The 227177-nt window shown below is 61.2% G+C and carries 211 protein-coding genes, 6 tRNA genes, 1 pseudogene, 1 riboswitch and 1 other annotated feature (2 of these 220 only partly in view); of the genes and pseudogenes, 84 read left to right on the top strand and 134 right to left on the bottom strand.

The window, feature by feature from the left end:
- Positions 1-460, top strand: the 3' portion of a protein-coding gene (locus IM739_RS05970) for a nucleotidyltransferase and HEPN domain-containing protein (RefSeq protein WP_336886406.1). 467 nt of this gene lie to the left of the window's left edge; the window shows 460 of its 927 coding nt (coding positions 468-927); its start codon lies beyond the left edge, outside the window; it ends in the stop codon at positions 458-460.
- 930 nt (positions 461-1390) lie between these two features.
- On the opposite strand, the gene IM739_RS05965 is transcribed toward IM739_RS05970, so the two are convergent.
- From IM739_RS05965 to IM739_RS05940, 6 genes are all read right to left on the bottom strand, one after another.
- The gene (locus tag IM739_RS05965) at positions 1391-1801 is read right to left on the bottom strand and encodes a type II toxin-antitoxin system death-on-curing family toxin (protein ID WP_237370280.1); all 411 of its coding nucleotides are present in this window, start codon (positions 1799-1801) and stop codon (positions 1391-1393) included.
- 401 nt (positions 1802-2202) lie between these two features.
- Positions 2203-4827: an AAA family ATPase gene (locus IM739_RS05960; RefSeq protein ID WP_237370279.1), complete on the bottom strand. Its 2625-nt coding sequence runs from the start codon at positions 4825-4827 to the stop codon at positions 2203-2205.
- Complete coding sequence (locus IM739_RS05955; RefSeq protein WP_237370278.1) at positions 4824-5948, bottom strand: metallophosphoesterase family protein; 1125 nt, start codon at positions 5946-5948, stop codon at positions 4824-4826. The genes IM739_RS05960 and IM739_RS05955 overlap by 4 nt, the downstream gene beginning before the upstream one ends.
- A gap of 14 nt (positions 5949-5962) precedes the next feature.
- Complete coding sequence (locus IM739_RS05950) at positions 5963-11935, bottom strand: DUF3320 domain-containing protein (RefSeq protein WP_237370987.1); 5973 nt, start codon at positions 11933-11935, stop codon at positions 5963-5965.
- A gap of 472 nt (positions 11936-12407) precedes the next feature.
- Complete coding sequence (locus tag IM739_RS05945; protein WP_237370277.1) at positions 12408-14096, bottom strand: hypothetical protein; 1689 nt, start codon at positions 14094-14096, stop codon at positions 12408-12410.
- A 51-nt stretch (positions 14097-14147) separates the two neighbouring features.
- Positions 14148-15209 carry a dsDNA nuclease domain-containing protein gene (locus IM739_RS05940; RefSeq protein ID WP_237370276.1) on the bottom strand — a complete coding sequence of 354 codons (1062 nt, stop codon included), beginning with the start codon at positions 15207-15209 and terminating at the stop codon, positions 14148-14150.
- Positions 15210-15347: 138 nt separating this feature from the next.
- Between IM739_RS05940 and IM739_RS05935 the strand changes: the two genes are divergently transcribed.
- Positions 15348-16298, top strand: coding sequence for a PIN domain-containing protein (locus IM739_RS05935; RefSeq protein ID WP_237370275.1), 951 nt, complete (start codon positions 15348-15350; stop codon positions 16296-16298).
- A 146-nt stretch (positions 16299-16444) separates the two neighbouring features.
- On the opposite strand, the gene IM739_RS05930 is transcribed toward IM739_RS05935, so the two are convergent.
- Positions 16445-17578: an RHE_PE00001 family protein gene (locus IM739_RS05930; RefSeq protein ID WP_237370274.1), complete on the bottom strand. Its 1134-nt coding sequence runs from the start codon at positions 17576-17578 to the stop codon at positions 16445-16447.
- A 514-nt stretch (positions 17579-18092) separates the two neighbouring features.
- Between IM739_RS05930 and IM739_RS05925 the strand changes: the two genes are divergently transcribed.
- A complete protein-coding gene (locus tag IM739_RS05925; RefSeq protein ID WP_237370273.1) occupies positions 18093-18329 on the top strand; it encodes a hypothetical protein in 237 nt (78 codons plus the stop codon).
- On the top strand, positions 18326-19417 hold the full coding sequence (locus IM739_RS05920) for a tyrosine-type recombinase/integrase (RefSeq protein WP_237370272.1): 1092 nt from the start codon (positions 18326-18328) through the stop codon (positions 19415-19417). The genes IM739_RS05925 and IM739_RS05920 overlap by 4 nt, the downstream gene beginning before the upstream one ends.
- A gap of 70 nt (positions 19418-19487) precedes the next feature.
- On the opposite strand, the gene IM739_RS05915 is transcribed toward IM739_RS05920, so the two are convergent.
- From IM739_RS05915 to IM739_RS05870, 10 genes are all read right to left on the bottom strand, one after another.
- Positions 19488-19563, bottom strand: a tRNA-Phe gene (locus IM739_RS05915).
- A 198-nt stretch (positions 19564-19761) separates the two neighbouring features.
- Positions 19762-19974 carry a DNA gyrase inhibitor YacG gene (yacG, locus tag IM739_RS05910; RefSeq protein WP_237370271.1) on the bottom strand — a complete coding sequence of 71 codons (213 nt, stop codon included), beginning with the start codon at positions 19972-19974 and terminating at the stop codon, positions 19762-19764.
- A 3-nt stretch (positions 19975-19977) separates the two neighbouring features.
- Positions 19978-20598: a Maf-like protein gene (locus tag IM739_RS05905; protein ID WP_237370270.1), complete on the bottom strand. Its 621-nt coding sequence runs from the start codon at positions 20596-20598 to the stop codon at positions 19978-19980.
- A 26-nt stretch (positions 20599-20624) separates the two neighbouring features.
- Positions 20625-20843, bottom strand: coding sequence for a translation initiation factor IF-1 (gene infA / locus IM739_RS05900; RefSeq protein WP_004435948.1), 219 nt, complete (start codon positions 20841-20843; stop codon positions 20625-20627).
- A gap of 246 nt (positions 20844-21089) precedes the next feature.
- A complete protein-coding gene (locus IM739_RS05895) occupies positions 21090-21590 on the bottom strand; it encodes an arsenate-mycothiol transferase ArsC (RefSeq protein WP_237370269.1) in 501 nt (166 codons plus the stop codon).
- A 4-nt stretch (positions 21591-21594) separates the two neighbouring features.
- A complete protein-coding gene (locus tag IM739_RS05890; protein ID WP_237370268.1) occupies positions 21595-22068 on the bottom strand; it encodes a UPF0262 family protein in 474 nt (157 codons plus the stop codon).
- A 3-nt stretch (positions 22069-22071) separates the two neighbouring features.
- Positions 22072-23370, bottom strand: a complete 1299-nt coding sequence (gene hisD, locus IM739_RS05885; protein WP_237370267.1) for a histidinol dehydrogenase — start codon at positions 23368-23370, stop codon at positions 22072-22074.
- A 136-nt stretch (positions 23371-23506) separates the two neighbouring features.
- Entirely contained in the window at positions 23507-23944 is a 438-nt protein-coding gene (locus IM739_RS05880) for a DUF2948 family protein (RefSeq protein WP_237370266.1), read from the bottom strand.
- Between the two features lie 135 nt (positions 23945-24079).
- Positions 24080-25372 (bottom strand): UDP-N-acetylglucosamine 1-carboxyvinyltransferase, encoded by a 1293-nt coding sequence (murA, locus tag IM739_RS05875; protein ID WP_237370265.1) that lies wholly within the window; start codon positions 25370-25372, stop codon positions 24080-24082.
- A 121-nt stretch (positions 25373-25493) separates the two neighbouring features.
- Positions 25494-25745, bottom strand: a complete 252-nt coding sequence (locus tag IM739_RS05870) for a hypothetical protein (RefSeq protein WP_237370264.1) — start codon at positions 25743-25745, stop codon at positions 25494-25496.
- Positions 25746-25910: 165 nt separating this feature from the next.
- On the opposite strand from IM739_RS05870, the gene IM739_RS05865 reads away from it, so the two are divergent.
- Positions 25911-25985, top strand: a tRNA-Thr gene (locus IM739_RS05865).
- Positions 25986-26074: 89 nt separating this feature from the next.
- On the opposite strand, the gene IM739_RS05860 is transcribed toward IM739_RS05865, so the two are convergent.
- From IM739_RS05860 to IM739_RS05850, 3 genes are read right to left on the bottom strand one after another with little or no spacing between them, the layout of a single operon-like run.
- Positions 26075-27187: an ABC transporter permease gene (locus IM739_RS05860; RefSeq protein ID WP_237370263.1), complete on the bottom strand. Its 1113-nt coding sequence runs from the start codon at positions 27185-27187 to the stop codon at positions 26075-26077.
- Positions 27188-27190: 3 nt separating this feature from the next.
- Entirely contained in the window at positions 27191-30058 is a 2868-nt protein-coding gene (gene rbbA / locus IM739_RS05855) for a ribosome-associated ATPase/putative transporter RbbA (protein ID WP_237370986.1), read from the bottom strand.
- 14 nt (positions 30059-30072) lie between these two features.
- Complete coding sequence (locus IM739_RS05850; protein ID WP_237370262.1) at positions 30073-31143, bottom strand: HlyD family secretion protein; 1071 nt, start codon at positions 31141-31143, stop codon at positions 30073-30075.
- Between the two features lie 346 nt (positions 31144-31489).
- On the opposite strand from IM739_RS05850, the gene IM739_RS05845 reads away from it, so the two are divergent.
- Positions 31490-32245, top strand: a complete 756-nt coding sequence (locus IM739_RS05845; RefSeq protein ID WP_237370261.1) for a fumarylacetoacetate hydrolase family protein — start codon at positions 31490-31492, stop codon at positions 32243-32245.
- Between the two features lie 67 nt (positions 32246-32312).
- Here IM739_RS05845 and galE read toward each other — a convergent pair whose 3' ends face one another.
- From galE to mscL, 3 genes are all read right to left on the bottom strand, one after another.
- Positions 32313-33347: a UDP-glucose 4-epimerase GalE gene (gene galE / locus IM739_RS05840; RefSeq protein WP_237370260.1), complete on the bottom strand. Its 1035-nt coding sequence runs from the start codon at positions 33345-33347 to the stop codon at positions 32313-32315.
- A 155-nt stretch (positions 33348-33502) separates the two neighbouring features.
- Positions 33503-34672, bottom strand: a complete 1170-nt coding sequence (locus IM739_RS05835) for a pyridoxal phosphate-dependent aminotransferase (protein WP_237370259.1) — start codon at positions 34670-34672, stop codon at positions 33503-33505.
- Between the two features lie 140 nt (positions 34673-34812).
- A complete protein-coding gene (mscL, locus tag IM739_RS05830; protein WP_237370258.1) occupies positions 34813-35238 on the bottom strand; it encodes a large conductance mechanosensitive channel protein MscL in 426 nt (141 codons plus the stop codon).
- 200 nt (positions 35239-35438) lie between these two features.
- Between mscL and IM739_RS05825 the strand changes: the two genes are divergently transcribed.
- The gene (locus tag IM739_RS05825; protein ID WP_237370257.1) at positions 35439-38951 is read left to right on the top strand and encodes a hybrid sensor histidine kinase/response regulator; all 3513 of its coding nucleotides are present in this window, start codon (positions 35439-35441) and stop codon (positions 38949-38951) included.
- 51 nt (positions 38952-39002) lie between these two features.
- Here IM739_RS05825 and IM739_RS05820 read toward each other — a convergent pair whose 3' ends face one another.
- Entirely contained in the window at positions 39003-40493 is a 1491-nt protein-coding gene (locus IM739_RS05820; RefSeq protein ID WP_237370256.1) for a pyruvate kinase, read from the bottom strand.
- 206 nt (positions 40494-40699) lie between these two features.
- Here IM739_RS05820 and IM739_RS05815 point away from each other — a divergent pair, with 206 nt between their 5' ends.
- Positions 40700-41440, top strand: a complete 741-nt coding sequence (locus tag IM739_RS05815; RefSeq protein ID WP_237370255.1) for a metallophosphoesterase family protein — start codon at positions 40700-40702, stop codon at positions 41438-41440.
- A 15-nt stretch (positions 41441-41455) separates the two neighbouring features.
- Entirely contained in the window at positions 41456-42910 is a 1455-nt protein-coding gene (locus IM739_RS05810; RefSeq protein ID WP_237370254.1) for a bifunctional serine/threonine-protein kinase/universal stress protein, read from the top strand.
- A 45-nt stretch (positions 42911-42955) separates the two neighbouring features.
- On the opposite strand, the gene IM739_RS05805 is transcribed toward IM739_RS05810, so the two are convergent.
- On the bottom strand, positions 42956-44683 hold the full coding sequence (locus tag IM739_RS05805) for a glycoside hydrolase family 32 protein (RefSeq protein ID WP_237370253.1): 1728 nt from the start codon (positions 44681-44683) through the stop codon (positions 42956-42958).
- 206 nt (positions 44684-44889) lie between these two features.
- Here IM739_RS05805 and IM739_RS05800 point away from each other — a divergent pair, with 206 nt between their 5' ends.
- A complete protein-coding gene (locus IM739_RS05800) occupies positions 44890-45945 on the top strand; it encodes a glycerophosphodiester phosphodiesterase family protein (RefSeq protein WP_237370252.1) in 1056 nt (351 codons plus the stop codon).
- Positions 45946-46024: 79 nt separating this feature from the next.
- Here the strand turns inward: IM739_RS05800 and IM739_RS05795 are convergent, their stop codons facing one another.
- From IM739_RS05795 to IM739_RS05780, 4 genes are all read right to left on the bottom strand, one after another.
- Positions 46025-46990, bottom strand: a complete 966-nt coding sequence (locus tag IM739_RS05795; RefSeq protein ID WP_237370251.1) for a bile acid:sodium symporter family protein — start codon at positions 46988-46990, stop codon at positions 46025-46027.
- Positions 46991-48482: 1492 nt separating this feature from the next.
- Positions 48483-50699 carry an FAD-dependent oxidoreductase gene (locus tag IM739_RS05790; RefSeq protein WP_237370250.1) on the bottom strand — a complete coding sequence of 739 codons (2217 nt, stop codon included), beginning with the start codon at positions 50697-50699 and terminating at the stop codon, positions 48483-48485.
- Positions 50700-50717: 18 nt separating this feature from the next.
- Positions 50718-51926 (bottom strand): acetyl-CoA C-acetyltransferase, encoded by a 1209-nt coding sequence (locus IM739_RS05785; RefSeq protein WP_237370249.1) that lies wholly within the window; start codon positions 51924-51926, stop codon positions 50718-50720.
- Between the two features lie 256 nt (positions 51927-52182).
- Entirely contained in the window at positions 52183-53976 is a 1794-nt protein-coding gene (locus IM739_RS05780; RefSeq protein WP_237370248.1) for an acyl-CoA dehydrogenase C-terminal domain-containing protein, read from the bottom strand.
- Positions 53977-54521: 545 nt separating this feature from the next.
- Between IM739_RS05780 and IM739_RS05775 the strand changes: the two genes are divergently transcribed.
- The 3 genes from IM739_RS05775 to IM739_RS05765 all read left to right on the top strand — a co-directional run bounded on the left by IM739_RS05775 (position 54522) and on the right by IM739_RS05765 (position 60377).
- Complete coding sequence (locus tag IM739_RS05775) at positions 54522-58445, top strand: peptidoglycan-binding protein (RefSeq protein WP_237370247.1); 3924 nt, start codon at positions 54522-54524, stop codon at positions 58443-58445.
- A gap of 206 nt (positions 58446-58651) precedes the next feature.
- Positions 58652-59569: a sulfite exporter TauE/SafE family protein gene (locus IM739_RS05770; protein WP_237370246.1), complete on the top strand. Its 918-nt coding sequence runs from the start codon at positions 58652-58654 to the stop codon at positions 59567-59569.
- 1 nt (position 59570) lies between these two features.
- Positions 59571-60377, top strand: a complete 807-nt coding sequence (locus IM739_RS05765) for a TIGR02186 family protein (protein ID WP_237370245.1) — start codon at positions 59571-59573, stop codon at positions 60375-60377.
- 6 nt (positions 60378-60383) lie between these two features.
- Here IM739_RS05765 and pdeM read toward each other — a convergent pair whose 3' ends face one another.
- Positions 60384-61106, bottom strand: coding sequence for a ligase-associated DNA damage response endonuclease PdeM (gene pdeM, locus IM739_RS05760; RefSeq protein WP_237370244.1), 723 nt, complete (start codon positions 61104-61106; stop codon positions 60384-60386).
- A gap of 55 nt (positions 61107-61161) precedes the next feature.
- A complete protein-coding gene (locus tag IM739_RS05755; RefSeq protein WP_237370985.1) occupies positions 61162-63663 on the bottom strand; it encodes a ligase-associated DNA damage response DEXH box helicase in 2502 nt (833 codons plus the stop codon).
- 96 nt (positions 63664-63759) lie between these two features.
- On the opposite strand from IM739_RS05755, the gene IM739_RS05750 reads away from it, so the two are divergent.
- On the top strand, positions 63760-64260 hold the full coding sequence (locus tag IM739_RS05750; protein ID WP_237370243.1) for an Rrf2 family transcriptional regulator: 501 nt from the start codon (positions 63760-63762) through the stop codon (positions 64258-64260).
- 27 nt (positions 64261-64287) lie between these two features.
- Complete coding sequence (locus IM739_RS05745; RefSeq protein ID WP_237370242.1) at positions 64288-64749, top strand: carboxymuconolactone decarboxylase family protein; 462 nt, start codon at positions 64288-64290, stop codon at positions 64747-64749.
- A 93-nt stretch (positions 64750-64842) separates the two neighbouring features.
- On the opposite strand, the gene adhP is transcribed toward IM739_RS05745, so the two are convergent.
- The 4 genes from adhP to guaB all read right to left on the bottom strand — a co-directional run bounded on the left by adhP (position 64843) and on the right by guaB (position 69020).
- Positions 64843-65871, bottom strand: a complete 1029-nt coding sequence (gene adhP / locus IM739_RS05740; RefSeq protein ID WP_237370241.1) for an alcohol dehydrogenase AdhP — start codon at positions 65869-65871, stop codon at positions 64843-64845.
- A gap of 194 nt (positions 65872-66065) precedes the next feature.
- On the bottom strand, positions 66066-66941 hold the full coding sequence (locus IM739_RS05735; RefSeq protein WP_237370240.1) for a dienelactone hydrolase family protein: 876 nt from the start codon (positions 66939-66941) through the stop codon (positions 66066-66068).
- Positions 66942-67024: 83 nt separating this feature from the next.
- Positions 67025-67441, bottom strand: coding sequence for an MAPEG family protein (locus tag IM739_RS05730; protein ID WP_237370239.1), 417 nt, complete (start codon positions 67439-67441; stop codon positions 67025-67027).
- An 88-nt stretch (positions 67442-67529) separates the two neighbouring features.
- Positions 67530-69020, bottom strand: a complete 1491-nt coding sequence (gene guaB / locus IM739_RS05725) for an IMP dehydrogenase (RefSeq protein ID WP_237370238.1) — start codon at positions 69018-69020, stop codon at positions 67530-67532.
- A gap of 320 nt (positions 69021-69340) precedes the next feature.
- Here guaB and IM739_RS05720 point away from each other — a divergent pair, with 320 nt between their 5' ends.
- Positions 69341-69652, top strand: coding sequence for an ATPase inhibitor subunit zeta (locus IM739_RS05720; RefSeq protein ID WP_237370237.1), 312 nt, complete (start codon positions 69341-69343; stop codon positions 69650-69652).
- A gap of 81 nt (positions 69653-69733) precedes the next feature.
- Here the strand turns inward: IM739_RS05720 and IM739_RS05715 are convergent, their stop codons facing one another.
- On the bottom strand, positions 69734-70717 hold the full coding sequence (locus tag IM739_RS05715) for an MBL fold metallo-hydrolase (protein ID WP_237370236.1): 984 nt from the start codon (positions 70715-70717) through the stop codon (positions 69734-69736).
- Here IM739_RS05715 and IM739_RS05710 point away from each other — a divergent pair.
- A complete protein-coding gene (locus IM739_RS05710) occupies positions 70611-70859 on the top strand; it encodes a hypothetical protein (RefSeq protein WP_237371125.1) in 249 nt (82 codons plus the stop codon). The two genes, IM739_RS05715 and IM739_RS05710, sit on opposite strands and share 107 nt — an antisense overlap.
- Before the next feature lie 138 nt (positions 70860-70997).
- Positions 70998-72404 carry a DHA2 family efflux MFS transporter permease subunit gene (locus IM739_RS05705; RefSeq protein ID WP_237370235.1) on the top strand — a complete coding sequence of 469 codons (1407 nt, stop codon included), beginning with the start codon at positions 70998-71000 and terminating at the stop codon, positions 72402-72404.
- Between the two features lie 15 nt (positions 72405-72419).
- On the opposite strand, the gene IM739_RS05700 is transcribed toward IM739_RS05705, so the two are convergent.
- The 3 genes from IM739_RS05700 to IM739_RS05690 form a co-directional block, all read right to left on the bottom strand.
- Positions 72420-72800 (bottom strand): VOC family protein, encoded by a 381-nt coding sequence (locus IM739_RS05700; RefSeq protein ID WP_237370234.1) that lies wholly within the window; start codon positions 72798-72800, stop codon positions 72420-72422.
- Positions 72801-72862: 62 nt separating this feature from the next.
- Complete coding sequence (locus IM739_RS05695) at positions 72863-73654, bottom strand: RlmE family RNA methyltransferase (RefSeq protein ID WP_237370233.1); 792 nt, start codon at positions 73652-73654, stop codon at positions 72863-72865.
- A 3-nt stretch (positions 73655-73657) separates the two neighbouring features.
- The gene (locus IM739_RS05690) at positions 73658-75403 is read right to left on the bottom strand and encodes a Ppx/GppA phosphatase family protein (protein WP_237370232.1); all 1746 of its coding nucleotides are present in this window, start codon (positions 75401-75403) and stop codon (positions 73658-73660) included.
- Between the two features lie 295 nt (positions 75404-75698).
- Between IM739_RS05690 and IM739_RS05685 the strand changes: the two genes are divergently transcribed.
- Positions 75699-75772, top strand: a tRNA-Gln gene (locus tag IM739_RS05685).
- Positions 75773-75896: 124 nt separating this feature from the next.
- Here IM739_RS05685 and IM739_RS05680 read toward each other — a convergent pair.
- The 8 genes from IM739_RS05680 to IM739_RS05645 all read right to left on the bottom strand — a co-directional run bounded on the left by IM739_RS05680 (position 75897) and on the right by IM739_RS05645 (position 82528).
- Positions 75897-77060, bottom strand: coding sequence for an AGE family epimerase/isomerase (locus IM739_RS05680; protein ID WP_237370231.1), 1164 nt, complete (start codon positions 77058-77060; stop codon positions 75897-75899).
- A 40-nt stretch (positions 77061-77100) separates the two neighbouring features.
- Positions 77101-78414 carry a glycoside hydrolase family 130 protein gene (locus IM739_RS05675; protein ID WP_237370230.1) on the bottom strand — a complete coding sequence of 438 codons (1314 nt, stop codon included), beginning with the start codon at positions 78412-78414 and terminating at the stop codon, positions 77101-77103.
- A gap of 38 nt (positions 78415-78452) precedes the next feature.
- Entirely contained in the window at positions 78453-80732 is a 2280-nt protein-coding gene (locus IM739_RS05670) for a glycosyltransferase family 4 protein (RefSeq protein WP_237370229.1), read from the bottom strand.
- A gap of 97 nt (positions 80733-80829) precedes the next feature.
- The gene (locus IM739_RS05665) at positions 80830-81033 is read right to left on the bottom strand and encodes a hypothetical protein (protein WP_237370228.1); all 204 of its coding nucleotides are present in this window, start codon (positions 81031-81033) and stop codon (positions 80830-80832) included.
- 15 nt (positions 81034-81048) lie between these two features.
- Positions 81049-81327, bottom strand: a complete 279-nt coding sequence (locus tag IM739_RS05660) for a hypothetical protein (RefSeq protein WP_237370227.1) — start codon at positions 81325-81327, stop codon at positions 81049-81051.
- A gap of 261 nt (positions 81328-81588) precedes the next feature.
- The gene (locus IM739_RS05655; RefSeq protein WP_237370226.1) at positions 81589-81876 is read right to left on the bottom strand and encodes a hypothetical protein; all 288 of its coding nucleotides are present in this window, start codon (positions 81874-81876) and stop codon (positions 81589-81591) included.
- A gap of 119 nt (positions 81877-81995) precedes the next feature.
- Entirely contained in the window at positions 81996-82283 is a 288-nt protein-coding gene (locus tag IM739_RS05650) for a DUF1488 family protein (RefSeq protein ID WP_237370225.1), read from the bottom strand.
- A complete protein-coding gene (locus IM739_RS05645; protein ID WP_237370224.1) occupies positions 82280-82528 on the bottom strand; it encodes a hypothetical protein in 249 nt (82 codons plus the stop codon). Before IM739_RS05645 ends, IM739_RS05650 begins: the two co-directional genes overlap by 4 nt.
- Before the next feature lie 465 nt (positions 82529-82993).
- Here IM739_RS05645 and IM739_RS05640 point away from each other — a divergent pair, with 465 nt between their 5' ends.
- Together IM739_RS05640 and IM739_RS05635 are read left to right on the top strand one after the other, a co-directional pair.
- A complete protein-coding gene (locus IM739_RS05640) occupies positions 82994-83227 on the top strand; it encodes a helix-turn-helix domain-containing protein (RefSeq protein ID WP_442981096.1) in 234 nt (77 codons plus the stop codon).
- Positions 83224-84486: a type II toxin-antitoxin system HipA family toxin gene (locus IM739_RS05635; protein ID WP_237370222.1), complete on the top strand. Its 1263-nt coding sequence runs from the start codon at positions 83224-83226 to the stop codon at positions 84484-84486. Before IM739_RS05640 ends, IM739_RS05635 begins: the two co-directional genes overlap by 4 nt.
- 30 nt (positions 84487-84516) lie before the next feature.
- On the opposite strand, the gene IM739_RS05630 is transcribed toward IM739_RS05635, so the two are convergent.
- Positions 84517-84699: a hypothetical protein gene (locus IM739_RS05630; protein ID WP_237370221.1), complete on the bottom strand. Its 183-nt coding sequence runs from the start codon at positions 84697-84699 to the stop codon at positions 84517-84519.
- Positions 84700-84966: 267 nt separating this feature from the next.
- On the opposite strand from IM739_RS05630, the gene IM739_RS05625 reads away from it, so the two are divergent.
- Positions 84967-85467, top strand: a complete 501-nt coding sequence (locus tag IM739_RS05625) for a hypothetical protein (RefSeq protein ID WP_237370220.1) — start codon at positions 84967-84969, stop codon at positions 85465-85467.
- Positions 85468-85551: 84 nt separating this feature from the next.
- On the top strand, positions 85552-86205 hold the full coding sequence (locus IM739_RS05620; protein WP_237370219.1) for a DUF3102 domain-containing protein: 654 nt from the start codon (positions 85552-85554) through the stop codon (positions 86203-86205).
- On the opposite strand, the gene istB is transcribed toward IM739_RS05620, so the two are convergent.
- The 3 genes and pseudogenes from istB to IM739_RS05605 form a co-directional block, all read right to left on the bottom strand.
- Positions 86206-87000 carry an IS21-like element helper ATPase IstB gene (gene istB / locus IM739_RS05615; protein WP_237368523.1) on the bottom strand — a complete coding sequence of 265 codons (795 nt, stop codon included), beginning with the start codon at positions 86998-87000 and terminating at the stop codon, positions 86206-86208.
- A pseudogene (gene istA / locus IM739_RS05610) lies at positions 86990-88509 on the bottom strand (IS21 family transposase). Before istA ends, istB begins: the two are co-directional and overlap by 11 nt.
- Before the next feature lie 234 nt (positions 88510-88743).
- On the bottom strand, positions 88744-89136 hold the full coding sequence (locus tag IM739_RS05605) for a GFA family protein (RefSeq protein WP_237370218.1): 393 nt from the start codon (positions 89134-89136) through the stop codon (positions 88744-88746).
- Here IM739_RS05605 and IM739_RS05600 point away from each other — a divergent pair.
- Together IM739_RS05600 and IM739_RS05595 are read left to right on the top strand one after the other, a co-directional pair.
- On the top strand, positions 89135-89650 hold the full coding sequence (locus IM739_RS05600) for a hypothetical protein (protein WP_237370217.1): 516 nt from the start codon (positions 89135-89137) through the stop codon (positions 89648-89650). The genes IM739_RS05605 and IM739_RS05600 overlap by 2 nt on opposite strands.
- Positions 89538-90500 carry a dihydrodipicolinate synthase family protein gene (locus IM739_RS05595; protein WP_237370216.1) on the top strand — a complete coding sequence of 321 codons (963 nt, stop codon included), beginning with the start codon at positions 89538-89540 and terminating at the stop codon, positions 90498-90500. Before IM739_RS05600 ends, IM739_RS05595 begins: the two co-directional genes overlap by 113 nt.
- Before the next feature lie 136 nt (positions 90501-90636).
- Here IM739_RS05595 and IM739_RS05590 read toward each other — a convergent pair whose 3' ends face one another.
- Both IM739_RS05590 and IM739_RS05585 read right to left on the bottom strand, forming a co-directional pair.
- Positions 90637-90999 (bottom strand): YbaN family protein, encoded by a 363-nt coding sequence (locus IM739_RS05590; protein WP_237370215.1) that lies wholly within the window; start codon positions 90997-90999, stop codon positions 90637-90639.
- Between the two features lie 28 nt (positions 91000-91027).
- Entirely contained in the window at positions 91028-91189 is a 162-nt protein-coding gene (locus IM739_RS05585; protein WP_237370214.1) for a hypothetical protein, read from the bottom strand.
- Between IM739_RS05585 and IM739_RS05580 the strand changes: the two genes are divergently transcribed.
- The 4 genes from IM739_RS05580 (at position 91188) to aguB (ending at position 96286) form a co-directional block, all read left to right on the top strand.
- Positions 91188-92441, top strand: a complete 1254-nt coding sequence (locus IM739_RS05580; protein WP_237370213.1) for an NAD(P)/FAD-dependent oxidoreductase — start codon at positions 91188-91190, stop codon at positions 92439-92441. The genes IM739_RS05585 and IM739_RS05580 overlap by 2 nt on opposite strands.
- A gap of 290 nt (positions 92442-92731) precedes the next feature.
- Positions 92732-94090: a glutamine synthetase family protein gene (locus IM739_RS05575; protein WP_237370212.1), complete on the top strand. Its 1359-nt coding sequence runs from the start codon at positions 92732-92734 to the stop codon at positions 94088-94090.
- A gap of 10 nt (positions 94091-94100) precedes the next feature.
- Positions 94101-95399 carry an NAD(P)/FAD-dependent oxidoreductase gene (locus IM739_RS05570; protein ID WP_237370211.1) on the top strand — a complete coding sequence of 433 codons (1299 nt, stop codon included), beginning with the start codon at positions 94101-94103 and terminating at the stop codon, positions 95397-95399.
- Between the two features lie 11 nt (positions 95400-95410).
- Positions 95411-96286 (top strand): N-carbamoylputrescine amidase, encoded by an 876-nt coding sequence (gene aguB / locus IM739_RS05565; protein ID WP_237370210.1) that lies wholly within the window; start codon positions 95411-95413, stop codon positions 96284-96286.
- Positions 96287-96310: 24 nt separating this feature from the next.
- Here the strand turns inward: aguB and IM739_RS05560 are convergent, their stop codons facing one another.
- A complete protein-coding gene (locus IM739_RS05560; protein ID WP_237370209.1) occupies positions 96311-96676 on the bottom strand; it encodes a winged helix-turn-helix transcriptional regulator in 366 nt (121 codons plus the stop codon).
- Positions 96677-96824: 148 nt separating this feature from the next.
- Between IM739_RS05560 and IM739_RS05555 the strand changes: the two genes are divergently transcribed.
- Positions 96825-97664 (top strand): SDR family oxidoreductase, encoded by an 840-nt coding sequence (locus tag IM739_RS05555; RefSeq protein ID WP_237370208.1) that lies wholly within the window; start codon positions 96825-96827, stop codon positions 97662-97664.
- A 43-nt stretch (positions 97665-97707) separates the two neighbouring features.
- Here IM739_RS05555 and IM739_RS05550 read toward each other — a convergent pair whose 3' ends face one another.
- The 4 genes from IM739_RS05550 to IM739_RS05535 all read right to left on the bottom strand — a co-directional run bounded on the left by IM739_RS05550 (position 97708) and on the right by IM739_RS05535 (position 101885).
- Positions 97708-98238 (bottom strand): gluconokinase, encoded by a 531-nt coding sequence (locus IM739_RS05550; RefSeq protein WP_237370207.1) that lies wholly within the window; start codon positions 98236-98238, stop codon positions 97708-97710.
- 50 nt (positions 98239-98288) lie between these two features.
- Positions 98289-99929, bottom strand: a complete 1641-nt coding sequence (locus tag IM739_RS05545) for a GMC family oxidoreductase (protein ID WP_237370206.1) — start codon at positions 99927-99929, stop codon at positions 98289-98291.
- A 256-nt stretch (positions 99930-100185) separates the two neighbouring features.
- Positions 100186-100824: a YitT family protein gene (locus IM739_RS05540; protein ID WP_237370205.1), complete on the bottom strand. Its 639-nt coding sequence runs from the start codon at positions 100822-100824 to the stop codon at positions 100186-100188.
- A 119-nt stretch (positions 100825-100943) separates the two neighbouring features.
- Positions 100944-101885 (bottom strand): methyltransferase domain-containing protein, encoded by a 942-nt coding sequence (locus IM739_RS05535; RefSeq protein ID WP_237370204.1) that lies wholly within the window; start codon positions 101883-101885, stop codon positions 100944-100946.
- A gap of 162 nt (positions 101886-102047) precedes the next feature.
- Between IM739_RS05535 and IM739_RS05530 the strand changes: the two genes are divergently transcribed.
- Genes IM739_RS05530 through IM739_RS05520 form a run of 3 tightly spaced genes read left to right on the top strand, consistent with a single transcriptional unit; the run spans position 102048 to position 104216 of the window.
- A complete protein-coding gene (locus IM739_RS05530) occupies positions 102048-102314 on the top strand; it encodes a DUF6460 domain-containing protein (RefSeq protein WP_007607845.1) in 267 nt (88 codons plus the stop codon).
- 1 nt (position 102315) lies between these two features.
- Entirely contained in the window at positions 102316-102819 is a 504-nt protein-coding gene (locus tag IM739_RS05525; protein ID WP_237370203.1) for a CAP domain-containing protein, read from the top strand.
- Between the two features lie 47 nt (positions 102820-102866).
- Positions 102867-104216: an MATE family efflux transporter gene (locus IM739_RS05520; protein WP_237370202.1), complete on the top strand. Its 1350-nt coding sequence runs from the start codon at positions 102867-102869 to the stop codon at positions 104214-104216.
- Here the strand turns inward: IM739_RS05520 and IM739_RS05515 are convergent.
- Both IM739_RS05515 and IM739_RS05510 read right to left on the bottom strand, forming a co-directional pair.
- The gene (locus IM739_RS05515) at positions 104192-105280 is read right to left on the bottom strand and encodes a quinone-dependent dihydroorotate dehydrogenase (protein ID WP_237370201.1); all 1089 of its coding nucleotides are present in this window, start codon (positions 105278-105280) and stop codon (positions 104192-104194) included. The genes IM739_RS05520 and IM739_RS05515 overlap by 25 nt on opposite strands.
- Positions 105280-105651 (bottom strand): DUF952 domain-containing protein, encoded by a 372-nt coding sequence (locus IM739_RS05510; protein WP_237370200.1) that lies wholly within the window; start codon positions 105649-105651, stop codon positions 105280-105282. The genes IM739_RS05515 and IM739_RS05510 overlap by 1 nt, the downstream gene beginning before the upstream one ends.
- Before the next feature lie 125 nt (positions 105652-105776).
- On the opposite strand from IM739_RS05510, the gene IM739_RS05505 reads away from it, so the two are divergent.
- From IM739_RS05505 to IM739_RS05485, 5 genes are all read left to right on the top strand, one after another.
- Positions 105777-106202, top strand: a complete 426-nt coding sequence (locus IM739_RS05505; protein ID WP_237370199.1) for a hypothetical protein — start codon at positions 105777-105779, stop codon at positions 106200-106202.
- A 165-nt stretch (positions 106203-106367) separates the two neighbouring features.
- Positions 106368-107015: a response regulator gene (locus tag IM739_RS05500; RefSeq protein WP_159946235.1), complete on the top strand. Its 648-nt coding sequence runs from the start codon at positions 106368-106370 to the stop codon at positions 107013-107015.
- A 129-nt stretch (positions 107016-107144) separates the two neighbouring features.
- Positions 107145-107810: a S24 family peptidase gene (locus tag IM739_RS05495; RefSeq protein WP_237370198.1), complete on the top strand. Its 666-nt coding sequence runs from the start codon at positions 107145-107147 to the stop codon at positions 107808-107810.
- Between the two features lie 12 nt (positions 107811-107822).
- Positions 107823-108518, top strand: coding sequence for a thermonuclease family protein (locus IM739_RS05490; protein ID WP_237370197.1), 696 nt, complete (start codon positions 107823-107825; stop codon positions 108516-108518).
- A 123-nt stretch (positions 108519-108641) separates the two neighbouring features.
- Entirely contained in the window at positions 108642-109055 is a 414-nt protein-coding gene (locus IM739_RS05485; RefSeq protein ID WP_237370196.1) for a tellurite resistance TerB family protein, read from the top strand.
- Between the two features lie 46 nt (positions 109056-109101).
- Here IM739_RS05485 and IM739_RS05480 read toward each other — a convergent pair whose 3' ends face one another.
- Positions 109102-110016 carry a transporter substrate-binding domain-containing protein gene (locus tag IM739_RS05480; RefSeq protein ID WP_442981095.1) on the bottom strand — a complete coding sequence of 305 codons (915 nt, stop codon included), beginning with the start codon at positions 110014-110016 and terminating at the stop codon, positions 109102-109104.
- Positions 110017-110148: 132 nt separating this feature from the next.
- Here IM739_RS05480 and IM739_RS05475 point away from each other — a divergent pair, with 132 nt between their 5' ends.
- Entirely contained in the window at positions 110149-112044 is a 1896-nt protein-coding gene (locus IM739_RS05475; protein WP_237370194.1) for a glycosyltransferase, read from the top strand.
- 51 nt (positions 112045-112095) lie between these two features.
- Here IM739_RS05475 and IM739_RS05470 read toward each other — a convergent pair whose 3' ends face one another.
- The gene (locus IM739_RS05470) at positions 112096-113655 is read right to left on the bottom strand and encodes a VOC family protein (RefSeq protein WP_237370193.1); all 1560 of its coding nucleotides are present in this window, start codon (positions 113653-113655) and stop codon (positions 112096-112098) included.
- Between the two features lie 307 nt (positions 113656-113962).
- Here IM739_RS05470 and IM739_RS05465 point away from each other — a divergent pair, with 307 nt between their 5' ends.
- The 13 genes from IM739_RS05465 to IM739_RS05405 all read left to right on the top strand — a co-directional run bounded on the left by IM739_RS05465 (position 113963) and on the right by IM739_RS05405 (position 122538).
- A complete protein-coding gene (locus IM739_RS05465; protein WP_237370192.1) occupies positions 113963-115180 on the top strand; it encodes a tyrosine-type recombinase/integrase in 1218 nt (405 codons plus the stop codon).
- Entirely contained in the window at positions 115180-115722 is a 543-nt protein-coding gene (locus IM739_RS05460) for a hypothetical protein (RefSeq protein WP_237370191.1), read from the top strand. The genes IM739_RS05465 and IM739_RS05460 overlap by 1 nt, the downstream gene beginning before the upstream one ends.
- Positions 115723-115789: 67 nt before the next feature.
- On the top strand, positions 115790-115996 hold the full coding sequence (locus IM739_RS05455) for a helix-turn-helix transcriptional regulator (RefSeq protein ID WP_237370190.1): 207 nt from the start codon (positions 115790-115792) through the stop codon (positions 115994-115996).
- A gap of 128 nt (positions 115997-116124) precedes the next feature.
- A complete protein-coding gene (locus IM739_RS05450; RefSeq protein ID WP_237370189.1) occupies positions 116125-116718 on the top strand; it encodes a GNAT family N-acetyltransferase in 594 nt (197 codons plus the stop codon).
- Positions 116711-117226 carry a hypothetical protein gene (locus IM739_RS05445; protein ID WP_237370188.1) on the top strand — a complete coding sequence of 172 codons (516 nt, stop codon included), beginning with the start codon at positions 116711-116713 and terminating at the stop codon, positions 117224-117226. The genes IM739_RS05450 and IM739_RS05445 overlap by 8 nt, the downstream gene beginning before the upstream one ends.
- A complete protein-coding gene (locus IM739_RS05440; RefSeq protein ID WP_237370187.1) occupies positions 117223-118833 on the top strand; it encodes a DNA primase family protein in 1611 nt (536 codons plus the stop codon). The genes IM739_RS05445 and IM739_RS05440 overlap by 4 nt, the downstream gene beginning before the upstream one ends.
- 192 nt (positions 118834-119025) lie before the next feature.
- Positions 119026-119370: a hypothetical protein gene (locus IM739_RS05435; RefSeq protein WP_237370186.1), complete on the top strand. Its 345-nt coding sequence runs from the start codon at positions 119026-119028 to the stop codon at positions 119368-119370.
- Between the two features lie 298 nt (positions 119371-119668).
- A complete protein-coding gene (locus tag IM739_RS05430; RefSeq protein WP_237370185.1) occupies positions 119669-120460 on the top strand; it encodes a terminase small subunit in 792 nt (263 codons plus the stop codon).
- A gap of 17 nt (positions 120461-120477) precedes the next feature.
- The gene (locus tag IM739_RS05425) at positions 120478-120756 is read left to right on the top strand and encodes a hypothetical protein (protein ID WP_237370184.1); all 279 of its coding nucleotides are present in this window, start codon (positions 120478-120480) and stop codon (positions 120754-120756) included.
- Positions 120753-121316 carry a hypothetical protein gene (locus IM739_RS05420; RefSeq protein ID WP_237370183.1) on the top strand — a complete coding sequence of 188 codons (564 nt, stop codon included), beginning with the start codon at positions 120753-120755 and terminating at the stop codon, positions 121314-121316. The genes IM739_RS05425 and IM739_RS05420 overlap by 4 nt, the downstream gene beginning before the upstream one ends.
- Positions 121317-121319: 3 nt before the next feature.
- Entirely contained in the window at positions 121320-121952 is a 633-nt protein-coding gene (locus IM739_RS05415; RefSeq protein ID WP_237370182.1) for a hypothetical protein, read from the top strand.
- Positions 121953-122020: 68 nt separating this feature from the next.
- Complete coding sequence (locus IM739_RS05410; protein ID WP_237370181.1) at positions 122021-122296, top strand: hypothetical protein; 276 nt, start codon at positions 122021-122023, stop codon at positions 122294-122296.
- Positions 122297-122361: 65 nt separating this feature from the next.
- On the top strand, positions 122362-122538 hold the full coding sequence (locus IM739_RS05405) for a hypothetical protein (RefSeq protein ID WP_237370180.1): 177 nt from the start codon (positions 122362-122364) through the stop codon (positions 122536-122538).
- Positions 122539-122639: 101 nt separating this feature from the next.
- Here the strand turns inward: IM739_RS05405 and IM739_RS05400 are convergent.
- Positions 122640-122713 (bottom strand) — tRNA-Gly (locus IM739_RS05400).
- A 67-nt stretch (positions 122714-122780) separates the two neighbouring features.
- The gene (locus IM739_RS05395) at positions 122781-123878 is read right to left on the bottom strand and encodes a 2'-deoxycytidine 5'-triphosphate deaminase (protein WP_237370179.1); all 1098 of its coding nucleotides are present in this window, start codon (positions 123876-123878) and stop codon (positions 122781-122783) included.
- A 73-nt stretch (positions 123879-123951) separates the two neighbouring features.
- Positions 123952-124030, top strand: a riboswitch (SAM riboswitch).
- Between the two features lie 48 nt (positions 124031-124078).
- Here IM739_RS05395 and IM739_RS05390 point away from each other — a divergent pair.
- Both IM739_RS05390 and apaG read left to right on the top strand, forming a co-directional pair.
- Positions 124079-125257, top strand: coding sequence for an O-succinylhomoserine sulfhydrylase (locus tag IM739_RS05390; protein ID WP_237370178.1), 1179 nt, complete (start codon positions 124079-124081; stop codon positions 125255-125257).
- A gap of 193 nt (positions 125258-125450) precedes the next feature.
- On the top strand, positions 125451-125843 hold the full coding sequence (gene apaG, locus IM739_RS05385) for a Co2+/Mg2+ efflux protein ApaG (RefSeq protein WP_237370177.1): 393 nt from the start codon (positions 125451-125453) through the stop codon (positions 125841-125843).
- A gap of 46 nt (positions 125844-125889) precedes the next feature.
- Here apaG and IM739_RS05380 read toward each other — a convergent pair whose 3' ends face one another.
- Both IM739_RS05380 and IM739_RS05375 read right to left on the bottom strand, forming a co-directional pair.
- A complete protein-coding gene (locus tag IM739_RS05380; RefSeq protein ID WP_237370176.1) occupies positions 125890-127359 on the bottom strand; it encodes a SulP family inorganic anion transporter in 1470 nt (489 codons plus the stop codon).
- Positions 127360-127423: 64 nt separating this feature from the next.
- Positions 127424-127479 (bottom strand) — a sequence feature (sul1 is cis-regulatory element that is thought to sense ions involved in sulfur or methionine metabolism; They are found in Alphaproteobacteria).
- Between the two features lie 136 nt (positions 127480-127615).
- Positions 127616-128518 (bottom strand): LysR family transcriptional regulator, encoded by a 903-nt coding sequence (locus IM739_RS05375; RefSeq protein ID WP_237370175.1) that lies wholly within the window; start codon positions 128516-128518, stop codon positions 127616-127618.
- Between the two features lie 122 nt (positions 128519-128640).
- On the opposite strand from IM739_RS05375, the gene IM739_RS05370 reads away from it, so the two are divergent.
- Both IM739_RS05370 and IM739_RS05365 read left to right on the top strand, forming a co-directional pair.
- On the top strand, positions 128641-129405 hold the full coding sequence (locus tag IM739_RS05370) for an SDR family oxidoreductase (protein WP_237370174.1): 765 nt from the start codon (positions 128641-128643) through the stop codon (positions 129403-129405).
- Positions 129406-129644: 239 nt separating this feature from the next.
- Entirely contained in the window at positions 129645-130562 is a 918-nt protein-coding gene (locus tag IM739_RS05365) for an alpha/beta fold hydrolase (protein ID WP_237370173.1), read from the top strand.
- A 117-nt stretch (positions 130563-130679) separates the two neighbouring features.
- Here the strand turns inward: IM739_RS05365 and IM739_RS05360 are convergent, their stop codons facing one another.
- The 3 genes from IM739_RS05360 to IM739_RS05350 all read right to left on the bottom strand — a co-directional run bounded on the left by IM739_RS05360 (position 130680) and on the right by IM739_RS05350 (position 133933).
- Complete coding sequence (locus tag IM739_RS05360) at positions 130680-131669, bottom strand: Hsp33 family molecular chaperone (protein ID WP_237370172.1); 990 nt, start codon at positions 131667-131669, stop codon at positions 130680-130682.
- Positions 131670-131794: 125 nt separating this feature from the next.
- A complete protein-coding gene (gene argF / locus IM739_RS05355) occupies positions 131795-132712 on the bottom strand; it encodes an ornithine carbamoyltransferase (protein WP_237370171.1) in 918 nt (305 codons plus the stop codon).
- A 24-nt stretch (positions 132713-132736) separates the two neighbouring features.
- Complete coding sequence (locus IM739_RS05350; protein WP_237370170.1) at positions 132737-133933, bottom strand: aspartate aminotransferase family protein; 1197 nt, start codon at positions 133931-133933, stop codon at positions 132737-132739.
- 437 nt (positions 133934-134370) lie between these two features.
- Between IM739_RS05350 and IM739_RS05345 the strand changes: the two genes are divergently transcribed.
- Positions 134371-134904: a GcrA family cell cycle regulator gene (locus IM739_RS05345; protein ID WP_237370169.1), complete on the top strand. Its 534-nt coding sequence runs from the start codon at positions 134371-134373 to the stop codon at positions 134902-134904.
- A gap of 93 nt (positions 134905-134997) precedes the next feature.
- On the opposite strand, the gene phoB is transcribed toward IM739_RS05345, so the two are convergent.
- The 7 genes from phoB to phoR all read right to left on the bottom strand — a co-directional run bounded on the left by phoB (position 134998) and on the right by phoR (position 142862).
- Positions 134998-135681: a phosphate regulon transcriptional regulator PhoB gene (gene phoB / locus IM739_RS05340; protein WP_007607803.1), complete on the bottom strand. Its 684-nt coding sequence runs from the start codon at positions 135679-135681 to the stop codon at positions 134998-135000.
- Between the two features lie 27 nt (positions 135682-135708).
- Positions 135709-136422, bottom strand: a complete 714-nt coding sequence (gene phoU / locus IM739_RS05335) for a phosphate signaling complex protein PhoU (protein WP_007607801.1) — start codon at positions 136420-136422, stop codon at positions 135709-135711.
- A 47-nt stretch (positions 136423-136469) separates the two neighbouring features.
- On the bottom strand, positions 136470-137285 hold the full coding sequence (pstB, locus tag IM739_RS05330; RefSeq protein ID WP_237370168.1) for a phosphate ABC transporter ATP-binding protein PstB: 816 nt from the start codon (positions 137283-137285) through the stop codon (positions 136470-136472).
- A 13-nt stretch (positions 137286-137298) separates the two neighbouring features.
- Positions 137299-138618: a phosphate ABC transporter permease PstA gene (gene pstA / locus IM739_RS05325; protein WP_237370167.1), complete on the bottom strand. Its 1320-nt coding sequence runs from the start codon at positions 138616-138618 to the stop codon at positions 137299-137301.
- Positions 138615-140102, bottom strand: a complete 1488-nt coding sequence (pstC, locus tag IM739_RS05320; RefSeq protein WP_237370166.1) for a phosphate ABC transporter permease subunit PstC — start codon at positions 140100-140102, stop codon at positions 138615-138617. Before pstC ends, pstA begins: the two co-directional genes overlap by 4 nt.
- Before the next feature lie 181 nt (positions 140103-140283).
- Positions 140284-141309, bottom strand: a complete 1026-nt coding sequence (locus tag IM739_RS05315) for a PstS family phosphate ABC transporter substrate-binding protein (protein ID WP_237370165.1) — start codon at positions 141307-141309, stop codon at positions 140284-140286.
- A gap of 188 nt (positions 141310-141497) precedes the next feature.
- Positions 141498-142862: a phosphate regulon sensor histidine kinase PhoR gene (phoR, locus tag IM739_RS05310; RefSeq protein ID WP_442981094.1), complete on the bottom strand. Its 1365-nt coding sequence runs from the start codon at positions 142860-142862 to the stop codon at positions 141498-141500.
- A gap of 162 nt (positions 142863-143024) precedes the next feature.
- Between phoR and ppk2 the strand changes: the two genes are divergently transcribed.
- On the top strand, positions 143025-143906 hold the full coding sequence (gene ppk2 / locus IM739_RS05305; RefSeq protein ID WP_237370163.1) for a polyphosphate kinase 2: 882 nt from the start codon (positions 143025-143027) through the stop codon (positions 143904-143906).
- A gap of 63 nt (positions 143907-143969) precedes the next feature.
- Here ppk2 and IM739_RS05300 read toward each other — a convergent pair whose 3' ends face one another.
- Positions 143970-145199 (bottom strand): hypothetical protein, encoded by a 1230-nt coding sequence (locus IM739_RS05300; RefSeq protein ID WP_237370162.1) that lies wholly within the window; start codon positions 145197-145199, stop codon positions 143970-143972.
- A 332-nt stretch (positions 145200-145531) separates the two neighbouring features.
- Between IM739_RS05300 and IM739_RS05295 the strand changes: the two genes are divergently transcribed.
- The 3 genes from IM739_RS05295 (at position 145532) to IM739_RS05285 (ending at position 147790) form a co-directional block, all read left to right on the top strand.
- The gene (locus tag IM739_RS05295) at positions 145532-146491 is read left to right on the top strand and encodes an NAD(P)H-dependent flavin oxidoreductase (RefSeq protein WP_237370161.1); all 960 of its coding nucleotides are present in this window, start codon (positions 145532-145534) and stop codon (positions 146489-146491) included.
- Positions 146492-146538: 47 nt separating this feature from the next.
- Positions 146539-147588 carry a DUF1176 domain-containing protein gene (locus IM739_RS05290; RefSeq protein ID WP_237370160.1) on the top strand — a complete coding sequence of 350 codons (1050 nt, stop codon included), beginning with the start codon at positions 146539-146541 and terminating at the stop codon, positions 147586-147588.
- Positions 147589-147714: 126 nt separating this feature from the next.
- Positions 147715-147790 (top strand) — tRNA-Thr (locus tag IM739_RS05285).
- Between the two features lie 276 nt (positions 147791-148066).
- On the opposite strand, the gene IM739_RS05280 is transcribed toward IM739_RS05285, so the two are convergent.
- Positions 148067-148459 (bottom strand): PRC-barrel domain-containing protein, encoded by a 393-nt coding sequence (locus IM739_RS05280; RefSeq protein WP_237370159.1) that lies wholly within the window; start codon positions 148457-148459, stop codon positions 148067-148069.
- Positions 148460-148690: 231 nt separating this feature from the next.
- Between IM739_RS05280 and IM739_RS05275 the strand changes: the two genes are divergently transcribed.
- Positions 148691-150397 (top strand): long-chain fatty acid--CoA ligase, encoded by a 1707-nt coding sequence (locus IM739_RS05275; protein ID WP_237370158.1) that lies wholly within the window; start codon positions 148691-148693, stop codon positions 150395-150397.
- Positions 150398-150496: 99 nt separating this feature from the next.
- Positions 150497-152125 carry a glucose-6-phosphate isomerase gene (gene pgi / locus IM739_RS05270; RefSeq protein WP_237370157.1) on the top strand — a complete coding sequence of 543 codons (1629 nt, stop codon included), beginning with the start codon at positions 150497-150499 and terminating at the stop codon, positions 152123-152125.
- 56 nt (positions 152126-152181) lie between these two features.
- Here the strand turns inward: pgi and IM739_RS05265 are convergent, their stop codons facing one another.
- The 3 genes from IM739_RS05265 to IM739_RS05255 form a co-directional block, all read right to left on the bottom strand.
- Positions 152182-152397: a tautomerase family protein gene (locus IM739_RS05265; RefSeq protein WP_237370156.1), complete on the bottom strand. Its 216-nt coding sequence runs from the start codon at positions 152395-152397 to the stop codon at positions 152182-152184.
- Positions 152398-152665: 268 nt separating this feature from the next.
- Positions 152666-153592: a carbohydrate kinase family protein gene (locus tag IM739_RS05260; RefSeq protein WP_237370155.1), complete on the bottom strand. Its 927-nt coding sequence runs from the start codon at positions 153590-153592 to the stop codon at positions 152666-152668.
- A 77-nt stretch (positions 153593-153669) separates the two neighbouring features.
- Positions 153670-154362 carry an orotate phosphoribosyltransferase gene (locus tag IM739_RS05255; protein ID WP_237370984.1) on the bottom strand — a complete coding sequence of 231 codons (693 nt, stop codon included), beginning with the start codon at positions 154360-154362 and terminating at the stop codon, positions 153670-153672.
- Between the two features lie 298 nt (positions 154363-154660).
- Between IM739_RS05255 and IM739_RS05250 the strand changes: the two genes are divergently transcribed.
- On the top strand, positions 154661-154810 hold the full coding sequence (locus IM739_RS05250) for a DUF3096 domain-containing protein (protein WP_237370154.1): 150 nt from the start codon (positions 154661-154663) through the stop codon (positions 154808-154810).
- Between the two features lie 58 nt (positions 154811-154868).
- On the opposite strand, the gene IM739_RS05245 is transcribed toward IM739_RS05250, so the two are convergent.
- The 10 genes from IM739_RS05245 to IM739_RS05200 form a co-directional block, all read right to left on the bottom strand.
- On the bottom strand, positions 154869-155444 hold the full coding sequence (locus IM739_RS05245) for a glyoxalase superfamily protein (protein WP_237370153.1): 576 nt from the start codon (positions 155442-155444) through the stop codon (positions 154869-154871).
- A 207-nt stretch (positions 155445-155651) separates the two neighbouring features.
- Positions 155652-156689, bottom strand: a complete 1038-nt coding sequence (gene pyrC, locus IM739_RS05240; protein ID WP_237370152.1) for a dihydroorotase — start codon at positions 156687-156689, stop codon at positions 155652-155654.
- Between the two features lie 64 nt (positions 156690-156753).
- Positions 156754-157842 (bottom strand): response regulator, encoded by a 1089-nt coding sequence (locus IM739_RS05235; RefSeq protein ID WP_237370151.1) that lies wholly within the window; start codon positions 157840-157842, stop codon positions 156754-156756.
- A gap of 17 nt (positions 157843-157859) precedes the next feature.
- Positions 157860-160133: an ATP-binding protein gene (locus IM739_RS05230; RefSeq protein WP_237370150.1), complete on the bottom strand. Its 2274-nt coding sequence runs from the start codon at positions 160131-160133 to the stop codon at positions 157860-157862.
- Entirely contained in the window at positions 160130-160624 is a 495-nt protein-coding gene (locus IM739_RS05225; RefSeq protein WP_237370149.1) for a molybdopterin-dependent oxidoreductase, read from the bottom strand. Before IM739_RS05225 ends, IM739_RS05230 begins: the two co-directional genes overlap by 4 nt.
- 27 nt (positions 160625-160651) lie before the next feature.
- On the bottom strand, positions 160652-161041 hold the full coding sequence (locus tag IM739_RS05220; protein ID WP_159946199.1) for a response regulator: 390 nt from the start codon (positions 161039-161041) through the stop codon (positions 160652-160654).
- Positions 161042-161254: 213 nt separating this feature from the next.
- Positions 161255-161878 carry a nucleoside triphosphate hydrolase gene (locus IM739_RS05215; RefSeq protein WP_237370148.1) on the bottom strand — a complete coding sequence of 208 codons (624 nt, stop codon included), beginning with the start codon at positions 161876-161878 and terminating at the stop codon, positions 161255-161257.
- Positions 161875-162657, bottom strand: a complete 783-nt coding sequence (locus IM739_RS05210) for an ATP-binding cassette domain-containing protein (RefSeq protein WP_237370147.1) — start codon at positions 162655-162657, stop codon at positions 161875-161877. The genes IM739_RS05215 and IM739_RS05210 overlap by 4 nt, the downstream gene beginning before the upstream one ends.
- Entirely contained in the window at positions 162657-163739 is a 1083-nt protein-coding gene (locus IM739_RS05205) for an ABC transporter permease (RefSeq protein WP_237370146.1), read from the bottom strand. The genes IM739_RS05210 and IM739_RS05205 overlap by 1 nt, the downstream gene beginning before the upstream one ends.
- 172 nt (positions 163740-163911) lie before the next feature.
- Complete coding sequence (locus IM739_RS05200) at positions 163912-164937, bottom strand: sugar ABC transporter substrate-binding protein (protein WP_237370145.1); 1026 nt, start codon at positions 164935-164937, stop codon at positions 163912-163914.
- Between the two features lie 226 nt (positions 164938-165163).
- Between IM739_RS05200 and IM739_RS05195 the strand changes: the two genes are divergently transcribed.
- Entirely contained in the window at positions 165164-166408 is a 1245-nt protein-coding gene (locus IM739_RS05195) for an ROK family transcriptional regulator (protein ID WP_237370144.1), read from the top strand.
- Entirely contained in the window at positions 166392-166820 is a 429-nt protein-coding gene (locus IM739_RS05190) for an RbsD/FucU family protein (protein ID WP_237370143.1), read from the top strand. The genes IM739_RS05195 and IM739_RS05190 overlap by 17 nt, the downstream gene beginning before the upstream one ends.
- Before the next feature lie 15 nt (positions 166821-166835).
- Here IM739_RS05190 and IM739_RS05185 read toward each other — a convergent pair whose 3' ends face one another.
- The 4 genes from IM739_RS05185 to IM739_RS05170 all read right to left on the bottom strand — a co-directional run bounded on the left by IM739_RS05185 (position 166836) and on the right by IM739_RS05170 (position 170854).
- A complete protein-coding gene (locus tag IM739_RS05185; RefSeq protein WP_237370142.1) occupies positions 166836-167570 on the bottom strand; it encodes a Crp/Fnr family transcriptional regulator in 735 nt (244 codons plus the stop codon).
- Between the two features lie 177 nt (positions 167571-167747).
- A complete protein-coding gene (locus IM739_RS05180) occupies positions 167748-168788 on the bottom strand; it encodes a proline racemase family protein (protein ID WP_237370141.1) in 1041 nt (346 codons plus the stop codon).
- 413 nt (positions 168789-169201) lie between these two features.
- Positions 169202-169278: transfer RNA gene (locus tag IM739_RS05175), tRNA-Arg, on the bottom strand.
- Between the two features lie 115 nt (positions 169279-169393).
- The gene (locus IM739_RS05170; RefSeq protein WP_237370983.1) at positions 169394-170854 is read right to left on the bottom strand and encodes a sensor histidine kinase; all 1461 of its coding nucleotides are present in this window, start codon (positions 170852-170854) and stop codon (positions 169394-169396) included.
- 324 nt (positions 170855-171178) lie between these two features.
- On the opposite strand from IM739_RS05170, the gene rpmH reads away from it, so the two are divergent.
- The 5 genes from rpmH (at position 171179) to yihA (ending at position 175220) form a co-directional block, all read left to right on the top strand.
- Positions 171179-171313, top strand: coding sequence for a 50S ribosomal protein L34 (rpmH, locus tag IM739_RS05165; protein WP_237370140.1), 135 nt, complete (start codon positions 171179-171181; stop codon positions 171311-171313).
- 30 nt (positions 171314-171343) lie between these two features.
- On the top strand, positions 171344-171733 hold the full coding sequence (gene rnpA / locus IM739_RS05160; protein WP_237370139.1) for a ribonuclease P protein component: 390 nt from the start codon (positions 171344-171346) through the stop codon (positions 171731-171733).
- A complete protein-coding gene (gene yidC / locus IM739_RS05155) occupies positions 171733-173535 on the top strand; it encodes a membrane protein insertase YidC (protein ID WP_237370982.1) in 1803 nt (600 codons plus the stop codon). Before rnpA ends, yidC begins: the two co-directional genes overlap by 1 nt.
- Positions 173536-173596: 61 nt before the next feature.
- Complete coding sequence (locus tag IM739_RS05150) at positions 173597-174511, top strand: DMT family transporter (protein ID WP_237370138.1); 915 nt, start codon at positions 173597-173599, stop codon at positions 174509-174511.
- A 49-nt stretch (positions 174512-174560) separates the two neighbouring features.
- On the top strand, positions 174561-175220 hold the full coding sequence (yihA, locus tag IM739_RS05145; protein ID WP_237370137.1) for a ribosome biogenesis GTP-binding protein YihA/YsxC: 660 nt from the start codon (positions 174561-174563) through the stop codon (positions 175218-175220).
- 60 nt (positions 175221-175280) lie between these two features.
- On the opposite strand, the gene IM739_RS05140 is transcribed toward yihA, so the two are convergent.
- From IM739_RS05140 to IM739_RS05130, 3 genes are all read right to left on the bottom strand, one after another.
- On the bottom strand, positions 175281-175838 hold the full coding sequence (locus IM739_RS05140) for a fasciclin domain-containing protein (protein ID WP_237370136.1): 558 nt from the start codon (positions 175836-175838) through the stop codon (positions 175281-175283).
- Positions 175839-176013: 175 nt separating this feature from the next.
- Positions 176014-176736 (bottom strand): anti-sigma factor, encoded by a 723-nt coding sequence (locus tag IM739_RS05135; RefSeq protein WP_237370135.1) that lies wholly within the window; start codon positions 176734-176736, stop codon positions 176014-176016.
- Positions 176708-177268, bottom strand: coding sequence for a sigma-70 family RNA polymerase sigma factor (locus IM739_RS05130; protein ID WP_237370134.1), 561 nt, complete (start codon positions 177266-177268; stop codon positions 176708-176710). Before IM739_RS05130 ends, IM739_RS05135 begins: the two co-directional genes overlap by 29 nt.
- A 161-nt stretch (positions 177269-177429) precedes the next feature.
- Here IM739_RS05130 and argB point away from each other — a divergent pair, with 161 nt between their 5' ends.
- Positions 177430-178317 (top strand): acetylglutamate kinase, encoded by an 888-nt coding sequence (argB, locus tag IM739_RS05125; protein ID WP_237370133.1) that lies wholly within the window; start codon positions 177430-177432, stop codon positions 178315-178317.
- A 3-nt stretch (positions 178318-178320) separates the two neighbouring features.
- Here argB and IM739_RS05120 read toward each other — a convergent pair whose 3' ends face one another.
- Positions 178321-179235, bottom strand: a complete 915-nt coding sequence (locus tag IM739_RS05120; RefSeq protein WP_237370132.1) for a DMT family transporter — start codon at positions 179233-179235, stop codon at positions 178321-178323.
- 101 nt (positions 179236-179336) lie between these two features.
- Here IM739_RS05120 and IM739_RS05115 point away from each other — a divergent pair, with 101 nt between their 5' ends.
- Positions 179337-180056, top strand: coding sequence for a pyrimidine 5'-nucleotidase (locus IM739_RS05115; RefSeq protein ID WP_237370131.1), 720 nt, complete (start codon positions 179337-179339; stop codon positions 180054-180056).
- 113 nt (positions 180057-180169) lie between these two features.
- Positions 180170-180841 carry a calcium-binding protein gene (locus tag IM739_RS05110; RefSeq protein WP_237370130.1) on the top strand — a complete coding sequence of 224 codons (672 nt, stop codon included), beginning with the start codon at positions 180170-180172 and terminating at the stop codon, positions 180839-180841.
- A 30-nt stretch (positions 180842-180871) separates the two neighbouring features.
- On the opposite strand, the gene IM739_RS05105 is transcribed toward IM739_RS05110, so the two are convergent.
- The gene (locus tag IM739_RS05105) at positions 180872-181750 is read right to left on the bottom strand and encodes an LOG family protein (protein WP_237370129.1); all 879 of its coding nucleotides are present in this window, start codon (positions 181748-181750) and stop codon (positions 180872-180874) included.
- Between the two features lie 142 nt (positions 181751-181892).
- Between IM739_RS05105 and dapD the strand changes: the two genes are divergently transcribed.
- The 3 genes from dapD (at position 181893) to IM739_RS05090 (ending at position 184684) form a co-directional block, all read left to right on the top strand.
- Complete coding sequence (gene dapD, locus IM739_RS05100; protein WP_237370128.1) at positions 181893-182750, top strand: 2,3,4,5-tetrahydropyridine-2,6-dicarboxylate N-succinyltransferase; 858 nt, start codon at positions 181893-181895, stop codon at positions 182748-182750.
- Between the two features lie 157 nt (positions 182751-182907).
- Entirely contained in the window at positions 182908-184101 is a 1194-nt protein-coding gene (dapE, locus tag IM739_RS05095; protein WP_237370127.1) for a succinyl-diaminopimelate desuccinylase, read from the top strand.
- Entirely contained in the window at positions 184088-184684 is a 597-nt protein-coding gene (locus IM739_RS05090; RefSeq protein ID WP_237370126.1) for a hypothetical protein, read from the top strand. Before dapE ends, IM739_RS05090 begins: the two co-directional genes overlap by 14 nt.
- A gap of 59 nt (positions 184685-184743) precedes the next feature.
- On the opposite strand, the gene truA is transcribed toward IM739_RS05090, so the two are convergent.
- From truA to IM739_RS05060, 6 genes are all read right to left on the bottom strand, one after another.
- Complete coding sequence (truA, locus tag IM739_RS05085; RefSeq protein WP_237370125.1) at positions 184744-185499, bottom strand: tRNA pseudouridine(38-40) synthase TruA; 756 nt, start codon at positions 185497-185499, stop codon at positions 184744-184746.
- Positions 185499-186443, bottom strand: a complete 945-nt coding sequence (gene fmt, locus IM739_RS05080) for a methionyl-tRNA formyltransferase (RefSeq protein ID WP_237370124.1) — start codon at positions 186441-186443, stop codon at positions 185499-185501. The genes truA and fmt overlap by 1 nt, the downstream gene beginning before the upstream one ends.
- 54 nt (positions 186444-186497) lie before the next feature.
- Positions 186498-187010, bottom strand: a complete 513-nt coding sequence (gene def / locus IM739_RS05075; RefSeq protein ID WP_237370123.1) for a peptide deformylase — start codon at positions 187008-187010, stop codon at positions 186498-186500.
- Between the two features lie 71 nt (positions 187011-187081).
- Positions 187082-188599, bottom strand: coding sequence for a globin-coupled sensor protein (locus IM739_RS05070; RefSeq protein ID WP_237370122.1), 1518 nt, complete (start codon positions 188597-188599; stop codon positions 187082-187084).
- A gap of 102 nt (positions 188600-188701) precedes the next feature.
- Positions 188702-190219, bottom strand: coding sequence for a globin-coupled sensor protein (locus IM739_RS05065; RefSeq protein WP_237370121.1), 1518 nt, complete (start codon positions 190217-190219; stop codon positions 188702-188704).
- 93 nt (positions 190220-190312) lie between these two features.
- Positions 190313-190462 carry a hypothetical protein gene (locus IM739_RS05060; protein WP_237370120.1) on the bottom strand — a complete coding sequence of 50 codons (150 nt, stop codon included), beginning with the start codon at positions 190460-190462 and terminating at the stop codon, positions 190313-190315.
- A 98-nt stretch (positions 190463-190560) separates the two neighbouring features.
- Here IM739_RS05060 and IM739_RS05055 point away from each other — a divergent pair, with 98 nt between their 5' ends.
- From IM739_RS05055 to IM739_RS05045, 3 genes are all read left to right on the top strand, one after another.
- Positions 190561-191730, top strand: a complete 1170-nt coding sequence (locus IM739_RS05055) for a DNA recombination protein RmuC (RefSeq protein ID WP_442981122.1) — start codon at positions 190561-190563, stop codon at positions 191728-191730.
- Between the two features lie 42 nt (positions 191731-191772).
- Positions 191773-192672 (top strand): ribokinase, encoded by a 900-nt coding sequence (locus tag IM739_RS05050; protein WP_237370118.1) that lies wholly within the window; start codon positions 191773-191775, stop codon positions 192670-192672.
- Positions 192673-192912: 240 nt separating this feature from the next.
- Positions 192913-195258 carry a methyl-accepting chemotaxis protein gene (locus tag IM739_RS05045; RefSeq protein ID WP_237370117.1) on the top strand — a complete coding sequence of 782 codons (2346 nt, stop codon included), beginning with the start codon at positions 192913-192915 and terminating at the stop codon, positions 195256-195258.
- 83 nt (positions 195259-195341) lie between these two features.
- On the opposite strand, the gene IM739_RS05040 is transcribed toward IM739_RS05045, so the two are convergent.
- Positions 195342-196286: a nucleoside hydrolase gene (locus IM739_RS05040; RefSeq protein ID WP_237370116.1), complete on the bottom strand. Its 945-nt coding sequence runs from the start codon at positions 196284-196286 to the stop codon at positions 195342-195344.
- Positions 196287-196436: 150 nt separating this feature from the next.
- Between IM739_RS05040 and IM739_RS05035 the strand changes: the two genes are divergently transcribed.
- Together IM739_RS05035 and IM739_RS05030 are read left to right on the top strand one after the other, a co-directional pair.
- Positions 196437-196859, top strand: coding sequence for an Hsp20 family protein (locus IM739_RS05035; protein WP_237370115.1), 423 nt, complete (start codon positions 196437-196439; stop codon positions 196857-196859).
- 48 nt (positions 196860-196907) lie between these two features.
- Positions 196908-197165, top strand: a complete 258-nt coding sequence (locus IM739_RS05030; protein ID WP_007602520.1) for a DUF1150 family protein — start codon at positions 196908-196910, stop codon at positions 197163-197165.
- A gap of 119 nt (positions 197166-197284) precedes the next feature.
- On the opposite strand, the gene trmB is transcribed toward IM739_RS05030, so the two are convergent.
- From trmB to IM739_RS04950, 16 genes are all read right to left on the bottom strand, one after another.
- A complete protein-coding gene (gene trmB / locus IM739_RS05025; RefSeq protein ID WP_237370114.1) occupies positions 197285-197986 on the bottom strand; it encodes a tRNA (guanosine(46)-N7)-methyltransferase TrmB in 702 nt (233 codons plus the stop codon).
- A gap of 4 nt (positions 197987-197990) precedes the next feature.
- Positions 197991-199256, bottom strand: a complete 1266-nt coding sequence (gene metK, locus IM739_RS05020) for a methionine adenosyltransferase (protein WP_237370113.1) — start codon at positions 199254-199256, stop codon at positions 197991-197993.
- Between the two features lie 166 nt (positions 199257-199422).
- Positions 199423-199842 (bottom strand): helix-turn-helix domain-containing protein, encoded by a 420-nt coding sequence (locus IM739_RS05015; RefSeq protein WP_237370112.1) that lies wholly within the window; start codon positions 199840-199842, stop codon positions 199423-199425.
- Between the two features lie 147 nt (positions 199843-199989).
- Positions 199990-201585 (bottom strand): apolipoprotein N-acyltransferase, encoded by a 1596-nt coding sequence (gene lnt, locus IM739_RS05010; RefSeq protein ID WP_237370111.1) that lies wholly within the window; start codon positions 201583-201585, stop codon positions 199990-199992.
- Positions 201586-201690: 105 nt separating this feature from the next.
- A complete protein-coding gene (locus IM739_RS05005; RefSeq protein ID WP_237370110.1) occupies positions 201691-202878 on the bottom strand; it encodes a transporter associated domain-containing protein in 1188 nt (395 codons plus the stop codon).
- Between the two features lie 12 nt (positions 202879-202890).
- Positions 202891-203397, bottom strand: a complete 507-nt coding sequence (gene ybeY, locus IM739_RS05000) for an rRNA maturation RNase YbeY (protein WP_237370981.1) — start codon at positions 203395-203397, stop codon at positions 202891-202893.
- Between the two features lie 29 nt (positions 203398-203426).
- Positions 203427-204470: a PhoH family protein gene (locus IM739_RS04995; protein ID WP_237370109.1), complete on the bottom strand. Its 1044-nt coding sequence runs from the start codon at positions 204468-204470 to the stop codon at positions 203427-203429.
- A gap of 40 nt (positions 204471-204510) precedes the next feature.
- On the bottom strand, positions 204511-205905 hold the full coding sequence (gene miaB / locus IM739_RS04990) for a tRNA (N6-isopentenyl adenosine(37)-C2)-methylthiotransferase MiaB (RefSeq protein ID WP_237370108.1): 1395 nt from the start codon (positions 205903-205905) through the stop codon (positions 204511-204513).
- Between the two features lie 57 nt (positions 205906-205962).
- A complete protein-coding gene (locus tag IM739_RS04985; RefSeq protein WP_237370107.1) occupies positions 205963-206760 on the bottom strand; it encodes a lysophospholipid acyltransferase family protein in 798 nt (265 codons plus the stop codon).
- 30 nt (positions 206761-206790) lie between these two features.
- Complete coding sequence (locus IM739_RS04980) at positions 206791-207219, bottom strand: Fur family transcriptional regulator (RefSeq protein ID WP_007602505.1); 429 nt, start codon at positions 207217-207219, stop codon at positions 206791-206793.
- A gap of 42 nt (positions 207220-207261) precedes the next feature.
- Positions 207262-207759, bottom strand: a complete 498-nt coding sequence (locus IM739_RS04975) for a GNAT family N-acetyltransferase (protein ID WP_237370106.1) — start codon at positions 207757-207759, stop codon at positions 207262-207264.
- Positions 207760-207877: 118 nt separating this feature from the next.
- Positions 207878-208528 (bottom strand): tRNA (adenosine(37)-N6)-threonylcarbamoyltransferase complex dimerization subunit type 1 TsaB, encoded by a 651-nt coding sequence (gene tsaB, locus IM739_RS04970; protein ID WP_237370105.1) that lies wholly within the window; start codon positions 208526-208528, stop codon positions 207878-207880.
- Between the two features lie 20 nt (positions 208529-208548).
- Positions 208549-209112, bottom strand: a complete 564-nt coding sequence (locus tag IM739_RS04965) for a NifU family protein (RefSeq protein WP_237370104.1) — start codon at positions 209110-209112, stop codon at positions 208549-208551.
- A 100-nt stretch (positions 209113-209212) separates the two neighbouring features.
- Positions 209213-209704: a universal stress protein gene (locus IM739_RS04960; RefSeq protein WP_237370980.1), complete on the bottom strand. Its 492-nt coding sequence runs from the start codon at positions 209702-209704 to the stop codon at positions 209213-209215.
- A gap of 81 nt (positions 209705-209785) precedes the next feature.
- A complete protein-coding gene (trpS, locus tag IM739_RS04955) occupies positions 209786-210850 on the bottom strand; it encodes a tryptophan--tRNA ligase (RefSeq protein WP_237370103.1) in 1065 nt (354 codons plus the stop codon).
- An 89-nt stretch (positions 210851-210939) separates the two neighbouring features.
- Positions 210940-211341 carry a VOC family protein gene (locus IM739_RS04950; RefSeq protein WP_237370102.1) on the bottom strand — a complete coding sequence of 134 codons (402 nt, stop codon included), beginning with the start codon at positions 211339-211341 and terminating at the stop codon, positions 210940-210942.
- Between the two features lie 201 nt (positions 211342-211542).
- Here IM739_RS04950 and IM739_RS04945 point away from each other — a divergent pair, with 201 nt between their 5' ends.
- Positions 211543-211965: a YcbK family protein gene (locus IM739_RS04945; protein ID WP_237370101.1), complete on the top strand. Its 423-nt coding sequence runs from the start codon at positions 211543-211545 to the stop codon at positions 211963-211965.
- 75 nt (positions 211966-212040) lie between these two features.
- Here the strand turns inward: IM739_RS04945 and murJ are convergent, their stop codons facing one another.
- The 3 genes from murJ to mutS form a co-directional block, all read right to left on the bottom strand.
- The gene (gene murJ / locus IM739_RS04940; RefSeq protein ID WP_237370100.1) at positions 212041-213609 is read right to left on the bottom strand and encodes a murein biosynthesis integral membrane protein MurJ; all 1569 of its coding nucleotides are present in this window, start codon (positions 213607-213609) and stop codon (positions 212041-212043) included.
- A complete protein-coding gene (locus IM739_RS04935; protein ID WP_237370099.1) occupies positions 213610-216444 on the bottom strand; it encodes a [protein-PII] uridylyltransferase in 2835 nt (944 codons plus the stop codon).
- A gap of 94 nt (positions 216445-216538) precedes the next feature.
- A complete protein-coding gene (gene mutS / locus IM739_RS04930; protein WP_237370979.1) occupies positions 216539-219190 on the bottom strand; it encodes a DNA mismatch repair protein MutS in 2652 nt (883 codons plus the stop codon).
- A 197-nt stretch (positions 219191-219387) separates the two neighbouring features.
- On the opposite strand from mutS, the gene IM739_RS04925 reads away from it, so the two are divergent.
- On the top strand, positions 219388-221673 hold the full coding sequence (locus IM739_RS04925; RefSeq protein WP_237370098.1) for an NADP-dependent malic enzyme: 2286 nt from the start codon (positions 219388-219390) through the stop codon (positions 221671-221673).
- Here IM739_RS04925 and IM739_RS04920 read toward each other — a convergent pair.
- The 8 genes from IM739_RS04920 to IM739_RS04885 form a co-directional block, all read right to left on the bottom strand.
- Positions 221655-222587, bottom strand: coding sequence for a LysR substrate-binding domain-containing protein (locus IM739_RS04920; RefSeq protein WP_237370097.1), 933 nt, complete (start codon positions 222585-222587; stop codon positions 221655-221657). The genes IM739_RS04925 and IM739_RS04920 overlap by 19 nt on opposite strands.
- Positions 222588-222618: 31 nt before the next feature.
- The gene (locus IM739_RS04915; protein ID WP_237370096.1) at positions 222619-222783 is read right to left on the bottom strand and encodes a hypothetical protein; all 165 of its coding nucleotides are present in this window, start codon (positions 222781-222783) and stop codon (positions 222619-222621) included.
- A gap of 134 nt (positions 222784-222917) precedes the next feature.
- Positions 222918-223796, bottom strand: coding sequence for a GNAT family N-acetyltransferase (locus tag IM739_RS04910; RefSeq protein ID WP_237370095.1), 879 nt, complete (start codon positions 223794-223796; stop codon positions 222918-222920).
- Between the two features lie 86 nt (positions 223797-223882).
- Entirely contained in the window at positions 223883-224374 is a 492-nt protein-coding gene (gene lspA, locus IM739_RS04905) for a signal peptidase II (RefSeq protein WP_237370094.1), read from the bottom strand.
- A 3-nt stretch (positions 224375-224377) separates the two neighbouring features.
- A complete protein-coding gene (locus IM739_RS04900) occupies positions 224378-225238 on the bottom strand; it encodes a TrmH family RNA methyltransferase (protein WP_237370093.1) in 861 nt (286 codons plus the stop codon).
- Complete coding sequence (locus tag IM739_RS04895; RefSeq protein WP_237370092.1) at positions 225235-226407, bottom strand: class I SAM-dependent methyltransferase; 1173 nt, start codon at positions 226405-226407, stop codon at positions 225235-225237. The genes IM739_RS04900 and IM739_RS04895 overlap by 4 nt, the downstream gene beginning before the upstream one ends.
- A gap of 106 nt (positions 226408-226513) precedes the next feature.
- Positions 226514-226858 (bottom strand): LapA family protein, encoded by a 345-nt coding sequence (locus IM739_RS04890; protein WP_237370091.1) that lies wholly within the window; start codon positions 226856-226858, stop codon positions 226514-226516.
- Positions 226859-226954: 96 nt separating this feature from the next.
- A protein-coding gene (locus IM739_RS04885) for an integration host factor subunit beta (RefSeq protein WP_113143069.1) crosses the window boundary here: on the bottom strand, positions 226955-227177 show its 3' portion. Its footprint extends 80 nt past the window's final position; 223 of the gene's 303 nt are visible here — the last part of the coding sequence; its start codon lies beyond the right edge, outside the window; the stop codon is at positions 226955-226957.

Genomic DNA, 227177 nt, shown 5'->3' with positions numbered 1-227177 from the left:
CGATCGGTTGAAAGTGGCGAACGAGCATTTTGAGCAGCGGTACTTCAACGCGACGCGCGCGCTTGAAACGTCGCAGCTGCAGTTGCAGAAGTCCGAAATGGACGAAAGATGGCGGAAAGACGCCGCCTTCAGCCTCCATCAGTCCCTAGAGCAGGCATACGCCTGCGTTCTGCTGGCCCTGACCAACTACGGCCCGCCCTCTCACAACATCAAATTCCTCCGCTCGCTCGCTGAGAGCCAGGATCGGCGTTTGACGGAGGCTTTTCCACGCGACCAGCACCGCGAACGCGCATGGTTCAACACGCTGAACGAGGCCTATGTGAAGGCACGCTATTCCAAGCATTTCGAGATCAGCGAGGAGGCATTGGTCTGGCTGCACGAGCGTACGGCCGTATTGCTCGATCTCGTCAGAGAAGTATGCGCCGAAAGGCTTCAGATGCTGGCTCGCAGTGCTGAATGAACGATGCCGGTGTGTGGCAAGTGCTCGGGCCTCTAACAGTCTAGATAATGGGCCCGATCTCTGCGTCCTTCGGTGTTCGATAGTCCACCGTTCTTCACCCCCCGGATCAAAGCCGCGCTTGCGCGAGATCCGGGGCAGACAATGAAGAATATCGGAGCTTTCAGCATCGCGGCGACCGCAGGGCGCGAAAGCGGGAATTCTCGTCACGCCAGGGCCGGAACAAGGGAAGCCGCAGGAGCCTGAGCGGAGCGACCCGAAAGGGTCAGGCGGGACCGACTTCACCCGGGCTTGGCGTTCCGCATGGAACGCGCCAGGTAGACGTGCGAGCTTTGTCTTGATGCATGTGCGTTCGCTTGGATCAGCATCAGCAATAGACGTAAAGCTACGAAGCCTCCGCCTTGAACGGATTCGAACCGCCGACCCGCCACTACGTCGGATGCATGTCGGAGGATAACCTAGGAAGATCAAGAATTTAATTTAGCTAGAACGTCCAGCAAGGGGCCGTGTGCAGACTGACCGGTATCGGCGGGGAATTCGAGAAAGATCACATCCGACAGGGACTCATTCCGCGCGGCATTTCGCGCAGGTTCAATCGATACCGGGCTAGAAGTGCAAATCAGCGAGAGCCCTCTTTTATGTGCCTTATTTGTTGGGCTTGCTGGATTTGCTAGGTTTGAGGGACGGTGTATTCCCTGGTGTGGTTTTGTTATCACGGCGGCGCTGATCCGGTTTCCCTGTGGATTTCGCTATCGGCTTTGGTCCTGGTTTAAGTGCCATGAATGCTCTTCCTTTTTGGTTTGAGAAAATAAGCCTGCGCGTACCTTCAGGGTGCACTCAACGGGGGCTTATGCCACAGCAATACTATTTGGCAGTCCACACTACTTCTGGCTGAAGTCAAGGCCCAATGGATACTCAGTGATGCGATCTGGACTATATGTCTACAGGGACGATATATTCAGAGAGGTGGGCCTCGAAATCGGCGGTCGTTATGGTTCGCTCGATCAATTCGATGAAGGAGACCGCCATCAGTTCGGTGTCTGCCTCCGGGTGGATCGTGAGTCCGTTCGCGCCGAGGAATGCAAAGCCGGCGTCAAAGCCAGTCCGCTTGTTTCCTTGCTCGAATGCGTGGGCTGAGGCTATGCCATGCATGTAGGATACCGCCAAGCTGACGGCGTCTGGCTCTTCATAGTCCCAGAGGTTGCGAGGGCGCATCATGGCGCCCTCCAACTTCTCAGGAAAAAGCAGCGCGTGATTTTCACCAAGCGCTGCTGTATGGATGAGGTTGATCTTTACGACGACTTCAGTCGGTAGCCACAGCGGTTCACTTGGCAAGGATTGCATGCACCGTGGGGAAACGTTCAATAGCCTGAGAAATCAGGGCGTCATAGTTCACAGGAACCTGCGACGGGCGCACGTCGAAGGTTTTCCGCGGGGTAGTCGTAGCGGTTGCTTTCAATGCACTCACAGCTTACCTCCTTCCGGTCTAGCCTACGATCGAATTTAATAACACCAAATCCATAGCGCGAATTGACGGGCTCGTCAAATAAACGTCGCCACTGGTGACATGTTCCAGCATAGCGGTAAACGGAACGTGTCTCCTGGTATCTATGTCAGCTCCCAGGAATTCACATTCATGACATCGACGACTGGGGTAACGGTGCAATGCGGTCGCAGAGTGGGTACCCAAAAGTGCTTGGGCTGGGAGGAATAGGCCGCGTCGGTTGCTTAATCATTTTTTGGAATCACGGCTGCCAATCCTTCATCTGCAGTACATTTCCTCCGAGCCTCTGAAACGCCCGCTGGCGACAGGAGAACACGATAATCTGCTGGTCTCGAGACTGCCTGTGGAGTGCGTCGAACATCTTCTCGATGCGGTCGTCGTCCGAATAGACCAGCGCATCATCGAGAATGACAGGTGCAGGCCGGCCATCACGTGCGAGAAGCCGTGCAAAAGCCAGCCGCGTCAGGACGGACAACTGCTCCCGCATTCCACCGCTAAGGCGATCGACATCCTCTTCCTGCCCATTCCGCAGGATGGTGTGGGGTAGAAGCGTCTTGTCGTCGAAGGTGATCGCAACATCGTCGAAGAGCAGTCGAAGCAGCGGTCCGAGCTCAGCCATGACAGGTTTGAGGTAGAGTTCACGAGCCTCGGACCTGGCATTTTCCAACGCGGTTGTCACACGCTGGAGGACAGCGACCTCCTTGTCATATGCAGCCACCCGCGCGTTCGCAGCAGTGAGTGCCTCCGAAGTCTCCCGCCATTTCTCTTCCACGGCCTCTTCGGATTGTGCCCGGATCTCTGCGTTCAGTCCGGCCATGGTCTCCCGCAGCGCATTAATCTCCTTGTCGACCGCAGCTTCGATCGAACGAGCACGCGTCAGTGCCGCCTCGATTGACGCGAGATCGCCGGCATCTTTGCCCAGTTGCAGGGCATGGGCCTCAGCCTCCGAAACCGATTGATCCAGATCGGTGAGCGTGGTCAACAACGAGCGCTCACGCTGAGCACGCGCTTCTTCCGGCCCGAGGATCGCTGCCAATTGCGCCTGCTCGGAAATCAGAGACGCAAGCGTTGTTTCAGCGACGACGAAAGCGTCATCGGCACGAGACTGGTCTGGCTCGACTTCACGCAGGGCGAGGCGTGCCAGCTTGCGGCGTTCTTCGGCTTGTGCCAGTGCCGCCCGAAGCAACGCCGGATCCTCATCCAAGTCGAGCCCCTCAAGGCTGATGGTGTTACCTGCTTCGACTTCCTCTCTCAGTTTCGCCAGGCCCTCTGGAGCAATGAAGGAGAGCCGGTCTTTCAACCGCCGTAAGTCACCATCGGCCTGCTGTGCCCTGGCTTGCCTCTCTCGCGCTGCAGAGAGGCTATCAACGCCCATTGAGGCAAGAAGAGCGGTTCGTACCGCTTCTGCCTGCGCTAGTTGATTATCGTTCCGGCCGGGACGGTTCGAACGCAGGGTGATTGTCCCAATTCCTGCGACGTCAAGACGAGCTTGTCCGTCGTAGGTTCGGTCTTCCCCATCTGCCAAAATCTTGCCGTCGAGCGTCACCGTTCCCGCCGCATCGACCTCGTAATGGATTGAGACTGATGGGCGAGCTGCCTCATCGATAGCACGCAACTTGGCGATTTCGACTTCGCATGCCTGCAGCTCTTCGATGGACTTTGTCGGGATTTGAAGGAGTGCGTATTGAGCCTCACCCTCTTCAATGTTCTGACGGACCTTCTCCGCCTCGGTCAATCGCTGCTTCATGTCAGCCAGGCGCTCGAACGCCTCACGTGCCTTTGTTGCCGCCTCGAAGTGGGTTAGCCGCTCGCGGACCTCCTGCTCCTCAGCCTCCGCGAGATCCACGTTCTCACGTGCCTTTTCGATCGCATCAGTCGCTTCTCGACGCCGCTTGATCGCTTCGGCTCTCTTGCTCTCTGCAGAAGATAGACTGCCCTGGAGAAGGGCTGCCTTTTCCCGAGCTTCATTGAACGCCTTGAATTCCCGCTCTGCTGCGTTTCGCCTTTCGCGGACAAGCTTCAGTTCCGCTTCTGCCGTTTTCAGCTTTTCGTTCTGCGCCTTGGCGGCATCAAACCTGCTCTGGGCTGCCTGAATGGCCGTCCTTCGCTGTTCTCTTTCCGCAGGACTGTCGAGTTCTGTAAGTCGCGCTGCTGCGTTCGCGCGTTGATCCAGCGCTTGGCGCAATCGGGTCACCTCTGCTGCCAGCCGCGCCTCATCGGCGGCAAGCCGATCCCGTTCCTCGATTGCAGCTGCATAGCGACCACCAGCCTTCGGTCTGCCGGTCGCCGTGACCATGTCTGACAGGGCTTCTTTCACGGCCGCAATGATCTCGGCCATCCGACGCCCGCCAGTTACGGCTTCCACCTCGCCCTGGACGGATTCGAGCAGGCTTTGACGAACCTGTTTTTCCCCCTCCTCCTCGGTCCGGCTTCGTTTCTCGATGCCCGTGATGCCTTGGCGGACCCACAGGAGACCCGCAGGCCCGGACGTCCCTCCGCTGATCAGGGTATTGATGAAGTTTTCTGCCTCATCCGCCTGAGCGACTAGACGGCCGGTTCCGAGGTCGACCACTCGGGCCGACCGCCCACCGTAATACTGCTTGGTAATTCGGAAGCTGCCCTCGCCGGTCGTGATATCAGCTTCGACCAACGGGTTCCCACCACTATATGGGCGCAGTCTCTGAACATCGCCCGGGGTGCCGGAATGGGGTTGGAAGAAGAGTGCATGCAGGGCTTCAAAACTCGTCGATTTGCCGAACTCATTGGCGGCGCAAAGCACGTTCACGCCATCTCCAATGCCTTCGATGGCAACGCCGCGACCGGCAAACCGTTTGACGTTGAAAAGGCGAAGGGCGGAGATCTTCATGGCGAAATCGCCTGTGTATAGGAATAGAGGCGCATCAAGGCCGCCCGCGCGATCTCGCGCTCAGATATTGGTCGACGTTCCTCTACAGACTCGGCAAGCAGCGCATTGGCAGCTTCACGCAGAGCGCCGCCGCGATCGATCTGGTCAAGGTCTTCCAGCTCGCATTCTGTGATCAACCCATCCTGATCCAGCTCCAGAAAAGCGAAATCCGGAGCTGCCTTTTCAACGGCGGCGACGAGCTCAGCACGCGCCGCAAGACGAGTGTGCCCTGATGCCACCACCCGGAGCAGCGAGTTCCTCCGTTCTCTTAGAGCCGGGAGCAGGGTATCGAGAGCAGCCTCTGGGGCGTCGCCGTCAAGTAAATGAAGATCGAGGTTACGCCAGGCGAACGTGGCGGTAGGCAACGCCTGAACATTTGGGATGCTCGACCAGCCGGCAATCGTGACCAGAAGAGCCGTACCCGGTGCGCCATGCTTGAAACGGTCAGGCTCAGGGGTCCCGCAATAATGGGTTCGCTGGTCCACACTGACCATGCCATGCCAATCGCCGAGCGCGAGATAGTCAAGCCCTGCGCGTCTTGCTCTGTCTGGTGCAATGACCTCGGACGCGCCCCCCTCTTCTGAAAAGCTGCGAATGGCTCCATGAGCCAGTCCAATCCGTAGCGTTCCATCGGGTGTGGCATGACCATCCATCCATTCCGTCAGGTCTCGGCCGGGGCGACGGGTGGTGCATGGTGCGGGCAACAGGACAACACCGCCTTCCAATTCGATCGGCTGGGGCTCGACCGCGAGTACGACGTTTTCAGGTGCTTCTGCCTTTAGCGTCGTCCAGAGTTGCGAAGCCTGCAGGGAATCATGATTGCCCGGCAAGATTACCCACTTGATCGCGGGATCATGCGCCATCTCAGCGAAAGCCTGCCGTCGCACCTGCGCTGCAGGCGTCTCGGTATCGAAGGTGTCTCCTGCGAGCAGCACCGTTGTCGCGTTTTGCTCGCGGGCGTGTGCAGCCAGCCAGGTGATCGCGTGGTGTCTTGCTTCGCGCAAGCGGCTGGGCAAGTCACCCTCGAAGTTGCCGAAACGCTTTCCAAGATGAAGATCGCTAGAATGGATGAATCGAAACATGACTACTCAGGTGTTTAGATGATTGACGCATGCGACCGCGCCACTGCAATTGCTTCGTCCAGCCTTGCGCGGGAAACGGCGGCGAGGCGCTCGACACCAAGCAACCGAGCCAGATCACGCGCCGGATCTGGCTGATCCAGCAGATCTGGATTGTCGGAGACGACGGAGGCGAGTTCCGCAATCGGTATATCTGCGATCGACCTGCGCGCTTCCTCGCTGGTCGGCTGCCGATAGGGCATGATTTTTGAAACTGTGCCCGCCTTCCATATGAATTCGCCGCTCGACTCCTTGGTCGTGTCATAACCGCGGAGGTGGAGATCTATCCGCTCCCGGATCCGCCCGCCCGTGCGCAACCAGCCATGCGCACGAGATATACGCTGGGCAAGAATGTCTGCGCGCAACGGGCTTTCGGTTTCGATGACTGCCTCGATCATTCGGCGCAGGGTATCGCGATAGCCAAATTCAAAAAACTGATCTGGCTCGGCTCGGAAACTGGAAAGATCGGTGACCGTGTATCCCCGCTCGTTCGAAGTTTTGTCGCCGACCAAGGTGGGAGTGGGTGGCATTTCCGGAGTTTGAGGCTTACTGGACAGTGGCCGCGCCTCCGCAGAAACGCGTTCGGTCTCGAAGGCGCCCGGCGGCAACTCAATGGGCTCAACGGACGTTCTAGCGTCGTCGATACGATCTTCTTCCGTCCCTTCAACATCGTGTCCCATATCCCAGCGGATCACAACGCTTTCCGTTTCTGCGGTACGACGGGCCCGGCTCTCCTCCAACAGGGCCTCCAGGCTGCCATGAAGCCGCTCGGCACAGCCTGTGGCATCGAACCACCAATCGGTCGACCAGACGCGGAGGATGTTCCAGCCGAGACCTCTCAACACCTGTTCACGGACCTTGTCGCGGTCTCTGGCGGTGGCGGATCGGTGATAGGTCGCCCCGTCGCATTCGATGCCAGCGAGGAAGGTGCCAGCTAGGTCTGGGTGGCGGATGCCGAAATCAATCCGGAATCCGGAGACGCCGACCTGCGGCACAATACGCCAGCCGCGCCGTTCCAGTTGCGCTGCCACGGCCTCTTCAAAAGGAGACTCGAGACCGCCGATGGAGCCGATATCGGCAGCCGGCAGGGCGATCGGACCGCGCTCGGCATAGTCGAGGAAAGTCTTGAGGTGATGCACGGCCAGTGCCTTGGTGCGTGTCGGGTCGATCTGGTCGGCCGTGAATCCCGAGAACACGACAAGTTCCTGCCGGGCACGTGTGACTGCGACGTTCAGGCGACGTTCGCCTCCATCGCGGTTCAGCGCACCGAAGTCCATCGTCAGCTTGCCTGCGGTATCCTTCCAGAAGGTGATCGAGAAAAGAATGACGTCACGCTCATCGCCCTGAACGTTCTCCAGGTTCTTGACGATGGTGGGCTCGACCCGCTCTTCGGCAAAAAACCACTCGAGTTCCGGCTCATCGCGGCGCGCGGCATCCAGAAGATCGAGAATCAGAGATTGCTGCTGCGCATTGAAGGTAATCACTCCCAACGTCGGGCGATCGGTTTCGGGCAGCTTCAGCCATGCCTTCATTCGGGAAACTGCTTCTCTTGCGACAGCATCCGCTTCTGGTCGATTGGTGCGGCTCTTGCCCCGGTCATAGACACCAGTTGGGACCTTCCGCAGGTGCACGGCACGGTCTTCGACGACCGGCGACGGAAAAGTCACCAGCCGGTTCTGATAGTAATGATGATTGGAGAAGGCGATCAGGGACTCGCTTCGGCTGCGGTAGTGCCATCGCAGATCGCGCGTTGGGATGCCGGCAGCCTTCGCCTCGTCGAGAATGCTCTCAAGGTCTTTCTCGTGATCAGCGACGTCTTCCTCTTCCTCGTTGCGTCCGAAGAAGTTCGTCGGCGGCAGCTGCTTTGGATCGCCGACGATGATCGTCTGGCGGGCCCGCGCGATGGCCCCCACAGCGTCCCAAGTCGTAATCTGCGACGCCTCATCGAAGATCACAACATCGAACAGCGCTTGGTTCGGTGGCAGATACTGAGCAATCGATAAGGGTGACATCAGCATGCAGGGGGCGAGCTTGGAAAAGCTCTGCGGCATCTTGCTGATCATATCCCGTATGGACTGGCTCGGTCGCTGCAACTCCATCTGATAGCGCAGCAGCCCAAGCTCCGAATTACGTGGAACGCTCTGCACGGGCGGCAATCCGTGGGCGATCGCACTGATGACGCGCGATGTCGCGTGTGAGCGCACGAGATCGTCGATGTCGCGAAATTCACTGATCGCGTTCTCGTGCTGGAAACGCCTAAAGTTTCGCAAAACCGGGTCGGCGTCGAGGACCTTTGCAAGCCACCACCTGGCATAGCCCAGGCGAAACGCAGCCCGTGTTTCATCAGGTCGGATTGCGCCTGTTTCGAGCTGTTCGACCAGCGATGACAGATTCGCCTGCACGGCCTGATTTCTGATCCGGCACCAGGCTGACCAATCACGAAGCAGATGCCTTGCGCCGATAAGGGCATCGAGTTTGTCCCTCAACGTCGCGAGGTCGGCACCATCCTTCCCAAAAAGACTGTCGCGCCCGGCGATCGTGCTGAAGCGCCTTTGCGCCTCCTTCATACCGTCGACCGCCGCCAGCAACCTGTCGCCTGCATGCCGGACCACATCGTCTTGAACCACCGCACGAAGACACGGCGCAAGAGCGCGGAGCGTCGTCCGGGTCTCGTCCTGATCGCGGCCCGGTAACGGGATTATCGCACGAAGCTCCCGCGCAATGTCCAGCACTGCCGCAACGGCTCCAACATCTGTCGCCAGACCATCGACCGGTAGAGGCTTGCCGTTCAAGAGATTCTGATCGATCGCCGAAAGGCAATCCTTCATGCGCCGCAAAAGGGGAAGATCCCGTTCCGGATCCACGGAGCCCTGCTCAGCATAGCTCTGTAGGAGCTTCTGAACCTTGCGCTTGCCCAGCATCGCATTCGGCCAGAATGAAGCACTGGCCTCACGCCACTGGCGATCCAGGACGTCAACCTCGAGGTCGCGGACTGCGGAGGAACTGTAAGAAGCAGCAGCCTCGCGCTCTGCTTCGCGATAGGCACTGATGGAGCTGGCGAGACTTTCTAGCGCTTCCGCGCATCGGGGAAAATCCCGATCAAAAACGATAGATACGTCATGGCCGCGCGATTTCTGCAGCACCCCTGCCAAGCTTAACAGTGCCTGCAGCTCAATTCGTGACAGCCGCTCCTGAGGTTTGAGGCCGAGGCGGGCGACAAATCCATTCGCCGACTCAACCAACAGTTCAATCGCATTCAGCAGCGACTGTGCTGCCGCCATCACGCCATCCTGCCAGCCGGAACTCCATTCGTTGACATTGATGAGGTCGAGTGCCGGCTGACGTTCGACCGAACCGAAGACGAGACCGAGTTCGTTGGCGAGATCTTCGAGCTCGCGTAACGTCTGTGAGTCATGTGCGTCACGTTCCAACCATGACAAGCCTGGTGCCGGTGCCTCCGCGGCCTTGAGGGCGATCCCTAACGCCAGATAGGGCGTCCATCCGTTTGAGTAGCGTTTGTGTAGTGCGCCGACATAGGCATTCAGCTCGTCGCGACGCAACCGAAGGCGCTCGTTGATCGCGATCCATTCAGACGCATCATTCCGTCCACCATGTTCCCAGGCCGCTTTCAGCTGACCAAGGAAATGGCGGCGATCTGCCTTGTTCGAGTGCAGTTCGACGCAATGATCTCCAAGACCATGTGTTCGCAAGCGGCGATAAACTACATCGAGCGCGGCCGTCTTTTCAGCGACGAACAGCACCGTCTTTCCAACGGCAAGACAGTTGGCGATCATGTTGGCGATCGTCTGGCTCTTGCCCGTGCCGGGCGGGCCAACGATGACAAAATCCCGCCCTTCGGCTGCGGCCAAGCTCGCCGCCGTTTGCGACGAGTCTGATGGAAGAAGACAGATGATGTCCGCTGGCGCATAAGCCTGATCGAGCTCGCGCTCGTCGCGGAACGTCGTTTCTCCGCTTCCTTCATGAAAGGCCTGCTCAGGCGTATCGATCAAGTGCCGAACGACCCTGTTCTCGCGCAAGGCGTCGGTGCGTTCGACGAGATCCTTCCACATCAGGAATTTTGCGAAGGAGAAGGTCGACAGGGCCGTTTCGTCCACAACCTCCATCCCCGGAACATCGCGGATTGCCTGGCGCATCAATGCGAGGACGCGCGGCACGTCTATCCCATTGTCGTCGAGCGGCAGGTCGCCGTTGAATTGCGGGAGGGACAGGTCAAAATCCCGTTCCAGAAACTGAAGAAGAGTCGCATTGAAACGCGGCTCATCTTCATGGAAGCGGATGGTGAAGCGTGAACTGGCGCTGCGGCGCTCAAGTTTGACGGGGACAAGTAGAAGCGGCGCACGATAGCTGCGCTCGTCTTCCGGCTTCTTCTTCCACCTGAGGAATCCGACCGCCAGAAAAAGAGTGTTGGCGCCACCCTCAGCATAATCGTTGCGAACCTGCCGGTAGAGATCGATCAACCGAGCTTCGAGCTGGCGCGCGTCGAGTGTTGAGGGCAACTCGTCCCGAAGCAATGCTTCCGCCGCGAAGCCACGTTGGAGATCCCGGCCATGGACATCCCGATAAAGTGCTGCATCCCGTTCACCGAGCGGGTTCTGCTCAGGCAAGGATATGATGCGTATTGCTGCGCCGTTCGCCAGCCGATCTTCGAGATAGGCCACGTCCGTGCAGAGAAATGGGATCGTTTTCTTCGAATCCGGGAAATTGAGAAGTCGATTGCGAAGCGTCAGATCGAGCAGTTTTTTCTGCCATCTATCGATGCGACCGGCAGCGTTGGTTGGTTTTACCTCAACGGTTTCAGCAGGCATCTCAGCAAAACTGGGGGCGGAGGGAAGCGGCAAGTCGGCCACAAGGGCCGAGTCATCCTCCTGAACATTGCGGCGGATAGGCTCATGTGAGGCAAGCGGCATGATACCGCCGCTACGCGATCGCCTGACATCAATAGCGGCCACAAAAGCATGGGCCTCGTCCACTCCAAGCCGGCCGTCCAGTGCTCGAAGCGCGCTTTCGAAGGTCATGGCAGGCCGATGTGTCACGCCGGTCGTTTCAAAGACGATCAACTCGCGCGATGACAATGCCTTGCGAACCTCCATCTGGTCCGGTTCTACGGCATGAGCGAAGGTTCTCTTCGCAAGCCACACACCAACGGCAGCATGCTCCTCAAACATCAAGATCACGGGATTCAACCCAGCGGCTTCCAAGCCGGCGGCGAAAAGAAGCGTGGTATCGAGGCAGGTGGCGAGCCGCTCCTCAGCGACCGTGCTCGGACGCCGGATCTTTTGGCCGCGATTCTCGAAGCTTGCAGGCGGCTCTGCATAGTGCAACCCGATCCCTGCAATCGCTGAGTAGACTGCCGCAGCCAGCATATAGGCGCGCTGGGGATTGTTTGACTGGTACCCATCCAGTCCACCTGAATGGCCATGAGCATTGAGCCTTTCCGCAGCCATTCGCAGAACGGCGGCCACACCGGGATCGTTGGGCATGACAAAGGCCGGGAGCAACTGCACCATGTCAGCAACGCCTCCCCATTCGTCACGCGCTAGGAGTCTGACGGGAAGGCGCCGCTCGTCCAGAGCTTGTCCGCCAGACGACATGCGGAGAGTGATCTCACCGCGCTCTGCTTCATTTAGTCCTGAAAGATATCCTGGATCGAACTCCACTTTTCGATCTGCGAGCACAAGCCGATCCCCCGGCACCAGGCGATCAACGATCCATGACTTCGGCCGCAGGAAAGCTGGCGCCGCCGTCAGCTCGATACGGCAGTTCTCGAAGTGTCTGTCCGTATTGTTCTCGACCGAGATCGATCGGATGACCGGGATTGCGTTCTGGTAGGACGCATAGGTGAAGCATGCGGCAATATCGGCAACAATGGCAGGATTGTCGGGCTTACTGACCTGTTGGTTCTCCGTGCCACTCATTTCTGAAAACTGCATCGTCATGTCCCCCTAGCGGGAGATTAGCGACGTTTCTCAACTTTAAGAAGACTAATATCAGGACCAGAATAACTTTTTAAATAGTTTTGCCCGCCACTGCGGCACTTGGGTTCTGTGCACTAACGCTTTCAGTCCGCGCTCGTGGAGCAAACGAATAAAGAAGCGGCAAACAGTATCCCCGTGAAAGAAGACGAACCGGTTGCCCGGCTATTTCACAATCATTTGCAGTTGATGGGAATGGAACCGGCGATCCGCTGCTTGGATCCACTAAGAGTTTGAAAATTCGTTTGACTTCGTCCGCGAGGACGACTGCGGCGCACCCCCTATTTATGTGCGTGACTTCGCTGCGGTCGATCGAGCACGTGATCTGCCGCAAACTCTTTAGATCACTTCAGGCATATTGCGCATGCTCGGTCTAACCCACGCGGTTCAAACAAAAACGGAGCCGAAAGACTGAAGCCACAGCAATGAGCTACATCTGCACCATTAGTGGAGCGAATTTCCTGTAGACCGCATCGTAATCCGAGGCGCGTAGGACTGAGCGGTTGTCGCTGAAAGTGATGATGTCGGCGTTTTGGGGCTTGTTTTCATGCAACGATATGGTGCCGATGATTGTCTGCCCGCCGTTCGGCCGCTCGGCAATTACCTGTTTGATGATTGCCGGAGCGTTGCTCATGTCCTGTTCCTGCTGCACGGGACTGTCGATCACAAGCGGCGCAGTGAATGAGGATGTGAACTTCTCGATGGTGTCGGCCAGCGCTAGGACGTAGGACAGCAATAGCCGGGGCTGCTCGCTGCCGGTCTCGACCATGTTGCCGGCTATTTTGGTGACTGCGTCGTTGTCGGCGTCCTGCACGTTGAGGTTCCTCATATAAGTTCCCATCAGCCCGGCATAATAGTTGTCGATCCGCTCGCGCCGCGCAGGGTCGTTGAGTTTTTTGATCTCATCCTCGGCGTCCGAGATTGCCGCGACCTTCTCCCCAATCTGTGCTTCGAGTTCCGCGACTTGATCCTCGAAGACGGCGAAGGCAGCAGCGCGACCACGCGCCTCGATAACGTCTTCGAGCGTCAGCTCTCCGCGCTTTTCCTCAAGTGCCATCTGCATTTCGGAAATTGTGCTATCGGCATCACGGATCAGCTTCTGGACCTCGGTTACCTTGCGGGCAAGATCCCGTCGTTTCTGCTGAGCGCCATCGAGGAACTGGAAGCACTCCTCGCGGTCGGCGAGGATGGCAAAGCGGTTCCGGAAGTCGTTGGCGTGCACTACTCCACAGGTAGGGCACATTATTTCATCGACCTGCTGCTCGGCAGCCCAGGCGGCGTCGAGCGCTAGCTCATCTGCCGACGCCTGCACCATCGCGATCTGCTGGTCGAGATTGGACCGCTGGTCCAGAACGTCTGCCAACTCAACCGCACGCGCCTGACGGATTGCCAACAGCGACCGCATGCTGACGAGGAGGTCGTTCACTGCTTTCTCGTGCTCGACGGCTGTGAGTTCCAGTCCTGAGAACCCCGGCTGCAATTTGAGCTTGTCGCGTGCCTTGCAAACGACCGCTCGATCCTGCTCGATAACAGCCTTTTCGATTTCGAGCTTCTTCTTCCTGGCGACCAGCTCATAGTGCTCATTCGGCCGGATGCCCGAGTGGAACTCGATGACGGACTGTCGAAAGCGAGAATACTGGGTGAGCCGATCGAACGATGCCAGAGGCTTCTGCCATCCAGCATCTTGATCCACGTAGAACGGTAGGAAGGCATAGGCTGGAGGAGGCGTCTCGGGCTCGCCATGACGATTGGAAAGAACGAGTTTAAAGTCGAGGAGCTTGGCGATGAATGGTCCAAGCTCGCTTGTGAAGGAAGTCGTCGAGAGGAGCAGTTTGTCGCTGGAATCGAATATCGCAACGTTGTTGCCCGTCCGCAGCGCTTGGTATCTCGTGCCATCGACCGTGAAAGTGAGTAACCCCTTGACGTTCACACCCTTCCATTTGGGATGGACAACCGCCGGGGTGGCTCCGAGCGTCCAGTAGATACACTTTATGAGCGACGACTTACCGACGCGGTTTTTTCCCGTTATCACCGTTAGCCGTGGATGAAACTTTACCTTCCTCGCCCTCTTTTCGGTGAGCGATAGCAACTCCAGACTTTCGAATATCAAGTTTTTCATCGTTCTTTTTTCTGAGGTTTCTAACCAGGAGAAGGAAATTGTCGCTCGGCTTCATCGCAGGTACTCGTAAAGTGCAGCGACCCTGACAAAGTCTTCGCTCGCCGCGGGTTTCCACTTCCGGACAATGTGGGAGACGGCAGGCGCTGCCTCTTCCATTCCTGCTTCGAGGGTAGTAGCGTTGCTGATGATCGGAGTAACGATTACCTTCACCGCACTGCCCATCTCAAGGGTGGCAGCGCTCCATCGTCGCTTCTTCTCCGCCATGTATGAATGCCACTCCCGTCCGAGCTCCGCGTCACGCTTGTGATGCAGATTGAGCTGCTGCGACACGCGTTCCCAACTGGGCCGATAGGTGTTTTCGGTTTCCAGATCCGCGAGCCAACCTTCAACCTGTTCGCGCGTTATGAACTTCGACTGTTTCAGCTCTTCAAAAGTTTTGACCTTCGCGATGTTCTTGGACCGCCTGCGGCCCTCGTTCACGAGATGGAGGGCGAAGGGAATCGGGTTGACCGGTATCGAGCGATCATGGAGAAAAATCCCCACCTGTCCGAAGACAGCCGCCTCGTAGCTACCAAGGTTCAGCCGGCACTGCTCGTAGTGAAAGAAGCCGAGATGGTCGTCCTGCTTGAAACCGCGACATTCAAGCTTAAGAGCTGTTACAAACTTCGAGACTTGGGCTGCTTCCATCGACGAAAGGGGAACTTCTTCGTACCTGGATCCTATTTCCATCAGGGGCTGGTTACTAACCATCACCAGCTTTGCAACTACGGTTCCAAAGCGCTTGATGTTCTCAAACATCTTTCCCGCAATCGACGACTTTAGGGTCTGCTTCGTCTTACCAGCGGTTGGCCTGTCAAGGATCCGCGATAAAGTCCAATGACCCGAATCCAGCGACTTCATCTGATAGAAAACCGCGGACGTAGGAACGTCGGCATCATTCAGCTCGACGATATCGTCATGGAATTCAAATCCCACGGCATAATTCGCTCCAGCCAGGTGGCGATCGAGGACCTTCGACACACCCCAGGCGGTTTGAAAATCAAACCTGTCATACGCCGTGCGTCCACCGTTCTCACGCTCCGGTACGTTCAACAGATCGTCGATGACTGTCAAAGCTCCTCCCAGCCCGAAAGGTATCGAGCATAAGTTTCTAGAGTGTACTCTATTGCCGGCTTTTCACATTGAAAAGGTTTAGTATGATGTGATTCACAATACTTAAGGTCGCATCCTTCGTCGCAGAAGGACGAAAAAATGCAACGAGGTTGGATGCCGTCAATTTTTATCGATGCAAACATTCTGCTGGGCTTCTGGTGTTTGCGGGAGGGACGACTGCCATCGGAACTGCTGCTCCCTCTTGTAGAGATGGCGGACCACATACTTATCACGCGTCAGGTCGCAGACGAGGTCGCGAGAAACAAACTCACCGTGTTCTTGAAGAATGTCGGGGAGATTTCGTGGAAGCTGCCCCCATTGATTCCCGATCACCTAGCTAAACGTCGTCAGTATCACGAGCTTAACAGCGAGCTTAAGCGGCTTGAGGAGACTTCGGCGTCCGCGAGGAAACAATGGAACACGGTGACGTCCGAACTTGCGACCGCGATTAGTGAAAGCTCGGACCTTGTTTCTGAGATGCTGACACCCCTATTCAGTAAAGCCGAAGCCCCGACCGAGAAGCAGCTGGCGGCAGCGCGATTGAGAAGAGAGATCGGCAATCCGCCGGGCAAGAAGGGCGACCCGCTCGGCGACCAGGTGTCCTGGGAGCAGTTTCTGGACAGGGCCGCTAGCCAGAAAGAGGTGTGGATCCTGACCAGGGACAGTGATCTCGCGCACGTTGTCGACGGTGTTCGCAACCTCAATCCCTTCTTGCGACAGGAGCTTGTCGCAAGGGGAGTCGAAAAGATCCATGTGTTCGATAATTTATCCGCAGCCATGAGGTCGTTGAAGAACGCGGGTATCGGGGCAAACAAACTAGCCGATGAGAAATTAATCGACCTCCAGAAAATGGAGACGCGCGACGCGTATGTTGCCGTCCACCAGGCATTCTTTCCTGCGGAGGGTGATTGGACTTGCTTGATGTGCTCCCAGCGGAATAGCGATCGGGGGCTCACTGCGCATCCGTCGAAATTCGGCGGATGGAGCTATTGGATAACCTGCAGCCACTGCGGCACTAGGTACGACACGGGCGAGCCGTACGATGACTAACGCCGGATCTCGACGATCAGTCCATCACGCAGATATGTTGGCGCGAGGGCACCTATCTATCGCCCACTTCGCTCATACAAGCCTGGCCATACGATAGCGTCGAGGAAGCGAGGAGCCGGACTTGCTCACGCATCTCATGATTGCGCTTACAACACCCCCCATGCCCGAAACCTTCCCCTGCCCGTCATCTCCCTCAACCCCAGCTCCTGAACAATGCGCCGCGCGCCTTGCGGCGTCACCTCAAGCGTCTTCGCCACCATACCGGCGGAGATCAGCGGCCTCGCCATAACGAGGTCGACGAGCTCAGGCAGCCTGGACGACGTCCGCCGTCCCTCCAGTTTGCGCATCATCATCTGCCGCGCCAGCACCAACCGGTCATGCTCCTCCAGCCCCGTCTCGGCGGCAATAACCAGCGCCCTTGATATCGCCAGCAACCGCGTTTCGCGATCACGATGCCGGCGCCGATCGACGGGGATGGCTTTGAGACCGAGATTGATCGCCGCAAGATGGGAGCCGGTGGTGACGCCACCCTCGCGCAGAAGGGAGGCGGCCAGTAGCCGGCCGAGCCAGGGCGCATGCTGGAGGACCGCTATCTCATTCCAGGCATCGAGGGCGACGATTGCCTGCAGGACTGGCGGCAAATCATGGGCACGTCCCATCACGGCCTGCCACTCCTCCAGTCGCTCGTCCTCATCCCAGTCGAGATCGTAGACGAAGGGATCCTTTTCCGGAGCGTTTTTGGCGCGACCTGGCGTCTTCGCCACTTCGATGGCCGCCGCGGATCGGGCGAGAACAGCATCGATTGCTGCAAAGGCATCCTCCAATCCATCCGCAGCCTGGTCCCTCACCTCCCCCTCCCCGTGGGGATAGTCGCTCACCTCAACACTCTCTTCCAGCACCCACTCCCCGTCTCCACCCAATGATGCTGCAGGCCACGCCCGCCCGCGCAGAGAGGCGAGGCCGGGACTTGAGAGCGCCCAGGCGGGCGCATGGGCGGCGATGCGACGTCGGGTTCTCAGGATGTCGCGGGCGATGGTGAGTTCATGGGTGGGTGCCCTGATATCTCGAAGCGCGTCGTGCAGGACGAGGTCTTCGAGATGGACGAGTTCCCCATCAACCCAGAGCGAGGCATGTGCCTCAAGGAAGTGGGAGCGCTCAAGAAAGCCGCCACCGACCGGGGAACGGGCGATGCGCTCGTCGAGAGGGGCAAGCGCGACCGCGGCCTCGGAAATCGGCCGCAACAGGCTCTGAATGGGCAATCTGGCGAGATCATAAGGCATTGAAATTATGGTAAATGCTTCGTTAAGCGAAAGCTACATGCGCATTACGGCTCTGTACATTGCATAAATTAGCCTGAATCAAATGACCTCCGATAATTATCACTTATCACAACTCATGTATTATGTTATTTATATTTAGATATGAAATCTATCTATAGTTCATTTCAAAATTTTTAAATTACACACATCGATTCGCTTCCCTATTGTGGCCGCTTTCCATTTGGAACGTCATTCCGAAGATGTTCACCCAAGCCGGAAAACACCTCTCGAGGCTTAGCTGCGACGCTCACCACCAAGGTGATACACCATCATCCTAAACACTTGCCCTTATCCGACGAAAACCGAAGCAAAACAGGGCGACACCGCATCGTCGGCAATCAAACCCTACTGACAAATTTGCTAGTTCACAGCGCGTCAAATCAATGATCCTTCTACGCTGAGTACGAATGCCAGCCGGCGGTCTATCCCCCAGTCCGCCACCCGGACAACAAAACGTAGAATCGGAGACTGCCAGATGACGAACGCCATGTTGAACATAAAAGTCGTCCAGCCCCGCATGATGTCGATACGGCAGGCCGCCGATTACATCGGCATCCCGCTCAAGCGCTTCAACCGGATCTGCTCTGTAAGGCCCGTTGCGTTAGCCGAGGGCGACGAGCGCTATGACATCCGGGACCTCGACCAGTGGCTTGATCACCTGAAGCAGGGTCATCCCGATCCCGACAGTGAAATCGTGGGGCGACTCGGATGACGACGGGGAGAGAAAGACGCACCAACAAATACAAGGGCTGGCAGATCTTCCGCGACAAGGACGGCAACTGGCGATGCTACCACCGCAAATCTCGCCACAAGGTGGACTGCCGAAAGTTCGAACCCTACACTTTGTCCTTCGACATGGAGCTCCACAGGATCAACGAGCTTCTGGCAGAGAAGCAGGCAAAGCCTGGCACGCTCGGCATGCTGATCACGCGCTACCGGGATAGCGTCCGTTTCAGATCCGAACTGGCGCCCCGAACACGTGCCGACTACCAGAACTGCTTCGATTACCTCCAGGCAATCGAGGACACGCCACTTGATCGGTTCAATCCACCGCTGATCGCCAAGATCCGCGACAGGGCACTTGAGCAGCGCAAGTTCCGTTTCGCGAACTATGTCCGCTCAGTATTATCGGTGATCTTCGACTGGGGTATCGAGTATGGCTATACCAAAGACAACCCGGCATCCCGGGTAAAGCCGTCCCGACGTCCAAAGTCTCTGCCCGACGCCAACAGGCCCTGGACGGACGCTGAGCGCGAAACGGTGCTCGCGGCACTTCCATCCCACATGAAGCTACCGATCGCGCTGATGATGTTCTACGCGCTCGATCCGCAGGATGCGCTTGGCCTACCGCGGTCGGCGATCTCGGATGCGGGGCTGGACACCCGTCGCAACAAGACCGGACGGCCAATCTACCTGCCACTGTTCGAACCGGTCGCCGAGGCAATGGCAGCGGCCCCTCAACACGACGCCGTAACGCTCTGCGCCAATAGCCGTGGCCTACCCTGGACCTATCACGGCTTCAGTACGAACTGGATCAAGCTGAAGGGCAAGCTCGAAGCGGATGGCGCCGTCCAACCGGGTCTGACGTTGAAGGGGCTAAGGCACACGGTTGCGACCATTCTGGCCGAGATGGGGAGAGACCACGGTACAATCGCGCTGGTGCTCGGCCACGCCACGGAGGCGATGGCGAAGCACTATTCAAGACGCGCCGACATGACCCGGCAAGCGACCTCGGTCGTTGCCGATTTCGGGGAAGAACTGAACAAACGGAAAACGAGAGTTGTCAAACCGGGCGGCTGAAAGTGTCAAACCCGATAATTCAAGGAGTTGAGAAATGTCCGAAAAACATAGACACATCAAGGACTTAGAATGGTGCCCGGAGGCGGATTTGAACCACCGACACGCGGATTTTCAATCCGCTGCTCTACCAACTGAGCTATCCGGGCATCTCGGCTTTTTGACAAAGCCTGCCGGTTTCTGATCGAAACCGCCGGGGTATTTCCCCGGGAGCGAGCGGGGTTATAACATCTTGTTCGGCCATGTCCAGCGCCTTGCGGCACTTTTTTGAAGAAGATGTGAAAAAGGCAGAAAATTCAATTCAAACAAGGGGATCGCAACAAAGGCGCGGGCGGTGGAGATCGCGATCAGCGGTAGTCGTCCTCGTCCGCCTTGGATTCGTCCTCGACCACCGGAATGGCATAGGAGCCTTTCAGCCAGCGCGACAGGTCGAGATTGCGGCAGCGGTCCGAGCAGAACGGATAGTGCTCCCGGACCGACGGGCGCTTGCATTCCGGGCATGGCAACGCCTTGCGCAGCGGCTCGACCTTGGCCACGCGCGGGGTCTGGTCATCGCCCATGGATCAGCCCTCCGTCCAGCCGGCATGCACGTCATAGCCCTCGCCGGCCAGCATCTGCATGGTCTCGAACAGCGGCAGGCCGACGACATTGGTATAGGAGCCGACGAGTTTCTGCACGAAGGTGCCGGCAATGCCCTGGATCGCATAAGCACCCGCCTTGCCGCGCCATTGGCCGGAGGCGAGATAACATTCGATGTCATAGCCGGAAAGCCGCTTGAAGCGGACCTTGGTCTCGACGATCTTCTGGCGCAGCTTGCCGTCGGGTGCGATCAGGCAGACGCCGGTGAACACCCAGTGACTGCGGCCGGACAGGAGATGCAGCGCGGAGGACGCCTCTTCCATGTATTCCGCCTTGGGCAGAATGCGCCGTCCGACGGCCACGACCGTATCGGCCGCGAGAACATAGCCGTCCTTCCAGGCGAGATCCTGCCTTGTCACCTCATGGGCGGCTTTCGCCTTGTCGGCGGCAAGCCTGCGGGCGAGCGAGCGCGGATGCTCGGATTTCTGCGGGGTCTCGTCGAGATCCATCGGCATCAGCCGCGCGGGCTCGATGCCGGCCTGCTTCAGCAGGTCCAGGCGGCGCGGCGACCCGGAGGCCAATATCAGCTTCTGTCTCAGTTCCATGGCCCCTCGCGACCGACCGTCACGCCTTACTTGAAGCGGTAGGTGATACGGCCCTTGGTCAGGTCGTAGGGAGTCATTTCCACCAGCACCTTGTCGCCGGCGAGAACGCGGATACGGTTCTTGCGCATGCGGCCGGCGGTGTGGGCGATGATCTCGTGCTCGTTTTCGAGCTTCACCCGGAACGTTGCGTTCGGCAGGAGTTCCGTGACGACGCCTGGAAATTCGAGGACTTCTTCTTTAGCCATTGAGCGGTTGTCTTCCTTGAGTTTAGACTAGGGGCACAAGCCCCCTTAAAAATGTGCGCGGAAACTACACAATCGCCGGGGCTTTGTGAACCTAGTCGATCAGGCTTTCGGAATTTGTTTCGCGCGCAGCCGTTGAGGGGCTTTTAGTGCGATCGGCCTGCAAAGGGAAGCCATGCTTTGCGTTTGCGTGACGGCGTGGCCGGATCCGGACCTGCCCAGCTTTCGATACTTGGCTCGCCACGGTCGCTAGGGGCTGACAAAGCCGTCCGTGATATGGCGTTTCAGCCGGTCGCGCACATCGCGGTAGGCGTCGAGGATCTGCGCGCGCGTGCCCGTCGTTCCGGTCGGGTCCGGCGTCGGCCAGTAGACCACCTCGACGGCGCTGGCGCGGGTCAGCTCAAGGGCTGCGTGATGAGCTTCCGGCGACAGGGTCACGACAAGATCGAAATAGTCATCCTCGAGATCCTCCAGCGTCTGCGGCTGGCGGCGACCGAGGCTCAGCCCCTCTTCGTCAAGCACCGCATCGACAAAGGCATCCCGCTCGCCGCGCTTGACGCCGGCGGACGCGATATAGATGCCGGACGGCAGAAGCGCCCGCGCCAGCGCCTCGGCGATCGGCGAGCGAATGACATTCATGCCGCAGACAAAGAGGATGGAACCCGGCAGGCCCGACGCTTTTTGGGCGTCCGGACTGTGGTGATCGTCATCACCCGGCAGATCCGTCTTGTCCGGCTGGTGTGACACCATGACGTCAGCCGCGCCAGTAGAGCACGCAGACCAGCGTGAACAGCCGCCGCGCAGTGTCGAAATCGATCCTGATCTTGCCGGACAGCCGATCCATCAGCGTCTGCGAGCCGTCATTATGGATGCCGCGGCGGCCCATGTCGATCGCCTCGATCTGCGACGGCGTCGAGGAACGGATCGCCTCGTAATAGCTTTCGCAGATCATGAAATAGTCCTTGATGATCCGGCGGAAGGGCGTGAGCGACAGGATATGGGTGGCAACATCGGCGCCGGCCTCAGTCTTGATCGAGAAGACCAGCTTGCTGTCGACCAGCGACAGCAACAGCTTGTAGGGTCCGCCCGGATGGCCGGCGGGCTCGAACGAATTCTCCTCGATCAGGTCGAAGATCGCCACCGCGCGCTCATGCTCGACGTCAGGGGTCGACCGGCCGATGGTCTCGTCCAGCACGACATCGCAGAGCCGGAAGACGCCGTCGGCCATGGCTCACCCTTCGAGATTGAGGCGGATCGCCACCGACCGCGCATGCGCGTCGAGGCCTTCCGATTTCGCCAGCGCGATCGCCGCCGGCGCCAGTTGCCGGAGCTGTTCGGCACCGAGCCTCAGGATCGACGTGCGCTTGACATAGTCGAGCACCGAAAGACCCGAGGAGAAGCGGGCGGACCGCGCCGTCGGCAGGACATGGTTTGATCCGCCGACATAGTCGCCGATCACTTCCGGCGTATGGCGTCCGACAAAGATCGCACCGGCATTGCGGATCGCCTTGATCAGCGGCTCGGCATCGGCCACGGCCAGTTCCAGATGTTCCGCGGCGATGCGATTGGCGAGCGGAACCGAGGCCGCGATGCTCTCGACCTTGATGATCGCGCCGAAGTCGCGCCAGCTCGCCGCTGCCGTTTCGGCGCGGCTCAGCGATTTCAGCTGGCGCTCGACGGCCGCCTCCACCGCCCTGCCGAAATCCGCATCGTCGGTCATCAGGATCGACTGGGCGCCGGGATCGTGTTCGGCCTGGGCGAGAAGATCGGCGGCCAGCCAGTCGGGATTGTTGTCGCTGTCGGCGATCACCAGCACTTCGGAGGGTCCGGCGATCATGTCGATGCCGACCGTGCCGAAGACCTGGCGCTTGGCGGCGGCTACATAGGCATTGCCCGGGCCGACGATCTTGGCGACCGGCGCGATCGTCTCGGTGCCGTAAGCGAGAGCGGCCACCGCCTGGGCGCCGCCGATCCTGTATATCTCCGTGACGCCGGCGATCTGGGCTGCCGCCAGCACGGTCGGGTTGATGATTCCGCCGGAGGCCGGCACGACCATGACGACACGCGGCACGCCGGCAACCTTGGCCGGCAGCGCGTTCATCAGTACCGAACTCGGATAGCTTGCGGTACCGCCCGGCACATAAAGGCCGACGGCGTCGATCGCGGTCCAGCGCGAGCCGAGACCGACGCCGATCGCATCCTCGTAGATATCGTCCTTCGGCATCTGGCGGGCGTGATGGCGCTCGATGCGCTCGGCGGCGAGCTTCAGGGCATCGAGCAGTTCCGGTGCTACGCCGGCTGTTGCCTCAGCGATCTCGGCTTCGGTCACGCGCATCGCCACGTCGGCGAAATCGATGCCGTCGAAGCGGCGCGAATATTCGGCAAGCGCTGCATCCCCGCGGGCGCGCACATCGTCGATGATCGTGCGCACCACGTCATTGACGTCGTCGGAGACTTCCCGCTTGGTCGTCAGAAATGCGGCAAAGCGCGTCTCGAAATCGCCCGAAGCCTGATCCAGCCAGATTGCCACGTCCCCACTCTTCCTTCTCACATCACAACCGGTTTCCCGGCACGCACCGTCGATGCCTCGTTCGGTCAGCCTTGTTCTGGCAACCTTGTTCGGGCAGTCTTTTTCAGTCGGCCCTTTTTCAGTCCACCTTGCCTTTTCAGTCGGCCTTGTGGTCCGGTCTTGACCCCGTGCCCCAGGCGCCGCCGGTATCGGTCAGCTGTGCCTCGATACACTCGACCTCGAGCGCGATCATGCCGGAACCCGACAGAACCAGTTCGATGACGCCATCGGGCCCCTCGCCCCTGGCGACAAAGCGGATGGCCAGCAGCGACAGGACCTCGTCGGCGCCGCTGCGGTCAAAGCCGATCGAACGCACGGCCGAGACCCGCTTGAAACCGAGCACCGCGCGGTGGCGCTCATAGCTCTTGGCAGAGCGGTCGGCCTTTTCCCAGACGAAACGATTGACCGTCAGGGAAAACAGGCCCGGACGCGGGGCAAAGGCCAGGTCTCCCGCCTTGAACACCGCATCCTGCATATGGGCGGAAATGATCGAGAGATCATCCGTATCAAGCGCCAGAAGCTTCAAATCCGTCATGTACCCTGCCCGTATCAACCGGCAGTCCCAGGCGGCGGGCCATTGCGGCCGGTTCCATCCTGCGACTGCCTCACATCCTTTTGACATAGGTTGCCGCTTGTCCAGTGGCAACCGGGCAAAAAGACTAGGGCCCGATCAATCGCTGATCCGTTCGACCACCGCGCCGCAACGGGTGAGCTTTTCTTCCAGGCGCTCGAAGCCGCGATCGAGGTGGTACACACGGCTGACCATGGTCTCGCCTTCGGCGGCAAGGCCGGCAATGACCAGCGACACCGAAGCGCGCAGGTCGGTTGCCATGACCGGCGCGCCACGCAGGCGGGCGACGCCCTCGATGCGGGCGGTCTGGCCCGAAAGCGTGATCTTTGCGCCGAGGCGGGCCAGTTCCTGGACATGCATGAAACGGTTCTCGAAGATCGTCTCGGTGACATGCGACACGCCCTGGGCGCGGGTCATCAGGCCCATGAACTGCGCCTGCAGGTCGGTCGGGAAGCCGGGGAAAGGCTCGGTGACGATATCGACCGGACGGATGGCATTGCCATGGCCGATGACGCGGATGCCGTTGTCGACGGCGACAAGCTCGGCGCCAGCGCGGCGGATCGCCTCGACTGCCGTATCGAGCAGGGTGATGTCGGTGCCGGCCAGCGTCACGTCACCGCCGGTCATGGCGACCGCCATGGCATAGGTGCCGGTCTCGATGCGGTCCGGCAGTACCCGGTGGCGGGCGCCCGACAGGCTGGTCACGCCTTCGATGGTGATGGTCGAGGTGCCGGCGCCGGTGATCTTGGCACCCATAGCGATCAGGCAGTTGGCGAGATCGACGACTTCCGGCTCGCGGGCGGCATTGCCGATCACGGTCGTGCCGCGGGCAAGCGATGCCGCCATCAGCATCACATGGGTAGCGCCGACGGAAACCTTCGGGAAGGTGTAGTGGGCCCCGATCAGGCCGCCCTTCGGCGCGGTTGCATTGATATAGCCGCTGTCGATCTCAAGCTCGGCGCCGAGGGCTGCAAGGCCTTCGAGGAAAAGATCGACCGGACGCGTGCCGATGGCGCAGCCGCCGGGCAGCGAGACGCGGGCCTTGCCTTCACGCGCAAGCAGCGGACCGATGACCCAGAAGCTGGCGCGCATCTTGGAGACCAGTTCGTAAGGCGCGGTGGTCTCGGCGATCGTGCGGCAGGTGAAATGCACCGTGCGCGAATAGGAACCGTCCTGGTGCTCGCGGCGGCCGTTGACCGAGACGTCGACACCGTGGTTGCCGAGGATGCGCAGGAGCAGCTCAACATCGGCCAGATGCGGCACGTTTTCGAGCGTCAGCGTGTCACTGGTCAACAGCGAGGCGATCATCAGCGGCAGGGCCGCATTCTTGGCGCCGGAGATCGGGATGATCCCGTTGAGCTCATTGCCGCCGACAATCCTGATGCGATCCATATAAGCCTACGATACGGGCAGAGCCCGCCTTTCCTGAACAATAAGGGATGACGCCTGAGTGGCGAGGATGGCTGTGTAGACGAAAAGCGGCAGCGGTTCAATTCGCCGCGCCCAATCGCCTTTAATCAGCAGGTTTGGACGAATTTGCGGCAGGCAGGCCATCCGTGTCATCGGCCTCGCCGGCACGGCGCGCGCGCTGCTGCTGCTTGCGGCGCTGGAGATTTTCCTTGAGCTTCTTGGCCGCCCGCAGACGGCGATGATCGGCCTCGGTTAGCTGTTGCGGCTTTTCGCCGTTTTCCACCGCCGCCTGCCGACTTTTCGCGCCCGTGGCGGAAAAGCCCTTGTTTTCCGGTATTTTCTGATCATCGCTCATGCCGCCCTGATAGCCAAAATCCAGCCTCCTGACCAGAGACTTCGCACGGTGGGCGGTGCAAAACACAAATCTTGCAAGCCTATTTCGATTTGCGGCTTGCACTCGCCATCAAGCTATGGCAATAGGCCCCTCGTTCCGAAGCGGATCCTTTCCGCTTCGCCAGATGCTGCTATAGCTCAGGGGTAGAGCACTCCCTTGGTAAGGGAGAGGCCGAGAGTTCAAATCTCTCTAGCAGCACCATTTTCCCGCAATAAATAGAGAATCGGGCGCCCTGAAGATGGCGCTTCAGCATTTTTCGCGCGCGCCGGCAATGGCCAGCCGCGCCGCGGCTAGCGCAGAAACCGGCGAAACCGGCGCAGCGACAGGACGAAGAGCACCGTCGCGATGGCGACCAGCGACAGGAGCTGGGGCCAGACGACATCTAGGCCAGCGCCGCGGAACAGGACGGCCTGGGCCATGATGACAAAATGGGTATTGGGCGCGGCCAGCATGATCTCCTGAATGATCGGCGGCATGCTTTCGCGCGGCGTCATGCCGCCGGACAGGACCTGCAGCGGCAGCAGCACCAGCATCAGCAGGAGGCCGAACTGCGGCATCGAGCCGGCGACTGTTGCTAGGAATATGCCCATGCAGGTCGTCGCGACGAGCTGCAGCGCCGCGCCGACGACGAACAGCAGCATCGAGCCGTGGATCGGCACCTGCAGCACCCCCTCCACGATGACCAGCAGCGAAAAGACCGAGGCCGCCAGCACCACCAGGCCCATGGACCAGATCTTGCTCAGCATGATCTCGGCGGGGCTGACCGGCATGACGAGCAAATGTTCGATCGTGCCATGTTCGCGCTCGCGGATCAGGGCGGCGCCTGTCAGGACAATCGACAGCATGGTGATCGCCGAAATCACCTCGTTGATGGCGCCGAACCAGCCCTTGTCGAGCTGCTGGTTGAAGCGGGCGCGCAAGGTCAGCGCAACCGGAACGATGGTGGCTGAACGGTGGCGATCAAGAAAGGTGGTGACCTCGTCCGAGACGATCTGCTGGACATAGCGGCCGCCGGAAAAGGCCTGGGTCATACGGGTCGCGTCGATGTTCAGCTGGATGGTCGGCGTCCGGCCGGCGAGCAGGTCACGCTGGAAATTGGGCGGGATGTCGAGCACGAACGTGTCGAGGCCGGCATTCATGCGCCGGTCGATCTCGCTTTGCGCGATCAGCTTCGGCTGGCTGAAATTCGGCGGATAGAAGCCCGCCAGGATGCGGGCGGAGACCGGTGAGCGATCCTCGTCGACCACCGCGATTGCGGCATTGTTAAGCGTCTCGGGCATGGCCGTGGAGGCCGTATAGATCGACACGGTGAAGGCATAGACGATCAGCACGAGCAGCGCTGGATCGCGCGCCAGGCCGCGCAACTCCTTGATGCCGAGGTGGATGATATTGGCCAGTCGCATCGGCTAGACCGCCTGTTTCTTGAGGAGAACGGTTCCCAGCGAAAGAAGCAGCGGGCCGACCATCCCCAGCGCCAGCAGTTCGCGGCCGAGATCGTCGAAACCCAGCGCCTTGGAAAACACGCCGCGAGAAATCGTGACGAAATGGCTGGTCGGATAGAGCTGCCCGATCAGCGCGCCCGCGCCCTGCAGCGACGAGACCGGATCAATCATGCCGGAAAACTGTACGGCGGGGATGATGGTGATCAGCGCCGTTGCGAAGATCGCCGCGATCTGGCTCTTCAGAAAACTCGACAACAACAGGCCGAGCGCCGTCGAGGCGAAGACATAGAGGAAGGCTGCGAGTGAAAGCGTGGCGAAGCTGCCGGTGAGCGGGACGCGGAAGGCAAAGACCGCAAACGCGGTCAGCATGAGAAAATTCATCATGGCCAGCACCAGATAGGGGATCTGCTTGCCGAGCAGGAATTCCAGCCGCGTCACCGGGGTGACGTAGAAATTGGTGATCGAGCCGAGTTCCTTTTCGCGCACGACGCTGAGAACCGAAAGCATGGCGGGTATCAGCATCAAAAGCAGCGGAATGACCGCCGGCACCATGGCGACGAGGCTGTCGATGCCGGGATTGTAGCGGTAGCGCACCTGCAGGTCGAAAACACCGATGGTCGCCGCATCGCCGTGGAACTCGCGCGTCTTCTGGCTGAGCCAGGTGGCATGCATGCCCTGAACGTAACCCTCGACGGTCTCGGCCCGGCTCGGCATGGCACCGTCGATCCAGGCACCGATCTCGACCGTCTTCCTGCCGCGCGCCAGATCCCGGCCGAAACCGGGCGGGATCTCGATCGCCAGGCTCAGCTCGCCGTCGCGCATGCGCCTGTCGAGATCGGCATAACCGGTGATCGGCGGCCGTTCGGTAAAATAGCGCGAGCCGGCGATCTGCTGGACGTAGTCGCGACTGATCGTCGTGTCGTCGCGGTCAAGCACCGCAAATGTCAGGTTCGCGACATCGAGATTGATGCCATAGCCGATGACGAACATCAGGATGACGCTGCCGAGCAGGGCCAGCGAGGCACGGATCGGATCGCGGCGCAGCTCCAATGTCTCGCGGCGGCTGAAGGCTAGAACGCGGCGCAGGCTGAGCGCACCGCCCCCGCCTGACGACGGGGCCGGGCGGACGGGATCGGATGATCCGGGCGCAGTCTCGGGCCCAATCCCGATTTCGGCTGCGGCGCCGGTGTCGGGCGCGATGTCGGACGAGGTGTCGGACGAGGTGTCTGGCGCTGGATCGGATGCGCCATCCGACCTGCGGCCGTCGGATGTGATGGCGATTGCCTCCTCGATATAGCCGATGAACGCCTCTTCCAGAGTGGCGGCGCCCCTGCCTGCGGTAATCGCGCGCGGCTGATCGGTGACCAGTACCTTCCCGGCATGCATCAGGGAGATGCGATCGCAGAGTTCGGCCTCGTTCATGAAATGGGTCGAGATGAAGATCGTCACATTGTCCTTGCGCGACAGGTCCGCCAGGATGCGCCAGAAGCCATCGCGGGCGATCGGGTCGACACCAGACGTCGGCTCGTCGAGGATCAGGATCTCGGGCGAATGGATCATGGCGACGGCAAGCGACAGGCGCTGGCGCAGGCCGAGCGGCAGATTGTCCGGCAGGCTGTCGAGCACCGTTTTGAGATCGAAGCGACCGGCCATCTCGGCGATCCTAGCCTCAATCGCCTCACGCTCCATGCCGAAAAGGCGGGCATGCAGGTCAAGGTTCTGGCGCACGGTGAGCTCGGTATAGAGCGAGAAGGCCTGGCTCATGTAGCCGACCCGGCGACGGATCGCGAGATCCCTGGCATCGACCGCTTGGCCGAAGACCTTGGCCGTGCCTTCGCTCGCCGCCAGAAGGCCGGTGAGCATTTTCATCGTCGTTGTCTTTCCGCAGCCGTTCGAACCGAGAAAGCCGAAGATCTCGCCACGCGGAATGCGGAAACTGACCCTATCGACGGCGGTGAAATCGCCGAAGCGCATGGTCAGGTGATCCGCCTCGATGGCAATTTCCGCATCGGCACCATTGTTTCTGGCAGGGATCGAAACGGCTGTGAACCGGCCGCGCCTTTCCTCCGGCAACAGCGCAACGAAGGCGGCATCGAGCGTGGCGGCACCGGTCCTGGCCAGGATTTCCTGCGGCGTGCCGGTTGCCAGCACCCGGCCTGCGTCCATGGTGACGAGCCAGTCGAAACGACCGGCCTCCACCATATAGGCCGTGGCGACAACAACGCTCATGCCCGGCCGAGCATTGCGTATGCCGTCGATCAGCTGCCAGAACTGCCGGCGCGACAGGGGGTCGACGCCGGTGGTTGGCTCGTCGAGAATCAACAGGTCCGGATCATGGATCAAGGCGCAACACAGGCCGAGCTTCTGCTTCATGCCTCCCGAAAGCTTGCCGGCCGGGCGATCGGCGAAATCTTGCAACCCGGTGCTTTTCAGGAGTGTCGCGATCCTGGCTTCCCGCTCGCGCCTGTCCTGGCCGAACAGCCTGCCGAAGAACTCGACATTCTCAAAGACCGACAAGGTCGGATAGAGGTTCTTGCCCAGACCCTGCGGCATATAGGCAATGCGCGGGCAGATGCGGCGGCGATGCCGGGCGCTCGCCATGTCGCCGCCGAGTACCGTGATGCGGCCGGCCTGGATCGCATGGGCACCCGCGACAAGCGACAGCAGGCTCGACTTGCCGACGCCGTCGGGACCGATCAGCCCGACCATGCAGCCGGCCGGAATATCGAGGCTGATAGCCGCCAGCGCCGGCGCCCTGCCATAGGACAGGCTGACGCCCTCGAGGCGGGCCACCAGACCGGCTGGCGGATCATCGCGCCCGTGTTTCTCCATCGGCCGCGCCATGGTCATTGCACCAGTGTACCGGTCAGGTGTTGCGGCCATTCCACTGCCGGATCGACCCGAACATAGGCCATGCCCGGCAGACCGGTCTTGATCTGATCCATGTGCTTGCGCAAGAGTTCCGAAGCCACCTTTGCCTTGATGCGGAACATCAGCTTCTGCCGTTCTTCCTCGGTCTCCACCGTCTTCGGCGTGAATTGCGCGACGTCGGCGACGAAACTTACCTTGGCGGGGATGACATATCCGGGCGCGGCATCCAGCACGAGGCGAACCTCGCTGCCGAGCGCCACACGTCCCGCAACGGATGTCGGCAGGAAGAAGGACATGAACACATCGCCGAGATCGACGATATTGAGCACCCGGCCGCCGGCGGCCAGCACCTCGCCCGGCTGCGCGACCCGGTACTGGACCCGGCCGTCGCGTGGCGCGCGCAGCATTCCCTCGCGCAGTTGCGCCGCGATGCTTTCGATCGCCGCCTTTGCCGCTTCGACGGCCGCTCCGGCATCGACCACCTGAGCCCTCGCCGAGCTGATCGCCGCATCCGACGCAGCGACCTGGGCCCTGGCAGCGGCAACAGCCGCCTTTGCGCTCTCGACGCTGGCGCGGTCGTCATCGACCGCTTGCTGGGTCGTGGTCTTGTTTTCCAGCAAGCGTTCGGCACGGGCAAGCTTGATCGAGGCGGCGTCGAGCTGGGCCTGCCTCTGGGCTACCGTGGCATCGGCGGCCTCGCGCTCGGCCTGCCGCTGGGCCACCACGCTTTGTGCCGCATCGACGCCAATCTCGGCGCGACGCAATTGTGCCTGCAACTGGCGCTGCTCTGCCTCAAGCTGCGTCGTGTCCATCACGGCAACAACCTGCCCGGCCGCGATGAAATCGCCCTCGTCGGCAAGGATTTCCTTGATCCGGCCCGCCGTCTTGGTGGAAATGTCGATCTCGACCGCTTCGATCCGGCCATTGCCGCTGGCGATGCCGGCAGGCAGGCCATCCCCTTCATAGGTCTTCCAGCCGTAATAGGCGGTTCCCCCGATTACCACCGCCAGAACAGCGGCCAGCCAGCCAGCCTGTCGATTTGCCATGATCAAAATCCCCGCATATGTCGCGCCTGAAATGTGTCCGAACAGCAATCACTATGCGGGCAAGTCTAGGGCCGGTGCTCCGGCCCCATCTTGATCCATGTCAAGATGTACGGCGGGCGGCATGGCCGCTGCCACGGGCATGCGGCAACGGTGCACCGTCCGCGCGCAATCTCCAGTGTTACCTGTCGAGCCCACCTTCTCTAGCTCACCTTCTCAAGCTTGACGTCTCGGGCGTGACTTCTCGGGCGCGCAGGGCTAGAACGTTGCGCCTGCAAGCCGACCGGCTCATCGATCCGACCTTCGACCGGCAGAGCACCCCCTCGATCCCTCCTGTTCCGGATGAACCATGTCCACAGCCTCTTTCGACCCGCATTCCCTCGCGGCCCAGTTCTCCGCTCCACGCGCGCGTATCCCGGCCGCGGAACTCGGCGTGCCGTCCGGCGTGAGCGACGCCATGGCGGTGCAGGAGATCTTTTCGGCGACACTGCCGGCCGCGCCGGTCGGCTACAAGGTGGCCCGCTCGCCGGACGGCCTTGCCGTGGTCGGCCGCCTCTGGCCGCTTGCGCTTGCAGACGATGCCGTCGTTGCCGAATTTCCCTGGCGCGACGGCTTGAAGATCGAGGTGGAAATCGCGGTGACGCTGGCGTCCGCCCTGCCGCCGCGTGCGGACGGCTATAGCCAGGAGGAGATCCTGGCGGCAATCGGCAGCGTGCATCTGGGTATCGAGGTGCTCGACAGCCGCATCGAAGAAGGCGGCAAGGCTCCTTACCTGCTTTTCCTCGCCGACAGGCTGGGCAATGCCGGTTATGCGCTCGGGCCGACGGTGCCGAAAGACATGCTTGCCTTGAACGGGGAAAAGCAGCTTGTCGTCAGGCTCGGCGACCAGACCATCTACGCAGCAGACGCCCGCCACCCGGCCGGCGATGTGATGGCATGGCTTGCCGGCTGGGCGTCGAAGAGCGACCGGCCGGCCGCATCCCTGGCGGCGGGCGAGATCATTACCACCGGCAGCCTGTGCGGCGCGCCTGTTGCGCAACAGCCCGGCCTGCTGACGGTCGAACTCGAAGGTGGACACACGATGTCCATTCGCCTGACGGCCTGAGGCAATCATGGCCCCGGAGCAGCCGGGGCCATGTATGTTCTGCCGCTTCACGGGGCTTGCGGCCGGTTCAGAAACCGCCGGCAACCAGGCGACGACGCAGGCCGTCGATGTCCGCCGTGACCAGGTCATCGAGGCGGCGTTCCCAACCGAGCGCCGTTTCAACGATGACCCGCAGGCTGTCATATTGCGGCACCCAGCCGAGTGTTTCCCTGGCAAGGGTCGCGTCTGCCACGACCAGCGGCGCATCGCCCGGCCGGCGCGGGCCGTATTCGACGGCAAACGGCTGGCCGCTGACCTGGCGCACCGCCCGCAGGATATCGAGCACGGAATAGCCCTTGCCATAGCCGCAATTGGCGATCAGCGGCTGACCGCCCTTGCGCAGATAGGCCAGCGCGCTCAGATGCGCATCGACGAGGTCGTTGATATGGATGAAGTCGCGCACGCCCGTGCCGTCGGGTGTCTGGTAGTCGGCCCCGAACACCGAGACCGACTTGCGCTTGCCGAGCGCTGCCTCGCAGGCGACCTTCAACAGGTGGGTGGCGCCGGCCGCGGAATTACCCGCCCGGCCCTTCACATCGGCGCCGGCGACATTGAAGTAACGCAGCGCGACGTAACGCAGATCATGGGCGCGGGCGGTATCGCGCAGCATCATCTCGCTCATCAGCTTCGACTGGCCATAGGGCGATTCCGGCCGCAAGGCGGCGTCTTCCCGGATCGGCAGCGGCTGGTCCGGCTGGCCGTAAACGGCAGCCGTTGACGAGAAGATGACCTTGTCGATACCGGCCTTGACGGCCGCGGTCAGCAGCTTGTGGGTATTGCCGGTGTTGTTTTCATAGTAGCTGAGCGGATCGGACACGGATTCCGGCACGATGATCGAGCCGGCAAAATGGATGATCGTCTCGATCCGGTTTTCGGCAAAGACCTGCTTGAGAACGGACGCATCGCCGATATCGCCAAGATAGAAACGCGCCTGCGGCGCCACGGCCCAGCGAAAACCCGTCGACAGCCGGTCAACGACGACGACGTCCTCGCCCGCATCGAGCAATGCCCAGACCATGTGACTGCCGATATAGCCGGCTCCACCCGTTACCAAGATCGCCATGATTTTCTTCCCAACGTTTTCTTGTTGGGAAGAGCTAACCACGGCGATCTTTTCGAATGCTTATTTTCGCGGGCTAAGCCTCTGATTAAGCCAGACTATTCGTCGGCTTGATTAAGCTTTTCCTAGCCGAAACATTCAAATTTTAGCGACGTTCGTCACAGCGCAAGGATGTAGCGGCCGAGGCGGTCGGCTGCCTCCTCGATCTGTTTGGGATTGCGCAGGAAACAGGCGCGCAGGAAGGCCTCGCCGCCGGCGCCGAAGGCGGTTCCGGGCGCCAGGCCCACGCCCGTCTTGTCGACGATGTCGAAGGCCGCCTTGCGACTGTCGGTGATGCCATCGATCTTCAGGAAAGCGTAAAGCGCACCTTCCGGCTTCAGGGTCTCGACCCGGTTGGTGGCGATCAGCCGATCACAGAGGATATCGCGCGACTGGGTGGCACGGGCGACGTTTTCCGCAACAAAGCCATCGCCGTGGTCAAGTGCTGCCACCGCCCCCCGCTGCATGAACGGAGCAACGCCCGAGGTCGAATACTGGATCAGGTTTTCCAGCACAGGGCCGATTTCAGGCGGTGCGACGATCCAGCCGACGCGCCAGCCGGTCATCGACCAGTTCTTCGAAAAGGAATTGGCAAACAGGATCCGGTCGCCGTCTTCCATCACGTCGAGGAAGGACGGCGCCCGCTCGGCTTCGCCGTAATAATAGAGCGCATAGATCTCGTCGGCGAGAATCCAGATGCCGTGGCGGCGGGCAATCTCCAGAACCTTTCTCAGATCGTCCTTCGTTGCCGTCCAGCCGGTCGGGTTCGACGGCGTGTTGATGAACAGCGCCTTGGTCTTCGGGGTGATCGCCGCTTCAAGCCTGTCGAAGTCGAGAGACCAGCGACCATCGGCAAAGGTCAGCGGCAGGCCGACGGCCTTGGCCCCGGCGATCTGGATCGCCGAGACAATGTTCGGCCAGGTTGGCGACAGATAGACGATCTCGTCGCCCGGCGAGGTCAGCGCCTGGACGCAGAGTACGATGGCTTGCATGCCCGAACCCGTCGCATAGAAATGATCGGCCGGCAGGTCGACGCCGAAATGGCGGCTGTAATAGTTGGCCAGCGCCTGGCGCAGTTCCGGCACGCCGCGCTGCCAGGTGTAGAACGTCTCGCCGCCGAGCAGCGCCTCGCTGGCCGCCCTGCTGATGAAATCGGGGGTCGGCAGATCCCCTTCGCCAACCCAGAGCGGCAAGAGGTTGTCGCGGGTGCGGGCATGGTTGACCAGTTCGACGATGCCGCTCTTCGGGGCGGCAAGCGCGCGGGCGCTAAGGTCATTCAAAAACGGCATGAATCGGCGTCTCCAAGGATCACTTGCGCTGATCTAGCCGATCGGCGGGCAAAAATCCCATGATAATCCTTGAGGAAGAGATCGATTCAGGTGATGGATCGCCGTGGCTCGCGTATCGGCGAGCCACCGCGCAAAATAGATCAGGCCTTCTTCAGAAGGTCGCGGATTTCGGTGAGCAGCTGGATGTCGGCTGGCGGAGGCGCATCCTCGGCGGCCTGCTTTTCCTGCTTCTCCAGCGACTTGCGCAGCGTGTTCACACCCTTGACCATGAGGAAGATGATCCAGGCAAGAATGACGAAATTGATCACCACCGTGATGAAATTGCCGTAGGCGAACACGGCGCCCTGTTCGCGCGCAGCCGCCAGCGATGTCGCCGTCACCTTGTCGCTCAGCGGCAGGAAATAGTTGGAGAAGTCGAAGCCGCCGAAAATCACGCCGACGATCGGCATGACTATGTCCTGGACCAGCGAATTGACGATGAGGCCGAAGGCGCCCCCGATGATGACACCCACGGCAAGGTCCATGACATTGCCGCGTGCAATGAATGTCTTGAATTCGTTCAGCATACCGCTCTCCTTTGTTTCCCTGACCAGGCCACCTTCGCGTTCGGCAGTCCCACCGTCATGGTTAAAGAAAGTTTGTCCATTCGGAAATGGTCAATTTCGAATTTGCCTGTTTCATCTTCGACTTAAGGTCAATCCGAAGACGATTTCAAAAGCCGTCGACTTCCCCTAAGGTTCGACCGGGTGCCACTCAGGAGGTCAAAGTGCTCCCCGGCTGGATTATCGTCGCGTCGTCTCTCGGCTATCTGCTGTTTCTGTTCGCCGTGGCCAGCTACGGCGACCGCAGATCGCGTGTCAGCGGCGTTCCCGCCGGCGGCAGGCCCGCCGTCTATGCACTCAGCCTTGCGGTCTATTGCACATCCTGGACCTATTTCGGCGGCGTCGGGCTCGCGGCCGAGCGCGGGCTGGAATTCATGGGCATCTATATCGGTCCGATCCTGATGTACACGCTCGGCATGCCGATCCTCCGGCGCATCGTCGAGCTGGCCAAGACCGAGAAGATCACCTCCGGCGCCGACTTCGTCGCGGCCCGCTACGGCAAGAATCCGATCGTCGGCATGCTGGTAACGATCATCTATCTGGTCGGCATCATTCCATATATCGCCCTGCAGCTGAAAGCGGTCTCCAGCTCGGTCGCCACCGTCATGGACCCCAGCGCCTACGGCATCGGCACCGGCAATCTCTACTTCATCGACCTGCCGCTGATCGTCGCCTTCATGCTGGCCTGTTTCGCGGTGATCTTCGGCACCCGTCACACCGATGCAACCGAGCATCAGGACGGCCTGATCCTGGCGATCGCGATGGAATCGGTGGTCAAGCTGGTGGCTTTCTGGACACTCGGCTTCTTCGTGCTGTTCTTCATTTTCGACGGGCCGGCCGATCTCTGGCACAAGGCACAGGACAGCGAAGCGGTGATGGCAGCGCTCTCCTACCAGACGCCGCCTGCCCGCTGGCTGCTGCTGATCGCGCTTTCGGCCTTTGCCATCATCATGCTGCCGCGCCAGTTCCACGTGACGGTAGTGGAAAACCGCACGCCGCGCGAACTGCGGCTCGCCGGCATCCTGATGCCGATCTACCTGATCGCCATCAACATTTTCGTGCTGCCGGCGGCCATCGGCGGGATCATGACCTTCGGCGGGACCGGCGACGCCGATCTCTATGTCTTGTCCCTGCCATTGCATGCCGGCGCAAGCCTGGTCTCGCTGCTGACCTTCATCGGCGGATTTTCCGCAGCAACCGCCATGGTGATCGTCGCATCTGTGGCGCTTGCCATCATGATATCGAACGACATGGTGCTGCCGATCTTCCTCAGGCAGAAGCTGCTGGAGCGCCCCAGCCAGCGGGCAAATTTCGCCAAGACCCTGCTGCATATCCGCCGTACCGCAATCTTCGGCGTCATGCTGCTCGGCTATGTCTATTATCGCTCGGCCGACAATTCGACCGGCCTTGCCTCGATCGGTCTCCTGTCGTTCACCGCGATTGCCCAGATCGCGCCGGCTATGTTCGGCGGGCTGATCTGGCGCCGGGCCAATGCGCGCGGCGCGATCGCCGGCCTGACATCCGGCTTCTTCGTCTGGGCCTATCTCCTGTTCCTGCCCAGCCTCGGTGCCATCGACCACTCGTGGATCGCGTCCGCCGTGCTCGGCTTCCTGCTGCCCGGCCTGCAGATGTTCGAACCCGCCTTTGCGGATTCGCTCGTCAACGCCACGCTGTTCAGCCTCGCGGTCAACACCGCCGCCTTCATCATCGGCTCGCTCAGCCGCAATCCGAGGCCTGTCGAGCGCATCCAGTCCGATATCTTCGTCAAGCGTCATGCCCACTCGCATTTCGCCACCCGAGGCTGGAAAACCAGCGTTGCCGTCGGCGATCTGAAGGCGGCCATTGCCCGTTATCTCGGCGACGAACGCATGGAGCGCTCGTTCCGCACCTACGAGCAGAAGGTCGGCCGCAAGCTGGCGGACGACAGTCCGGCCGACATGGCCTTCATTCATTTCTCCGAACAGTTGCTGGGCAGCGCCATCGGCTCTTCGTCTGCCCGGCTTGTCCTGTCGCTGATCCTGCAGAAAGCGGAGGACACGTCTGCCGATACCGTCTGGCTGCTCGACCAGGCGTCCGAAGCGCTGCAGTACAATCAGGACATGCTGCAGACCGCGCTGTCACAGATGGAGCAGGGCATTGCCGTTTTCGATGCATCCGACCGCCTGACGATCTGGAACCGGCGCTTCCGCAGCCTGCTCGACCTGCCCGAGCATGTCGGCCAGGTCGGCTTTCCGCTCACCGACATCATCGCCATCCTGATGCAGCGTGGTGACGTGACCAAGGCAGGCCAGTCGGCGGTGGTGCGCAGCTTCCATCAGTTCGACAACCCGTTCCGTATTGTGCTTTCCGGCGGCGATCGCATTCTCGAAGTGCGCTGCAACCTGATGCCCGACAAGGGCATTGTTGCGACCTTCACCGATATCACCGCGCAGGTGGAAGCCGACCGGGCGCTGAAGCAGGCGAACGAAACGCTGGAACAGCGCGTCAGCGAGCGCACAGCCGAATTGACGCGGGTCAACCACGCGCTGGCCGAGGCAAGGGCGGCGGCGGACGATGCCAATATCGGCAAGACGCGCTTCTTTGCAGCTGCCGGCCATGACATTCTCCAGCCGCTCAATGCGGCGCGGCTCTATTCCTCGTCGCTGGTCGAACGGCTGGGTGCGTCCGACAACAGCGCGCTGGTGCGCAATATCGATTCAGCCCTTGAATCGGTCGAGAGCATTCTCGGCGCGGTGCTCGACATATCGCGCCTCGACACCGGTGCGATGAAACCACGCTTCTCCACCGTCGCGCTGAACGGATTGCTGGAACGCATCGAGACGGACTTTGCGCCGCTGGCGCGGGAGAAGAACGTCAAACTGGTGGTCATGCCGACCAGGCTTGCGGTCCGATCCGACCCCAATCTGCTGCGGCGGCTGGTGCAGAACCTCGTTTCCAACGCGATCAAATATACCCCCGCCGGTCGCGTCGTGGTCGGTGCCCGGCGCCAGGGCGACAAGGTCATCATCCAGGTCACCGACAGCGGCATCGGCATCCCGGCGTCCAAATTCCGCACGGTGTTCAAGGAATTCGCCCGGCTGGAGGAAGGCATGCGCACGGCCTCGGGTCTGGGCCTCGGCCTGTCGATCGTCGATCGCATCGCCCGCGTGCTGCATCATCCGGTGGAACTTGCCTCAAAGCCCGGCAAAGGCACGACCTTCCGCGTGGTCATGCCGCTCGAAATCGCCAAGCCGCTGAGCCCCGGCGTCGTGCCGCTTGCTGCATCCGATCACGCCAGCCTGCCGCTCCAGGGCTTGCGGTTGCTGTGCATCGACAACGAGCCGAAGATCCTCGAAGGCATGGCGCTGCTGGTTTCCGGCTGGGGCTGCAGCGTGCAATGCGCCGGCTCGATCGAGGAGATGGACGCGCTGATCTCGACGGAAACCCAGCCGCCGGATCTGGTCATTGCCGATTACCATCTGGGCGACGGCAGCGGTATCGGAGCCGTCCTCAGGCTCCGGGCACTTTATCAGGCCGACGTTGCGGCCCTGTTGATCACCGCCGACCGCACGGCCGAGGTCCGGGCCGAGGCCGAAAGGCATTCGATCACGCTGCAGCACAAGCCGGTCAGGCCCGCAGCACTGCGCGCCTTCATCACCCAGGTGTATTCTCAGAAACGGGCGGCGGCGGCGGAATAGGCCGCAGCCTCATGCAACGATCGGGCAACATGGCTTCCCATCAGCGCCCCGTCACTGCCACGACGACAGCGCCCGCAGCGTCGGCGTCTTCTTGAAGACATGGCCATCCATCCGCGCCAAGAGCCGGTCGAGCATGCTGACGGCCTCGACGACCGCCGGCCCCTTGTTCAGCATCACGCATTCGGCACGCGCGGCCATGGCCGCGTCGGTCATTTCACCGCGGGTCGGGATTCCCTGCTTGACCATGTCTTCGAGCACCTGCGTCGCCCAGATGCACGGCACCGAGGCGGCCTCGCAGATCCACAGGATCTCCTCCTGCATTTCGGCCAGTCGCTCGAAGCCGATCTCGGCGGCCAGGTCGCCGCGCGCGATCATCACGCCGAAGGGGCCGCGCTCACGGGCGCGGACAATCAGTGCCGGCAAGTTGCTGACCGCTTGCGGCTGTTCGATCTTGGCGATCAGCCCGAGCTTGCGGCCGGCCTGGCCAAGGCGTTCCAGCACCGCATCGAGAAGATCGATGTCCTCCGGCTGGCTGACGAAGGAATATCCGATGATGTCCGCGAGCACGATGACCGAGGCCAGGTCCGCCTCGTCCTTTGTCGTCAGGGGTGAAAGGCCGAGAGACGTATCGGGGAGGTTGATGCCCTTTTCCTCTTTCAGCTTCGTGCCGCCCGCCTTGGTCTTGCGGACCAGAACCACCGCCTCGCCTTCAGACAGGCTTTCGACCACCGCTTCCAGCTTTCCGTCATCGTAGCGAAGCCTGTCGCCGATGCGCAGTCGCGTGACGATCTGCGGCAGCGAGACACAGGCGGAAAACCGGGCTGCCTCGCAGACACGCGGCTTGCCCTGCGTCACCAGTCGCACACGGTCGCCAACCTGCAGCCGCGCCTTCTTTTCCGGCAGAACGACCTCTGCTGTGCGGATCTTCGGCCCGGCGATGTCCATCAGAACGGCGATGTCGCGGCCGACGACTTTCGCCGCCGCCCTGACGAAGCCGGCCATGCGCGTCCAGGCCTTGACGTCATCATGGGCGCAGTTGATCCGCGCGACATCCATGCCGGCACGGGCGAGATCGAGAACCAGATCCGGCCCGTCGGCCGCCTCGCTCGGCAGCGTGACCATGATGCGGGTGCGACGGCCGTCCGGTTCCGGCCCCATCAAGGTTTCAGCCGCTGCCGCAAGGCGTGCCTCGCCGGCGAAATAGTCCGTTTCCATCGGCGGATCGCCGGATACGTCGCGGCCGGCAAGCGCGGCAAGCGCTGCGATCACTGCGTCGAGAGTGACAAGCACACGGCCCTCCAGACGGCCGAGCGAGGACAGGCCAAGCGCCATCAGGCGTCGCTGCAGCGGCCGGATATCGTTGCGGCGCAGCAGCAGATAGTGGATCAGATTGACGACTGCCGGGTCCGCGGTCTGTTGGCCTGCGGTCAGCATGGCCAAGCGTTCCGGCACGTCATCGAGGATCTGCGCGCGCAAGGCGGTCAGTTCGTCCAGCAGGGCGCTGGCGCGCATGGCGGAAGACGGGATGTCCTGGCTGTTCATGATCGTGCCTCGCAGGGGGATTGTCCACGCTCACGCTACATCGGCAATCCTGACAACCGGATGACGTGGGTCAATCTCCTCCTCTTCTTCCTCTTTCTGCTCTTCGTCTTCCGGCCAATAGCGCCGGCCCCGGAAGCTATCTATGCTTGCCACTCCGCCGCTGCGGCGCAGGGAGCGAGATCACGGCCGGGAGGGCCATAATCTGCATGAAGATCGCATTGCTGTCCGACATCCACGGCAACCGCCAGGCCTATGAGGCGGTGATGGCCGATGCGCTTGCCCGCGGTGCCGAGCGCTTCGTCATTCTCGGCGACATCGTCGGTTATGGCGGCGATCCGCGGTGGTGCGTCGACAGGACGATCGCGCTTGCCGCAGAAGGCGCCGTGGTCATTCGCGGCAATCACGACCAGGCGATCATCGACCCGGGCTATTCGATGACATCGGCGGCCGGCATCGCCATCGACTGGACGCGCATGACGCTGGAACCGCGCCAGCGGGCCTACCTTGCCGGCCTGCCGATGACCATCGAGGAAGACGACCGGCTCTATGTGCATGCCGACGGATCGGCGCCCGGCCGCTTCCGCTATGTCACCGATGCCACGACGGCGCTTGCGCATTTCGACGGCTGCACGCCGCGCCTGAGCTTTTGCGGCCATGTGCACCGGCCCTGCCTCTATGGCTGCAGCCAGGGCGGCAAGGTGACGGCCTTCACCCCGACATCGGAGATCGGCATTCCGCTCGCTGCGCCACGCCGATGGCTCGCGGTCATCGGCTCGGTCGGCCAACCGCGCGACGGCAATCCGGCGGCGGCCTACGCGCTCTATGACACGGCTCTCGGCGAGCTTTCGTTTCGTCGCACAGCCTATGACATCGGCACCGCCGCCAGCGCGATCCGCGCCGCCTCGCTGCCGGAGAGCCTGGCGACCCGGCTGTTCCAGGGACGCTAGGGAGAGGCCGCGATCATGCCCAAGGGACGTCTGAAGGAAGGCGATATCATCGACGGATTTGCCATCGGCACGCTTGCCCATACCGGCGGCATGGCGAAGCTCTATCACGTCACCCATGCCGATCATCCCGGCCCCTTGCTGATGAAGGTGCCGGAAATGGGCAGCGGCACCGATCCCGCAATGATCGTCGGTTTCGAGATGGAGCAGATGATCCTGCCGCGCATCGGCGGTCCGCATGTGCCGCGCTTTGTCGCCAATGGCGATTTTGCCCGCGTGCCCTACATCGTCTTCGAGCAGTTGCCGGGCAAGTCCCTCTATCCCGAACTCGACCGCCTGCCCCGGCCTCAGCCTGAGGTGATCGACGTGGCAACAAAGGTGGCCATAGCGCTGATCGACCTGCACCGGCAAAAGGTGGTGCATCTCGACATCAAGCCGTCCAACATCCTGTTTCGCGTGACCGGCGAAGCGGTGCTCGTCGACTATGGTCTTGCCCGCCACCTCGAGCTTCCAGACCTGATGGACGAGGAATTCCGCCTGCCCTATGGCACGGCACCCTATATGGCGCCGGAACAGATTCTCGGCGTGCGCAGCGATTTTCGCTCCGACCTGTTTGCACTCGGGGTAATGATGTATTTCTTCTCCACCGGGCGGCGGCCGTTTGGCGATCCGCAGCGAATGAAGGGCCTGAAGAAGCGCCTGTGGTGGGACCCGCCGCCGCCGCGCGAACTCAACCCGATGGTATCCAAGGCGTTCCAGGAAGTGATCCTGCGCTGCCTGGAAATCGACCCGGCCCGGCGCTACCAGACCGCGGCACAGCTGGCGCTGGACCTGGGTGACCTGTTCCATGTGCGGCTGACGGCGCGGGCGGAAAAGACCGGCCGCGATCCATGGAGCGCCCGCCTGAAACGGCGCCTTCATCCCGACCCGATCGAGCTTGTGCGGCCACAGGGGGCGGCCGCGATCCTCGCCAATGCGCCGATCGTGCTGGTGGCGATCGACCTCGGCGAAGCTTCGCAGGATCTGGCCGAGGCCTTACGGCACACCGTCAGCCAGATCACCCGCAACCGGCCGCATGCCCGCATTGCCTGCCTGAACGTCCTGAAGATCGCCCGGATCGCGCTCGACAACGATCTCGACGCCGAGGGCAACAACAAACATGTCATGCGGCTGGTTGAGCTGAAACACTGGGCCGCGCCGCTTGGCCAGAAAGACGGCGATGTCACCTTTCACGTCATCGAGGCAGTCTCGACCGCCAGTGCCATCCTCACCTTTGCCCGCGACAACAATGTCGACCACATCGTCATGGGCGCCAGGCCCAACTCGACGATGCGCTCGCTGATGGGTAGCGTGTCGGCCGAGGTCGCCGGAACGGCGCCCTGTTCGGTCACGGTCGTCAGGGTGCGCCAAACAGTGGACGGCTCGCCGCAGACACAGGAGACGGCAGAGCATGACGATGTGGTGCAGGCCTGATCGAGACAGCCGTTCGCTTCACCAACGGGGACCGAGCAAACGTCCCTACAATCTGAGGGCCCAGACGGTGGCATGGACGATGACACCCGGCTCGGCCGCCAGCCGCAGCGCCCGCACCGGTGCAAAACCGGTGATGCGTTTGCTGCCCGCATGGCGCCCGCCATCGGCGAAAATCTCCAGCGAGCCATAGTCGATGAAGACGCGAAACCGTTTTGCCTTGACCGCCTTGGCGAGATAGCGGGGAGCAGGCGTGCCGGCGTTCAGCAGGCCCTCGACATGCGTGTGTTCCTGGACGATTTCCAGGCCCTCGTCGTGCTGGGTCACGGCGAGCCGCATCTCGGGATGGTCGAGTTCGAGATGGAAGGCCGCCCCCGGCTCGCTGAGGTCGAAGACGATTTCGGCCGCACCATGCGGCAGCGCCACCGTCTGGCCGGCGGCCAGCCTTGTGCGGTCGAGCATGCGCGAGCGCAGGCTTTCGGCAGCCCCGATCGGCGGCGTCAGCAATTCGCCATCCTCCAGCAACAGCGTGCGCGGCAGGCTCATGGCCGTGGGGAAATCGATCGTCGGACCGGTATCGGCCCAGTTGCCGAGCCAGCCGATGCCTACCGGACTGCCGGCATCGACAAAGGCCTGGAAGGCATAGTTGTCGGTGCCGAAATCCAGCTCGCGGCCGAATTCCTTGGTAAAGCTCCGGCCATCGAACCAGCCGACATCGACCATGGACAGGTTGCGGCGACCGGTTTCCTTGTCCTCCCCGTTCATCAGGCCGTAGATCAGCGCCCAGCGGGTGGCGGGATCGCGCGGATCGCCGTCGATCGGCAGCAGGCAAGGGCATTCCAGGGCCGAGGTCTCATAGCGGGTCTCGGTATAAAGCTTGCCGAGATAGGTCCAGCCGCCGGCCGCCGCGTTGTCCTCCGTCTCGTAGAGCAAGATGACGCCGCCAGCATCGCTCTGGCTGCCGAGCAGCATCTTCCAGCGCCCGTCCGGGCCGCGAAAGACATACGGGTCGCGGAAATCGAAGGTCAGTCCCTCGCCGTCCGGCCGGCGCGGAAGAAGCACTTCGGCGGCGCCTGCGCTGAACAGGTCGGCCGAGGTTGCCGACATCTGGATTTCCTGCTCGGGCACCCGGTCGGCGATCTTCTCGGTGAAGAAGACGCGGATGCCAGGGCCATTCGTCAAAGCGATCGCCGAGCCGGAAAAGGCGCCGCCGCGCTTGTCGGGTCGGACCGAAAGATCTTCCGACGGAAACAGGAACACCGGCAGGTGGCGCCAGCGCAGGTAGTCGGAAGACACCGCGTGGCCCCAGTGCATGTTGTTCCAGATACGGCCATGCGAATAATGCTGGTAGAACAGATGGGGCCTGCCGCCGAAGCGGCCGAAGCCGTTCGGATCGTTCATCCAGCCGAACGGCGGGCGAAAATGATAGCCTTCCGGAAGATCCGGCGGCGCGTTGGCCGGATTGGTGTGCAATACCGTAATGCCGGTCTCCAGCACGTCGCTCGCGGTGAACCAGTAGACGACCGATACGGAGGTCACCGCCGGATCGTAGATCAGTTCGATCGAGCCGCCGCCGAAGACATGGTAGATGCGGAAAGAATGCTCCTCGGCATTGACCGCCTGGACCTCGCCGAACTTGCCGTTGGCGCTGTGGAAGGAGACCGAGCCGGGCTCGTCCGGCGAGACCGCCTTCAACCAGAGATGCAATGTCGCGTTGACCGGAAGCTCCACCTCGATAGTGCGATGGTCCATCGCCGTCTCCATTGAACCTGCCATGTCATTTTCTCCACATTCCCAATCAAGCCAAGCGGCACTCCGCCGGCCGGGCGATGCCCCGGCCGCGCGCGAGATGGAACAACGACAATGCCCGCCAGCCTGTTCCCTTTCCCGCCTGTCATCAAGCCTTCATCGCAGCGTCATCGCGCTTTAATTCGCAGCCTCTATCGCGGTCCTCAGAGATTCCGGACCTGGAGCGACTGCCGATGCGTCTTGCCGTTTCCATTCTTGCCGCCCTTGTCGGCCTTCTGCCGCAATCGGCGCTGAATGCCCCCTTCCAGGCGGCCGAACCACCTGCCGACCACTTTTCCGGCCGCAGCGCCCTGATCCACCAGCGCCTGACCGATGCCAATCAGTGGCGCGACCATGTCATGGTCGTCGCCCACCGGGCCGGGTGGAAGGAAAACGGCGTGCCGGTCAGGGCAGAAAACTCGTTCGCGGCGATCGATCATGCCGTCGCGCTCGGCGTCGAGATGGTCGAGATGGATGTGCGGCGCAGCCGGGACGGCGTGCTGGTCGTCATGCATGACGCGACGCTGGAGCGCACCACGACCTGTCACGGCGCGGTCGAAGACCTGCCGCTTGCGGCGCTGCGCACCTGTCGGCTGGTCGTCGAAGGTCAGCGAAAGCTGACGGATGAGACGGTGTTCACTCTCGAAGAGGCGATGCGCCATGCAAAGGGTCGCATCCTGATCAATATCGATAACAAGCTGGAACCGGAGGCGCTGGTCGAGGTCGCCGATCTGGCGCAGCGGTTGGAGATGACCGACGGAGTGCTGCTGAAAATGGCGGTGTGGAATGCCGAACGGCTGCAGCTTGCCCGCGACATTCGCCGCGCGATCGGCCCGGAGATCGCCTTCATGCCGATCCTCGCCGATGACGCCGTCAAGGAGGCCGATTTCATCGATCGCACCGAGGCATCGCTTTCGGCGCCGGCGGCCGAGCTGATCCACTGGTACCGCGATGCCGCCCAGCCGCTGACGACCGATGGCGGACCGCTTCTGTCGGCGCGGGCGAGGGCAGCGGCAATCCGCAACGACACGCATCTTTGGGTCAACACCTATCCGATCACCGACAGGCCGGAAGGCATGGTGGCCGGCGGACGCGGCGACTACCTGGCCATGGCCGGCGACCGGCCGGAGGATGTCTATGGCTTCTTCATCGACCGCGGCGTGACGATCATCCAGACCGACGAACCGGCTGCCCTGATCGGCTGGCTCGACACGCAGGGAATGCGACGCGGCTACGACCTGACCAATTGAGTTCTGATTTACGATCTGATGCCGGACGGTTTGACCGCCCGGCATGCCTTGTTTGAGCGCAGCTGTCAGGGCCGATCTGTCAGGGCCGTGTGGACACCACCACCGCGGGCGCGTCTTCGGCTTCGACCTGGCGGGCGAAATAATTGGCCAGCAGTGCGCCGGAAATATTGTGCCAGACGCTGAAGATGGCGCTGGGCACGGCTGCCAGCGGCGAGAAGTAAGCGTTGGCAAGGGCGGCACCGAGACCGCTGTTCTGCATGCCGACCTCGATGGCGATCGCCTTGCGCCGCGCCAGCGACAGGCCGCTGGCCTTGGCGGCAAAGAAGCCGAGCAAATAACCCAGGCCGTTGTGCAGCACAACGACGGCGAAGATCATCAAGCCGGACTGGACGATGGCGCCCTTGCTGGCGCCGACGACGGCTGCGACGATCAGCACGATACCGAGCACGCTGACCAGTGGCAGTGTCGGAACGGCAGCGCGCACCACGGTCGGTGCCAGTTTCTGCAGCGCAAAGCCTAGCGCCAGCGGCAACAGCACCACCTTGACGATGCTGATGAACATCGCCATGGCGTCGACGGGCAGGAACTGGCTGGCAAACAGCCAGACGAGGAAGGGCGTGACGAGCGGCGCTGCCAGCGTGGTGACGCTGGTGCAGGCAACAGACAGCGCCACGTCGCCCTTGCTCAGATAGGTCATGACATTCGATGATGTGCCACCCGGGCAGCAGCCGACCAGGATGACACCGGCGGCGACTTCCGGCGGCATGGGAATGAGCATGGTCAGCAGCACAGCCAGAAGCGGCATGATGACGAATTGCGAGCCAACCCCGATCGCCACGTCGAATGGCCGCTTCACCACTTCGCGGAAATCATCGAGCGAAATGGTCAGGCCCATGCCGAACATGATGACCGCCAGAAGCGTGACGATCCAGGGAACGATCTGCTTGAACAATTCGGGAAAGAAGAAGCCTAGCACGGCGAAAAGGATGACCCAGACGGCAAAGGTCTTGCCGACAAAACTGGAAAAAGACGCGAGCGATTTCATGATTGCCTCCCGATAAATGTAGATCGCGGTTTAGGTACGGCTTGCGTTCTGTCAAGCCGCCTGGCGCTCTGATCGGTACACTTTTGCATAACGACGCTGGAAGAGATGCGTTATTCGCATGGATTTGCGGCGAACCGTGCGGCAAGTGTCTTTTGGCACACTCGTCCGCCCTGCCCCGGCCTTGCGATCCTGCCGCCTCACCCTGGCGGACAAGGCAACGGTTATGTTCACGACATGTATGTCATCTTGATCCTCGGATCGAGACGCAAAGGCTGCAGCGAAACGTCCGCATTCCCATGAATGCACACAAACCGACCTAAACGGGGATGACTTTTGCAAATCCCCCAACCTTTTCAATAAAACGCATCCCATTTCATCCCCCTCGTTTCCGCCCGTGCCATACTCTCCCCGTTCCGCTTTCGGATACACCGGGTGTTGCGAGCCCGGCGAAGCGGAACCGGCGCCGGGGGGCGCGGCTGTCGCTGGCCAGATCCTCCGGGCCGGATGCAACGGTCTCCCTCTGGTGGAGGGGATGGAAGATGGCGACGGCCCCGGATCGGTTGCCGCCGTGTCGAGATCCCCACAGCCATCGGACGTGCCTCAGCGGCACACAAACAAGGCGCCGGATCTGGCTGATTGATCGAGTGATTGATTGATCGGGTCCGGTGACAAAGACGGCGGGAGCTGGGATCGTAAATGACCCGCTCCCCGGGCGAGGGTCCGGTCGGGATGTGCGCACATCCGACGGGGAACCTCCCGGGCACCCGGCCAGGACGTTTTTACGAGACGTCTTGGACCCAAGCCCGGTTGACGACGAGACTTCGGTCTCAAAGCCAGAGCCGCCTTGCCAGAGAGACGCATGCAACCGGCAAAAATCGTCGAACGGGGCGCCGGAAGGAGCCACATACTAAACTTACAGAGGTTGCTTCTGGCGCCCTGTCCGAGACTGCCATCACCCCCGGAGGAGGACAATCCGACCGGTCAATTGGCGTGGGATTTTTGAAGGTTTTGATTGATGAGGGTGAAGAGGATCGAACCATGCGCGCCGCCACAGCCGTGCCGGCACACTTCAGCCATCAGCGCCAGTTCGCCCCCTCTGTCGGCTCCGTCGACATCTCCCCCTCGCGGGGGGAGATCAGCGAGACCGCAGCGCGAGGGAAAGGATGGTGACTTCGGTGCAAAGGCTAAGACAACGGGCGACAAGATCTCTCCTCGTTGCACAGGCCTCAATTGCCCAAGGCATCCGTTTGGGTCAGCGGCCAGCCCCAAGTCGATCCCCCCCCTTGTGGGGGGTGAGGAACGGTCTGCGAAGCAGAGCAAACGATCCAGTGAATCGTTTGCAGTGACGAACGGCCGGCAGGCCAGAGGGGGGTAATCGCCGAGGCAGAGGCGATTGTCGGGACAAAGGAGGCGGCAATGCGCACCCTACCTCCCCTCTCGCGGCCACAAAAAAGGCGGCCGAAGCCGCCTTTCGTTTGCCATAAGGATGACCTCAGGCGGCCTTGGCGGCCTCACCGTAGGGGTCGAACCGGCCGTAGAAGGTTTCGCCCTTGGCGGCCATCTCGACGAGCAGCGGCGTTGGGGTGAAATGCGGACCGTAGTCCTTCGCAAGCCGTTCGCAGAGACTTACAAAGTTCTTCACGCCCATGCCGTCGATATAGGACAGCGCACCACCGGTATAGGGCGCAAAGCCGAAGCCGAGGATGGAGCCGACATCGGCCTCGCGCGGATCGGTGACGATGCCCTCCTCGACCGTGCGGGCCGCTTCCAGCGCGATGGTAGCGAGGAAACGCTGCTGCAGCGTCTTGACGTCGACGGTCTCGGGCTTCTGCTGCGGATGGAGATCCTTCAGGCCGGGCCAGATGTGCTTCTTCGCCGGCTTGGCCGGATAGTCGTAAAAACCCTTGCCGTTCTTGCGGCCAAAGCGCTCTTCCTTCTCCACCATGCGCGAGACAAGTTCCATGTGGCGCGGATCGACGGCCTTTTCGCCAAGATCGGCGACGGTCGCCTTGAGGATCTTGTAGGACAGATCGATCGCCACTTCGTCGTTCAGCGCCAGCGGCCCGACCGGCATGCCGGCGAATTTCGCGGCATTCTCGATCATCACCGGCGGCACGCCTTCGATCAGCATGTTGTAGCTTTCGGCCATGTAGCGAAGAACGCAGCGGTTGACGAAGAAGCCGCGGGTGTCGTTGACGACGATCGGGGTCTTCTTGATCGCCGCGACATAGTCGAGCGCGACAGCCAGCGCCTTGTCACCGGTCTCCTTGCCGAGGATGACTTCGGTCAGCATCATTTTCTCGACCGGCGAGAAGAAGTGGATGCCGATGAAATCGACGGGGCGCTTGGAGTTTCCGGCCAGGCCGGTGATCGGCAGCGTCGAGGTGTTGGAGGCGAAGATCGCGCCTTCGGGCAGCACCGCCTCAACCTTCTCGATGACGGCCTTCTTGACGTCGCGGTCCTCGAAGACGGCCTCGATGACCAGATCGGCATCCGCGAGCGTGCCGTAGTCATCCGACGGCGTAATCAGCGACAAGAGCTTCTCGCCCTCGTCCTTGGTAAGCCTGCCCTTGCCGACGGCACCGGCGACAAGGCCCTCGGAATGGGTCTTGCCCTTGCCGGCGGCCTCCATGTCGCGGTCGATCAGCACGACACTGATGCCAGCGGCGGCGGTGACATAGGCAATCGAGGCGCCCATGAAACCGGCGCCGACGACGCCGACCTTGGCGATCTTCGACTTCGGCTGACCGGCCGGGCGACGGGCGCCCTTGTTCAGCTCCTGCATCGAGACGAACAGCGAGCGGATCATCGAGAAGGCTTCCGTCGTCTGAACGATCTCGGTGAAATAACGCTGCTCGATGCGCAGACCGGTGTCGAACGGCACTTGCAGGCCTTCGTAGACACTCTTCAGGATGGCGAGCGCGGCGGGGTAGTTGCCGGCGGTCTCGCGGCGCAGGATGGCCGATGCCGCCGGCCAGAGCTGGGCAGCCGCCGGAGTCCAGATGCCACCGCCGGGAACCTTGAAGCCCTTTTCGTCCCAGGGAGCGACCGGCTTGAGGCCGTCCTTGATCATCTGCCGGGCAGCCGGGATCAGCTGATCCGGCTCGACGACCTGATGAACCAGGCCCATGGCCTTGGCGCGGGCAGCCGTCAGGCTCGACCCGGTCGTCATCATCTGCAGGGCATCCTGGGTATTGGCAAGGCGTGCCACGCGCTGGGTGCCGCCGGCGCCCGGGAAGATGCCGACCTTGACCTCGGGCAGGGCCAGCTTGACGGACTTTGCATTGGAGGCGACGCGGCCATGGCAGGCGAGCGACAACTCAAACGCGCCGCCCATGCAGGTGCCGTTGATCGCCGAAACCCACGGCTTGCCGCAGGTCTCGATCTTGCGCCACAGCCAGGTCATGCGTCCGGCAGCGTCGAACAGCTTCTTCACCGCACCGGCCGGGTCCTTGGCCTTTTCCTCCTCGAGCATGGAGAACATGCCCTTGATCATGGTGAGGTCGGCGCCGCCGGAAAACGTGGATTTGCCCGAGGTGAAAACGACGCCGGTGACGTCTGCATCGGCCACGGTGGCATCGACGATCTTCTCGATCTCGTCCATCACCTCGACGGTGAAGACATTCATCGACTTGTCCGGCATGTCCCAGGTGACAAGGGCAATGCCGTCGGCGTCGGTCTCGATGGTGAAATTCTTGTAGGTGCTCATGACTAACCCTCCCAAAGATCAGACGCGTTCGATGATGGTTGCGGTGCCCATGCCGGCGCCGATGCAGAGCGTGACGAGGGCGGTGTTGAGATCGCGGCGTTCCAGCTCGTCGAGAACGGTGCCGAGGATCATCGCGCCGGTGGCCCCGAGCGGATGGCCCATGGCAATCGCGCCGCCGTTGACGTTCATCACGTCGTGGCTGACGTTGAAGGCCTGCATGAAGCGCAGGACGACAGCGGCAAACGCCTCGTTCAGCTCGAACAGGTCGATGTCGGCGATCGTCATACCGGAACGCTTCAAGAGCTTTTCGGTGACATCGACCGGCCCCGTCAGCATGAGGGCCGGATCGGAGCCGATATTGGTGAAGGCGCGGATGCGGGCGCGGGGCTTCAAGCCCATGCTTACCCCGCCGGCCTTGGAGCCGACCAGAACGGCGGCTGCGCCATCGACGATGCCGGAGGAATTGCCGGCATGGTGGACATAGTTGATCTTCTCGATTTCCGGATGGGCCTGGATGGCGACGGCATCGAAGCCGCCCATTTCGCCCGGCATCTGGAAGGACGGGTTGAGGCCGGCCAGCGACTGCATGTCGGTGGTCGGGCGCATGTGCTCGTCACGATCGAGGATCAGGAGACCGCTGCCATCCTTCACCGGGATGACGGATTTGGCGAAATAACCCTTTTCCCAGGAATTGGCCGAGCGCTTCTGGCTTTCGACGGCATAGGCGTCGACGTCGTCGCGGGAAAAGCCATACTTCGTGGCGATCAGGTCGGCGGACACGCCCTGGGGCATGAAATAGCCGGGGAAGTTGACCGACGGATCCATGTACCAGGCACCGCCCGACATGCCCATGCCGACACGCGACATGCTCTCGACGCCGCCGGCGATGACGATGTCGTCGGAGCCGGCCATGACCTTGCCGGCGGCAAGGTTGACCGCGTCGAGACCGGAGGCACAGAAGCGCGAGATCTGGATGCCGGGGGCGGAGAAGGCGTAGCCGGCCTCGAAGGCGGCGGCCTTGGGGATGACGGCGCCGGCTTCCATGACCGGATCGACGCAGCCGAAGATGATGTCATCGACCGTGGACGTGTCGAGACCGTTGCGGTCGCGCAGGGCTTCAAGCGTCTTTGCGGCAAGCCTGGGCGTCGGCACTTCGTGCAGCGAACCGTCCTTCTTGCCACGGCCGCGCGGGGTGCGCACGTGATCGTAGATATAGGCTTCGGTCATTGTTTCTCATCTCCCTTGCGGCGCGCGAAGCGCCTTGAAAACTGTTGTGGCCATCTCACAACGGCCGCTCGTCCGCCTGCTCAGCCCTTCTGCGCGTCCAAGGGGCGAAGGGCATGTGTGTCGTCGGCGCCGGCAATCCCCTCTCCCCGCGAACGGGGAGAGGGGCTGGGTGAGGGACAGCCACAACGCTGGCGGGCGCTGAAGCCCCCTCAACCGGCCTTCGTCCGTCTTCTCCTATCGAGGGGGGAGAAGACGGTCAGAACGCGTCGGCGGCCATTTCCATCAGGCTGTCGGCGCCGGCTTCGATGCGGGTCTTGCGCAATGCGGTCTCCGGCATGACCTTTTCCATGTAGAAACGGCCGGTCAGCAGCTTGTTGCGGTAGAAATCGGCATCGCCGGTGCCCGCAGCAAGGGCCTCGTTGGCGGCCTTCGCCATCTTGGCCCACATGTAGCCGAGAACCACGACACCGAAGAGATGCATGTAGTCGGTCGAACCGGCGCCGGCATTGTCGGGCTTGGCCATGGCGTTCTGCATGAACCACATGGTTGCCGCCTGCAGATCGTTCAAGCCCTTCTTCAGGCTCTTGGTGTAGAAAGACAGGCTTTCGTCGGCACGGTTTTCCTCGCAGAAATCACCGATTTCCTTGAACAGCGCCATGACGGCGCGACCGCCATTGGCGCCAAGCTTGCGGCCGACGAGGTCGAGCGCCTGGATGCCGTTGGCGCCTTCGTAGATCATCGCGATACGGGCATCGCGGACATACTGGCTCATGCCGTGTTCTTCGATATAGCCATGGCCACCAAAGACCTGCTGGGCCATGACCGCATGGTCGAAGCCCTTGTCGGTCAAGACACCCTTCAGGATCGGCGTCATCAGGCCGAGGATATCGTCGGCGGTCTGCTTCTCGGCGGCATCGCCCGAGCGATGGGCGACATCGGATTTGAGCGCGGTCCACAGCGTAAAGGCGCGGCCGGCTTCGTTGAACGACTTGATGGTCAACAGCGTGCGGCGGATGTCGGGATGCACGATCAGCGGATCAGCCTTCTTTTCCGGTGCCTTGACGCCGGACAGCGATCGGCCCTGGATGCGTTCGCGGGCATAATTTGCTGCATTCTGGTAGGCGATTTCGGCGATCGACAGGCCCTGCAGACCGACGCCGAGGCGGGCCTCGTTCATCATGACGAACATGGCCGAGAGGCCCTTGTTCTCGGCGCCGATCAGGTAGCCGGTCGCCTCGTCATAATTCATCACGCAGGTGGAATTGCCGTGGATGCCCATCTTGTGTTCGATGGCGCCGCAGGTGGCGGCATTGTGGGCACCGACCGAGCCATCGTCACCGACCATGAACTTCGGCACGATGAACAGCGAAATGCCCTTGGTGCCTTCCGGCGCGCCCTCAATGCGGGCCAGCACAAGATGGATGATGTTGTCGGTCATGCCGTGTTCGCCGGCCGAAATGAAAATCTTCTGGCCGGAAATCTTGTAGGAGCCGTCCGCTTGCGGCACGGCCTTGGTGCGCAGCAGGCCAAGATCGGTGCCGCAATGGGGTTCGGTCAGGTTCATGGTCCCGGACCAGGTGCCCTCGACCATCTTCGGCAGATAGGTCTGCTTCTGGGCATCGGAGCCATGCACGAGAATGGCGGCAATCGCGCCCTGGGTGAGGCCCGGATACATCATCAACGCCATATTGGCGGACGACATATATTCGCCGACGGCGACATGCAGCGTGTAGGGCAGGCCCTGGCCGCCGAATTCCGGCGGGACGGCAAGGCCGAGCCAACCGCTCTGACAATAGGCGTCATAGGCTTCCTTGAAGCCCTTGGGCACGGAGACCGTGGCGTCGTCGTGGCGGGTGCAGCCTTCCTGGTCGCCGGAGAGATTGAGCGGGAAGAGCTGTTCCTCGGCCAGCTTGGCGGCTTCGCCGACGATCGCCTCGACCATATCCGGGGTCGCGTCCTCGAAGCCCGGCAGATTGTTGTACCGGTCGAAGCCGAGCACGTCGTTCAGGATGAAAAGCGTATCGTTTACGGGGGCCTTGTAGACAGGCATCGGGTATCTTCCTCCAAAGACATGGTTCCGAGATATCGGACTGGTTCCAGCTTATACAAATAATTGACGTGCGCGTAAACGTCAAAGTTTATGGTCGCCCGTATTTTACCGGTGGCGACCGGCACCCTCCCCTGCACCTTCCTCCCGCGGCACTTGCGCCGGCTGCTATTGCGCCCTTCAACCAGCTGCAACTTTGACTCAAACTCCGGCTGCAACTCCACGTTAGCAGCATGGCGCAAAAGTCTGAGCAAATCCTCTTCGAGGCGATCGAACGGAGTGCAGGCTGGCAGGTGCTGCTTGCGCGGGGCATTTCAGAGAAAGTTAAAGTTTTTTAGGGCCGGGTTAACGGCTTCTTTACCATGTTTCATGAAAGGTTGCTTTTGAAAGCTGGCGATCCGCGTGCCTTGCACCCGTCGCTGCCACGTCCTTCGGAAGCAACCGAAAAGACAGGCGGGACAAGAACAAGACGCTCGGAACAAAGGCTCGACAGCGGCAGACGCAGCCGAGCGGAGTAACCGTCGGCCATCATCGAAGCGAGCAGAACCATGAACGGATCTCGATCACCCTCTCAACGTCCCGGCGGCACATCCTCGCTGGACGCGTTGAGTCGTACCATCGAGGGTCTCGAAGCACGGATCGACGGACTGATCGGTCAAAGCGGACGCAACCGTCCGGTGGAAGAGCCGAAGTCGCGTGCGCCGGAGCCGTCCTCCAGGCCGCAGCGCGAGTTTCGCGATCCGCTGGCGGAAATCCGCGAACGCCAGCGCCTGCTGGAAGAAAGCCGCAATCGGGCGCCCGAGCGCACCCCCTATCGCAGCGAGACGGCCGTGCCTGCTGCACCTGCGCAACCCGCGCTGCGGGAACCAGCACCATCCTACCGCGAGCCGCTTCCGCCGCTGCGCGAACCACTTCCGGCTCTGCGCGAGACACCTCAGTCGCTGCGCGAGATGGGGGGCGACCGCTTTGCCACGCGCTCCGATCGCCGGGCCGAAATCGGCAGCCGTGACATTACCGAGGCGCTGCTTGGCCTGCGCCAGGAACTGAAGCAGGACATTGCCGAGAGCATGGCGCGCGAGATTGCCGGCCTGCGCCACGAGATGCGCAGTATCCGGGCACTGGCCGAGGAAAGCCGGCCGAACGAGGACATGCGCGCCGACTTCGCCAAGCTTGCCGACAGCATTCACCAGCTCGATGCCGCCAAGGCGCCGGGTGCCGACGGATTGCAGGCGGAATTCAACGAGTTGCGCTCGCTGATGGATGGCCTGGCCCGCGAGGATTCCGTTGCGCGCATGGAGCGTCGCTGGAGCGATGTCGAGGTGCGCCTCGGCGAACTCGACACATCGGCCATGCGCGAGGAGATCATCCGGCTCGCAGACCGGCTGGACGACATCAAGGCGCATCTCGGCACGATGGGCGACACACGCGCCATCAGGGCACTTGAAGAAAAGCTGATCACAGTCGCGGCCGCTCTCGAGCATATCGGCGCGCATATCGACCCGAACGAACGCATGGTGATGGAGCAGTTTGCCGGCATCGACATGCGGCTCGACGAAATCACCAGGGCGATTGCCGCCGGCAGCCGCACTGCGGCCGCCAGCACCGACACGGCCACCCTGCACCGCCTGGAAGACCGGCTGGCCGGCCTTGCCCGGCAGATCGAAGCGCTGAACGAACACCGCGACCCGCAGACGGATGCATCGGATGAACTGGCTCAGCGGCTTGAACTGCTGACGCTGCGCATAGAGCAGCTGTCGACCAGCCAGAGCACGGCCCCGCTCGAAGACCGCCTCGACCAGCTCTCCTACATGCTGGAGAGAACCCAGAAGCCGGTGCCGGCGCTTGAGTTGACTGGCTATCTCGCCGATATCTCACGCAAGATCGACGCACTCGACAGCGGATCGGTCAATGACAGGCTGGCCGACAGGCTCGAAGTGCTGGCACGCCGGATCGAGGAACTGGATCAGCCGGTTGCCGCCACAGCACAGATCGACGACAGCGCATTCCGCGACCTGGAAGACCGGCTGAACGCCGTTGTCTACCGGCTCGAAGAAACAAGCGCATCCGCGCCTGCGAGCGACAGCGCGAGCCTGCGCGGCCTGGAAGAGCAGATCGCGCATCTGTCAATGCTGATCAGCCAACCATCGAGCGACCCGGAAGTCGCGGGCCGGATTTCGGCTCTGGAAGACTATGTCGCCACCAGCGACGAATACATCATCGAAGCCGCCCGCCAGGCCGCCGAGACGGTGATGGCCAATTTCGCCCATCGCGGACCGTCTTCCGCTACAAGCACGGCCGACCTCAGCGCACTTACGGAACTTTCTGAACACCTGCGCCAGCTCGAAGACTTCTCGCGCAATTCGGAAGAGCGGACCCACCGCACGTTCGAAGCCCTGCATGGCACGCTGGTGCAGATTGCCGGCCGTCTCGACGAATTGCAGGACGGCGCCCAGAGGCATGAACCCGCTCTGTTTGCACAGGCCCCGATTGCCCAGCATCAGGACCGACGCCCGGAACCGGCGCACGCGGAGCCGGTACGCTCCGAGACTGTACGCCACCCGGTCATGGCCGAGATGGCGACGGCAACCGAAGCGGCCGTCACCGAAGCCCACCCGATCGATGCCGAATTGCAGGCAGCCGCCGATGCCTTTGCCGAAACGATGACGGCTCTGCCGGTCATCCAGGCTGCCAGAAACGAAAAGAAGCCGGCCAAGCCTAGCCTGCTTGCCGGACTGGGCAAGAAGCTCCTGCCCTCGAAGAAGGAGCCGAAGCCCGCCGAGGCCCGGCAGTTGATCGACCCGGTCCCCTCGATAGATCCGGTCGACATGGTTTCGGCCGATGAAGACAACGAGTTGCTGGAGCCAGGTTCTGGCGCACCCGACGTGCGCAAGATCCTGGAACGGGTTCGCGCCAGCCAGCAGGCACCGCGCAACGACGCCAGCGGCAAGGATGCCACGGATCGGACCGATTATATCGCTGCCGCCCGACGCGCCGCCCAGGCCGCCGCGATGGAAATGGACCGCGCGCAGAAGGCGCCGCCGGCGGCACGCGCCGTTGCCGGTACCAAGGCGAAAGCAACGGCTACGGGCGGGGAAAAGGCATCCCTCTTCGGTCGCTACCGCCGGCCGATCCTGATGGCCGTTGGTGCAATCCTGCTCGCGGCTATGGCAATGCCGCTGATCAATACGTTGACGCGCGACGACAGCGACAGCCAGCAGCCGGCGCCAATCGAGGCGCCTGCGGCAGACGAAAACAGCCAGATCGAGCCGGCGCCCGCCGCAACCGACACTGCGACCCTCGACACCACGGCTGGCGATGCGTCCACGACCATCGACACCAGTGCTGCCCCGACCGAGGCCGCAATGGCCGCTCCGGACCTTGAAACGACCGCTGCGCCGGAGGTGCCGGCAGCGACGACGCCTGCAGCAGACGCGATCGAACCGGAGATGCCGACGGCAAGCCCGGCAGTCGGCGAGACGCGGGCCGCGGCCGAACCGGCTGCAGCGCTGATGGCGCCGACGGAGACGGCACCGCCGCAGACGCTGGACAGCAATCCCGCACAGGCTGTCGAGACCTCGACGCTTACGCCGCCGCCGGCTGACGCCAAGGCTGCGCCGATCGTGGTTCCGGCGACGATCACCCCGCCATCGCTGTCGATTGCCGCCAAGGACGGCGACCCGGTCGCGCTGTTCGAAATCGGTGCGCGCTATACCGACGGTCGCGGCGTTGGCAGCGATTTTGCCGAAGCGGCCAAGTGGTACCAGCTTTCGGCCGATCGCGGCTTCGTGCCGGCGCAGTACCGGCTGGCCAATCTCTATGAAAAGGGCACCGGCGTGCCGCGCGACATCGCGACCGCCAAGCGCTACTACGAGATGGCGGCCAATGCCGGCAATGCCAGCGCGATGCACAATCTTGCCGTGCTCTTTGCGTCCGGCGCCGACGGCGCACAGGACTATGCCAAGGCGGTAGAGTGGTTCGAGAAGGCTGCCGAATTCGGCATTTCCGACAGCCAGTTCAACCTCGCCATCCTCTATGCGCGCGGCAATGGCGTGACGCAGGACCTGGTCGCTTCCTACAAGTGGTTCGCCGTGGCGGCCAAGGAAGGCGACAAGGATGCGGCGCAGAAGCGCGACGAGGTCGCCAATGCGATGAAGCCGGACCAGCTGGAGCGCGCCCGCGCCGAGGTGGACCTGTGGAAGGCAAAGCCGGTCGATGCCGACGCCAATACCGTCAACACACCGGACGAATGGGCCGGCAAGGGCCTGAAAACGGCCAGCGTCGACATGAAGAAGGCGATCTTCAACATCCAGGCGATCCTGAACAAGAACGGCTTCGACGCCGGCAAGCCGGACGGTGTCATGGGTGCCAAGACCGTGACGGCGATCAAGGCGTTCCAGACGTCGATCGGAGAACAGCCGACGGGTCATGTCTCGGATAAACTGGTCAATGCGCTGCTCGCACGCAACAAATGATGACACCGTCATAAAAGGCGGAAAATCAGGGCTTATGGGTGGCTGCAGAATTGACTTGCAGCCCTTGCGGGCGCAAGAAAAGACCAGCCTGGGATCAAATCCAATCAAGGACTTGCGCCCGTTTTAGACAAGTTGTGAAACGGGCCGCGATCCGGCCTCCAGAGATCCGCGCCAAGAGCGCGGATAATCGCATTTGAGGTCAGCGCGTGACGATCTATCTGCCGATCGCCGAATTGTCGGTGAATATCTTCATCATCCTCGGCATGGGCGCGGCTGTCGGCTTTCTCTCGGGCATGTTCGGCGTCGGCGGCGGCTTCCTGATCACGCCGCTTCTGATCTTCTACAACATCCCGCCGGTGGTCGCGGTGGCAACCGGGGCCAACCAGGTGGTGGCCTCCTCGGTCTCGGGTGCGATCACGCATTTCCGCCGCGGCTCGCTGGACATCAAGCTCGGCATCGTCCTGCTCATCGGGGGCCTGGCGGGAGCGACCGTCGGCGTCGTGATCTTTTCCTGGTTGAGACGGCTCGGCCAGCTCGACCTGATCATCTCGCTGCTCTACGTGGTCTTTCTCGGCACGGTCGGCGGCCTGATGCTGGCGGAAAGCCTGCGCGCCATGCGCCGGGCCTCGCGCAACGAAAGCATTTCCCTGAAGCGGCCGGGGCAGCATAACTGGGTGCATCGCCTGCCGTTCAAGATGCGCTTCAAGAAATCGAAGATCTATCTCAGCGTCATTCCGCTGATCGGCCTGGGCTTTGCCATCGGCATCCTGACCTCGATCATGGGTGTCGGCGGCGGTTTCATCATGGTGCCGGCGATGATCTATCTGCTGCGCATCCCGACCAATGTCGTCGTCGGCACGTCGCTGTTCCAGATCATATTCACCACGGCCTATACGACTGTCGTGCAGGCCGCGACGAACTTTTCGGTCGACATCGTGCTCGCCTTCTTCCTGATGGTGGCCGGCGTGATCGGCGCCCAGTACGGCGTGCGCGTCGGACAGAAGCTGCGCGGCGAACAGTTGCGCGCACTGCTTGGCCTGCTGGTCCTTGCCGTCGGCGTGCGTCTGGCGATCGAGCTGGTCGTGCCGCCGGACGACATCTATTCGCTGGCGATAGGGGGCTGACATGCTGAAGAAGCTGATCGCCTCCGCCTGTTTTTCCGCCTGCCTTGCCGTTGCCGTGCCGGCCGCAGCACAAAACCCGCTGGCGGCCGAGATCATCGGCCAGGAAACGCTCGACATCGGCACGTCGACCAGCGAAATCGCCATCACGTCTGACTTTTCCGGTGCCGACCTGACGATTTTCGGGGCGCTGGCCAATTCCGACCAGCTGCTGCTCGCCATCGGCCAGTATGACGTGGTGGTAACGCTGGAGGGACCGCGCGACTGGACGACGGTGCGGCGCAAGGAACGGCTGTTCGGCATCTGGGTCAACCGTACCTCGATGACCTTCGAACAGATGCCGACCTCCTATTCGCTGGCAAGCACCCGGCCGGTGAGCGAGATCGCACCCGCCGCGAAGCTGACCCAGCTCGGCATCGGCATCGAACACCTGGCGCTGACGCCGACCGGCTATCTGAGCAATGCCGCCAATCTCGGCGAATTCCGCGATGCCTTCCGGCGACTGAAGCAGACCGCCGGGCTCTACCAGGGTGACACGAACGGCGTGCGCTTCGTCTCGTCGAGCCTGTTCAAGGCGACTTTGCAGCTGCCGGCGAACATTCCAGACGGGGTGCATATGGTGCATGCCTATCTGTTCAAGTCGGGCGAGTTCATCACCGAACGGGAGCTGCCGCTGCGGGTGATCAAGACCGGGCTCGAGGATGCGATCACCCAGGCCGCCCACCAGCAACCGTTGTTCTACGGCCTGTTTTCGGTCATGCTGGCACTGATCACCGGCTGGCTGGCGAGCCTGATCTTCCGCAAGGAATGAGCCGGCTCAGCCGAGCAGATTGCCGTAGCGAACAGAATAGACCCGATCGCGGCCAATCAGATGGGCGATCAGCTCGGCGCGGGCAAAAAGACCGGTAAAGGCCTTGTGGCGCAGATCCAGGCCGCCGGTCAGGACGCCAAATGCCGGCATCAGCAGGCGGTTGCCATCGGTGGCGAAACACGGGCGGCGGACGGATTTTTCCCGGCGGCGCACGGTGGCGCAGGGATGAAGATGACCGGCGATCTCGCCCGCGCCATGGGCGAGCGACGGCTCGTGGCGGAAGGTCAGGCCTGACAGGGCGATCTCGTCGACAGACTGGCCGGGAAGGTCGGTGGTGCCGTCCGGGTCATGGTTGCCGTTGATCCAGATCCAGTCGCGGCCACGCGCCATGGAGGCGATCATCTCGCGGAACGGCAGCGGCATCAGGGCGGAGCCCACCCGGTCATGGAAATTGTCACCCAGGCTGATGACGGTCTTCGGCTGGTAGCGGGCGATCACCGCGTCGAGCAGCTTCAGGGTGGCGAGCGTGTCATAGGGCGGCAGGAGCTGGCCGCGACGGGCAAAGGACGCGCCCTTTTCCAGATGCAGGTCGGAGACGACGAGAAGGTCGAGATCGGGAAAATAGAGGGCGCCCGAAAGATCGGCAAACGCAAGCTGGCCGGCGATCACGAGGCTTGCGCCCCTTGTCTCATCCTGCTGTTCGCCGTGTGCCCGTGCCAGTCTGTTCATGTGGCTCTTCTAACGTGTTTCGATGCGGATGCCAGCCCTGTTCAGGCCACCCCTGTCACGCCAGGGCTTCGGCCATCAGATCTTCGGCGGCAAAGGCGAGCAGGTGTTCCTGGGCTTCGCCGGCCACGGGCTCCTTGCCGATCTCCATCATGACCGGCACGGCCAGCGGCGAAATCTGCTCCAGGCGCTTGTGCAGGATATGACCCTTGATTCGTTTTAGCATATCGGCAAGCCGGGCGATGTCCAAAAGTCCGGCGGCGGCATCCTGTCGCGTCGCCTGCATGAGGATATGGTCCGGTTCGTGCACGCGCAGAACGTCGTAGATCAGGTCGGCGGAAACAGTAACCTGGCGGCCGGACTTCTCCTTGCCGGGATGGCGCTTGTCGATCAGGCCGGCGATGACGGCGCAGGTGCGAAAGGTGCGCTTGAGCATCCAGCTCTCGTTGAGCCAGGCTTCGAGATCGTCGCCGAGCATGTCCTCGTCGAACAGATCGGCAAGGTTCAGCGCCTTGCGGACAATCATCGAGCCCATGTCCTCCAGGCCCCAGATCGCCAGCGCATAGTCTGTCGCGACGAAGCCCAACGGCTTGGCGCCCATGCGCTCCAGGCGGCGGGTGAGCAGCATGCCAAGCGTCTGATGGGCCAGCCTGCCCTCGAAGGCATATATGACCATGTAGAAGCGTTCGCCGCGCGGGAAGGTCTCGATCAACAGGTCGCCACGCTTCGGCAGGACGGACTTTTCCTGCTGCAAGGCGAGCCAGGCGCGCACCTGGTCGGGAAGGTTGGCGCGGCGGGACGGATCGTCGAGCATGGCGCGCACCTGGTCGGCGAGATAGGTCGACAGCGGGAATTTGCCACCGGCATAGGCGGGAATCTTCGGGTCCTGGGAAAAGGCATTCGACACCAGACACTCGTTGTCGCGGATGCCTTCGAAGCGCAGGACCTTGCCGGCAAAGAGGAAGGTATCGCCGGGCGTCAGCTGCTCGAAGAAATATTCCTCGACCTTGCCGAGCGTCATGCCGCCGCGTCCGATCGAACCGAGATGGTTGCGCTTGACCAGGCGGACATTGAGCATCGGCATCTCGACGATGGTGCCGAGGTTGAGGCGGTATTGCTGGGCGACGGCCGGATTGGAGACGCGCCAGGTGCCGTCGGCGGTGAGGCGGATGCGGGCATAACGCTCATAGGTCTTCAGTGCATAACCGCCGGTGGCGACAAACTCGACGATCCGGGCGAAAGTCTCGCGCGGAAGGGCCGCATAGGGCAAGGCACTGACCACCTCGCGGTAAAGGTCGTCTTCGACAAAGGGGGCGGCGCAGGCCATGCCGAGCACGTGCTGGGCCAGCACGTCGAGCGAGCCTTCGCCGACCGGCGGGGTGTCTTGGGCGCCGATGTAATTGGCATCGAGCGCCGCCTGGCATTCCATAACCTCGAACCGGTTGGCCGGCACGAGGATGGCGCGCGACGGCTCGTCCATGCGGTGGTTGGCGCGGCCGATGCGCTGGGCGAGCCGCGAGGCGCCCTTTGGTGCGCCGACATGCACGACGAGATCGACATCGCCCCAGTCGATGCCGAGATCGAGCGTCGAGGTGGCGACCACGGCACGCAGCTTGTTTTCGGCCATGGCGGCCTCGACCCTGCGGCGCTGGGATACGTCGAGCGAACCGTGATGCAGTGCGATCGGCAGGTTGTCGTCATTGACCGTCCACAACTCCTGAAACAGCATTTCGGCCTGGGAGCGCGTATTGACGAAAAGCAGCGTCGTCTGGAAATCCTTCAGCACCTTGTAGAGGTCGGGAATGGCATAGCGGGCGGAGTGGCCGGACCAGGGGATGCGCTCCTCCGTCTCCAGGATGGTGATATTCGGTTTGGCGCCGCCATCGACGGTGATCACGCCGGATTCCGCCGCTCCGTCCAGTGGCTGGGCGACCAGCCAGCGGCGCAGGTCGAGCGGTTCGGCGACGGTGGCCGAGAGGCCGATGGTCTGAAGACGAGGGGCAAGTAGGCGCAGGCGAGCGAGGCCAAGCGACAGGAGATGGCCGCGCTTGGAGGTGACCAGAGAATGCAGTTCGTCGAAGATGACGTAGCGCAGGTCCTTGAAGAAACGGCCGGCATCGGAATGAGAGATCAGCAGCGCCAGCTGTTCGGGCGTGGTCAGCAGAATGTCCGGCGGATTGAGCTTCTGGCGCTGGCGCTTGGCCTGCGGCGTGTCGCCGGTGCGGTTCTCTATCGCAATCGCCAGCCCCATTTCGGTCACCGGCTTCATCAGGTTGCGCTCGATATCGACGGCGAGCGCCTTCAGCGGCGAAATGTAGAGCGTATGGATTCCGGTGAATGCTTCTCCCGGCTTCCTGCCACCGCGTTCGGTCAGTTCGGTGAGCGCCGGCAGGAAACCGGCCAGGGTCTTGCCGGCACCGGTCGGGGCAATCAGCAAAAGGCTTTCGCCGGTGCGGGCGCGGTCCAGCAATTCGAGCTGATGGGCGCGCGGATGCCAGCCCTTGTCACCGAACCAGCGGAGGAAAGGAGCGGGCAGGAATGTCTCGGCGGCCTGATTCATCAACACACTGCCAACCTAGCGCAGTGGCGGCGAAAAAGAAGCGCATTGACAGGCGCAATAATCACGGATAATCATTATCCATGATTGGAGGCGGTGATGAAGCTCAGCGACGGCATAGAACAGGCGATCCACTGCATGACGATGCTGGCCAGCCTTCAAGAGGGCAGCACGCTGTCGGCCGCAGCCCTTGCGGAGTTTCATGGCGTGTCGCCGAGCTATCTGCTGAAACACCTGCAGGCCTTGTCTACGGCAGGGCTGGTCGGGACGGTCCCCGGCCCGAAGGGCGGTTATCGCCTCGGCCGGGCAGCCGATGAGATCACCCTGCTCGACATCGTCATTGCCGTGGAAGGACCACAGCCGGCCTTTCGCTGCAACGAGATCCGCCAGCGGGGCCTCAATCCCCTTCCCGCCCGGTATTTCGACAAACCCTGCGGGATTGCCGCCGCGATGCTGGCGGCGGAGCGGGCCTACCGCTCGGAACTGAGCAAAACCAGCATCGCGGATCTGATCAACGATCTGACGGCAACAGACGATGGGGGAATTGCCGCACGCGGCTGTGCCTTCCTCGACATCAACGAACGCAAAGCCGCCCGCTAGGCGTGCCCACCTTTGAAAGGAACCATCATGCATCCCCGTATCGATATGCAGAAGGCGGCGCCGGCCGCCTTCAAGGCCGTGCTCGGCCTGGAAACCTACGTCCAGTCCAGCGGCCTTGCCCGCTCGGAAATCCACCTGATCAAGCTGCGCGCCTCGATCATCAACGGCTGTGCCTTCTGCGTCGACATGCATGTGAAGGAGTCCCGCCATGACGGGCTGTCCGAGCAGTGGATCAACATGATGTCGGTCTGGCGGGAATCGCCGGTCTATTCAGCCCGCGAACGCGCCCTTCTCGGCTGGGTCGATGCCGTCACGAATCTTGTCGGCACCGGCGCACCGGACGCGGACTTCGAGGCCCTGAAGACGCATTTCAGCGAAGCCGAAATCGCCAACATCACGGTCGCGATCGGGGCCATCAATGTCTGGAACCGGCTCGCCGTCGGTTTCCGCTTCCAGCATCCGATCGACAAGCCGCGTGCGGCTGCCTGAGGCGGACCTCAAGAGGCCCATGGGGAGGCACGATAATCAAAAGGCGGCGCACTCTTATGCGCCGCCTTTTGACGATTGCCGGGAATGTGGCGATCAGGCCGCCAGGTCCAGCACGATACGGCCGTCTATCTGGCCCTTCTCCATGCGCTTGAAGATGTCGTTGATGTTCTCGATCTTGTCCCAGGAGAAATGCGAGGCCACCTTGCCTTCGCCAGCGAACTGCAGGCTTTCCTCGAGATCCTGTCGGGTGCCGACGATCGAGCCGCGTACGGTGATGCGCTTGAGCACCGTTTCGAAAACCGGCAGCGAGATGAAACCCGGAGGCAGGCCGACCAGGGCCATGGTGCCCTTCGAGCGCAGGAAGCCATAGGCCTGCTCCATCGCCTTGGGCGAGACGGCAGTGACCAGCGCGCCATGCACGCCACCGGTCGCCTTCTGCACCTGTTCGATCGCATCCTCGGCCGTGCCATTGACGACGACATCGGCGCCGAGTTCCCTGGCAAGTTTCAGCTTGTCATCGAAGATATCGGCGGCGGCGACATGCATGCCCATGGCCTTGGCATATTGGACGGCCATGTGGCCAAGGCCGCCGATGCCGGAGATGACGACCCATTCGCCGGGGCGCACTTCGGTTTCCTTCAGGCCCTTGTAGACGGTGACGCCGGCGCAGAGGATCGGGGCTGCCGCGCCGAACTCGAGATTGTCCGGCAGGCGGCCGACGAAATCCGGGTCTGCCAGACCATATTGGGCAAAGGTGCCGTTGACCGAATAGCCGGTGTTCTGCTGGCTGCCGCACAGGGTCTCCCAGCCGGTCCGGCAGGGATTGCAGCAACCGCAGGCCGTGTGCAGCCACGGTACGCCGACCCGATCGCCTTCCTTGATGCGCGAGACGCCGGCGCCGAGCCTGGCGACATAGCCGACACCTTCATGACCGGGAATGAACGGCGGATTGGGCTTGACCGGCCAATCGCCATTGGCGGCATGCAGGTCGGTATGGCAGACGCCCGTCGCCTCGTATTTCACCAGGATCTGGCCCGGACCGGGTTCGGGTATGGGATGTTCTTCAATCACCAGCGGCTTGCCGAATGCTCGCACCACCGCAGCCTTCATTGTCGATGCCATCATATCCTCCAGTCAAAATTGACGATTGCCCACTTGGCCGGGCCATACCCGGCAGGATTGTCCGGCGGGTATGGCGGCAGACTATGCGCGCATGGAGGGAGGGTGATTGATCCGTGTCAAAAAGGCGGGAATTTCATCGGACTGTCATGGAGGCAGCCGGGTCGGCGAAGGGCACTCCCTCCGCCGACCTCCGGTCACGCGAGATTCGTCTTGAGGAACGCGACGGTGCGCGACCAGGCCAGATCGGCTGCGGCCTTGTCGTAGCGAGCCGACGAGGTGTCGTTGTTGAAGGCATGGTTCACGCCGTCATAGACGAACAGCTCATAGGTCTTGCCATTGGCATCCAAGGCAGCCTTGTAGGCATCGATGCCGGCGTTGATGCGCTCGTCGAGCCCGCCATAGTGCAGCATCAGCGGCGCCTTGATCGACGGCACGTCCTCGGCGGGCGCCTGGGCACCATAATAGGCGACGCCTGCACCAAGCTCCGGCGAGGCGACGGCCATGCGGTTGACCATGCCGCCGCCCCAGCAAAAGCCGATCGCGCCGACCTTGCCATTGGTCTTGTCATGGCTGGCGAGGAAAGCACGTGTTGCCTCGCCATTGGCAACCGTTGCCGGCACGTCGAGCTTGGAGAACATTTCGCGGGCCTGATCCTCGTTCTCCGGCGTGCCGCCGAGCGGCGACAGGAAATCCGGGGCGAGCGCCACGAAACCTTCGAGCGCCATGCGCCGGGCGACATCGCGGATATGCGGATTGAGGCCGCGGTTCTCATGGATGACGATGACCGCCGGAAGCCTTTCGGTCGCGCCCTTGGGCACCACGAGATAACCCTTCATCTCGCCGCCGGCACCCGGATAGGTGATGTCCTGAGCGTCCAGGCGGTCGTCTGCTTCCGGAACGATGGTGGCGCCGGCCTGGTTGGCGGCCAGGAGCGGCAGGATGGCCGCGGCTGCGGCACCCGTGCCGGCGAGCCGGGTCAGCTTGTCCATGAAGCCACGACGATCGAGCGTCAGGTGGGTGTATTCATCATAGGCGTTGATCATCGCCTGGGTTATCTTCGGCTTGTCCATGTCCTTCTCCCACGTTGAATTCAACATCGGTGAAGATAGGCCCGCCGGCGGCCAAGCCCAGACAAAACTGCGTTACCGCAGGATCACGAAAAGGCCATCCAGGCGAAAAGCCAGACCCAGAGAACAACGAGCGTCGCAAAACCCAGACCAAACAGCGGCCGGCGCAGATGCAGCCGGTTGCCGAAGACATGCACATAGGCATGGGCATAGCGGGTTGCGACGAAGAACCAGGCGAGTACCACGGCGGGCAAGTTGTCGGCCTGCGTGATGTAGAGCAGGATCGAGACGGCATAGAACAGGATCGGCAGCTCGAACTGGTTGGCGATCGAGCTGTTGACCACGCGGCTTTCCTCGGGTTCGGCAAGGTTTTCGCGAAAGGCGATACGCTCGACCTTGCCGGAACGCACGACCTGGCTTCGGCGCAGGACCAGCAGGGCATAGAGGCAGAAGACGAGGAAGGCATGGGCGACCAGAGGCCAGAACATTTCGAAACCGGTCATGGAAAGGTCCTTGTTCAAATCACTCTCATGAAAAAGCCCGAGGTCGTTGCCGACTTCGGGCCCTGGTGTGTGTAACGGAGTTCAGAGATCACGCGCCGCCGGGATAGTTCGGGCTTTCGCGCGTGATCGTCACGCCATGCGGATGGCTTTCGCGAAGGCCGGCGCCGGAAATGCGCACGAAGGTCGCCTTTTCCTGGAAGTCCTTGATGTCCTTGCCGCCGACATAACCCATGGCGGCCTTGAGGCCGCCGGCAAGCTGGTGCAGCACGGCTGAGACCGGGCCTTTGTAGGGAACCTGGCCCTCGATACCTTCCGGAACCAGCTTCAGCGTGTCGCGCACTTCCGCCTGGAAATAACGGTCGGCCGAGCCGCGCGCCATGGCGCCGACGGAACCCATGCCGCGGTAAGCCTTGAACGAGCGGCCCTGGTAGAGATAGACCTCGCCCGGGCTTTCGTCGGTGCCGGCCAGCAGCGAGCCGACCATGACCGCCGATGCGCCAGCAGCGATCGCCTTGGCGACATCACCCGAAAACTTCAGGCCGCCATCGGCAATCACCGGGATGCCGTGCTTGTTGGCCTCCTCGACCGCCGCCATGACGGCTGCGAGCTGCGGAACGCCGACGCCCGCGACGATACGCGTGGTGCAGATCGAGCCGGGGCCGATGCCGACCTTGACGCAATCGGCGCCGTTGTCGATCAGGGCACGGGTGCCTTCGCTGGTGGCGACATTGCCGGCGATGATGCGAATGGCATTCGACATCTTCTTCACTTCGGCAACCGCGTCGAGGACCTTCTGGCTATGGCCATGGGCAGTGTCGACGACGATGACGTCGACGCCGGCCTCGATCAGGCGCTCGGCACGTTCGCGGCCGTCATCGCCGGTGGAGATGGCGGCGGCGACGCGCAGGCGGCCCTGGGCATCCTTGGCGGCATTCGGGTTGAGCTGCGACTTCTCGATGTCCTTGACGGTGATCAGGCCGACGCAACGGCCTTCATTGTCGACGACCACCAGCTTCTCGATGCGATGGGCGTGCAGCAGGCGTTTGGCCTCACCCTGTTCGACACCGTCGCGAACCGTGATCAGGTTTTCGCGGGTCATCAGTTCGTAGATCTTCTGGGTCGGATCGGAAGCGAAGCGGACGTCGCGGTTGGTCAGGATGCCGACGAGACGGCCCGGGCGGCCGCCATTTTCGACAACCGGGATGCCAGAGATACCATGCGCCTTCATCAGCGACAGCGCTTCGGCCAGCGTCGCGTCCGGGCCGATGGTCACCGGATTGACGACCATGCCGCTCTCGAACTTCTTGACCTGGCGGACCTCTTCGGCCTGCTCGATCGGGGTCAGGTTGCGATGGATGACGCCCATGCCGCCGGACTGCGCCATGGCAATCGCCAGACGGCTCTCGGTGACCGTGTCCATGGCCGACGACAGGATCGGCAGCGACAGGTCGATGTCCTTTGCAATCCGTGTGGAGATATTGGTCTGGCCCGGCATGATCTCGGAATGGCCAGGCTGCAGCAGCACGTCGTCAAAGGTAAGCGCTTCTGCGCCGGTTGCCGAAATTACGATCCGTGCCATTGCCATTTCCTTCGTTTGATAAAAAGCCGGAGGCTCCGGGACGATTTATACGTCCGGCTGCTCCTGCAAAAACTGCTTGGAAGTTGGCGAGGGCTGGTAACACGTTCATGACAGGAAGGGAATAGCAAAATGGTTTTCACGCGCGGCGCCTGCTTTTCTGCACCCTGCCGCGTCTTCGAAGCGATCAAAACTCGCGTTTAACGAGAATTAAATCATGCTAATGAAGAGATCTTCAAGTGTTCTCCGCTAGAAGAGCCTGGATCGCGCCGAAAACGGCCGGCATCTGAATAAAAAGCAAGATCAAAACGGGGACACGACACATGACAGCAATCAGAAAACGCGCAGTTGCGCACGAGAACCAATTTGCCCGCGATCAGGAACTCCTGTTCAAGACGGAAGCGCGCCGCAATGCGCTGATCGGGCTCTGGGCGGCATCCGTGATCGGCGCCGGCGACGGCGAGGCCTATGCCAAGGAGCTGGCGATGACGGCAGTCGAAGGCGAGCACAAGGTGCTGGAACGCCTGCGCCACGATTTCGATGCAGCCGGCGTGGCCGTGCTCGACACCGACATTCAAGACCGCATGGTCTCTATGCTGCGCACGGCAGCCGAGGATCTTTACAAGGGTCGCTAAAGGCTACCGTCCCGAGGTTCAAGGCCTGCACGGCGCTCTCGTGCGCATGCAGGCCCTTTCCAGATACCTGACGGATACAGATCAGATATCGAACTGATAGGCCTTGGGCACGAAACGGTAGCCCTGATCGATCTTCTCGACATAACCGACAGCCGGGAACGGCATGTGGTAACCGAGGAAGGCGAGCTTGTCGGTCGCCAGCATGTCGAAGACCTTCTTGCGGCTTGCGGCAGCGGCGGCCTTGTCCATGTCGAAACGCACTTCCCAGTCCGGCCGCTGCAGCGACAGCACGAAATGGTTTGCCGTATCGGCGGTCAGCACCAGCTGTCTGCCTTCCGATTCCACGCTGTAGATCATGTGGCCCGGAGAGTGACCGAAGGCGGCCATGCCAGTCACGCCCGAGACAACCTCGCCACCATCGCCGATGAAGGTCATCTTCTCGGCAAGCGGCTTCACATTGGCGAGCACGCCCTTGTGGCCCCCTTCCGCAGGCGTACCGGCACGGGCCGGATCGACCCAGAAATCGTATTCCGCCTGACCCGTGACATAACGGGCGTTCGGAAAGGCCGGCTTGCCGCCTTCCATCAGGCCGCCGATATGGTCGCCATGCATATGGGTGAGCACGACGATGGTGACGTCCTCACGCTTGTAGCCGGCAGCGGTCAGCCCCTCGAGCAAACGGCCATTGCCATTAGCACGTCCCCCTTCGCCGAACCCGGTATCAAACAGGATGACCTCCGAACCGGTGTTGACCAGGGTCGGGGAGAAGCTGTTGACGAACTTGTCGGCCGGCAGGAAATTGGCTTCGAGCAGGGCGCCCACGACTTCCGGCGTCTGGTTGGTTCCGAAAATCTCCTGCGGATTGTCCGAGGGCCGCGCACCATCCTTGACGACGACGATCTCGAACTTGCCGACCTTGAAGCGATGGGTTTCGGGCGGCATGGCATGGTTGATATCCATGGAAGTGTCGGCTCCGGTCTGCGCGCTGGCTGCGGCCATGATCATCGGCGATGCAAGCGCGACGCCCGCGCCACCCAACAACATTCGTCTTTTTAGCGAAATCATCGAAAACTCCTTCGTTGAAAACTCCAGTGCCCGGCAAGCCAAGCTCTCGTGGCGAAATAGGTTTCACGGCAGCGGAGGAAAGTCGCCTCACACCATCGTGATCCGCGAATGGGACGAGACGTGGAACAATCGGTGCGGCTGACGCCTGTATATTGCCGGCCAAACGTCGAGCGGCGAAAGCACAGGTGACGATTTCGCAGCCATCGTGAATCGGATAGAAACCACGCCACACCGCCAAACGGTCCACCCACCCGCCTGCCGAATTCCCCAGGACATTTCGATGAACCGCATCACGCCGCTGATCCTCGCCGTTGCGCTTTTCATGGAGCAGATGGATTCGACGGTGATCGCCACGGCCCTGCCGACGATCGCCGCCGATCTCCATGTCGGCCCCATCACCCTGAAGCTGGCGCTGACCGCCTATATGGTGGCACTGGCGATCTTCATACCGATCAGCGGCTGGATGGCGGATCGCTTCGGCGCGAAACGCATCTTCCGGGCGGCAATCGTAGTCTTCATGTTGGGATCGGTGTTCTGCGCCGTATCCGGCTCGCTGACCACTTTTGTCGCGGCACGGTTCCTGCAGGGCATGGGTGGCGCGATGATGACGCCGGTCGGCCGTCTCGTTCTGCTGCGCACCACGAAACGCAGCGATCTGGTCTCGGCCATGGCGCTCTTGACCATTCCCGGCCTGCTCGGCCCAATCACCGGCCCGCCCGTCGGCGGCTTCATCACCACCTTCTTCAGCTGGCACTGGATCTTCCTGATCAATATCCCGATCGGCCTGGCGGGCCTCTGGCTCTCCAGCATCCATCTACCCGAGATTGATCCGGTGGCGACAGCACCGATCGACTGGAAAGGCTTTGCGCTCAGTTCCATCGCCGCCTCCGGACTGGTCTTCGGCCTGTCCGTCATGAGCCTGCCGGGCCTGCCGATCACCGTCGGCATCGGTGCGGCGGTGATCGGCCTGCTGTGCCTGGTGCTTTATGTCGGGCATGCCCGCCGCCATGCAGCACCGCTGCTCGACCTCAGCCTGTTTGCCAATCGCAGCTTCCGCGCCTCCATCATCGGCGGCACCGGTTTCCGGCTGGCGGCGGGCGCAACACCGTTCCTGCTGCCGCTGATGCTGCAACTCGGCTTCGGGATGAGCGCTTTCGAATCGGGTATGACGACGTTCATCGCGGCCGTCGGCGCGATCACCACCAAATTCGTAGCGCGGCGCGTCTTTGCGGCTGCCGGCTTCCGCAATATCCTGATCGCGGCGGGCCTCGGCGGCACGTTGACGACCGCCGCCAATGCGGTCTTCACGCCAGCAACGCCGATCGCGGTGATCATGGCCTTCCTGCTGATCGGCGGTTTCTTCCGGTCCTTCTTCTTCACCGGCGTCAATACGCTCGGCTATGCGGAAATCGAGGACAGGTATGCAAGCCAGGCCACGTCGCTGACATCGGTGCTGCAGCAGATCAGCCTGGCGCTCGGGGTTGCCGTGGCGGCCGCCATTCTTGAAACCAGCACGACGCTATCGGGCGGTCCGTTGTCGCTCGGTGATTTCCACGTCGCCTTCGCGGTCGTGGCCGGCCTTTCCGTCTTCGCGATCATCCCGTTTTTCGGGCTGCCGCGCGATGTCGGATCGGCGGTTTCCGGCTATCGCCGATCCACCGAGACTGAGACCATTGCGGTTAAATGATGCTGTGATCGCCGTTCAGGGCGTCTCGCACACGGCCGAAAGCTTGTTGCCGTCGGGGTCGCGGACATAGCAGGCATAAAAGCTTGCGTGATAGGGCCTGAGGCCGGGAGCCCCCTCGTCCGTGCCGCCATTGGCGAGCGCTGCCGCATGGAAGGCATCGACCGCAGCGCGGCTTGGCGCATCAAGCGCCGTCATTGCGCCGTTGCCGAAGGTTGCCGGCCTGCCATTGACGGGCGTCAGGACCCAGAGCCGGCAGCGGCTGTCCGCTTCGCTGCCGTAGCCGAGTTCATCGTCTTCAGTCACGCGGCGTGTCACCGAAAGCGTTGCCAGCACGGCATCATAGAAAATCTGCGAGCGGGCGAGATCGGTGGAGCCGAGGGTGATGTAAAGCAGCATCCTTGCGTTTTCCCGTCCTGTTGAGACTGTCGTCTCCTGGTTGCTCGCCAGTTTTACGCCGGTCAGTCCTGGTTCTCGTCGGCGGGCACATCCTCGCGCGGATCGTAGGCGAACCCGCCATCGTCTTCGCCGCGTTCGAGATTGCGGGCGCCAAGACCGGTGCGTTTGCCCTTGAAATCCTTGGCGAGCAGGAACATCTCGACCGATTCCGAACGGGACGAGGGCGGCTTGATGTGCAGGACCTGACGGAAGTTCTGCTTGAGCATGTTCAGCAGATCCTTTTCCGTGCCACCCTGGAAGGTCTTGGCGAGAAAATGGCCACCTTCGGCAAGGACCTCGACGGCAAAATAGGCCGCGACCTCGCACAGATGCATCGTGCGCAGATGGTCGGTCTTCTGGTGGCCGGTGGTCGGCGCCGCCATGTCGGAAATCACCAGATCCGGCGTACCGCCGACGGCCTCCATCAGTTGGCGCGGCGCATCGGGATCGAGAAAATCGAGCTGCAGGATCTTGACGCCCGGAAGCTGCGCCATCTCGAGGAAGTCGATTGCGGCGACGCGGATGTCGTCGTCGGTGGAATCGGTGACCTTGGCGGCAATCTGCGACCAGCTGCCCGGGGCTGCTCCGAGATCAATGATGCGCCTTGCGCCTTTGAGGATCTGGTGCTTCTCGTCGATCTCGAGCAGCTTGAACGCGGCGCGGGCGCGGTAGCCTTCGAGCTTGGCGCGCTGCACATAGGGATCATTGATGTGGCGCTCGATCCAGCGTCTGGACGAGGCCTTCAGCTTGCCCTTCTTGACCTTCTGGCCAAGTTTGCGGCCGGTGCGATTGCCGCCGATCGGTGGCTTGCTCATGGCTCAGCGCTCCCTGAAATGTGGTGGGCGACGATTGCGGCCGCGGCGCCAAACGCCGTCATCCGCCATCATGTCTGTCAAAAGGCCTTCGCGCAGGCCGCGGTCGGCAACCCGCATGCGGGTGGACGGCCAGCGGCGGCGGATGGCCTCGAGAATGGCACAGCCGGCCAGGACCAGATCGGCACGATCAGGGCCGATGCAGGGATTGGCGGCACGGCCGGCAAAATCCCAGGACAGGAGCTTGGCCTGCATGGCCGTGACTTCCGCGTCGGACAACCAGACGCCGTCCACCTTGCGCCGGTCGTAGCGTGGCAGGTCGAGATGCACGCCGGCAAGCGTCGTCACCGTGCCGGACGTCCCGATCAGATGGAAATCCTCCGGCGCGCCACTGGGACCGAGCGGCACGGGCGGGCAATCGAAACCGGACAACATGCCGGCAACCTCGGCGGTCATAGCCTCGAAGACTTCCGGCGTGACATCGCGGCCGCCATGGCGTTCGGACAGGGTGACGACACCGACCGGCAGCGAGGTCCAGTGGGTGATGTGATTGGCGAGCCGGCTGGAGCGGGTTTCATTGATGCGGATCACCGCGATCTCCGACGAACCGCCGCCGATATCGAACAGCACGACGGAACGCGCTTCGCGACCAACCAGAGACGAGCAACCGGACACGGCAAGCCGCGCTTCAGTCTCACGATTGATGATCTCGAGGTCCAGACCGGTCTCGACCGTGACGCGGGCGAGAAACTCCTCGCCGTTTTCGGCCGCGCGGCAGGCCTCGGTGGCGATCAGCCGCATGCGGCGGATCTCGCGGCCGGCGAGCTTTGTCGCACAGATGCGCAAGGCCTCGACGGCGCGGTCCATCGCATCCTGCGACAATCGTCCGGTTGCGGCCAGCCCCTCGCCCAGGCGGACGATGCGCGAAAAGGCATCGACGACGCGGAACTGGCCGGGACGGGTCGGCTGGGCAATCAGCAGGCGGCAATTGTTGGTGCCAAGATCGAGCGCCGCGTAGAGGTCGTCATGCGAGCCTTCCGCGGCCACTGCCCGGTTGCGATCCGGATGGGGCCGATCATGCGGATGACCGGCCTGGGCCACGCGCGGCGCCTGGCTGGCGGACGGCGACTGGATCTCGGGCGGGTGCAGCCTGGCGCCGGCAGGATGACCACCGGAGGGCGCGGGCTTGCTGGCCGGCGGCTGGGAGCCGGCGAGCGGCCGCACCTGGCCGGGACGGGCAATCGCCTGGGTGCCACGCCGATTGCGCCGGCGCTTGCGGCCCGACCGGGGCTCTCCAGAGGCCTGGCGGGGATCACGGGTCGCCTCACGACCACCCTGCGGAGCGCCATCGCGCCCGCCGGCGGACGCGACAGAATGCGCCGACGCTGCTGCGTTGTCAGCCTTCGCCAATGCCTGGCCGGAGGCCTGAGGCCTTGGATCCTGAGAACTGGAATCCTGGGACAATGCCTGCCTTGACGGTGGGGATGCACCCGACGTCACCGGCGCACCTGACGCGGCCTTGCTGCGACGACGGCGCTTTCGCTTGCGGATGGGACCATCCGCAACGACTGTTTCGGAACGTCGAACCAGAACCTGCTCACCAGCCGATCCTGCCAAAGTCGAAAGTTCCGCACCGGCTTGCGCCGCCGCTGTCTTTCTTCCCTTGCCGCGCCGACGGGAATTCCCGCCCTTGCGCTTGCCCGTCGACGCCCCCTCGCTTTTCGGCTTTCCGCCGCGGTCGGGGTCTGTCACTGAGTTTTCCACTGCACCGCGCAAGGCATCAAGGTTGACGCATGCCGCTGGTGTCATATCCATTTCGTTGGCGCCAGCATACCAGCGCAAGACCCTCAAGCCAAACGGTTTTTCTCACCACGACCGGGGTTGTCGCTTTGCCCTCCGGCGCGCGCGCCTATGCCGGCGAAACCTCGCCCGTAAACAATCGACATCATTCGCAATTTTTTTTCGCAGCAGGTATTTGCAATCGTCCACCTTTTGGTTATAAGCCCGCCTCACCGACGGGCGCACGATCTTCGCACCCGGACCCTGCTGGGGAATAGTTCAACGGTAGAACGACGGACTCTGACTCCGTTAATCTTGGTTCGAATCCAGGTTCCCCAGCCAATCCCTCTTTTTTCATATTTTTCAATGACTTAGATGACCGGCGCCAAAGGCAATCGGAACAGTTTTCCGCATCATTTTTCCGGATCAGGATTACAAACAAAAGCGTTGTTTCCCGCGATAATGATCAACAGCTTTCAGCGTCTCGTATTGAGTCGGCAAGTCTGACATCCTCGACCGGCTTCGCGAGAGCCGTCCAGAGGTGATAGAGCGAGCTTGCCGGGATCGTGCGGGCGGTCGGCACCTCGTTCAGGTCAAGACAGTCATGCCAGCAACCGCGTGGCACGCCCGACATGTAAGCAGCGAGGATTGCGGAGGCGACGTCGTCCGCCTCTGTCCGATATCCCGTGAAGCCAAGCCGCTCATTAAGCGCCATGAAGGCCTTGAGCATCTCCAGCTGCGGCCACAGGCGCCGTGACGGGCTGATCGCCTTATCTGCCGAAACGGTATCGACCAGGAAAATCGAGCCGTCCATGCGCCCGACCGCCAGCGCGGTGTAAAACAGGTCCAAGCATATATTGATGTTATCGCTGCGAGCGAGACTATCGTGACGGGTCGTCAACCAGACCCACTCGCACATGTGGCCTGGCTCCAGCCGATCGGATCCGTATCGGTCGGCAAGTTCCCATTGGGGGCCAAAAAACTCGTGAAGCGGCCCCTTTGGTCCGACGAAAAAATGCGAGCGCAAGAGTGCGAAAGCCTTGCCTTCCGACCTCATATGCTTGGAGGTCCGGGTGTTCTCGCACAAGGCCAATGTGGCTTCGAGGTAATGCATGTGCGGGTTCTGGCGGCGAGGAAGCGTGCCATCGCTGTCTTCGGCCCAGCCGCCAAAGGGGTCTGTCAGGGTCCGGTCGACCGCCAGGATCGTCTGGTCGATCTGGTGTCGGTAGACGTCCTTGCCGGTCGCCGTCAGCAGCCATGAGAGCGCGAGCAGCACACAGGCATTGTCGTAGAGATCGCGAACAGGATCGGTAATGAGCTCGGTATGGCGGTTGAAGCTTCTCGCATAGCCACCGCGCTTCCCGCTGACCCAGGCGACGCGGTGCAGGTTGGCGAAGGCACGTTCTGCCATGGCGAGCGATGCTGAGGGGGCGACACCGAGATGGGCGGCATGGGCGTGAACATAGATCTGACGGGCCACCGTTCGGGTCCGCACCTCACCTGCTTCCTGCGGCGACCCATCCAGTTCCAGGTATTCGACAAATTGGCCGCAGGTCTCGTCGAAGCCGGATTTGCTCCAGGTGGGCAAAATTTCCTCGAGGAAGACGCGTTTCAGTTGCTGGACGCTCATGGACGATCGCCTGGTGGGGCGGACGACCCACTGTCCGCATTCACAAGGCTGCCCCGGTGGGATGCATCGTTTCCAGAAGCCTGCTGATCTTGATCGTGGTGAAGTTGGAATAGGTATCCGAGACGGCATATGGCAGCGCAATCAGATCGCCATGCCGCATGGCACCGCAGGAATATACGACATTCGGCACATAGCCCTCGCGCTCCGTCGGTTCGGGCTGCAGCAGCGGCTCTACCGTCCGCGACAGGATGATGCTCGGGTCGTGCTTGTCGAGCAGCGTCACCCCGATTGCATAGCGCCGCATCGGTCCCACGCCATGGGTAAACAGCAACCATCCCTCGTCAATTTCAACAGGGGAGCCGCAATTGCCGATCTGGACGAACTGCCAGGCGAATTCCGGCTTCATCAGCAGACGTCCTTCATCCCATTGATGCAGGTCGTCGGAATAGAGCAGAAAGAGGTTTTCGCTGTCCTGCCGGGCGATCATTGCGTAGCGGCCATCGATGCGCCGGGGAAAGAGCGCCATGCCCTTGTTGCGGGCGGCGGGTCCCCGCAGCGGCGTCAGGGTGAAGTTCAGGAAGTCGGTGGTCTCCAGAACCTCCGAGCGGATGGATGAGCCGCTATAGGCGGTATAGGTCGCGAAGTAGATCGTCTTGCCTTCGTCCTCGAAGGCGACGAAACGGGCATCCTCGATGCCGTTCGACTGCGCCTCGGTCACCGGAAAGATGACCCGCTCGCTAAGATCACTTTCCTCCTTGAAACTGAGTCCGATGCAACCGGCGGGCGCCAGGCCGTCGCTCGCATGGATGTCCGGCAGACCTGCCAGTTGCGTCGGCGCATCGATGGTGACGGCCCCCTCCGCGTCGATCACGCCGGCGCGGAAGGTGAGCGAGGAGATATGTCCCTCGCCCACAGCCCGCAGACTAATGATCAGCCGGCGGCTCCCATCTGCAACGCCGGACTGATCCGGATGCGGCACGATGCTCGGATTGAACAGAGCGGCGGACTCGAACGAATATTCGTTCATGAAATAGGCCCCGACCAGTTGCCTCTGCTGCTGACTGAACTGTTGATGATGGAGGAAGGCATCCTCCATCGCGTCCGCCCGCAGCTCGAACTGTCGCAACAGGTTCCGATGCCGGCCGTCGAAATTGGCGAGAATGTCGCGCAACTGGTTGGCGGTCGAAGTCGGGTCCAAGGACAGCACGCGATCGACGATTTCGTTGGCCCTGGTCTTGTCGCGCGGATTGAGATGCCGCGGTTCGGTGGATGGCTTGAACGGGCGCACGATGACCCGTGTCGGATCCGGTCTCAGATAGAGGGCCTGCCGATTGAGGAGGCTCGAGTGGGGCAAATTTGATCTTTCTGAATGTTCGCTGTGAATGGCGCGGCTCATGACAATTGCCTGGCGCCGACCCTCGGCATGACCGGCCGCAGCATCTGGTTGGCGCGACCGAGCTCGACGCAGGAAATCAGGTAGCAGAGCACGGATTCGGCACCCCGGTTCTCGTTGGGGCGGTCCACATGCAGGCCGTCGCGGCAACTGCCCGTCTCCGGGTCAACGAGGGAAATGCCGTGATCATTGCTGCCCGTGAACCAGTCGAAGGCCCTGTGCGCGGCCTCGATCCAGCTCCTGTCCGAGGTCGCTTCGTAGGCCGCAAGGCAGGCGGCCACGGTTGCCGTCGCCTCGACTGGCTGTTGGTCGAAAGGCTTGGGCGGCTGCCTGACCTCGAAGAAGCCATCGGTGCCAATGGCACGAAAATGACCTTTCTCGCCCGTCTGCTGGGTCATCAGCCATTCAAGCGTCGCAACACCTGTCTCGACGAAAGCCGGCACCTTGGTCGACAGGCCCGTCATGATCAAGGCCTGGCTCAGCCGCGCATTTTCATAGGAAAGCCCTTCCTCGAACCAACGGCGCCCGCCCGTCGACACACGACGCTCCAGGTCCATCAGGTTTTCAGCATGCCGTGTACGCAGCATGCGAGCGTGGGGGTCTTGAGGATTGGCCGCGCAGTAATCGTTGAGGCCGAGAAGCGTGAAGGCCCAGGCGCGCGGGGAACGGAAGTCGAGCGTGACGGACATCGCCCGGGCAAAGAGGGCACTCGCCCATCGGCGGCGTGGTCCATCGGCATCAGACAGGGCGCAGGCCCCGAGCGCCCAGAGGGTTCGCCCATGGCTGTCTTCGGAGCCTTTATCTTCGAGCCAACGGCGGTCGTAGCTCATGAAGTTTCGAAAACGGCCGGTGTCAGAGTTCCAGGCGTGTTCGACGAAGGCCGCGAAAGAGGCTGTCATCCTTTCCGCTATGCCCGTCTCGCCGACGATCGACAGGAGCGAGGACAGAAGCAGGGCTCGCGCGTTGTCATCGACGCAATAGCCATGAGACCTGTCCGGCACGGAGAACACCGCATGCTGGATGATGCCCGTGTCGTCGCACATCGTCTGCAGATGGCCAAGTTTCAAAGCTGTCTGCTGCGGCGGACGCTTGATCCGCAAAGACATGAGGTCGCTGACGAGCTTGGGCCGATAGGCAATTCGCGCCTTTGCCATGCTGTCGAGATAGAGTGAGGCCACATGCGACCAAATCATCGCGCGACCGGCCTCGTAGGCCCTCTTGCGCATCGCCATCCTGGCCTCGTCATCGCCGAGCAAGGTCGCGATTGCCTTAGCCGTCGCCGGCGCATCCCCAAAGGGAACCAACACGCCGCGGCCGTCGCACAAGAGATCGCAGGCGTGCCAGTAAGGCGTCGAAACCACAGCACTGCCCATGCCGAAACTGTAGGAGAGCGTTCCCGACGTCATCTGAGCCTCGTCCAGATAGGGCGTCACATAGACGTCGCACATGGCAATGAAGTCGAGAAGCGTCGGCAGATCGACAAAGCGATTGAGAAACTGCACCGCATGATCGACGCCCAACCGCTCGGTGCGCTGGCGCAACCCGTCGCGATAGGCCTCGCCCTGCTGGCGCAGAAGCGTCGGATGCGTCGCGCCCAGCACGATATACAGGGCCTCGGGGTTCTCTTTCAGGATCGACGGCATGGCGTCGATGACCACCTCTATGCCCTTGTTGGGAGAGAGGAGACCAAATGTCAGGACAATGGGCCTGCCGGCGTAACCGCGCTCGATCTTGGCAAGGTCCGGATCGTGAAAGGGTCGATCAGGAATGCCATGGGCGATGACGTCGATCTTCTGGGAGGCGACGCCATAGATTTCCGTGAGCAGCGTGCGACCCTTTTCGGCCATGACGACGACACGGCTGGAGTGAGCGGCGACCTTCTGCAACACGCGGTGTTGGGACGGTGTCGGTTCGGCAAGGATGGTGTGGCAGGTGGTGACGAGCGGAATGCGCAGGTTTTCCAGCAGCGTGAGGATGAACTCGCCGTCGTCACCGCCGAAGATGCCGAATTCGTGCTGCAGCGAAACCACATCGAACCGACCTTCGTTCAGGACCCGCGCAGCCGTCACATAGTCTTCGACTTCTTCCTCGCGGATCTCGAAGATCACATCGCCAGGATAGGCGTAACTCTGCTTGGCATCCGTCACGGCGACGATGCTCGTCTGGATGGGCTCGGCCGCATCGACCAGCGCCTGGGAGAGATCGCCGGTGAAGGTCGCTATGCCGCATTGGCGGGGAAGAGAGTTGCCAATGAAGGCGATACGTGTCGGTCTGCTCATCTGCGTTCCCTTCAGAACATGGTGGCGAGGTCTCGCCAAAAAAGCCAGTGACGCACAGCGCGACCGCATGGTGGATGCACGCGCCTCGGCATCGGGTTCACGCCGAGCCGATAGCCTCCAGATCCCGCTCCAGAGCGACGCGCCCCTGCTGAAGCTCGGCATTCCAGAGCCGATATTGCGGGCTATTATGATAGGCCGGCATGGGGGCCTCGATCGTGTAGGTGACGGCGGCGGCCGGCGACAGACCCTTTGTGGTCACGAGACGAACCATTTGGCCGACGATAAAACGGTGAGAAGGCATGAGTTTCTCCAATCATCAGTGCGTTGTGTTCAGGCTTTTCTGGCCGGTAAGGACTCTGTCCATGTCGAGAGCGGCATCCAGGTCCGACGGATCTATTTGGACCAGGCTCTTCTTCTTGCCGGCAAACACTTCAATCATGGTTGCCACGCGCCGATAGGCGAGCCAGGAGATTCCGGTGATCTGTTCCTCGTCGTCCTGCACCTGGTAGTCGCCAGCGGGACATGGCCCGTCCAGACCTTTGAGGGTGAAGGGCGCATCGAAATGCACGGTTCTCGTCTTCGTTCGCGTAAACATCTGAGACTCCTTTGCGGGGGATCGGTGTCGTGTGGCGGCAGTGCAGAGATCAGCTCGGGATGCGACCTCAGTGTTCATCAAGCCTGCTTCGGCGGAACAGCGGGCCGCACTGTAAACGGATGGATACTGCAATCCGGCCGCTTCCCGGCCCCTGACCTGATCTCGAAGACGTTCGGTCGGCATGTCGCAGACACGATCCGCTTTTTACGGATGTCAGCCAGTATGATCACCTTGTCCGAAGTCCCCATTAGCCGCCGCTCCTCACGGTTGTAGCAACTTGATCGCGATCACAGGGACTTCCGCCCTCGCCTTCCCAGCCGACATAGCCGTAGCGTGACTGAAAACAACAGTATCCCAGACGGCTGCCTGCATATCGCTCATGACCATTCCCTTGCGAAGGCGATCGATGATCACGACCTCTCTTGCATAGTTGCCACCTGACTGCGCCCGGAGACCCGCGCTCGAGTAGCTTGAACGGTGGAGCAGCGCACGCAGAAGCGCCAGGTCAGCCAGCTTTCGCTCACACTCTGGAGGATCGTTCTTCAGCATGGTCGAAGGCCGAATGTCTGCCAGAGGCGGTCGTCATGGACGATCACTGCAGTGGATTGCTTACGATCGACCATGACTTGTTCCTCTTCCGAGTTCGCCAAGCGCTTTGATTGGCGTCGTCAGGTCGCCGACTGGAGGGACGACCCGAATGCACTGAGATCGAGTTCGATCATATGTCGTCGCCGAGACTGATAGGCTTGCCTCGCTGTCGTCAGGATGCGCTCCCGCAGGCGATCGAATGCCAGGAGATAGTCGCGTTCCTTCCGGCGGTTGGTCGCCCCCTCACGCTCAAAGAGTGCCACAGGCAATAGAAACAGAACCTGGTTCAGACCATCATGCCCGATGAAACGAATGAAACCGCGGGTCTCGTCATAGGCACGGGTTGAATTGGGGAAAAAGAGGGTCACAGGCTCGTGACCTGACAGCTACTTTTCAGCCGCGCGAGGACGGCCTTGTCTGCCCAGAGGTTCACGGCGGAAATCAATTCGCCGGATCTGTGGACGCCCTTCTGGTAGAGGGTAATCGCATGCCGCGCCGCGCCGCGGTCCAGTTCGCAAAGCGGTTCTTCATAGCGAAACCCGGCATGCCGGAGCGCGTTTCTGATGATGTTGATGTCGAAGCTGCCGATAGGCTGATGAAGGTCGGAAGACATGACGTCCTCCTTTATTGGGGCCAGGGTGAGTGCCGCCCAGAAAATGGCAGTGCCCGTTCAATGGCTGCCACTTAGATCAATATGGGCCTGCTCATCAGAACTTGCAAGGGCCGTGGAAAAACATCCATAGGGCGTGATTGGAGACGTCGTCGTCATGAGACGACGCCGCGCTTGGCTCTAGCGGGCCACTTCATGGTGCCTCGATAACTGCCTTTGAAGAAGGGTTCGTCTAGGTCCCTCCCTGCGACCCTTGAGACCGAGACGAGGACGGGTCTGATTTGGTAGGTCGATAGTGGGATCGACACGATTGCAGCAGGCCGGCGATGGTCAGCGGCCAATTAAATCCAGCGAGAGTCCCGATCGGGGTTATCAGCGTTCGCGCCCATTGACTCCGCCAATTATCGTCCCGTTCGGTTCTTTTTCGTGCAATCAGTCGACTCTTGTGCTTCAATAATCCCGAAAGGGATGATTGACATGACAACAGTCTCCGATAGCGCAGCACTCGGCCAGCTAATCCGCGCCGAGCGGAAGCGTCAGGAACTTACCCAGGAACAACTCGCCGGCGTCGCGGGCGTGGGCGTGAGGTTCGTGCGCGAATTGGAGAGCGGCAAGGAAAGCTGTCGAGTCGGACTTGCTCTGACCGTCCTGCAGACGCTCGGCTTGACCGTGAGTATTACTTCTCGCGGTGCCTCCTCATGAGCCGCGTGCTGGACGTCTATCTCAAGGATCGCAAGGCCGGCGAGCTCAAGCAGGACGACGACGCCTCGCTCACCTTCGCTTATGACGGCGACTACCTCGCCAATGATCCGGTCGCCTTGTCGGTGTCGCTGCCGGTGCAGGAAGAACCCTTCATCGATCGCGTCACCCGCCCTTTCTTCTCCGGCCTCCTGCCTGATGAAGGCGCCAGACGCCGATTGGCTGCAGCACTGGGCATATCCTCAGGTAACGCCTTCGGGCTGCTCGAGATTATCGGCGGGGAATGTGCGGGCGCCTTATCGCTTGTTCCGCCAGGACAGCTGCCACCGGCCTCGACTACGGACGATGCCGAGGCGCTGGATGAGAAGCATCTGGAGAAGATCCTCTCCCTGCTCAGACAGAGGCCCCTGCTCGGCGGGGAAGCGGACGTGCGCCTTTCGCTTGCCGGCGCTCAGGACAAGCTGGCTGTCACCGTTCTCAACGGTCAGATATTGCTGCCCCGAGGCGGGCGCCCGACGACGCATATCCTGAAACCGTTCATCGAGGGCCTCGACGGCACCGTGGAGAACGAAGTGTTCTGCATGAGCCTGGGACGTCGTCTCGGCCTCGATGTCCCCGCTGTGTCGAAGGGCGCAGCCGGCAAGGTCGATTACTTCCTGGTCGAGCGCTACGATCGGCTGACGCTTGAAGACGGGCGGATCGAGCGGCTGCACCAGGAAGACTTCTGCCAGGCGCTGAGCGTGCCCCCGGAGCTCAAATATGAGGAAGAAGGAGGCCCCGGCATCAGTCAGTGCCTCCAGCTGATCCGGCAGACGACGGCCAAGCCCGCAGCCGAGACATTGCGTTTCCAGCGAATGCTCATGTTTCACTACCTGATCGGCAATGCCGACGCTCATGCCAAGAACTATGCCCTGCTCTATCGTGGGAAGGCGCCGGACCTGGCACCGATGTATGACGCTATTTGCACGGCGGCCTATCCACGACTGTCAAAGAAAATGGCGATGGCACTCGGCGGCAGGTCACTGCCAGATACGATTCAGATGGAGCACTGGGCGTCGCTCGTGCCGACCAACAAGGCCGCCACGCGCATGCTTGCCGGCGAGCTGGTCCGCATGGCGGACACGATCGGGCTGGAAGCCGACGCATTGTTGGAAGAGATGTCCGAGAACGGCACCTACCATCCAATCCTGAAGACCGTCCGGAAAATCATCGACACCAGATGCGCCCTGGTCAGAAGAGCGCTGGAGAAGCCTAGCCTGTAGGTGCCAGAGCTGACTCGCAGGAAGGACGACCTACTGCTCGACGTCCGTGTTGTTCACCGGATCCTGGGCAGAATCCTCATCAGCCTCGGACTGCCTGAGCGCTTCCATGAGTTCCCCATGGCGCTCATATTCTCTGGTCACGAGGTCACCAGCGTCCAGCGGCTTGTAACCTCGCCTCGCTCGCCGAATGTGCTTCTCGCTGTTGTCGATCATCGTCCTCACCTTAGGAGCAAGCGTATGGGAGTAGCTTCGTCCCGTCTGCGCAGCTCATCCTATCATATTCCTCAACGTAGTCAGCCGCCCCACGGCTGGGAACGGCAGCGATCCTAGGGATCGACCGACGACGCGTTGGGAAAAAAAGCAAAGACACCTCCGTGCCGGCCCCGGCCATCACCTCCTGCCCTCTCAGTTTGGACATGTGATTGGACTTGAGATGTCCAACGCACTTGGACATTGTCCGTCCAACGAAAGGAGACGGACATGCGAAAAAGTTGGGCCGAATACAAGCGAGAGGCACGGAAGCGGGAACGAGACAGGCAATCGGCGCAGGAGCGATCGCTAAATACCTCGGTGTTTAAGAAGGCGTTTTCCGATTTCTGCCGAGAGGACAAGCGCACAGGATTCGCAAGCCACTTCCTTATCCTCGGCAGCAAATGGTGGGACTTTAGCCTGGACGAGGGCATTGAACCGCTGGATCGATCTGAGATTGATGAAGACGACCAGGCCGCAGCCTTCAATTCCCTTGGCAAAGCTGAGCTGGTCCTCAGCCTGCTGGAGGACGTGGTCGAGACGCTGGCGCACGACATCTCTGATTTCAAGCGGAGCGAGATCGAGGCACGGATCGAGGAGGTCAAAAAGTTCGGCCTCACTGGTCCGAACTCCAAGCAAGCGCTGGATGAGTTGGAGCGCCTGAAAAAGATGCGCCACAACCTCAACAAGCGCGTCAGACGAACCCACCCGCAGACCAAGGCAGCAGACTAATCGCCGATCTCAACCACGCAACCAAGGTGTCATACCCGCAACCATTGCGGTTTTGCGTCGAACAAATATTCAAGGAGTTACTCGATGGCTTATGTTTCCAAGGTGAATGATGAAGAGCTGACTGATCTCGACCTTTCTGAATCAATCGCAGCAGCCCCTGCAGAGAAAACGTCTGCGCCTGCCACCAACATCGTGGCTCTACCTGCGCCAAAGCCTAAAGCTGCCGATGTCCGGTCCTTTGATTATGCCGGTCTTCCTGCTGCGGTAGCCAAGGAGGCAGAAGCAGCTGCCAAGCGGATCCGGACTCGTCTTAAGGTGCATACCCTCGAGACTGGCAAGGAACTGCTGGCTATCAAGAAGACGCTCGGACACGGGAAGTTCGGCAAGTGGCTGGAATTCCATTTCGGCTGGAAGGAGCGGACCGCGCAGAACTACATGAACTCGGCGATTGCTTTCGGTTCGACGCCGCAGGTTATTGATGCACTGCCTCCGTCCACGGTTTACAAGCTTGCGTCAAAGAGCACGCCGGACGCGGTCAGGCAGTCGGTAATTGACGAGATCAAGCGGGGCGAGAAACCCGACCCCAGGCAGATCGAGAAGAAGATCGTTGCCGCCAAGAACGCGGCTCCAAAGGTTGCTATCGGGACAGAGAAGGTGACACTCGACTGTTGGTTTCCACGCGGAACTGAGCCGGTTTTTCCACCGAGAAGTGAGCCACCTCTGATTATGGTTTTCTGATCAGGCTTTGGTCAATGGGTTGGTCTTTTCTCCTCTCTTTTGCGCTGCTGCGGCCGAGCTGGCTTTGAAGCGGAAGCTGTCGTTCCCGGTTTCCAGGATATGGCAACGGTGGGTGAGGCGGTCCAGCAGAGCTGTCGTCATCTTGGCGTCGCCGAAGACCGTTGCCCATTCGCTGAAGCTGAGGTTGGTGGTGATGATGACGCTGGTGCGCTCATAAAGCTTGCTCAGCAAATGGAACAGCAGTGCACCGCCTGAGGCACTGAACGGAAGGTATCCGAGCTCATCGAGGATAAGCAGATCGAGGCGAACCAGTGTCTCGGCGATCTGGCCTGCCTTGCCTTTGGCCTTCTCCTGCTCGAGCGCGTTGACCAATTCGATGGTCGAGAAGAAGCGGACCTTTCGGCGATGATGCTCGATGGCCTGGATTCCAAGAGCGGTCGCGACATGCGTTTTGCCAGTGCCAGGGCCACCGATAAGGACAACGTTCTGCGCCCCATCCATGAACTCGCATCGGTGCAATTGGCGCACGGTGGCCTCGTTGATCTCGCTGGCGGCGAAGTCGAAGCCGGAGATGTCTTTGTAGGCCGGGAAGCGGGCAGCCTTCATATGATAGGCGATGGAGCGGACCTCGCGCTCGGCCATCTCGGCCTTCAGCAACTGGGACAGGATTGGCACGGCCGCATCAAAGGCGGGAGCGCCTTGCTCGATAAGGTCGGTGACGGCTTGGGCCATGCCATACATCTTCAGGCTCCGCAGCATGATGACGACGGCAGCACTTGCGGGGTCATGACGCATGGCGGCCTCCTGCGATCCGGGCGCGTAGGTCATCATAGCGTTCGACATTTGCTTTGGGTTCACGCAGCAAGATCAGAGCCTGTGGCGTATCGATGTCGGGACCATCGATTGTCTTGCCGTCGATCAGCCGATGCAGCAGGTTCAGCACATGCGTCTTGGTCGCCACCCCCGCATCCAAGGCCAGTTCCACAGCCCTGAGGACGACCTGTTCGTCGTGATGAAGGACAAGCGCAAGGATATCGGCCATCTCACGATCACCGCCGGGGCGGCGAAGCATCTGATCTTGCAACTGTCTGAAGGCCAGCGGTAATTCCAGGAAGGGTGCACCATTGCGCAGGGCACCGGGTTTGCGCTGGATGACGGCAAGGTAATGTCGCCAGTCGTAAATCGTTCGCGGCGGCTTGTCGTGGCTGCGCTCAATGATCCGCTCATGCTCGCATAGGACATTGCCCTCAGCCGCAACCACCAGTCTTTCGGGATATATCCGCAGGCTGACGGGCCGGTTCGCAAACGATGCAGGCACGCTGTAGCGATTCCGCTCAAAGGTAATCAGGCATGTCGGCGAGACGCGCTTGCTCTGCTCGACGAAGCCGTCAAATGCAGCGGGGAGCGGCATCAATGCTGGTTGTTCTGCGGACCAGACGTCCGCGATCGTGCCGGGCAAGGTGCCGTGCGCTGTGTCGCGCCACAGGTCCTGGCAATGCTGTTCCAGCCAGGTATTCAATGCCGCCAGATCCGGAAAGTCTGGCATCTGTTGCCACAGCCGCGGTCGGGCATCTTGGACGTTCTTCTCGACCTGCCCCTTCTCCCAGCCGGCGGCGGGATTGCAGAACTCAGGCGCAAAGACGTAGTGGTTCGTCATCGCGAGGAAACGGATGTTGACCTGCCGTTCCTTGCCGCGGCCGACACGATCGACCGCCGTTTTCATGTTGTCGTAGATGCCGCGACCAGGTACGCCGCCAAACGCCCGGAAGCCGTGCCAGTGGGCATCGAAGAGCATCTCATGCGTCTGGAGCAGATAGGCCCTGACCAGAAAGGCGCGGCTGTGCGACAGCTTGATGTGAGCGACCTGTAGCTTCGTGCGCTCGCCGCCGATCACGGCATAGTCTTCACTCCAATCGAACTGGAATGCTTCGCCTGGGCGGAAAGACAGAGGAACGAATATGCCGCGGCCAGTCGTCTGCTGCTCAACCCGCCACTCACGGGCAAAGGCGGCGACCCGACCATAGGAGCCGGTAAAGCCGAGAACCACCAGATCGGATGAAGCTGCTTCAGCGTTCGGCGCTGCTTGCGCGACCTCCCGGCCTCGGTCTTCAGCCAGCCAGCAAGTTTGTCGGCATAGGGATCAAACTTGCTCAGTCGTTCCGGTCCCGTGAACGTCGGCTCGATCGTACCAGCGTTCAAATACTTCGCGATCGTGTTACGCGACAAACCGGTATGCCGACTGATCTCGCGGATCGACTGCTTCTCGCGCAGCTTCATCCGACGGATGATGTTTAAAAGTCCCATGTGGATCACTCCGTTGCCCCCGTCGCTCACCGCGTTGGGGGAAGGTTCACATGGCTCAATTCTCAATGGAAATTATGCGCCTAACCGGCTCAGTTCCGCGTGGAAACCAACAAATAATGTCAGAATCCAGGAATCCAGCCTAATCCCCCCTAAAAACGCTGCAATTTTAATTCGTTAGCGCGGCGCGACGGGTCTCGATCGGGAATCCCTGCCCTCCCGGTTGGCGCTTGTGCTCTATTCCTCATGACGGCCGTCGGCCTTACGGTCTTCGGCGTATCGTCTCATCTGCGGAAACGGCGGCAGCCAGGATTCGCGGCGAACCGTCCACAATTCGTAGGTCGGTCGCAACTGGTCGGGGGCATCGAGCGAGCCGAGGTTGACCTCGATTTCGTCGGCCGAGCGGGAAAAAACCGATGAGCCGCAGCGCGGGCAGAAATGCCGTCCGGCGTATTCGCCAGTCTCGCCATCGATCGTGACAGCATGCTCGGGGAATATCGCCGAAGCATGAAACAGTGCGCCGTGATGCTTGCGGCAATCGAGGCAATGACAAAGCCCCACCCGATAAGGCTGGCCCGAGGCCGCGATGGTGACATTGCCGCATAAACAACTGCCGGTGAAGCGATGCATGATGCCCCTCCTTCCTCGTCATGGTCACAGCGCCAGCGATGGTGATCACCATCCTGATCCTGATCTCGAGCCTGATCTTGGTCTCGAGCCTGCCGCAGGAAACCTTACGATGGCCAACGCCAGCCATGCAATTGCCGCGGCGGCCAGCGTTTCGTTTCCGGGGACACCGCTACAGGATATCCCGCGCACCTTTCGCCATGGCGCGGCGATCCGTTCCGCCAGTGCCTTGCCTTCAAGCCTGCCCCTACAATGTCTCTCGGCGGCGCGTCACGGGCAACTCTACGAACGTCTCAATTTTTCTGTCGACAAAAAGAATACAAGACTGTATATCAGCATCCAAGACAGCGCTTCGACGGTCGGGGCGGCTCAAGTCACGTTTGATCGCGAAGAGGAATTCGACAATGAAGGCAACGATTTTTTCGGGTGTGGTTCCGGCACTGATGACGCCCTGCAAGGCGGATCGCAGCCCGGATTTCGATGCACTGGTGCGCAAGGCCAAGCAGCTGATCGGTGACGGCATGTCGGCCGTCGTCTATTGCGGGTCGATGGGCGACTGGCCGCTGTTGACCGACGCGCAGCGCATGGAAGGCGTCGAGCGGCTGGTCGAGGCGGGCATTCCTGTCATCGTCGGCACCGGTGCCGTCAACACGGCCTGTGCGGTTGCGCATGCCGCACACGCCCAGAAGGTCGGCGCGAAAGGCCTGATGGTCATCCCGCGCGTCCTGTCGCGCGGCTCGTCGGTGACGGCGCAGAAGGCGCATTTCAAGGCGATCCTTGCGGCGGCGCCCGATCTCGCGGCGGTCATCTACAACAGCCCGTACTACGGCTTTGCCACCCGTGCCGACCTGTTCTTCGCGCTGCGTGCCGAACATCCGAACCTCGTCGGCTTCAAGGAATTCGGCGGCCCGGCCGACATGCGCTATGCGGCAGAGCACATCACCAATCACGACGACAATGTTTCGCTGATGATCGGCGTCGATACCGCTGTGTTCCACGGCTATGTCAATTGCGGTGCGACTGGCGCTATCACCGGCATCGGCAACGTCTTGCCCAAGGAAGTGCTGCATCTTTGCAACCTGTCGCAGGCCGCAGCTGCCGGCGACGCCGATGCGCGCCAGCGGGCGCTGGAGCTGGAACAGGCGCTGGCCGTCCTGTCGTCCTTCGACGAAGGCGCCGACCTCGTGCTCTATTTCAAGCACATGATGGTGCTCAAGGGAGACGCGGAATACACGCTGCATTTCAACGAGAGCGACGCCCTGACGGCAAGCCAGCGCGGCTATGTCGAGGCGCAGTTCAAGCTGTTCAACAGCTGGTATGGCGGTTGGAGCAAGCTTTCCGGCGCCGTGGCCAAATACAAGGCCTGAAAGACTTACAAGGTCTCATCGAAGCGGTTCGGACCGATAGGGGCCGAGCAGACAGAGCCGAGCATACAGGGGGCCCTCCAACAGGAGGGCCTGAGCCGGCTACGCATCCATCGGCGACCGCTCGAAGCGCGACACCTCAAGGATCGGGCAGCGGCCGGGTGAGCACGAAGGCGGCGCAGGCAATCAGGATGAGGCCGATTGCCAGTTTCAGCCAGAGCTGCGGCGGTCCGAAGAACCAGACGATGAGATAGCTTGCGCTCATCAGGGAGACCGAGGCCACCTTTGCCTGTTTCGAAATCGCCCCCTGGCGACGCCAGTCCGTCAGCGGCTGGCCATAGCGGGGGTGTTCCAGCAGCCATCGCTCGAAGCGCGGCGAGGAACGGGCAAACAGGCCGGCCGCGACAATCATGAACGGGGTGGTCGGCAGAACCGGCAGGAAAACACCGATGATGCCGATCGCGACCAGCAGCCAGGCTGCGGCGAGTGTCAGAAAACGCATCCGGGACCTTTTCTAAAAGCTGACTTTCTCAGTCATATAGCTCCAGCAGCTGGGTCGGAGATAGTGAAGGATCGATGTTTCGCCAAGGATTTTGCGGATTTCGGCGGATGCGACCATTTTTCATTTGCACCGCCATCGCGGCAATTGCATCCTTTGTATACAACTTGCCCTCAGGGAACTGAAATACCATGTCCAAGGTCACCATCGTGCTTGGCGCCGGCATCATCGGCGTGTCCACCGCAATTCACCTGGCGCGTCGCGGGCGCGCCGTGGTTCTGGTGGACCGGCGCGATCCCGGCGAGGAAACCTCGTTCGGCAATGCCGGGCTGATCCAGCGCGAAGGCGTGGTTCCCTATGCCTTCCCGCAGGATCTCGGGCTGTTGCTGCGCTACGGGCTGAACAACCGGATCGACGCCCACTACCATGGCAGCGCGCTGGCGAAGCTCGTGCCGTTCCTGGCACGCTACTGGTGGCATTCCAACAGGCCGCGGCACCAGGTGATTGCCCGCGCCTATGCGCCGCTGATCGAAAACTCGATCTCAGAGCATCAGGTGCTGATCGAGGCTGCCGATGCGGGGCGGTTCATCCGCAAGGACGGCTGGATGGAACTGTTTCGGACCAGCGGCAAGCGCGACGCCGAAGTGGCGGAAGCCGAGCGCCTGGGCCGCGAATACGGCATCAGCTTCCAGAGCCTGTCACGCGAGGAGCTGGCAAAGGAAGAGCCGCATCTTTCGGGCGATTTCATCGGCGCATTGAAATGGAACGATCCGTGGTCGGTGACCAATCCGCATGGATTGACGGCGGCCTATCTCGCCTATTTCCAGTCGCTCGGCGGCCGTTTCGTCAAGGGTGACGCGACCACACTCGAGCCGGGCGCCAGCGGTCGCGGCTGGAAGGTCAGGACCGACGACGGCATGGTCGAGGGCGAAGAGGTGGTGCTCGCCGTCGGTCCCTGGGCACAGGAAATAACCGCCAAGCTCGGCTACCGTTTCCCGCTCGGGGTCAAGCGCGGCTATCACATGCATTATGCGCCGGCCGGCAATGCAGTCTTGAACAACTGGGCGATGGATGGCGAACGCGGCTATTTCCTTGCGCCGATGGAAAGGGGCATCCGGCTGACGACCGGGGCGGAATTTGCCGATCGCGATGCGCCGAAATCGCCGGTGCAGCTTGCGCGGGCCGAAAAGGTGGCGCGGGAAATCTTTCCGCTCGGCGAACGGCTGGATGCCGAACCCTGGATGGGCGCCCGCCCCTGTACGCCGGACATGATGCCGGTGATCGGCAAGGCGCCGCGCCATGACGGGCTGTGGTTTGCCTTCGGGCATGCCCATCACGGATTGACGCTTGGCCCCGTCACCGGCCGCCTGATCGCAGAGATGATGGATGGCGAAAAGCCGTTCCTCGACACGACGGCCTGGCGCCCGGAACGCTTCAATCCCTGAGGCGATAGCGCGGACAATAGCCGGTTGTTCCCTGCGGGCTGGCCTTTTCAGCGCCGGGATGCTATCTGGGATTTGGTCGCTTGACCAAATTGTCACCCGGGTGGGTGGCTGATCGGATAAAAACGGGCTTCAACAAGGGGCCACCGGTCGAGGGGAAAATCGAGAGGCAGCCGAGGCATGGTGCGGTTTCTGATCTATAACGCGAAAAGCGTCTATCGTTAGCGGCATGTCCCGCTGGCGTGGCGACACGTGTTAGACATCAAGCAGACCATCTAGCCAAACGGTGCCCTATGGACATTGCCGAGCAGGCGCGAGATTTTTTCGCACAAAACCCTGATATTGAAGTTCTTGAAGCCTTCGTCATCGACGTCAACGGCGTGCCGCGCGGCAAATGGATCCCGCGCGAACGGGCGATCGACGTGCTGACCAACGGCATGGCCATGCCACGCTCGGTCTATGCACTCGACGTCTGGGGCCGTGACGTCAATGCCGCGGGCCTTGCAGAAGGCACCGGCGATCCGGACGGAATCTGCTTTCCGGTTCCGGGGACCCTGTCGCGCGTCACCTGGCTGTCGCGCCCGACGGCCCAGGTCTTGCTGCAGATGAAGACGACCGAGGGCGATGCCTTCTATGCCGATCCGCGCCAGGTGCTTGCCAATGTGCTGGAGCGCTACAAGCGCGAGAAGCTGACGCCGGTTGTTGCCACCGAACTCGAATTCTACCTGATCGACCCGGTGCGTTCGGCGCTTGATCCGGTGCGACCACCGAATACGCGCGACGGGCGCTGGCATACGGGGCAGACGCAGGTGCTGTCGATTTCCGAACTGCAGGATTTCGAAGAGGTGTTCCACGGCATTTCCAGCGCCGCCAAGGCGCAGAACGTGCCGGCCGATACGACGTTGCGGGAAAACGGTCCCGGTCAGTATGAAATCAATCTCAACCATGTGCCGGATGCGCTGGCGGCGGCCGATTATGCGGTGCTTTTGAAGCGCATCGTCAAGGGCGTTGCGCGCGCCAACGATCTCGACGCCACCTTCATGGCCAAGCCCTATGGCATGCAGGCCGGCAGCGGCATGCATGTGCATTTTTCGGTGCTGGATGAAAACGGCCGCAACATCTATGTCGGCGAGGACGGCCCGGCCGACACGCTGCTGCATTCGGTCGGCGGGCTGCTGGAAGCGATGGGCGAGAGCATGGCTGTGTTTGCGCCACACCAGAACTCCTATCGCCGCCTGCGCCCCTCCGAACATGCGCCGACCTATGCGTCCTGGGGCTTCGACAACCGCTCGGCCGCCGTGCGCGTGATCACCGCATCCAAGCCCGCGACCCGCATCGAACACCGCGTCGCCGGCTCCGACACCAACCCCTATCTGGTTCTGGCGATGATCCTGTCGGCGGCACTTGCCGGCATGAAGGAGAAGACACCGCCGGGCGGCGCGATTTCCGGCGACGACCATGCCGTCAGCCACGAGCCGCTGCCGACCAACTGGGACTATGCGATCCAGCGCTTTGCCAAGTCGAGCTTTGTCTATGCGGCGCTCGGGCCGAAATATCGCGGGCTCTACACGGCCTGCAAGCAGCAGGAACTGTCGGAGTTTTCCCAGCGTGTGACAGACGTCGAATACGACGCCTATATCCGGACCGTGTGAGGTGCATGCCATGACCAAGTCTATCGGAGCCAATCCCGGCCACGCGGCCACCTATTATGCAGCCTCTGCTCGCGACAAGCGGGTACGCACCAGCCTTGAAGGCGAATTGAATACCGATATCTGCGTGATCGGCGCCGGGTTCACCGGCATCTCTGCCGCCCTGCAACTGGCGGAAACCGGCTATTCCGTCATCGTGCTGGAAGCCGACCGCATCGGCTTTGGCGCGTCGGGCCGCAATGGCGGGCAGATCGTCAATGGCTATAGCCGCGACCTCGACACCATCGCCAAGCGTTATGGCCCCGACCGTGCGGCGAAGCTCGGCGAAATGTCGCTCGAGGGCGGCAGGATCATCCGCGAACGCATCGCGAAATACGGCATCGACTGCGATCTCGTCGATGGCGGCTTCTTTGCTGCGTTCACCGACAAGCAGGTGCGCGAAATGAGCGAGGTGCGCGCCACCTGGCAGAAACACGGCCATGACGGCCTGGACATGGTGTCGAAAAGCGAGGTCTCCCGCTATGTGAAGGCCGACCGCTATGTCGGCGGCATGATCGATAGGCATGGCGGCCACATCCATCCGCTCGACCTCGTCCTCGGCGAAGCGGCTGCCGTGGAAAGCCTCGGCGGCAGGATCTTCGAAAACTCCAAGGTGATCGAGCTGAACACAGGCGCACAGCCATATGCCCGAACGGAGCGCGGCATGGTGCGGGCAAAGTTCGTGCTGGTCTGCGGCAATGCCTACATGGCCGGTCTCGCGCCGAAGATCACCGAAAAGATGATGCCGGTCTCCTCCCAGGTCATGGCAACCGAACCGCTCGATGCGGCGCTGATCGAGGAACTGCTGCCGGCCAATTACTGTGTCGAAGATGCCAATTACGTGCTCGACTACTATCGCCGCACCGCCGACAACCGGCTGCTCTATGGCGGCGGCATCGGTTATGGCGGCCAGGATCCGGCCAATCTCACCGGCGTCATTCGGCCGAACATGCTGAAGACCTTTCCGCAATTGAAGGACGTGAAGATCGACTATGCCTGGAGCGGCAATTTCGCCCTGACGCTGACCCGCATTCCGCATATGGGCAAGCTGTCGGACACGGTCTATTTCTCGCATGGCGACTCGGGTCATGGCGTGACCACCACCCATCTGCTCGGCAAGATCCTCGGCGAAGCGGTCAACGGCCAGGCGAGCCGCTTCGACGTCTGGTCCTCGCTCCAGGCCTATCCCTTCCCGGGTGGGCGGATGTTCCGCGTGCCGCTGACCACGCTCGGCGCATGGTGGTACGGACTTCGCGACAGGCTGGGTGTGTAAGGGAGAACGACATGACACGTATCGTCACCGTGGCGGCCACGCAGATGGCCTGCGGCTGGGACATCTCCGGCAATATCGCGCGCGCCGAAAAGCTGGTGCGCGAGGCCGCTGGCAAGGGCGCGCAGATCGCGCTCATCCAGGAACTCTTCGAGGCGCCGTATTTCTGTCAGGACCAGATCGCGGAATTCTTCGACCTGGCAAAACCCCTTGAGGGCAATCCGCTGATCGCGCATTTTTCACGGCTTGCAGCGGAGCTTGGCGTGGTCATCCCCGTCAGCTTTTTTGAGAAGGCAGGCCCGGCCTTTTTCAACAGCGTCGCAATCGTCGATGCGGATGGCACCGTTCTCGGCTTCTACCGCAAGAGCCACATCCCGGATGGTCCCGGCTATACGGAGAAATACTATTTCTCGCCCGGCGATACCGGGTTCAAGGTCTGGCAGACGCGTTATGCGAAGATCGGCGTCGGCATCTGCTGGGACCAGTGGTTCCCCGAAGCGGCACGCTCGATGGCGCTGCTGGGGGCGGAACTGCTGCTCTACCCGACCGCCATCGGCTCCGAACCGCAGGATCCGACGATCGACAGCGCCGCGCATTGGCAACGCGTGATGCAGGGCCATGCGGCGGCCAACCTGATGCCGGTCATCGCCTCGAACCGGATCGGCGTCGAAGCCGGTCGCAAGGGCACGGAGCTCACCTTCTACGGCTCGTCCTTCATCGCCGACCAGACCGGGGGCAAGATTGCAGAAGCCGGGCGTCAGGACGAGGCGGTGCTGACGGCGAGCTTCGATCTCGACGGGATCGCAAAGCAGCGCGCGGCCTGGGGGTTGTTCCGCGACCGCCGACCCGAACTCTATGGTACGGTACTGACATTCGACGGAACCAACTGATCCTCGACAGCGACTGATCGCCGACTATCGCGACTGCGCGTCATAGGTCTGCTGTGCCGCCAGCACGGCATCCATGTGCTTTTCCGCCCAGTGGGCCATGGCGGCCACCGTCTCGGTCAGGGTTCGGCCAAGCGGGGTCAGGGCATATTCCACCGTCACCGGCACGGTCGGGAAGACCGTGCGCGAAACCATGCCATCGCGCTCGAGCCGTTTCAGGGTCTGCGACAGGACCTTTTGCGAAACGCCCTTGATATCGCGCCTCAGGTGATTGAAGCGCACCGGCTCGCCGTCCAGCCGATCAAGGACCAGCAAAGCCCATTTGTCGGCGACACGGGCCAGTACCTGGCGGGTCGGGCAGTTCTCTTCATAGACATCATAAGGTTGCTGCATGGCCTGTCCTCGGCACTGCGGGTGGTTTCCTCAAGGAAACCATGTCACCCGAAAGTGCCTTCTTTCACGATTTCTGAATGTGATTATATATCCGATCGGAAGCTGGTTTCCAATAGATACCTACTCAATCATTCGAGGAATGAAAGACATGTCGAACAAGATCCTGATTCTCGGCGCCACTGGCAATGTGGGCGCGCCGCTGGTCAAGGCCCTCATCGCCCGGGGCGAAAAGGTCAAGGCAGCCTCGCGCTCCGGCAAGACGGTCGACGGCGCGAAGGGCGTTGTGTTCAACTACACGGACCCGTCCACATTCGGCCCTGCGCTCGACGGCGTCGACCGGGCCTATATCATGCTGGCATCGGGCAGCGTCGATTCGATCGGTCTGCTGATGCCGGTGCTCGAGGCCGCCTTTGCGCGCAGGGTGAAGGTCGTGTTCCAGAGCGTTTTCGGCGTCGATGCGGATGACAGCATTCCCTATCGCCAGATCGAGATCGCCATCGAAAAGTCAGGCGTGCCTTACGTTATCCTGCGGCCCAACTGGTTTTCCGACAATTTCCATACCTATTGGAAGGCCGGTATCGACCATGGCCAGATCGCCGTTCCGGCCGGCGACGGCAAGTCCAGCTTCATCGACGCCCGCGACATCGCGGCAAGCGCCGCCGCCGCGCTGACGAGCACAGAATTCGATGGCCGCGCCTTCAACCTGACCGGTCCGCAGGCCATTGGATATGCCGAGGCCGCAGCCATCCTTGCCAAGACCATCGGCAAGCCGGTCGGCTATAGCGCGATCAGCGACGAGGCCTTTGTCAGCATGCTGACCGGCGCGGGCGTTCCGGCCGACTATGCCGGCTTCCTTGCCGCGATCTTCCATCCGGTGCGCGAAGGCTGGACTGCTGCGGTGACCTCTGATGTCGAAACGCTGACCGGCAATGCGCCGCGCTCGGTCGAAACCTATGCCAATGACCATATCAGCGCGCTGAAGAGCTGAAATGCAAAACCGGCTTCGCCCTCTTTCGCCAGAGAGAGGGCGGTCAGCTTGAGGGCGCAAGTCCGCGCATGGCGTCCCCGACAATGTCCTCGACGCTCTGGTCGATGCTGACGGTGACCACACCGGGCTCGCCGGTTGGCACCTCCAGCGTCGCCAACTGGCTGTCGAGCAGGGCGACAGGCATGAAATGACCGGTTCGGCCGCCCATCCGCGACAGCAGGAGTGCGTGGCTGCCTTCGAGATAGACGAAGTGCAGAGCGCCTCCAGCCTCCCGGCGCAGGAGATCACGGTAGCTCCGCTTGAGGGCGGAGCAGGAAACGACGATCCCCTCACCCGCGCCTTGCGCTGCCGCGACGTCGTGGCCGATCCGGGTTAGCCACGGCCAACGGTCGTCGTCGGTCAACGGCGTGCCCTTGGCCATCCTTTCGACATTGGCAGGGGGATGCAGCGCATCGCCTTCAACGAAGCGCAGGCCGAGGCGTTTTGCCAGCAGCGCGCCGACAGAGGATTTGCCGCAGCCGCTGACGCCCATGACTATAACGGCCTGTTGCGCCGATCCGGATTTGTCCGTCATTTGTCCTCCCCGATGCCTCGCCCGAATTGTGCGCCGGACGATAGGCAGGCTCAGGCGAAATGCAATCCCGAAGCGGGCTCGATCTCTCTTTTGCGCTCGGCGCGCATGCTCGCGGCAATCTTCTCGGCGATCATGATCACCGGGGCATTGGTATTGCCGCCAATGAGACGTGGCATGACCGAGGCGTCGATGACGCGGAGCCCTTGCACCCCGTTCACCCGGAGCGAGGGATCGACCACTGCTGTCGCATCCGATCCCATGCGACAGGTGCCGACGGGGTGGTAGATGGTATCGGCGCGGGCGCGGATGGCCGCCTCGAGTTCGTCGTCGGAACGACCCGCCGGATACAGTTCCCGGCCGCGGTAGCGGGCAAGAGCCGGAGATTCCATGATCTGCCGCATGAGCCGCGCACCGGCTTTCAGCGTCTGTATGTCTCTGGCGTCGGAAAGGAAGGCCGGATCAATCTCCGGTGCGGCCAAAGGATCGCCGCTTGCCAGCCGGACGGTGCCGCGCGAATGCGGCCTGAGTACGCAGACATGACAGGAATAGCCATGTCCCCAATGCATCTTGCGGGCGTGATCATCGACCATGGCGACGACAAAATGCAGCTGGACATCGGGACGATGCAGTGTCGGGTCCGTCTTCAGGAACCCACCGGATTCGGCAAAGGTGGAGCGCAGATGGCCCGTGCCGTCGCGGTTCCATTCGCATGCTGCCGAGACGATATCACGCGCGCCGGCCAAGCCGAGGCCGATCATGTCCTTGTCGGCCGACCTGAAGATCTGGGTGTAATCCAGATGATCCTGCAGATTGGCACCGACCTCGGGCTGGTCGACCACGACCGCGATACCATGATGCCGCAGGTGCTCGGCGGGACCGATGCCCGACAGCATGAGAAGCTGCGGCGACTGCAGGGCCCCGGCAGACAGCAACACTTCGCGCCGCGCGCCGACCACGACCTCGCTGCGCCCGCGGCGATAGGCGATGCCCACGGCCCTGCCCTGCTCGATGACGATCCGGCTTGCCCGGACACCGTTGATGATTGTCAGGTTGGGACGATCCAGACGGTCGTGCAGATAGGCGGCGGCAGACGAGCAACGTTCACCTTTCTTCGGGCCATGCCAGAATTGCGTTGCCTGATAGAGCCCGAGCCCCTCCTGCAGCGGACCGTTGAAATCATCATTGGGCCGAAAGCCGCATTGTTCGCCGGCCTTGATGAAGGCCTGATTGATCGGACGGGCCCAGTTGGCGTCGCTGACCTGCAAGGGACCACCGCGGCCATGCCAGGAATCGGCACCCCGGACATTGTCCTCGGCTTTCAGGAACCATGGCAGGACGTCGGCAAAGGACCAGCCTTTTGCACCAAGCGCTGCCCATTCGTCGTAGTCGCCGCGATGGCCGCGGGTGTAGAGCATGGCATTGATAAGGCTCGATCCGCCCAGCCCGCGCCCGCGCGGCTGATAACCGACCCGTCCATTCAGCTCTCTTTGCGGCGTGGTGGAAAAGGCCCAGTTGCCACCTTTCAGATAGCCGGGCACGATCGCGGCCGCACCGGACGGTACACGCATCAGCAGATCGCGACCGAGGCCGCCGGCCTCCAGCAAACAGACGCTGATATCCGGATCTTCGCTCAGCCGCGCAGCCAGAACGGAGCCCGCCGAACCGCCGCCGACGATGACATAGTCAAACATAAAAGCCACCTCCTCCCAGAGGGCAAGGCGGCCGTGCTGGCGCCACCCGCAATGGATGCCCGACGGCTTCCATTTACGTAAACGTAGCTTTATGTGACGCGTGTCACAAGGGCGTCCATATAGGGTTTTGACTATTTTTCCGATGCGAGCGTCCGGGCGTCTCGGATGCGGGATCCGGCCGCTGCGGCAATGCAGCGCTGCTCAACGATGCATTGCTCGTGATGTTTTATCGGATTGTTTGATCAGCGCTGCGTGATCACCGCAGGGCGATGTAGCGGTCCGAGCGGTGGTTGATGGCGAGGAAGAGGTTGAGGACGACTGCGCCCAGAACCGAACAGGCGACGACCATCGGGCTGACGACGGCAAAGGCGGTGGCCATGACGCAGAGGTCGAAGGCAAGCTGGACAAGGCCAGCACGGATGCCGAAGCGGTCCTGGATATAGATGGCGAGGATGCCGATGCCGCCAAGGCTGGCGCGGTGACGATAGAGGGCCAGAAGACCGAAGCCGAGGAGAAGACCGCCGAGCACGGCGGCCCAGACCGGCGCAATGCTCTCGATGACCAGGAAACGGCTTTCGATCTCGACCAAGAACGAGGTGAAGCCGACCGCAAGGAAGGTCTTGACGGTGAAATCGACGCCGACGCGGCGCAGCGACAGAATGTAGAAGGGCAGATTGAGGATGAAAAACAGCAGGCCGAAGCTCGTGCCGGTCCAGTAGTGCAGGACGAAGGCAAGGCCGGCCATGCCGCCGGTGAGCAGCCCGACCTTGGCGAGAAGATAAAGACCCAGCGCCGCGATCATGCTGCCGGCGAGCAGGCCCTGCAGATCTTCGGCCACGCTGTGACGCGTCGGATTGGAATTCCAGATACCCAGCATGCTCGTGATCTGCGCCATCAACCGTCTCCGCGAAAAAGGTCCTCCCTCAACGCCAAGATTACCTGAGAAACGCCCGTCCACAAGGGTTATGGGTCAGGAACACTGACCTATTGAAAAGATCGCAAGAAAACGGTCGTTCAGGGCTTCCTCACCGCAAGAAACAGAATGCCGAAGATCGGTTTTCCGCCATCCATGCGAATGGTGGTGCGCTCCAGCTTGACGACATCGAAGCCGTTTTGTGAGAGACGCTGGCGCACATGGGCTTCGGAATGGGCATATCGCATCGACGGCTGAAGCGCGAAGCCCTCGTCCACGGCTGCGTCTTCGACAGAAAAGGCGAACAGTGCACCGGGTTGCGACAGGCTTGCCGCGAGCGAGAAGGCGTTGGCGAGATCGCCCAGATACATCAGCACATCGGCTGCCGAGACAAGGTCGGCACGTTGGCCGGGCAATCCATCGCCGACAAGCCCGGAGGCTTGCGCTTCGAGCGAGAGATCGGCTCTCGCCAGCAGATCGTAGAGATGTTTCTCCTCTGCCCGCGCCAGCATGTTGGCCGACAGGTCGAAACCTTCAAGGCGGGTTGCATGGGGGCGGATCTCGGCGCCGAACAGGCCCGTGCCGCAACCAAGATCGACCGCACAGACGAAAGGCGCCGCACGCGGCATGGAGGCAACCAGAGCCGCGAGCTTGCCCGGGACCGAGTAATCCAGCCGTTCGACCAGGGCCGCATCGAAGCGATCAGCATAATCGTCGAACAGAGCCTCGACATAGCGGCTGGGCGGCGTGTCCGGCATCTTTTCCGCACCAAGCAGGGCGAGCTTCAGCTCAGCGCCGAAAATATCCTCGGGGTCGAGCGACAGAGCGGCGCGCAGGGCAGTGATCGCCTTGTCCGGCAGGCCGGATTTTTCGGCATAATCGGCAAGACGCACCAATCCGGCCGGCCAGACGGGGGCCAGTTCCAGTGCCTGCTCCATCAATTCGACGGCGGCCGCAGGATCGCCACTTTCTGCCAGCATGCGGGCATAGTCGGCGCGACGGTCGGCAATCACGTCGCCGGAGGAAAACTGGGTCGGATGCATGGGTATCCCTCAAGGCCTTTCAGGATGAGGACGGCGCGCGGTCTTGACCGACGGCCGGAAAAAACTCAAGTGCTAATTGGACCGCGAAGCACGTCTTCGCCTCAAGGCATGCTTGCGAGGGCCGGTGGACCCTCCCATATCAGAGCAAACAGGAGCGCCCTAATGTCGGATAGCGTCAACAGATTTCTCGGCGATACGCCAGGCCGCACGATCGTCAAGCTGATCGTGGTGTCGCTGATCGTCGGCTTCGTCATGGCCGTGTTCGGGCTCGATCCGCTCGATCTGATCCATGGCGTGAAGTATTTCATCCTCGACCTCTGGCATACGGGATTTGCAGCCCTGGGCCGGGTGGGCGACTATCTGCTGATCGGTGCGACCATCGTCATTCCGGTGTTCATCATCCTGCGTCTGTTTGCCTCACGGAAATGACATGAAGGAACTCAACCTGCATCTGCCGCGCCGCCGGCTTCTCCTCTTGGCCGGCAGCGGCCTGGCGCTTTCGATCGCCGGCTGCCGCACCACCGACGTGCTGACCCCGGACGAGGCCCAGGCGCGGGCCGAGACCGAGGGCGCGCTGAAACTGGTCAACGATCTGCGTGACGCAAAAGGGCGCGCGCCGCTGGTGCGGGCCAAGGAAGCGGAAACGGCAGCCATCATCCAGGCCAAGCGCATGGCGCGTGCCGGAAAGATGACCCATCTGATCGGTTTCAACGACAGCTTCCTTGAACGGATGAAGGGCAGCAATGTGCCGCTTCCGGCAGCGGAGAACATCGCGACCGGCCAGGATACGGTCGGGCGCGCGGTACAGGCGTGGATCGATTCGAAGAAGCACCTGGAAAACATGCTCGGCTCCTATCGCGGCCTTGGTGTTGCGGTTGCCTTCGATGCCTCTTCCGCAAACCGGCCGTATTGGGCAATGGTGCTGTCGGCCTGAGCGATTCCCGCCTTGCCGCCAGAGGGCTTCGGGGTAGGGACCAGGGCATGGATCGAGATCGGGTCGCAGAACCCTTGCGCATCATAGAAGTCACGCATCGCTCCGTGCTGGCGATTGCCGTGCCGATGACGCTGGGCTTCCTGACGACGCCGCTGCTCGGCCTGACCGACACCGCCGTGATCGGCCGCACTGGAACGGCAGCAAGCCTGGCCGGCCTTGCCATTGCAGCCGCCCTATTCGATCTGCTGTTTGCCAGTCTCAATTTTCTGCGCACCTCGACCACAGCGCTCGTTGCACAGGCAGAGGGCCGCCGGGACGACACCGAGGTTTTTGCCGTCTTCTGGCGATCGATGGCACTATCGGTCGGCTTCGGGTTGCTGATCTTGGCATTGTCGCCGCTGATCGCGGCAGGCGGACTGGCGCTGATGGGAGCGGAGGGCGAGATGGCGCTGGCAGCCTCCACCTATATCGCCATCCGCATCCTGGCCGGGCCGCTGACACTGTCGAACTTCACCCTGCTCGGCTTCGTGCTGGGGCGCGGCATGGGCTCGGTGGGGCTGGCGCTGCAGATCCTGCTGCACGGCGTCAACATCGTCATGTCGATCACTTTGGGCATCACCTTCGGATGGGGCATTGCCGGGGTTGCCTGGGGCACGGTGATCGGCGAGGCGGCTGCAGCCGTTGCCGGCCTCTGTTTTGTCTTCTGGCGTTATGGCGGCGCAGCCATGCCCCGGCTGGCGATGCTGACCGACAGAGCCAGACTTTCGCATCTCTTCCAGCTGAACCGCGACATCCTGATCCGGACCTTCTCGCTGATCACCGCCTTTACCGTGATGACCCGGGTCGGCGTGAGTTTCGGGCCGGTGACGCTGGCGGCAAACGCGGTACTGATGAATTTCTTCATGATCGCCAGCTTCTATCTCGACGGCATTGCGACGGCGGCCGAGCAGATCACCGGCCAGACAGTCGGTGCCAGATCGCGCGCCGGCTTCGAAAAGGCAGTCAAGCTGACAGGGATCTGGTCGCTGGGGCTGGCGCTTGCCAGCCTCGTCTTCTTCCTGATCTTCGGCGCAGCGATCGTCGGCTTCATCACCACGGCGGAAGACGTGCGGGCCATGGCGTCGACCTACCTGCCCTACGCTGCGCTGACGGCGCTGACCGGAGCGCTCGCCTTCCAGATGGACGGCGTGTTCATCGGCGCGACATGGTCGAACGAGATGCGCAACATGATGATCGTGGCGCTTGCAGGCTACCTGCTGACGGTGGCGATCCTGGTACCGATGGCCGGCAATCACGGGCTCTGGGTCGCGCTCAATGTGTTTCTGGCGCTGCGTGGCCTGCTGCTGCTATCACGGCTGAAGATGAAGACCGATCAGACCTTCACCGAGAGCCAATGATCGAGGCGGCTGTCGCGTAGCTCGCGGATATTGCCAACCTCTTCGCGGTCGATGAGGGTCGACAGACCCCGGACGATCCGGGCCGGCAGGCCGGGGCCTTCATAGACCATGCAGGAATAGAGCTGAACGAGATCGGCACCGGCGCGGATCTTTTCCAGCGCCGTTTCCGCCGACGACACACCGCCTACGCCGATGATCGCCAGATCCCTGCCGACACGCTTGCGCATGCGGGCAAGCACCGCTGTGGACTTGTCGAACAGAGGCTTGCCGGACAGGCCGCCCGCTTCCTGGGCGACGACCGGATCGGAGAGGCCGTCGCGGGCGAGCGTGGTGTTGGAGACAATCAGGCCATCGAGATCGTGGGCGAGCGCCACTTCGGCGATGTCGTCCATGCCCTCTTCCGTCAGATCGGGCGCGATCTTGAGGAAAACCGGGATGCGGCGGCCGGCGCGCAACGCCTCCTCCTGGCGCGCCGCGAGCACGGCCGACAACAGGGCGACCAGGCTTTCGCGCGCCTGCAGGTCGCGCAGGCCCGGCGTATTGGGCGAGGAAATATTGGCGGTGAAATAGCTGGCGACCGGATAGAAGCGGCGGATGCCGGCAACATAGTCGGCGATGCGGTCCTCGGCATCCTTGTTGGCGCCGATATTGACGCCGACAAGACCGGATTTGCCGGAACGGGCAGACAGACGCGCATAAGCGGCATCATGGCCTTCATTGTTGAAGCCGAGCCGGTTGATCACCGCCATGTCGTCCACCAGCCGGAAGATGCGCGGCTTGGGATTGCCCGCTTGCGGCTTCGGGGTCAGCGTACCGATTTCGGCGAAACCGAAGCCGAGTGACAATAGCGCATCCGGCACTTCGGCATTCTTGTCGTAGCCGGCAGCCATGCCGAGCGGATTGGCGAAGGAGAGACCGGCGACCGTCTGGGCTAGGCGTGGATCGGGTTGGATACGGCAGGACGGCAGGAGGCCGGATTTCAGCGCGGCGACCGACATGCCATGGGCGGTTTCGGCGTCGAAGAGGAAAAGGCCACGGCGGGCGAGAGAGGCGAAATCGAGCATTACTGGGTATCCCTGGAAGAGGCGATCTTGAAGGCATCGGGGAAAAGATGTGCGCCATCCGGACCAAGCGGCAACGGCTTTTCCCAGGCGACAGCATCGAACGGCAAAGCGGCGTAAAGATGGGGGAAGAGCGCACCGTTGCGCGACGGCTCCCATTTCAGGGCCTCTCCCAGCGCTGCCGTTTCAACCGCGACCAGCAGGAGGCCCGACTGGCCGGCGAAATGGAGCCTTGCGGTTTCGACCGCCTGGGCACCGGTGGAAAAGTGGATATAGCCATCTGCGAGATCGATCGCCGCTCCCTCGAACAGGCCGTCGGCGCGCGCCTTTTGCCATAATTCCTGCGGGACGATCTTGTATATGATCTGGTCCATGGTCGCTCCTTGGGGGCTTGGGGCGCGCTCCGGTGTTCCTGAGCGATCTTTGCCAGCGGTTTGCCGCAAAGTGGCGCCATTGTCCACGCCTGCAGACGATTGAAAGACCAGAGGAGAACGAAGACATGGGCAAGACAGTTTTCAGGGGCATGGTTGCGGCGATGCTGGTTCTCTCGAGCCTGCCCGCATTTGCCCAGGACACGGATGCCGCGCGCTACAGCCTGGAAAAATCGGACACCGGCTTTGTCCGCCTGGATCGACAGACCGGTGCCGTGACGCTGTGCAAGGAAGCGGATGGAAGCCTCACCTGCCGCATGGCGGCGGATGAACGGGCGGCCTATGACGAGGATCTGGCGCGGCTGGAGAAACGCGTCGACCTCATGGAAAAACAGTTGGCGGCGGGCATGCCTGCGGCGGCCAGGGGCGAGTTGCCGAGCGATGCCGAGATCGACCGCTCGATCGGGATCATGGAACGCTTCATGCGGGCCTTCTTCGGACTGGTGCAGGAATTCAGGGAGGAAGAAGAGCAGACACCGCCGAGCAAGACCTGAGCCGCAGCGGGTCATCTCACCCGCCTTTTCCATGGGGGCCTTGTATATGGGGGTCTTGTCCATCGGCGCTTCGTCTATTGGCATTGTCTAGTGACGCAGCAAGCGCTAAAAGAAGACAGGCGCGTTGCGCGATAGCTGACACAGCTCTTGGGAGGGAGCTTTGACATGGCTGCATCCACATTCATCATAGCTGACGACCATCCACTGTTTCGCGGCGCATTGCGCCAGGCGGTGACCGGCATCGACGGAACCCAGACGATCATCGAGGCCGGAGATTTCGAAGCGGCGCGGGCAGCAGCAACAGCCCATCCCGATGCCGACCTGATGCTGCTGGATCTTGCCATGCCCGGCGTCAGCGGCTTTTCCGGCCTTATGGCGATGCGCGCCGAATTCGCCAGCCTGCCGCTGGTGATCGTTTCGGCCAGCGACGATCCGGTGACCATTCGCCGGGCGCTGGAACTGGGCGCATCCGGCTTCATCTCGAAATCCTCCGGCATCGACGATATCCGGGCAGCCATCCAGTGCGTGCTGGAAGGCGATATCTGGACGCCGAAGAGCTATCAGGGTGGACAGGAGACCGATCCGGACGTGGCCGACCTGATCAGCCGGCTGAGGACGCTGACGCCGCAGCAGAGCCGCGTGCTCGGCATGCTCGGCGAAGGGCTGCTGAACAAGCAGATCGCCTATGAACTCGGCGTATCGGAAGCAACCATCAAGGCGCATGTCTCTGCCATCCTGCTGAAGCTCAAGGTCGACAGCCGGACCCAGGCGGTGATCCAGCTCGGCAAGATCAACATGGCGATGGTCGCCTGACGGGCGACCATCGCCGCAAGGATTTTATTCCTTTTTGCTTTACTAGGATGACACTCTGCCTTATTGTTCGAGCCGAGTTGGCCGGGGCAGACTGTGTGCCGCCTATCCGGTCCTGGAGCAGGCGCGATCATGCTTTCGCACGACAGCATATGGGCCGCGATTGACCGCCTTGCCGAGCGGCATTCGCTGACGCCCTCAGGGCTTGCACGCAAGGCGGGCCTGGACCCGACCTCGTTCAACAAATCCAAACGGGTGGCCGCCGACGGACGGATGCGCTGGCCATCGACGGAATCCATTTCCAAGGTGCTCGATGCGACCGGCGCGAGCCTCGATCAGTTCATGAGCTACGTCTCGCCGGATGCCGGCCGTTTCCAAATTCCCCAGGGGGCGTTTCCGGCCCAGGCCAGCTCCATCCCGTTGCTCGGCATGGCGCAGGCGGGCGCGGGCGGGTTTTTCGACGATGGCGGATTTCCCGCCGGCCAGGGCTGGGACCTGGTGGAATTTCCCTCTCCTCCCGGGCGCGGCGCCGGCGTCTACGCGCTCGAAGTACAAGGCGACAGCATGAAGCCGCTCTACCGCGACGGCGACATCCTGATCGTCGAGCCCGGCGCACAGGTGCGCCGTGGCGACCGCGTTGTGGTCAAGACCCGCGAGGGCGAGGTCATGGCCAAGATCCTCGCCCGGCAGGGCGGCAAAAGCATCGACTTGCAATCGCTCAACCCGGAACACCCGCCACGCAGCCTCGACATGAGCGATGTCGAATGGGTGGCGCGGATCATCTGGGCCAGCCAGTAGGAAAACGCACCTATGCGACGGAACGGCATCACGCTCGCCATCGGCCTCTCCGGCCTCCTGATCTGGGGTTTTCTCGTCGCATCCGCCGGCCATTCGCTGCGTGACGAGCCGGTCGAGTACGATCTGGAAGACATGGATGTGCCGGATCCGGCGGAGCTGGACCTGCCGGAAGCCGACGCCATCGTCGAGCCGCAGATCGAGGGCCGCAGCGTCAGGCCGATTGCGCCGGACGTGTTTGCCTCGCCGGCCGTTGCCAATGCCGAAAACCTCGAACGTGTGGCGCCCCGCGAACCGTTGAGCGAAACGCGCGTGGCCGCCAAGCCGGAGGTGGTTCTTCTGCCGCGGCCAATCTCACCACAGGCGGGCATCGTCGCTTTCGGAGATGATCAGCGCATACGGCTTGTCGATATCCAGGCGACCGCGCTCGAGCGCAACTGTCCGGCGACCGATGCCGGAGAGTGGCCGTGCGGCATGATGGCGCGTACGCAGCAAAGGCTGTTGCTGCGCAACCGGTCGCTCGCCTGTGAAACGAGCGAGCAACATTGGGTCGGCGAGATCGAGACACGCTGCTGGGTCGGCACGCTGGATATCTCGACTTGGCTTGCCCAGCATGGCTGGGCGGAGGCACGCGAGGGATCGGCGCTGGCAATGCTGACCGAAAAGGCGCGCATGGACGGCATCGGCCTGTTCGCCAGCGCCGCCCGCTGACATCCGCAGCCGTTCGCCAAAGGGCCGTCGGATCTGCACCTTCTCGCATGAGACAGGTGCTGCGCCTTGAAAGCGGCCGATGCAGTCCCTACTCTTGGCCGAAACAACCAGGACCCGGACTTCATGCAAAACCACGTCTCCTCCGAAGAAGCGCTCATCTTTGTCATGGTGATGGCTTCGGCCGTCGACAATGCCATGGCCGAAAAGGAACTGCGCAGGATCGGCCAGCTGATCGACATCCTCCCGGTCTTTGCGGCCTTCGACAAGGATCGGCTGATCGCGGTCTCGCAGCGATGCGCCGAGATCCTTAATGGGCCCGAAGGCCTGGATGTCGCGCTGGAGACCGTTCGCGACGCACTGCCGGAGCGGCTTTACGAGACCGCCTATGCACTTGCTGTCGAGATTGCGGCGGTGGATCTTGCGATCCGCTCCGAGGAATTGCGGCTGCTCGACCTGCTGCGCAGCCGCCTGAAACTCGACAAGCTGGTTTGCGCGGCAATCGAGCGGAGCGCCACGGCGCGGTACCGCCAGGGCTGAATTCCGCACGCCTGCGCGCGGCCGGGAAAGTCGATCAGAGTCAGGCTCAATAAAGGCCGGAGGGGAAATAGCGCAGATAGATCTCTTCCAGCCGGCCACTACGCGACAGCGCCGCAAGGGCGCTGTCGATGGCGGCGGCGAGCGTGCCGCCCTGCGGGCCGAGCATGATTGTCATGCCTTCTCCGAGAAACCTTTCAGACAGATAGGGTCCGTCAAACAGCGTGCAGCAATTGCCCGCGGCCGGGCTTTGCGTCCAGAAGGACAGTTGCAGGGCATCGGCAAAGGCGGCATCGACCTTGCGATCCTTCAGCGCCGACAGCATCGTTTCGCGGGTTTCAAATGTCACCGGCTTGATGTCGGGAAAGAAGGCTTTCAGCATCGCCTCATGCGCCGTACCAGCCAGCACGCCGACAGGACGACCGAACAGCGCAGCGGAATCCTGTCGCGACAGTTGCGTATCGCGATGGCGGATGAAACGCGCCGGCAGGAGCATGTAGGGCCGGCTGAAGACGAAGCGCTGGCGCAGGGCCGCCGTGACCGCAACGCCGGCCAGAACCGCGTCGCCCTGCCCGGCTTCAAGCGCCTCCTGCAATTGCGCATAGGGAAGCGCCTGGATCTGGCATTTCGCCTCCAGGCCGAGTTCGGCGCACAATGCGCGGGCGAGATCGATGTGGAAGCCGGCCAGCCGGCCTGTCTGATCGGTGAAATTGAAGGGCGGGAAATCCGTCGTGGTGAGGAAGCGCAGGCGCAGGATGTCGTTGGTGTCGGGCCGCGCCAGTCGCTCGCGCGCATCAAAGAGCACCGGCAGATCGCCCGCAATTTCGCCCTGAACCGGTACGGCGGGGGCCTGCGCATGGGCGGGCGGTGCAAGGATCAGCAGAAGAGGCAGCAAAAAACGGCACATCCAGGAACACAACCCACGTAAATCTAGGGATGTAACTTCTGCGCGTATCCGTATCATCACATACCGGGGTCATTGGGGACGTCATCTGGGGTGGTGACGTGTATCAGGTTCATGTGGACGAGGGAATATGGGTTCGCGCGGCTTGTCGCGCACCGATTACCAGACACGGGCCGTTCAGAGCGAGGCGCAGTGAGCGCAGCGCGGGCACGACATTTTGCCAGGTTTCGCCATGAGGCCCTGCTGCTGAAGACACTCGGCATCTCAAAGCCGCTGATCGCCCGCATGGCGCAGCGCGCCGCAGTGACGGGCACGAGCATTGAAACCGAGCTACTCGCGTCAGGGGCGATCGACGAAGAGGCCTATTACGGCGGGCTGGCGCGCATGGCCGGCCTTCCGTTTATCGCTGACATCCCGGACGAAATGATCAATGACGGCCCGGCACTGGACAGCCAGTTGAAGGAGCCGACCCTGGTGCGGCTGCATTGCAACGGCCGGGCACCGGTGATCGCCCTTGTGCCGAAAATCACCCATATCGAGGGCCTCGCAACGCGGGTGAAACGCAGCGCCGGCCTTGGCGAGGCCATGGCGATCACCACTCCGTCGGCGATCCGCCATGCGGTGTGGAAAGCCGGCGGGGAACGGCGGAGCAGGGTTGCCGTGCACGGGCTGTTCCAGAATACGCAGCCGCTTTCGGCGCGAACGGTCGTGACGGGCGACCAGGGCTTTTCCGCCGGGTTGTTCATCAGTGGGCTGCTGATGCTGCTGGCGCTGGCGCCGCAACTTCTCATGGTCATCCTGCATCTGGTCCTGTCGCTTTTCCATTTCGGTGCCTTACTGTTGCGGCTTGCGGTCCTCACACATACGCGTCGCCATGGGCCGGAGCACCAGGCCTTGCTGGAAAGCGCCGACACGGCCCTGCCGATCTATACCGTGATGGTGGCGATCTACCGCGAGGCGGCGGTGGTGCCCCAGCTGATCGCGGCGCTCGAGGAGATCGACTGGCCCCGGAGCCGGCTCGACATCAAGCTCGTCTGCGAGGCGGATGACCTGGAGACGCTGGCCGCAATTGCAAAGGTTCGTCCCGGCCCGCATTTCCAGGTGGTGGAAGTGCCCGCAATGCAGCCGCGGACCAAACCAAAGGCACTGACCTATGCGCTGGCGGGTGCACGCGGCGAGTTCGTTACCATCTATGACGCCGAGGACAGGCCGCATCCCCAGCAGTTGCGCGAGGCCTACCACCGGTTCCGCCTGAGTTCGGACAAGTTGGCCTGCCTACAGTCGCCACTGGTGATCGCCAATGGCGGGGAAAGCTGGCTGAGTGCGATCTTTGCGCTGGAATATGCGGCGCTGTTTCGGCGCCTGCTGCCGGCGCTCGGCTTCTATCGCATGCCATTGCCGCTGGGCGGCACCTCCAACCATTTTCGCACTGCGGTCCTGACCGGCTGCGGCGGATGGGATCCATTCAACGTCACCGAGGATGCCGATCTCGGCATGCGGCTCAATCGCATGGGCTATGCAGTGGCGACGCTGTCCCTGCCGACGCTTGAGGACGCGCCGACGCGATTTCCGGTCTGGCTGGGGCAAAGGACGCGCTGGTACAAGGGCTGGCTGCAGACGTGGCTGGTGCTGATGCGCAATCCGGGCAGGACGATGCGGGAGATGCGGCCTCTGCCCTTTTTCGTCTTCCAGCTGCTGATCGGCGGCATGCTGATCTCGGCGCTCAGCCATCCGGCGCTTCTCAGTTTCATTGCCCTGTCTGTCGCGTCGATGCTGCAATCCCCCGCACATGACAGCTCTGTCTTCACCAAGGTCATGCTGGCGATCGACATGGTCAACATTCTCGGCAGCTATGCCGTGTTCTATGTCTCCGGCTCGATGCCGATGAGCCCGCGCGAGAAAATCAGTCTGGGCCGCTGCTGGCTGTATATCCCGGTCTACTGGATGGCGATTTCGATTGCGGCGTGGAAGGCCGTGATCGAGCTGCGCCTCAGGCCGTTCTACTGGAGCAAGACACCGCATCTGCCGTCGCGCAGCCTAGCGCCAAACGCCAGGATCGACGGACAGGGCGCAGTATTTGCGGCGTGATCGGATCGACCATCAGACACTGGCACGGCTGGCTGACCGCTGCGGATACATTCAGGCCGGCGCACCGGCCGCAAGCCATTCATGGGCGGCGTCGATGTCCGCAGCCACGAGGGCGTGGCCGGCCGGTATGACGCGGTGGCTGACCCTGGCGCCGACCGAGCGCAGCTGGTCTGCGAGCGCCAGCGCATGTTCGGCATAGGGATCTTCCTTTCCGGACACGATCAGCACGCGACTGCCGGGCAGCCGCACGTCCGGGGTTTCCTCCAACACGCGCATGGGGCGCAGAAGTACGGCCGTGGTCGCAATCTCCGGATGGAGCATCATGGCGGCAGCCAGCATGTTGGCGCCGTTCGAATAGCCGACAAAGGCGAGCTTCTGCGTATCGAGATCATATGCCGGCACGGCATCGTCCACAAAACCGGCCAAGGCTTCGGCTTCCGAGCGGATATCCTTCTGGTCGAAACGCAGTTCGGAGAAGCGCCGGAAGAAGCGGGCGACGCCCTCCTCGGTGGAGCGACCGCGCAGGCCGATCAAAAGCGCATCCGGGCCAAGCTTGCGACCGAAGGGCAGCAGGTCCGCTTCGTTGCCGCCCGTGCCGTGCAGCAGGATCAGGCTCGATCCGTCGGCCGTCTCCGGTTCATGCAGGCGGTGAACAAAGGGTAGATCGCGATAGATGATGCGCGGTTCGCCGGGCAGGCCGAATTGCGGCAGCATCGGCGTGACGTCTTCATTGTCCAGCTTGAAATGCTCGGGGATGAACAGCCGCTGGCCAAGGGTGTCCATCGGCTCATCGACATCGAAACCCGGGCCGTCGCTGGCCAGTTCGACCAGGGTGCCAGCCGGTTCTCGCGCGTAGAGCGAATAGAAATACTTGCGGTCATGCACGTTGATGACGCCGTGACCTTCGGCGACCAGGTTACCGGCCTGCCGATCGACATGGGCCCGATCGCGTAAACGCAGCGCGATATGATCGATCATGCCCGTGCCGGGAATGGCGGGCCAGAAGCCCGTGGCATCGCGGATATCGATGACTTGGCCGGCGCCGGAGGCAAGCCGTGTCACGGCACCTTCGCTGGCGCTTTCGGCAAAATCGCCATGGCGAACCAGAAAGCCTGCGGTTTCCACCGGATGCTCGGAGAGAAGCGTCGCCCCGCGCAGGCCGACAATGGCGTCTTCGGCGGCAATGCCGGGGGTACGCCAGGGCTTGCCGAGGATCAGGCCGGCCACCCCGACCAGCTTGACGATAATGCCGTCGGGATCGGTCAGGCGCAGCACCGGTTCACCGAATTCGAGCGACGGGCCAGACGCCTTTATGCCGAACTGCAGCGCCCGTGTCAGCCAGAAGCCGATGGCCGACGGTTCGATGGCAAAGGAAATCTCGCTCGGCGCACCATGGCCGACCCGTCCCGGCGCGCCGTCCTCCCAGGCGAGGAAGGAGACCAGCGAGCCCGCACTGGCCGTCGCATCGCCATAGAACAGATGAAGCTGGGCAGCATCCTCGAACCCGCCGGTGCGCTTGACCAGCCGAAGCCCGAGAAAGCCGAGATAAAAATCGACATTCGCCTGGATCTTGCGGGTGATCGCCGTGATGTGGTGCAGGCCGCTGGTCATATGGTCCCTCTTCTCGTCTCCATGACGTGCATACAGCAAAAAGGAGACAGTGGAACGCTCTGATGCCATGGTCAAAAGGTGACACAGTGTCATCGAGAGCCATCAATGATGTCGGGCAGCGCTGGAGCGGGTGAAGCGCACAGAACAGAACTATATGCTTTTATCGCCTGTTATCTGTAGTGATACTCTACCGCTCAGAAATCCTGAAATCCTGTAATCCTAGGCTATTTCGTGATATTTCGTTGTCATCCGTTATCGCACCGTCTACACGTTGTGTGTGGAGAAAAGTGTGTAACGGATTTCAGACATGGCACGAGAGAAACTGAGCGCAGTGCATGTACGGCAATCCCCTGCCGGCAAATATGGGGATGGCGCAGGTCTATGGCTCCTCAAGACTTCGAAGGACACCGGAAGCTGGATGCTGAGGGTGGCGGTGGCGGGCAAATTGCGGCACATGGGCCTCGGCTCCATTTCCGACGTAACCTTGGCAGAGGCGCGCCTATCTGCGGCTAAGTGGCGCGCAATGGCCCGTGCCGGCAAAGACCCCATCAAAGAGCGCGAACGGGAACGCCGCGAGGCGACCAGGAGCCTTCACTTGCTGGAGGAGGTGGCGCTCGATGCTTTCGAGGCGAGGAAGCCCGGTCTTCGCAAGGAGGGCCAAGCCGGCCGCTGGTTTGGCCCTCTTGAGAACTATGTGCTGCCAAAGATCGGCAAGATGCCGGTCGCGGAAATCGATCAGATCGTGATCCGCGATGCACTGAAACCGATCTGGAAATCGCGAGCAGCAACGTCTGAGAAGGCGCTCCAGCGGCTCGCCATCGTCATGAAGCACGCCGCCGCACTGGGCTATGACGTGGATTTACAGGCTTGCGCGAAAGCGAAACTCCTGCTCGGCGCACAGGGGCATGAGGTGCAGCACATCCCTTCACTTCACTGGTCAGATGTCCCGACATTCTACGCCTCGCTAGATGATGGCTCGATCAGCCACCTCGCGCTGCGCTTCGTGATCCTCACCGGCCTTAGGTCAACGCCAGTTCGAATGGCGCGACTGAAAGACATAGATGGTGATGTGCTCACGATCCCAGCCGAGCTTATGAAGGGCCAAAAAGGCAAAACGGCTGAGTTCCGAGTACCGCTCACGGCGGGGATGCATGCGCTGATCGAACGGGCCAAGCCACTTACGCGCAACGGCCTGATCTTTTCCAATCCACGCGGCAAGGCATTGTCGGATATGGCACTCAGCCGGATCATGGTGCGCCGGGAGATGGAGGCCAGACCCCATGGCTTCCGTAGTTCGCTCAGGGTGTTTTTGGCCGAAAAGGGCTGCCCGCGAGATATTGCCGAAATGATCCTCGCCCACAACGTCATGGGCAAGGTCGAGGCGAGCTACATGAGGTCCGACCTTCTGGACATTCGGCGCGGCTGGATGGACCGGTGGGCGCGGTTTGTTACAACAGGCAAGGACGAGGTGCGTGAGGACGTGCCTGCCACTGCCGGAGTGATCCAGTTGCAGGCGGCAAGCTGATGGGGATGCGCGGCTGTCGGCCTGTACTGATAGAGGCGGCGGATGCAGTCATCGCCACACGATGGCTGCGCGGCACCGCTATTCCCGCGATGCGAAACATCTCGGGAACAATCTTGGGCGGCGATCAGATCGCTGATGATGCTCGGCGGCTTGAAGTGCTGGCCGATAATCTGATGCGCAAAGCACAACGCAAGCGCTCGTCGCATGACTTTTCGGCGCTGATCGACGTTGACGATGCCGCTGCCTTCACCCGTGCTTTCGAGCTATGTCGTCCCGCATGGCCCTTGCGCTATCAGCAGGCAATTGCCCGGCTCTCTTCCGCGATGCAGGACGGGGGCCAAAGCAAGCGGCGCGGACGCAAGACGCTGGGCGGCAGCGAAGTGACTGCGCGTGTTTCTGGAAGCGTCATCCTTGAGGAGAGGCACAGGAAGCGATTGGCGGCAAGACTTCGGAATTCTGCCGCCTGGGATCGGTGGCTTACTGAGGCTCAGGCCTCCGGGCATACGATCCTGACTACCGATCTGCCCTCACCACAAATCTGACCAAATTAACGCCACTGACCGGAGTCTCGGATATAACGCATGATTGCCTCAGATAAATGGAGGCCACATGTCCGAAACTTACGCACACACCGATCCCCTCCTGACCGACAAGGAAGGCTGCGCAATCCTCGGGATTGCCAAGCCGACTTGGCACAAATGGGTGCAGAGAGGTCTTATTCCGAAGCCTGTGAAGCTTGGCAACTTGTCCCGCTGGCCTCGGTCGGAAGTTCTTGCCGTGATCGAGAACGCCAAAGCTGCTCGCCAAGCCGTCTGATATCGCCACCATGCCGGGCAAGATAACGCCCGGCTGCAGAACAACCGGGCGGCAACTTTCGATCTCAAAATCAGCGGTGATGTGAGAATAGCAACGTTCGCTGCCTCGGTCAATAATACGAGGCAATAATGAAACATTTCGACCCGGCTATCTCAGCCGCTACTAGTTTGATCGACAGGTTTAAAGCTGTCGATTTCGTGATGCGCATCCCGCCATATTCGGGCTTTGCTGACGTTCGCAGGAAGCGTGCGATCACTTACGCTATCGAGCGCACATATCATGCAATTGACTTCACCGACGCCGAGGCCGATGGCGGCTTCGTGGTTCGGCGTGGCGGATATGACGCGCCAATCTTCACCTGCCACCTGAGCGGCGAACTGGTGGGCGCTCTCGTTTGCTCAAGCTTCGTTCCTGGCCTGCCGGTGCGCATCATGATGCTTGCCGTGAGTGAGGCGCATCGCGGGGCAGGCATCGCCCAGGCTCTTGTTCAGGCGGCTGTTACGGGCGCTCCAGTTGTCGGCGTTGCGCCGCCAGACGGATTGCGCGGGTTCTATGAGCGCTTGGGCTTCACCCACTGGTATCGCGGCGCTGGTGGGGCTGATGTCGGCTTCACGCGTTCAATCGATGAGAGAACGGGCCTCTACTATGTCGTGCCCGTAGCGACCGACGATGAGATTGCGGACGGCAACGCGCGCCTCAAGATGGAGGCCCATCATGGCTGAACAATCGAAAATTCTCCCCTGCCCGCGCCAGCTTCTTCCGCTGCCTGACTTCATGGCTGATGGCGTGCAATTGACGCGCTTGAGAAGCGGCGGCATCGACTGGCTTCATGGCTTCTCACACCCCGAGATTTCCTTTTTCGCGTCGATGGCAACGCAGTTGTGGGAAGCCGGGGTGATGAACCCAAAAGAGGAAGCAGTGTTCGGCGAGCATGTCGAGCCGCTGTTCATGCACTTGCCCCGCTACGAGCAATGGTTCTCCTCTGTTGATCCTGAACGCTTGCTTGGAGATAGCGCCATCCGGCCTGTCTTCGAAGAGATCAAGGAATGCCCGCCTTCAATTGAGGCTTGGTTCCTCACCATCGGCGCGCTGCATCGAGCGTTCGAGTGGATCGCCAATGTTGCCGGCAAGTATGGATTGGGCGATGACGCGGCCGACATGCTCGCGGCGAGGCGTCGCTATATTGCCGAAGTCGCGGCTATGAACGAACGTCGGAAGGTGAAGGCATGATAGAACTTCCCTCACCCCCTTCCTGGCTAAATGATGCGCCACTGCCGGACCCGGATGCCTACTTTGCTGATCTGGGCATGATGGGCGGGCATCCCCGTCCTGCCGGCCTTGCGATGCCTGCCGTCGAGCCGGCGCGTCACGACGTTCCGGGTGCGCGAGAGTTTAAACGGCGCAATGACACGGCGGAGGGTGACGATCTCCGTATGTCGCGGGATGCGGCGAGACGCCCCATTCTCGACCCACGCGACCCGATGCCGTCTGCGCGTGCGCTCCTGGCGGATGGTTTCATGTCAGACGGGCTGCGCACCATGCACCACTATCGCGGCACCTTCTGGCGCTGGGACAGTGCCTGCTACCGTGATGCTGACGCGGACTACATGCAGGCTCAGATTTGGGATTTCCTAGATGATGCGAAGCGATACGGGAAAGACGGCGAAATCTTCCCCTTCCAGCCAAATCGTAGCGCCGTTGAAAATGTCGCTTCTGCCTTCAAGGCAGTCTGCAACCTACCCAACAATGTTGAAGCACCGGCATGGCTTGGAGGCGACAAAGGGAGGCCCTTGCCGAGCGAATTGCTGCCTGTGCAGAACGGTCTTCTCCACCTGCCTAGCGGGCGACTTACCCCGCCGTCACCCGCATTCTTTTGCCTGAATGCATCCAGCGTGCCGTTCAATCCTGACGCGCCGTCGCCCACACAATGGCTGCGCTTCCTCGATCTCATCTGGCCGGATGACCACCAGTCTATTGATGCGCTGCAAGACATATTCGGGTACCTGCTATCACCGGATACATCACACCAGAAAATCCCGCTCATCGTCGGCCCTAAGCGATCCGGCAAGGGCACGATTGCCCGTATCCTGACAGCCCTCATGGGGCAGGACAGCGTCACGGCACCGACACTCGCCAGCCTCGCAACGAACTTCGGGCTAGCCCCTCTGATTGGGAAATCGGTTGCCATTATCGGGGATGCGCGCCTTAGCGGAAAAGCCGATCAATCCGCGATTGCCGAGCGTCTGCTTTCGATCTCTGGCGAGGATAGCATCACGGTAGACAGGAAATTTCAGGCTGCCTGGACGGGCAGGCTTGGTGTGCGGTTCGTCATCATGTCGAACGAACTGCCGCGCCTATCGGACGCTTCGGGCGCTCTCGCCTCCCGGTTTCTGGTGCTTACCATGACGAATTCCTTCTACGGGAAAGAAGATCGAGGGCTTGCCAATCGGCTCCTCTCCGAACTGCCGGGCATCCTGAATTGGGCTCGGGCCGGATACATGCGTCTTCGAAAGCGCGGTTATTTCATTCCGCCAGAGAGCGCCAAGGAAGCCGTTGAGGAGCTTGAAGCCCTGGGATCGCCCATAGCCGCGTTCGTCAAGGAGCGCTGCACGGTCTCATCCGGTCTGCGTTGCTCTGCCGAAGATTTGTTCGACGCATGGAGGTCATGGTGTGAAGCAAATGGGCGTCGTGAGGCAGGCACTGTCCAGAGCTTCGGCCGCGATCTGCGAGCGGCTGTCACAGGGCTGCGAGTTTCCCAACCACGGATCGGTGGTTTTCAGATACGGCACTACGAGGGAATTGCCCTACAGGACAACGGCTACCAAAGCACATTTTGAAACCGGCAGACTTTCGTTGCCGTCGGGCTGGCGAGCGTGCCGGCTCCTTTTTATCCAGCCTGACACGCGATGACACGCGTGTTTCCTTACATATGCGCACAAGAAAAAAATCGTAGATATGTAAAAGGGGAATACAATGCACTGATACGCGTGTCATCGCGTGTCAAAGCCGACGATGACGCGGAGCCCTGCATGATCAATCATCCTACGAATGTGCGAATTCTCTTTCTTCTCATCGCCGTATCGCTGCCGGGTGCGGCCAATGCCGAACCTGTCTGCGGTGAAATCCCTCGCTTGGAGGCGTCCCGAAACGCGCTATACCCTTGTGGCGGCGAACTATCTTACGATGACGCCATAAGGTGCACCAATGTTCTCAAGGACGAGGTTACGTCTCTGGAACGGCGCGAGGCATATAGAGAGCAACAAGTTGAATGCTTTTGCGGAAAACTTAGCGAAGTGGTTCGCTCGGCGGGCCTCAGGGCTATTGTTCATTATGATCAATTTGACGGTGCGTGCTCGATGACGCCCGTCGGTTGACAGGTCGCCGAAACGCCCAGCCGCGACGTTGCTGTTTTGCTCGGCGGTTCATCCCTCCCATCCTGCCGGCCAAGCAAGCCCTCGCCACGGCACCCCGTCTTGATCATCGCTGACGGCAACTCTTCACTCATAGGTTCATGTACGCGGGGTTTCGTCGTCATCTCCCCGCCACCTTGCCCGCTGGCGCTTGATTGCGACGGCGGGCTTTTTCTTGCCGATGCTATCATTTGCTATGGGTGTCGTTCGCGCCAACCATTTGCCGTCAATGCTTCTCTCAACACAAATCTGAGGGTTTTGCATGGACGGCCTGACGCACAAGCAACGGCGTTTTGTTGAGGAATACCTTCTCTGCGCCAGTGCGACAAAGGCGGCGGTCAACGCCGGCTATTCAGCGAAAAGCGCTCAGGTTACGTCCAGTCGTCTGATGGACGATCCGAAGATACTCGGCGCTATCGAGGAAGCCCAGGCTGACCGATCAGAGAGAACACAGGTCGATGCTGACTATCTGTTGAAGCGCCTTCACGAGGAAGTCGATGCAGATATTGCTGACCTCTATGACGAGGAAACCGGCGACCTCCTGCCGCTTCATGAGTGGCCCCCCGTATGGCGGCGCGGGCTGGTGGCCGGTGTCGAGATCGAGACCATCCTTTCGGATGGCGCTGAGATCGGTCGGGTGAAGAAGCTCAAACTCTCCGACCGTGTGCGCCGGATCGAGGCACTTGGCCGGCATGTGTCAGTTGCTGCCTTCCGCGACAACATCAAGATTGAGGGCCTGGACACTCTTGCTGATCGCCTGTTCAGGGCGAGGGTTAGGCACACTGTTGATGTCGATCCGGTCATTCACGGTGACGACACCCCTCAGTATCGGCCTGGGCTAGCCGTCAGCGCTGACGAGGCAGAGCCGGCACAAGTGCGCGAACCCGATGAGGAACGTTCTCCAGCGCCCCGCTCTGAGACGAACCCGCCATCTGATTGGCAGCCGGCTCCCGTCTACGTCAGCCCGATTGCTTGGCCCGAACCTCCGAGCATGACCGAGTGTGAGTACGAAACGATGCCTGACGGGCTGTTAAGCGCCCGCCGAAACGATTGACGAAAAGGAACCCCACCATGGCAACGATTGCCGAGAACATCGATATTATTCACGCGAAAGCGGCCGAGATGGATGAGATCGTTATCCAGTTCCGCGCTGCAAAAGCAGAGATGGACGCCGCCGAAGCCGAGATCAGGCAGCTTCGCCCGGTCTCAGAGCCGTCGCGGGCATATCAGGAGCGCTTGGCGTTCGTCGCGCTGGATGCCATGGGCCGCCCTTCGCTGGATGGCTTGCCGCTGATCGCCGATCTGGCTGTTTCGGCATGGGGTGCTCCGGTTGATGAGGTGACAGAATGACCAGTCTTCCCTCCACTCAGATCCGCGAAAAGATCGCCTCGCTTGACGCCCTCGTCTTGGGTCTTGGTGCGGAATTCGATCAATCGGCAGAGGCCGCCGTCGCCGGCAACACGGAAGCAGGTAAGCTTGCCGCCAGCATTGACGAGCGTCTTTCTCGTCTTGCAACGGATCGGAAAATTCTGGAGCGCGCCCTTGAGCGTGCTGAGGCCGCTGAGATCGCCTCGCTGGAAGAGGAAGTGACGGCAACGCGCGCCCGACATCGCGAGGAGGCTACCGAGAGGGCTCGCGGTCTGGTGGCAACAGCCGGCCGTATCGATACGCTGATAGCTGACATCAAAGCCGCGCTGCTCGAACTCAGCCAACAAGAGACAGCCATTCACAAGGCGCTGCACGCGGCTCGTGTTCCCGTCACATACGCCACAGTTGGGCAACGCGGGATCGCGTCCGTAGCGCTCGCCCGGCTGAATTCCACGGCAAACGCTTCCGATCCCTACCGCCAGACTGGCCGAAGCGTCGAAGAGACAGCTCGGAATGCTTGGCGCTCTCTGATTGAGGACTGACCCATGACCGATCTTGATCCCGCATCCATCCTTTTCCCTAACGACGTTCCGAAAGCGCCGACTGCACCGCCTGAATGGTATTCGGTACAGCGCACCGCTGCCGAGAACCGCCTCATGGGCAACCACGGGAGCCCAGCGAGACCTGACCATCCTGCCAGTGAACAAGACGACGGTCCCGCAGAGATGCTGTTCAAGGACGATGCCGAACGCAAGGACATCGACTATGAGCGCGTTGTGGGTGGCGAAATGGATGGCATGACGCTGGACGCAATCAAGGAAGGAGATCAGGAACGGGCCGCTGCGCTCAAAGCCGCGACTGCCGCGTTCACGAATGAATTTCAATCTGTCGGCGCTCCACCGGAAGAAGTGGCCGAAGCATTTGCGATCATTCGTGACCGACCGTTGACCGAACCGACGCCCGAAGAGCGGGAGCAGCATTTTCAATCGGCCGTCGCTGCCTTGCAGTTCGATGGTGTAACAGACGCGGAATTGAACGCGGCCCGCGCGATGATCCGCGACTATGAGAAAGTTGCTCCTGGGACAATCGCCTCACTGGAAGCCTACGGGGCCGGCAACGATCCGAAGCTTGTGAAGCTGGCGATTGCCCAAGCAAAACGTCGGGGGTATCTCCGCTGATGCAGCCGCTAGCTAAGTCCATTCCGTGCCCGTGTTGCTCCCAGGCTGTGTTGGCCCCGACCGTCGAGATGGTGATTGATCGTTTCGATTTGACGCCGCTGGAAGGGAAAATTCTTGCTGCGATCTGGAAAGGTCGCGGAATGCCGGTGATGACGGCTCGGGTGTTCGATTTCATGTACGCCGACGATCCAGATGGAGGGCCGGAGGAGAACCGAGCATATCTCGCTTTCAAAGTGGCGCTCTGCCACCTGCGCAAGAAGTTATCTGGCTCTGGTGTCGGTGTGGAAAACGTGGGCTATCGTCAAGGATATCGGCTAGTGCTCGGCAAGGGTCCGACAGCCTGAGAGCTTGCGAAGGTCGCCGCCTCATGATTGCCTGCACGCCCATTCCGGATTTTCGAGAGGCGGCTATGACGAGAATGATCGACGCGGAGGCCGCAGCGCTGGAGATGGTCAACAGACTGAGCGATCTACTGACTGGCCTGCCGGTCGATGCGCCATCGGCGGGACGCCAAGCTCTGACCGATGCGCGCGACGCTCTACAGAAGGCCGCTGATGCTTTCGCTGACGCAAGTGAGGCGACCTGATCGAGAGCGGCCACCGTCGCGCGAACTGTATATTGAAGTGTGTAAAGCGCCCCACACCATAACACTAACCGTCTGATTTCATTGGTTATTTTTCGGAAAGCTGGAGCGGGTGAAGGGAATCGAACCCTCGTATTCAGCTTGGGAAGCTGCTGCTCTACCATTGAGCTACACCCGCGGCAGGGGGAGGAATCCAACAGTTCACCGGCGCTGTCAAGCGCCGGCCTTGTAGAAACGGTGCCGGCCTATGGCAGGCGGAAGTGTTTCGACAGTTTGAGGCCCTGGGCCTGGTAGTTGGAACCGAGGCCTGTACCATAGAGTCCTTCGGGGCGCTCCTGCATGTGTTCATAGACGAGGCGACCGATGACCTGGCCGTGTTCGAGGATGAACGGCACTTCGTGGCTGCGGACTTCAAGCACGGCGCGGCTACCGGAGCCGCCGGCGGGAGCATGGCCGAAGCCGGGATCGAAGAAGCCGGCATAATGGACGCGGAACTCGCCGACCAATGGATCGTAGGGCGTCATCTCGGCCGCATAGAGCGGCGGCACGTGGACGGCTTCGTTGGAGACGAGGATATAGAACTCGTCCGGATCGAGGATCAGTTCGTCGGCGCCACGGCTATAAAGCGGCTCCCAGAAATCGAGGACTTCATGGGCGCCCTTCAGATCGACATCGATGACCGAGGTATGGTGCTTGCCGCGATAGCCGATCAGGCCCTGCGGGCCGGACCCCTTCAGGTCGATCGACAGCGCAATGCCGCCACCCGAGACATTCGGCATGTCGCTGGCGACGAGCGTATCGGCCTTGTGCAAATCGAGCAGTTCGCTTTCGCCGAGCAAGGCATGGCCGACACGGAAACGGATCTGCGACAGGCGCGAACCGCGACGGACGATGATCGGGAAGGTGCGCGGCGAGATTTCGAGATAGAGCGGGCCTTTGTAGCCGGCCGGCACCTTGTCGAATTCCTGAGCGTAGTCGACCATGACCCGGGTGAAGATATCGAGACGGCCAGTCGAACTCTTCGGATTGGCCGAGGCCGAGATTTCGGCCGGCAGGTCGAGGCTTTCCATCAGCGGCACGATGTAGACACAGCCGGTTTCAAGCACGGCGCCATTTTCCAGATCGATCTCATGCAGGGTCAGGCGTTCGAGCTTTTCGGCGACGGTATGCCCCCGGCCCGGCATGAAGCTGGCGCGCACGCGGATCGCCTTGCCCCCGAGGCGCAGGTCCAGACTTGCCGGCTGGATCTGATCGTGATCAAGCATGACCTCGCTTTTCAGGCGCTCGGTGCCAAACAGCGTGCCGATGGCGCGATCCGACAATATCCCGGGTTTACTGCTCATTTTCTCTATCCTGTTTGGGGCCGACAAAACCAAACCCGAGGAATTGACGCAAGTCCAGCTTCGGCGTATGGCAAGCTTATCCCGTGGTGATTTGGCCGGTCGGCTTGCAGCCACGTTAAACAAATGGCTAAATAGACCGGGTTACTTGTAAACCGGTCCGTCTTCGCGACCGGTTTTTTTGTGTTTGAAAAGGCACTGACATGAGCAAGAACTGGCGTCCGGCAACCCAACTCGTCCATGGCGGCACACTGCGCTCGCAGTATGGCGAGACTTCCGAGGCGATCTATCTCACCCAGGGTTTCGTCTATGACAGTTCGGAAGCGGCCGAAGCCCGCTTCAAGGGCGAGACGGACGGTTTCATCTATGCCCGCTACGGCAGCCCGACCAATGACATGTTCGAAAAGCGCATGTGCATGCTGGAAGGCGCCGAAGACGCGCGCGCCACGGCATCGGGCATGGCGGCCGTTTCCGCGGCCATTCTCTGCCAGGTCAAGGCCGGCGACCATATCGTTGCCGCACGCGCCCTGTTCGGCTCCTGCCGCTACATCATCGAAACGCTGGCGCCGCGCTACGGCGTGGACTTCACGCTGGTCGATGGCCGCGACCTTGCCAACTGGGAGGCTGCCATCCGCCCCAATACCAAGGTGATGTTCCTCGAAAGCCCGACCAATCCGACGCTTGAACTGGTTGACATTGCCGGCGTTGCCAAGCTGGCCAATCAGATTGGCGCCAAGCTGATCGTCGACAATGTGTTTGCCACGCCGCTGTTCCAGAAGCCGCTCGAACTCGGGGCGCATATCGTCGTCTATTCGGCGACCAAACACATCGACGGCCAGGGACGCTGCCTCGGCGGCGTGGTTCTGTCCGACAAAGAATGGATCGCCGAGAACCTGCAGGACTATTTCCGCCATACCGGGCCGGCAATGTCGCCGTTCAACGCCTGGACGCTTCTGAAGGGCATCGAGACGCTACCGCTGCGCGTTCGGCAGCAGACGGCCAATGCCGCAGCCATTGCCGATTTTCTCGCCGAACAGGGTGCTGTTGCCAAGGTGATCTACCCGGGCCGGGCCGACCATCCGCAGGCCGGCCTCGTCGCCAAGCAGATGAGCGGCGGCTCGACGCTGGTCTGCTTCGAGATGAAGGGCGGCAAGGATGCGGCCTTCAAGCTGCAGAACGCACTCGATATCGTGAAGATCTCCAACAATCTCGGCGATGCGAAAAGCCTGATCACCCATCCGGCAACCACGACGCACAAGAACCTCAGCGACGAGGCACGTGCCGAACTCGGCATGTCGGGCGGAACGGTGCGGCTCTCCTGCGGCATCGAGGACACCACCGACCTGCTCGAGGATTTTGCCCGGGCGCTGAAGGCGGTCTGAGACCGAGGCGATTGCCCTCAAGCCAAAAAAAGTCCGGGCGTACCTGTGCGTGCGACCGGACACTTGCCCTTGACGGGGCGAAATGCGCTAATATTCCATGGGCTGACGTTTTCGAACCGCACAGCAGAAACTTGCTCTCCACGCCGGGCAGACTAATTTAATGTTGGAAATGAAGCATACAGAAGGTTCAGGCATGTATCGCGCCCTGACACGGGACATCGAAGTCAGCGTCGAGCCTTATTATCTGGAGGAGCAGTCCGATCCGGATGACAGCCGTTATGTTTGGGGCTACCGCATCGTCATTGCCAATCACTCCGGAAAGTCCGTGCGACTGACCCATCGCTACTGGCATATCACCGACCAGAACGGCCAGGTGGACGAAGTCAGCGGCCCCGGAGTCGTGGGCGAACAGCCGCGCCTCAGCCCCGGCGACACCTATGAATATTCCTCCGGCTGCCCGCTCGACACACCTTCGGGCATGATGCATGGCACCTACCGGATGGAAACCGATGACGGCGAAGCCTTCGACGTCGATATTCCCGCCTTTTCGCTCGATAGCCCCGGCATGGTTCGGACGCTGAACTGAGCAATCGACCGACGCGGCGACGAGGGCCATGGCGGCCTTGCCCTGACTACACTTCCTTCAAACGTTCCCCGCCGTCGAGGCTGCCGATCAGTGTCGCACTTGCCTGATTGAGGCCGAAGACCTCCACGCCAATGCCATGCGACTTGAAGCGCTGGACGACACGATCAAGGGCGGCAACCGCCGTGATATCCCAGAAATGGGCTTCCGACAGGTCGATGACGGCGGTCATGCCGATAGCATCCTCGATATCGAAGGCGTCGATGAAGACATCAGCCGAGGCAAAGAAGATCTGGCCATAAATGCGATAGGTCACACAGTTGGCCGCCGCATCGGAGAGCGTTTCGACCCGCAGCAGACGGGCCACCTTGAAGGTGAAGAAGACACCGCTCAGCAGCACGCCGACGAAAACGCCAAGCGCCAGGTTCGCGGTGAACACCGTGACGATGACGGTCGCGACCATGACGGCACTCGACATTTTCGGATGGATGACGACAGCACGCAGTGACGACCAGTCGAAGGTGTCGATCGAGACCATGACCATGATAGCCACGAGCGCGGCGACCGGGACTTGAGAGACCCACGGTTTCAGCAGCACCATCAGAACCAGCAGGAAAGCGCCGGCGAACAAGGTCGACAGGCGGCCGCGACCGCCGTATTTCACATTGCTGACCGTCTGGCCGATCATGCCGCAGCCGGCGATGCCGCCAAACAGGCTGGCGGCGGTATTGGCGATGCCAAGACCGGTGCATTCACGATTCTTCGAGCTCGGCGTGTCGGTCAGGTCGTCAACGACACTGGCCGTCATCATCGATTCCAGCAGGCCAACCATGGCGATCGCAAGCGCCGGACCGGCGATGATCGACAGCGTTTCAATTGTCAACGGCACCGAGGGCCAGCCGAAGACCGGGAGTGAGGCCGGCAGCTTGCCAAGATCGGCGACGGTCATCACCGGCAGGTCGAACGCCACAGCGGCTGCGGTCAGCAGCAGGATGCAGATCAATGGCGAGGGAATGGCCGTCGTGAAGCGCGGCACGAGATAGATGATGACGAGGCCGGCTGCCAGCATGGCATAGGCAAGCCAGTCACCGTGGATGATATGCGGCAGTTGCGCGGCAAAAATCAGGATGGCGAGGGCGTTGACGAAGCCGGTGCGCACAGATTTCGACACGAAGCGCATCAGGACACCAAGTCGCAGCAAGCCGAAGAGGATCTGAAAAAGACCCGCGAGAAGGCCGGCGGCCAGCAGATATTGCAGCCCATGGGCATGTACCAGCGGCGCGACGACTAGCGCGACCGAGCCGGCAGCTGCCGAAATCATCGCCGGGCGTCCGCCGGTGAAGGCGATGACGATGCCGATGACGAAGGATGCGAACAGACCGACCTGCGGATCGACGCCGGCGACGAAGGAAAAGGCAATGACCTCGGGGATCAGGGCGAAGGTGGCGACTGCTCCGGCAAGCATCTCGCGCATAGGATTGGCGGACCACTCGCGGCGGTAGGAAGACAGGTTTGACATGGGAATCCACAGGGTAAGGCAACTGGCCGAGAGATATCGGACCAAGGGGAGGGTTGCGTTGCTGTGTTGTCTGGCGGATTGGCGGCCAGAAGAGCCACCCGGGTTTTCACCGGGTCCTTGCGAATACACGGGTATTAGCGCGGGAATGCCGGGATGACAAGATTGGCGGCGACAACGCCCGCGTCGCCTCATTCGGGTTCAGTCATAGCCTCGTCGGCATGACAAAAGCGGATACCCGTATCGCTGCCTACGGGCTTCAATCAACCTCCCAATAAGGTGGATTGCCGAAGACCTGCCTGAGATGATTGGCGATCGCGGTGACCTTGGCCGAAGGCTTCTTGCCTTGCGGATAGGCAAGATAGATGAATTCCGGCTCCGGCTTATGGTCGATCTTGATCTCCTGCAGCAGGCCATCCCGGATCGCCGGGGCCGCGATGAAGGGTGGGAGCATGGCAATGCCGAGGCCGGCGATGGCGGCATCGCGCAACATGTCACCATTGTTCATGCCCAATGCCAGCGTGGCGCGCACGATCTCGATGCCGGTCTCGGTCTGGAAGCGCCAGTCCGCGACGCCGCGATTGGTGTAGAACAGTCCTCTGTGTCCCTCCAGATCGCTGAGGGTTTTCGGCGTGCCACAGCGTTCCAGATAGGCCGATGATGCACACAGCAGGCGACGGCTGGGCGCAAGCTTCAGGGCGACAAGACGAGAATCCACGATGGGGCCGTGGCGGATGATCGCGTCGTAGCCGGCGGAGAAGGCATCGACGCGGCGATCGTCGATGTCGAGCGTCAGTTCAAGCTCGGGATGCCGGGCGAGGAAGGGGTAGAGGGCAGGCCCCAGATGCATGCGGCCGAAGGTGACGGGTGCTGCGATGCGCACCGGTCCGGCGAGCGTGCCCCGTCGCTCCGACATATCGGCTGCCGCCTCCTCGATCTCGCGACTGATGCGACGGGCGCGCTCCAGAAACGATGCGCCGTCCTCGGTCAGCGAGAGCTTGCGCGTCGTGCGATGCAGAAGCACGCCGCCCAAGGTCTTTTCCAGTTCGGAGAGCCTGTCGCTGACCACCGATTTCGACAGGCGGAGCCGTCTTGCGGCTTCGCTGATCGACCCTTCCTCGACAATCGCGACAAAGGCCAGGATGCATTCCGTCTTGATCATTGTTCGGTATTTCCGGATTCCAGTTCCAATATCATGAGACTAATCCGAACGATGGGGAAATGCCATCTTCTGGTCATCGAAACCGGCGGCAAGACGTCGCCGACATATCCAGGAGAATTGAGATGACACGCTTGAACAACAAAGTCGCAATCGTTACCGGCGCAAGCTCCGGCATTGGCCGCGCAACCGCCCGGCTTTTCGCCGCCGAAGGTGCAAAGGTGGTGGTCGGGGCGCGCCGACAGGCCGAACTCGACAGCCTCGTGGCCGAGATCGAGGCGCTCGGCGGAACGGCTGTCGCCATTGCCGGCGATGTGCGCTCGGAGGACTACCACAAGTTGCTCGTCGCCACTGCCGTCGGACGCTTCGGCAAACTCGACATCGCCTTCGACAATGCCGGCACGCTGGGCGAAGCCGGACCGAGCACCGGTGTTTCGGAAGCCGGATTTTCCGATACGCTGGCGATCAACCTTACGGCCTCCTTCCTGGCCGCCAAGCACCAGGTCGGTGCGATGGAACACAACGGCGGCGGTTCGATCATCTTCACGTCGACCTTCGTCGGCTACAGCTTTGCCTTCCCCGGCGCTGCGGCCTATGCTGCCAGCAAATCGGGGCTGATCGGCCTGACCCAGGCGCTGGCTGCCGAATACGGCCCGAAGAATGTGCGGATCAATGCGATCCTGCCCGGTGCCGTCGATACGGACATGTATCGCGACATGAATGACACAGCTGAAAAGCAGGCCTTTATTACCGGATTGCATGCATTGAAGCGGGTTGCCACGCCCGAGGAACTGGCCCGCTCGGTTCTCTATCTCGCATCAGACGATTCAAGCTTTGTCACCGGCACGGCTTCGCTCGTTGATGGCGGTGCCTCGATCACACGCACCTGAGCAGCATCCGGGGCCACGATCGAACCCGTCGCCCTTTACGCGCTCGATCATCCGGCTCAGTCCGCGCCAAAGCGCAGGCACGACAGCCGTCGGGTGGACAATGATTGTTCGGCATTTCCGGAATGCAGCTCCGCCTTTGGGCGACTAATCCGAACGCCGAGCCAATGCTATACCAAAATTGCCAGGGGGTAGAAAGCGACGGCCAGACGGCCGTCCTCCCAAAAAAACAGGAGAGTGCCATGCTGAAATTGATTGCCGCCTTTGCAGCCATACTGTCTGCAACGCCTTCTTTGGCCGAGATGCCGGACTTCCCGGCATCGTTCAAGACCCAGGACATTACAACGAATGGTGCCACGATCCACGTCCGGGTCGGCGGCAAGGGACCTGCCGCCGTGCTGCTGCACGGTTACGGTGAAACCGGCGACATGTGGGCGCCGATGGCCGCCGATCTTGCGCGCGACCATACGGTGATCGTTCCAGATCTGCGCGGGCTCGGCCTCTCGTCGAAACCCGATGCCGGCTTCGACAAGATGACCCAGGCCGGAGACGTCGCGGGCGTGCTGGATGCACTCGATATCGACCGTGCCGACCTGGTCACGCACGACATCGGCAACATGGTCGGATTTGCGTTTGCCGCCCAGCATCCGGACCGCGTGACCCGCTTCGTGCTGATTGACGCGCCCGTCCCGGGGATTGGCCCTTGGGAGGAGGTGCTGAAGAACCCGCTGCTGTGGCATTTCCGCTTCGGCGGCCCGGACATGGAGCGGCTCGTGGCCGGTCGCGAGCGCATTTACCTCGACCGTTTCTGGAACGAGTTTTCGGCGACGCCGGACCGCTTCACCGAAGAATCCCGTGAGCATTATGCGAAGCTCTATGCACTGCCGGGCGCCATGCATTCCGGCTTCGCCCAGTTCGCCGCCTTCGATCAGGATGCGATCGACAACAAGGCCATTCTTGCAAAGAACGGCAAGCTCGCCATGCCGGTCCTGGCGATCGGTGGTGAAAAGTCCTTCGGCCCGATGATGGCGACCGTCATGCGGTCGGCGGCAACCGATGTGTCCGAAGGCGTCATCCCGGATTCGGGCCACTGGATCATGGAGGAAAACCCCTCTGCCACGATCACCATGGTGCGTTCGTTTCTGGCGAGCGGGCGCTAATCACCCGCCCATCGTTGTTCGAAACCCGGGGTCATGCGCAAGCCGACCCCGGTTATCTCTGGATCACAGTCACGCGAAGGGCCGGATTACCCCGGCCTTTCTTCATGTCAGTGGCAACTACGCCGCGGCGACTTCCGCCGGCTCGTAGTGATAGCTGGTGGAGCAGAACTCGCAGGTGACGGTGATCTTGCCGTCCTCGGTGCTGGACTCGATCTCTTCAGCCGAGAAGCCCTGGAGCACACCCTTGATCTTGTCGCGCGAGCAGCTGCAGCGATCGTAGACGGCCTGCGGGGCGTAGGCACGAACGCCGCGCTCGTGAAACAGGCGAAACAGCAGGCGCTCGATGCCGACCTGCGGGTCAGTGAGCTCGTCGGCATCGATCGTATCGACCAGCATGCGCGCTTCTTCCCAGGCGTCGTCATGCGAAACCTCAAAATCGCGCACGTCGCCATCACCGCCATGCAGATCCGGCAGACGCATGCGGTCGGGCGCTTCGGGCAGGAACTGGGCGATCAGGCCGCCTGCCCTCCAGGTGCGGCGCGGCTTGCCGTTCTCGTCGCGGTCGAAGAGTTCGGCGGCACCGAGGCGAACCCGCGTCGGGATCTGTTCCGACTGGCGGAAGTAGACGCCGGCGATATCCTCGAGCGACGATCCGTCGAGCGGCACGATGCCCTGATATGGCTGCATGAACGCGCCCTGGTCTATTGTGAAGGCGAGCACGCCATTGCCGAGCAGCTGTTCCGGCGAGGTCTGGCCCGCAGCCACCGCCTCAGCCAGCGCTTCCTCGTTGAAACGGGCATAGGCGCGGACGTTTTCCGGCGTGGAGAAATCAGCGACCAAGAGATCGACCGGGCCATCGCCCTTGGTCTGGACCGTGAACTTGCCATCGAATTTCAACGAAGTGCCGATCAGCACCGTCAATACGATCGCTTCCGCCAGCAGGCGGGCGACGGGTTGCGGATAGGCGTGGCGATCGAGGATGGTGTTGACCAGCGGGCCAACCTGAACGGCGCGACCGCGAACATCGAGGCCTTCGACCTGGAAAGGCACGACACGATCATCACCGGCGAAACCGAATTCGCCGAGTTCGGCTTGTTTGTTCGACATGAATGGTCTCCTGGCGCCCGGCGGCGCGAAAAAGCAGGGCCGAAACGGCCCCATGAGAAAGCGCTCAGATGGTATCGCCGCCGTCAAAGGTCAAGCGGGGCGGCAAGGCCCCGGTTCAATGGCCTTCAGATGGCGCCGAGGCACCACGCGAGAATGGACTTTTGCGCATGCAGGCGGTTTTCAGCCTCGTCGAAGACGACAGACTGCGGGCCATCGATGACCTCGTCCGTCACCTCCTCGCCGCGATGGGCGGGCAGGCAATGCAGGAAGAGGGCTTCGCTACTGGCCTTTTTCATCAGCGCCGCATTGACCTGGAACGGCTGGAAGACATTGTGGCCGCGCGCCTTGTGTTCCTGGTTCATCGAGATCCAGGTGTCCGTGATGACCGCGTCGACACCTTCGACGGCGCGATCGGCATCATGGCACAGCATGATTTCGCCGCCGTTGTTGCGGGCCCAGTTGAGGATCTTGTCGTCCGGCTCGGAACCGAGCGGCACGGCCATGTTCATCTTGTAGCCGAAACGGGCAGCACCTTCGACGAGCGAATGCAGCACGTTGTTGCCGTCACCGGTCCAGGCAAGCGTCTTGCCGGCGATCGGTCCACGATGTTCCTCGATGGTCAGGATGTCGGCCATGATCTGGCAGGGATGCGTGAGATCGGTCAGGGCGTTGATCACCGGCACGGTGGCATGTTCGGCCATTTCCAGCAGGCGGGAATGATCGGTGGTGCGGATCATGATCGCATCGACATAGCGCGACAGGACCTTGGCTGTGTCACCAATGGTTTCGGCGCGGCCGAGCTGCATTTCGGTGCCGGACAGGAACAGCGTCTCGCCGCCGAGCTGGCGCATGCCGACATCGAAGGAGACGCGTGTTCGGGTGGACGGCTTCTCGAAGATCATCGCCAGCATCTTGCCGGCCAGCGGCCTGTCAGCCGTGCCGGCCTTGGTCGCCTGCTTGCGGCTGCGCGCATCGTCCATCATGGAGCGAAGGTCCATGGAGGACACGGCGGAGAGATCGAGGAAGTGCTTCGGAGATGCCATAAATGTCTACCTGTCCTGCGCGTTTCAAGCGATTGCTGCGGCCTTCTGACGAACCTGCTCCGCGGCAAGCTCGATGCGACGCAGGCCATCGCGCGCTTCCTCTGCCGTCGTCACCAGCGGCGGAAGCAAACGAATGACGTTGTCGCCGGCCGGCACGCCAAGAAGATGCTGGTCGCGCATGGCCATCAGCAATTCGGTGTTCGGGCCCTTGGCCTTGATGCCCAGCATCAGGCCTTCGCCACGGATTTCCGCAATAACATCGGGGAAACGATCCTGCAGCGAGGCCAGCCCCTGGCGGAAGACAAGCGCCACATCGCGCACCTGATCGAGAAAACCATCGGCCAGCACGACATCGAGCACCGCATTGCCGACGGCCATGGCGAGCGGATTGCCGCCATAGGTCGAGCCGTGGGTGCCGGCCTTCATGCCAATGGATGCCTCTTCGGTGGCAAGGCAAGCGCCGAGCGGGAAGCCGCCGCCAATGCCCTTGGCCACCGCCATGATGTCCGGCGTGATGCCCGACCATTCATGGGCGAAGAACTTGCCGGTGCGGCCGACGCCCGACTGTACTTCGTCGAGGATCAACAGCAGACCATGCTCGTCGCAGATGGCGCGAAGTTCACGCAGCATCTCGACGGGAATGGCGCGGATGCCGCCCTCGCCCTGAACCGGTTCGACAAGAATGGCCGCCGTCGCATCGGAGATGGTCGCCTTGACGGCGTCCATGTCACCAAACGGCACCTGATCGAAGCCCGGCGCCTTGGGGCCGAAGCCCTCGAGATACTTTTCCTGGCCACCGGCCGCGATCGTCGCGATGGTGCGGCCGTGAAAGGCGCCTTCCATAGTGATGATGTGGAATTTCTCCGGATGGCCCTTGGTGAAATGATAGCGGCGCGCGGTCTTGATCGCGCATTCCAGCGCTTCGGCACCGGAATTGGTGAAGAAGACCCGATCGGCAAACGTTGCCTCTGTCAGGCGCTTTGCAAGCGCTTCCTGGCCCGGCACGTCATACAGATTGGAGACATGCCAGAGCTTGTCAGCCTGCGCCTTCAGCGCCTCGACCAGATGCGGATGGGCGTGCCCCAGCGAATTGACGGCGACGCCGGCGGCGAAATCGAGATAGCGGTCGCCGCCCTCGGTGACGAGCCAGACGCCCTCGCCTCGCTCGAAACGCAGAGGCGCTCGATTGTAGGTCTGATAAAGCGGCGTCGCTTCGGCCATGGCGTTGGTCATCCTTGATTGGCGGCGTCCAGCGGCAGCGGAGACGCCTGTGGGCAGGTCAAAAATTAAAAATGCCGCCTTGCGGCGGCGGACGCACTATCCCCATTTAACCCTGCAATGTCAACGAAACTTACAGGAAAATGAGGGCCTGCAGGCGATTGCGACAAGCACCGGACGTCATGCCGCAGACACGGTTTGGGAGTGTTGCAGACTTGACTCACTCGGGAAGCAAGTTGGGGAAAACCACGAAATCGATTCGAGATGATTCCCGCGACTCTTGTCACAGAGTCACCCGACCAGTAGGTTAACATTCAATAAATTGAGCAATGCGGCGGAAATAGTCACCGACAGTAACGAGGCGGTTTTTGTTTCGAATTCGTTCGAAGCAACGGTGAGGGATTCTGCCATCATACACGCGAGCGGCGGAGAAATACGGCATGAATTGGACTGATGAACGCGTCGAGAGACTAAAGCGCCTCTGGGCCGAAGGCTTGAGCGCGAGCCAGATCGCAGCGCAATTGGGCGGCGTCAGCCGCAACGCCGTCATCGGCAAGGTACACCGGCTGAACCTGCCGGGCCGCGCCAAGGCAGGCGGCAGCACATCGGCAGCCCGCCCGGCCAAGCGCCCTGCACCGGCTACACAGCGTCCGACCACATTCCAGGGCCGCGCCACTACAACCACCCGTACCGTTACCCGCGCGGCCGGCGGCAACATGCTGAAAGAAGAGATCGAAGTCGATATCTTCGAGGAAGTCGAAGTTTCGCGTCCGTCGAATGTCGTGGTGCCGATTTCCCGTCGCCTGGCATTGACCGAACTGACCGAGCGCACCTGCAAGTGGCCGATCGGCGACCCGATGAAGGATGACTTCCACTTCTGCGGTTGCGAAATCAACGATGCGTCGCCGTATTGCGGCTATCATGCCAAGATGGCCTACCAGCCGGTAAGCGAACGTCGCAGGGCAGCCCGCTGAGGGCTGACGGCGAGCGCCGAAGCCAAAGACCAGACATAAAAAAACGGGCTTTCGAGCCCGTTTTTTATTGCCCGGATGCCGGTGGCGCAATGCTCAGACTTCCATTGAATAACCCGCGCCGCGGACGGTGCGGATGACATCCTGCATGTTGGAGAAGTTCAGAGCCTTGCGCAGGCGCCCGACATGCACGTCGACCGTGCGTTCGTCGACATAGATGTCATGACCCCAGACGCCGTCGAGCAGTTGCGAGCGGGAAAAGACGCGGCTGGGCGAGGCCATCAGGAATTCCAGCAACCGGAATTCCGTCGGGCCGAGGCGCACTTCGCGGCTCTTGCGATGAACCCGGTGGGTCTCGCGGTCCAGCTCGATATCGCCGCAGCGCAGGACACTGGACAGAACCTCGGGTTTGGCACGGCGCAGCATGGCCTTGACGCGTGCCATCAGTTCCGGAGTCGAGAACGGCTTGACGACATAGTCGTCGGCGCCGGTCGCCAGGCCACGGACGCGTTCGCTTTCCTCACCCCGGGCCGTCAACATGATGATCGGCAGACGCTCGGTTTCCGGGCGCACCCGCAGGCGACGGCAAAGCTCGATGCCGGAAACGCCCGGCAGCATCCAGTCCAGGATCAACAGATCCGGCACGCGCTCCTGCAGACGAAGCTCGGCTTCATCCCCACGCAGGATCGTCTCGACCTCGTAACCTTCGGCCTCGAGATTGTAGCGGAGGAGGACGCTGAGCGCCTCCTCGTCCTCTACGACAGCTATTTTCGGCAACATGAAAGGCAAAACCCCGTTAGTGACGGCTTACTCGTTGATCGCGCCGACAGAGGACGTGAGGTCTTCCTTCGGACGCTCACCCTCGGGCTGGGCACCGGTCGTCATGTAGTAGATGGTTTCGGCGATATTGGTCGCGTGGTCGCCGATACGCTCGATGTTCTTGGCGCAGAAAAGCAGATGCGTGCAGCTGGTGATGTTGCGCGGATCTTCCATCATGTAGGTCAGCAGCTCGCGGAACAGCGAGGTGTACATGGAGTCGATCTCTTCATCGCGATCGCGAATGGATTTCGCCTTTTCCGCCGAACGGGTGGTGTAGACGTCGAGCACTTCCTTGAGCTGGGCAAGGGCAAGATCCGACAGATGCTCGATGCCACGGGCGAGCTTGCGCGGGATGCCCGAGCTCTGGACCGCCATGACGCGCTTGCAATTGCTCTTGCCGAGGTCGCCGACGCGTTCCAGATCGCTGGCGATGCGCAGCGCACCGATGATTTCGCGAAGATCGGCTGCCATCGGCTGGCGACGCGCGATCATGACGATCGCCTTGTCGCCGATTTCACGCTCGGTCGCATCCATGACGACGTCGTCGGAGATGACCTTCTGGGCCAGAGCGCCGTCGGTGTTGACCAGAGCGCGGACGCTTTCAGCGACCATCTGTTCTGCCATGCCGCCCATTTCCGAGATGCGGCGCATCAGGTATTTCAGTTCCTCGTCAAAGGCCGAGTAGATGTGGGAAGAAGCCATAAACGCATTCCTTGAATTGGATTGAGACGAAGCGCGCTGGGTGCGCCTCAGCCGAAGCGACCCATGATGTAGTCCTGGGTGCGCTGGTCATCCGGATTGGTGAACATCTTGTCCGTATCGTTTTCCTCGACCAGAAGGCCGAGATGGAACATGGCCGTGCGCTGGGAAACGCGGGCGGCCTGCTGCATCGAGTGGGTAACGATGACGATGGTGAAATTGGTGCGCAGTTCGTGGATCAGCTCCTCGATCTTTGCGGTCGCGATCGGATCGAGCGCCGAACAGGGTTCGTCCATCAGGATCACTTCCGGGCTGACCGCGATCGCGCGAGCAATGCAAAGGCGCTGCTGCTGACCGCCGGACAGACCCGTGCCGGATTCAAGCAAGCGATCCTTCACCTCATTCCACAAACCGGCCTTCTGAAGGCTCTGTTCGACGATGACATCGAGATCGGCCTTGTTCTTGGCGAGGCCGTGAATCCGCGGACCATAGGAGACGTTTTCATAGATCGACTTCGGGAACGGGTTCGGCTTCTGGAACACCATGCCGACGCGCGCACGCAGTTCGACAACGTCGATCGACGGATCGTAGATATCCGTGCTGTCGAGTGTAATCTTGCCCGTGACGCGGCAACCGTCGATCGTATCGTTCATGCGGTTGAGCGTGCGAAGGAAGGTTGACTTGCCGCAACCCGAAGGGCCGATCAGCGCGGTCACCGTGTTTTCGCGGACATTCAGGTTCACGTCGAAAAGCGCGCGCTTCTCGCCGTAGTAAACCGACACGTCCTTGCCCATCATCTTGTAGTTCGATTCAGTCATCTTCTGTTCCAGCGCTTTCTCGACAGCTGCTTCCGACATCATGTTCATGTCCCTACTCCCTCTACCAGCGCCGCTCGAAACGACGCCGCAACAGAATTGCACCCACATTCATGACGAGAAGGAACATCAACAGGATCATGATAGCTCCCGATGTCCGCTCGACAAAAGCCCGTTCGGCTTCATTGGCCCACATGTAGATCTGCACCGGAAGTGCCGTTGCCGGATCCATCGGCGTGGTCGGATAATCGGCAACGAAGGCGACCATGCCGATCAGCAGCAGCGGGGCGGTCTCGCCCAGTGCATGCGCCAGACCGATGATCGTGCCGGTCAGGATGCCAGGCATGGCAAGCGGCAGGACGTGGTGGAACACGGTCTGCATCTTCGACGCACCCAGGCCGAGCGCAGCCGCACGGATCGATGGTGGCACGGCCTTGAGCGCGGCACGGGTCGCGATGATGATCGTTGGCAGGGTCATCAGGGTGAGCACCAGGCCGCCGACAATCGAGGCCGAGCGCGGGAAGCCGCCGAAATTGATGAACACGGCAAGACCCAGCAGACCGTAGACGATCGACGGAACCGCCGCGAGGTTGTTGATGTTCACCTCGATAAGGTCCGTGAAGCGGTTCTTCGGAGCAAACTCCTCGAGATAGATCGAGGCGGCGACACCGATCGGCAGCGACAGAACCAGCACGATAAGCATCATGTAGGCCGAGCCGATCAGGGCGACACCGACGCCGGCAGCTTCCGGACGGCTCGACGCGCCGTTGATGAAGATACCTGTGTTGAAATGCTTCGACAGGGCGCCGCTTTCGGCCAGCGTGTTGATCCAGGTCAGTTGCTGGTCGGAGATCTTGCGGTTGCTCTCTGCAACCGACAGATCGATCTGGCCCTTGAAGGCGCTGTCGACATTGCCGTGTGCCAAGAGGGTGACATTCACCGTATTGCCGATCACCGAAGGATTGGCCTGGACGATATCGCGTAGCTGGACGCGGATGCTGTCTGACAGCAGTTCGCTGACCTGACGGGCCGCGGCACGGTTCTTGACATCAACGCCGAGGACCTTTGCCACCGCATCGCGTGCGAGGACCGGATAGTTGGCCATCACGAGGATATTCGGGTTTTCAGCGCGCTTTCCAGTCGGATCGATGACCTTTTCGCTGAACTCGATCGGAACCGTGATCATGGTCTGCTGGAACGCCGTGTAGCCCTTGGAGACAACGGAATTCAGCAGAACAAAGAGGAAAAGCAAGCCGAAGGAGATCGCGGCAATGCCATAGGCACGGAAGCGACGTTCAGCGGCGTAGCGGCGCTTGACCCCGATGTCGCGGCGCGTGGCGGCACCGGCTGGGGCCGTCGTCGTGGCAGAAACGACCTGGCTCATTCGTACTGCTCCCGGTATTTGCGCACTATGTAAAGCGCATAGATGTTGAGGCAAAGCGTGATGGCAAACAGCGTGATGCCGAGTGCGAATGCAACGAGTGTCTGCGGCGAGGTAAACTCAAGGTCGCCGGTCAACTGGTTGACGATCTTAACGGTCACGGTGGTCATCGGCTCAAAAGGGTTGAGCTGCATGCGGGCGGCAACACCGGCGGCCAGCACCACGATCATGGTTTCGCCGATGGCGCGCGAGGCGGTCATCAGCAGCGCGCCGACAATGCCCGGAAGTGCTGCCGGCAGGATGACGCGCTTGACGGTTTCGGAGCGCGTGGCTCCAAGGCCGAGCGAGCCGTCACGCAGCGAGCGCGGCACCGCTGTAATAATGTCGTCGGACAGCGACGAAACATAGGGGATCAACATGATGCCCATGACGAAACCCGCGGTGAGCACGGACTGCGCCTGGATGAAGTTGACGAAATTGCCCGTCGCGATGCCGTTGATCTGAGCCGAGATATCGCGCAGGAACGGACCAACCGAGGTCAAGGCAAAGAAGCCGTAGACGATGGTCGGGATGCCGGCCAGGACCTCGAGCAGTGGCTTTGCTATCGAGCGGAGCCGCGGCGAGGCATATTCGGCCATGTAGATGGCCGAGAACAGGCCGATCGGCACGGCAAAGAGCATGGCGACGAAGCCGATATACAGCGTGCCGAGCAGCAGCGGGATCAGGCCGAACTGACCGGACGAATCCGAAGTGCCGGCAGAGGCAAAGCGCGGATCCCAAACCGTGCCGAAGAAGAACTCCCAGGCCGGGACCATGCGGAAGAAGTGGGTCGCCTCCGTCAGCATCGACAGCACGATACCGACCGTGGTCAGAATGGCGATCGATGATGCCATGATGAGCGACACAAGGATGATGCTTTCGACCCGGTTGCGCGCGCGAAAGCGCGGCGCAACGGCGCGAAGGCCGAAAAAGGCGCCGGCTGCCGAAATCACAAGAGCCGCGATCGTCAGGATCAGCCGGTTTGTCGCCGACAGATCGAGAACCTCGGCAGCGGCCTTGACCATGTAGGGCTGCGGATCATCGGCAAGCGGGACACCGCGATCGGCGAGCAGTGCGCGAGCATCCGCTGCCGGCATGGCGACGAGGCGGCTGCGCTCTTCGGTATCAAGTCCGCCCATGCCGCGGGCAATCGCGGTGACCATGCCGTAGTTGAGGTTGATGGTTGCCTCCGGCAACGCCTTCACATCTTCGGGGAAGGACGCGCGCACGCGATTTTCAACGACGGCCGGAGTTGCAAGCGACCAGACTGCCATCAAAAGGATGGCTGGCAAGATGGCGCAGATTGCCGCGAAAGCACCGTGATACCCGTAGCGGGAATGCAAATTGGATGGCTTGCCCCCTGCCAGCGCATTGGCTCGAGCAGACGCCAGAACATAGGCGACGACACCAATGGCTAGAACAAGCAGCAGAAGAATGGATGTACTCATCGGAACTTCCCCCGACATGACCGGCATGAACAGCCAGCCAAGTAAAATGAACTGCGCTGCACAAAGTCACAGCTGGCGGTATTTGTCGCACGGTGGCGGAAAATGCCAGCGAGGGTTACAGAGGCTTCAGCCTCTCCAACAGAATATTGGCGCGGCATTGCTGCCGCGCCAAAGGTGTTGATTACATGCCACCGGCAAACTTGGTGCGGGTCTCTTCGCGCTCAGCGTCCGGAGCCGGAACGAGGCCGTAGGCAGCCAGCGGGCTGTCCGGGCCAACCATCTGGTCGGAAACGAAGAATTCTACGTATTCCTTGAGGCCCGGGATAACGCCCATGTGAGCCTTCTTGACGTAGAAGAACAGCGGACGGGAAACCGGATACTCGCCGCTGGCGACGGTTTCAACCGACGGAGCGATACCATTGACGGTCGCAACCTTCAGCTTGTCAGCATTGTTTTCGTAGAAGGAGAGGCCGAATACGCCGATGCCGTCCTTGTTGGCCGAGATACGAGCGAGGGTCTCGGTGTAGTCGCCGTCGATGTCGACAGCCAGGCCGTCCTTGCGAACTGCGATGCACTTCTTCGGAGCGGTCTTTTCGTCAACCAGGGTCTTGATGATGTCCTGGGCGCCGGTGTCCTTGCAGCCGTGTGCCATGACCTTTTCTTCAAAGACTTCGCGGGTGCCGTGCTTTTCGCCCGGGATGTAGGCAGCGATAGCGACGTCCGGCAGGTCTTTGTTGACTTCTGACCACTTCTTGTAAGGGTTGGCAACGAGCTTGCCGTCAACCACGATTTCTGCGGCGAGAGCCTGGTAGAGGTCGGCCGGAACGAGCTTCAGGTCGGCATTGCCGGCGTCGGTTGCGAAAACGATACCGTCGTAACCGAACTGAACTTCCTGGATTTCGGTGACGCCGGCAGTCTTGCAGGCCTCGACTTCCGAATCCTTGATCTTGCGCGAGGAATTGGCAATGTCGATGGTCTCAGGGCCTACGCCCTTGCAGAATTCCTTGAGGCCAGCCGAAGAACCGCCGGATTCAACAACCGGGGTTTTGAAGTTGGGGAAGGTTTCGCCGAAGGTTTCGGCAACGATCTTTGCATAGGGCAGAACGGTCGACGAGCCGGCAACCTGTACCTGATCACGAGCAGCAGCCGCGCCAGCGAAGGCAACGGAGGCGACCAGCGCCGCGACGGAAAGTTTCAGAGTGTTCATCATAATCTCCCAAGGGTGGGCTTGTGTGTCTTTGCGGCCGTACCGTCGTTCTCCGAGGATCGGCAAGACGGTCTTAGCGGCTCTTGCCCACTGCTTTTATGTCAGTTCGATGAAACATTTGTGACAGACCAAGCAATTGAAATTGCTTGATCTTTCTCAGAACACCGCTGAAAGTCCGATGATTTATGTCAGAAGCGGACGGTAAAGTCGGTCCCCTTGCCCAATTCCGACTTCACGATCAGCCGGGCTCGGTGGCGCGTCAGGATATGCTTGACGATAGCCAGACCCAGGCCGGTACCCTTTTTCGAGCGACTGTCCTCGACACTGACACGGTAAAAACGTTCGGTCAGTCGCGGCACATGCTCTGCCGGGATGCCCGGCCCATGGTCCCGGACGCTGACTTCCGCGGAGCCTCCCGCTTCGTGGCGAACCGTGACTTCGATGAACTTGCCGTCCTGACCGTATTTGCATGCATTCTCGATCAGGTTTTCGAACACCTGTACCAGCTCGTCCCGATCACCCAGCACCTCGACCTTGCCGTCGGGCACCTGGAGCCGGATGTCCACATTCAGGTCGCTTGCCAGCGGCGCCAGCGAATCCCGGACATGGCCGAGCACCGGCGCGAGATCGACCATGCGATCGGGCGCGAGATGAGCCTTCAGTTCGAGCCGCGACAAAGACAGCAGATCATCGACGAGACGGCTCATGCGATTGGCCTGGTCGAGCATGATCGACAGGAAACGTTCTTTCGCCTTGAGGTCGTCCTTGGCCGGCCCCTGCATCGTCTCGATGAAGCCGCGCAGGGAGGCAAGCGGCGTGCGCAGCTCGTGGCTGGCATTGGCAACAAAATCGCTGCGCATCTGATCAAGACGCCGAAGGTCGGAAATATCCTTGAAGGACAGCAGGAAGAACCGGGCGTTGCCTGCCGTATCCATTGCTTCACCAGCCTGAGTCCCAGTCTGGCCCGCGACAGGTTGGACCGGCGGATCCCGGAGCGAAACGGGGGTGATGCGCACAACATAGACGCGCTCGGACGGCAAGCGCTCGGAATGTTCGATCTGGTTGGGTTCTCCGGTCGCGATGGTTTCCCGGACCATGTCGAGAATGCCCGGCGAGCGCCAGCGGGCGGAAATATGCGCGCCCACAGCCAAAGAACCGAAGGCCTTTTCCGCCGCCCGGTTCTGCGCCAACAGGTCGGCCTCGCGTCCCATGACAAAGATCGGCAGATCCAGAGCGTCGATCACGGCCGCGATCTGGGGCGACGGATCAGAAGCCAGCGGCTCGACCTCGGACGAACCCGTGGTCGCGACCCGGCCTTCGACCGGCGGCGGACGGCGCAGCAGGATGAGCGCGAAAAACATGATGAACAGTGCCGCGGCGAACCCGGGCTTTGCGCCGGCGCCATAGGCCGAAAGCGAAACGGCAAGTGCTGCGACAATATACGGCCAGCCGGACAAAACATGCCGCGTCGCGCGGCGCCAGCCGCCGGTATCATCGTCTTCAGTCACGCGCAGAAGGCCTCGCCAATCATGTGTCACAACCCTGATAGCCATGATTCATGACAGAAGTTTCAGCGACCCGCTATCGGCGCTTTCGATTTATCCCCGCGGCCGAGACTCCGTCGCCTATCAGCAAAGGCTTGAAATCATGGCCTCCATGCGCTCACTATGAGCGAACAACTGCGGATTGACGCAGGCAAGCCGGAGAGGAACCCCATGGACCAGCAGACTGAGAGCCGCGCGACCACGTTGAAAATCGGCGGCGCAGAGCGGGTGTTCGACATCGACGCGGTTGAGCTACCGAAGTGGATCGATGACAATGCCCTGCAATCCGGCAGCTTCCCCTATGACAAGAAGCTGGATCAGCAGACCTTCGACAAGGAACTGGAACGGCTGCAGATCGAACTCGTCAAGGTGCAGTTCTGGATGCAGAAGACCGGCAAGCGGGTGATGGCGCTGTTCGAGGGGCGCGATGCGGCGGGAAAGGGCGGCGCCATTCATTCGACCCTCGCCTATATGAACCCACGTTCTGCACGGGTTGTGGCGCTGACCAAGCCGACCGAGACGGAGCGCGGCCAGTGGTATTTCCAGCGCTATGTCTATCACTTCCCGACAGCCGGGGAATCCGTGCTGTTCGACCGTTCCTGGTACAACCGCGCAGGCGTTGAACCGGTCATGGGCTTTTGCACCCCGGAGCAATACGAGGACTTCTTCAAGCAGGCGACCCGGTTCGAGAAGCTGATCGTCCAGGAAGGCATATTCTTTTTCAAGTTCTGGCTGGATATCGGCCGGGAAATGCAGCTGAAGCGTTTCCATGACCGCCGGCACGATCCGCTAAAGGTGTGGAAACTGTCGCCGATGGATATCGCGGCCCTGAACAAATGGGACGACTATACGGCGAAGCGCGACCGCATGCTGAAGGAGACACATTCAGACCACGCGCCCTGGACGGTCGTGCATGCCAATGACAAGCGACGCGCGCGCCTGAACATCATACGCCACATGCTGCTGTCGATCGACTATGAGGGCAAGGACGAGGACAAGATCGGCAAGATGGACAAGAAGATCATCGGCAAGGGGCCGGATTTCCTCAAGTGACCGCGCGGGCCTGCAGATCTTTGAGCGGTCGGATCCCTCGACTCGGCCGGATCACTGGCCAGGTCACTGGCCGGGCAGGATGCGCACCGAATAGAGGTTGACGCCGCGACCGCCGCCCGACAGATCGGCATTGACGACCAGGCGGCCAGCGCTGGCGGGTGCCATTCCGCTGTCGAAACTGACCCGGAACAGGGCGTCCAGCTTTTGCGGATTGATGGTGAAGCGATGGCGGGGGCAGGCACCAAGACGGGAAAAATCGCAGTCGACAGAAATCTGCACCGGCTTGTCATCGGCCGATTGCAAGGTTAACGCGATCGTCGACGTGCGACCGGCCAACTCGCGCAATACGTCGGCGGGCACCGTGATTTCGATCGCGCCGTCGGCGTCACCGCTGCGCGAACCAAGGCGAACCGCCGTTCCGTCGCTCGCCGTCACGACATCGACCATGCCATTGGCACGCGGACGGATGGCCGCGATCTGCTGAGGCTCGAACACATCGATCCAGTCATCGGAAAACCCGCCGCGGCTGTCGAGGGCCTGGGGGCCCTGTGGTGCCTGCGGCGCGCTTTCGGGTCCGTTGAAATCCTCTTCCTCGGCGCGCGGCGGCGGATTGGGGACGCTGGTATCGCGCTCGGCATCGGTGAGCAACAGATCCGAGGAATACACCCACCAGGCCGCCGTTCCGGCGCCCGCCAGGAGAATGGCCAGAATAAACAGGCGTGAAAAAAAGCCGCGACGCCGGCGCGGCTTGCGCAGCGGCGCTTCGGACCGCATGTCCGGCATGGGTCCATCGGCATCCGAGGATTGTTCACGCTCGTCGCGCGGCGAGGCATAGAGGTCGTCGTCATCGAATACCGGATCACGGTCGATGTCACGATCGGTCGCGCCGGCACTCCGGGCGGAGGCGGGAGACGCGGCAAATGCAGGTTCCGCGCGGGAGCCCTGCGCTGAGACCGGGGTCCGTGCCTCGGTCGGGGCCGGAGCCGGTGTCTGCATCTGCGTCGAGACAGCTGGTGCGGCATCGCCAGCCTGCGCCGGCGTGGAGCTTGGTGCCACATCGGGTGGCGAGACGGTCATATCGAGGCGCGCACGCTCCTCAAGCTCGACCTCATGGATCAGCGTTTCGAGCTTGCGCCGCTGATAGTTGACGGTCTCGACATCATTGATGTTCTGCTTGCGCAGGCCGCTCTCCAAAGCCTGGCGGGCCGACTGGTATATGCGCGCGCGCGTTTCGGCGTTAGATCGATCCGCACGCTCCAGCGCGTTCCTGATGGCTGTCTCCAATCCGTTCACTGGCCGCCATACTCCTCTGGGGTTCGCCCCTGCAACATCGTCATACTGGTAACGATTCGGTAACCGCTGACTTTTTCATCTGCAAGCCCAGAAAGCCGAACTGAGCGACAATAAACACAGGAATGCGACCGATGCGAGACTTTCCGATCGCGTCTGCCGCGATCCGGTCTGCATCCGGGCTGCCGCCAAGACCCGGATCTTGGAGCCTGCCGGCTCTGGCGAGCATCCTTGCACTCGAAGCCAAGTTCATATCGATCCCGCCTTCCCTCGGCACCGGGCTTCTGCTAATCAATTGACGTTTTCGTAAACGTAACTTCATGGGAGGTGAAGTGATGGCCCTGCCACCAATCCTGAAAGACAATCTGAGGCTTCCTGTCGTCGCCTCGCCGCTGTTCATCATTTCGCACCCCCAGCTGACGCTTGCCCAGTGCAAGGCCGGTATCGTCGGCTCCTTTCCGGCGCTCAATGCCCGCCCGGAAGCCCAGCTCGACGAATGGCTGGCCGAGATCACCGAGGAATTGGCGGCGCATGATGCGCGAAATCCCGGTGCCAAGGCAGCCCCGTTTGCTGTAAACCAGATTGTGCACACCTCGAACAAGCGGCTCGAGCATGATCTGATGATGTGCGTAAAATACAAGGTGCCGATCGTCATATCCTCGCTCGGCGCGGTGCCAGAAGTGAATGCCGCCGTGCACAGCTATGGCGGTATTGTCCTGCATGACGTGATCAACAACCGGCACGCCAATTCGGCCATCCGTAAGGGTGCGGACGGGCTGATCGCGGTGGCGACGGGGGCTGGCGGCCATGCCGGTACGCTTTCGCCGTTTGCACTTGTCCAGGAAATCCGCGAATGGTTCGACGGGCCGCTGCTGCTGGCCGGCGCGATCGCCAATGGCGGAGCGGTCCTCGCCGCCCAGGCGATGGGCGCGGACATGGCCTATATCGGCTCGCCCTTCATTGCGACCACGGAGGCACGCGCTTCCGACGCCTACAAACAGGCAATCGTCGACGCCAAGGCCAATGACATTGTCTATTCCAACTATTTCACCGGCATTCACGGCAACTATCTGAAATCGTCCATTGCTGCGGCAGGCATGGACCCGGACAACCTGCCGGAGGCCGATCCGTCGAAGATGGACTTCGACAAGGCAACGACGGGCGCCAAGGCCTGGAAGGACATATGGGGCTGCGGCCAGGGGATAGGCGCCGTGAAGGCGGTCGAACCCGTGGCAGATGTCGTCGACCGGCTTGAGCGCGAATATATAGGCGCAAAAAAGGCGATTTGCGGCTAAGCCCTGCCCTGCTAGCGTCCTTGCGCAATCCATAGCGGAGGACGTTCATGCAGTTCCGGCTCCTGCCCCCAACCCTTGCCCTGCTGCTTTGCGGCCCGGCCATCGCACTTGCTGTCGGCGGCGGCTTCAAGGAATTCCAGTCATGGCAGGTGACATGCAGCCAGGCCCGCGACTGCAGCATGCGCCAGTTCATCCCGGACAGCGCCATCAGCCAAGTCGAATTGAAGCGTGCCGGCGGACCCGAAACGCCGGTAACAATCGCGGTTTCGACGGATGACGAGGCTCTTGCAACGGATGCCGGGGGTGCAAGCGCCTCGATCAGCATTGACGGCGGCGCGCCGCTCTCCATTCCGGCGGGCGGCGTCCGTTATGATCCGGTCGGCGCGATGCTGCTGCTTTCCGGCGACTTCATCGGCAACGGGCTTGTCGCTGCGCTGAAGAACGGAACGACAATGCATCTGAAGCTGAGGCACGGCGCGGCTTCCGTCGAGGCTGACATTGCGCTTGCGGGATTTGCTGCCGGCCTGCTGTTCATGGACGACCTGCAAAGGCGGGTCGGTCACACGGATGCGCTGAGCGCTCCGGGCGACAAGCCGCCTTCTCCGCCGATCCCGTTTCGAAACATCGCCGCATTTTCGGCCTTGCCGGAAGCGATCCGCCGCCGCTTTGCCGAAGGCGGCGAATGCGCCGATACCGAGGAAAGCCTTCTGGACGGCAATGCCTTCGCGCACCAGATTTCGGAAAACGAAACGCTCTATGCAACGCCCTGCGGCACGCCGGGCGCCTACAACTTTCCCTATGCGATGTTTGTCGAAAGCTATGGCAGCGTCACGCGCATGGCCTTCCCCGTGATGCAGGAGGGTGCGCCGAGCACCGTGTCCGACGCCTACAATCTCGACTACGATTTCGAAGCGCGTTCACTGACCGCCTTCTTCCGCGGTCGGGGGATCGGCGATTGCGGGACCTATAACGAGTGGCATCTGGCCAGCAACCAGGGCGGGCCGGTTCTCCTGCTCGATCGCGAGACATCGAAAGATTGCGACGGAGACGATCTCGGCGGACCGCAGAACTGGCCGGCGCAATGGCCGCTGAAATGACGGTGCACGCCATTAGCACTGCCGCCATTTTTTGCACATCAAGGAGAAATCCGGCTTGAAATCACGGGGCAATGCCTGTATCAGCCGCATCACCAAACGCGGACGGGCCCTGCCCTTTCGCCGCGTGCCGCTTTAGCTCAGGTGGTAGAGCACATCATTCGTAATGATGGGGTCGCAGGTTCGAGTCCTGCAAGCGGCACCATTCTTAAAAAAAATAGGTCCATCGAAAATGCATGCCGACTGAAAAGTTCTGGCCGTGCGCTGAATTATGTGTCAGTGGACGCCGCGAGCGCGAGTGCCGTAATTCTAGTACGGGCTCGGGTGGGTTGATTGACGTCTCTCCCGCTGCAGCGAGATTACGCTGCCGTTCATTCTTCCCAAGATAGCTGGCGCGCCAAGACAGCCGAAGCCCCGAGATAGGCGGCCGGACCGGCCAGAAAAAAAGGCCCCGCGAACGGGGCCTGTTTCCGAGTGTGGATTACATCCAGTACGGCGGCACGCCGTAGTAATCATAGACCGAGCGACCGTTGTTCTTGTACCAGTCGCTATCATCGTCACGGTAGCGCGGGGCGCCTTCGATCTGGTCCTTGGTCATGTCCAGACGGTACCCGTCCAGTTCCTCGTCGTAGCGCAACTTTTCCCATGGCAGCGGATAATAGTCATCGCCGATGCCCCAGAAGCCGCCGAAGCTGAGCACGGCATAGGCAACGCGACCACCGCGCTTCTCGAGGATGATACGCTGGATCGAGCCGATCCGCTTGCCGTCGGCACCATAAACCGCGGTACCTTCAACCTTGTCGCTGGCGATCAGCGACGGCGTATCCTTGACATAGGGATCGCGACCCTGCGTGGTCTGATTCTGATGCAACATCGGGTTGCCTCCTTTGTTTTTGTCGATGGAAAAGAAACGGATTCGGCACCGGAAGGTTCCTATGTTTCTCGGGCGCAGCCGGCGCACACGAGAATTATTGACGTTTACGTCAAGGTTATATAAGCTCGCGGGGCTTGCACTGGTCCGGCGAAAGCATAAGCTTTACGAGCCCTGAGGAGGAGCTCGCACCGGAACAGGCGCGCAGGCAAGAATGACATTCGGGAGGAATACATGTCGGAAACCTTGAGCCGCCACAGCGGTCGCGCCGCCGAGAAAATCTGGCTCGGCTCCTATCCGTCGTCGGTCCCCGCAGACATTGCCCCGCACGCCCATCCCTCGCTTGGCGCACTCTTCGAAGCAAGCTGCGCCAAGTACAGCGACCGGCTGGCCTTTTCGAGCATGGGCCGCGGCATGACGTTTCGCGAACTCGAGGCCCAGTCGCGCAAGGTCGGTGCCTGGCTGCAGTCCAAGGGGCTTCAAAAGAGCGACCGCGTTGCCGTGATGACGCCGAACATCCTGCAGAACCCGGTGATGGTCTATGGCATCCTGCGCGCCGGCATGATCGTGGTGAACGTCAATCCGCTTTACACGCCGCGCGAGCTGGAACACCAGTTGAAGGACAGCGGCGCCAAGGCGATCCTGGTGCTGGAGAATTTCGCCCATACGGTCGAGCAGGTGCTGGCGCGCACCGAGGTCAAACATGTGATCGTCTGCGCCATGGGCGACATGCTTGGCCTGAAGGGGCATATCGTCAATCTCGTCGTGCGCAAGGTGAAGAAGCTCGTGCCGGCCTGGTCGATCCCCGGCCATATCGGCTTCAAGTCCATGCTCACTGAGGGCGCGTGCCAGACATTGAAACCGGTGGACGTGGTGTCGAGCGACGTTGCCTTCCTGCAATATACCGGCGGCACGACCGGTGTCTCCAAAGGTGCGACGCTCACCCATGCCAATCTTCTGGCCAACAAGCAGCAGATCGCGCTGTGGCTGGAAGCAGCCTTTGCCGACAAGGGCCGTCCGGAGGTGCTCAATTTCGTCTGCGCGCTGCCGCTCTACCATATTTTCGCGCTGACGGTGAATTCGCTGATGGGCGTGGCGCTGGGCGGCCACAACCTGTTGATCGCCAATCCGCGCGACATTCCCGGCTTCGTCAAGGAATTGCAGGGCTTCAAGGCGCATATTTTCCCCGGGCTGAACACGCTGTTCAATGCGATGATGAACAATCCGGACTTCAAGAATCTCGACTTTTCGTCCCTGATGCTGGCGCTGGGCGGCGGCATGGCCGTGCAGCGGCCAGTGGCCGAACGCTGGCTGCAGATGACGGGCCGTCCGATCACCGAGGGCTACGGCCTGTCGGAAACCTCGCCGGTCGCGACGGTCAACCGGCTCGACAGCAATGAATTCTCCGGCATGATCGGCCTGCCCCTGCCCTCGACGGATATCGAGATCCGCGACGAGGACGGGCAGACGCTGGCGATCGGCGAGGTCGGCGAGATCTGCATCCGCGGGCCGCAGGTGATGGCCGGCTACTGGCAGCGTCCGGAAGAGACCGCCAAGGTTATGACCGAGGACGGCTTCTTCCGCTCGGGCGACATGGGGATGATGGACGAGCGCGGCTACGTCAAGATCGTCGACCGCAAGAAGGACATGATCCTGGTGTCCGGCTTCAACGTCTATCCGAACGAGATCGAGGAAGTGGCGGCCATGCATGCGGGCGTGCTGGAATGCGCCGCCGTCGGGGTGCCGGACGAACATTCCGGCGAAGCGGTGAAGCTCTTCGTAGTGAAGAAGGATCAGGCGCTGACGATCGACGAGCTGAAAGCGCATTGCGCGGCAAACCTGACCAACTACAAGCGGCCGCGCTTCATCGAATTCCGCACCGAGCTGCCGAAGACAAATGTCGGCAAGATCCTCAGGCGTGAATTGCGCGATCAAAAATAAATCGATTGAAATGCGACGGGATCAGGCCCTTCAGCGACTTGATCCCGCCGTATGGTCCGCATAATGTCCCGCCATCGTTTTCGAAACGGGGACCCGCCCATGCAAGCCATCATCGATCAGCTGACCAGCACTGTCGCGGCCACACATGCCGACGATCTCAGGGCGGCCTTTGCCGCCGACGGCACGCGGTTCAGCCGCTTCAGCACCGCAACCGGCGACCTGCTGATGGATTATTCCAAATGCGCGGTGAACGACGAAGTCATGGCATTGCTTGAGCAGCTCTGCACAGAAGGCGGCGTGGCAGCAAAGCGCGAGGCTATGTTCTCCGGCGAAGCGATCAACTTCACCGAAGGACGGGCTGTCCTGCACACGGCGCTACGCAACCGGTCCAACCGCCCGGTATTCGTCGACGGCCGGGACGTGATGCCCGACGTCAACGGTGTGCTGGAGGCCATGGGCCGGTTTGCCGAAGGCATCCGCTCCGGCAGCATCAAGGGCGCAACCGGAAAGACGATCACCGACGTGGTCAATATCGGCATTGGCGGTTCGGATCTCGGCCCGGTGATGGCGACCCTGGCGCTTTCGCCCTATCATGATGGACCACGGGCGCATTTCGTCTCCAATATCGACGGCGCGCATATCGCCGATACACTGAAGCAGCTTTCGGCAGAAACCACACTGTTCATCGTCGCTTCCAAGACCTTCACGACGATCGAAACCATGACCAATGCGCAAACGGCACGCGCCTTCATCGCCGATGCGCTCGGCGAGGCTTCGGTCGGGCACCATTTTGCCGCGGTGTCGACGGCGCTCGACAAGGTCGCGGCCTTCGGTATCGATCCGACCCGCGTGTTCGGCTTCTGGGACTGGGTCGGCGGACGCTACTCGATCTGGTCGGCGATCGGCCTGCCGCTGATGATCGCGATCGGGGCTGAGAATTTCGGCCGCTTCCTCGACGGCGCCCATGCCATGGACGAGCATTTCCGTAACGCCCCGTTCCGCGAAAACCTGCCGATGCTGCTCGGGGCGCTCGGCGTGTTTCATCGCAACGTGCTGGGCTACCAGACCCGCACCATCCTGCCCTATGACCAGCGGCTGTCGCGCTTTCCCGCCTATCTGCAGCAGCTCGATATGGAATCCAACGGCAAGAGCGTGACGATCGACGGCAAGCCCGTTGCCGGCGCATCCGGCCCGGTTGTGTGGGGCGAACCCGGCACGAATGGGCAGCACGCCTTCTATCAGTTGATCCACCAGGGCACGAGCGTGATCCCGGCCGAGTTCATGATTGCCGCCAATGGCTTCGAACCGGAGCTGCGCCACCAGCACGAACTGCTGATTGCCAATTGCCTGGCGCAGTCGGAAGCACTGATGAAGGGTCGGACGCTGGCCGAAGCCAAGGGCCAGCTGACCGCCAAGGGGGTTTCCGAGGCGGATGCCGATTTCCTCGCCCCGCACCGCGTCTTTTCAGGTAACCGGCCGTCGATCACCTTTGTCTATGACCAGCTGACGCCGTTTGCGCTCGGGCGCCTGATCGCGCTTTACGAGCACCGCGTCTTCGTCGAAGGCGTGCTGTTCAGGATCAACTCGTTCGACCAATGGGGTGTCGAACTTGGCAAGGAACTGGCAACGGGCCTGTTGCCGGTGGTGCAGGGCAAGGTCGCGGCAACAGGACATGACAGTTCGACGGAAGGGCTGGTCGGGGCTCTGATCGCCAAGCGAGGTCAGTGAAAGACGGTCGACTGCGCTCTGGTTCGCTTCGTTGAACGCCGAGAGTTCAATGAAGCCTACGGAGCGTCCGTCTTGGCCTGTTGCCACAGGTCCGTAAGCGAGAGCCCATTCCTGCCCCAATTGTCGGTGTCCACCTCGTCGATCACGACGAAGACGTATTCTGGATTGCGGCCCAGTTCCTGGACGAGAACCTCGGTCATCCTGCGAATGACAGCGCGCTTCTGATCGGCACTGGCGATGCCTTTTGCAATTTCAACTTTGACGTAGGGCAATTGTTAGCCTCCATGCTTGGAAGCTTGAGTGTAGTCTCGCCAAAGCACGTCGTGCAATGCGCATTGGCGCAGCGGCAGAGATAGCCCAATAATCGCCCCCCGGCAATGTCAGGATCGCCAGGGCTTCAGCGGAATATCTGTCGTAGCCCCCACGCGCAAGAGCCGGGACTTTACGGCAGCTTTCTGTAATACAACCCGACCGGAATCTAGACCGAAATCAGGAAACACAGGACAACGCCGAGCGTTGGCTTAGTGTGTCCGCTGCCCGTTAGAAGCCGATCTCAGCCGCCGTCGGCGGATTGGCCCCTGCCCGAGACACCGTCACCGCCGCAGCCTTGGCGCCAACGGTCAGGGCCTCGCGCACGGCTTCTTCCGACAGCGTCGCAACCTTTTCCTTGGTCAGCAGTCCCTGACGCTTCAGCGAAGCGAGGATGCCGGCATCAAACGTGTCGCCGGCGCCGACGGTGTCGACCACCTCAACCTTGTTCGACGGTACCGAGACCTTGAAATTGGCTGTGTAGCCGGTTGCGCCCTCCGCGCCCTTGGTCAGCACCACGAGCTTGGCGCCGCGCGTCAACCAATAGGCGGCGCGTTCGTCCTGGGTGCCGGCCAAATCGAACCAGTCCAGGTCTTCATCGGAGAATTTCAGGATGTCGGACATGTCGGCCATGCGGGCGATGCGCGCCTGGTGGGCGGCCTTGTCCTTGATGAAGCCCGGGCGGATGTTCGGGTCGAGCGAGATCACGCGGGTCTTGTGCTCGCGGGTCATCAGCGCCTCGTAGGTGGAACCGCAGGGTTCCGGGATCAGGCTGATCGCGCCGAAATGCAGGGCCTCGCAGCTGTCGTCCAAGGTCGGCAGATCCGCTTCGGTGATCATGCGTCCGGCAGTGTTCTCGTCATAGAAGGCATAGGATGCCTGGCCGTTGGTCAGCTTGACCAGCGCGATGGTGCAGGGGCGCGACAGCGTCGCGCAATAGCTGAAGTCGACACCGGAGGATTTCAGCGTGTCGCGCAGAATGTCGCCAAGCATATCATCGGACAGGCCGGTGAAAAAGCCGGTGTCGATGCCAAGGCGCCCCAGCGCAATCGCCGTATTGAAGATCGCGCCGCCGGCATAGGGCGCAAAGGCGCGCTCGCCGAGCGTGGTTTCGCGTGGCAACATGTCGATCAGCGCTTCGCCGCAACACAGGATCATCTCGACCTCCCCGATATCCGTTTCAATCGATTTAAACCAAGTCGGCCGGCTTTTCCAGCGCGACTTTGGGCAAATGCTCAGCCGAGCGACGAAATCCCACCATTGCGACCCGACCAGTCGAGCGGCGCATCGAGGAATGCCTCGACTTCCGACAGGGTTTTTTCGTCGAACAGCTTCTGCTCGCGGGCGACGGCCAGCACATTGCGCCAGGTGGCGATGAAGTGGAGCTTGACCTTGCCATCCTCGAAGCGCTCAACAGCTTCCGGGAAGATGCCGTAGAAGAAGAGCGCAATGCCGTGATCGACCACACCACCTGCGGCGCGCACGGCATCGATGAACTTGAACATGCTACCGCCGGCGGTCGTCAGGTCCTCGATCACGAGCACGCGCGAACCTTCCGGCATGTTGCCCTCGATCTGGGCGTTGCGGCCGTGCCCCTTGGGCGCCTTGCGGACATAGATCATCGGCAGGCCGAGGCGATCCGCAAGCAAAGCGGCGAACGGGATGCCGGCAGTTTCACCTCCGGCAATGCAATCGAACTGTTCGAAGCCGGCATTGCGCATCAGGGTGGCTGCGGCGAAGTCCATCACCGCGGAACGGACGCGCGGATAGGACAGGAGTTTGCGGCAATCGATATAAACCGGACTGCGCATGCCGGAAGACAGCTTGTAGGGTTCGGCCGCATTGAAGTGCACAGCCTTGATTTCCCAAAGCATCTTCGCGACGAGTTCAGCCATGACGGCAGGATCGGTGAATGTGGTCTGGGTCATCCGGCGCTCCTTGAAATGCGGTTCCTGCGCCCATAGCAGGAAGAAGCTGGCGAGACCAGATGCCAGCAGGGCGCCGGCCGTCGGAAGGGGCCGCAATCTGCCAGCCCTGCGGACATGGAACATAACCCGCGCGGCAGAGTTGATGAGCCGCAGGTCACGACGACATGGCGCTGCATGACGGCGCGGCATCGCAGAAGCTCGGGCGTTTCGACGTCGCGACAGCTATTTGCCGACAATCATCTCGAGGCACCTGGCGATTGATGTCCGGGGCCCGAAAACACCAGGAGACGCAGACACGATGAACACCACTCTCGCCATTCAGCCCGTCATCGCATTGGTCGCAGGCATCCTGATCCTGGTTATGCCGCGACTGCTCAACTATGTCGTGGCAATCTATCTGATCCTGGTCGGCATCACCGGGCTTTGGCCGCAACTCGTCAACGTTTGATCGATCGCTCCCGGCCGTGGCCTCAATGGCGGGGCGACGGCCGGGGAAGACGGTCAAATCATGTGGTGCCAGCAGTGTTCCCGGGCTTCTCGCACAGGGTGATGCGATTGCTGAACGGGTCGGTCAACTGCAGTTCCCGGCCCCAGGGCGCATCCTGAAGACCGGGTTTGAGGAACCGATAATCGCGTGCGGTAATCTCCCTGTGGATCGCCACGACATCCGTCACCCAGACGAAGATCCGCGCACCGGGGCTGGCGTCGCCGGAATGCTCGCTCAGATGCAGAATGAGCGCTTCGCGCGACACCTGAAAATAGAGCGGGAAATTCTCGCCGAAGCGGTGCTCCCAATCGACACTCATGCCGAGATAGTCACAGTAGAACTCCCGCGCCTTGGCGACATCGAAAATGCGGAAGATCGGGATGGGCGGGGCAATCCTGGGTGCTGTCAGCGGTGCGGGCGCTACGGCCGGCGTCTCTTCCGTGGCGAGCCTTGCCGCCAGAATATTCCAGTTTTCAAAGCCGAACTGTTCGGCCACCATTTCCAGCGCTTCACTGTGGGAGATCGTCAGGCCGCGTTGCGTCAAACGCTGCCGCAGCGACCTTGCCATGGTCTTTGCATCGCGAAAATCACGCATGTGTCATCCTTTGCAAGAGACGAACGGAGCATCAGCGCCCGCATTGCTGACCCATTCGTCATCTGGCAACCCGGATTGGGCGGATGAGACCGGATAGGATGCATTCACCGTGGCGTTTCCGCTGCGGGCGGCAGGCCGCATCCGGCCCGAGGGAAAACTAGCCGAGCACCCGATGATTGACAAGCGACAGGATGTCCGGATCCTTGCTCAGGCGACATCCCAATGCAGCGGGAACATGGGATCGAACACGGTCACCGTGCCTGCTCCCGTCTCGATCTTCTGCGGGAAGGCGACCTGATCTTCCCGGCGGACGAGCGTGATCGTCTGCTGATTGGCGGGAAGGCCATACCAGGCCGGACCGTTTAGCGAGGCGAAGGCTTCCAGCTTGTCGAGCGCATTGTCCTGCTCGAAGACATGGGCAAGGCAGCTCATCGTGTTTATCGAGGTGTAGATGCCGGCGCAGCCGCAACCGCATTCCTTCAACGGATCTATATGCGGCGCGGAATCCGTGCCGAGGAAAAAGCGGCGATCGCCCGAGGTTGCAGCTGCGCGCAGCGCCAGGCGATGGCTCTCGCGCTTGGCTACCGGCAGGCAGTAGTAGTGCGGACGGATGCCGCCGACGAGAATGGCGTTGCGGTTGATGATCAGGTGATGGGTGGTGATCGAGCCGGCAAGGTTTCTGTCGGCCGACTTGATGTAGTCGATGCCGTCGGACGTGGTGACGTGCTCCATCGTCACCTTGAGTTCCGGCAGGCGCTTGCGCAGCGGATCGAGGACGGTGTCGATGAACACTTTTTCGCGGTCGAAGATATCGACGTCCGGCGTGGTCACTTCGCCATGGACGCAGAGCGGTAGGCCGATCTTCGCCATGCGCTCCAGGGCCGGCATCGCCTTTTCGAAATCGCGGACACCGCCGTGCGAATTGGTCGTGGCGCCGGCGGGATAAAGCTTCACGGCCGTGATCAAGCCGCTTGCGTTGCCCTCTTCCAGATCATCCGGTCTGGTGCCCTCGGTGAGATAGAGAGTCATCAGCGGCTCGAACGTATCGCCAGCCGGGATCGCCTTGACGATGCGCTCGCGATAGGCGCGGGCATCCGCCGTGGTGACGACTGGCGGCACGAGATTCGGCATGATGATGGCGCGGGCGAAATGACGGCTGGTATCGCCGATCACGCCTTCCATCATGGCGCCGTCGCGCAGATGCAGGTGCCAATCGTCAGGGCGGCGGATAGTCAGTGAGCGCATGAAAGTGCCTCCGGCTTGCAGATCTTGCCGCCCTTAGCACGTTCAAAGGCGTGATCAAAGGTTCTCACGCCACCCGATGGTCACCTGATGCGATTGCCAGGCGTTCGGCTTCCTCGGCCTGCTCGCGCTTGTCCTGCTCCATGATGGCCTGGATGCGCGGCAGGGCTCGTTCGAAAGCCGCAACGCAATCCGGATCGAACTGGGTGCCGGCACGCCCGAGGATATGCTCAGCGGTCCGTTCAAAACTCCATGCCGGCTTGTAGGGGCGCTCGGTCGTCAACGCGTCGAAATTGTCGGCGATGCAGACGATCCGGCCGGAGATCGGAATGGCCGCGCCCGTGATCCGGTTCGGATAACCCTGGCCGTCCCAGCGCTCATGATGGCTGGCGGCAATTTCCGAGGCCAGTTGCAGAAGCGAGGAATGCGCCTGGCCAAGAATATCGCTGCCGATCTGGGCATGGGCCTGCATCTGCCGATATTCCGACTCGGTCAGCCGCCCCTGCTTCAGCAGCACGGTATCCGGCATTGCCACCTTGCCGATGTCATGCATCGGGGCCGCCAGGCGGATATCGTGGCAGACCTGCGGCGGCAGTCCGAGTTCCACAGCGATCGCTTCGGAATAGGCCGCAACGCGCAGGGTATGGCGGGCAGTGTCAGGGTCCTTGTAACCGGCTGCGAGCGTCAGGCGATGGATGATCTCCTGTTCGCGCTCGCGCAGTTCACCCACGGCACGCTCCACCTCGCGGCGCAGCCATTCGGCCTGGTCGGCGAGCTGGCGGCGGGCCCGAGCCAAGCTGACGATGTTCTGCACGCGGGCATTAAACTCGACAGGATTGACGGGTTTGGTGAGAAAATCGATCGCACCGGCATTGAGCGCCGCCATGCGCGTGGTCATGTCCTTGTCACCGGTGATGAAGATGACCGGGACCTGGGCATATTTTTCGAAGCGCACGATCTCGGTGTAAAGCTCGACGCCATTGTAGACAGGCATCTGGTAGTCGATGATCGCAATATCGAAATCCAGTTCCGGCAATGCCGACAAGACCGCATCCGGACTGGAATAGGTCAAGGCCTCGCAATTTTCGAGCTTGCCGACGAGCTTCGTCAGAAGCTTCAGATTAGTACTGTTGTCGTCTACCAACAAAATACGCATGAACGCCTCCGTGCCTCTCAGGCTACCAATTTAAATTTAAGGGCGAGGATTTCTTCGCCCAGCAATTCGACTTGTGCCGGCGATGGCGGATGCCCCCGCAGGGCATTCGCCTTTACCGCAATTTCGTTCAGCCCGACGTTGACCGCCGCGCCCTTGATCGTGTGCAGGACACGATCGATCTTTTCCGGGTCCGGCTTCTGCACCGCCTGGTTGAGATCGACCATCAGGGATGTCGCGTCGTCGAAGAACGATTCGACCAGTTCCTGGAAAACCTCCTCGCCGAGCGCATCGACAAGTTCGGCATGGCGCGCCTCATCAAGGCCCTCGATCCCGAGACCCGGCAGGCCCGGCAGAGCCTGGAGCGGCATGACGTCGCTCAAGTCCGGCTGCGGCAGGCCCGGGGCTTCTTCACTGATGTCGGCCGTGGCCGGCAGCACCGTTTCGTCGACAGGGTTCGTTGCGTCGGCAATCATCTTGCGCAACCTTTCCAGAGTTACCGGTTTGGATTCGAAGCCGGACATGCCGGCATCCAGGCAGCGACGGCGGTCGTCATCCGAGGCATTGGCGGTCATCGCGATGATCGGCGTTTCGGCCGACGGACCGCGCTCGGCGATGATCCGGCGCGTGGCCTCGATGCCGTCCATCACCGGCATCTGCATGTCCATCAACACGAGGTCGAACTTCTGCTGGCGAGCAAGGACCACGGCTTCCGTACCGTCATTGGCGATCTCCACATCCTGGCCGAGCCTGGACAGGAAGCGCGTAGCGACGATCTGGTTGACCCGGTTGTCTTCCACGAGGAGGATTTTCAACCGGGGCAGATCCTCTTCGCTGTCGCGCGTGGCCGTCAGTTTCTTGATGTCTTCGCGGCTGACAGGCACGACGGACAGTTCGAACCAGAAAATGCTGCCGACGCCGACGGTGCTGCTCATGCCGAGTTCGCCGCCGAGCTTTTCGACAATCTGCTTGCAGATGGTCAGGCCAAGGCCGGTGCCACCATACCGACGGCTGATCGAGGCATCGACTTGCGAAAACGGCTTGAACAACTTGTCGAGGCCTGCCTCATCGATACCGATGCCCGTATCTTCCACCTCGAAGCGGATCATCAGCTTGCCCTCGCGATAGAACTCGCGCAGGCGCAACGTGACCGTTCCGTCATGGGTGAATTTCGCCGCATTGGACAGGAGATTGAGCAGGACCTGACGCAAACGGGTCGGATCAGTCCTGACGAACAGCGTGTTCAGCGATTCCGGCAGGTCGAGGATGACCGTGTTCTTGTGATCTTCGGCACGACCGCGGATGATGCTGACGGTGCTTTCGGCAAGCCCGCAGACATCGAATGCCCGCTGCTCAAGCTCAAGCTTGCCGTGTTCGATCTTGGAGAAATCGAGGATCTCGTTGATCACTTCGAGCAAGGCTTCGCCGGAGGAGCGAATGGTCTTGACGCTGTAGAGCGTGTCTTCCGGCAGTTCCGAAAGCTCCAGCAATTCCGACATGCCGAGGATGGCATTCAGGGGGGTACGGATCTCATGGCCCATGGTTGCCATGAACTGCGACTTCGCCCGGTTTCCCGCATCGGCCGCTTCATAGGCCTCTGACAGCTGGCTGGCCATGACCTCCAGCTCGCGGCTGGTTTCGCGAACGGATCTGAGCTGCCGGTTCAGCGTGACCACGAGGAAGACGACGGACACCATCAACAGCCCGAGCATCACGAACGAGGTCCGCTCCAGGCCAAAGATGAGGTCCCGGCTATCGGCACGCTCCTGGCTGAGACGGGCATTGGTGTAGATCAACAGCTCTTGCGTGCGCAACGCCAAGGAAGCCAGAGCTGTCGCGAGTTCATCGAGCTCCGCATCGGTCGGAAACCGGCCAGCGACATAGCGGTCAAACAACGGCTGCTGGGCACGAACGCCTGCAACAATGCCGCCAATCAGATTGCGGATCTGCTGATCGTCGGCAAAATAGCTGCCGAACTTGGCTTCCTGAATAATATCCGCGCGCGAATACAGAATGTCGTAGCGCAAAGCGAGTTCTTCATGAAGCTCGTCGGTCGCGGGCTGATTGCGGACATCGGCCAGGCCGTTTTCCAAAGTCCTGACCTCGCGGTCCAGCTGATAGACCGACCACAGGGCATTTTCGCGCACGCCGTCTTCCATGATCCGGTATTGGCGAGCGATATCGACAAAGAGCAGGATCAGCACAAAGAGGAGCACAGCACACAGGATCTGCAGGATCAAGGCAACGCTGCCCTCACCCGCGACCTGTTTGACTGTTGCCCGCTGGTCTATCACTTGGCGACCTCGATTTCCTTGATCTGCCAGACCGAACGCGAAAAGTACTTTTCGTTGTACAGGCCCGGATCAAGGTCAAACGGATAGACAAGCATCAAAGGACCTTTCTCGCGCACCGACATGCGTTGCCCATCCTGACGCGTTGCCAGGATGGTGGCGATTTCCGCGTCGATCATCGGAATTTCAGCAGAATATTCATTGAGGGCGCGCACGGTGAGGGTCGTGCCGGATGCCCCGGCTTCCTCAAGCACAGCGCGCAGAAGCGGCCCTTCGAAAGTCGTCTTGCCAGTCGTCCACGGGGTTTCGACCAACGCCTTGCGGCTCTCGAGCTTTTCCAGCATTGCGAGATCAAAAGCGGCGGTGTCGCCGACATTGGTGTTGGTCACGGCGCCCTTGACGGTCAGGACGATCAGGCCGGTTGGTGCTTCCAGCGCGAATGCGGAGACACCCGACATGGCTGCAGCCAGCAATGCGATCAGAATGCGCTTCATGGCTCTTTCCTCAGGCTCAGGCCCGGCTCACGCCGATTTCGAGAGTTCGGTATTGGCGCCAAGATGATCGGCAAGGAGCTGGCGGAAAGCCACGGCTTCCACGGGCTTGGTCAGGAAGTCCGTCACGCCGCTTGCTTCGGCGCTTTCACGAAGGCGCGGCTCCGTATCGGCCGTCACCATGATCACGGGTACATCGGCATAACGATCCATCAGGCGAACCGCCTTGACGAACTGCAGACCAGAGAGGCCCGGCAGCATATGGTCGACGATCAGCATGGAAAAGGCATGACTGTGGCAAAGGGCAAGGGCAGATGCGCCATCCGGTTCGACGCGGATTTCCTCGTCGGTCACCTTCTTCGCCAGATGCTTGAGGATCATCGCATTGGTCGGGTTGTCTTCAACGATCAGAATTGTCATTTCACACTCCCCTTTCCGACACCGATCCAAAGCGAGCCATCCCGTTGGCTGTTACCGCCACGACATGGGTGTCAGCGTTAATCTTTCATGGAGGAGTTGTATCAAGAGGAGGCTGAAATTCGCTGAAGCAAATACATACAATTTTAGCGACCAGCGATTTAATTAGAACTTAAGGATTTACAAACATGCAAATCCAACAACTATTTGTAATAACTAGAAAATATCCAAACTAACGTCTGCCTGGCGGCTGTTTTTCAGAACCAGCCGTCCGTTGGGAAGATCGTTTCCGCCAACCTTGGCGGCGATTTCGTCGGGCGTCATGCCGAAACCCTGCCAGCGTTCGACCAGCCGCCGCTCCAATTCGTTAACGGCTGGTGATACCATGACGGTGAAATCAAACAGCGGCGCCAGCAGGCTCCAGGGCTCATCATCCAGCAAGAGATAGTTGCCCTCCGCCAGGATGATGCGATCCTCCTTCGAGATACAGCGGGCAGCGGCAATGGCCAGTTCCCGGCTGCGGTCGAAGACCGGAACGAGAACCTCGCCCCCGGCGCGCACGGCACGCAAGATATCGCCAAGGCCGCGCACATCGAAGGTCTCGGGTGCGCCTTTGCGCGGCAGCAGGCCACGATCCTGCAAGATGCCATTGTCGAGGTGAAAGCCATCCATCGGCAGCACCGTGGCGGCCTGGCCGCGGGCGAGCAACCTTTCGTGGAGGCGGTCCGCAAGCGTCGATTTTCCGGCTCCGGGCGGACCGGCAATGGCGACGATGAAACGGGCGCTGGATTGCGCCCGTTTCTCGATTTCAGCAACCAGTGCCTTGAGCTCCCCGCTCATGCGGCAAGGTCCGCCTGCGGGGCCTCGCGGGCACCGGTCATGAAGGCCACGGCATCCGACATGGTGTAGTCCTTCGGATTGATGACGCACAGGCGCTTGCCGAGACGATGGACATGGATGCGATCCGCGACCTCGAACACATGCGGCATATTGTGTGAAATCAGAACGATCGGCATGCCGCGAGAGCGCACATCGAGGATCAGTTCCAGAACCTTGCGGCTCTCCTTGACACCCAGGGCGGCCGTCGGCTCATCGAGGATGATGACCTTTGAGCCGAAGGCGGCGGCACGCGCGACGGCAACCCCCTGACGCTGGCCACCCGAGAGGGTTTCCACCGCCTGGTTGATGTTCTGGATCGTCATCAGGCCAAGCTCAGACAGCTTGTCGCGGGCGATCTTTTCCATCGCGGCGCGATCGAGCGAACGGAAGACCGAGCCCATGATGCCCGGTTTGCGGATCTCGCGACCGAGGAACATATTGTCGGCAATCGAGAGTGCCGGAGACAAGGCAAGGTTCTGATACACCGTCTCGATGCCGGCCTTGCGGGCCTCGATAGGCGACCGGAACTGCACCGGCGTCCCATCGAGGCGGATCTCGCCATCGTCGGGGATGACCGCACCGGAAATCGCCTTGATCAGCGAAGACTTTCCGGCACCGTTGTCGCCGATGACGGCGAGGATTTCGCCCGGATAGAGGTCGAAATCGGCATTGTCGAGCGCGGTTACGCGACCATAGCGTTTCACAAGTCCGCGGGCGGTGAGAATGGGTTCCGGGGTCATCAGCCTGCTACCTTTCTGATCCACTGGTCGATTGCAACGGCGGAGATAATCAGGACGCCAATCAGGAGATAGGTCCATTGCGGGTCTGTGCCGATGAGGCGCAGACCGAGCTGGAAGACGCCGACGATCAATGCGCCGAACAGCATTCCGAGGATCGATCCACGTCCGCCGAACAACGAGATGCCGCCGATCACAACGGCCGTGATGGATTCTATGTTGGCAAACTGACCCGCCGTCGGCGAGACCGAACCGATGCGGCCGATCAGGGCCCAGCCAGCGAGCGCGCAGATCAGGCCGGACAAGGTATAGACCGAAACCAGCATGCGCTTCACGTTGACGCCGGCAAGTTCCGCCGCTTCCGGATCGTCGCCGACCGCGTAGACATGCCGTCCCCAGGCTGTGTAGTTGAGGACATACCACAGCAGAGCGACGAGCAGTACCATGGCGATGACGCCGTAGGTCAGGACCGCGCCACCCATGCGGACGTTCTCGCCGAAGAATTTCAGGATCGGCGCATTGGCGGCGATATCCTGGGCACGGATGGTTTCATTGGCGGAATAGAGAAAATTGGTCGCCAGAACGATCTGCCACATGCCGAGCGTGACGATAAAGGGCGGCAGTTTCATGCGTGCCACAAGCACGCCGTTGATGAAGCCGCAGGCCGCACCGACTGCAAAACCGCAAAGTACGGCCAGCGAAGGCGGAAGACCGTAACGGAAGGCGAACTGGCCCATGACCACCGAGGACAGGACCATGATCGCGCCGACAGAGAGATCGATGCCGGCGGTCAGGATCACCAGCGTCTGGGCCGCCCCCACGATGCCGACAATCGCCACCTGCTGCAGGATCAGCGTCAGGGTGAAGGCCGAGAAGAACTTGCCGCCGAGAATGGTGCCGAAGGCCGCAAGCGACAGGACCAGAACGATCAAGGCAACTGCCGCAGGGCTCGAATGTAGAAAGTGCTGGAAATGCTCAAGAGCGCTTCGCTCATGGCGATCAAACGAGGCGATCTGGGTCGAACTCTGGGTCAGGACCTTTTCGAAGTCCTGCGCAGTCCGCGTTTCGGGATTGGCCGGCTGCATGGGTTATCCTCCCTGCCGTTATGGAATTCTTTCTACACGAAGGACACGCCCGGCCTACCGTTGATTGGGTTGGGCAGCTGCCTGGATTGGACCGCCGCCGGGGCCGGGCGCTTCGTACATTGGCTGGCGGGATGTCTCCCGCCAGAACTTCGCCGTCAGACCGGGCTGGGGATCAGCCCCAGCACTTGTCCAGGCCTGCCTTGGTGTCGATCGATTCGACGCCGGCAGCCGGCTTGTCGGTGACGAGTGCCACGCCGGTGTCGAAGAAGTTCTTGCCTTCGGTCGCAGCCGGCTTTTCACCGCTATCGGCAAACTTCTTAATCGCTTCGATGCCAAGCGATGCCATGAGCAGCGGATACTGCTGCGATGTGGCACCGATAACGCCTTCCGCGACGTTCTTCACACCCGGGCAACCGCCGTCAACGGAGACGATCAGGACGTCGCCTTCCTTGCCGACCGCCTTCAGCGCCTCATAGGCACCAGCGGCCGCCGGTTCGTTGATGGTGTGCACGACGTTGATGGTCGGATCCTTCTGGAGAAGGTTTTCCATCGCGGTACGACCGCCTTCTTCATTGCCGTTGGTGACGTCGTGACCGACGATACGCGGATCGGTTTCGTCGCCGATCTTATTGATGTCGACGACATCGATGCCGAAGCCCTTCATGAAGCCCTGATTGCGCAGGACGTCGACCGACGGCTGGGAGGGCGTGAGGTTGAGGAAGGCAATGCGGGCGTCCTTGGCGGCGTCGCCGAGGGTGGCTGCCGCCCACTTGCCGATCAATTCGCCGGCGAGAAGGTTGTCGGTCGCGAATGTCATGTCGGCCGAGTCGATCGGCTCCAGCGGCGTGTCGAGCGCAATGACGAGCAGGCCGGCGTCGCGGGCCTTCTGGACGGCGGGAACGATGCCCTTGGTGTCCGACGCGGTCAGCAGAATGCCCTTGGCACCGTCGGCGATGCAGGTTTCAATCGCGGCAACCTGGCTTTCCGAGTCACCGTCAACCTTGCCGGCATAGGCCTTCAGGGTCACGCCGAGTTCAGCCGCCTTGGCGGTTGCGCCTTCCTTCATCTTGACGAAAAATGGGTTGGTGTCGGTCTTGGTGATCAGGCATGCCGATACATCTGCGGCCTGTACCGGCACGGCGAAGACAACACCGAGCGCCAGGGTCGACAGGGCAGCGGTAAGCAGAGATTTCTTCATAGTTTCCTCCCGAAAGTGTTCAGCCAGCTCCTCTGGCCGTCGCATGTCGGCCGGGCCGATCGCTACCAGCCCGGTTCGGCGCCACCCGGCACCGCTCCTCCACGCCGCTATTTAGAACATCAGAACATTTTCGCTGTCAATAAATAAATCCAATTGAATTATTAAATCGCTGTGACATTCTGCTAAGGCTCCCTTACGAAGGAGCGGTCGGGAGGAGCGACCTCAAGTGTCACAGAATGATCAAGCGCAGCTGGCGGAACAGACGCCAAGGGTGAGTGCCGGCGGCGGCTCGAACCAGGTGCGCGTGCGCGCATACAACGAGCGGCTGGTGCTTTCGCTGGTCCGGCAGAACCGTGGCTACTCGAAGGCGGATATCGCCCGGATGACCGGATTGTCCGCCCAGACCGTGTCGGTCATCATGCGCTCGCTGGAAAACGACAAGCTGCTTCTGCGCGGCGAACCGGTGCGTGGCCGCGTGGGGCAACCCTCCATCCCGATGTATCTCAATCCGGAAGCGGTCTTTTCGTTCGGGGTGAAAATCGGCCGACGCAGCGCGGACCTGGTGCTGATGGATTTCGTCGGGCAGATCCGCATGCAGAAGCACCAAACCTATCGCTATCCGCATCCCGACCATCTGCTGCCCTTCATTTGCGAGGGCATTGCCGAGATGGAAGCGCAGATGAGCGAGGAGCACCAGGCGCGCATTGCCGGCATTGGCATCGCGGCACCCTTCGAGCTGTGGAACTGGGCGGAAGAGGTCGGCGCGCCGGACGGTGCGATGGAGATCTGGCGCACGGTAGACCTGCAGGCCGAGGTGGCGAGCCGGATGAGCCATCCAGTCTATCTGCGCAACGACGCAACCAGTGCCTGCGGCGCGGAACTGGTGTTCGGTGCGGGATCCCAGCATCCGGACTTCGTCTATTTCTACATCGGGTCCTTTATCGGCGGCGGTATCGTGGTCAATTCCTCGTTGTTTGTCGGGCGAACCGGAACCGCCGGCGCAATCGGTCCCCTGCCCGTGCGCGACAAGCACGGACAGACACGGCAGTTGCTCGACATTGCCTCAATCTTCGTACTGGAAAACCTGCTGCGCGAACGCGGGATCGATCCGCAGCCGCTCTGGTATGCGGCCGACGAATGGATCGATTTCGGCGAGCCGCTGGAAATCTGGATCCAGGATACGGCCGCCGCGCTCGCACAGGCCGTGATCGCCGCCGTTTCGATCATCGATTTTTCCGCCGCCATCATCGACGGCGGCTTCCCCGACTGGGTGCGCAGCCGCCTGGTGGCGGCCACCGTCGAAGCGGTCAATCGCCTCGACCTGCAGGGCGTCGTCATCCCGGAGATCATCGAAGGCGCGGTCGGCGCCCAGGCGCGCGCCATCGGCGGCGCCAGCCTGCCGATCTTTGCCCGCTACCTCATCGACCAAACCGTGTTGTTCAAGGAAATAGAAAATGCTGAAGGGAATTGATCCGCTGCTGAGCCCGGAACTGCTGGCGACGCTGCGTGCCATGGGCCATGGCGACGAGATTGCCATCGTCGACGGCAACTATCCGGCGCTGGAACATGCGCGACGGCTGGTGCGGCTCGACGGCCATCATCTCGTCCCGGTGCTGAATGCCGTTCTAAGCGTCATGCCGATCGACGATTTCGTGCCGGAGGCGATTTTTCGCTCGACCGTCGGGGGGAAACCGGCGCAGGTCGATCCCGTGCACCAGGAAATCATCGACTGCTGCGCCCGCCACGAGGCAAAAAACGCGGTGACGCCGCTGGTTGGCGCCGACTTCTACAACCGGGTTAAGGCTGCGCATACAATTGTACAGACCGGTGAACCGCGGCTCTACGCCAATGTCATCCTGCGCAAGGGCGTAATCTATCCGTGATCGACGGACCCGAGGTTAGCCCTCGAGCGCCCGCGAGATGCGCTTCGACAGTTCGACCGGGTTCTTCAGCACGATGGCACGGCTGGTGCGCTCGACGAGCTGTTCGCGCGCAAGCCGTGACATTTCCCGTGACACGGTTTCCCGGCTGGCGCCGATATGTTCGGCCAGCTCGGCGTGAACCAGCGGCGGCGAGATGATGCGCTCACGCCCGCCATCGGCGCGAAGGCGCGACAGCCGCAGGAGCGTATTATAGAGGCGATGCTTGGTGTCGAGGAAGGACAATTCCGACAGGCGCTCGTTCATCGCGCGGACGCGCTTCGACAGCAGTTGCAGGAGCGATAGCGCAACATCCGGCCGCTGCCGCAGGATGTCATGGAACACCGCATAGGGGATAACGGTGACAAGCGCCTCGCTGACGGCCATCAGGCTTGCCGAACGGCTCAGGTCGTCGATGGCCGCAAGTTCACCGAGAATATCGCCGCGCTTGAAAGTACCAAGAATCGCTTCCTTGCCTACCGAAAAGCGAAGAACCGCCCGGACTTCGCCCGTCTGAACGATGAAGACATCCTTCGACGCATCTTCGAAGTCGACGAGGCTTTCCCCGGCACAAAGAGCACGTGTGTGACAGCGGGACAGCCAATCACGGTCCTCTTCAAGAGTTAATCCGGAAAACACCGCACTTCCGCGAAGTGTGGAAGGCATCGCCGGAAACGGCAGCAGGGTTGATCCTATCGCAATGAGTTCTTTCATTTAGAAATTACTTGCCAATCTGAGATTTACACATATCAATCCTACATATTCGGTGGCGTCGGCAGATAGCAAGATGGGGAAAAACAAGACCCTTACGATTAGCCTACCAACTTACATTGCAGTTTAACGAATCTCGCAATGCCATGGTGATCGACCCCATCCTGCAGGATCACTGCCTCAGCCGATCGAGCCGGATGATGGCCCCCAGACGTCGGTCAGCGCAAAGCCATGCTCGAAGGGATCAAACGGATCGAGCGCAACCTGATGCAGGCCGAAGGTGAAGCCGCGGCCGCTGATCGTCGGAATGACAGCCGGGCGGCCGGCAACTTCTGTGACGCCGGCAAGGCCGACTTCGAACTCCGAGCCGATGATCGAGCGTGACAGCATGACATCGCCGGCCTTGGCACGGCCGCGGGCATGCAGCGTCGCCAGATTGGCCGAATTGCCGGTCCCGCAAGGCGAACGATCCACCCGGCCCGGCCACATGGTGGTGCAGGTGCGCACGGCGCCATCCGGATCCACATCGCGGAACATGACATAGGCGACGCCGGAAATGGCAGGGATCTCCGGATGCACGACAGGGATGTGCCGATTGATTTCCTGCTTCAGGATCATGCCTGCCTCGACAAGTGCGCGGGCATTGGCCTTTTCGATGGTCAGGCCGACCTGGCCGACATCGACCAGCGCATAAAAGATGCCGCCATAGCTGAGGTCAAAGGTGATCCGGCCCCAATGCTCGGTCTCCAACGCTACATCGAGTTGGTGGACAAAAGAGGGCACCATGGTGAGCTTGACGCGCTCGCAACGGCCGTCGCGGCATGTGGCCGTGGCCTTGACGAGGCCGGCTGCCGTTTCCAGTATGACGATGGTTTCCGGCTCCTGCATCTCGACGATACCGGCCTCCAGCAGTGCCGTGGTGACGCAGATCGAGTTAGAACCGGAACTGGCATGCGCCTGATCCGGCTGCAGGATGACAAAGGCGGCATCCGCGGCCGGATTCTTTGGGGGAAGAAGCAAGTTGACCGAGCCGATCGGCGCACCGCGTGGCTCCAGCACCAGCATCCGGCGCAGTTCTTCGCCCTTGGGGTCGGTATTCAGCCAGGCCAACTGGTCGGCCACGGTGTCTCCCGGAATCTTCGGCACACCACCAATCGCAACCTTGCCGATTTCGCCCTCGGCGTGAACGTCGAGCAGCTGTATCGTCCGCTTCCATCTCATCTGCAATTTCCCCGTCTCGAAGCGGCAGAAGCCAAGCCCGCCACACGCTGCCAAATGTATTGGCAGCCCAAACCGTCACGCGTTGCAGTCGTCGAGCCTTTCACGCCGTGAGGCGCGGCGAATCTCGCACTGCAACGTTTCCATGAACTGATATATTAGATGGCGTGATCAGACCACGACAATTTTTGACCCGTGAAGGAACGCAAAACGCGTTGGAAGGGCCGAGCGAAACGGTCCCGACAAAGCGACGCCGACCAGGTTTGCACCAGATCAACAGGCATCAACAGCCGTCGGCCAGGTTTCCCGTCGGGTGAAATCCAGACGCACGCCAAGGCATCTTTTCCGGTTGGAAAAGATGAGTTTCGGCGCTTTGATTTTTAAGAAATTTCTAGCTCTATCAAACTGATAGAGAGTGGCGCACCCGAAGAGATTCGAACTCCTGACCCCCAGATTCGTAGTCTGGTGCTCTATCCAGCTGAGCTACGGGTGCTTGCCTGCCGACTGTTCGTCGGCGTGTGGCGATCCTCTAAAGCGGACTGCGGAGGATTGCAAGCGTCTTTGCGAAAAAAGAGTCATTTTGCCGTCACGAAAGAAATTCGGCGCCTTCAGGCGCGGGCGCGCCAATCGTTCAAAGACACTGGCCTGTCTGGGATCTCGACGCGAAACAGCGTTCCCGGACCTGGTTTTTCCACCAATGCGATTGTTCCGCCATGGGCGATGACCAGTTCGCGCGCAATGGCAAGACCGAGCCCCGTGCCTCCGGAACGAGCCGACCCGCGAAAGGCAGCAAAGAGGTTCTCGCGCGCCTTTCTCGGCATGCCCGGCCCCGTGTCGTCGACGGTAATGGACACCACGCCCCCCATGCGCTGGGCAGAGACGGTGATTCGGCGAGGATAGTCCGGATCTTCCGGAACATAGGTGGCAAGCGCCTGGAAGGCATTGCGGCAGATATTGTGGATGACGCGGAACAATTGCTCGCTGTCGGCATCGACCTCGATATCGGGCGCGATGGCCTCGATGAATTCGATGCCGCTGTCTGGCCCGATATTGAGAAGATCGCGGACCTCCTGACATAGGTCGGCAAGCCGAAAGAGGCGCCGGCGCGGATCCGCCTCCGAAGTCTGGCCGTAAGACAGAACCTCGTTTGTATAGCCAACGGCGCGATCGATGGTGCGCAGCAGCTTCGGCGCGAAACTCTTGACCAGCGGGTCCTCGACATCGACCAAACGGTCGGACATCAGCTGGGCCGACGCCAGGATATTGCGCATGTCGTGATTGATCTTCGATACGGCGAGACCCAGATCGGCGAGATTCTTCTGCTGTTTGAGGGTCTTTTGCAGCTGGCCCTGCATTCGGGCAAGGTGACGTCCGGCAACCGCGATCTCATCATTGCCGTCGCCGGCAAACCAGACGCGCGCCGGGTCTTCCGGATCTTCGGCGAAGGATTGCATGTTGCTGGTCAGGCGTCGGACCGGCACGATCATCATGCGGTTAATTGCGAGATACATCAGGATCGCGGTGATCACCGAAATAAACAACGAGACGATCAGGATGTTATGGGCATAAGCGAGCATCGCCTTGCGCAGCGCCTTTTCTTCCATCACCAGCTCGATGACCATCTCGCTTTCGCCGACGGGTCCGTAGACACGCAGCAAACGATCGCCGCCGAGCAGAAGTGTGTAGAAGGCATCGCGGATCGACTGCAGTTCGCCATAGCTGGCAAGATCGAACTGCGCGTCGACCTCCTTGGGCATCTCGGTCACGGCCAGGAGCCGCGATGTCCCGTCCTTGCGCAGGACGATCGCCTTGGTGCCTGTGGTCATCAGGGTATCGTTCTGGACCTGGCGCGGCAGTTCAAGCGGCTGAAGTCCGTCAATAACCACGCCGGCGGCGGCAGCCGTGTTCAGCCTGTCCTGCAGCCAGCGCAAGCGCATGGTGGCGACGGAGGGGGCAAAGATCAGGATTTCCGCCAACATGACGAAGGCAATGGTCAGCCAGAGCAGCTTGCCCGACAGGCCTCGAATGCGACGCGGCATGGGATAGACCTCGCCGAGGTCGGACTGCATTTCGCTGTCCTGCCGATCAAGCATCCGTATCATCTCCTGTCGCACGCCAGTTCAGCGCCGTCGGGCTTGCCGCCCTGATTTAGGCCATTTTAGTGCAACGCGAAAGACTTGACCATGAACAAAGGCCTTACAGATGCGCGTCGGCGGATCCTCTGTTTGCCGATATCCGGCCTCTCTGCGGCCCGATTGACTCTCCGGCCCTTCGACACTATAAGCCGCGCACGTTCGGAAACCCGCCCCGGCGGCGGTTAGCCGTGCGATAGCACCAACGCTTTTGCAGAAATGCAAAATCCAAGAAGGGCCGCACACCGCGGTATTAAATAAATGAAGCGTACTTACCAGCCTTCCAAGCTTGTTCGCAAGCGCCGCCACGGTTTCCGTGCGCGTATGGCCACCAAGGGCGGCCGCAAAGTTCTGAACGCTCGCCGCGGTCGCGGTCGCGCCAAGCTGTCGGCCTAACGGCCGGATGCCCGACGAGATGACGGGCTCATGACAGACACAGAACAGAAGAACACTGTCGGGCGGCTGAAAAGCCGCCCCCAGTTCCTCGCCGTCAGAAACGGCGAAAAGCGCAAGGGCCGATTGATCCTTCTTGAGGTTCTCGACCGAAAAGACAGCGCACCGGCCCGGGTCGGCTTCACCGTCACCAAGAAACATGGCAATGCAGTCGAGCGCAATCGTATGCGCCGCAGGCTAAAAGAGGCCGTGCGACTGAATGCAGCGTTTGCAATGCGGCCGGGACACGACTATGTCATTGTCGCCCGGCGCGAGGTGCTGAACGCACCGTTTGATCAGCTCGCAGCGCAACTGACCAACCGCATAGCCAATAGCCAGACGACTAACCTACGGTCTCAGAAGGCCGGTTCCAGGAAAGAATGATGCAAAACAACCGCAATTATTTTGTCGCGATTGCCTTATCCGTGCTGATCGTGCTTGCCTGGCAGTTCTTCTACATGAACCCCCGGATCGAGGCCCAGCGCCAGGCCGAGGAAGCGCGTATCGCCGCTGAACAAAGCCAGGCCGCAACGCAATCGCCAGCAGCGACGACGGCCGCCGGGACGGTCAACGGTGCCCTGCCTGCAGGTGCGGCCGCGGTGTCGCCAGAAGCCAGCCGGGAAGCCGCGATCGCGAAATCCGCCCGCGTTGCCATCGACACGCAGGACCTGATCGGCTCGATCAACCTGACCGGCGCCCGCCTGGATGACCTGCGCCTGAAGCAGTATCACGAGACCGTCGACAACAGCAGCCCGATCGTCACGCTGCTCAGCCCGGCCGAGACCACCGACGCCTATTTTGCCGAACTCGGCTATATCGCCGGTGAAAATGCCGGCAGCACGCCTGGACCGACCACCGTCTGGACCGCGCCGGAAGGCGCGAAGTTGACCCAGGCAACGCCCGTCACGCTTACCTATACCAATGAAGCCGGCCTGACGTTTAGCCGGACGATCTCGGTCGACGAGCATTACATGTTCACGATCGAAGATACCGTTGCCAATGCCGGAACCGCTGCCGCGAGCGTCGCGCCCTATGGCCGCCTGACCCGCTACAACAAGCCGACGACCCCTTCGGTTTTCGTTCTGCATGAAGGCTTCCTCGGTGTTCTCGGCGCAGACAGCAGTCTCTCGGAGCACAAGTACTCGGATATCGAAGAAGAAGCGGTCACCAATGCAAAGGCAACCGGCGGCTGGCTCGGCATCACAGACAAGTACTGGGCGTCTTCGCTGATCCCGGCGCAGTCCATCCCATATGAATCGCGCTTCTCGCACTTTACCGACGGCCAACCGCGTTTCCAGGCCGACTACAAGGGCGATGCTGTCAGCGTTCCGCCGGGCCAGAGCACGACGGTCAAGCAGATGGTCTTTGCCGGTGCGAAGCAGGTTCCGGTGATCGAAAGCTACGAGCAGAACCTCAACATTCCCAAGTTCAACCTGATGATCGACTGGGGCTGGTTCTACTTCATCACCAAGCCGATGTTCAAACTGATGGACTTCTTCTACCGTCATGTCGGCAATTTCGGCGTGGCCATCCTGCTGACGACCATCGTCGTCAAGCTGCTGTTCTTCCCGCTGGCCAACAAGCAGTATGCGTCGATGGCCAACATGAAGCGCGTGCAGCCGAAGCTCGAAGAGCTGAAGGTCAAGCATGCAGACGACAAGATGGCGCTGCAGCAGGCCATGATGCAGCTCTACAAGACCGAGAAGATCAACCCGGTTGCCGGTTGCTGGCCGGTTCTGCTGCAGATCCCGGTGTTCTTCGCGCTCTACAAGGTCATCTACGTCACCATCGAGATGCGCCATGCGCCGTTCTTCGGCTGGATCCAGGATCTGTCCGCGCCGGACCCGACGAGCTTCGTCAACCTGTTCGGCCTGCTGCCCTTCGAGGCGCCGACCTTCCTGCATCTCGGTATCTGGCCGATCATCATGGGCGTTACCATGTGGGCGCAGATGCGGATGAACCCGACGCCTCCGGATCCGACCCAGGCGATGCTGTTCAACTGGATGCCGCTGATCTTCACCTTCATGCTCGGCAGCTTCCCGGCCGGACTGGTGATCTACTGGGCCTGGAACAACACGCTTTCGGTCCTGCAGCAGTCGATCATCATGAAGCGCCACGGCGTCGAGATCGAACTGTTCAAGACCATCCGCAATGCGTTTCGGCGAAAGCCGGCCGAAACCAAATGATCAAAGAAAGCCCCGGTCTCACCGGGGCTTTCTTTTATGAGCATTATCCTGCGAGCCTCCGATGACTGCTTCAAGCTCTTCGCCTCTATCCTCTGCACGTCCCTGGCTTGGCATCGCCCTGGTGCTGGGCTCGGCCACCGCATGGAGCTATGGCGGCGCAATCCAGCGCTTCATCGGCATGACTGACAGCTGGGCCATCGTCTTCTGGCGCTGTCTTTTCGGCGGCCTGTTCCTCATGAGTTTCATGCTGATCCGCGACAAGGCTGCGGGAACCGCAAAGCTTTTCCGGGCCATGGGATGGCCGGGACTGATGATCGCGGCGGGCTTTGCCGCCGTATCGACCTGCTTCGTTTTGGCCGTCAGCATGACGCCGGTAGCCAATGTCGTGCTGTTCATGGCGGCCATTCCGCTGTTTGCGGCCCTGCTCGCCCGGGTACTGCTCGGCGAGCCCATCACCACGATCACCTGGGGTGCGGTCGGTGCCGTGATTGTCGGCGTGGCAATCATGGTATCGGCGTCGATCGGTGAAGGCGGCTCGCTGCTCGGCCTTGGCCTTGCGGCCTCCATCCCGGTGATTTTCGCCTGCATGACCCTGACACGTCACCATCCGGGAATTCGCATGACGCCGGCGGCCTGCCTCGGCTGTTTCGTCGCCTCGGCCATTGCCGCCCCCATGGTCGGCGGCTTTGCCGTGGGCCTGCCGGACCTCGCGCTGCTATTTGCCTTCGGTGCGCTCAACCTCGGCCTGGGCATGGCGATGTATGTGACCGGCGCCCGGATGATCCCTTCTGCACTTGCCGCTCTTCTCGGCACAGCGGAGATGATCCTTGCCCCTGTGTGGATGGTTCTGCTGCACGATGAAATACCGTCAGTCAGGACAATGATTGGCGGAAGCATCGTGCTTGCGGCACTCTTCACCTATCTAATCGGCCATATGCGCCGCGAACCGGGGCCGCGCGTGCCCACTGCGTCTTGACTTTGCCGATTAAAACCCGGATTTCACAGGGCATACGAAAGGCGATCCCATGACAAACAACAATCAAAAGGCCGATCAGCCTCTGTTCGGCCGCCCGTGGATCTTCATCCGTGGCGTTCCGGCAATGAAGTTCCTCCCTCCGGAAGGGCCGCTGGAAGTCGCCTTTGCTGGCCGCTCTAATGTCGGCAAGTCGTCGCTGATCAATGCGCTGGTGGGGCAGAAAGCCTTGGCGCGCACGTCCAATACCCCCGGCCGGACCCAGGAACTGAATTATTTCGTGCCGGACGGCTATTCAGGCGCTGCCGACGACATGCCGCCGATGGCGCTTGTCGATATGCCCGGCTATGGCTATGCCCAGGCGCCGAAGGAACAGGTGGATGCCTGGACCAAGCTGGTGTTCGACTATCTTCGCGGACGCGCGACACTCAAGCGCGTCTATGTCCTGATCGATTCACGGCATGGCATAAAGAAGAACGATGACGAGGTGCTGTCGCTGCTCGACAAGGCGGCGATGTCCTATCAGATCGTTCTGACCAAGACTGACAAGATCAAGGAAGCCGGCGTTCCACGGCTGATCGCCGAGACGAAGGAAAAGATCAAGAAGCATCCGGCGGCATTCCCGGAAGTGCTTTCGACCTCCTCGGAAAAAGGCAACGGCCTCGACGAATTGCGCGCGGCAATCGCCGAGACCGTCGGCCGAAACCCGTAACTCGAGGGTCCGGACGGGAAGTCAGGTCTTCAAGGGGCCGAAGCTGGCCCCCTGATGCTGTTACATCTTCGGCAGGATGACCGCGTCGACGACATGGATGACGCCGTTCGACTGCTTGACGTCGGCGATGGTCACGGTCGATACACCGCCGTTTTCATCGGTGAGGGTGATCTTGCCATCGGCGGCCTTTGCCTTCAGCACGCAGCCGCCAACCGTCTTGACGTCATGCGTGCCGCCATCATCGGCAATCATCTTGCCGATGGCATCCGACATGGCGTTGGCGGCAACGACATGGCAGGTCAGCACCTTGGTCAGCTGTGCCTTGTTTTCCGGCTTCAGCAGCGTATCGACAGTGCCCGCGGGGAGCTTTGCGAAAGCCTCGTTGGTGGGTGCAAAGACGGTGAACGGCCCGGTACCCGAAAGAGTCTCGACCAGACCTGCCGCCTTGACCGCGGCAACGAGCGTCGTGTGATCCTTGGAATTGACGGCGTTCTCGACGATGTTCTTGTCTTCAAACATGGCAGCGCCGCCAACCATCGGATTGGCTGCATAGACGGCCGTTGCGCCGGTCATGAGGGCGGCAGTGATGGCGAACGAGCGAAGCGTGGTCTTGAACATTTCGGTTTCCTCTATCCTGGTGTTCTCGATCCGGGCGGTTCATGCCGCCGGATGGCGTTGTTCTTCCCATTTGGGGAACACAACAAAGGACGGAGGGGAGCGGCTACAAGTTTCAGCAAGGTTGAAAAAATCCTGTCGCTGACGCCAAGCCATTCGATTGGCTTGCATTTTTATCTCAGCGGAGGATTTCGCCGGCGGCCACGATGGGGCCTGTTGCCTTGCCGGTCGGCGAGCCGCCGAGGGGTTCGACACTGACGGCAAGCACCACGCCTCCCGTAAGCCGGGGGCGCATTTCATCCGGGATGACGATCTCGCCCTGACCGGTCTGCGGCAGAATGCCCAGCGACGTTGGTGGCTGCTCGCCTTCCACCAGCCAGAGTTCAAGAGACTTTTCCTCGGCACCACCATTGGCGACCGGCGTAAATGCCAGACGGCCCGATGCCTCGTCATATTGGGCGACAAGACTGATGGCGCTGTCCTTGCCGGCAAGTTCGGCGGTCAATCGCGAACCCGGCTTCGGACGCAGCTCGCTTGCCCATTGCAGCCCGAGAAGAAGGGCGAGCGTGCCGATTGCCGCAACGCTCAACCCACGCCAGAGAGGCAAGGAATTCCATATCGCACCCCACGGGCCACTTGAGGTTCGTCCAAGACCCGGCCCGAAGATTCGCCGCTCGATCTCCGCAAAGATTACAGCCGACGGGGTTTCTTCATCGTATTCATCGTTGAAATGCGCAAGGTTGGTCTCCCAGCGGCGGACAATGGCGGCAAACTGACGGTCATGACGCAGGCGCGCTTCGACCTGCTGGCGTTCTGACAGGTTCAGGACGCCCAGAACATATTCGCCCGCGAGCACTTCGTCGCGCGATCTGTCACCCTTGCTCTGGTCGGGCGTTGCCATCCATGCACTCTCTCAGTTTCAGCAGACTGCGTCGCAGCCAGGTGCGCATCGTATTCAATGGAATTGCGAAGCTCTCGGCAAGCTCCTGATAGGACATTCCCTCGACATAGGCCCGGCGAACAGCTTGCGCGCGGTCAGGATCCAATGCTTCCAGACAGCTGTCAATGCGCGCGCTTTCCGAACGCAAGATTGCATGCTGTTCGGGATCCGGCCCGAGATCCGGCAATTCGCCAGCGACATCCAGTTCTTCGGTCGGAGGCTTTCTCTGGCGCAGCCGATCAATGCAATGATACCTGGCAATCGCCGCAAGCCAGGCAGATGCATTGCCGCCGTCGCCGGCATAGTTCCCGGCCTTCTGCCAAATCTTCACGAAGATGTCCTGCAATGCCTCTTCCGCATCATTCCTGTCTTTCAGAATACGGATGCAGATCGCAAAAAGTTTCGCCGAGCAGCGTTGATAGATCAGGGAAAATGCAGCCCGCTCGCGGAGCGCCACGCGGCCCAGCAATTCGGCGATTTCGTCGCGTTCCATGAATTCCCCATTCGATGCCGGAGCGGCATATAGGGCAGCCGTCGGTCTCGGCAATGGATCGGGAAAAGAAGCGTGTCATCACACTCTTATATTGCACGGCAATCATTCCATCGCGGCCTGACTTGCGCTAAAAGGCCGCGATCCCAAAAGAGGTTTTCCCGATGACGGCTTCCGAAAGCGAAATCCAGGCAAGACTGCTGGTGCAGGCTCTTCCCTTCATGCAGCGTTATGAAAACAAGACGATCGTCGTGAAATACGGCGGCCATGCCATGGGCAATCCGGAACTGGGCAAGGCATTTGCCGCCGACATCGCACTTTTGAAGCAGTCGGGCGTCAACCCGATCGTCGTGCATGGCGGCGGCCCGCAGATCGGCGCGATGCTTGCCAAGATGGGTATCGAATCACGCTTCGAGAACGGCCTTCGCGTCACCGACCAGAAAACCGTCGAGATCGTCGAAATGGTTCTTGCCGGCTCGATCAACAAGGAAATCGTCGCGCTGATCAACCAGACCGGCGAATGGGCGATCGGGCTGTGCGGCAAGGACGGCAACATGGTGTTTGCCGAAAAGGCGCAGAAAAAGGTTCGCGATCCCGACAGCAATATCGAGCGTGTTCTCGATCTCGGCTTTGTCGGCGAAGTGGTCGAAGTCGACCGCACGCTGCTCGACCTCCTGGCCCGCTCGGAAATGATCCCGGTCATCGCGCCGGTGGCACCCGGTCGCGACGGCGCGACCTACAATATCAACGCTGACACCTTTGCCGGTGCGATCGCGGGGGCGCTGAATGCTTCGCGCCTGCTGTTCCTCACCGATGTTCCGGGCGTGCTCGACAAGAGCGGCACGCTGATCAAGGAACTCTCGGTCGCGCAGGCGCATGCGTTGATCAAGGACGGCACGATCTCCGGCGGCATGATCCCCAAGGTCGAGACATGCATCGAGGCGATCAAGGCCGGTGTGCAGGGCGTGGTCATCCTGAACGGCAAGACGGCACATTCCGTGCTGCTGGAACTGTTCACCGAAGCCGGTGCCGGAACACTGCTCGTTCCGTAAGCGTCAGGCAACCAGAAGCAGGAGAACGCCGGCAACAATCAGAACGCAGCCGGCGATCTCCAGACGGTTGATCTTCTCCTTGAAGACCAGAACCGAAGACGCGAAGGTGAAGAGCATTTCCACCTGCGCGACCGCCTTGACGACAGCCACCTGCTGCAGCGTCATGGCGACGAACCAGCCGAACGATGCGGTTGCCCCGACAAACCCGACCAGAACACCGGTTTTCCAGGCGCCACGGATGCGCGACAATTCCTGCGGCTCGCGCCAGAGCATCCAGGCCAGCATGGCCAGTGTCTGGATCACGATGACGACCGCCAGCGTGAAGCTCGCCTGCATGATCGAATCGGGTGCCGGCAAGCTCGGCTGCAGCGAAAGCGACGCGGCCCGATAGGCAATGCCGGACATGCCGAAAAAAAAGCCGGACGTCAGTCCGACAATCGCGGTTCGACTGCCGACCGAGGTGATCAGCGATTTCAAGTTGAATTCGGTTCGAGCGACAGAGATCAACATAACGCCGAGGATCGACACGCCAATCGCGCCGACCACCGACAGCCTGACCGTCTCACCGAACAAGATGAGCGCGATCAATGCGGCCTGGGCTGGCTCCGTTCGCGAGTAGGCGGTGCCGACCGCGAAATTGCGGAACGAAAACAGATGGACGAGCAGAAAGGTCGCGGCAATCTGGGCCAATGCGCCAAGCGTAGCCCACATGGCGAAATGACTATCCGGCACCGGCAAGGGGCGCGCAAAGGCAAAATGCAGCAGGCCGAGATAGACAAATGCAAATGGCAGGCCGAAGCCGAAGCGCACGAAGGTTGCGCCCGTCGTCCCCATCCTGCCCTTGAGATGTTTCTGGAGTGCCGACCGCATGTTCTGCAGGAAGGCGCTGCCGAAGGTGATGATTGCCCAGAATTCCATGATGCGGCGTTAACACAGTCCTGCGCGGTACGCCAAGGGCTCGCAGCGAATGCTTCGACGGCAGTTCCCTTTCAGCCCGTTGCATGGCAGAGATAGATCCCATGAACACACCTGCAAAGCTCCCCTCGCCCGCTGATTTCGCCCATGTTCGCGACTGGGTCTTCGACCTCGACAACACGCTCTATCCGCACCACGTCGATCTCTTCGCGCAGATCGACAGGAACATGGCGGCATTTGTCGCCGAACTTCTGCAACTGGAGCCGGCCGAGGCCAAGCTGCTGCAGAAGCGATACTATCACGAGCATGGAACCACGCTGGCCGGCCTGATGCTGCATCACAATGTGGATCCGAACGCATTTCTGGAGCGAGCGCATGCGATCGACTATTCGGCGCTGCTGCCGGATGTCGCGCTCGGCGAAGCGATCAGGCAATTGCCAGGCCGCAAGTTCATCTTCACGAACGGCACGGTGGCACACGCGCAGGCCGCGGCCCGGGCGCTTGGCATTCTCGACCATTTCGACGACATTTTCGACATCGTCGCGGCAGACTACCAGCCGAAGCCGGCAGGCGCGACCTATGACAAGTTTGCCAGCCTCAACCGCATAGACACGGAAAAGGCAGCCATGTTCGAGGATCTGCCGCGCAATCTTCTGGTTCCCAAGGCGCTGGGCATGAAAACAGTGCTGCTGGTGCCGCGCAATCTCGGTACGGCCATCCTGGAGACCTGGGAACGGGTCGAGCACATCGATCCGGACAGCGTCGACTATATCACCGACGATCTGGCCGGCTTTCTGGAGCGGCTTTTGCCGCTTGCCGACTGAGGAAAGTCAAAGCTTACCAAAGTTTCATCCAGCTTACCGATGTTTAAGTAGGATGGGCGACATGGCGCCGATAGGGTTTCCTGACTGAAACAGGCCACCGAAAGGACCATGACATGACAAGTAAGTTCTTCACCTTAGCAGCCATTGCAGGCTCATTGCTGATCGGAACCTCGGCCAGCGCCGTACTTGCACAGGATCGCGACGGTCGTCGCGGACCTCCCGGTGGCCGTGAAGTGATGTTCGTCCGGATGTTGCAGCAGTTCGACACCAACAAGGACGGCAAGATTGCCAAGGACGAGGCAAAGGCTGCGGGCGAAACCCTGTTTGTCTCGATCGATGCCGACAAGGACGGCGCGATCACGCCCGGCGAATTCCGCAAGCACCGCGAAGCGATGCGCGAACAATTCAAGGCCGATATGAAGGCAAATGCCGAGACGGACGAAGATGATGCCGACGAAGTCGCGCCGCCGCCGCCAGGTGGGCCTGGAGACGAGCAGGCCCAGGATGATAGTCGCGGACCTGACGGCAAGCCGCATCATGGCAAGCATCACGATGGCAAACGCCACGGCGGTCGCGACATGGCCGCCCGTGACGGACACCGCGGCCATGGCGAACGCGGTCCGGGCAGGATGATCCGCGTTGCCGATACCGACGAGAACGGTCAGATCAATCAGGCGGAAGCCATGGCGATGATCGACAAGATGTTCGAGCGGGCGGACCGCAACAAGGACGGCGTCATTTCGGTCGACGACATGCCCAAGCGTCCGATGTGGATGATGCGCTAAACCGCACAGACAAAAAATGCCGGCGGCCCCTTACGGGGCCGCTTCTTCGTTCAGGTCGTAAAAATCGGCGACGATGCGCCAGGCGTCTTCCGCCGTCTCGGCAAATTGTAAGAGGTTCAGATCCTCCGGGGCAATGGTGCCGAATTCCGCCAGACCATCGAAATTGATCATGCCGTGCCAGAAGCTCTTGGAAAACAGGATCAGCGGGATGGGCGCCATGCGTTTTGTCTGGATCAGCGTTACAGCTTCAAAAAACTCGTCCAGCGTACCGAAGCCGCCGGGGAAGATCGCAATCGCCTTGGCCCGCATAAGGAAGTGCATCTTGCGGATGGCAAAATAGTGGAAGTTGAAGCTGAGTTCCGGCGTGACATAGGGGTTGGGAGCCTGCTCGTGTGGAAGCACGATGTTGAGACCCACGGAAGGAGCGCCAACCTCGGATGCGCCGCGATTGCCGGCTTCCATCACGCCCGGACCTCCGCCGGTCACCACCACATATTCCTGATAGGTGCTGCGGGCGGAAAACTCCGAGCAAAGACGGGCAAATTTGCGCGCCTCCTCGTAGTAGACGGAGGCTGCTTCGAGATTTTGCTTCTGCAGCGCGTTGCGCGCAGCCCAGGCGCTTTGTCCCGGCGCCGGGATCCGGGCGCCGCCGAACATGACGACCGTCGACTTGATGTTGCGCTCTGTCAGGATCATCTCCGTCTTCAGAAGTTCCAACTGCAGCCGTATCGGCCGGAGTTCCTCGCGGCAGAGGAAATCATTGTCGGCATAGGCAAGCCGATATGAGGGAGATTCCGATTGCGGGGTGCGAGGCACGACCTCTGCGCTGCGGCGATCCGTCTTGCTGTCCTTGAGCGGGTCCCAGACCCCGTCATTGCGCCGATGCCGGCCATTTTTAAGCTTTGCCATTCCGTATCCTTCCATGCAGAAACGTAGGGCGTCCCTGGCTGTTTCCAACCGCCGTTGAATGCGGTAGAGCAATTCGCCAGTTTCCGATCGATCCCGATCGTTTCCATCGCCAAGATTAGCCAAGGAAGTTTAAGGAATTCAGATGAGCGCACTCGATCTCACCAGCCTCGAACACGTCATCGACGCGGCTTTCGACAACCGTGACACCGTATCGACCGGTACAAAAGGCGAGATCCGTGAAGCCGTGGATGAGGCGCTGAACCTGCTCGACAGCGGCAAGGCACGCGTCGCCACCCGTGGCGACGACGGCAACTGGACGGTTCACCAGTGGCTGAAGAAGGCCGTGCTCCTATCCTTCCGCCTCAACGACATGGACGTGGTCAAGGGTGGTCCGGGCGCTTCGACCTGGTGGGACAAAGTGCCCTCGAAGTTCGAAGGCTGGGGCGAAAGCGAATTCCGCGCTGCCGGCTTCCGCGCCGTGCCGAATGCGGTCGTGCGCCGCTCGGCCTATATCGCGCCAAACGCCATCCTGATGCCGTCCTTCGTCAATCTCGGTGCCTATGTCGGCGAAGGCACGATGGTCGACACCTGGGCCACCGTAGGTTCCTGCGCCCAGATCGGCAGCCATGTCCATCTCTCCGGCGGCGTCGGCATCGGCGGCGTGCTGGAACCGATGCAGGCGGGACCGACCATCATCGAGGACAATTGCTTCATCGGCGCCCGCTCGGAAGTGGTCGAAGGCTGCATCGTGCGCGAAGGTTCCGTGCTCGGCATGGGCGTGTTCATCGGCAAGTCGACCAAGATCGTCGACCGCGCCACCGGCGAAGTGACGTATGGCGAGGTTCCACCCTATTCTGTCGTGGTTGCAGGTTCGATGGGCAGCGGCAATGTCATGCCCAATGGCGTAGTCGCGCCGAACCTCTACTGCGCCGTGATCGTCAAGCGCGTCGATGCCAAAACACGCTCCAAGACCGGCATCAACGACTTGTTGCGCGACTGAGCGCCCTAATCCGCCGGGACACCAGACCCCGGCGTCTTCCGTGCGGCGGCCCGCGACACTTGCGCGTCGCTGCGGCGGATGACAGCGTTTCGTGCATGGGCTAAGTCTAGGCCATGCTCTTCCCGCGCCGATGCGCCATCACTATTCATTGGTCGTCATGATCGCTACAAATCCCGTCGATGTCCTGCAGGCCCTCATCCGCTGCCCTTCCGTCACGCCTGAAGAGGGTGGCGCGCTCGGCGTCATCGAGACACTGCTCAAGCCCCTCGGCTTTCAAGTCGACCGCATGGTGCATTCCGATGTCGGCACGCCCGACATCGAGAACCTGTATGCCCGCACGGGTACAGGCGGCGCGCATCTGATGTTTGCCGGCCATAGCGACGTCGTGCCGGTCGGCCAGACCGCCGACTGGACGCATGGTCCGTTTGCCGGCGAGATTGCCGAAGGCATGCTCTATGGCCGCGGAGCTGTCGACATGAAGGGTGGCATAGCCTGCTTCATCGCCGCCTATGCCCGCCTGCTCGAAGAAAAGGGGGCTCCTCAGGGCTCCGTCTCGCTGCTGATCACCGGTGATGAGGAAGGTCCTGCGGTGAACGGGACGATCAAGCTGCTGCAATGGGCGGCCGAACGCGGCGAGCGCTGGGATGCCTGCCTGGTCGGCGAACCGACCAATCCGAACCAGCTTGGCGACATGATCAAGATCGGCCGGCGCGGTTCGGTTTCCGGCACAGTCACTGTGCGCGGCGTGCAGGGCCATGCAGCCTATCCGCATCTCGCCGACAATCCCGTGCGCGGCGCTCTGCGCTTTGCGGAGAGCCTGATGACCCCGGCCTTCGACGATGGCACGGACAATTTCCAGCCGTCCAATCTTGAGGTGACCACGATCGATGTCGGCAATCCGGCGACCAATGTGATTCCGGCTTCGGCGAGCTTCAAGTTCAATATCCGCTTCAACGATCGTTGGACCGCCGAGACGGTGCAGGCGGAGATCCTGCGTCGGCTCGATGCGGCGGCAACCGACGAAAGCCTGCGGCCTGGCCGTGGCCCCATGACCTATGAAATGGCGTGGTCAGAGCGGCCGAGCCATGTCTTCCTGACGCGCAGCAACAGCCTGATCGCCTCTCTGTCCAGCGCGATCGAAACCGTCACCGGTCGCACGCCGTCGCTGTCGACAACCGGCGGCACCTCGGACGCCCGCTTCATCAAGGACTATTGCCCTGTGGTAGAATTCGGGCTTGTCGGGCAGACCATGCATATGGTCGACGAACGCGTGGCGGTCAGCGATCTCGAGACACTGACGGTGATCTACAAGACCTTCATCGAACAATGGTTCGCTCATGCCGACGCTTAAAGAGGTCGAGTTCTATCTGATGGGGCTCTGGTTGCTGTTCAGGAAGGATGCAGCCGGCTTCACCTATCTCGATCTCTCGGACCGTGGCGCCCTGCGTTCCTTCTGGGCCATTGCCTGGGCACTGCCCGCGATCCTGGTGTCGTTCATCTGGTGGCAGATGCTGTTTGTCGGCACTTTGCCGGAGGGCGTGGGGGTCGGTGGTCTCTTCTATTTCCGGCTGGTGATGGTCGAGGCGATGAACTGGGTGCTGCCCGTCATCCTCGTCGGCGTTCTCTGCTGGATGATCGGGATCGGAGAGAAATTCGCCTCGATCGTGGTCGCCGCCAACTGGCTTTCCCTGCCGGTGTCCTATTCCTATGCAGTGCTGGTGCTGGTGATGATGCTGATCCCGGCACTCAGCGGGCTTATTGCGCTGCTCTGGTTCCTATTGATGCTGACCTTGATCGCCGTGCTGTTCCGCATCCTGCGGATGATCATCGGCGATCATATTCTGACCGTGGCCACTGTGACCATGGTGTTGCTGGTTCCATCCATGCTGATTGCCGAGATGCTGGAACGCTATCTCGGGGTCTATCCCGGCTGATCGTCAAGCTACCAGCTGAACAACGACTTGCAGCCGGCCTTGGAAGCGCCTCGCCAAAATCACTCGTCGCCTGGATAGTCAACCTTCATGAAAAACAGGCCCTCGGGCGGGGCGACGGGGCCGCATGCAGCACGATTTCGGGCTTCAAGGGCGGCGCGCACATCCGCCGGCGTCATCTTGCCTTCGCCTGCCAGCTTCAGCGTGCCGGCAAAGGAACGGATCTGATTGTGCAGGAAACTCTGGGCTGTTGCCCTGATCTCGATCAGGTCGCCCGTGCGGCTGACATCAAGACGATCCAGCGTGCGCATCGGGCTCCTTGCCTGGCAATGTACCGAACGAAACGTGGTAAAGTCGTGATGACCGACCAGTTGCTGGGCCGCCTGATGCATTGCCAGATGATCCAGTGGCTTGGGGACCCACCAGGCCCGCTCCGCCTCCAAGGCGAGCCGCGCCGGCCGTGAAATAATGCGGTAGAGATAGTGGCGACGCAGGGCCGAAAACCGGGCATCGAAGGCGTCGGGCACGGCGCGCACGTCGATGACCGCGACGCGCTCGCCAGCCAGCCCCAGATGGGCGTTCAGCGCGTTGCGCAGCTTGTCCGGCACCCAGTCGCGCGACAGATCGGCATGGACCACCTGACCCAGCGCATGGACGCCGGAATCGGTGCGGCCGGCACCGCGGATTACCACGGTCTCGCCGCTCAGGGAGAAGATCGCCTTTTCCAGCGCGCCCTGCACCGACGGCCCGTTGTCCTGGCGCTGCCAGCCGACATAAGGACTGCCGTCATATTCGACACACAAGCGAAAGCGCGGCATCAGGCGATCACCGTACCCGGCGACAATGGTGTGCCGCGCAGGAAATCCTCCGCCGACAACGGCTTACCGCCAGCCTTTTGTAAGCGGACGAGACGAACGGCGCCCACACCGCAGGCAATATTCAGCTGTTCGTCGAGGACCGTGCCAGGCAAGGCTCTGCCACCGTCAGGCTGGGCCAGTTCGGATGCAAGCAGCTTGACGCGCTCCGGCTTGCCGTTGATGATGACCTCGCTCCAGGCGCCGGGGAACGGCGCGAGCCCGCGGATATGGTTGTGAACATCGGTCGCCGACCTCGAAAAGTCGACGCGGGTTTCGCCCTTGTCGATCTTTGCCGCGTAAAGCACACCCTCTTCCGGCTGAGCGACCGTAGTCAACGTGCCGGTTTCGAGTGCCGACATGGCATCGACCATGGTGACCGCACCGACCGCGCTCAACCGGTCGTGCAGTTCACCGGCAGTCATGTTCGGCCCGATGTCGACCATTGCCGTGCGTGCGACCGGGCCGGTATCCAGCCCCTTGTCCATCTTCATCACCATCATGCCGGTCTGTCGATCGCCCGCCATGATTGCCCGCTGGATGGGGGCTGCCCCTCTCCAACGAGGCAAGAGCGACGCGTGGCCATTATAGGCGCCGAGCCGTGTGCCGTTCAGAATTGTCTCTGGCAGCAGCAGACCATAGGCAACTACCACCGCGACATCGGCCTTCAGGCCGACGAAGTGATCGCGGTCGGCAGCGTCGCGGAAATTGACAGGATGGAAGACGGACAGGCCGAGTTCTTCGGCCGCCTGGTGGACCGGAGATTTCTGCAGGTCGAGACCACGACGGCCGCCGGGACGCGGCGGCTGGGTGTAGACGGCGGCGATCTCGTGGCCGGCTTCAGCCAGCGCCTTGAGGGTCGCCACGGAAAAATCCGGCGTGCCCATGAAGATGATGCGAAGTGACATGGCGTCTCGCCTTCAGAACCGGAAAATGCGCGCGCCCGCAACGGGCGCGACGGATCAAAGCTTTGACTTGGAAGCCTTGGTGAATTTCTTGATCACCATCTCACGCTTCAGGCGGGAGATGTGGTCGATGAACAGCACACCGTTGAGATGGTCTATTTCGTGCTGCAGGCAGGTTGCCAGGAGACCGTCGGCCTCCGTCAGCTGTTCGCGGCCCTCACGGTCGAGCGACTTGACCGTGATCGCAGCCGGGCGCTCGACTTCGGCATAATAATCCGGGATCGACAGGCATCCCTCTTCGTAGACCGAGCGCTCGTCGGAGGAACGAACAATCTCCGGATTGATGAACACCAGTGGCTCGCGCTCATCACCTTCCTTGGAGATGTCGATGACCAGCATGCGGCGGGCAATGCCAACCTGGATTGCGGCAAGACCGATGCCAGGCGCCTCGTACATGGTTTCAAGCATGTCTTCGGCAAGCGTGCGGATAGCGGCGTCCACCCGTTCGATGGGCTGGGACACCTGACGCAGCAGGGGATCGGGGAGAATGATGAGAGGCTTTATCGTCATGGGCCTCACTTAGCGCAAGATCGAAACGGAGGAAATCGAAAAACGCACGATTTCGCTCCGTCTGCTGTGTCTCAGGCCGCGCGGCGACCAAGGCTCGTCGATGTGTCGCCGTTCTTTGCGGCAGCGTGTCCCGTCGCGCGGGTGCGAATGTGACTTAGCAATTCGACCAGACCGGCCACTTCAGAGCGAAGACGGCGTGTTTCCTCCGATGTCTGCTCGACCATATTGCTGTTTTCATGGGTCAGATGATCCATGTTGCGGGTCGCCTGATTCACCTCGTTGAGGCCCATGGCCTGATCCTTGGCCGCCGTTGCGATGTCCGAGACGAAGGCGTTGATCGCATCGATACGAGTGATGATGTCGGCAAGGGCGTCACCGGTACCGGAGACGAGGCCGACGCCCTCCTTTACCTGATCCGAACTCTGCGAGATCAGTTGCTTGATTGCCTTGGCTGCATCGGCACTGCGCTGGGCAAGCTGGCGCACTTCCTGCGCCACGACCGCGAACCCCTTGCCGGCCTCGCCTGCTCTGGCCGCCTCGACGCCAGCATTGAGCGCAAGAAGATTGGTCTGGAAGGCAATCTCGTCAATAACGCCAATGATCTTGGAAATCTCTGTCGAAGACTTTTCGATCGCGCCCATGGCGGATACGGCACGCGAAACGACCGCACCGGAGGATTGGGCCTGCTGCTGGGTTTCGCGAACGGTCATCGAGGCCCGCTCGGCATTGGCTGCCGTCTGGCTGACGCTGACCGAGAGTTGCTGCAGCGCCGTCGAGCTTTCCTGAACCCCTGTTGCCTGCTTTGCCGTACGGTTGGCCAACTCGCCAGACGCACGGGCGATCGTCTCGGTTCCGTTGAGAATTTCGTCCGAGGCGCGGCGGATGGCGGCGAACGAGGTGTTCAGCCGGTCGACCGTGTCATTGTAGTAGCCGGCCATTTCCTTGAAATTCTGCGGCAGGTCGCTGGTCATGCGGGCTTCGAAATCGCCCTGTGCCAGGGCTTCCAGACCTTTGCGCAAGTGTTCCATTGCGATGGCCTGGTCCGCCTCGAACCGCAGGCGCTCTTCTTCAAGCTGCACGCGCCTGGCGTCCAGTTCCTGCAGATAGACGGAGATCGAATAGTCCATGTCCAGCATGGCGGCCTTGACCAGCGCCTTGAGCTTGTCTGCCAGGGCATGGGCATGCTGCTTGCCGAACGGGAATGGCCAGTGCTTGACCAGGATGCCGGCAGCGAGTTCGCCCACAAGCATGGAATAGCCGCCGATATACCAGCGCGGTTCAAGACCTATGCGGGCATGCGCCTTGCCGACAGCTGTCACGCCCTTGACATAGTCTGCATCGAAGCCGCCCTTGGCCGCCTTGTCCCAATGCGCCATCTGGGCATTCTTGGCGCCGGTCATATGGGCCTTGTCGCGGAAAAAGCTGGCGAGCTTCGGCGTGCGTGCAACCTTCACATAGAACTTGTCCAGCGCGTCGCCGATGGTGTCATTGATGGTCGGGCGCAGCTCGTTGAGCGTCGCCCGAGTCCTGTCATCGATTTCGAGGAAGTCGAGGCGTTCTGACAGATCGGTGTTTGGTTTCTGGGTCATGGTTCCATCACAGGCGTTAGCTATTCCGGTGATCACCGGTTGTCGTTACACCTGCCATGGTTATCCTAAACAGAGACTAAACAATCCCGAAGAGTCTTGCCCTCAGCCCGCCCGTCGGTAGGTGATCTGCGCGGTGCGATCCCGGCTGCCTGCATGATTGCCACTGTCCGTCTTGAAGCCCTGAAGCGCTGCAACCAGCCTTTGTGCCTCATCGCTGAGCGTCACCGTCTGGGCAGACGTTTCCTCGACCATTGCGGCGTTGCGCTGCGTGATCTGGTCCATGGAGCTGATCGAGGTGTTGACCTCACGCAGGCCACCGGACTGATCGGCTGCGGCAGAGGCGATCTTGGACACGATGTCGTTGATCTCGCCGATTCGGACGATGATCTTTTCCAAGGCTTCGCCGGCATTGTTGACCAGGCCAACGCCAGTCTGAACTTGGCTCGAGCTTTGCGAGATGAGACCCTTGATTTCGCGGGCCGCACTGGCACAACGCTGGGCAAGCTCGCGCACTTCCTGGGCAACGACCGCAAAGCCACGTCCAGCCTCGCCAGCACGGGCCGCCTCGACGCCAGCATTGAGGGCCAGAAGATTGGTCTGGAAGGCGATCTCATCGATGACGCCGATGATCTTGGAGATACCATCGGAGGACTTCTCGATTGCGCCCATGGCTTCTACCGCACGCGAGACCACTTCCTCGGACACGCGCGCCTCGGTCAGCGCCACACCGACGACCACTGAAGCCTTCTGGGCTCCATCTGCCGTGAGCGTTACATTCTGGGTGAGATCATGCAGCGCTGCCGTGCTCTCTTCGAGGCCGGCTGCCTGTTGTTCGGTGCGTTGCGCAAGATCATTGGTTGCCGACGAAATAGCCGAGGTCGAGCGAAAGATCTCATCGGCCGCGCCGCGAACCGTGGTGATCGTCGCCTGCAGCGACTCGACCGAGCTGTTATAGTCCTTGGCCATCTCGACAAAGTTCGCCGGCATTTCATCGGTCAGGCGGGCTGCCAGATCGCCGGAGGCGAGCTTGGTCAAAACGCTGCGCAGAGCCGCCAGAGCAACGGCCTGTTCGGCCTCCGCCTTCAGCCGGGCTTCTTCTGCCTGCTTTCGCTCGGCTGCAAGAATATCGAGATAGACCGAGATCGAATAATCCATGTCGAGAAGCGCAGCCTTGACGATGACCGAAACCTCGTCGGCCATCTGCGGCGCATTCTGCCTGCCGAAGCGGCTTGGCCAGCGATCGCGGACCACCGCATGGACCAGTTGTTCGAGCAGCAGCGCATAGCCGCCGATATACCAGCGCGGCTCCAGCCCGATACGGGCATGGGCCTTGCCGACCATGGTGACGCCCTGCACATAGGTTTCGTTGTAGTCCGCGTTGGCAACGATGCCCCAATGTTGTTCCTGGCGTCCCTTTGCACCGCGAATGTGCTCTTCGCCCTTGAAGAAGGCGGCCGTCTCGGGCGTCTTTCGAACCTGAGCGTAAAACACATCCAAGGCGGCACCGACATTCTTGCGGATCACCGGGCCAAGGCGACGCAGTGTGTCGCGTGCCTTGTCGTCCAGACCGAGGAATTTCAGCCTTGCTTTCAGAACCACGTTATCTTCGTTCGACGTCATGATGTTTCTACGCTCTCGTCCTAGTTTCATCAGCGAGTTCTGATGTATGTACTTCAAGAGATGCTTAAATGGTAAAATATTGGTTGCCGAAAACTACGTGTTTTCGAGCACATCAGTTGTTCCTTCTTGAAATGAGCGCAAAACAGCCATTTCGATTTTGCTGATTTGCGCTTCGTCAAATGTGGCGGCAAATAATTTTTTTCTGATATTCGCTTCGCCGGCGCCATCAAGACGAATGTTCACTCTTTGATCTATGCGGACAACGCGAATCTGCTAGACTTGATACTATGAACCCATACCAGTTTCCGGCGGTGACCATCGGCTCAGTCACCCTTTCACCCATGGTTCTGGCTTGCTTCGCGCTGGCGCTGATCGCCATTCCGTTCGTGCTGTTGGGATGGGGTGTGTGGCGCTCCGGACGCGCAAGGCTGCGGCATCAGGAAGAGGCACTGCGGCGTGAACAGGCGGCGGAAGCCCGCCTCGGAGAACTGTTGAAGGCCCAGGCTGAGATGCAGGGGCGACTTGCAATCATGGCCGATGTGTTCGGCAGCCGGCAGGCGGAGCTCAATCAATCGATCAGCCAGCGGCTGGATGGCATGACCCATCGCCTCGGGACGACAATCACCGAGCAGACGAAATCGACGCATGACAATCTGCGGAGCCTGCAGGAACGGCTCGCCGTAATCGATGCGGCGCAAAACAACATCCAGTCGCTGGCCAAGGACGTGGTCGGGCTGCAAGCCATCCTGTCCAACAAGCAGACCCGTGGCGCGTTTGGCCAGGCGCGCATGGAGACCATCGTTGCCGACGGGTTGCCGATGGGGGCGTTCGCATTCCAGGCGACCCTGTCGAACGGGTCGCGGCCCGACTGCACGATCCGCATGCCGAACGGTTCACCGCCGCTGGTGATCGATGCCAAGTTTCCGCTGGAAGCCTGGAACGCCATCCGTGATGGCGAAACGCCAGAGCAGAGGAAGATTGCAAGCCAGCAGTTCCGTCGCGATCTCGATGTGCATATCCGCGACATTTCGGAAAAATATCTGATCTCCGGCGAGACGCAGGACATGGCATTCCTGTTCGTGCCGTCGGAATCGATCTTTGCCGAGATCCACGAAAATTTCGAGGGGATCGTGCAGAAGGCGCACAAGCAGCGCGTCGTCATCGTCTCCCCGTCGCTGCTGATGCTGTCGATCCAGGTGATCCAGGCCGTCTTGAAGGACCAGCGCATGCGCGAGCAGGCACACCTGATCCAGGGCGAAGTGATCCGGCTGATGGAAGATTTGAACCGGCTCGATGACCGGACCAGGAAGCTCCAGGGGCATTTCCTTGCGGCACAGAAGGATGTCGATCAGATCCTGACATCCTCGGACAAGCTCGTGCGGCGCGGGGCGAAAATCGAGGCGATGGAATTCGACATGCCTGGCGACAAGGTCGAGGGCGGGGATACGCCGGCCAAGATGGTCGAGAACCGCACCGGCCTGCTCAAGCTCAGGGTTGTTGACGAGGACTGATTGCCTGGTCCACAAGAGCGCAGCAAAAGAGAGGCTAAGCGCATGATCACCGTTTTCGGCTCAATCAACATGGATCTCGTTGCCAATACGCCACGGCTGCCCAAGCCCGGCGAGACGGTATCCGGGACGGGCTTTGCGACGGCTGCAGGGGGCAAGGGAGCCAACCAGGCCTTGGCCGCACGGCGTGCAGGCGCAAGCGTGCACATGGTCGGGGCGGTCGGCAAGGACGAGTTTGCCGGTCCGGCACTCGACCTTCTCGACAAGGCAGGCACCGATCTTTCCGGCGTTCGCCACGAAGACGGCCCGACCGGCACCGCGCTGATCCTCGTCGGTGGCGACGGCGAAAACATGATTGCCGTCGTACCCGGAGCAAACGGTCTCGTCGATGTTGCCCAGGCGGAAGCGGCCGTTGGCGCCCTTTCTCCGACAGACCTACTCATGCTGCAGCTGGAAGTCCCGGCGGCCTCCGTCGAAGCGGCGCTGAAAACTGCCAAGGGGCGTGGCGTTCGCACAGTCCTGAACACAGCGCCGCTGACACCTGAAGCGGCAGCCCTTTCTGAGCTGGCCGATTTCGTCATTGCCAACGAGACGGAGTTCGAACTGCTGACCGGCACATCGGGGCTGACATCCGAAGCCCGCGAAGCGCTGATGCTCGAAAGGCATGGCAAGACAAAACAGACGCTGATCGTCACGCTTGGCGGTGACGGCGTGGTGGCCGTCCACGAGGGCGCACTGCACCGCGCCAAGGGACTGAAGATCGAGCCTATCGACACCGTCGGTGCCGGCGACACATTCTGCGGCTATCTCGCCGCGAGCCTCGATCAGGGGCTTGCCTTCGAACATGCGTTGCGTCGTGCCGCTGTCGCTGGCTCGCTCGCCTGCCTGAAGCCGGGAGCTCAGCCCTCTATTCCCATGGCGGAGGATGTCGCGGCCAGGACATGAAATGTCTTTCGCGTCAAACCTTGAAGAATTTACTATGAAACCTCCTGGTTTCCGGGCGTTTCCAGCTACGTTTTTACACAAAGTTTAGAGATTGGGATTCATCTTCCGGGGCGAAGTCGAGCCGTGATCGATATGGCCCGGAGACTGCGCCCTCCTGCTCCATGAAGGAGCATATCCTTGCCTTGCGAGCGCATCATGCGCATCCGATGCATTAATCCTCCATGTGACCATGAGGACCTAATGTCTATTTTCAGAATGAAATCCCTGGCAGCCAAACTCATTCTCGTCACCGGCGTCGCCATCGCCGTCGTGCTCTTCGTATCGAACCTGTTCCTGATCTCGCAGACCCGCAATCGCGTCGAGACCCTGACGATGGATCAGGCGAATGCGGAAGCAAAGGCCATCGCGACAGACGTCGGCGCCGCCGTCGGCGAACTTGCGGGCGCCGCCCGTTCGATGGCCGGCGTCATCGGGCGCGGCCAGGAAGGCAAGTATGTCGACCGCAAGGCTGTGGTCGACATGCTGAAAGCCAATGTCGAAAAGAATGCCTTTGCCTTCGGCAGCTGGTTTGCCGAAGAGCCCAATGCCTTCGATGGACAGTCGCCAAGCATGGCGGGCAAGCCTGAATTCGGCTCCTCGAAAGACGGAACATTCAATCCGTACTGGACGAAGAGCAAGGATGGTGGCTTTACATTCTCGACCTTCGATTCCGACTATGTCGCCCCGTGGTATTCGCTCGCGGCGAAGAGCCTGAAGGGTGCGATCACACCGCCTTATGCCGAATCGACCACGGGTGAAAACACGGCGATGACCTCCATCGCCTATCCGGTCATCGCCAATGGCAAGCTCGTCGGGGTCAGCGGCGTCGACATCTCGCTGAAGGCGATGGCCGACAAGCTAAACAAGTTGCAGCCATTTGGATCCGGCCGCGTCACGCTGCTTTCCCAGACCGGCAAGTGGATCGTGGCGCCGACACCGGATCTGCAGATGAAGGACTATGACGGTACCGGCGCCGATCTGGTCAAATCCGCCATCACGTCACTGACCGGTGGCGTGATCAAGGGTCTCGATGACGGCCATGGCAGCTTCGACCGCGTCGTCTATCCTTTCGCACTGCCGGACGTGAACACCAACTGGGTCGTTCTCGTCGACGTGCCACATGCCGCGATCAACGCTCCACTGCAGGCCCAGACCTATATGATGGTCGTCGGTGGACTGATCGTCCTCTGCGCCGTGATGTTTGCTCTTTACTGCGCGGTGCGATCCTTCGTCCAGAAGCCGCTCGGCGGACTTGTGGCCAGCGTCCAGACACTGAGCGCCGGTCAGTATTCCGAGCCGGTCACAGGGCAGGACAGCAAGGACGAAATCGGCCTTGTCGCCCAGGCTCTCGAAGGCTTCCGCCATCGGCTCGCCGAGAGCCATACACTGGCCGAGCAGGCCGAAGCGCAGCGGGGGGCTGCCGAAGGCGAACGTCGTCGTTCCGAGCAGGAACGCAACCAGTCTGCCTCCGTCCAGCAGCACGTGGTCTCGGCACTCGGCAACGGTTTGGCGCAGCTGTCGCAGGGCAACCTGACCTATCGTATCGGGGACGACTTCCCCAGCGACTATGCAGCGCTCAAGCGTGACTTCAACGATGCGCTCGCCAGCCTCGAGCAGGCGATTGCCTCGGTGAATGTCAGTGTCGTCAACATCGGTGCCGGAAGCAGCGAGATTTCGGAGAGTGCAGCGGACCTCTCCAAGCGGACCGAGCAGCAGGCGGCGAGCCTTGAAGAGACAGCGGCCGCACTCAACGAGTTGACCGAGCAGGTTCATTCGAGCGCCGACAATGCCGGTATTGCTGCAAATACCGTCAGTGTTGCCGTGCAGGATGCGGAGAAGTCGGGCGAAGTCGTCCAGCGCGCCGTGACCTCGATGCAGGGCATTGCGCAGTCCTCGCAGGAAATCTCGCGCATCATCGGCGTCATCGACGAGATCGCCTTCCAGACCAACCTGTTGGCGCTCAATGCCGGCGTGGAAGCCGCTCGTGCAGGCGAAGCCGGCAAGGGCTTTGCGGTCGTGGCGCAGGAAGTGCGTGAACTCGCCCAACGTTCGGCGAATGCAGCCAAGGAAATCAAGACGCTGATCAACGCATCGGGGGCTCAGGTCCGCGACGGCGTGGAACTGGTCGGACAGGCTGGCGAGACCCTGCAGAAGATTTCCGATCAGGTCATGCAGATCAACGGACTTATCCTGCAGATCTCGGCGTCGGCCAGCGAGCAGGCTTCGGGGCTGAAGGAAGTCAACTCCGCCGTGAACCAGATGGACCAGGTGACCCAGCAGAACGCAGCCATGGTCGAGGAGACGACGGCAGCCAGCATGACCCTGCGCAGCGAGGCGGAAAACCTCAAGGGTCTTGTTTCCAGGTTTACCGTCGGCGGACACCGCAACCCGGTGCATGCCCTCCAGGCCGCCGCCCAGACGATGCGTGCGCCCGCCCGCCCGGAGGCATCCCATGCCCGGGCACCGGTACCGAGCTATCAGCCGGCACCCAAAAAGGTTGCCGCCGGCGGCGGTTCACGCGGCGGTGACGATTGGGAAGAGTTCTGATCCCGTCAGGCCAGACACATCACGAGACAAGACAAAGGCCGCTGGTTTTCCAACGGCCTTTTCAGTTTCAGCTTGGCGACAGTCTAAAGGCGGGCAAACCGTTCCACGAGCAGGTCGAAAAAGCCGTCGGCGTCTACGTTGCGCATGACCTGAGCATTCGGCGTGCGGCCCGATACCCGCCACCAGTCGACCACTGTCATGCCCATGGTGAGTTCGGATTCGACCTCGATCTCGACATTGCAATGGCGTCCGCTGAACAGTTCCGGCTTGAGTAGATAAGCGATGACTGTCGGATCATGCAGCGGGCCGCCGTCGGAGCCGTATTTCTCCTCATCGAAGCGTTCGAAGAATTCCAGCCAGCCAACCATGGCCTTGGCAACAGGCGTGCCGATGTCAGCAATGCGCGCGACGCGGGTCTTCCTGGTCAACAGCTGGTGCGTAACGTCGAGCGGCATCATCACAACGGGAATCCCGGCGGCCAATACGGCAGCGGCGGCATGCGGATCGACATAGATGTTGAATTCGGCCGCCGGGGTGATGTTACCGCCTTCGAAGAAACCGCCGCCCATCATGACCAGCTCGCGGACACGCGGCGCGATATCCGGCGCCTTCTGCAGCGCGAGGCCGATATTGGTCAGGGCGCCGAGCGTGCAAAGGGTCACCGTACCCGGCTCTTCCCGACGCAGGGTCTCGATGATGAAGTCGACGGCATGCTGCTCCTGCAGGGGCATGGTCGGCTCCGGCAGATCCGCGCCATCAAGGCCCGTCTTGCCGTGCACATGTTCTGCGGTCACCAGTTTTCGCTGCATGGGTCGATCGGCGCCGGCAAAGACGGCTACGTCCGGTCGGCCACAGAGCTCGCAGACGATACGCGCATTGCGGCTGGTCCAGCTCAACGGAACGTTTCCGGCAACCGTTGTCACACCGAGAACTTCCAGTTCTGCAGGGCTTGCAAATGCCAGCATGAGGGCGGCGGCATCGTCCTGACCGGGGTCGGTGTCGATGATGATCTTACGGGGCTGATTCATATAAAGGCGATCCTGATGACGAATGTCCGAGCGATGGAACCGCTTCTGCATTTTGTCAAGCGACGGGCGCCTTGCGATGCTGCCCGGCGCCCCCCATATAGCTGGAATGTTTGGTGAGTTCTGCTCATCGAAAGCACAATCGAGGACAGAATGACACGAAGCAGGCTTCCAGGTGAAGGGTTCATCGTCAGCTTCAACCTCGGCGAAGCCGGGTTCGCACAGCGTCCACGCGGCGGCGACAGTTATCCCCCCTATGACATCGAACGCCTGCAGCCCGAATCAGGTGCCGAGCGTTTGCGGATCACGTTGGCGGTGGCCGGATTTTCCGAAGACGAGCTCGACGTCAGTGTCGAGGCGAGACAGCTGATCGTTCGCGGTCGACAGATTGATCGGGAGGAGCCATCCTACCTTTTCCGGGGAATCGCAGCCCGACAATTCCAGCGCATCTTTGCCCTTGACGACGGCCTCGAAGTGACCGGGGCGAGCCTTCGCAACGGACTTCTTTCGATCGAAATCATCCGGCCGGAGCGCGCGCAGGTGGTGAGAAAAATTAACATTTCAGCATCACTATGAGGTTATCGGCCTGATTTGCCGCATCTCCCTCATTCGTGGAGCCTCGGAATGTTACTGAAAGAAGCCAATGCCCGGATCACCAGGTCAGAATTCGCCCATCTGGGTGCTGGCGAAGTGGGCTATATCCGAAAGATGAAATCAGACGAGGTTTCGCGCTGCTTCCCCGAAGCGCCCGATATCGACCCGACGCTTGATCTCTGGGCTCTCTTTGCCGCCGACGGCACACCGATACTGCTTACCGACAATCGCTCCAGCACCTTCTTCAAGGCCGCGGAAGACGATCTGAAAACAGTTTCCCTGCACTGAACAATGCCTATCGCACCCGCGGCCGGAGCGCCCGGCAGCCGATGCAGAATGGCAGAAGGCTGATGCAGCCGACTGTTTGCACTATCGATTGGAGGCTGCGCCGGCACGGCGCGGTTAGATCAAATCTTCAAGAAGGTGAGATAGGCTGAAGATCGGCCTTCGCGACGGGCCTTGGCCTCGTAGCGGGTGCCCGGCCAGCCCTCATAGGGCGTCAGCCAGTCACTGGCATTGCGCGCGGTCCATGCGAAGCCGCCATGCGCCTTGCAATGCTGCAGCGTCCAGTTGACATAGGTGTCAATGTCGGAAGCGAAGCAGAACCTGCCGCCGGGCTTCAGCACCTTATGGAAGCGCTGCAGATTGACCTCAGAGACAAAGCGCCGCTTCCAGTGCTTCTTCTTCGGCCATGGGTCGGGATAGAGCAGATCAATCTGATCGACGCATTCGGCCGGCATCCAGTCGAGCAACTGTGTCGCGTCGTCATCATGAACGCGGATATTGCGCAAGTCTTCCGCTTCGACAACCGCAAGCAGCTTCGCCATCGAGTTGACGAAGGGTTCGACACCAATGAACCCTGTTGTCGGGTTCGTGCGGGCGCGGTGAACGAGGTGTTCGCCGCCGCCAAAGCCGATTTCAAGACGCACCTTCTCCACGGCAAGCGGAAATAGCGCCTTGATGTCGGCCGGCGTCTCGGATTCGAGATCAACCTTCAGTTCCGGCAGGAGGGACCCCATGCGCTCGACCTGTTGCTCGCGCAAAGGCTTGCCCTTGCGTCGACCGAAAAAAGCTTCGGTCGACCGTGTCCTGCGTTCCGGATCTGTCATTCAATCAAGCCTTAAGAGCATCCTTGAGCGGCTTGACCAGATCGAGCTTCTCCCAGGAGAAGGAGCCGTCACGGCCAGCCTTGCGGCCGAAATGGCCATAAGCGGACGTCTTAGCATATACAGGCTTGTTCAGGTCAAGATGGCGACGGATGCCGGTCGGAGAAAGATCCATGACCTTGCGGATGGCGGCTTCCACCTGATCTTCGGTCACACCATTGCCGGTGCCATGCAGGTCGACATAGATCGACAGCGGCTGGGCAACGCCGATCGCGTACGAAATCTGGATCGTGCAGTTGTCAGCCAAACCGGCAGCCACGACATTCTTGGCAAGATACCGGGCGGCATAGGCGGCGGAGCGATCGACCTTGGTCGTGTCCTTGCCGGAGAAGGCGCCGCCGCCGTGGGGCGCTGCGCCACCATAAGTGTCGACGATGATCTTGCGGCCTGTGAGGCCAGCGTCGCCGTCGGGGCCACCGATGACGAACTTGCCCGTCGGATTGATGTACCAGTTGCAATCGTCTGCGATCTTCAGATCGCCGAGCGCTTCTCGGATATAGGGTTCGACGACCTGGCGAACCTTGTTGGAATCCCAGCTCTCGTCAAGATGCTGCGTGGACAGGACGATCGAAACGGCTTCCGAAGGCTTGCCATCGACGTAGCGAACGGTCACCTGGCTCTTCGCATCAGGGCCGAGCTTGCCGGGGTCGCCTTCGCCCTTCTTGCGGGCAGTCGCCAGCAATTGCAGGATCTTGTGCGAATAATAGATCGGTGCCGGCATGAGATCCGGCGTTTCCTTGCAGGCATAACCGAACATGATGCCCTGGTCGCCGGCGCCTTCGGCACCCTGCTGGTCGGCAGCCTTGTCAACGCCCTGGGCAATGTCGGCCGACTGCGCATGCAGCAGCACGTCGATCTTGACATTCTTCCAGTGGAAACGGTCCTGTTCGTAGCCGATATCCTTGATGGCCTTGCGTGCCGCACTCTTGAACTTCGACGGGTTCACGGCCGGATCGCCATAGGCATCCTTGGCGATTTTGCCGTCCTTGTCCTTCTTCAAGAGGCTGTCCGGCAACCGAACCTCACCGGCGATCACGACGCGATTGGTGGTTGCCAGCGTTTCGCAGGCGATGCGCACAGACCAGGGATCCACACCCGTTTTTGCCGCTTCCCGATACACGAGATCGACGATTTCGTCAGAGATTCGGTCACAAACCTTGTCCGGATGACCTTCGGATACAGACTCGCTGGTAAAGAGATAGTTGGCGCGCATCGGGATTCCCCTCAAAGAATGAATGGTGGCATCGTTACTCAGTTCAAGTGCCAAAAACAAGAACACAACCACATAAATATATCTTTATGTGAGCAAATTTTTCTTTAATTCAGGGCAAAAAAAAGCGGCCTGACGGCCGCCCTCTCTGCGATCAAATCGTGTTCGTTCACTCCGTATCGGCTTCCGCCGCCAAAGCCTTGACCAGATCGACAATCTTGCGGCGAACCTTGGGGTCGCCAATCTTGACGAAGGCGCGGTTGAGCTGCAGGCCCTCCGAAGACGACAGAAAATCGACAACATAGTTCGAGCTGGAGGCTTCGGCCATACCCGACGCCGTCACGCTGCTTTCGCCCGGTGCATCTTCGAAAAAGAAGGAAACCGGCACGTTCAATATGTTGGAAATGTTCTGAAGGCGGCTGGCGCCGACGCGGTTGGTGCCCTTCTCGTACTTCTGGATCTGCTGGAAAGTGATGCCAAGGCTTTCACCCAGCTTCTCCTGGCTCATGCCCAGCATCGTACGACGAAGGCGAATCCGGCTTCCGACATGGATGTCAATCGGGTTCGGCTTCTTCTTGTTCTCGATCATAACGTGGTCCTGACAATTGTTGGCGATCCGACCATATTCCCATACCCCCGAGGACCCATAACGATACGTTGCATTCGCCGTCCAGGAACATTCAGCATACTTGTAGACTTACGGTCGCGACTACTATGCAATTTTAGGGGTTTTCGGTCAATTCTTTCCCCTAATAAAACCCATGCGAGAAATAAGGGCCCATAATCCAAGGCATCCAAAAACCAACCAAAAGTTTAGGTTGTGGCGCCAGGCGCTCGATATCGGCACATTGTCGACACTCAGAGTTGCATCCAGCGCCCCCTCGGAACCGAGCGAAAGACCATCGACAATGCGTCCGAGAGGGTCGATGAGAGCCGAAATCCCGTTGTTGGCGTCACGGATCACCGGAACGCCCAGTTCGACAGCGCGGATTCGCGCCTGAAGAAAGTGCTGATAGGGGCCTGGCGTCATGCCGAACCAGGCGTCGTTGGTGATGTTGAGTATCGCCCTTGCACCCCCCAGTCCCGGCTCGATCTCGCCGGGGAAAATGATCTCGTAGCAGATCAGCGGATAGAAGCCCAAGCCGGTTGGCAGTGTCAGCACCGCACGGCTGACGGCTGGCGAGAAGCCACCCGGAAGGCTGATCAATTCCTCGATACCCAGTTGGCGCAACCAATCCTCGAATGGGACATATTCACCGAACGGCGTCAGGTGCACCTTGTCGGATGCGCCGAGGATCTGCCCCTTGTCATCAATCATGTAGACCGAATTGTAGTAGCGCGGTGGCAGGCCTGCACCCTGGACTTCCGAACGCACGGCACCGGCCAGCAGAACCTGACCGTCCTGCAGCACATCGGCGATACGCACCAGCGCGTCCGGATTCTCGGTCAGGATGAACGGCACGGAGGTTTCCGGCCAGACGATCACATCCGGCCTGGGCTTTCCGTCCGCGGGCGGGGCGGCCGTGAGTGCCAAGTGTTTTTCGAAGATCTCAACGCGATCGGTGTTTTCGATTTTCTGCGACTGGTCGATCGCCGGCTGAACCAGACGCACGGTCACCGGCTTTTCCCTTTCCGGCAGCGGCGGCGCTACATAGAGGCGATAGGCGCCAAAGCCCAGGTGTCCTGCGACAAGCCCGACGGCAAGCAGCATGCCCGGCACGAGGCCCTTGCGCGTGCCCAGCAGCGCCGGGGTGGCAAAGACGAAGACCGCCAGCGCCGAAACGCCAAATGTGCCGAGCACATATGCCGACTGCATCATCAAGGGGATCGGCATAGCCCCATAGCCGATGGCATTCCATGGAAAGCCGGTTGCAACGACACTTCTCAGCCATTCGGCAAAACCGAAGCCCGCAGCCAGCGCCGCAATCCGCCCGACGCCGTCAGACCAGAGAAGCCGTGCGACCAGCGTTGCGAGGCCGTAGAAGATCGCCAGAACTGCCGGCAGTCCGAGGATTGCCAGCGGCAATGCCCAGGCAAATTCATCCGCCTCCAGCAGCAGTGCATTGCCCAGCCACCAAAGCCCGGCAACGAAATATCCAAAACCGAAAAGCCAGCCGAGCGTGAAGGCTGAACGCAGGCCAAGCGAATTGTTGCGCTCCGGGTTTCCGGTGGTGCCGTCGATCAACCAGACCAACAATGTGAAGGAGACGAACATAGCGGCAAAGAAGCCGACAGGCGGCAGGGCTAGCGCTGCAACCGCCCCGGCAAAAACAGCGAGTGCCGCGCGCCTTGCGCCCCACAGGAGCAAGACTCCACCCGCCAACCGTTCCATGCGCAACCCCTCTGAGCGAATCATCGTGGCGCAGTGTTCCAAATATCGCGGGGAATGTCCCGCATTTCGCGGGACACAAATTGGCATTGGCAGGTCAGCGTCGGCTTAAGACGCCGTATCGTTGTCCACGGCAGAACGTTCGGCCTCGTTTGCCGGCTTCTTGCCGCGACCCGTCTTGGCTTCGACGACGGCTTCGCCCTCACCCTTGACAGTGCGGCGGCGGGCAGCAGCGCGCTTGCGGACAATGCGAACCCGCTTGATCCGGCGGGGATCGGCATCGAGGATATGGAATTCGAAACCGGCAAGCGCCTGGACAACCTCGCCACGCGCCGGGATACGTCCCAGAGCCGAAAAGATCAGGCCGCCCAGGGTATCGACATCATCGAGCCGGTCCTGGATGTCGAAATCCGGGCCGATCGCCTCTGCGATTTCCTCCAGTTCGACGCGGGCATCGGTCACCAATACATCGTCGGAAATACGGGTGAACATAACCTCTTCGTCGTCATGCTCGTCCTCGACATCGCCGATCACCATCTCGACGATGTCTTCATGGCTGACGAGGCCGTCGGTGCCGCCATATTCATCGATCACCAGTGCCATCTGGGTGCGGGCCGCCTGCATCCGGCTCATCAGGTCGGACGCGAGCATGGACGGTGGCACGAAAAGCACGGAGCGAATGATACCGGCCTCGGCAACAGTCTTGCTGAGATCGATGCGAGCCAGATCAAAGTCGACCTTCGGCTTGGCCTTGTCGCCCTTTGTCTCGGTCTTTTCCGCCTTGTCGACACTTGCCGCCGAAGAACGGGCGGCAGCGATACGGCGGCGATTGCGGGCCTGCTTGGTAACGTAGGACAGAAGGTCGCGGATGTGGACCATGCCGCGCGGATCATCCAGCGTGTCGGCGTATACGGGCATGCGCGAACGCCCCGAAACCTCAAAGATGGTCATCAGTTCGCCAATGGTGACACTGTGATCCACGGCCTCGATATCGACGCGCGGCACCATGATGTCCTCGACGCGAACCTCACGGAAGCGGAGGATGTTGTGCAACATCGCCCGTTCTTCGGCGGTAAACGCCTCGCCGAGCGTTGCGTCGGCCTTCAATGCGTCCGTCAGGTCTTCTCGGAGGCTTGTCGACGAGGACGGCCTGAGAAGGCGGGCAATGCGTGTCCAGAAGGGGGTGGATTGTCGGGGCGAGCTTTCCGCTCGCGATGGACTACTGCCGTCGTCGGAGGAAGAACCCTCCGAACCCTCATTGGCCTCAGTGGCCGTTCTTGTCGCAAAATCGCTCATTGTTCCAAACTATCAGATCGGGTCTTGTCCCGCATAGGGATCAGATAGGCCAAGTTCGTGCAAAATGCGAGTCTCAAGCGCTTCCATTTGTTCCGCATCGCTCGTCTCAAGATGATCGTAGCCGAAGAGATGCAGAAATCCATGGACCATCAGATGCGTCAAATGATCCTCGAAGCTCTTATCCAGCTCGACCGCTTCGCGCTCGACGGTCTCGCGGGCAATGATGATATCGCCGAGCATAGGGCCGGGCATCTTGCCCGGCACCACCGGAAAAGCGGGAAAGGACAAGACATTGGTCGGCTTGTCCTTGCCGCGCCATTCGGCGTTGATCTCACGGATCATCTCATCGTCACCGAAGACAAGCGACAGTTCCGCCGGTTGCGGCGGGAAGGGCTGGCCTTCCCTGTCGCGAAGATACGTACTTGCGAGCCCGAGAACGCGCCCTGCCATAGCCTCAAGCGCGTCCTCTTCGGCCCATCCGTCCGCCTCTACGGCGATCTGTATATCCAAATGCTGCATCGTCAGTGTGGCAGACCTCAACGGCCGGTCTACTCGCTTTCTTCCGCAACAATATACTTGGCATCGTAGGCCCGAACAATCCGGCCAACCAAAGGATGGCGGACGACGTCGGTGTCCTTGAAACGAACAATCGATACACCCTCGACTTCCTTGAGGATCTGCAAGGCTTCGACGAGGCCCGAGGTTACGCCGCGCGGCAAGTCGATCTGGCTCGGGTCGCCGGTGATGATCATGCGGCCGTTCTCACCAAGACGGGTCAGGAACATCTTCATCTGCATCGACGTGGTGTTCTGGGCCTCATCAAGGATGATGGCGGCATTGGCAAGCGTGCGACCGCGCATGAAGGCGAGCGGGGCGATTTCGATCACACCTGCCGTAATCGCCCGTTCGACCTTGTCGCCGGGGATCATATCGTACAGCGCGTCATAAAGAGGCCGCAGGTAAGGATCGACCTTGTCCTTCAGGTCGCCCGGAAGGAAGCCCAGACGCTCGCCGGCTTCCACGGCAGGACGCGTCAGGACGATGCGATCAACCATGCCACGTTCGAGCAACTGTGCGGCATGGGCCACCGCCAGATAGGTCTTGCCCGTACCGGCCGGGCCGACGCCAAACACCATTTCGGAGCGATCGAGCGCCCGCATATAGGCATCCTGGGTCGGGGTGCGGGCAGCAATCGTCTTCTTGCGCGTCGAAATCTGCGCCATTGACAGCTTCGCCTTGCGCTCAAGCGTCGGCAGGCTCAACTGGTCATCGGCAGCGACAGCCATGCGGATCGCGCCCTCAACGTCGGAGAGTTCGACCGAACCGCCGCTCTGAAGACGGGCGTAGAGGAAATCGAGCGCGCGACGGGCCTGATTGGTGGCAAGCAGGTCGCCGGAAATGGAAACCGAATTGCCGCGAGCGCGGGCTTCGATTTGCAGCCGCTGTTCGAGAAGTTTGAGGTTCTGGTCGAATTGACCGAAGAGCTCACTCGCAAGCCGGTTGTTCTCGAACGTCAAAATGAAGTGATTGGCGTCGGTCGCAGTTGTGCGGACATTGCGCGAGGGTGAGGAAACCACTTCTGTTGCGTTCAAGCGTTCAGGCTCCTGTGTCGATCAGGTTCAGGCCCTCACTCTAACCCTCTGCCACCTCGGCAAACAAGCTGTTTGGGCCGGCTGCGGTGATTCGTACCTGTATAATGTCACCGATTTTCGAAGACATTGCATCAACATTCACAGACTGCAGCCACGGCGAGCGACCAATCAGCTGCCCGGGCATGCGTCCCGGCTTCTCCAGCAGCAGGTCCATGGTACGCCCGATCATCGACTGGGAAAAGGCCTGCTGCTGTTCCAGCAGCAGTTCCTGCAGCCGGGCAAGGCGTTCCGTCTTGACGTCTTCCGCAACGTGATCCGGCAGATCGGCACCGGGCGTACCGGGTCGCGTCGAATATTTGAACGAATAAGCCTGAGCAAATTTCACCCGGCGCACGAGATTCATCGTGTCCTCGAAATCCTGATCGGTTTCACCGGGAAAACCGACGATGAAATCGCCCGACAGGGCGATGTCGGGACGGGCCGCGCGAATACGCTCGATCAACGCGATATATTCCGACGCCTTGTGGCGACGGTTCATCGCCTTGAGGATCCGATCCGAACCGGCCTGAACCGGCAGATGCAGGTAAGGCATCAGCATGCGCAGATCGCGATGCGCCGCGATCAGCCGGTCGTCCATGTCGCGCGGATGGCTGGTGGTGTAGCGCAGACGCGCAAGACCAGGCGTTTCGGCCAGACGGTAGAGCAGATCGCCAAGACCGATCGCCCTGCCCTCTTCATCCTCACCATGCCAGGCGTTGACGTTCTGTCCCAGCAAAGTCAGTTCGCGCACGCCAGTATCGACCAGTTTGCGCGCCTCGGACAAAAGCTGCGCGAGCGGACGCGACACTTCCGAGCCACGCGTATAGGGCACGACACAGAAGGTGCAAAACTTGTCGCAGCCTTCCTGTACGGTCAAGAACGCAGTGACGTTGCGCGGCTTGCCGGGCACTTTGACGGGGGCCGGAAGGTGCTCGAACTTGTCTTCCAGCGCATATTCGGTGTCGACGACACGCTCGCCGGTGCGGGCGCGATGCAGGGCCTGCGGCAGGCGGTGATAGGTCTGCGGTCCGATGACGACATCGACGGCAGGTTCCCTACGGGAGATTTCCTCACCCTCAGCCTGGGCGACGCAACCGGCAACGCCGATCATGAATTCACGGCCTTCGGCGGCGCGAACCTTCTTCGTCTCACGCAGGCGACCCAAGGCGGAATAGACCTTTTCGGCTGCCTTTTCACGGATGTGACAGGTGTTGAGCAGAACGAGATCGGCGTCTTCCATGGTCTCAGTCGAGACGTAGCCGTCTGCTGCAAGCGCATCGGCCATGCGTCCGCTGTCATAGACATTCATCTGGCAGCCATAGGTCTTGATGAAGACCTTTCGCGCATTGGCGCCGGGCTGTTGGTGTGCGGGGATGATCGCTGTGTCCTGTGTCATGGCCGCTATTTAGTGGTTTTCGCTGTCCGATTAAACCGAAAAATCATAAACACCCGATCAGCGCTTGTGGCGGCCGCGCAAATGAGCGAGCAGCATGCGACGCAGGCGCGCCTCGATCTGGGAGGCGAGATGCTTGCGGCTGTCGCCCCTGCTGAATTTTACGCTTTCGCCAAAAGACACATCGACATCGATCGCGCCGGCTCTGAGAACCCCGAGGAGAGATTCCGTCAGGCCCGTATCTCCCGGCCAGCCGGCTATCGGCCTGTGAAAGCGGCCCATCGGCAGGCCCTGCACACGGGTATAGGCGATGGCCACCGGCTGAACATGAACGCCTCCCTCGCCGTCTTCGGGCAGGGCCGCGGCGGCTGCTCCGAACAGGGAGGACTTCACGCTGAGGACGCGGTTGCCGTCAGACGTCGTTCCCTCGGGGAACAATACGACGATCTCGCCATCTGCCATCCGCCCGGCAATCTCGCTGACCTGGTCTCCGGTGCGTCGCTTTTCCTCGCGAGCGATGAAGATCGTCTTCTGCAGTTTTGCCAGCGCCCCGAAAAGCGGCCAGGAGGCCACCTCCGTCTTGGCGATGAAGGTAACGTCGGCGAGCGAGCCGAGAACGAGGATGTCTTTCCAGGATGCGTGATTGGCGGCGATCATCAGCGGCCGGTTCCGATCGAGCTGACCATGGACATGCACGCGAATGCCAAGCGCGCGAAGCGTTGCCTTGTGCCAGTATCTTGGCAGCTTGCGGCGCAAACGCCAGTTCAGGCGCAGCGCAAGCAGTTGGATGGGGATCACCAGCAAGGAGGCAGCAATCAGCACGGCAAATGACAGGGCGATGCGCAGCCAGTTGATCACGCGAGCCTCATTCCGCCTGAGCGCATAGGCCTACTTCTCGTCCTTTGCGAGCGGAATGCCATAAAGTTCGAGACGATGGCCGACAAGACGGAAGCCGTGCTCGCGCGCGATGCGCTCCTGTAGTGCCTCGATTTCGGGCGAGTGAAACTCGACGACGACACCGGTCTTCAGGTCGATCAGATGATCGTGGTGTTCTTCCGGGACCGTCTCGTAGCGGGATCGGCCATCGCGGAAATCATGGCGTTCGATGATGCCGGCGTCCTCAAACAGCTTGACCGTCCGGTAGACCGTGGAGATCGAAATCTTCGCATCGACCTTCGAGGATCGGCGATACAGTTCCTCGACGTCGGGATGATCTGCCGATTCCTCAAGAATACGGGCGATCACACGGCGCTGTTCGGTCATGCGCATGCCACGTTCGGCACAAAGCGCTTCCAGCGATTTGATGGCTTCGGTCATGAGCCCATGTTATCCGCAAGTTCTGTTCGTCTAATCGACGGACTAGCGAAGATCGCGACGCATGACAAGCGCGGAGGTCCGACGGCCGGATTCATCTGTGTAATACGCAGGCCGTTCGCCGGCCTTTTCAAATCCGAGTTTGCGGTAAAGCCCGAGCGCCGCTGCGTTTCCGTCATCGACCTCGAGGAACATGGCTTCGCCGCCGCGATTGCGGGATTCGCGTATGGCTGCCTGCATGAGCCGCCAACCGAGGCCGAAGCGCGCCATTTTCTCGTTGACCGCAATGGTCAGGATCTCGGCCTCACCGGCCACTTCCCGGGCCAGCACGAAACCTGCCAGAGGCGCCTTGAAAATCAAAGTATTGGTCTGCCAGGCCACGAAGCCGAAGGAATTCGGCTGGAGCAGCAGACTGACGAATTCGCCATCGCCCCAGGCCCGCGCAAAGCGTTGCGAATGCAATGCCGCCACTGCCGCGCAATGATCGGGCACCATCGGAACGATTTCGAATTCAGGCTGACGGTAGAAGAGGGTGTCGCGCATTCTTGAGGCTCTGCATTCTGAGGCTTGCCAAGCCTGAACAGGTCCAAGCCGAGCGCTTTAAATCGTCACGTCGAAGCATGCCATCGCCAAACCCGCGACCACCGAAAGGTGCCATGCTTCAGGCTCTGGACACTGCAAAACCAGTCTGTGGCTTGGCATCCGGTCCACGTAGGTAAAGCGGTTTTGGCTTGCCCTGAGCTTTCGCCTTTGCGCCGAGTGCTGCAACGATCTCGATCGGAAAGTGATCCGGCAGAGTTTGAACCGCTCTGTCCGTCAGCAAAGCCGATGCGGATCCAATGACCGAAAGATTGTCGGCAGCAGCCTCAGAAAGAAAATCATCGAGCCCAAGCACGCGCGCCTCGTCGCAGGGCTCGCCATTTTCGAATGTCTGCGCATAGACTTCATCTCGATGCGCATTCATCGCCGCCAATACGGTTCGGGGCGCACCCGGCGCAGGCAGGTTGGCAAGGACGGACAGTGTCGATACGCCGACACATTCGACCCCCAGCGCAAGCGCAAGGCCCCGGGCCGCGGCGACGCCCACACGAATTCCGGTAAACGAGCCCGGACCGACAGTTACTGCGACGCGCGTCATCTCGGAGAGCGTCAGGCCAGCCTTGTCCAAGGCTTCGTCAATCATCGCCATCAGGCGCTCGGCATGGCCCCGCCCGATTGTCTCGCTGACGCTGCCAAGCACGCGGCCCGCCGCGCCATCATAGACGGCAACCGCGCAATCCACGCCCGCCGTATCGATCGCCAGAACAATCATGCTCACTCCGGACGGGCGGTTCAGACCGCCTCGACTTCCTGCACTTCCGGCACGAAATGGCGCAGAAGGTTCTGCACGCCATGCTTCAAGGTCGCCGTGGACGACGGGCAGCCTGCGCAGGAACCCTTCATATTGAGGAAGACCGTGCCGTCCCTGAAACCGCGGAAGGTGATATCGCCGCCATCCTGGGCCACAGCCGGGCGGACACGGGTTTCAAGCAGTTCCTTGATCGTGGCGACAATGGTTTCATCACCGGCTTCAAAGAATTCTTCATCGCCATCGGCATCATTGGCGACGGCTGCCGAACCCATGACCGGAGCGCCGCTCATGAAATGCTCCATGATGGTGCCGAGGATCGCCGGCTTTAGGTGCTGCCATTCCGGCCCTTCCTTGCTGACCGTGACGAAGTCATAGCCAAAAAAGACGCCGGTTACGCCCGGAATCTGGAAAATGCGCGCTGCAAGCGGCGAAACGCCGGCGCTTTCGGCATCGCGGAATTCGGCCGTTCCGGTTTCCATCACAACCTTGCCCGGAAGGAACTTCAGGGTGGCAGGATTCGGTGTGGCTTCGGTCTGGATGAACATGATGGTCTCCACGCGGCGGCATCACCGCCAAAGTTTAGAATTCTTCAAAAGAAAATAAGCCCATTGCCCGCACCATTCAAGTGGCAAGGTCAGCGTCAGATCAGCACAATGCGTCGATTTCTTCATCAGTCAGCGAATCGGGCAACACCGTGACCGGGATAGGGAACGCGGCACCGCGTCCTGCAATCATCGATACCAGCGGGCCTGGGCCTTCCTTCGTCGAGCCTGCAGCCAGCACGAGAATGGCAATATCGCGGTCTTCATCGATCAGACTGTTGATCTCGGCGTAGGCGCTACCTTCACGGATGACGATTTCCGGTTCGATGCCAATCGTCTCGCGCACCGTCTGGGCCGACTTGGCCATGATCGATTCGGCCTCTTCGCGAGCCTCAGCCCGCATGATCTCCTCGACGCCCAACCATTGCTGGAAATCACCTTCGGGGATCACATAGATCAGAACAAGCCCGCCGTTGGAATTCTTGGCGCGCCGACCGGCATAGTGGACCGCGCGGGAGCATTCCGGTGTATTATCAATCACCGCCATGAACTTGCGGCGGTGACCTTCAAGACGTGACAGGCGTGTTGATACCATAAAGAGCCCCGCCTCCGGATCATGAGTATTCAAGGACATGTCGGCTGGTTCCGGACGACCCAGCCGAAATTCCGCCAGACCTTAGCGTACGAATCCGATGATGTCGCGGACTTCGTTCATGGTCTTTTCAGCACGCTCGCGCGCTCTCGCGCCGCCGTCACGCAGCACGGAATCGATGTGGGACGGGTCGGCCATCAGCCGACGCATTTCCGCGTTGATCGGCGCAAGCACCTCGATCGCGAGATCGACCAGAGCCGGCTTGAACACTGAAAACTGCTGGCCACCGAATTCGCCGAGAACCTGGGCCTTCGTCTTGTCGGCGAGTGCGGCAAAGATGCCGACAAGGTTGTCGGCTTCCGGACGCCCCTGCAGACCGTCGACTTCGCTCGGCAGCGCATCCGGATCGGTCTTGGCCTTGCGGATCTTGCGAGAAATGGTCTCGGCGTCGTCCATCAGATTGATGCGCGAGAGGTCCGACGGATCGGACTTGGACATCTTCTTGGTACCGTCCTTCAGGCTCATGACGCGCGGCGCCGGGCCATCGATCAGCGGTTCGACCATCGGGAAATAGGCATGCACCGGCTCTTCACCGACGGTAATGTCGACGCCGAGGCCGGTCGGGCGGATCTTCTCCATGAAGTCGATATTGAACTTCATGGCGATATCGCGGGTCAGTTCCAGGTGCTGCTTCTGGTCTTCACCGACGGGGACATGGGTCGCGCGGTAGACGAGAATGTCAGCCGCCATCAGGCTCGGATAGGCATAGAGACCGAGCGAGGCCTGTTCGCGATCCTTGCCAGCCTTGTCCTTGAACTGGGTCATGCGGTTCATCCAGCCGAGGCGGGCGACGCAATTGAAGATCCAGGCCAGTTCAGAATGCTGCGGCACCTGTGACTGATTGAAGACGATATGCTGCTTCGGGTCGATGCCGGCAGCCAGGAAGGCGGCGGTGATCGAGCGGATCTGGCCAGGCATGTCGTCATGCACGAGCTGGGCCGTCAGCGCATGCAGGTCGACGACGCAATACATGCAGTCGTTGTTTTCCTGCAGCGCCACAAACTTGCGGATCGCGCCGAGATAGTTGCCGAGATGGAGATTGCCGGTCGGCTGAACGCCGGAGAATACCAGCGGCTTGAACTCACCCATGATTGTCCTCAACAGGCTGGTGGAGGGCCCGATCTTGCGATCGCGTGTTTGATCGGCTTATGCACGGCAGATGCCCGGCAATCAAGCTCTCACTTTTGCGGGGCGGGCTCGATCAGATCCCAGAGATTGCCATAGGGATCGGCGAAGACTGCGACGGTCCCGTAAGCTTCGCGGCGCGGCGCCTCGCGGAACTCGACGCCATGCGCCAGCATGCGGGAATGGTCACGGGCAAAATCATCGGTTCTCAGAAAGAAGCCGACACGACCGCCCGCCTGGTTGCCGATCACCGCGCGCTGAGACTCGCCCTCTGCCTTGGCCAGCAGAATGCCTGCCCCATCGCCGCCGGCCGGCTTGACCACAAGCCAGCGCTTGCCTTCCGGCTGCAGGCTGTCTTCCAGACATTCGAAGCCGAGACTGTCGCAATAGAAGCCCTTCGCCCGGTCGTAGTCATCAACCAGAAGCGAGATCAAAAACAGGGAACGGGCGGTCATGGCTACTCCTCGGCTCAAATGCGCAAATCGTCTTAGGCTGGCCGGCGCCTTCAGCGCAAGACCCCGGCCCTCCGCCGCGAATCACCATCTTTGAAACTGTAAAGGCAAATGCGCTTCAAATTTGACACAATTTTAGAAATAAAAAACCAAGCGGCACAGTCTTGATAGTCTTACTTGAAACTTATTTTCCGGAGAGTCATCATGCGCGTGTTTCCATGTCTCGTTTTTGGCTGTATTTTGACGTTCACCCTGCATTCAACGGCAAGTGCAGTGGATGCCAAAAAACGGCACTTCTTCATGCCGAAAAACGACTATAGCAATACTTTCACTCTACAGCGCGTCAGCGTTCGGGCGAGCTGTTTCCCCGTCAAGTTGAGGGCCATCCTGGCTCATATCGCGCGTCAGACCGGACGCCAGCCAATGGTCACATCTGGCCACAGACCGCGATCCGGCAGATCCCAGCACAGTCGTTGTTATGCCGCAGACATCCGGGTGCCGGGCGTTCCTGAGAGAAAGATCCTTGCGGCGGCAGCAAGCGCTCCCGGCATCGGCGGCATCGGCCGCTACTGCAACGGCATGGTGCATGTCGATATCGGCCCCAAACGAAGATGGGTGCATTGCTAACGTCGACGGTAGAGACCGGATCGCCGGCAAGGCTCGATCGCCTTTTGTGGAACTGTTCATATCCGCAGCGAGATCTCAAGCCTTGGGCTTGCGCCTCAGGTTGCGCCGGATCATGCCGAAATCCGCTCCGCCGATGAGGAAGGCGGTGGCGAAGTAGACAGGCATGGCGATGACGATCAGCAAGGCCAAGGTCGAGACCTGTTCGATCAGCGAGCTTGCCGGCATCAGTGACGCACTCCAGCGATCCGACAGAAAGACCAGCACTCCCGCCATGACGCCGGACGCAATGATCAGGCGCAGCGTACGTGTGACCAGCGCCCATTCGAAGACGAGATGGCCACGCCACAGCAGAACGGAAAACAGCAGGATCGTGTTGGCCCAACCCGCAGACGCCTCGGCGATCGCGATGCCGCTTTCCTCGAAATGGGGGAAGAGTGTGATGGCAAGGCCGGTATTCAACACCACCGATATCATGGTGAAGCGCATCGGCGTACGGGTGTCTTCGCGGGCGTAATATCCAGGCTGCAGCGCCTTGATCAACACGAAGCCCGGCAGGCCTATGCCGTAGATGGCAAGGATCCCGGCAACGACCGCCGTGTTCTGCTCGTTGAAGGCACCTCGCTCATACAACACACGGATGATTTCGTCGGACAGAACCCAGATCGCTGCGGCAGCCGGCAGCGTCAGAAAGAGAACGAACTCGATCGACCGGTTCTGCAGATTGCCCGCCTCTTTCATGAAGCCGGCCTTAAGCGCGCGCGCGAGTTCCGGCAGGAGCACGACACCCACCGCCACACCCACTACACCGAGCGGCAGCTGATAGATGCGATCGGCATATTGAAGCGCGGAAATCGCGCCTTCCTTGCCCGAGGCGATGGCCTGCCCGATCAGCTGGTTGATCTGCGTGATACCGCCGGTGACGGCGGCCGGAATGGCCAGGACCAGCAGACGCCTGACATTCGGTGTGTAACGCGGCCGGCGAAAGCCGATCTTGATGCCGGCATGGCGAACGCCGAGATAGACCACGGCAAGCTGCAGCACACCGGCAGCCAGCACTGACCAGGAGAGATACCACGCCGTCAGCGCAGGATCGGACCCAGTCCACAGCGACCATCCCAGCGCACCCATCATCAGAATATTGAGGAAGATCGGCGCAATGGCCGCCGCAAAGAAATGATGCAGCGAATTCAGCATGCCGCTCATCATGGCCGTCAGCGACATGCACATGAGATAGGGGAACATGACAATCGCCAGACGCACGGTCAGCGAAAATTTTTCAGCATCGTCGGCAAAGCCGGGCGCAATCACCCACTCGACCAACAGCGGCATCGACAATTGCATGCCAATGGTGATGACCAGCAAAACGGAAAACAGGACGCCGAAGACTTCCTCCGAGAACCGCTTCGCGCCATCGATGCCGTTTGCCTCGATCTCCTTGGCAAACAGCGGCACGAAGGCGGCGTTGAAGGCGCCCTCGGCAAAGAGACGACGAAACAGATTGGGAAAGCGGAAGGCGGCATAAAAAACGTCGGCAATCGGGCCCGTGCCCAGAGCTGCCGCCATCAGCGTTTCACGGGCAAAGCCAAAGACACGGCTTCCCAGCGTCGCACCGCCGACGGTCATGAATTTCTTGACGAGGCTCATTCAGGCCCGGGCTTTCTTCTGCATCACAGTGGCACGCTGTACCGTTGACGCGATGGCGGAAGACTGTGGCGCTTCCTTGTCACGCGGCTCATCGGCCCCTTCCATCATGACCGCCTTCAAGCGATTGACGATGTTGGCCTGCCGGTTTTCATTGGTGACCTTCTGGCCGACGAGATCCATCACATAGAAGGTATCGATAACCTTTTCACCAAAGGTGGTGATGCGTGCCGAATGGATGTCGAGCGAAAGATCCGCAAGCGCTGCGGTGATTTCCGCCAGAAAGCCGATGCGATCGAGGCATTCGACTTCGATCACGGTGAACTTGTTCGACAGGCTGTTGGAAATGCGGACATCCGGCTGCACCGGGAAGGTCTTGTTCTTCTTCTTGCCCTTCGAGCGGGTGGCAATGACTTCGGGCAAACGCTTGCGACCGGACAGCACGTCCTCGATCATCTTGCCGATGGTTGCGGCACGGCGCATTTCATCCTCGTCGATCGGGAATTCCCGGTTGATCAGGATCGTATCGAGGGCGCGGCCGTCCGAGGTGGTGAAGATCTGTGCGTCGGCGATATTGGCTCCCGCCGCGGCACAAGCGCCGGCAATGATCGACAGCAGGCGCGGATGGTCGGGCGACAGAACCGTGATTTCGGTGATGGCGTGGAAGGAATGGGTGCGCACCATGGTCGAGAGCGCCTGGCCGGCCTTGTCCGCCTGGCGGATGAAGCGCGTATGGCGAACCTGGTCCTCCAGATCCACTGAGAGCAGATAGGGCTCGTAGTGAAGCTTGGTGTAGGTTTTCTGGTCCTTCTGGCTCCAGCCTTCCAGCGCCTTGGTGAGCTGTTCGGCGGCGTGCTTGGCGCGCTCCTTGCGGGAGACCTGGCTGAAACCGCCGGACAGGAGCAATTCGGTCTCGTAGTAAAGCGTGCGCAGCAACTGGCCTTTCCAGCCGTTCCAGACGCCCGGACCGACGGCGCGGATATCGCAGATCGTCAAGATCAGCAGCATTTTCAGTCGATCGAGCGACTGCACCTTTTCGGCAAAGTCGGTGATGGTCTTGCGGTCGTGCAGGTCGCGGGTCTGGGCAACCATCGACATCAGCAGATGCTGATCGATCAGCCAGGCGACCATTTCGGTCTGCTTGGGCGACAGGCCGAGACGCGGGCAAAGCTTGCGCGCCACCTTGGCGCCGGCAACGGAATGGTCCTCCTGACGACCCTTGGCAATATCGTGCAAAAGCACCGCGACATAAAGCGTCTGACGGTCCTCGATCTCCGGCATCAGCTTGTTGGCGAGCGGATGGATCTCCTCGGCCTTGCCCTTGTCGATCTCCGACAGGACTTCGAGCGTACGGATCAGATGTTCGTCGACGGTGTAGTGATGATACATGTTGAACTGCATCATCGAGACGATCTTGCCGAATTCCGGAATGAAGCGGCCAAGCACGCCGGCCTCGTTCATCCGGCGCAGGATGAAACCCGGATCACGACGCGATGTCAGGATTGCCAGGAACAGGCGATTGGATTCCTCGCTCTCGCGGAAAACATTGTCGATCATCGACAGCGAACGGGTCACCGCCTTCAAGGCATCCGGATGGAATTCGAGGCCATTGATGTCCGCAACATGGAAGAGGCGCATGATCGACATCGGATCGCGCTTGAAGACCTCTGGATCAGCGAGCGCGATGCGGCCGCGATCATCAATGAATTCGGCAGCACCGGCGATCTTGCGCGGACGATTGGCAAACCGGCCGATCATGCCGCCGATGCCGGGCACTGCCTTGGCCTGCTGGTCCTCGAGGGCCGCCGAGAATATGCGTGTCAGATCGCCGACATCCTTGGCCACGAGGAAATAGTGCTTCATGAAGCGTTCGACGGCAGAGAGGCCAGGCCGGGCCTGATAGCCCAGGCTTTTCGCGATCTCCGGCTGAATGTCGAAATAGAGACGCTCCTCCGGCTTGCCGGTCAGATAGTGCATGTGGCAGCGCACGGCCCAAAGGAAATCGTCGGCTTTCTCGAACAGACGCCATTCCTGGCGTGACAGAACACCGAGGCGCACGAGTTCGCGGGTGTCACGGACATGGTAGTTATACTTGGCGATCCAGAACAGGGTCTGGAGGTCGCGAAGCCCGCCCTTGCCTTCCTTGACGTTCGGCTCGACCAGATAGCGGCTGTCGCCGGCCTTGCGGTGGCGTTCGTCGCGTTCGGCCAGTTTGGCGGCGATAAACTCCGGCGCAGTGTTGGTGGTGACTTCCTGGTCAAAGCGGCGCTGCAATTCGTCGACAAGCGCCTCGTTGCCACAGACGAAACGGGTTTCAAGAATGGCCGTGCGGATGGTCATGTCCGATTTCGACAGCCGGATGCTTTCCTCGACGGTGCGGGTCGCATGACCGACCTTGAAACCGATATCCCAAAGCAGGTAGAGCACGAACTCGACGGCCTTGTGCATGTTCGGCACGGTTTTAGCCGGCATCAGGAAGAGCAGGTCGAGATCGGAACCCGGCGCCAGGGTCCCTCGGCCATACCCGCCGACTGCCGCCACCGACACCCCATCCGCATCACCGGGATAGACATGCGCGGTGACCATCCTGAAGATGACCGAAATCAGCTGGTCCTGGATCCAGGAAATGCTGTTGGCGCATTTCATGCCGCTGCCATCGGCAAAAAGCTGCAGGCGCGCGACTTCGCGGCCATCGGAGCTTGCCTTCTTCAGGATCGGCAGCAGCTTGGCGCGGACTTCGAGCAGATTGCCCGAATGCAAGCGAACCACCTCTTCGCAGGACGCTATCAGGGCGTCTATGTCGAGCAGGGCATCAAAGGCGATTTCGGCTTTTGCCATGTGTCGGGCATGCTTTCTGACTGACCGGACGATCGGCTCCGGTTTCGGATGCGCTATAGCGCCTTTCCGGCGCGTTTGACAGGCACCTTACCTCTCAAGACTTGCCAAGTTGTTTCTTGAGATCATAGAGCGCATCCAGCGCCTGGCGAGGGGTCAGGTCGTCAAGATCCAGTGACTTGAGCGCCTCCTCGACCTTCGAGGGACCGGCCTTGCGGCTATCTTCGCGGCGCACGGCCACCTGAAACAATGGCAGATCGTCGATCAGCTGGGCCGCCGGGTTCTTGCGGTCGGTATCTTCGAGCCTTGCCAATACATCACGCGCACGTGCGACGACGGCCGCTGGCAGACCCGCAAGACGCGCGACCTGGATGCCGTAGGAACGATCAGCCGCTCCCGGACCGACCTCATGCAGGAAAATGACGTCGCCGTCCCATTCCTTGACCCGCATCGTCACGTTCGACATGCGCGCCAGCTTTTCAGACAGGGCCGTCAGTTCGTGGAAATGGGTGGCGAACAACGAGCGGCAGAGATTGACTTCATGCAGGTGCTCGACCGCCGCCCAGGCGATCGAGAGACCGTCGAAGGTCGCGGTGCCTCGGCCGATCTCGTCGAGGATCACCAGGGAGCGATCGGTCGCCTGGTTGAGGATCGCCGCCGTCTCCACCATTTCGACCATGAAGGTCGAACGGCCACGGGCGAGATCATCGGAAGCACCCACACGCGAAAAGAGCCGATCGACCACGCCGATATGGGCAGCTCCCGCCGGCACGAAGGAGCCCATCTGCGCCATGATGGCGATCAGTGCGTTCTGGCGCAGGAAGGTCGACTTACCGCCCATGTTGGGACCGGTGAGCAGCCAGATCGCACCCTTGCCACCGGATTTTTCCGGCGACAGATCGCAATCGTTGGCGATGAAGGGACTGGCTGCCTGGCGGCGCAGCGCCTGCTCGACAACCGGATGGCGGCCGGCGGTGATCTGGAACATGCGGCTGTCATCGACGATCGGACGGCAATAGCCCTGCTCCTCCGCAAGGGCTGCAAGGCCCGCGGCGACATCGATGATGGCAAGCGCACGGGCAGCCGCCTTGATCGGCTCGGCGGCGGCCACGACATCGGCCACCATCCGGGCGAATGCCTCAAGCTCGATCGCCAGCGCCTGACCGGCCGCATTGGCGATCCGGCTTTCAAGGTCGGCGAGTTCCGTGGTGGTGAAGCGCATGGCGCTGGCCATTGTCTGGCGATGGATGAAGCGGGCCTTGCCCTCATCGGTATCGGTCATCGAGCCGGCGTTGCCGGCAGTGACTTCGATGAAGTAGCCGAGCACGTTGTTGTGCTTGATCTTCAGCGACTTGATGCCAGTCTCCTCGGCATATTGCAGCTGCAGGCCGGCAATTACGCGGCGCGACTTGTCGCGCAAGGCGCGGATCTCGTCGAGTTCGGCCACGGCACCTTCGCGCAGGAAACCGCCGTCGCGCTTCAGCAGCGGCAGTTCATCGGCGAGCAGGGTCGACAGCCTGCGACCGAGGTCCTGCGGCAGGGCCTGAAGATCGGCCATTGCATCAGCCAGTTCCTTCGGCAGGCGCGCCTGCGCCAGCAGGGCCGAAACGTCCGCCGATGCAGCCAGGCCATTGACGATACCGCCCAGATCACGCGGGCCACCGCGGTCCAGGGCCAGACGCGACAGGGCACGCGGCATGTCGGGCACCCGCTTGAGCGCATCTCGCAAGCGGTCGATCAACTGGCTTTCGGCAAGCAGGAAGGCAACGGAATCCTGCCGCGCAGCAATCGCTTCGGGATCGGTCAGTGGCGACATCAGCCGCTCGGCGAGAAGCCTCGCGCCGCCGCCGGTAACCGTGCGATCGACGGCCTTCAACAGAGAGCCGTTGCGGTCGCCAGACAGGGTTTTCACCAGTTCGAGATTGGCACGAGTGGCCGGATCGATGAAGAGGGTCGAGGCGGCGTTCTGTCGCTCGGGCAGACCGAGCGGCGGACGCTCGGCAATCTGGGTCTTCTCGACATAGGCGACTGCAGCGGCGGCGGCGGCAATTTCGGCGCGGGAGAAACTGCCGAAGCCATCGAGCGTGCCGACGCCGAAATAGCGTGCAATACGGCCTTCGGCACTGGCGCTGTCGAACAGCACGGCCGGTTGCGGCACGACGACCCGACCCAGCACGTCAAAGGCGGGTTTAAGTTCCTCGTCATGAAACAGCGTGTCAGGAACGATCAGCTCGCGCGGCTCGATGCGCAGGATATCGGAGAGCAGCCGGGTCTCAGTGGTTTCCGCCAGACGAAAAATACCGGTGGAGATATCGATCCATGCGAGTGCAAGCTGCGGAGCGCTGCCGCCGCGTATGCGGGCAAGCGCCATCAGGTAGTTCGATTCGAATGGCGAGAGCAGTTTTTCTTCGGTCAGCGTGCCTGGCGTGACAAGGCGCACGACGTCGCGCTTGACCACCGATTTCGAGCCGCGCTTCTTGGCCTCGGCCGGATCCTCGACCTGCTCGCAGACGGCAACCCGAAAGCCGAGCATGATCAGCTTCTGCAGATAATCGTCGGCAGCATGGACCGGCACGCCGCACATCGGGATGTCATGCCCGAGATGCTGACCGCGCTTGGTCAGCGTGATGCCAAGCGCCCGCGAAGCGTCCACGGCATCCTCGAAGAACAGCTCGTAGAAATCGCCCATGCGGTAGAACAGCAGGCTGCCGGGATTGGCGGCCTTGATCTCGATATATTGCTCCATCATCGGCGTGGCGGACGCGCGGCTTTCCTCCGAGGCAAGCGTTGCCACGTTCAGGACCTCGTTGTGGGTGGATGAATGGATCGTCACTGGCCAATGTTTTCTTGATGATAAAGTCGTGCAACACTAACGACCTGCACTGCAGAAAAACAACATGATGGGCGGACGACAACGCAGCTGCCCACAACAAGCTGAGGGGAAACATGCCGATCGACAAGAAAACAGTTCGCACGCGCGTTTCGGTCACCGAACAGGAAGCGCTCGATTTCCACTCGCAAGGCCGCCCCGGCAAGCTGGAAATCACGCCGACCAAGGCGATGGCCACGCAACGCGACCTGTCGCTTGCCTATTCACCGGGTGTCGCCGTGCCGGTCAAAGCCATCGCCGCAGACCCGGCAACGGCCTATGACTACACGACGCGCGGCAACATGGTCGCGGTCATATCGAACGGCACCGCCATCCTCGGTCTCGGCAATCTCGGTGCGCTGGCCTCCAAGCCGGTGATGGAGGGCAAGTCCGTCCTGTTCAAGCGCTTCGCCGATGTCGACAGCATCGATCTTGAGGTCGACACTGAAAACGTCGACGAGTTCATAAACTGCGTGCGCTATCTAGGCCCCTCTTTCGGCGGCATCAATCTCGAAGACATCAAGGCGCCCGACTGCTTCATCATCGAAAGCCGCCTGCGCGAGCTGATGGACATCCCCGTGTTTCATGACGATCAGCACGGTACTGCGATCATTGCAGCAGCCGGACTGATCAATGCCTTGGAACTCACCGGCCGCGACTTCAAGACGACCAAGCTTGTCTGCAACGGCGCGGGAGCAGCCGCGATCGCCTGCATCGAGCTGATCAAGGCGATGGGCTTCAATAGCGATAACATCATCCTCTGCGACACCAAGGGCGTGATCTCCCAGGGCCGCATCGAGGGCATGAATCAGTGGAAGTCGGCCCATGCGGTGAAGACCGACCGCCGGACGCTGAAGGAAGCGATGGAAGGCGCGGACGTGGTGTTCGGCCTGTCGCAAAAGGGCGCCTTCTCTGCCGAAATGGTCGCATCCATGGCACCGAACCCGATCATCTTCGCGATGGCCAATCCCGACCCGGAAATCACGCCGGAAGAAGTTGCCGAGATCCGCGACGACGCGATCATGGCGACGGGGCGTTCGGACTATCCGAACCAGGTGAACAATGTTCTTGGCTTCCCCTACATTTTCCGCGGGGCGCTCGATGTGCGCGCCAGCCAGATCAACGATGCGATGAAGATCGCCGCGGTGCGTGCGCTTGCCGAACTGGCACGCGAGGATGTGCCTGACGACGTGGCAGCCGCCTATCAGGGGCAGCGTCCGCGCTTTGGCCCGCAATACATCATTCCCGTTCCCTTCGATCCGCGTCTCATCTCCGCGATACCGGTCGCAGTCGCCAAGGCGGCGATGGAAACCGGGGTTGCACGAAAGGAGATCGACGATCTCGGTGCCTATGCCCATGAACTGTCTGCTCGCCGCGACCCGATCGCGGCCGCTACCCAGCGCATTTACGAGCATGTGCGCAGTCATCCGAAGAGGGTGGTCTTTGCAGAAGGCGAGGAAGAGCAGGTCATGCGCGCGGCCATCGCGTTTGCCAACCAGGGGCTGGGCACCGCCATTCTGCTGGGTCGCGACGAGCCCTTGAAGGCAACTGCGGAACGGGCCGGCATTGATCTCGATCGGCCGGGCATCGAGGTCGTGAATGCCCGCGTCTCGACCCGCGTGGATGCCTATACCGAATATCTCTATGCCCGCCTGCAGCGAAAGGGCTATCTGCACCGCGATGCTCAGCGCCTGATCAATACCGACCGCAACCATTTCGCCGCCTGCATGGTGGCCCTTGGCGATGCCGATGCGATGGTGACTGGTACGACGCGCAACTACTCGACTGCGCTCGAGGATGTGCGCCGTTGCATCGACACGGCACCCGGCCACAGGGTGATCGGCATTTCGCTGGCGCTGGCGCGCGGCCGCACCATCCTGGTTGCCGATACAGCCGTGCACGACATGCCGACCGCTGAGGAGCTGGCTGATATCGCCGAAGAATCGGCAGGAGTGGCACGCCGCCTCGGGCTCGAGCCGCGCGTGGCGCTGCTTGCCTATTCGACATTCGGGCATCCGACCGGCGAACGCTCCGAACGCCTGCGTGAAGCCGTGAAGATCCTCGACAACCGCCATGTCGATTTCGAATATGATGGAGAGATGGGGGCGGACGTGGCGCTCAACAGCCACAGGATGGAACAATATCCGTTCTGCCGCCTGTCGGGCACGGCCAATGTGCTCGTCATGCCGGCCATTCACTCAGCGGCGATCTCGACCAAGATGCTGCAGGAACTGGGCGGGCTGACCGTGATGGGGCCACTGCTGGTCGGCCTGGAAAAATCGGTCCAGATTGCCCAAATCGGCGCCAAGGACAGCGATATCGTCAATATGGCGGCGATTGCTGCCTACAATGCCGGTGCCTGAGCAAAAACCGGAGCGGCTTGCGCAAGCCGCTCCATATCCTCAGCCAGTTCGCTACGCAGCCAGCGCTTGAATTTCTCGACCTTTTCGCTGCGCCTGACATTTTCGCCGGCAACGAAATAGTGGCCGAAACCTGTCTTCACCGCCGGGCCGAAAGGCGCGATCAGCTGGCCGTGTTGCAGCTGATGCGAGGCGAGCGTCTGCCAGGCAAGCATGACGCCCTGGCCCGCAATTGCCGCATCAAGGCAGAGGGAGGCTTCGCTGAAGGTGTGGCGTGCCCGGATTTCTCCTCCGTCAAGGCCAGCTGCCGATAGCCAGACATCCCAGTCGAACATGGCCCGACCATCAATGATCTTCGGCAAGAGCAGAAGATCCTCCGGCCCCTTCAGTCCTTCAGCCATACCCGGCGTGCAAACGGGGACGATCCGCTGCTCAAGGATCAACTCCGATTTGAAGCCCTGCCAGTGTCCGCGACCGACGCGGATCCGAAGATCGACATCGGTCTGCGCGGCATCCGTCAGCCGGTCATTGGCATCGATGCGCAGGCTGATGTCTGGGAAGCGTTCGGAAAAGGCCGCGACCCGGTGAACCAGCCAGCGCGCAGCAAACACCGGCGCAACGGAAATCGTCAAGACCTTGTCGTCCCCGCGTTCCGCCAGCGCCACCGCACCGGACAGCTGGCGAAAACCGTCCGACAGCCGCGCGAGGATTTCTGCAGCCGCATCGATCGGCACCATGCCACGACTGGTCCTTTCGAAAAGGGCAGACCCCATCTGCTGTTCCGTCTTGATGACCTGCTGGCTGACAGCTCCGATCGACACGCCCAGTTCATCTGCAGCCGCCTGCAACGACCCGAGGCGCTTTACCGCCTCAACCGCCCGCAGTCCGTTCAAATGGATCCGATTGAGATTTCGCATATAGAAAAACTAAAACGAGGCAGCGGAAATCTCAATTGAATTTCGCCGCCATCTTCCCGAAAATCAGACGATCAAAAATCCTATCGGCGTCAATCTCTGCCGGAAAGGCATTGTGATGTTCAAGTTTTTCTGGAAATTCGTATTCTCGGGCAACGGCCGATCCGCGCCGGCATGGCAACAAGACCCGCTCAGTCACCCGGATATCCACGCCATGTCCCTGCGCGAACTCGCCGATCTGCCACTACCCGCGGAAGTTCCAACGGCACGCATAGCCGAAAGGCGGGCACTGCCCGCCCGCTCCAACATGGCAAAGCCGCAGAGCATTCTGTGTCAGCTGGCAAACCGCCCGGCGTCGGCACCATAATAATTGACGTAGCGGTCTGAAATGCTGGCGATCGGCAGGACAATCAGCACGTCGGTCGTGTTGAAAGCATGATCGACAACCGCACCATTGCTGACCATCGCCCCCAGACGCAGATACCCCTTGATCAGGGGCGGCATGGCCGACAGAGCGCGTCGCGCATTGATCGCTTCCGATGGCATCAGGTCCATTTCACGGTGCAGTTCGGGACGGGCGCTGACCGCCCACTCACCCTTGGCGACCGCATTCTGATGCAGGAAGGACAAAGCCAGCGCGTGTTCTTCCGGTCGGATGCCGGGGAAGGAACCGCAACCGAACATTCCGTCAACCCGGTGCTGCAGGGCGTAGGCCCAGCAACCCTGCCACAGAAGTTCAACGGTGCGCTTGGTGCGATATTCGGGCAGGACGCAGGACCGGCCAAGTTCCATGAAGCGCTTGTCCGGATGGCGGTCGAGCAATTCACCGATGGCAAACTCCGAGCCCGAGTAGAAACCGCCATGGGCGATAGCGACCTCGTGGCGCAGAAGACGATAGGTCCCGACAATCTGGTCTTCGGCGTCGCCTTCGATGGAACGGTCCAGAACCAGAAGATGGTCGCAAAGCGCGTCCCAGGCATCGACTTCACGCTCTCGACGCGCGCCTTCCGGGCTGATCTGGGCCTTCATTTCCTCGACAAAGACACGGTAGCGCACGGCCTGGGCCGCATCGATCTCCCGCTCGGTGCGCGCAAGCCGGGTTTCCAGCGAACCAATGCGGCCGAGAAGGCCAGGGTTGAGCGCAGCCCGCGCCGTGGCAGGTGCGCGCGTCTGATCAAGGAGTGATCCACATTCGACTAGTTCTACGCTCATCGCGACAAATCCGGCTTCGTTTTCCCGCGCCATAAACCACGAATCTGCGACAGGACAGTGACACATCGGCGGGCCACCCGGACCGCTCACTCCCCGCGCGGCTTGGCTTTCCGATGGGTGATAATCTCGTCGATCAGGATGCAGAAAGCGCCCAGCGTGATGAAGCTATCGGCCAGATTGAAAACGGCGAATGACCATGTCTGGGTGTAGAAAAGAATGTAATCGACGACATGGCCATAGACGAAACGATCGACCAGATTCCCGAAGGCACCGGCTATGATCATCGCGAAGCCGAGATGAGCAAAGTGATGATCCGGCCCCGTCTTGCGCCAGAGCCACACGACGAAGGCGACGATCAGCAGGCGCAGCCCGACGATAAACCAGCCGTCCGCATCCGACAGCATGGAGAAGGCGACACCGAGATTGTGGGTGCGATACAGTCCTAGATAGGGGACGACCGGCACCAGTTCGTGCAGCGGCAGATAGATCTCGACCGCATATTTGATCGCCTGATCGAGGATCAGCGCCGCGATGATGAAGATCGCGACCGGCACCGGTCGGTTGAATGCAGCCAACATCACTTAGTTCGCCCCATCCAGCTTGAGCATATGACGTCGCGCCTCAAACAGCATGACGCCGGTTGCAACAGCCAGATTGAGCGAATCCGCCATGCCGACCTGCGGGATGCGAGCCAGCGCATCAGCGGCCTCGGCGAGTTCATCCGGCAGGCCGGACTGCTCGTTGCCCATCAACAGGATGACGGGCTTGGAGCGATAATCGATCGTGCGGTAGTCGACCGCACCGGCCAGATGGGTGGCGACGAGGCGGGCACCGGATCCTTTTTTCCATTTGAGGAAGTCTGCCGGCGTCGCCTTGATCAGCGGCACCGCAAACATCGAGCCCATGGTGGCACGGACGGTTTCCAGCGAAAACGGATCTGTACAGTCGCCGACGAGGATGACGCCGGAGGCGCCGGCTGCATCGGCGGTGCGGACTATCGTGCCGAGATTGCCGGGATCGCGGACGCGGTCAAGCGCGACCCAGGTCTGGCCCTCGATCGGCGCAACGTCCCTGAGCGACGTCCAGCGCTGCTCGAAGACGGCCGATACCATCTGCGGATTGTCGCGCCGGGTGATTGCCGACATGACCTTCTCGCTGACCTCCAGCACGAGGCCGCCGGAGGCGATCGTGCGGGCAGCAACCTTTTCGACCAGCGGCTTGCCCTTGCCAGCCTTAGCGTAGACCAGGGTACGGATCGTCCAACCCAGTTCAAGCGCGTCGATGACCAGTTTCAGGCCTTCGGCGAGGAAGGTGCGGCTTTCGTCGCGGCTCTTCTTTTGCGACAGTGCCTTGATGTCCTTGACGATCGGATTGGCAAGGCTCGTGACTTCCTTCACCTGGCCGACGCGACGCGCGCCTTCCTGTCTGAAATCATCCGTCATTTCGGCACCCAGCGGCTAAAGAGAGAAGTTGAAAGCGCCCGGCCCGGCGTCTTGCCGTCGAGGCCCGCTTCGCGGATGACCAGTTCGCCGGATTCCACCAGGCCACGCTTGCCGCGCATGGTCTCGCGCATCAGTTCATGGATCGAATAGAAGCTGGCGCGGATCGAATAGGCGGTCAGCACCAGACCGTGCGCCTTCGGCGACAGTAGCTCGCGGCAGATATCGAGCATGAGAGGCAGGTGCTCAAACAGGTGCCAGACTTCACCATTCGGGCCACGACCGAATTTCGGCGGATCGGTCAGGATGATATCGTACTGGTTGCCACGACGCTCCTCACGCAGGATGAATTTCATCGCATCCTCGCAGATCCAGCGGATCGGCGCCTTGTCGAGGCGGCTCAGAGACTGGTTCTCCCGCGCCCAGCCGATCGCTTTCTTCGAAGCATCGACATGGGTGACTTCGGCACCGGCTGCTGCGGCAACCAGGGAGGCGACACCTGTGTAGCCAAACAGGTTGAGCACCTTCAACGGACGTCCGGCCTGCTCGATCTGGCTCTTCATCCATGCCCAATGGGCAATCTGCTCGGGAAAGACGCCAACATGGCGAAAAGCGGTAAAGCGACCCAGAAAATCGACACCTAGGAGCGACAATGGCCAGGTTTCACCGAGCGCCTCGCTGGGGAACCGCCAGCGCCCCATGCCGTCTTCGTCCGTGTCGCCAGTGAAAATTGCCGTTGCATTATCCCAGACATGGGCCGGCAGGGCCCTCGGCCACAGCGCCTGCGCCTCCGGGCGGACAATGCGGTAGGGACCGTATTGCTCAAGCTTCAGGCCATCGCCGCTGTCGATCAGATGGAAATCGCCAGCGCCAGACGATTCCAGAATCAACGGAACGCGCTCGGCCGGCCGCTCGCCACTGCGCAGCATCAAGGGGCGCACGGGCTCAGTTGCGACGGTTTCAACCTGCGCGTCGCGAGCGTTATAAGACGGTGCAGAAAGCTTTGCCGGGCGCGACTTCTGATCGTCGCGACGCGGCGGCCGGTCGTAGTTTGCGCCGGCCGGCTTTGCCTTCGCTGGCTTGCCGCCCGGCTTGCCGCCCTGGGCGCGATCGGCTCTCGCCGTGGTGCCTGCCGGCGGCTTTCCACCGGGGCGGCGTTCCTTGTTTTTCACGTCATCTATCCGTGGGTGCGTGCTCTTGTGGCGCTGCCCATATCATTCCAGCAGAGGTGCGAAAAGCGATTTTGAGGACAATTGGCTGAAGTCGGCCCCGATATGCCTACTTCGATGCGATCGACGGCAGGGAACTGCCGGCGATCTGCTCGGCCCGGGTCTTGTGGCGGTCTGCTTCCGCTTGCCAACGCTGGGCAGAACGGCTCTCGTTGCGGGCCCGCTTGCGATACTTGCTCTGCGAGAACCAGGTGACAACGGCACCGATCACGACGCCGAGAATGACGGCAAGGATCAGCAGCACGAACAAGGGGGCCGAAAGTGAAAGTGCCTGGTCGGCAGGATTGAACGGATTGAGTGCCAGGCTGACGGACTGCCGGTTGGCAACGGCCAGGACGATCAACAGAATACCAAGCGGAATGAAGACCACTAGCGTGAACAGTTTCCGGACCATGGCGGCACTCCCTGCGATTTGTTCGCCATGTCAGGACATGGCGCCTACGCCACCCAAGTTAATCACCGGGTCGACTTTTTCAATCCGGTCGAACGATCAATCGTCGTCTTCATCGCCCATGCCGGGGTTCAGACGCTCGCGAAGCTCCTTGCCCGTCTTGAAGAACGGCACCCACTTCTCCTCGACGAAGACGGTTTCGCCGGTCCGCGGATTGCGGCCGGAGCGGGAGGGACGGTTTTTGACGGAAAATGCACCGAAACCGCGAAGTTCGACGCGGTTGCCACCTGCGAGCGCGTCAGTGATCTCATCCAGCACGGCG

This window comes from Rhizobium sp. SL42 (assembly GCF_021729845.1).
Taxonomy (GTDB): Bacteria; Pseudomonadota; Alphaproteobacteria; order Rhizobiales; family Rhizobiaceae; genus Allorhizobium.
This window is presented reverse-complemented; position numbering and strand designations above follow the sequence as displayed.

What these genes read in the sequence shown, in the direction of transcription:
- IM739_RS05965 (WP_237370280.1), bottom strand. Translation starts at nt 1,801, where the DNA reads ATGCAATCCTTGCCAAGTGAACCGCTGTGGCTACCGACTGAAGTCGTC.
- IM739_RS05960 (WP_237370279.1), bottom strand. Translation starts at nt 4,827, where the DNA reads ATGAAGATCTCCGCCCTTCGCCTTTTCAACGTCAAACGGTTTGCCGGT.
- IM739_RS05955 (WP_237370278.1), bottom strand. Translation starts at nt 5,948, where the DNA reads ATGTTTCGATTCATCCATTCTAGCGATCTTCATCTTGGAAAGCGTTTC.
- IM739_RS05950 (WP_237370987.1), bottom strand. Translation starts at nt 11,935, where the DNA reads ATGCAGTTTTCAGAAATGAGTGGCACGGAGAACCAACAGGTCAGTAAG.
- IM739_RS05945 (WP_237370277.1), bottom strand. Translation starts at nt 14,096, where the DNA reads ATGAAAAACTTGATATTCGAAAGTCTGGAGTTGCTATCGCTCACCGAA.
- IM739_RS05935 (WP_237370275.1), top strand. Translation starts at nt 15,348, where the DNA reads ATGCAACGAGGTTGGATGCCGTCAATTTTTATCGATGCAAACATTCTG.
- IM739_RS05930 (WP_237370274.1), bottom strand. Translation starts at nt 17,578, where the DNA reads ATGCCTTATGATCTCGCCAGATTGCCCATTCAGAGCCTGTTGCGGCCG.
- IM739_RS05925 (WP_237370273.1), top strand. Translation starts at nt 18,093, where the DNA reads ATGACGAACGCCATGTTGAACATAAAAGTCGTCCAGCCCCGCATGATG.
- IM739_RS05920 (WP_237370272.1), top strand. Translation starts at nt 18,326, where the DNA reads ATGACGACGGGGAGAGAAAGACGCACCAACAAATACAAGGGCTGGCAG.
- yacG (WP_237370271.1), bottom strand. Translation starts at nt 19,974, where the DNA reads ATGGGCGATGACCAGACCCCGCGCGTGGCCAAGGTCGAGCCGCTGCGC.
- IM739_RS05905 (WP_237370270.1), bottom strand. Translation starts at nt 20,598, where the DNA reads ATGGAACTGAGACAGAAGCTGATATTGGCCTCCGGGTCGCCGCGCCGC.
- infA (WP_004435948.1), bottom strand. Translation starts at nt 20,843, where the DNA reads ATGGCTAAAGAAGAAGTCCTCGAATTTCCAGGCGTCGTCACGGAACTC.
- IM739_RS05895 (WP_237370269.1), bottom strand. Translation starts at nt 21,590, where the DNA reads ATGGTGTCACACCAGCCGGACAAGACGGATCTGCCGGGTGATGACGAT.
- IM739_RS05890 (WP_237370268.1), bottom strand. Translation starts at nt 22,068, where the DNA reads ATGGCCGACGGCGTCTTCCGGCTCTGCGATGTCGTGCTGGACGAGACC.
- IM739_RS05880 (WP_237370266.1), bottom strand. Translation starts at nt 23,944, where the DNA reads ATGACGGATTTGAAGCTTCTGGCGCTTGATACGGATGATCTCTCGATC.
- murA (WP_237370265.1), bottom strand. Translation starts at nt 25,372, where the DNA reads ATGGATCGCATCAGGATTGTCGGCGGCAATGAGCTCAACGGGATCATC.
- IM739_RS05870 (WP_237370264.1), bottom strand. Translation starts at nt 25,745, where the DNA reads ATGAGCGATGATCAGAAAATACCGGAAAACAAGGGCTTTTCCGCCACG.
- IM739_RS05860 (WP_237370263.1), bottom strand. Translation starts at nt 27,187, where the DNA reads ATGCGACTGGCCAATATCATCCACCTCGGCATCAAGGAGTTGCGCGGC.
- rbbA (WP_237370986.1), bottom strand. Translation starts at nt 30,058, where the DNA reads ATGGAGAAACACGGGCGCGATGATCCGCCAGCCGGTCTGGTGGCCCGC.
- IM739_RS05850 (WP_237370262.1), bottom strand. Translation starts at nt 31,143, where the DNA reads ATGGCAAATCGACAGGCTGGCTGGCTGGCCGCTGTTCTGGCGGTGGTA.
- IM739_RS05845 (WP_237370261.1), top strand. Translation starts at nt 31,490, where the DNA reads ATGTCCACAGCCTCTTTCGACCCGCATTCCCTCGCGGCCCAGTTCTCC.
- galE (WP_237370260.1), bottom strand. Translation starts at nt 33,347, where the DNA reads ATGGCGATCTTGGTAACGGGTGGAGCCGGCTATATCGGCAGTCACATG.
- IM739_RS05835 (WP_237370259.1), bottom strand. Translation starts at nt 34,672, where the DNA reads ATGCCGTTTTTGAATGACCTTAGCGCCCGCGCGCTTGCCGCCCCGAAG.
- mscL (WP_237370258.1), bottom strand. Translation starts at nt 35,238, where the DNA reads ATGCTGAACGAATTCAAGACATTCATTGCACGCGGCAATGTCATGGAC.
- IM739_RS05820 (WP_237370256.1), bottom strand. Translation starts at nt 40,493, where the DNA reads ATGAACAGCCAGGACATCCCGTCTTCCGCCATGCGCGCCAGCGCCCTG.
- IM739_RS05815 (WP_237370255.1), top strand. Translation starts at nt 40,700, where the DNA reads ATGAAGATCGCATTGCTGTCCGACATCCACGGCAACCGCCAGGCCTAT.
- IM739_RS05810 (WP_237370254.1), top strand. Translation starts at nt 41,456, where the DNA reads ATGCCCAAGGGACGTCTGAAGGAAGGCGATATCATCGACGGATTTGCC.
- IM739_RS05805 (WP_237370253.1), bottom strand. Translation starts at nt 44,683, where the DNA reads ATGGCAGGTTCAATGGAGACGGCGATGGACCATCGCACTATCGAGGTG.
- IM739_RS05800 (WP_237370252.1), top strand. Translation starts at nt 44,890, where the DNA reads ATGCGTCTTGCCGTTTCCATTCTTGCCGCCCTTGTCGGCCTTCTGCCG.
- IM739_RS05795 (WP_237370251.1), bottom strand. Translation starts at nt 46,990, where the DNA reads ATGAAATCGCTCGCGTCTTTTTCCAGTTTTGTCGGCAAGACCTTTGCC.
- IM739_RS05790 (WP_237370250.1), bottom strand. Translation starts at nt 50,699, where the DNA reads ATGAGCACCTACAAGAATTTCACCATCGAGACCGACGCCGACGGCATT.
- IM739_RS05785 (WP_237370249.1), bottom strand. Translation starts at nt 51,926, where the DNA reads ATGACCGAAGCCTATATCTACGATCACGTGCGCACCCCGCGCGGCCGT.
- IM739_RS05780 (WP_237370248.1), bottom strand. Translation starts at nt 53,976, where the DNA reads ATGCCTGTCTACAAGGCCCCCGTAAACGATACGCTTTTCATCCTGAAC.
- IM739_RS05775 (WP_237370247.1), top strand. Translation starts at nt 54,522, where the DNA reads ATGAACGGATCTCGATCACCCTCTCAACGTCCCGGCGGCACATCCTCG.
- IM739_RS05765 (WP_237370245.1), top strand. Translation starts at nt 59,571, where the DNA reads ATGCTGAAGAAGCTGATCGCCTCCGCCTGTTTTTCCGCCTGCCTTGCC.
- pdeM (WP_237370244.1), bottom strand. Translation starts at nt 61,106, where the DNA reads ATGAACAGACTGGCACGGGCACACGGCGAACAGCAGGATGAGACAAGG.
- IM739_RS05755 (WP_237370985.1), bottom strand. Translation starts at nt 63,663, where the DNA reads ATGAATCAGGCCGCCGAGACATTCCTGCCCGCTCCTTTCCTCCGCTGG.
- IM739_RS05750 (WP_237370243.1), top strand. Translation starts at nt 63,760, where the DNA reads ATGAAGCTCAGCGACGGCATAGAACAGGCGATCCACTGCATGACGATG.
- IM739_RS05745 (WP_237370242.1), top strand. Translation starts at nt 64,288, where the DNA reads ATGCATCCCCGTATCGATATGCAGAAGGCGGCGCCGGCCGCCTTCAAG.
- adhP (WP_237370241.1), bottom strand. Translation starts at nt 65,871, where the DNA reads ATGGCATCGACAATGAAGGCTGCGGTGGTGCGAGCATTCGGCAAGCCG.
- IM739_RS05735 (WP_237370240.1), bottom strand. Translation starts at nt 66,941, where the DNA reads ATGGACAAGCCGAAGATAACCCAGGCGATGATCAACGCCTATGATGAA.
- IM739_RS05730 (WP_237370239.1), bottom strand. Translation starts at nt 67,441, where the DNA reads ATGACCGGTTTCGAAATGTTCTGGCCTCTGGTCGCCCATGCCTTCCTC.
- guaB (WP_237370238.1), bottom strand. Translation starts at nt 69,020, where the DNA reads ATGGCACGGATCGTAATTTCGGCAACCGGCGCAGAAGCGCTTACCTTT.
- IM739_RS05720 (WP_237370237.1), top strand. Translation starts at nt 69,341, where the DNA reads ATGACAGCAATCAGAAAACGCGCAGTTGCGCACGAGAACCAATTTGCC.
- IM739_RS05710 (WP_237371125.1), top strand. Translation starts at nt 70,611, where the DNA reads ATGGAAGTGTCGGCTCCGGTCTGCGCGCTGGCTGCGGCCATGATCATC.
- IM739_RS05715 (WP_237370236.1), bottom strand. Translation starts at nt 70,717, where the DNA reads ATGATTTCGCTAAAAAGACGAATGTTGTTGGGTGGCGCGGGCGTCGCG.
- IM739_RS05705 (WP_237370235.1), top strand. Translation starts at nt 70,998, where the DNA reads ATGAACCGCATCACGCCGCTGATCCTCGCCGTTGCGCTTTTCATGGAG.
- IM739_RS05700 (WP_237370234.1), bottom strand. Translation starts at nt 72,800, where the DNA reads ATGCTGCTTTACATCACCCTCGGCTCCACCGATCTCGCCCGCTCGCAG.
- IM739_RS05695 (WP_237370233.1), bottom strand. Translation starts at nt 73,654, where the DNA reads ATGAGCAAGCCACCGATCGGCGGCAATCGCACCGGCCGCAAACTTGGC.
- IM739_RS05680 (WP_237370231.1), bottom strand. Translation starts at nt 77,060, where the DNA reads ATGAGCGTCCAGCAACTGAAACGCGTCTTCCTCGAGGAAATTTTGCCC.
- IM739_RS05670 (WP_237370229.1), bottom strand. Translation starts at nt 80,732, where the DNA reads ATGAGCAGACCGACACGTATCGCCTTCATTGGCAACTCTCTTCCCCGC.
- IM739_RS05665 (WP_237370228.1), bottom strand. Translation starts at nt 81,033, where the DNA reads ATGCCTTCTCACCGTTTTATCGTCGGCCAAATGGTTCGTCTCGTGACC.
- IM739_RS05660 (WP_237370227.1), bottom strand. Translation starts at nt 81,327, where the DNA reads ATGTTTACGCGAACGAAGACGAGAACCGTGCATTTCGATGCGCCCTTC.
- IM739_RS05655 (WP_237370226.1), bottom strand. Translation starts at nt 81,876, where the DNA reads ATGCTGAAGAACGATCCTCCAGAGTGTGAGCGAAAGCTGGCTGACCTG.
- IM739_RS05645 (WP_237370224.1), bottom strand. Translation starts at nt 82,528, where the DNA reads ATGTCTTCCGACCTTCATCAGCCTATCGGCAGCTTCGACATCAACATC.
- IM739_RS05640 (WP_442981096.1), top strand. Translation starts at nt 82,994, where the DNA reads ATGATTGACATGACAACAGTCTCCGATAGCGCAGCACTCGGCCAGCTA.
- IM739_RS05635 (WP_237370222.1), top strand. Translation starts at nt 83,224, where the DNA reads ATGAGCCGCGTGCTGGACGTCTATCTCAAGGATCGCAAGGCCGGCGAG.
- IM739_RS05630 (WP_237370221.1), bottom strand. Translation starts at nt 84,699, where the DNA reads ATGATCGACAACAGCGAGAAGCACATTCGGCGAGCGAGGCGAGGTTAC.
- IM739_RS05625 (WP_237370220.1), top strand. Translation starts at nt 84,967, where the DNA reads ATGCGAAAAAGTTGGGCCGAATACAAGCGAGAGGCACGGAAGCGGGAA.
- IM739_RS05620 (WP_237370219.1), top strand. Translation starts at nt 85,552, where the DNA reads ATGGCTTATGTTTCCAAGGTGAATGATGAAGAGCTGACTGATCTCGAC.
- istB (WP_237368523.1), bottom strand. Translation starts at nt 87,000, where the DNA reads ATGCGTCATGACCCCGCAAGTGCTGCCGTCGTCATCATGCTGCGGAGC.
- IM739_RS05600 (WP_237370217.1), top strand. Translation starts at nt 89,135, where the DNA reads ATGATGCCCCTCCTTCCTCGTCATGGTCACAGCGCCAGCGATGGTGAT.
- IM739_RS05605 (WP_237370218.1), bottom strand. Translation starts at nt 89,136, where the DNA reads ATGCATCGCTTCACCGGCAGTTGTTTATGCGGCAATGTCACCATCGCG.
- IM739_RS05595 (WP_237370216.1), top strand. Translation starts at nt 89,538, where the DNA reads ATGAAGGCAACGATTTTTTCGGGTGTGGTTCCGGCACTGATGACGCCC.
- IM739_RS05590 (WP_237370215.1), bottom strand. Translation starts at nt 90,999, where the DNA reads ATGCGTTTTCTGACACTCGCCGCAGCCTGGCTGCTGGTCGCGATCGGC.
- IM739_RS05580 (WP_237370213.1), top strand. Translation starts at nt 91,188, where the DNA reads ATGTCCAAGGTCACCATCGTGCTTGGCGCCGGCATCATCGGCGTGTCC.
- IM739_RS05585 (WP_237370214.1), bottom strand. Translation starts at nt 91,189, where the DNA reads ATGGTATTTCAGTTCCCTGAGGGCAAGTTGTATACAAAGGATGCAATT.
- IM739_RS05575 (WP_237370212.1), top strand. Translation starts at nt 92,732, where the DNA reads ATGGACATTGCCGAGCAGGCGCGAGATTTTTTCGCACAAAACCCTGAT.
- IM739_RS05570 (WP_237370211.1), top strand. Translation starts at nt 94,101, where the DNA reads ATGACCAAGTCTATCGGAGCCAATCCCGGCCACGCGGCCACCTATTAT.
- aguB (WP_237370210.1), top strand. Translation starts at nt 95,411, where the DNA reads ATGACACGTATCGTCACCGTGGCGGCCACGCAGATGGCCTGCGGCTGG.
- IM739_RS05560 (WP_237370209.1), bottom strand. Translation starts at nt 96,676, where the DNA reads ATGCAGCAACCTTATGATGTCTATGAAGAGAACTGCCCGACCCGCCAG.
- IM739_RS05555 (WP_237370208.1), top strand. Translation starts at nt 96,825, where the DNA reads ATGTCGAACAAGATCCTGATTCTCGGCGCCACTGGCAATGTGGGCGCG.
- IM739_RS05550 (WP_237370207.1), bottom strand. Translation starts at nt 98,238, where the DNA reads ATGACGGACAAATCCGGATCGGCGCAACAGGCCGTTATAGTCATGGGC.
- IM739_RS05545 (WP_237370206.1), bottom strand. Translation starts at nt 99,929, where the DNA reads ATGTTTGACTATGTCATCGTCGGCGGCGGTTCGGCGGGCTCCGTTCTG.
- IM739_RS05540 (WP_237370205.1), bottom strand. Translation starts at nt 100,824, where the DNA reads ATGGCGCAGATCACGAGCATGCTGGGTATCTGGAATTCCAATCCGACG.
- IM739_RS05535 (WP_237370204.1), bottom strand. Translation starts at nt 101,885, where the DNA reads ATGCATCCGACCCAGTTTTCCTCCGGCGACGTGATTGCCGACCGTCGC.
- IM739_RS05530 (WP_007607845.1), top strand. Translation starts at nt 102,048, where the DNA reads ATGTCGGATAGCGTCAACAGATTTCTCGGCGATACGCCAGGCCGCACG.
- IM739_RS05525 (WP_237370203.1), top strand. Translation starts at nt 102,316, where the DNA reads ATGAAGGAACTCAACCTGCATCTGCCGCGCCGCCGGCTTCTCCTCTTG.
- IM739_RS05520 (WP_237370202.1), top strand. Translation starts at nt 102,867, where the DNA reads ATGGATCGAGATCGGGTCGCAGAACCCTTGCGCATCATAGAAGTCACG.
- IM739_RS05515 (WP_237370201.1), bottom strand. Translation starts at nt 105,280, where the DNA reads ATGCTCGATTTCGCCTCTCTCGCCCGCCGTGGCCTTTTCCTCTTCGAC.
- IM739_RS05510 (WP_237370200.1), bottom strand. Translation starts at nt 105,651, where the DNA reads ATGGACCAGATCATATACAAGATCGTCCCGCAGGAATTATGGCAAAAG.
- IM739_RS05505 (WP_237370199.1), top strand. Translation starts at nt 105,777, where the DNA reads ATGGGCAAGACAGTTTTCAGGGGCATGGTTGCGGCGATGCTGGTTCTC.
- IM739_RS05500 (WP_159946235.1), top strand. Translation starts at nt 106,368, where the DNA reads ATGGCTGCATCCACATTCATCATAGCTGACGACCATCCACTGTTTCGC.
- IM739_RS05495 (WP_237370198.1), top strand. Translation starts at nt 107,145, where the DNA reads ATGCTTTCGCACGACAGCATATGGGCCGCGATTGACCGCCTTGCCGAG.
- IM739_RS05490 (WP_237370197.1), top strand. Translation starts at nt 107,823, where the DNA reads ATGCGACGGAACGGCATCACGCTCGCCATCGGCCTCTCCGGCCTCCTG.
- IM739_RS05485 (WP_237370196.1), top strand. Translation starts at nt 108,642, where the DNA reads ATGCAAAACCACGTCTCCTCCGAAGAAGCGCTCATCTTTGTCATGGTG.
- IM739_RS05480 (WP_442981095.1), bottom strand. Translation starts at nt 110,016, where the DNA reads ATGATACGGATACGCGCAGAAGTTACATCCCTAGATTTACGTGGGTTG.
- IM739_RS05470 (WP_237370193.1), bottom strand. Translation starts at nt 113,655, where the DNA reads ATGACCAGCGGCCTGCACCACATCACGGCGATCACCCGCAAGATCCAG.
- IM739_RS05465 (WP_237370192.1), top strand. Translation starts at nt 113,963, where the DNA reads ATGGCACGAGAGAAACTGAGCGCAGTGCATGTACGGCAATCCCCTGCC.
- IM739_RS05460 (WP_237370191.1), top strand. Translation starts at nt 115,180, where the DNA reads ATGGGGATGCGCGGCTGTCGGCCTGTACTGATAGAGGCGGCGGATGCA.
- IM739_RS05455 (WP_237370190.1), top strand. Translation starts at nt 115,790, where the DNA reads ATGTCCGAAACTTACGCACACACCGATCCCCTCCTGACCGACAAGGAA.
- IM739_RS05450 (WP_237370189.1), top strand. Translation starts at nt 116,125, where the DNA reads ATGAAACATTTCGACCCGGCTATCTCAGCCGCTACTAGTTTGATCGAC.
- IM739_RS05445 (WP_237370188.1), top strand. Translation starts at nt 116,711, where the DNA reads ATGGCTGAACAATCGAAAATTCTCCCCTGCCCGCGCCAGCTTCTTCCG.
- IM739_RS05440 (WP_237370187.1), top strand. Translation starts at nt 117,223, where the DNA reads ATGATAGAACTTCCCTCACCCCCTTCCTGGCTAAATGATGCGCCACTG.
- IM739_RS05435 (WP_237370186.1), top strand. Translation starts at nt 119,026, where the DNA reads ATGATCAATCATCCTACGAATGTGCGAATTCTCTTTCTTCTCATCGCC.
- IM739_RS05430 (WP_237370185.1), top strand. Translation starts at nt 119,669, where the DNA reads ATGGACGGCCTGACGCACAAGCAACGGCGTTTTGTTGAGGAATACCTT.
- IM739_RS05425 (WP_237370184.1), top strand. Translation starts at nt 120,478, where the DNA reads ATGGCAACGATTGCCGAGAACATCGATATTATTCACGCGAAAGCGGCC.
- IM739_RS05420 (WP_237370183.1), top strand. Translation starts at nt 120,753, where the DNA reads ATGACCAGTCTTCCCTCCACTCAGATCCGCGAAAAGATCGCCTCGCTT.
- IM739_RS05415 (WP_237370182.1), top strand. Translation starts at nt 121,320, where the DNA reads ATGACCGATCTTGATCCCGCATCCATCCTTTTCCCTAACGACGTTCCG.
- IM739_RS05410 (WP_237370181.1), top strand. Translation starts at nt 122,021, where the DNA reads ATGGTGATTGATCGTTTCGATTTGACGCCGCTGGAAGGGAAAATTCTT.
- IM739_RS05405 (WP_237370180.1), top strand. Translation starts at nt 122,362, where the DNA reads ATGACGAGAATGATCGACGCGGAGGCCGCAGCGCTGGAGATGGTCAAC.
- IM739_RS05395 (WP_237370179.1), bottom strand. Translation starts at nt 123,878, where the DNA reads ATGAGCAGTAAACCCGGGATATTGTCGGATCGCGCCATCGGCACGCTG.
- IM739_RS05390 (WP_237370178.1), top strand. Translation starts at nt 124,079, where the DNA reads ATGAGCAAGAACTGGCGTCCGGCAACCCAACTCGTCCATGGCGGCACA.
- apaG (WP_237370177.1), top strand. Translation starts at nt 125,451, where the DNA reads ATGTATCGCGCCCTGACACGGGACATCGAAGTCAGCGTCGAGCCTTAT.
- IM739_RS05380 (WP_237370176.1), bottom strand. Translation starts at nt 127,359, where the DNA reads ATGTCAAACCTGTCTTCCTACCGCCGCGAGTGGTCCGCCAATCCTATG.
- IM739_RS05375 (WP_237370175.1), bottom strand. Translation starts at nt 128,518, where the DNA reads ATGATCAAGACGGAATGCATCCTGGCCTTTGTCGCGATTGTCGAGGAA.
- IM739_RS05370 (WP_237370174.1), top strand. Translation starts at nt 128,641, where the DNA reads ATGACACGCTTGAACAACAAAGTCGCAATCGTTACCGGCGCAAGCTCC.
- IM739_RS05365 (WP_237370173.1), top strand. Translation starts at nt 129,645, where the DNA reads ATGCTGAAATTGATTGCCGCCTTTGCAGCCATACTGTCTGCAACGCCT.
- IM739_RS05360 (WP_237370172.1), bottom strand. Translation starts at nt 131,669, where the DNA reads ATGTCGAACAAACAAGCCGAACTCGGCGAATTCGGTTTCGCCGGTGAT.
- argF (WP_237370171.1), bottom strand. Translation starts at nt 132,712, where the DNA reads ATGGCATCTCCGAAGCACTTCCTCGATCTCTCCGCCGTGTCCTCCATG.
- IM739_RS05350 (WP_237370170.1), bottom strand. Translation starts at nt 133,933, where the DNA reads ATGGCCGAAGCGACGCCGCTTTATCAGACCTACAATCGAGCGCCTCTG.
- IM739_RS05345 (WP_237370169.1), top strand. Translation starts at nt 134,371, where the DNA reads ATGAATTGGACTGATGAACGCGTCGAGAGACTAAAGCGCCTCTGGGCC.
- phoB (WP_007607803.1), bottom strand. Translation starts at nt 135,681, where the DNA reads ATGTTGCCGAAAATAGCTGTCGTAGAGGACGAGGAGGCGCTCAGCGTC.
- phoU (WP_007607801.1), bottom strand. Translation starts at nt 136,422, where the DNA reads ATGGCTTCTTCCCACATCTACTCGGCCTTTGACGAGGAACTGAAATAC.
- pstB (WP_237370168.1), bottom strand. Translation starts at nt 137,285, where the DNA reads ATGAACATGATGTCGGAAGCAGCTGTCGAGAAAGCGCTGGAACAGAAG.
- pstA (WP_237370167.1), bottom strand. Translation starts at nt 138,618, where the DNA reads ATGAGCCAGGTCGTTTCTGCCACGACGACGGCCCCAGCCGGTGCCGCC.
- pstC (WP_237370166.1), bottom strand. Translation starts at nt 140,102, where the DNA reads ATGAGTACATCCATTCTTCTGCTGCTTGTTCTAGCCATTGGTGTCGTC.
- IM739_RS05315 (WP_237370165.1), bottom strand. Translation starts at nt 141,309, where the DNA reads ATGAACACTCTGAAACTTTCCGTCGCGGCGCTGGTCGCCTCCGTTGCC.
- phoR (WP_442981094.1), bottom strand. Translation starts at nt 142,862, where the DNA reads ATGGCTATCAGGGTTGTGACACATGATTGGCGAGGCCTTCTGCGCGTG.
- ppk2 (WP_237370163.1), top strand. Translation starts at nt 143,025, where the DNA reads ATGGACCAGCAGACTGAGAGCCGCGCGACCACGTTGAAAATCGGCGGC.
- IM739_RS05295 (WP_237370161.1), top strand. Translation starts at nt 145,532, where the DNA reads ATGGCCCTGCCACCAATCCTGAAAGACAATCTGAGGCTTCCTGTCGTC.
- IM739_RS05290 (WP_237370160.1), top strand. Translation starts at nt 146,539, where the DNA reads ATGCAGTTCCGGCTCCTGCCCCCAACCCTTGCCCTGCTGCTTTGCGGC.
- IM739_RS05280 (WP_237370159.1), bottom strand. Translation starts at nt 148,459, where the DNA reads ATGTTGCATCAGAATCAGACCACGCAGGGTCGCGATCCCTATGTCAAG.
- IM739_RS05275 (WP_237370158.1), top strand. Translation starts at nt 148,691, where the DNA reads ATGTCGGAAACCTTGAGCCGCCACAGCGGTCGCGCCGCCGAGAAAATC.
- pgi (WP_237370157.1), top strand. Translation starts at nt 150,497, where the DNA reads ATGCAAGCCATCATCGATCAGCTGACCAGCACTGTCGCGGCCACACAT.
- IM739_RS05260 (WP_237370155.1), bottom strand. Translation starts at nt 153,592, where the DNA reads ATGATCCTGTGTTGCGGCGAAGCGCTGATCGACATGTTGCCACGCGAA.
- IM739_RS05255 (WP_237370984.1), bottom strand. Translation starts at nt 154,362, where the DNA reads ATGACCCAGACCACATTCACCGATCCTGCCGTCATGGCTGAACTCGTC.
- IM739_RS05250 (WP_237370154.1), top strand. Translation starts at nt 154,661, where the DNA reads ATGAACACCACTCTCGCCATTCAGCCCGTCATCGCATTGGTCGCAGGC.
- IM739_RS05245 (WP_237370153.1), bottom strand. Translation starts at nt 155,444, where the DNA reads ATGCGTGATTTTCGCGATGCAAAGACCATGGCAAGGTCGCTGCGGCAG.
- pyrC (WP_237370152.1), bottom strand. Translation starts at nt 156,689, where the DNA reads ATGCGCTCACTGACTATCCGCCGCCCTGACGATTGGCACCTGCATCTG.
- IM739_RS05235 (WP_237370151.1), bottom strand. Translation starts at nt 157,842, where the DNA reads ATGCGTATTTTGTTGGTAGACGACAACAGTACTAATCTGAAGCTTCTG.
- IM739_RS05225 (WP_237370149.1), bottom strand. Translation starts at nt 160,624, where the DNA reads ATGAAGCGCATTCTGATCGCATTGCTGGCTGCAGCCATGTCGGGTGTC.
- IM739_RS05220 (WP_159946199.1), bottom strand. Translation starts at nt 161,041, where the DNA reads ATGACAATTCTGATCGTTGAAGACAACCCGACCAATGCGATGATCCTC.
- IM739_RS05215 (WP_237370148.1), bottom strand. Translation starts at nt 161,878, where the DNA reads ATGAGCGGGGAGCTCAAGGCACTGGTTGCTGAAATCGAGAAACGGGCG.
- IM739_RS05210 (WP_237370147.1), bottom strand. Translation starts at nt 162,657, where the DNA reads ATGACCCCGGAACCCATTCTCACCGCCCGCGGACTTGTGAAACGCTAT.
- IM739_RS05205 (WP_237370146.1), bottom strand. Translation starts at nt 163,739, where the DNA reads ATGCAGCCGGCCAATCCCGAAACGCGGACTGCGCAGGACTTCGAAAAG.
- IM739_RS05200 (WP_237370145.1), bottom strand. Translation starts at nt 164,937, where the DNA reads ATGAAGAAATCTCTGCTTACCGCTGCCCTGTCGACCCTGGCGCTCGGT.
- IM739_RS05190 (WP_237370143.1), top strand. Translation starts at nt 166,392, where the DNA reads ATGCTGAAGGGAATTGATCCGCTGCTGAGCCCGGAACTGCTGGCGACG.
- IM739_RS05185 (WP_237370142.1), bottom strand. Translation starts at nt 167,570, where the DNA reads ATGAAAGAACTCATTGCGATAGGATCAACCCTGCTGCCGTTTCCGGCG.
- IM739_RS05180 (WP_237370141.1), bottom strand. Translation starts at nt 168,788, where the DNA reads ATGAGATGGAAGCGGACGATACAGCTGCTCGACGTTCACGCCGAGGGC.
- IM739_RS05170 (WP_237370983.1), bottom strand. Translation starts at nt 170,854, where the DNA reads ATGCAGTCCGACCTCGGCGAGGTCTATCCCATGCCGCGTCGCATTCGA.
- rpmH (WP_237370140.1), top strand. Translation starts at nt 171,179, where the DNA reads ATGAAGCGTACTTACCAGCCTTCCAAGCTTGTTCGCAAGCGCCGCCAC.
- rnpA (WP_237370139.1), top strand. Translation starts at nt 171,344, where the DNA reads ATGACAGACACAGAACAGAAGAACACTGTCGGGCGGCTGAAAAGCCGC.
- yidC (WP_237370982.1), top strand. Translation starts at nt 171,733, where the DNA reads ATGCAAAACAACCGCAATTATTTTGTCGCGATTGCCTTATCCGTGCTG.
- IM739_RS05150 (WP_237370138.1), top strand. Translation starts at nt 173,597, where the DNA reads ATGACTGCTTCAAGCTCTTCGCCTCTATCCTCTGCACGTCCCTGGCTT.
- yihA (WP_237370137.1), top strand. Translation starts at nt 174,561, where the DNA reads ATGACAAACAACAATCAAAAGGCCGATCAGCCTCTGTTCGGCCGCCCG.
- IM739_RS05140 (WP_237370136.1), bottom strand. Translation starts at nt 175,838, where the DNA reads ATGTTCAAGACCACGCTTCGCTCGTTCGCCATCACTGCCGCCCTCATG.
- IM739_RS05135 (WP_237370135.1), bottom strand. Translation starts at nt 176,736, where the DNA reads ATGGCAACGCCCGACCAGAGCAAGGGTGACAGATCGCGCGACGAAGTG.
- IM739_RS05130 (WP_237370134.1), bottom strand. Translation starts at nt 177,268, where the DNA reads ATGGAACGCGACGAAATCGCCGAATTGCTGGGCCGCGTGGCGCTCCGC.
- argB (WP_237370133.1), top strand. Translation starts at nt 177,430, where the DNA reads ATGACGGCTTCCGAAAGCGAAATCCAGGCAAGACTGCTGGTGCAGGCT.
- IM739_RS05120 (WP_237370132.1), bottom strand. Translation starts at nt 179,235, where the DNA reads ATGGAATTCTGGGCAATCATCACCTTCGGCAGCGCCTTCCTGCAGAAC.
- IM739_RS05115 (WP_237370131.1), top strand. Translation starts at nt 179,337, where the DNA reads ATGAACACACCTGCAAAGCTCCCCTCGCCCGCTGATTTCGCCCATGTT.
- IM739_RS05110 (WP_237370130.1), top strand. Translation starts at nt 180,170, where the DNA reads ATGACAAGTAAGTTCTTCACCTTAGCAGCCATTGCAGGCTCATTGCTG.
- IM739_RS05105 (WP_237370129.1), bottom strand. Translation starts at nt 181,750, where the DNA reads ATGGCAAAGCTTAAAAATGGCCGGCATCGGCGCAATGACGGGGTCTGG.
- dapD (WP_237370128.1), top strand. Translation starts at nt 181,893, where the DNA reads ATGAGCGCACTCGATCTCACCAGCCTCGAACACGTCATCGACGCGGCT.
- dapE (WP_237370127.1), top strand. Translation starts at nt 182,908, where the DNA reads ATGATCGCTACAAATCCCGTCGATGTCCTGCAGGCCCTCATCCGCTGC.
- IM739_RS05090 (WP_237370126.1), top strand. Translation starts at nt 184,088, where the DNA reads ATGCCGACGCTTAAAGAGGTCGAGTTCTATCTGATGGGGCTCTGGTTG.
- truA (WP_237370125.1), bottom strand. Translation starts at nt 185,499, where the DNA reads ATGCCGCGCTTTCGCTTGTGTGTCGAATATGACGGCAGTCCTTATGTC.
- fmt (WP_237370124.1), bottom strand. Translation starts at nt 186,443, where the DNA reads ATGTCACTTCGCATCATCTTCATGGGCACGCCGGATTTTTCCGTGGCG.
- def (WP_237370123.1), bottom strand. Translation starts at nt 187,010, where the DNA reads ATGACGATAAAGCCTCTCATCATTCTCCCCGATCCCCTGCTGCGTCAG.
- IM739_RS05070 (WP_237370122.1), bottom strand. Translation starts at nt 188,599, where the DNA reads ATGACCCAGAAACCAAACACCGATCTGTCAGAACGCCTCGACTTCCTC.
- IM739_RS05065 (WP_237370121.1), bottom strand. Translation starts at nt 190,219, where the DNA reads ATGACGTCGAACGAAGATAACGTGGTTCTGAAAGCAAGGCTGAAATTC.
- IM739_RS05055 (WP_442981122.1), top strand. Translation starts at nt 190,561, where the DNA reads ATGGTTCTGGCTTGCTTCGCGCTGGCGCTGATCGCCATTCCGTTCGTG.
- IM739_RS05050 (WP_237370118.1), top strand. Translation starts at nt 191,773, where the DNA reads ATGATCACCGTTTTCGGCTCAATCAACATGGATCTCGTTGCCAATACG.
- IM739_RS05045 (WP_237370117.1), top strand. Translation starts at nt 192,913, where the DNA reads ATGTCTATTTTCAGAATGAAATCCCTGGCAGCCAAACTCATTCTCGTC.
- IM739_RS05040 (WP_237370116.1), bottom strand. Translation starts at nt 196,286, where the DNA reads ATGAATCAGCCCCGTAAGATCATCATCGACACCGACCCCGGTCAGGAC.
- IM739_RS05035 (WP_237370115.1), top strand. Translation starts at nt 196,437, where the DNA reads ATGACACGAAGCAGGCTTCCAGGTGAAGGGTTCATCGTCAGCTTCAAC.
- IM739_RS05030 (WP_007602520.1), top strand. Translation starts at nt 196,908, where the DNA reads ATGTTACTGAAAGAAGCCAATGCCCGGATCACCAGGTCAGAATTCGCC.
- trmB (WP_237370114.1), bottom strand. Translation starts at nt 197,986, where the DNA reads ATGACAGATCCGGAACGCAGGACACGGTCGACCGAAGCTTTTTTCGGT.
- metK (WP_237370113.1), bottom strand. Translation starts at nt 199,256, where the DNA reads ATGCGCGCCAACTATCTCTTTACCAGCGAGTCTGTATCCGAAGGTCAT.
- IM739_RS05015 (WP_237370112.1), bottom strand. Translation starts at nt 199,842, where the DNA reads ATGATCGAGAACAAGAAGAAGCCGAACCCGATTGACATCCATGTCGGA.
- lnt (WP_237370111.1), bottom strand. Translation starts at nt 201,585, where the DNA reads ATGGAACGGTTGGCGGGTGGAGTCTTGCTCCTGTGGGGCGCAAGGCGC.
- IM739_RS05005 (WP_237370110.1), bottom strand. Translation starts at nt 202,878, where the DNA reads ATGAGCGATTTTGCGACAAGAACGGCCACTGAGGCCAATGAGGGTTCG.
- ybeY (WP_237370981.1), bottom strand. Translation starts at nt 203,397, where the DNA reads ATGCAGCATTTGGATATACAGATCGCCGTAGAGGCGGACGGATGGGCC.
- miaB (WP_237370108.1), bottom strand. Translation starts at nt 205,905, where the DNA reads ATGACACAGGACACAGCGATCATCCCCGCACACCAACAGCCCGGCGCC.
- IM739_RS04980 (WP_007602505.1), bottom strand. Translation starts at nt 207,219, where the DNA reads ATGACCGAAGCCATCAAATCGCTGGAAGCGCTTTGTGCCGAACGTGGC.
- IM739_RS04975 (WP_237370106.1), bottom strand. Translation starts at nt 207,759, where the DNA reads ATGCGCGACACCCTCTTCTACCGTCAGCCTGAATTCGAAATCGTTCCG.
- tsaB (WP_237370105.1), bottom strand. Translation starts at nt 208,528, where the DNA reads ATGATTGTTCTGGCGATCGATACGGCGGGCGTGGATTGCGCGGTTGCC.
- IM739_RS04965 (WP_237370104.1), bottom strand. Translation starts at nt 209,112, where the DNA reads ATGTTCATCCAGACCGAAGCCACACCGAATCCTGCCACCCTGAAGTTC.
- IM739_RS04960 (WP_237370980.1), bottom strand. Translation starts at nt 209,704, where the DNA reads ATGGTATCAACACGCCTGTCACGTCTTGAAGGTCACCGCCGCAAGTTC.
- trpS (WP_237370103.1), bottom strand. Translation starts at nt 210,850, where the DNA reads ATGGGTGAGTTCAAGCCGCTGGTATTCTCCGGCGTTCAGCCGACCGGC.
- IM739_RS04950 (WP_237370102.1), bottom strand. Translation starts at nt 211,341, where the DNA reads ATGACCGCCCGTTCCCTGTTTTTGATCTCGCTTCTGGTTGATGACTAC.
- IM739_RS04945 (WP_237370101.1), top strand. Translation starts at nt 211,543, where the DNA reads ATGCGCGTGTTTCCATGTCTCGTTTTTGGCTGTATTTTGACGTTCACC.
- murJ (WP_237370100.1), bottom strand. Translation starts at nt 213,609, where the DNA reads ATGAGCCTCGTCAAGAAATTCATGACCGTCGGCGGTGCGACGCTGGGA.
- IM739_RS04935 (WP_237370099.1), bottom strand. Translation starts at nt 216,444, where the DNA reads ATGGCAAAAGCCGAAATCGCCTTTGATGCCCTGCTCGACATAGACGCC.
- mutS (WP_237370979.1), bottom strand. Translation starts at nt 219,190, where the DNA reads ATGATGGAGCAATATATCGAGATCAAGGCCGCCAATCCCGGCAGCCTG.
- IM739_RS04925 (WP_237370098.1), top strand. Translation starts at nt 219,388, where the DNA reads ATGCCGATCGACAAGAAAACAGTTCGCACGCGCGTTTCGGTCACCGAA.
- IM739_RS04920 (WP_237370097.1), bottom strand. Translation starts at nt 222,587, where the DNA reads ATGCGAAATCTCAATCGGATCCATTTGAACGGACTGCGGGCGGTTGAG.
- IM739_RS04910 (WP_237370095.1), bottom strand. Translation starts at nt 223,796, where the DNA reads ATGAGCGTAGAACTAGTCGAATGTGGATCACTCCTTGATCAGACGCGC.
- lspA (WP_237370094.1), bottom strand. Translation starts at nt 224,374, where the DNA reads ATGTTGGCTGCATTCAACCGACCGGTGCCGGTCGCGATCTTCATCATC.
- IM739_RS04900 (WP_237370093.1), bottom strand. Translation starts at nt 225,238, where the DNA reads ATGACGGATGATTTCAGACAGGAAGGCGCGCGTCGCGTCGGCCAGGTG.
- IM739_RS04890 (WP_237370091.1), bottom strand. Translation starts at nt 226,858, where the DNA reads ATGGTCCGGAAACTGTTCACGCTAGTGGTCTTCATTCCGCTTGGTATT.